The organism is Echinicola rosea (assembly GCF_005281475.1).
In the GTDB taxonomy this organism is placed as follows: Bacteria; Bacteroidota; Bacteroidia; order Cytophagales; family Cyclobacteriaceae; genus Echinicola; species Echinicola rosea.
On sequence record NZ_CP040106.1, the window covers coordinates 2,645,497 to 2,876,182 of the forward strand.

190 protein-coding genes, 1 tRNA gene, 1 other RNA gene and 1 riboswitch (2 of these 193 running past the window's edge) are annotated in these 230,686 nt (G+C 44.0%); of the genes, 84 read left to right on the forward strand and 108 right to left on the reverse strand.

What is annotated here, in order from left to right; genetic code table 11:
- On the forward strand, window positions 1-435 hold the 3' portion of the coding sequence (locus FDP09_RS10635; protein ID WP_137402653.1) for a Uma2 family endonuclease. It extends 180 nt beyond the left edge of the window; the window shows 435 of its 615 coding nt (coding positions 181-615); its start codon lies beyond the left edge, outside the window; its stop codon occupies window positions 433-435.
- A gap of 7 nt (window positions 436-442) precedes the next feature.
- Here the strand turns inward: FDP09_RS10635 and menD are convergent, their stop codons facing one another.
- From menD to FDP09_RS10650, 3 genes are read right to left on the reverse strand one after another with little or no spacing between them, the layout of a single operon-like run.
- Entirely contained in the window at window positions 443-2,125 is a 1,683-nt protein-coding gene (gene menD / locus FDP09_RS10640) for a 2-succinyl-5-enolpyruvyl-6-hydroxy-3-cyclohexene-1-carboxylic-acid synthase (protein WP_137402654.1), read from the reverse strand.
- An 8-nt stretch (window positions 2,126-2,133) separates the two neighbouring features.
- Window positions 2,134-3,333 (reverse strand): chorismate-binding protein, encoded by a 1,200-nt coding sequence (locus tag FDP09_RS10645; RefSeq protein ID WP_308420961.1) that lies wholly within the window; start codon window positions 3,331-3,333, stop codon window positions 2,134-2,136.
- Window positions 3,330-3,755, reverse strand: coding sequence for a hotdog fold thioesterase (locus FDP09_RS10650; protein ID WP_137402655.1), 426 nt, complete (start codon window positions 3,753-3,755; stop codon window positions 3,330-3,332). Before FDP09_RS10650 ends, FDP09_RS10645 begins: the two co-directional genes overlap by 4 nt.
- Window positions 3,756-3,901: 146 nt before the next feature.
- Here FDP09_RS10650 and FDP09_RS10655 point away from each other — a divergent pair, with 146 nt between their 5' ends.
- Entirely contained in the window at window positions 3,902-4,534 is a 633-nt protein-coding gene (locus tag FDP09_RS10655) for a histidine phosphatase family protein (protein WP_137402656.1), read from the forward strand.
- Here the strand turns inward: FDP09_RS10655 and FDP09_RS10660 are convergent.
- From FDP09_RS10660 to FDP09_RS10670, 3 genes are all read right to left on the reverse strand, one after another.
- On the reverse strand, window positions 4,515-4,937 hold the full coding sequence (locus FDP09_RS10660; RefSeq protein ID WP_137402657.1) for a hypothetical protein: 423 nt from the start codon (window positions 4,935-4,937) through the stop codon (window positions 4,515-4,517). The genes FDP09_RS10655 and FDP09_RS10660 overlap by 20 nt on opposite strands.
- A 380-nt stretch (window positions 4,938-5,317) precedes the next feature.
- Window positions 5,318-6,094 carry a zinc ribbon domain-containing protein gene (locus FDP09_RS10665; protein ID WP_137402658.1) on the reverse strand — a complete coding sequence of 259 codons (777 nt, stop codon included), beginning with the start codon at window positions 6,092-6,094 and terminating at the stop codon, window positions 5,318-5,320.
- Between the two features lie 3 nt (window positions 6,095-6,097).
- On the reverse strand, window positions 6,098-7,198 hold the full coding sequence (locus FDP09_RS10670) for a Nif3-like dinuclear metal center hexameric protein (protein ID WP_137402659.1): 1,101 nt from the start codon (window positions 7,196-7,198) through the stop codon (window positions 6,098-6,100).
- Window positions 7,199-7,242: 44 nt separating this feature from the next.
- Here FDP09_RS10670 and lpxK point away from each other — a divergent pair, with 44 nt between their 5' ends.
- The 4 genes from lpxK (at window position 7,243) to FDP09_RS10690 (ending at window position 12,391) form a co-directional block, all read left to right on the forward strand.
- Entirely contained in the window at window positions 7,243-8,310 is a 1,068-nt protein-coding gene (gene lpxK / locus FDP09_RS10675) for a tetraacyldisaccharide 4'-kinase (RefSeq protein ID WP_137402660.1), read from the forward strand.
- Between the two features lie 64 nt (window positions 8,311-8,374).
- Window positions 8,375-10,213: a putative porin gene (locus FDP09_RS10680; RefSeq protein WP_137402661.1), complete on the forward strand. Its 1,839-nt coding sequence runs from the start codon at window positions 8,375-8,377 to the stop codon at window positions 10,211-10,213.
- A 130-nt stretch (window positions 10,214-10,343) separates the two neighbouring features.
- Window positions 10,344-10,925, forward strand: a complete 582-nt coding sequence (gene miaE, locus FDP09_RS10685) for a tRNA-(ms[2]io[6]A)-hydroxylase (RefSeq protein WP_137402662.1) — start codon at window positions 10,344-10,346, stop codon at window positions 10,923-10,925.
- Window positions 10,926-11,146: 221 nt separating this feature from the next.
- Window positions 11,147-12,391 (forward strand): ABC transporter permease, encoded by a 1,245-nt coding sequence (locus FDP09_RS10690; RefSeq protein ID WP_137402663.1) that lies wholly within the window; start codon window positions 11,147-11,149, stop codon window positions 12,389-12,391.
- Between the two features lie 3 nt (window positions 12,392-12,394).
- On the opposite strand, the gene FDP09_RS10695 is transcribed toward FDP09_RS10690, so the two are convergent.
- Window positions 12,395-12,748, reverse strand: a complete 354-nt coding sequence (locus FDP09_RS10695) for a DUF805 domain-containing protein (RefSeq protein WP_137402664.1) — start codon at window positions 12,746-12,748, stop codon at window positions 12,395-12,397.
- 172 nt (window positions 12,749-12,920) lie between these two features.
- On the reverse strand, window positions 12,921-14,240 hold the full coding sequence (gene mtaB / locus FDP09_RS10700) for a tRNA (N(6)-L-threonylcarbamoyladenosine(37)-C(2))-methylthiotransferase MtaB (protein WP_137402665.1): 1,320 nt from the start codon (window positions 14,238-14,240) through the stop codon (window positions 12,921-12,923).
- Between the two features lie 237 nt (window positions 14,241-14,477).
- Between mtaB and FDP09_RS10705 the strand changes: the two genes are divergently transcribed.
- Entirely contained in the window at window positions 14,478-16,640 is a 2,163-nt protein-coding gene (locus FDP09_RS10705; protein ID WP_229683274.1) for a glutamine synthetase III family protein, read from the forward strand.
- A 49-nt stretch (window positions 16,641-16,689) separates the two neighbouring features.
- Here the strand turns inward: FDP09_RS10705 and FDP09_RS10710 are convergent, their stop codons facing one another.
- Window positions 16,690-17,451: a creatininase family protein gene (locus tag FDP09_RS10710; RefSeq protein WP_137404994.1), complete on the reverse strand. Its 762-nt coding sequence runs from the start codon at window positions 17,449-17,451 to the stop codon at window positions 16,690-16,692.
- A gap of 330 nt (window positions 17,452-17,781) precedes the next feature.
- On the opposite strand from FDP09_RS10710, the gene FDP09_RS10715 reads away from it, so the two are divergent.
- Window positions 17,782-19,221, forward strand: a complete 1,440-nt coding sequence (locus tag FDP09_RS10715; protein ID WP_137402666.1) for an alpha-L-fucosidase — start codon at window positions 17,782-17,784, stop codon at window positions 19,219-19,221.
- Between the two features lie 180 nt (window positions 19,222-19,401).
- Window positions 19,402-20,259, forward strand: a complete 858-nt coding sequence (gene rfbA, locus FDP09_RS10720; protein WP_137402667.1) for a glucose-1-phosphate thymidylyltransferase RfbA — start codon at window positions 19,402-19,404, stop codon at window positions 20,257-20,259.
- Window positions 20,260-20,284: 25 nt separating this feature from the next.
- Here the strand turns inward: rfbA and FDP09_RS10725 are convergent, their stop codons facing one another.
- Window positions 20,285-21,013, reverse strand: a complete 729-nt coding sequence (locus FDP09_RS10725; RefSeq protein ID WP_137402668.1) for a DUF6089 family protein — start codon at window positions 21,011-21,013, stop codon at window positions 20,285-20,287.
- Window positions 21,014-21,389: 376 nt separating this feature from the next.
- Here FDP09_RS10725 and gloA2 point away from each other — a divergent pair, with 376 nt between their 5' ends.
- Window positions 21,390-21,779 (forward strand): SMU1112c/YaeR family gloxylase I-like metalloprotein, encoded by a 390-nt coding sequence (gene gloA2 / locus FDP09_RS10730; RefSeq protein ID WP_137402669.1) that lies wholly within the window; start codon window positions 21,390-21,392, stop codon window positions 21,777-21,779.
- Here the strand turns inward: gloA2 and corA are convergent.
- The 4 genes from corA to FDP09_RS10750 all read right to left on the reverse strand — a co-directional run bounded on the left by corA (window position 21,776) and on the right by FDP09_RS10750 (window position 25,339).
- Entirely contained in the window at window positions 21,776-22,765 is a 990-nt protein-coding gene (gene corA, locus FDP09_RS10735; protein WP_229683273.1) for a magnesium/cobalt transporter CorA, read from the reverse strand. The genes gloA2 and corA overlap by 4 nt on opposite strands.
- Window positions 22,766-22,781: 16 nt before the next feature.
- Entirely contained in the window at window positions 22,782-23,177 is a 396-nt protein-coding gene (locus FDP09_RS10740; protein WP_137404995.1) for a response regulator, read from the reverse strand.
- 200 nt (window positions 23,178-23,377) lie between these two features.
- Window positions 23,378-25,009 carry a chaperonin GroEL gene (gene groL / locus FDP09_RS10745; RefSeq protein WP_137402671.1) on the reverse strand — a complete coding sequence of 544 codons (1,632 nt, stop codon included), beginning with the start codon at window positions 25,007-25,009 and terminating at the stop codon, window positions 23,378-23,380.
- Window positions 25,010-25,060: 51 nt separating this feature from the next.
- On the reverse strand, window positions 25,061-25,339 hold the full coding sequence (locus FDP09_RS10750) for a co-chaperone GroES (RefSeq protein ID WP_015266171.1): 279 nt from the start codon (window positions 25,337-25,339) through the stop codon (window positions 25,061-25,063).
- Between the two features lie 219 nt (window positions 25,340-25,558).
- On the opposite strand from FDP09_RS10750, the gene FDP09_RS10755 reads away from it, so the two are divergent.
- Complete coding sequence (locus FDP09_RS10755) at window positions 25,559-26,266, forward strand: hypothetical protein (protein ID WP_137402672.1); 708 nt, start codon at window positions 25,559-25,561, stop codon at window positions 26,264-26,266.
- An 830-nt stretch (window positions 26,267-27,096) separates the two neighbouring features.
- Here FDP09_RS10755 and FDP09_RS10760 read toward each other — a convergent pair.
- The 7 genes from FDP09_RS10760 to miaB all read right to left on the reverse strand — a co-directional run bounded on the left by FDP09_RS10760 (window position 27,097) and on the right by miaB (window position 34,316).
- The gene (locus tag FDP09_RS10760) at window positions 27,097-28,428 is read right to left on the reverse strand and encodes a hypothetical protein (protein ID WP_137402673.1); all 1,332 of its coding nucleotides are present in this window, start codon (window positions 28,426-28,428) and stop codon (window positions 27,097-27,099) included.
- A gap of 142 nt (window positions 28,429-28,570) precedes the next feature.
- On the reverse strand, window positions 28,571-29,542 hold the full coding sequence (locus FDP09_RS10765) for a sterol desaturase family protein (RefSeq protein ID WP_137402674.1): 972 nt from the start codon (window positions 29,540-29,542) through the stop codon (window positions 28,571-28,573).
- Window positions 29,543-29,714: 172 nt separating this feature from the next.
- Window positions 29,715-30,089: a preprotein translocase subunit SecG gene (secG, locus tag FDP09_RS10770; RefSeq protein ID WP_137402675.1), complete on the reverse strand. Its 375-nt coding sequence runs from the start codon at window positions 30,087-30,089 to the stop codon at window positions 29,715-29,717.
- 13 nt (window positions 30,090-30,102) lie between these two features.
- A complete protein-coding gene (locus tag FDP09_RS10775) occupies window positions 30,103-30,960 on the reverse strand; it encodes a hypothetical protein (RefSeq protein WP_137402676.1) in 858 nt (285 codons plus the stop codon).
- A gap of 39 nt (window positions 30,961-30,999) precedes the next feature.
- Window positions 31,000-31,536, reverse strand: coding sequence for an LptE family protein (locus tag FDP09_RS10780; RefSeq protein ID WP_187328840.1), 537 nt, complete (start codon window positions 31,534-31,536; stop codon window positions 31,000-31,002).
- Window positions 31,529-32,833, reverse strand: a complete 1,305-nt coding sequence (locus FDP09_RS10785) for a sigma-54 interaction domain-containing protein (RefSeq protein ID WP_137402678.1) — start codon at window positions 32,831-32,833, stop codon at window positions 31,529-31,531. Before FDP09_RS10785 ends, FDP09_RS10780 begins: the two co-directional genes overlap by 8 nt.
- Window positions 32,834-32,855: 22 nt before the next feature.
- On the reverse strand, window positions 32,856-34,316 hold the full coding sequence (gene miaB / locus FDP09_RS10790; protein ID WP_137402679.1) for a tRNA (N6-isopentenyl adenosine(37)-C2)-methylthiotransferase MiaB: 1,461 nt from the start codon (window positions 34,314-34,316) through the stop codon (window positions 32,856-32,858).
- A gap of 290 nt (window positions 34,317-34,606) precedes the next feature.
- On the opposite strand from miaB, the gene FDP09_RS10795 reads away from it, so the two are divergent.
- Entirely contained in the window at window positions 34,607-39,664 is a 5,058-nt protein-coding gene (locus FDP09_RS10795; protein WP_137402680.1) for a translocation/assembly module TamB domain-containing protein, read from the forward strand.
- Entirely contained in the window at window positions 39,657-41,960 is a 2,304-nt protein-coding gene (tamL, locus tag FDP09_RS10800) for a translocation and assembly module lipoprotein TamL (protein WP_137402681.1), read from the forward strand. The genes FDP09_RS10795 and tamL overlap by 8 nt, the downstream gene beginning before the upstream one ends.
- 306 nt (window positions 41,961-42,266) lie before the next feature.
- On the opposite strand, the gene pfkA is transcribed toward tamL, so the two are convergent.
- The 5 genes from pfkA to FDP09_RS10825 form a co-directional block, all read right to left on the reverse strand.
- The gene (pfkA, locus tag FDP09_RS10805) at window positions 42,267-43,253 is read right to left on the reverse strand and encodes a 6-phosphofructokinase (RefSeq protein ID WP_137402682.1); all 987 of its coding nucleotides are present in this window, start codon (window positions 43,251-43,253) and stop codon (window positions 42,267-42,269) included.
- Window positions 43,243-43,629: a methylglyoxal synthase gene (locus tag FDP09_RS10810; RefSeq protein WP_137402683.1), complete on the reverse strand. Its 387-nt coding sequence runs from the start codon at window positions 43,627-43,629 to the stop codon at window positions 43,243-43,245. Before FDP09_RS10810 ends, pfkA begins: the two co-directional genes overlap by 11 nt.
- A gap of 220 nt (window positions 43,630-43,849) precedes the next feature.
- On the reverse strand, window positions 43,850-46,372 hold the full coding sequence (gene priA / locus FDP09_RS10815) for a replication restart helicase PriA (protein WP_137402684.1): 2,523 nt from the start codon (window positions 46,370-46,372) through the stop codon (window positions 43,850-43,852).
- Window positions 46,373-46,377: 5 nt separating this feature from the next.
- Window positions 46,378-48,411, reverse strand: coding sequence for a thioredoxin domain-containing protein (locus FDP09_RS10820; RefSeq protein WP_137402685.1), 2,034 nt, complete (start codon window positions 48,409-48,411; stop codon window positions 46,378-46,380).
- Window positions 48,412-48,426: 15 nt separating this feature from the next.
- Entirely contained in the window at window positions 48,427-49,407 is a 981-nt protein-coding gene (locus FDP09_RS10825) for a GSCFA domain-containing protein (protein WP_137402686.1), read from the reverse strand.
- Window positions 49,408-49,601: 194 nt separating this feature from the next.
- On the opposite strand from FDP09_RS10825, the gene FDP09_RS10830 reads away from it, so the two are divergent.
- From FDP09_RS10830 to FDP09_RS10840, 3 genes are all read left to right on the forward strand, one after another.
- Window positions 49,602-49,859, forward strand: a complete 258-nt coding sequence (locus FDP09_RS10830) for a hypothetical protein (protein WP_137402687.1) — start codon at window positions 49,602-49,604, stop codon at window positions 49,857-49,859.
- A 53-nt stretch (window positions 49,860-49,912) separates the two neighbouring features.
- On the forward strand, window positions 49,913-50,299 hold the full coding sequence (locus FDP09_RS10835) for a hypothetical protein (protein ID WP_137402688.1): 387 nt from the start codon (window positions 49,913-49,915) through the stop codon (window positions 50,297-50,299).
- 198 nt (window positions 50,300-50,497) lie between these two features.
- Window positions 50,498-50,806, forward strand: coding sequence for a hypothetical protein (locus FDP09_RS10840; RefSeq protein WP_137402689.1), 309 nt, complete (start codon window positions 50,498-50,500; stop codon window positions 50,804-50,806).
- 91 nt (window positions 50,807-50,897) lie between these two features.
- On the opposite strand, the gene rplI is transcribed toward FDP09_RS10840, so the two are convergent.
- The 4 genes from rplI to FDP09_RS10860 form a co-directional block, all read right to left on the reverse strand.
- Window positions 50,898-51,341 carry a 50S ribosomal protein L9 gene (gene rplI, locus FDP09_RS10845; protein ID WP_137402690.1) on the reverse strand — a complete coding sequence of 148 codons (444 nt, stop codon included), beginning with the start codon at window positions 51,339-51,341 and terminating at the stop codon, window positions 50,898-50,900.
- Between the two features lie 45 nt (window positions 51,342-51,386).
- The gene (gene rpsR / locus FDP09_RS10850; RefSeq protein ID WP_015266191.1) at window positions 51,387-51,638 is read right to left on the reverse strand and encodes a 30S ribosomal protein S18; all 252 of its coding nucleotides are present in this window, start codon (window positions 51,636-51,638) and stop codon (window positions 51,387-51,389) included.
- Entirely contained in the window at window positions 51,635-52,006 is a 372-nt protein-coding gene (rpsF, locus tag FDP09_RS10855) for a 30S ribosomal protein S6 (RefSeq protein WP_015266192.1), read from the reverse strand. The genes rpsR and rpsF overlap by 4 nt, the downstream gene beginning before the upstream one ends.
- Before the next feature lie 672 nt (window positions 52,007-52,678).
- Window positions 52,679-53,599 carry a coiled-coil domain-containing protein gene (locus FDP09_RS10860; protein WP_137402691.1) on the reverse strand — a complete coding sequence of 307 codons (921 nt, stop codon included), beginning with the start codon at window positions 53,597-53,599 and terminating at the stop codon, window positions 52,679-52,681.
- 42 nt (window positions 53,600-53,641) lie between these two features.
- Between FDP09_RS10860 and FDP09_RS10865 the strand changes: the two genes are divergently transcribed.
- Window positions 53,642-53,875, forward strand: coding sequence for a hypothetical protein (locus FDP09_RS10865; protein ID WP_137402692.1), 234 nt, complete (start codon window positions 53,642-53,644; stop codon window positions 53,873-53,875).
- 333 nt (window positions 53,876-54,208) lie between these two features.
- Here FDP09_RS10865 and FDP09_RS10870 read toward each other — a convergent pair whose 3' ends face one another.
- Window positions 54,209-54,985 (reverse strand): O-methyltransferase, encoded by a 777-nt coding sequence (locus tag FDP09_RS10870; RefSeq protein WP_137402693.1) that lies wholly within the window; start codon window positions 54,983-54,985, stop codon window positions 54,209-54,211.
- Window positions 54,985-55,371: a Co2+/Mg2+ efflux protein ApaG gene (apaG, locus tag FDP09_RS10875; RefSeq protein WP_137402694.1), complete on the reverse strand. Its 387-nt coding sequence runs from the start codon at window positions 55,369-55,371 to the stop codon at window positions 54,985-54,987. The genes FDP09_RS10870 and apaG overlap by 1 nt, the downstream gene beginning before the upstream one ends.
- A 71-nt stretch (window positions 55,372-55,442) precedes the next feature.
- Between apaG and ung the strand changes: the two genes are divergently transcribed.
- Entirely contained in the window at window positions 55,443-56,105 is a 663-nt protein-coding gene (ung, locus tag FDP09_RS10880; protein WP_137402695.1) for a uracil-DNA glycosylase, read from the forward strand.
- Window positions 56,106-56,490: 385 nt separating this feature from the next.
- Here ung and lepB read toward each other — a convergent pair whose 3' ends face one another.
- The 8 genes from lepB to FDP09_RS23780 form a co-directional block, all read right to left on the reverse strand.
- Complete coding sequence (gene lepB, locus FDP09_RS10885) at window positions 56,491-57,561, reverse strand: signal peptidase I (RefSeq protein ID WP_137402696.1); 1,071 nt, start codon at window positions 57,559-57,561, stop codon at window positions 56,491-56,493.
- Between the two features lie 18 nt (window positions 57,562-57,579).
- Window positions 57,580-58,302 carry a 4-hydroxy-tetrahydrodipicolinate reductase gene (dapB, locus tag FDP09_RS10890; RefSeq protein WP_137402697.1) on the reverse strand — a complete coding sequence of 241 codons (723 nt, stop codon included), beginning with the start codon at window positions 58,300-58,302 and terminating at the stop codon, window positions 57,580-57,582.
- A 5-nt stretch (window positions 58,303-58,307) separates the two neighbouring features.
- A complete protein-coding gene (locus tag FDP09_RS10895) occupies window positions 58,308-58,817 on the reverse strand; it encodes a DUF5683 domain-containing protein (RefSeq protein WP_137402698.1) in 510 nt (169 codons plus the stop codon).
- Between the two features lie 124 nt (window positions 58,818-58,941).
- Window positions 58,942-59,871: a ParB/RepB/Spo0J family partition protein gene (locus FDP09_RS10900; protein ID WP_137402699.1), complete on the reverse strand. Its 930-nt coding sequence runs from the start codon at window positions 59,869-59,871 to the stop codon at window positions 58,942-58,944.
- A 15-nt stretch (window positions 59,872-59,886) separates the two neighbouring features.
- Window positions 59,887-60,666, reverse strand: a complete 780-nt coding sequence (locus tag FDP09_RS10905) for a ParA family protein (RefSeq protein WP_137402700.1) — start codon at window positions 60,664-60,666, stop codon at window positions 59,887-59,889.
- 382 nt (window positions 60,667-61,048) lie between these two features.
- A complete protein-coding gene (gene yidC / locus FDP09_RS10910; RefSeq protein WP_137402701.1) occupies window positions 61,049-62,845 on the reverse strand; it encodes a membrane protein insertase YidC in 1,797 nt (598 codons plus the stop codon).
- A gap of 57 nt (window positions 62,846-62,902) precedes the next feature.
- Window positions 62,903-64,525 (reverse strand): CTP synthase, encoded by a 1,623-nt coding sequence (locus tag FDP09_RS10915; protein ID WP_137402702.1) that lies wholly within the window; start codon window positions 64,523-64,525, stop codon window positions 62,903-62,905.
- 240 nt (window positions 64,526-64,765) lie between these two features.
- Entirely contained in the window at window positions 64,766-64,909 is a 144-nt protein-coding gene (locus FDP09_RS23780) for a hypothetical protein (RefSeq protein ID WP_168196248.1), read from the reverse strand.
- 190 nt (window positions 64,910-65,099) lie between these two features.
- Between FDP09_RS23780 and FDP09_RS10920 the strand changes: the two genes are divergently transcribed.
- Genes FDP09_RS10920 through FDP09_RS10930 form a run of 3 tightly spaced genes read left to right on the forward strand, consistent with a single transcriptional unit; the run spans window position 65,100 to window position 67,713 of the window.
- Window positions 65,100-65,567: a hypothetical protein gene (locus FDP09_RS10920; protein ID WP_137402703.1), complete on the forward strand. Its 468-nt coding sequence runs from the start codon at window positions 65,100-65,102 to the stop codon at window positions 65,565-65,567.
- Complete coding sequence (locus FDP09_RS10925) at window positions 65,564-66,994, forward strand: CCA tRNA nucleotidyltransferase (RefSeq protein ID WP_137402704.1); 1,431 nt, start codon at window positions 65,564-65,566, stop codon at window positions 66,992-66,994. The genes FDP09_RS10920 and FDP09_RS10925 overlap by 4 nt, the downstream gene beginning before the upstream one ends.
- A gap of 11 nt (window positions 66,995-67,005) precedes the next feature.
- The gene (locus tag FDP09_RS10930; protein WP_137402705.1) at window positions 67,006-67,713 is read left to right on the forward strand and encodes a tetratricopeptide repeat protein; all 708 of its coding nucleotides are present in this window, start codon (window positions 67,006-67,008) and stop codon (window positions 67,711-67,713) included.
- A gap of 80 nt (window positions 67,714-67,793) precedes the next feature.
- Here FDP09_RS10930 and FDP09_RS10935 read toward each other — a convergent pair whose 3' ends face one another.
- Window positions 67,794-69,254, reverse strand: coding sequence for a S41 family peptidase (locus tag FDP09_RS10935; protein ID WP_137402706.1), 1,461 nt, complete (start codon window positions 69,252-69,254; stop codon window positions 67,794-67,796).
- Window positions 69,255-69,753: 499 nt separating this feature from the next.
- On the opposite strand from FDP09_RS10935, the gene FDP09_RS10940 reads away from it, so the two are divergent.
- Entirely contained in the window at window positions 69,754-70,902 is a 1,149-nt protein-coding gene (locus FDP09_RS10940; RefSeq protein ID WP_137402707.1) for a glycosyltransferase family 4 protein, read from the forward strand.
- A gap of 368 nt (window positions 70,903-71,270) precedes the next feature.
- Here the strand turns inward: FDP09_RS10940 and FDP09_RS10945 are convergent, their stop codons facing one another.
- Both FDP09_RS10945 and dinB read right to left on the reverse strand, forming a co-directional pair.
- Entirely contained in the window at window positions 71,271-72,053 is a 783-nt protein-coding gene (locus tag FDP09_RS10945) for a DUF3050 domain-containing protein (protein WP_137402708.1), read from the reverse strand.
- A 124-nt stretch (window positions 72,054-72,177) separates the two neighbouring features.
- Window positions 72,178-73,374 carry a DNA polymerase IV gene (gene dinB / locus FDP09_RS10950; RefSeq protein WP_137402709.1) on the reverse strand — a complete coding sequence of 399 codons (1,197 nt, stop codon included), beginning with the start codon at window positions 73,372-73,374 and terminating at the stop codon, window positions 72,178-72,180.
- Between the two features lie 218 nt (window positions 73,375-73,592).
- On the opposite strand from dinB, the gene FDP09_RS10955 reads away from it, so the two are divergent.
- The 14 genes from FDP09_RS10955 (at window position 73,593) to FDP09_RS11020 (ending at window position 97,639) form a co-directional block, all read left to right on the forward strand.
- Window positions 73,593-74,054, forward strand: coding sequence for a GNAT family N-acetyltransferase (locus FDP09_RS10955; protein ID WP_137402710.1), 462 nt, complete (start codon window positions 73,593-73,595; stop codon window positions 74,052-74,054).
- A complete protein-coding gene (locus FDP09_RS10960; protein ID WP_137402711.1) occupies window positions 74,054-74,506 on the forward strand; it encodes a GNAT family N-acetyltransferase in 453 nt (150 codons plus the stop codon). Before FDP09_RS10955 ends, FDP09_RS10960 begins: the two co-directional genes overlap by 1 nt.
- A gap of 115 nt (window positions 74,507-74,621) precedes the next feature.
- Window positions 74,622-74,704: transfer RNA gene (locus FDP09_RS10965), tRNA-Leu, on the forward strand.
- 558 nt (window positions 74,705-75,262) lie between these two features.
- Window positions 75,263-77,656, forward strand: a complete 2,394-nt coding sequence (locus FDP09_RS10970) for a glycoside hydrolase family 3 N-terminal domain-containing protein (protein ID WP_137402712.1) — start codon at window positions 75,263-75,265, stop codon at window positions 77,654-77,656.
- Between the two features lie 8 nt (window positions 77,657-77,664).
- Window positions 77,665-78,288, forward strand: coding sequence for an RNA polymerase sigma factor (locus FDP09_RS10975; protein WP_137402713.1), 624 nt, complete (start codon window positions 77,665-77,667; stop codon window positions 78,286-78,288).
- A 218-nt stretch (window positions 78,289-78,506) separates the two neighbouring features.
- Window positions 78,507-79,553, forward strand: coding sequence for a FecR family protein (locus tag FDP09_RS10980; protein WP_137402714.1), 1,047 nt, complete (start codon window positions 78,507-78,509; stop codon window positions 79,551-79,553).
- Window positions 79,554-79,710: 157 nt separating this feature from the next.
- Window positions 79,711-83,049 (forward strand): TonB-dependent receptor, encoded by a 3,339-nt coding sequence (locus FDP09_RS10985; RefSeq protein ID WP_137402715.1) that lies wholly within the window; start codon window positions 79,711-79,713, stop codon window positions 83,047-83,049.
- A 13-nt stretch (window positions 83,050-83,062) separates the two neighbouring features.
- Window positions 83,063-84,634 (forward strand): RagB/SusD family nutrient uptake outer membrane protein, encoded by a 1,572-nt coding sequence (locus tag FDP09_RS10990; RefSeq protein WP_137402716.1) that lies wholly within the window; start codon window positions 83,063-83,065, stop codon window positions 84,632-84,634.
- A 65-nt stretch (window positions 84,635-84,699) separates the two neighbouring features.
- Complete coding sequence (locus FDP09_RS10995; RefSeq protein ID WP_137402717.1) at window positions 84,700-86,988, forward strand: family 20 glycosylhydrolase; 2,289 nt, start codon at window positions 84,700-84,702, stop codon at window positions 86,986-86,988.
- 6 nt (window positions 86,989-86,994) lie between these two features.
- The gene (locus tag FDP09_RS11000; protein WP_137402718.1) at window positions 86,995-88,854 is read left to right on the forward strand and encodes a beta-galactosidase; all 1,860 of its coding nucleotides are present in this window, start codon (window positions 86,995-86,997) and stop codon (window positions 88,852-88,854) included.
- 101 nt (window positions 88,855-88,955) lie between these two features.
- On the forward strand, window positions 88,956-91,193 hold the full coding sequence (locus FDP09_RS11005) for a GH92 family glycosyl hydrolase (RefSeq protein WP_187328841.1): 2,238 nt from the start codon (window positions 88,956-88,958) through the stop codon (window positions 91,191-91,193).
- 403 nt (window positions 91,194-91,596) lie between these two features.
- On the forward strand, window positions 91,597-91,863 hold the full coding sequence (locus tag FDP09_RS11010) for a hypothetical protein (protein ID WP_137402719.1): 267 nt from the start codon (window positions 91,597-91,599) through the stop codon (window positions 91,861-91,863).
- A 1,002-nt stretch (window positions 91,864-92,865) separates the two neighbouring features.
- The gene (locus tag FDP09_RS11015; protein ID WP_137402720.1) at window positions 92,866-96,003 is read left to right on the forward strand and encodes a SusC/RagA family TonB-linked outer membrane protein; all 3,138 of its coding nucleotides are present in this window, start codon (window positions 92,866-92,868) and stop codon (window positions 96,001-96,003) included.
- 16 nt (window positions 96,004-96,019) lie between these two features.
- Entirely contained in the window at window positions 96,020-97,639 is a 1,620-nt protein-coding gene (locus tag FDP09_RS11020; protein WP_229683272.1) for a RagB/SusD family nutrient uptake outer membrane protein, read from the forward strand.
- 98 nt (window positions 97,640-97,737) lie between these two features.
- Here the strand turns inward: FDP09_RS11020 and FDP09_RS11025 are convergent, their stop codons facing one another.
- From FDP09_RS11025 to FDP09_RS11060, 8 genes are all read right to left on the reverse strand, one after another.
- Window positions 97,738-98,136, reverse strand: a complete 399-nt coding sequence (locus FDP09_RS11025; RefSeq protein WP_137402721.1) for a PIN domain-containing protein — start codon at window positions 98,134-98,136, stop codon at window positions 97,738-97,740.
- Complete coding sequence (locus tag FDP09_RS11030; RefSeq protein WP_137402722.1) at window positions 98,133-98,339, reverse strand: DUF2191 domain-containing protein; 207 nt, start codon at window positions 98,337-98,339, stop codon at window positions 98,133-98,135. The genes FDP09_RS11025 and FDP09_RS11030 overlap by 4 nt, the downstream gene beginning before the upstream one ends.
- A gap of 127 nt (window positions 98,340-98,466) precedes the next feature.
- Window positions 98,467-99,072, reverse strand: coding sequence for a ribonuclease HII (locus FDP09_RS11035; RefSeq protein ID WP_137402723.1), 606 nt, complete (start codon window positions 99,070-99,072; stop codon window positions 98,467-98,469).
- A complete protein-coding gene (locus FDP09_RS11040) occupies window positions 99,044-101,716 on the reverse strand; it encodes an MGH1-like glycoside hydrolase domain-containing protein (protein ID WP_137402724.1) in 2,673 nt (890 codons plus the stop codon). Before FDP09_RS11040 ends, FDP09_RS11035 begins: the two co-directional genes overlap by 29 nt.
- Before the next feature lie 154 nt (window positions 101,717-101,870).
- Complete coding sequence (locus tag FDP09_RS11045; protein WP_137402725.1) at window positions 101,871-103,004, reverse strand: glycosyltransferase family protein; 1,134 nt, start codon at window positions 103,002-103,004, stop codon at window positions 101,871-101,873.
- Window positions 103,005-103,006: 2 nt separating this feature from the next.
- Complete coding sequence (locus tag FDP09_RS11050) at window positions 103,007-103,864, reverse strand: UDP-2,3-diacylglucosamine diphosphatase (RefSeq protein ID WP_137402726.1); 858 nt, start codon at window positions 103,862-103,864, stop codon at window positions 103,007-103,009.
- A gap of 246 nt (window positions 103,865-104,110) precedes the next feature.
- Window positions 104,111-105,454 (reverse strand): sensor histidine kinase, encoded by a 1,344-nt coding sequence (locus FDP09_RS11055; protein ID WP_137402727.1) that lies wholly within the window; start codon window positions 105,452-105,454, stop codon window positions 104,111-104,113.
- Window positions 105,444-106,826, reverse strand: a complete 1,383-nt coding sequence (locus tag FDP09_RS11060) for a sigma-54-dependent transcriptional regulator (protein WP_137404998.1) — start codon at window positions 106,824-106,826, stop codon at window positions 105,444-105,446. Before FDP09_RS11060 ends, FDP09_RS11055 begins: the two co-directional genes overlap by 11 nt.
- A 227-nt stretch (window positions 106,827-107,053) precedes the next feature.
- Here FDP09_RS11060 and FDP09_RS11065 point away from each other — a divergent pair, with 227 nt between their 5' ends.
- Window positions 107,054-107,482 carry an FKBP-type peptidyl-prolyl cis-trans isomerase gene (locus tag FDP09_RS11065; RefSeq protein WP_137402728.1) on the forward strand — a complete coding sequence of 143 codons (429 nt, stop codon included), beginning with the start codon at window positions 107,054-107,056 and terminating at the stop codon, window positions 107,480-107,482.
- Between the two features lie 716 nt (window positions 107,483-108,198).
- Here the strand turns inward: FDP09_RS11065 and FDP09_RS11070 are convergent.
- The 5 genes from FDP09_RS11070 to rsfS all read right to left on the reverse strand — a co-directional run bounded on the left by FDP09_RS11070 (window position 108,199) and on the right by rsfS (window position 113,183).
- Window positions 108,199-108,675, reverse strand: a complete 477-nt coding sequence (locus tag FDP09_RS11070) for a T9SS type A sorting domain-containing protein (RefSeq protein WP_137402729.1) — start codon at window positions 108,673-108,675, stop codon at window positions 108,199-108,201.
- 212 nt (window positions 108,676-108,887) lie between these two features.
- Window positions 108,888-109,715: a hypothetical protein gene (locus FDP09_RS11075; protein WP_137402730.1), complete on the reverse strand. Its 828-nt coding sequence runs from the start codon at window positions 109,713-109,715 to the stop codon at window positions 108,888-108,890.
- Entirely contained in the window at window positions 109,712-110,476 is a 765-nt protein-coding gene (locus FDP09_RS11080; protein ID WP_137402731.1) for a UDP-2,3-diacylglucosamine diphosphatase, read from the reverse strand. The genes FDP09_RS11075 and FDP09_RS11080 overlap by 4 nt, the downstream gene beginning before the upstream one ends.
- Window positions 110,477-110,718: 242 nt before the next feature.
- Window positions 110,719-112,773: an ATP-dependent zinc metalloprotease FtsH gene (gene ftsH / locus FDP09_RS11085; RefSeq protein WP_137402732.1), complete on the reverse strand. Its 2,055-nt coding sequence runs from the start codon at window positions 112,771-112,773 to the stop codon at window positions 110,719-110,721.
- A gap of 62 nt (window positions 112,774-112,835) precedes the next feature.
- Entirely contained in the window at window positions 112,836-113,183 is a 348-nt protein-coding gene (gene rsfS / locus FDP09_RS11090) for a ribosome silencing factor (RefSeq protein WP_137402733.1), read from the reverse strand.
- Between the two features lie 88 nt (window positions 113,184-113,271).
- Here rsfS and FDP09_RS11095 point away from each other — a divergent pair, with 88 nt between their 5' ends.
- The 3 genes from FDP09_RS11095 (at window position 113,272) to FDP09_RS11105 (ending at window position 116,547) form a co-directional block, all read left to right on the forward strand.
- Window positions 113,272-114,030 carry a biotin--[acetyl-CoA-carboxylase] ligase gene (locus FDP09_RS11095; protein WP_137402734.1) on the forward strand — a complete coding sequence of 253 codons (759 nt, stop codon included), beginning with the start codon at window positions 113,272-113,274 and terminating at the stop codon, window positions 114,028-114,030.
- A 76-nt stretch (window positions 114,031-114,106) separates the two neighbouring features.
- Window positions 114,107-115,423: an adenosylhomocysteinase gene (gene ahcY / locus FDP09_RS11100; RefSeq protein ID WP_137402735.1), complete on the forward strand. Its 1,317-nt coding sequence runs from the start codon at window positions 114,107-114,109 to the stop codon at window positions 115,421-115,423.
- 251 nt (window positions 115,424-115,674) lie between these two features.
- Window positions 115,675-116,547 carry an SDR family oxidoreductase gene (locus tag FDP09_RS11105; protein WP_137402736.1) on the forward strand — a complete coding sequence of 291 codons (873 nt, stop codon included), beginning with the start codon at window positions 115,675-115,677 and terminating at the stop codon, window positions 116,545-116,547.
- 424 nt (window positions 116,548-116,971) lie between these two features.
- Here the strand turns inward: FDP09_RS11105 and FDP09_RS11110 are convergent, their stop codons facing one another.
- Together FDP09_RS11110 and FDP09_RS11115 are read right to left on the reverse strand one after the other, a co-directional pair.
- Entirely contained in the window at window positions 116,972-117,502 is a 531-nt protein-coding gene (locus FDP09_RS11110; protein ID WP_137402737.1) for a hypothetical protein, read from the reverse strand.
- 89 nt (window positions 117,503-117,591) lie between these two features.
- Window positions 117,592-117,807: a CPXCG motif-containing cysteine-rich protein gene (locus FDP09_RS11115; protein ID WP_229683271.1), complete on the reverse strand. Its 216-nt coding sequence runs from the start codon at window positions 117,805-117,807 to the stop codon at window positions 117,592-117,594.
- Window positions 117,808-117,955: 148 nt separating this feature from the next.
- Between FDP09_RS11115 and FDP09_RS11120 the strand changes: the two genes are divergently transcribed.
- The 5 genes from FDP09_RS11120 to FDP09_RS11140 all read left to right on the forward strand — a co-directional run bounded on the left by FDP09_RS11120 (window position 117,956) and on the right by FDP09_RS11140 (window position 125,888).
- A complete protein-coding gene (locus FDP09_RS11120) occupies window positions 117,956-118,342 on the forward strand; it encodes an HYC_CC_PP family protein (protein ID WP_137402738.1) in 387 nt (128 codons plus the stop codon).
- A gap of 117 nt (window positions 118,343-118,459) precedes the next feature.
- Entirely contained in the window at window positions 118,460-122,245 is a 3,786-nt protein-coding gene (locus FDP09_RS11125; RefSeq protein ID WP_137402739.1) for an efflux RND transporter permease subunit, read from the forward strand.
- A gap of 5 nt (window positions 122,246-122,250) precedes the next feature.
- Window positions 122,251-123,579: a TolC family protein gene (locus FDP09_RS11130; RefSeq protein ID WP_137402740.1), complete on the forward strand. Its 1,329-nt coding sequence runs from the start codon at window positions 122,251-122,253 to the stop codon at window positions 123,577-123,579.
- Between the two features lie 5 nt (window positions 123,580-123,584).
- Window positions 123,585-125,279: an efflux RND transporter periplasmic adaptor subunit gene (locus tag FDP09_RS11135; RefSeq protein ID WP_187328842.1), complete on the forward strand. Its 1,695-nt coding sequence runs from the start codon at window positions 123,585-123,587 to the stop codon at window positions 125,277-125,279.
- 63 nt (window positions 125,280-125,342) lie between these two features.
- Window positions 125,343-125,888 (forward strand): DUF3347 domain-containing protein, encoded by a 546-nt coding sequence (locus tag FDP09_RS11140; protein WP_137402742.1) that lies wholly within the window; start codon window positions 125,343-125,345, stop codon window positions 125,886-125,888.
- Between the two features lie 358 nt (window positions 125,889-126,246).
- Here FDP09_RS11140 and FDP09_RS11145 read toward each other — a convergent pair whose 3' ends face one another.
- On the reverse strand, window positions 126,247-126,513 hold the full coding sequence (locus FDP09_RS11145; RefSeq protein WP_137402743.1) for a hypothetical protein: 267 nt from the start codon (window positions 126,511-126,513) through the stop codon (window positions 126,247-126,249).
- A gap of 1,095 nt (window positions 126,514-127,608) precedes the next feature.
- Here FDP09_RS11145 and FDP09_RS11150 point away from each other — a divergent pair.
- Entirely contained in the window at window positions 127,609-129,609 is a 2,001-nt protein-coding gene (locus tag FDP09_RS11150) for a heavy metal translocating P-type ATPase (RefSeq protein WP_137402744.1), read from the forward strand.
- Here FDP09_RS11150 and FDP09_RS11155 read toward each other — a convergent pair whose 3' ends face one another.
- Window positions 129,610-130,905: an acetyl-CoA hydrolase/transferase family protein gene (locus tag FDP09_RS11155; protein WP_137402745.1), complete on the reverse strand. Its 1,296-nt coding sequence runs from the start codon at window positions 130,903-130,905 to the stop codon at window positions 129,610-129,612. It lies immediately after the preceding gene.
- A gap of 941 nt (window positions 130,906-131,846) precedes the next feature.
- Between FDP09_RS11155 and FDP09_RS11160 the strand changes: the two genes are divergently transcribed.
- The 6 genes from FDP09_RS11160 (at window position 131,847) to FDP09_RS11185 (ending at window position 141,343) form a co-directional block, all read left to right on the forward strand.
- Entirely contained in the window at window positions 131,847-135,212 is a 3,366-nt protein-coding gene (locus tag FDP09_RS11160) for a methylmalonyl-CoA mutase family protein (protein WP_137402746.1), read from the forward strand.
- 69 nt (window positions 135,213-135,281) lie between these two features.
- Window positions 135,282-135,695 (forward strand): OsmC family protein, encoded by a 414-nt coding sequence (locus FDP09_RS11165; RefSeq protein WP_137402747.1) that lies wholly within the window; start codon window positions 135,282-135,284, stop codon window positions 135,693-135,695.
- Window positions 135,692-135,931: a hypothetical protein gene (locus FDP09_RS11170; RefSeq protein ID WP_137402748.1), complete on the forward strand. Its 240-nt coding sequence runs from the start codon at window positions 135,692-135,694 to the stop codon at window positions 135,929-135,931. Before FDP09_RS11165 ends, FDP09_RS11170 begins: the two co-directional genes overlap by 4 nt.
- 28 nt (window positions 135,932-135,959) lie before the next feature.
- On the forward strand, window positions 135,960-136,970 hold the full coding sequence (locus FDP09_RS11175; protein ID WP_137402749.1) for a cache domain-containing protein: 1,011 nt from the start codon (window positions 135,960-135,962) through the stop codon (window positions 136,968-136,970).
- Between the two features lie 14 nt (window positions 136,971-136,984).
- Window positions 136,985-139,849 carry a PAS domain-containing hybrid sensor histidine kinase/response regulator gene (locus FDP09_RS11180; protein WP_137402750.1) on the forward strand — a complete coding sequence of 955 codons (2,865 nt, stop codon included), beginning with the start codon at window positions 136,985-136,987 and terminating at the stop codon, window positions 139,847-139,849.
- Window positions 139,850-140,143: 294 nt separating this feature from the next.
- Entirely contained in the window at window positions 140,144-141,343 is a 1,200-nt protein-coding gene (locus tag FDP09_RS11185; RefSeq protein WP_137402751.1) for an IS256 family transposase, read from the forward strand.
- Window positions 141,344-141,435: 92 nt separating this feature from the next.
- Here the strand turns inward: FDP09_RS11185 and FDP09_RS11190 are convergent, their stop codons facing one another.
- The 6 genes from FDP09_RS11190 to FDP09_RS11215 all read right to left on the reverse strand — a co-directional run bounded on the left by FDP09_RS11190 (window position 141,436) and on the right by FDP09_RS11215 (window position 148,045).
- Window positions 141,436-142,716 carry a dihydrolipoamide acetyltransferase family protein gene (locus tag FDP09_RS11190; protein ID WP_137402752.1) on the reverse strand — a complete coding sequence of 427 codons (1,281 nt, stop codon included), beginning with the start codon at window positions 142,714-142,716 and terminating at the stop codon, window positions 141,436-141,438.
- Window positions 142,717-142,801: 85 nt separating this feature from the next.
- Window positions 142,802-144,058, reverse strand: coding sequence for a competence/damage-inducible protein A (locus FDP09_RS11195; RefSeq protein WP_137402753.1), 1,257 nt, complete (start codon window positions 144,056-144,058; stop codon window positions 142,802-142,804).
- Window positions 144,055-144,588, reverse strand: a complete 534-nt coding sequence (locus FDP09_RS11200; RefSeq protein ID WP_229683435.1) for a dihydrofolate reductase — start codon at window positions 144,586-144,588, stop codon at window positions 144,055-144,057. The genes FDP09_RS11195 and FDP09_RS11200 overlap by 4 nt, the downstream gene beginning before the upstream one ends.
- A 158-nt stretch (window positions 144,589-144,746) precedes the next feature.
- A complete protein-coding gene (locus tag FDP09_RS11205; RefSeq protein ID WP_137402754.1) occupies window positions 144,747-145,679 on the reverse strand; it encodes a DUF4412 domain-containing protein in 933 nt (310 codons plus the stop codon).
- Window positions 145,680-145,851: 172 nt separating this feature from the next.
- Window positions 145,852-146,772, reverse strand: a complete 921-nt coding sequence (fmt, locus tag FDP09_RS11210) for a methionyl-tRNA formyltransferase (RefSeq protein ID WP_137402755.1) — start codon at window positions 146,770-146,772, stop codon at window positions 145,852-145,854.
- A 61-nt stretch (window positions 146,773-146,833) separates the two neighbouring features.
- Window positions 146,834-148,045 carry an exo-beta-N-acetylmuramidase NamZ family protein gene (locus tag FDP09_RS11215; protein WP_137402756.1) on the reverse strand — a complete coding sequence of 404 codons (1,212 nt, stop codon included), beginning with the start codon at window positions 148,043-148,045 and terminating at the stop codon, window positions 146,834-146,836.
- Window positions 148,046-148,085: 40 nt separating this feature from the next.
- Here FDP09_RS11215 and FDP09_RS11220 point away from each other — a divergent pair, with 40 nt between their 5' ends.
- Window positions 148,086-149,306, forward strand: a complete 1,221-nt coding sequence (locus FDP09_RS11220) for an ABC transporter permease (protein WP_137402757.1) — start codon at window positions 148,086-148,088, stop codon at window positions 149,304-149,306.
- Window positions 149,307-149,336: 30 nt separating this feature from the next.
- Here FDP09_RS11220 and FDP09_RS11225 read toward each other — a convergent pair whose 3' ends face one another.
- Window positions 149,337-150,116, reverse strand: a complete 780-nt coding sequence (locus tag FDP09_RS11225; protein ID WP_137402758.1) for a polyprenol monophosphomannose synthase — start codon at window positions 150,114-150,116, stop codon at window positions 149,337-149,339.
- A 464-nt stretch (window positions 150,117-150,580) separates the two neighbouring features.
- The gene (locus FDP09_RS11230; protein ID WP_137402759.1) at window positions 150,581-151,366 is read right to left on the reverse strand and encodes a tetratricopeptide repeat protein; all 786 of its coding nucleotides are present in this window, start codon (window positions 151,364-151,366) and stop codon (window positions 150,581-150,583) included.
- A gap of 154 nt (window positions 151,367-151,520) precedes the next feature.
- On the opposite strand from FDP09_RS11230, the gene FDP09_RS11235 reads away from it, so the two are divergent.
- Window positions 151,521-151,943, forward strand: a complete 423-nt coding sequence (locus FDP09_RS11235; RefSeq protein WP_137402760.1) for a heavy-metal-associated domain-containing protein — start codon at window positions 151,521-151,523, stop codon at window positions 151,941-151,943.
- A gap of 26 nt (window positions 151,944-151,969) precedes the next feature.
- Entirely contained in the window at window positions 151,970-153,028 is a 1,059-nt protein-coding gene (locus FDP09_RS11240) for a globin family protein (protein ID WP_137402761.1), read from the forward strand.
- A gap of 136 nt (window positions 153,029-153,164) precedes the next feature.
- Here FDP09_RS11240 and FDP09_RS23785 read toward each other — a convergent pair whose 3' ends face one another.
- The 14 genes from FDP09_RS23785 to FDP09_RS11300 form a co-directional block, all read right to left on the reverse strand.
- Entirely contained in the window at window positions 153,165-153,335 is a 171-nt protein-coding gene (locus tag FDP09_RS23785; RefSeq protein ID WP_187328843.1) for a hypothetical protein, read from the reverse strand.
- Window positions 153,336-153,470: 135 nt separating this feature from the next.
- A complete protein-coding gene (locus tag FDP09_RS23790; RefSeq protein ID WP_187328844.1) occupies window positions 153,471-153,647 on the reverse strand; it encodes a hypothetical protein in 177 nt (58 codons plus the stop codon).
- Window positions 153,629-154,009 carry a hypothetical protein gene (locus FDP09_RS11245; protein WP_137402762.1) on the reverse strand — a complete coding sequence of 127 codons (381 nt, stop codon included), beginning with the start codon at window positions 154,007-154,009 and terminating at the stop codon, window positions 153,629-153,631. The genes FDP09_RS23790 and FDP09_RS11245 overlap by 19 nt, the downstream gene beginning before the upstream one ends.
- A gap of 104 nt (window positions 154,010-154,113) precedes the next feature.
- Window positions 154,114-155,211 (reverse strand): bifunctional histidinol-phosphatase/imidazoleglycerol-phosphate dehydratase HisB, encoded by a 1,098-nt coding sequence (gene hisB / locus FDP09_RS11250; protein WP_137402763.1) that lies wholly within the window; start codon window positions 155,209-155,211, stop codon window positions 154,114-154,116.
- Window positions 155,212-155,297: 86 nt separating this feature from the next.
- On the reverse strand, window positions 155,298-156,362 hold the full coding sequence (gene hisC / locus FDP09_RS11255; protein WP_137402764.1) for a histidinol-phosphate transaminase: 1,065 nt from the start codon (window positions 156,360-156,362) through the stop codon (window positions 155,298-155,300).
- 2 nt (window positions 156,363-156,364) lie between these two features.
- Entirely contained in the window at window positions 156,365-157,657 is a 1,293-nt protein-coding gene (hisD, locus tag FDP09_RS11260) for a histidinol dehydrogenase (protein WP_137402765.1), read from the reverse strand.
- A gap of 25 nt (window positions 157,658-157,682) precedes the next feature.
- Window positions 157,683-158,543: an ATP phosphoribosyltransferase gene (gene hisG / locus FDP09_RS11265; RefSeq protein ID WP_137402766.1), complete on the reverse strand. Its 861-nt coding sequence runs from the start codon at window positions 158,541-158,543 to the stop codon at window positions 157,683-157,685.
- 277 nt (window positions 158,544-158,820) lie between these two features.
- The gene (hemA, locus tag FDP09_RS11270) at window positions 158,821-160,062 is read right to left on the reverse strand and encodes a glutamyl-tRNA reductase (protein WP_137402767.1); all 1,242 of its coding nucleotides are present in this window, start codon (window positions 160,060-160,062) and stop codon (window positions 158,821-158,823) included.
- 564 nt (window positions 160,063-160,626) lie between these two features.
- Complete coding sequence (locus FDP09_RS11275) at window positions 160,627-160,983, reverse strand: translation initiation factor (RefSeq protein ID WP_137402768.1); 357 nt, start codon at window positions 160,981-160,983, stop codon at window positions 160,627-160,629.
- 5 nt (window positions 160,984-160,988) lie between these two features.
- The gene (locus FDP09_RS11280; protein WP_137402769.1) at window positions 160,989-161,834 is read right to left on the reverse strand and encodes a universal stress protein; all 846 of its coding nucleotides are present in this window, start codon (window positions 161,832-161,834) and stop codon (window positions 160,989-160,991) included.
- Window positions 161,835-162,129: 295 nt separating this feature from the next.
- Window positions 162,130-163,044: a 1,4-dihydroxy-2-naphthoate polyprenyltransferase gene (locus FDP09_RS11285; protein WP_137402770.1), complete on the reverse strand. Its 915-nt coding sequence runs from the start codon at window positions 163,042-163,044 to the stop codon at window positions 162,130-162,132.
- Window positions 163,045-163,224: 180 nt separating this feature from the next.
- A complete protein-coding gene (locus FDP09_RS11290; protein WP_137402771.1) occupies window positions 163,225-163,821 on the reverse strand; it encodes a glutathione peroxidase in 597 nt (198 codons plus the stop codon).
- Window positions 163,822-163,823: 2 nt separating this feature from the next.
- A complete protein-coding gene (gene argS, locus FDP09_RS11295; RefSeq protein ID WP_137402772.1) occupies window positions 163,824-165,614 on the reverse strand; it encodes an arginine--tRNA ligase in 1,791 nt (596 codons plus the stop codon).
- A 67-nt stretch (window positions 165,615-165,681) separates the two neighbouring features.
- Window positions 165,682-166,632: an arginase gene (locus tag FDP09_RS11300; protein ID WP_187328845.1), complete on the reverse strand. Its 951-nt coding sequence runs from the start codon at window positions 166,630-166,632 to the stop codon at window positions 165,682-165,684.
- Between the two features lie 863 nt (window positions 166,633-167,495).
- A riboswitch (SAM riboswitch) is annotated at window positions 167,496-167,608 on the forward strand.
- 122 nt (window positions 167,609-167,730) lie between these two features.
- Here FDP09_RS11300 and FDP09_RS11305 point away from each other — a divergent pair.
- Window positions 167,731-168,222: a hypothetical protein gene (locus FDP09_RS11305; RefSeq protein WP_137402774.1), complete on the forward strand. Its 492-nt coding sequence runs from the start codon at window positions 167,731-167,733 to the stop codon at window positions 168,220-168,222.
- 329 nt (window positions 168,223-168,551) lie between these two features.
- On the opposite strand, the gene FDP09_RS11310 is transcribed toward FDP09_RS11305, so the two are convergent.
- The 3 genes from FDP09_RS11310 to FDP09_RS11320 form a co-directional block, all read right to left on the reverse strand.
- Complete coding sequence (locus FDP09_RS11310) at window positions 168,552-170,012, reverse strand: efflux transporter outer membrane subunit (protein WP_137402775.1); 1,461 nt, start codon at window positions 170,010-170,012, stop codon at window positions 168,552-168,554.
- 2 nt (window positions 170,013-170,014) lie between these two features.
- The gene (locus FDP09_RS11315) at window positions 170,015-173,191 is read right to left on the reverse strand and encodes an efflux RND transporter permease subunit (RefSeq protein ID WP_137402776.1); all 3,177 of its coding nucleotides are present in this window, start codon (window positions 173,189-173,191) and stop codon (window positions 170,015-170,017) included.
- A gap of 142 nt (window positions 173,192-173,333) precedes the next feature.
- Entirely contained in the window at window positions 173,334-174,479 is a 1,146-nt protein-coding gene (locus FDP09_RS11320; RefSeq protein WP_229683434.1) for an efflux RND transporter periplasmic adaptor subunit, read from the reverse strand.
- Window positions 174,480-174,884: 405 nt separating this feature from the next.
- Here FDP09_RS11320 and FDP09_RS11325 point away from each other — a divergent pair, with 405 nt between their 5' ends.
- Entirely contained in the window at window positions 174,885-176,273 is a 1,389-nt protein-coding gene (locus tag FDP09_RS11325; protein WP_137402778.1) for an arginine decarboxylase, read from the forward strand.
- A gap of 132 nt (window positions 176,274-176,405) precedes the next feature.
- Here the strand turns inward: FDP09_RS11325 and FDP09_RS11330 are convergent, their stop codons facing one another.
- Both FDP09_RS11330 and FDP09_RS11335 read right to left on the reverse strand, forming a co-directional pair.
- Window positions 176,406-177,521 carry an alanine racemase gene (locus tag FDP09_RS11330; protein ID WP_137402779.1) on the reverse strand — a complete coding sequence of 372 codons (1,116 nt, stop codon included), beginning with the start codon at window positions 177,519-177,521 and terminating at the stop codon, window positions 176,406-176,408.
- Between the two features lie 4 nt (window positions 177,522-177,525).
- The gene (locus FDP09_RS11335; RefSeq protein WP_137402780.1) at window positions 177,526-178,566 is read right to left on the reverse strand and encodes an alpha/beta hydrolase; all 1,041 of its coding nucleotides are present in this window, start codon (window positions 178,564-178,566) and stop codon (window positions 177,526-177,528) included.
- A gap of 184 nt (window positions 178,567-178,750) precedes the next feature.
- Between FDP09_RS11335 and FDP09_RS11340 the strand changes: the two genes are divergently transcribed.
- The 4 genes from FDP09_RS11340 to FDP09_RS11355 all read left to right on the forward strand — a co-directional run bounded on the left by FDP09_RS11340 (window position 178,751) and on the right by FDP09_RS11355 (window position 181,162).
- Entirely contained in the window at window positions 178,751-179,314 is a 564-nt protein-coding gene (locus FDP09_RS11340) for a hypothetical protein (protein ID WP_244940526.1), read from the forward strand.
- A gap of 344 nt (window positions 179,315-179,658) precedes the next feature.
- The gene (locus FDP09_RS11345; RefSeq protein WP_137402781.1) at window positions 179,659-180,126 is read left to right on the forward strand and encodes a hypothetical protein; all 468 of its coding nucleotides are present in this window, start codon (window positions 179,659-179,661) and stop codon (window positions 180,124-180,126) included.
- Window positions 180,127-180,142: 16 nt separating this feature from the next.
- Window positions 180,143-180,634: a hypothetical protein gene (locus FDP09_RS11350; protein WP_137402782.1), complete on the forward strand. Its 492-nt coding sequence runs from the start codon at window positions 180,143-180,145 to the stop codon at window positions 180,632-180,634.
- 81 nt (window positions 180,635-180,715) lie between these two features.
- On the forward strand, window positions 180,716-181,162 hold the full coding sequence (locus FDP09_RS11355) for a hypothetical protein (RefSeq protein WP_137402783.1): 447 nt from the start codon (window positions 180,716-180,718) through the stop codon (window positions 181,160-181,162).
- 101 nt (window positions 181,163-181,263) lie between these two features.
- Here FDP09_RS11355 and proC read toward each other — a convergent pair whose 3' ends face one another.
- On the reverse strand, window positions 181,264-182,061 hold the full coding sequence (gene proC, locus FDP09_RS11360) for a pyrroline-5-carboxylate reductase (RefSeq protein ID WP_137402784.1): 798 nt from the start codon (window positions 182,059-182,061) through the stop codon (window positions 181,264-181,266).
- 516 nt (window positions 182,062-182,577) lie between these two features.
- Between proC and FDP09_RS11365 the strand changes: the two genes are divergently transcribed.
- A complete protein-coding gene (locus FDP09_RS11365) occupies window positions 182,578-182,778 on the forward strand; it encodes a hypothetical protein (protein WP_137402785.1) in 201 nt (66 codons plus the stop codon).
- Window positions 182,779-182,872: 94 nt separating this feature from the next.
- On the opposite strand, the gene FDP09_RS11370 is transcribed toward FDP09_RS11365, so the two are convergent.
- Window positions 182,873-185,506 carry a valine--tRNA ligase gene (locus FDP09_RS11370; RefSeq protein ID WP_137402786.1) on the reverse strand — a complete coding sequence of 878 codons (2,634 nt, stop codon included), beginning with the start codon at window positions 185,504-185,506 and terminating at the stop codon, window positions 182,873-182,875.
- Window positions 185,507-185,841: 335 nt separating this feature from the next.
- On the opposite strand from FDP09_RS11370, the gene fahA reads away from it, so the two are divergent.
- Complete coding sequence (fahA, locus tag FDP09_RS11375; protein WP_187328846.1) at window positions 185,842-187,119, forward strand: fumarylacetoacetase; 1,278 nt, start codon at window positions 185,842-185,844, stop codon at window positions 187,117-187,119.
- A 152-nt stretch (window positions 187,120-187,271) separates the two neighbouring features.
- Window positions 187,272-187,541 carry a hypothetical protein gene (locus FDP09_RS11380; protein ID WP_137402787.1) on the forward strand — a complete coding sequence of 90 codons (270 nt, stop codon included), beginning with the start codon at window positions 187,272-187,274 and terminating at the stop codon, window positions 187,539-187,541.
- 325 nt (window positions 187,542-187,866) lie between these two features.
- Here the strand turns inward: FDP09_RS11380 and FDP09_RS11385 are convergent, their stop codons facing one another.
- Window positions 187,867-188,325, reverse strand: a complete 459-nt coding sequence (locus tag FDP09_RS11385; RefSeq protein WP_137402788.1) for a hypothetical protein — start codon at window positions 188,323-188,325, stop codon at window positions 187,867-187,869.
- Window positions 188,326-188,602: 277 nt separating this feature from the next.
- On the opposite strand from FDP09_RS11385, the gene FDP09_RS11390 reads away from it, so the two are divergent.
- Entirely contained in the window at window positions 188,603-189,028 is a 426-nt protein-coding gene (locus tag FDP09_RS11390) for a hypothetical protein (RefSeq protein ID WP_137402789.1), read from the forward strand.
- 82 nt (window positions 189,029-189,110) lie between these two features.
- On the opposite strand, the gene FDP09_RS11395 is transcribed toward FDP09_RS11390, so the two are convergent.
- The 3 genes from FDP09_RS11395 to FDP09_RS11405 form a co-directional block, all read right to left on the reverse strand.
- Complete coding sequence (locus FDP09_RS11395; RefSeq protein WP_137402790.1) at window positions 189,111-189,929, reverse strand: tyrosine-protein phosphatase; 819 nt, start codon at window positions 189,927-189,929, stop codon at window positions 189,111-189,113.
- A 10-nt stretch (window positions 189,930-189,939) separates the two neighbouring features.
- Entirely contained in the window at window positions 189,940-192,798 is a 2,859-nt protein-coding gene (locus tag FDP09_RS11400; RefSeq protein WP_137402791.1) for a TonB-dependent receptor, read from the reverse strand.
- A 682-nt stretch (window positions 192,799-193,480) separates the two neighbouring features.
- Window positions 193,481-194,569, reverse strand: coding sequence for a helix-turn-helix domain-containing protein (locus tag FDP09_RS11405; protein WP_137402792.1), 1,089 nt, complete (start codon window positions 194,567-194,569; stop codon window positions 193,481-193,483).
- Between the two features lie 262 nt (window positions 194,570-194,831).
- Here FDP09_RS11405 and FDP09_RS11410 point away from each other — a divergent pair, with 262 nt between their 5' ends.
- Window positions 194,832-195,425: an outer membrane beta-barrel protein gene (locus tag FDP09_RS11410; protein ID WP_137402793.1), complete on the forward strand. Its 594-nt coding sequence runs from the start codon at window positions 194,832-194,834 to the stop codon at window positions 195,423-195,425.
- A gap of 75 nt (window positions 195,426-195,500) precedes the next feature.
- On the opposite strand, the gene FDP09_RS11415 is transcribed toward FDP09_RS11410, so the two are convergent.
- Window positions 195,501-196,577 carry a fatty acid desaturase family protein gene (locus FDP09_RS11415; protein WP_137402794.1) on the reverse strand — a complete coding sequence of 359 codons (1,077 nt, stop codon included), beginning with the start codon at window positions 196,575-196,577 and terminating at the stop codon, window positions 195,501-195,503.
- Window positions 196,578-196,734: 157 nt separating this feature from the next.
- Here FDP09_RS11415 and FDP09_RS11420 point away from each other — a divergent pair, with 157 nt between their 5' ends.
- From FDP09_RS11420 to FDP09_RS11430, 3 genes are all read left to right on the forward strand, one after another.
- Entirely contained in the window at window positions 196,735-197,322 is a 588-nt protein-coding gene (locus tag FDP09_RS11420) for a YdeI/OmpD-associated family protein (protein WP_308421150.1), read from the forward strand.
- Window positions 197,323-197,576: 254 nt separating this feature from the next.
- Window positions 197,577-197,867, forward strand: coding sequence for a hypothetical protein (locus tag FDP09_RS11425; protein WP_137402795.1), 291 nt, complete (start codon window positions 197,577-197,579; stop codon window positions 197,865-197,867).
- A gap of 246 nt (window positions 197,868-198,113) precedes the next feature.
- The gene (locus FDP09_RS11430) at window positions 198,114-198,425 is read left to right on the forward strand and encodes a hypothetical protein (RefSeq protein ID WP_137402796.1); all 312 of its coding nucleotides are present in this window, start codon (window positions 198,114-198,116) and stop codon (window positions 198,423-198,425) included.
- A gap of 59 nt (window positions 198,426-198,484) precedes the next feature.
- Here the strand turns inward: FDP09_RS11430 and FDP09_RS11435 are convergent, their stop codons facing one another.
- From FDP09_RS11435 to FDP09_RS11475, 9 genes are all read right to left on the reverse strand, one after another.
- Window positions 198,485-200,074, reverse strand: a complete 1,590-nt coding sequence (locus FDP09_RS11435; RefSeq protein ID WP_222840324.1) for a glucoamylase family protein — start codon at window positions 200,072-200,074, stop codon at window positions 198,485-198,487.
- 11 nt (window positions 200,075-200,085) lie between these two features.
- On the reverse strand, window positions 200,086-200,892 hold the full coding sequence (locus FDP09_RS11440) for a carboxylesterase family protein (protein WP_137402797.1): 807 nt from the start codon (window positions 200,890-200,892) through the stop codon (window positions 200,086-200,088).
- A gap of 227 nt (window positions 200,893-201,119) precedes the next feature.
- Complete coding sequence (locus tag FDP09_RS11445) at window positions 201,120-202,619, reverse strand: sulfatase family protein (RefSeq protein WP_137402798.1); 1,500 nt, start codon at window positions 202,617-202,619, stop codon at window positions 201,120-201,122.
- 154 nt (window positions 202,620-202,773) lie between these two features.
- Window positions 202,774-205,074 (reverse strand): beta-glucosidase BglX, encoded by a 2,301-nt coding sequence (gene bglX / locus FDP09_RS11450; protein ID WP_137402799.1) that lies wholly within the window; start codon window positions 205,072-205,074, stop codon window positions 202,774-202,776.
- A 71-nt stretch (window positions 205,075-205,145) separates the two neighbouring features.
- Complete coding sequence (locus tag FDP09_RS11455; protein ID WP_229683432.1) at window positions 205,146-207,035, reverse strand: glucoamylase family protein; 1,890 nt, start codon at window positions 207,033-207,035, stop codon at window positions 205,146-205,148.
- Between the two features lie 216 nt (window positions 207,036-207,251).
- Window positions 207,252-208,343 carry a LamG domain-containing protein gene (locus FDP09_RS11460; RefSeq protein WP_137402800.1) on the reverse strand — a complete coding sequence of 364 codons (1,092 nt, stop codon included), beginning with the start codon at window positions 208,341-208,343 and terminating at the stop codon, window positions 207,252-207,254.
- A 28-nt stretch (window positions 208,344-208,371) separates the two neighbouring features.
- The gene (locus FDP09_RS11465; protein WP_137402801.1) at window positions 208,372-209,913 is read right to left on the reverse strand and encodes a RagB/SusD family nutrient uptake outer membrane protein; all 1,542 of its coding nucleotides are present in this window, start codon (window positions 209,911-209,913) and stop codon (window positions 208,372-208,374) included.
- 22 nt (window positions 209,914-209,935) lie between these two features.
- A complete protein-coding gene (locus FDP09_RS11470) occupies window positions 209,936-213,019 on the reverse strand; it encodes a SusC/RagA family TonB-linked outer membrane protein (protein WP_137402802.1) in 3,084 nt (1,027 codons plus the stop codon).
- 350 nt (window positions 213,020-213,369) lie between these two features.
- Window positions 213,370-215,265 carry a 7TM diverse intracellular signaling domain-containing protein gene (locus FDP09_RS11475; protein WP_229683431.1) on the reverse strand — a complete coding sequence of 632 codons (1,896 nt, stop codon included), beginning with the start codon at window positions 215,263-215,265 and terminating at the stop codon, window positions 213,370-213,372.
- A gap of 142 nt (window positions 215,266-215,407) precedes the next feature.
- Between FDP09_RS11475 and FDP09_RS11480 the strand changes: the two genes are divergently transcribed.
- The 3 genes from FDP09_RS11480 to FDP09_RS11490 all read left to right on the forward strand — a co-directional run bounded on the left by FDP09_RS11480 (window position 215,408) and on the right by FDP09_RS11490 (window position 216,954).
- Window positions 215,408-216,304, forward strand: a complete 897-nt coding sequence (locus FDP09_RS11480; RefSeq protein WP_137402803.1) for a flavin reductase family protein — start codon at window positions 215,408-215,410, stop codon at window positions 216,302-216,304.
- 129 nt (window positions 216,305-216,433) lie between these two features.
- Window positions 216,434-216,685: a type II toxin-antitoxin system Phd/YefM family antitoxin gene (locus FDP09_RS11485; RefSeq protein WP_112786610.1), complete on the forward strand. Its 252-nt coding sequence runs from the start codon at window positions 216,434-216,436 to the stop codon at window positions 216,683-216,685.
- A complete protein-coding gene (locus tag FDP09_RS11490) occupies window positions 216,682-216,954 on the forward strand; it encodes a Txe/YoeB family addiction module toxin (RefSeq protein ID WP_112785340.1) in 273 nt (90 codons plus the stop codon). Before FDP09_RS11485 ends, FDP09_RS11490 begins: the two co-directional genes overlap by 4 nt.
- A 29-nt stretch (window positions 216,955-216,983) precedes the next feature.
- Here FDP09_RS11490 and FDP09_RS11495 read toward each other — a convergent pair whose 3' ends face one another.
- The 4 genes from FDP09_RS11495 to ffs all read right to left on the reverse strand — a co-directional run bounded on the left by FDP09_RS11495 (window position 216,984) and on the right by ffs (window position 219,040).
- Entirely contained in the window at window positions 216,984-217,682 is a 699-nt protein-coding gene (locus FDP09_RS11495) for a cell division ATP-binding protein FtsE (protein WP_137402804.1), read from the reverse strand.
- A gap of 4 nt (window positions 217,683-217,686) precedes the next feature.
- Window positions 217,687-217,890 (reverse strand): fructose-6-phosphate aldolase, encoded by a 204-nt coding sequence (locus FDP09_RS11500; RefSeq protein ID WP_112785342.1) that lies wholly within the window; start codon window positions 217,888-217,890, stop codon window positions 217,687-217,689.
- A 152-nt stretch (window positions 217,891-218,042) separates the two neighbouring features.
- Window positions 218,043-218,702: a fructose-6-phosphate aldolase gene (fsa, locus tag FDP09_RS11505; RefSeq protein ID WP_137402805.1), complete on the reverse strand. Its 660-nt coding sequence runs from the start codon at window positions 218,700-218,702 to the stop codon at window positions 218,043-218,045.
- A 247-nt stretch (window positions 218,703-218,949) separates the two neighbouring features.
- Window positions 218,950-219,040, reverse strand: an RNA gene (ffs, locus tag FDP09_RS11510) — signal recognition particle sRNA small type.
- A 141-nt stretch (window positions 219,041-219,181) separates the two neighbouring features.
- On the opposite strand from ffs, the gene FDP09_RS11515 reads away from it, so the two are divergent.
- Window positions 219,182-219,484, forward strand: a complete 303-nt coding sequence (locus FDP09_RS11515; protein ID WP_137402806.1) for a hypothetical protein — start codon at window positions 219,182-219,184, stop codon at window positions 219,482-219,484.
- An 11-nt stretch (window positions 219,485-219,495) separates the two neighbouring features.
- Here the strand turns inward: FDP09_RS11515 and FDP09_RS11520 are convergent, their stop codons facing one another.
- Window positions 219,496-219,723, reverse strand: coding sequence for a hypothetical protein (locus FDP09_RS11520; protein ID WP_137402807.1), 228 nt, complete (start codon window positions 219,721-219,723; stop codon window positions 219,496-219,498).
- Window positions 219,724-220,037: 314 nt separating this feature from the next.
- Here FDP09_RS11520 and FDP09_RS11525 point away from each other — a divergent pair, with 314 nt between their 5' ends.
- The 11 genes from FDP09_RS11525 to hisH form a co-directional block, all read left to right on the forward strand.
- Entirely contained in the window at window positions 220,038-221,447 is a 1,410-nt protein-coding gene (locus tag FDP09_RS11525; RefSeq protein ID WP_137402808.1) for an anthranilate synthase component I family protein, read from the forward strand.
- Between the two features lie 50 nt (window positions 221,448-221,497).
- The gene (locus FDP09_RS11530) at window positions 221,498-221,878 is read left to right on the forward strand and encodes a four helix bundle protein (protein WP_137402809.1); all 381 of its coding nucleotides are present in this window, start codon (window positions 221,498-221,500) and stop codon (window positions 221,876-221,878) included.
- Window positions 221,879-221,952: 74 nt separating this feature from the next.
- On the forward strand, window positions 221,953-222,522 hold the full coding sequence (locus FDP09_RS11535; protein ID WP_137402810.1) for an anthranilate synthase component II: 570 nt from the start codon (window positions 221,953-221,955) through the stop codon (window positions 222,520-222,522).
- A 113-nt stretch (window positions 222,523-222,635) separates the two neighbouring features.
- The gene (gene trpD, locus FDP09_RS11540) at window positions 222,636-223,652 is read left to right on the forward strand and encodes an anthranilate phosphoribosyltransferase (RefSeq protein ID WP_137402811.1); all 1,017 of its coding nucleotides are present in this window, start codon (window positions 222,636-222,638) and stop codon (window positions 223,650-223,652) included.
- A gap of 3 nt (window positions 223,653-223,655) precedes the next feature.
- The gene (trpC, locus tag FDP09_RS11545; RefSeq protein WP_137402812.1) at window positions 223,656-224,474 is read left to right on the forward strand and encodes an indole-3-glycerol phosphate synthase TrpC; all 819 of its coding nucleotides are present in this window, start codon (window positions 223,656-223,658) and stop codon (window positions 224,472-224,474) included.
- Window positions 224,475-224,476: 2 nt separating this feature from the next.
- Window positions 224,477-225,094 (forward strand): phosphoribosylanthranilate isomerase, encoded by a 618-nt coding sequence (locus tag FDP09_RS11550; protein WP_137402813.1) that lies wholly within the window; start codon window positions 224,477-224,479, stop codon window positions 225,092-225,094.
- A 52-nt stretch (window positions 225,095-225,146) separates the two neighbouring features.
- Window positions 225,147-226,325: a tryptophan synthase subunit beta gene (gene trpB / locus FDP09_RS11555; RefSeq protein ID WP_137402814.1), complete on the forward strand. Its 1,179-nt coding sequence runs from the start codon at window positions 225,147-225,149 to the stop codon at window positions 226,323-226,325.
- Between the two features lie 126 nt (window positions 226,326-226,451).
- Window positions 226,452-227,228 (forward strand): tryptophan synthase subunit alpha, encoded by a 777-nt coding sequence (gene trpA / locus FDP09_RS11560; protein ID WP_137402815.1) that lies wholly within the window; start codon window positions 226,452-226,454, stop codon window positions 227,226-227,228.
- Window positions 227,229-227,325: 97 nt separating this feature from the next.
- Window positions 227,326-228,345, forward strand: coding sequence for a 3-deoxy-7-phosphoheptulonate synthase (aroF, locus tag FDP09_RS11565; protein WP_137402816.1), 1,020 nt, complete (start codon window positions 227,326-227,328; stop codon window positions 228,343-228,345).
- An 895-nt stretch (window positions 228,346-229,240) separates the two neighbouring features.
- On the forward strand, window positions 229,241-230,035 hold the full coding sequence (locus tag FDP09_RS11575) for a phenylalanine 4-monooxygenase (RefSeq protein ID WP_137402818.1): 795 nt from the start codon (window positions 229,241-229,243) through the stop codon (window positions 230,033-230,035).
- Window positions 230,036-230,251: 216 nt separating this feature from the next.
- Window positions 230,252-230,686, forward strand: partial view of an imidazole glycerol phosphate synthase subunit HisH gene (hisH, locus tag FDP09_RS11580; RefSeq protein WP_137402819.1) — the 5' portion only. It continues 150 nt past the right edge of the window; only the first 435 of its 585 coding nucleotides appear in the window; the start codon lies at window positions 230,252-230,254; its stop codon lies off the right edge, out of view.

Consider the following 230,686-nt stretch of genomic DNA (forward strand, 5'->3'; position numbering starts at 1 on the left):
TTGATAAAGCGATGGGCGGTGTTTTTGGAAGAGAAGGTTTGTGAGGTGTATTCAGCGCCCTTTGATGTACGGCTTCCTCACCAGTCCAAGGTGGATAAGGATATTTCCACGGTTGTCCAGCCAGACTTGTGTGTGATCTGTGATCGGGCGAAACTGGATGATCGAGGATGTATCGGAGCACCTGACTTGGTAGTGGAGATCCTTTCCCCCGGCAATAACCGTTTGGAGCTCCAAAATAAGTACGAGCTATACCTAGAAAGTGGCGTGAAAGAATACTGGATCATTCATCCTGATGAACAGACGCTATTGGTTTACACATTGGTAAAAGGAAAGTATGTCCCTTCACAATTGATGACCAGTGGAGACATGGTGCGATCTAAAGCCGTGGAAGGGTTTGAGCTGGATTTGGAGGACTTCTTTTCCAAGATTAAGTAGTTGGCTTTTATATGTCAATAAATTCTTTCAGGGCGGACTTTACTCTGCTGAGAATGGCGGTATTTTTGGCGCTATCGGAAAATACCTCTATAATTTTGGGTCTGATCGAGGGATGGTAGAAATTGGTCAGTCCATTCATCAGTTCTTTTTCAGTTTTGACACTCGTATAGTCAAAGTCAAAATCCTTGGCCAGATTTGCTGCATTTAATGACTGGGTGGTTTCAAAAAACTCCTCGAGTTCAGGCTGCTGGCTGGGACCTTTAATGATTCGGAATATACCACCTGCATGATTGTTGAGGAGGATGATTCGCAGATTGTTTGTAGTGTAATTATTCCAAAAAGCATTTCTGTCATAAAAAAAGGCCATGTCTCCTGTAATCAAGGTAACATAATCTTTGGTGGTCAACGCACAGCCAACGGAGGTCGAGTTGGATCCGTCAATTCCACTGGTACCCCTGTTGCAGATGATCTCTTGTGGTCTTGCTCCTAAAAAATTAACGTAGCGAACCGCCATGCTGTTGGCCAGGTGGAGTTTTGATTGATGAGGGAGCTGCTGAAGGACACGGTAAATTGCTTTCCATTCCCCAAAATTCTCCTTTTCCATGAGCTTTTTAATAGCTTTTTCCATGGACTTATCAGCTAGGTGCCAACGGGCCTGGAAATCATTATCTATCTTATGTGGTGATTGGAGCAAAAGCTCAAGAATGTCTTTTGCGGTGGAAGGAATGATTTTGGTCAGGCCCTGATAAGTGTCTGGTGAATAGCCTGCAGGCTGGACATGCCAATGATCAGCCCCAGAGCTCCTGAGGAAATTCTTTAGCGATTTTGATATGATAGATTTGCCAAAACTGATGATCAGATCCGGCGAGAAGTTAGCATGATCCACCACAGGTAACATTTGATCGTGATAGGTGATGGTGTTTTCGGACTGCATGTTGGAAATCGTATCACTGACAACGATAACTTTTTTTGCTGAAACAAGCTGGTCCAATAGGACCATGACACCCTTGTCAGGCGCTTGCTGACCAGGGACAATGACGATTTTGTTGAATCTTTCCAGTTCGTTTTGAAACTTGACCTTGGATTCACTGCTGAGACTAGTGTCACTTTTGAGTGGGTTAACCAAAGGAACTGGTCGGTAAAAATCAAATGCCTCTTCGCTTTCGGGATAGAACGGTTCCCTTATCGGAATATTGATGTGAACGGGGCCTTCAGGAAAATTCGCTGCTGTATTTATAGCTTCATTACTTATCCTGTGGGCATGCCAAATCACATCTTTATGTTCAGAATGATCAGGGAAATCAAAGGATTGCTTGATATGTTGGCCATATAGGTTTCGTTGTCGAATAGTTTGCCCGTCCCATTGGTCTATCCATTCTGGCGGACGGTCAGCTGTGATGACAATCAGGGGGATTTGTTGAAAGAAAGCTTCCGCAATGGCAGGAGCATAATTTAGCGCGGCCGTTCCACTTGAACAGACCAAAACCACGGGTTTTTTGAGCTGCTGGGCCATACCAAGTGCGACAAATGCGGCTGAACGTTCGTCCGAAATGGTTCGACAATGAATGTCAGGGTGCCTAGCAAAAGCCAAAGTCAATGGAGCACATCGCGAGCCAGGGGAAAGGATGGCATTTTTTACATCTTTTCTGGCACATATGGCCACTAGGTCGATAATTGGTTGGATGATCAAGTTGGTGTCTATTGAATGAATTTTCCGATAATGTCACATTTTAGCGCCGTTTCTTCCCATTCTTTTTCAGGGATGGAATCTGCCGTTACCCCTGCTCCAGCATATAGGAGCACCTCCTCATTGATGAGCTGGGCAGTCCTTAAATTGACGTAAATGGCTGTTTGGTTTTCAATATTTACTGGGCCGATAAAACCAGCAAAGAAGCACCTATCGAATGCTTCATGATCCAAAATAAATTTCATGGATTCCTCTCGTGGTGTGCCACATACCGCTGAAGTGGGATGCAGGAGCTTTAGCATCACTGATCCGAGTTGCGGAAAGTTGGTAGCCTCCATGTTTACCCTAAAGTCAGACCTCAGGTGCAATAGATTACCGGCCTTTACCGTTTTGGGGCCGTTTTCTTCGTACTCCCTTAGGCGTATTTTTTTAAAATTGTTGACAATGTAGCGGCTGACCATTGCCTGTTCTTCGATCTCTTTTTGTTTCCATGCTGCATTTTGTACAGGGTCTTCTCCTTCAGCCTTTTGGGTTCCCGCTAGGGCCATGGTGTGAAAGTAATGGCCTTCTGTCTTGATAAGTATCTCAGGAGTGGCTCCCAGCCATGTACCCACGTTTGGGATATGAAAGAAGTTGACAAATGCATCAGGGTATAGCCGACACAGCGCCAAAAATGTTTTCGTAAGGTCAAAACCTTCCTTAAGATCAACCTTTTGGATCCTGGCAGGGACCACTTTGGACAGTTTTCCCTCTTGAATGGCTTTAATTCCTTTCTTTACAAATTCAATAAAACTGGATTTGGAAGTGGGGGTAAGCCGAGCACTCGATTTATTTGGTTGTGCGCTGCGCAAAAGTTGGTTGACCTGTTTTTTTATCTCCGTAGGAGTGAACTTGGTTTTTTTATACAGCCCTTCCTCAGGCATGGGGCTGTCGATATTGAATTTGAAATAATCCGATGCTTCAAGAAAAAAAGCTTTTTGGTCTTCTTGGTCAGTAAAGGGGTGGGCGATAAAACCTGGTGATAGGGTGTCCAATTCAAGGTTTACCCGTTTTATTTCTCCGGTTTGGTCCAAAATGAACTGTATGTTCTTTGAATTAGGTGATTTCCAAACAGCCAATTGGTAATCGCCTTCCAAAGCAGCGTAAAGCCACCTGTCCAGTAATTCTTCCTGTGTGAGAAGATGACGGTCTGCGGTTGGTGTATTCATCATGGTTTTTTATCCAGCACAGCCATCGTAATACGACTGATACAGGCTAATTTATCTTCTTCGGTGACTACTTTTATTTCCCAAACATGAGTTTTCTTTCCAATGTGAATTGGTGTGGCGATGCCCCTTACCAAGCCTGATCGAACAGCCCTGATGTGGTTGGCATTAATGTCCAGACCAACACTATAGTGTTTTGCAGGATCCAGGCAGCAAGACGAAGCCACGCTCCCCAAGGTCTCTGCCAGCACTACACTGGCTCCACCATGTAACAAACCAAAAGGCTGTTTTGTTCTGTGATCCACCGGCATGGTAGCTTCTATGAAATCATCACCAATTTTAGTGAAAATAATCCCTAAATGCTCTAACATATTACCTTCGCCATATTGATTCAGGGTGTCAAGGCTGAGGTTTTTGGGAAATATCATGAATTTTGAAATAAAAACGTTTTCTTTGAATTGAATTTGCGATCTTTTTAGATTTCAAAAGGAGATTCCCTGTGAATAAGTTCAGTGATAAGCCCATTTGACCTACAAAACTATTCTTAAGAAATCGATAACAAAAATACAGAATCTTGAGTACTAAAAAAATATACCTTGTCCGTCATGGCCAGACTGATTATAACCTTAGGGGGGTGGTGCAAGGAAGTGGCATTGATGCCCCCATTAACGAAACTGGTAAAAAGCAAGCGGATGCCTTTTATGAAGCGCATAAGCACATTAAATTTGATAGGATTTATTACACTGGACTGCAGCGTACTCGACAATCCATTGAGAAATTCCTGAACAATGAGGTTCCGTATGAGTCATTGCCAGACTTGAATGAGATCAGCTGGGGGAAGTATGAAGGGGTGCCGATGAGTAAGGATGAACATTCTTACTATCAAGGGATGCTGGAAAAATGGGCCGATGGAGAACTTGATTTTTCGATAGAGGGAGGTGAGTCACCCAATATGGTTTTTGCAAGGTTAAAAAGAGGTTTGGATCACATCTTGTCCCAAGAGGGAAAGACCATTCTGATCTGTATGCATGGAAGGGCCATGCGGGTGATGCTAAGTTTAATGCTGGATTATGACCTGCGTTTTATGGATGTTTTTGATCATCATAATCTCGGGTACTATGAATTGACGGTAAAGGAAAATGGGAAATTTATGCTAGATCGGTATAATAACGTGAAGCATTTAAAAGCTAAAGGATTGATTGGATAACCTTTCCGCCTTTTTTATTATCCTTTTCTGTTTCCTGATCATTGAAGGAAACCAATAATTCCTGAAAATTTTCTTTTGATTCGCTCAAGTCAATGATCCTAAAAGCGACTTCCTGAAGTGGCTTCCAAGTTGTGTTGTTGATTTGTACCAGTCTTTTTCCGATTTGGCATTTATCAAAGTCACAATTGGGGACATTGATGTAAATGACGGCGTCGGAATTGCCGGAGTAAGTCTTGGTTTTGTAATCTTCTATAAAGCTAAGTTCAATATACTCGGCACTGGATTTAAGTTCTTTTAATTCCTTCTTACTAAAGATTACGACGAATGTTTTGTTTTCTGGGTTTTTACAGAAACCTACCGACACAAAAAGGGAGAATAGCGGTACAAATATTAAATGCTTCATGTCAGTAATATATAAAAATATTTCTCCGCATTCAAGAGGAGTTGTCACATATCCTAAAAATAATATTAAAGTAATAGACAGGAGTCTTCAGAGGTAAAATACTTGTTCTGGATCAAGTGGGAAGTTTAACCACTTAGGTAGCGCAAATGGTTTTTTGACTCATAAATCCTCGCCATCGATGTTTTTTCTTCTTTTCGGTTGTGGGGGCGGAAAACGTATGGGGGCTTAGGGATCTCGCAGATGATGTGCTTGTAAGCGGCTACTGATTCCTCCTCTCCCTTCCGAAACATTGCCTGATCCCTTAGTCTGTAATTAGTGGTATTAGGAATAAATGGAAAAGTGGTGATAAAAATAAAAGCCCGGAAAAACCGGGCTTTAAATTATTTTTTAGCTCTAGAGCTTCTTTTTTTCTTTGGAAGGGTTTCGTCCTCAATTTCATCCGCTACATCAGCAAGGATTCTGCCGCAGTGCTCACAGACAATAAGTTTTTTCTTTTCCCTAATGTCAGCTTGACGCTGTGGAGGGACGATATTAAAGCAGCCGCCACATGCACCTCTCTTAACCTCCACCACTGCCAAGCCATTTTTGGCGTTGGCTCTGATTTTTTTGTAGGATTTTAGGAGACGATCTTCGATTTTTTTGGTAGCTTTTTCCCTTTCGGCCTTCAGCTTGCTTTCTTCTGCTTCGCTTTCAGAGACGATAGTGTCCAACTCATCTTTTTTGGTGTCGAGATCCTTCCTGCGATCCTTCAGGGTTTCCTGAAGATCATCCAGGTCACTTTTCTTGCCTTCAATTTTCATCTCAGCCTCTCCGATTTTCTTCTTGGAGACTTGGATTTCAAGGTCCTGCAATTCAAGTTCCTTGGTGATGGCGTCATACTCACGGTTGTTTCTGACGTTCATCTGCTGATCCTGATATTTCTTGATGAGTTTTTCAGAGTCCTTGATAGCTTCTTTATGCTTCTTGATTTCATCCTCAAGGGCTACGATGTCATTGTTGAATTTCTCTAACCTTGTCTCGTAGCCTGCTATTTCGTCCTCTAAATCTTGAACTTCTTCTGGAAGGGCTCCCCGAATTTTAAAAATAGCATCTAGGCGGGAGTCAATTTTCTGAAGATTATAAATGGCATCAAGTTTCTGTGCGACTGTACTTTCCATGTACTATACGTAAGTTATGGGATTCGTAATGACTTTTGTCAAATAGAGTGCAATATTACTAAAATTTTGTGACAATATCTCTAATAATAAATCTTTTGTGTAAATTTCGCTTTCGTAATGTCCAATGTCTGATATAACTATTTGATTGTCAGCATAAAAGAATTCATGGTATTTTACATCAGCTGTGATGAAAATATCAGCTTTGCTGCTTTTTGCCGCACCTAGTAAAAAGATGCCTGCCCCTCCACAGATGGCGACTCGTTTTATAGGGCTTCCTCTAAGCGGGGTGTGCTTGATGACGTTAAGGTTCATGGAGCTTTTGAGGTACTGGAGAAAGGTACTTTCTGCCATGGGAGATTCCAGCTCACCAATCATTCCTGAGCCTACATCTTGGTGTTCGTTTTCTGTATGCTGTAAGTAATAGGCTACCTCCTCGTAGGGGTGGTGTGCTTTGAGGGCACGGATGATTTTTTCTTGGAGGTAGGCAGGAAAGATAACTTCTATCCGGTTTTCACTGACTTCTTCAGTGTTTCCCTTTTTTCCGATAGAGGGATTGGCTTGGTCTGAAGGTAGAAAAGTCCCGGTTCCTTCCACTCGGAAACTACAATTGCTGTATTCACCGATGGCTCCTGCGCCCGCTTGGTAAAGGCCTTGGAGGACATGTGATGTTTCCTGAACGGGGACAAAAGCGCTAAGTTTCATTAGAAGTCCCTTTTTCGGCGCCAGGATTTTGGTGTTGACCAAGCCTATTTTGTCTGCAATTCGCTTGTTTACTCCGGTATGGACATTGTCCAGGTTGGTATGGATAGCGTAAATGGCGATGTCATTTTTAATGGCTTTGATGACCGTTCTTTCTACGTAATTTTTACCTGTAAGGCTTTTAAGGCCTTTAAAAACAATAGGGTGGTGCGCAACGACCATGTTGCACTTTAGATCGATGGCCTCTTGGACGACATCTTCGGTGACATCCAGGCTGCAAAGTATGCCTTTTACCTCGTCTGATGCATTTCCGGTGATCAATTGGGCATTGTCGTAAGATTCCTGATAGGAAGGAGGTGCGATGCTTTCCAAGTAGGAGACTACGTCACTAATCAAATTAACCATATATTTGTATTTAGCGTTTGACCAAAAGTATAAAAAAATAAGCAATGCGCCCTTATCATCTATTATTGTATCCATTTTCATTTTTATACGATGGGATTACCCGTCTAAGGAACAGAATGTTTGATCGTGGGGTAAAGAAAAGCGTGGTCTTTGAAATCCCCACTGTCGTGGTGGGTAATCTGTCCATGGGAGGGACTGGTAAGACACCGATGGTGGAATTTCTGATCAGGGCTTTCAAGGAAAATTATGCGGTGGCGACGCTTAGCAGAGGATATGGCCGGAAGACCTCTGGCTATATACTGGCAGAAGAGAGCACTGAACCAACGGAAATCGGTGACGAGCCTTTTCAGATTTATAGTAAATTTGGCCATGAGATATGTGTGGCAGTGGGGGAGCGGCGAATTGAGGCAATTCCGCGGATTATCGCAGATCGGCCGGAGACCGAGTTGGTTATTTTGGATGATGCATTTCAGCACCGTTACGTAAAAGGGGATTTTAACTTGCTCCTTACTACATTTGAGCGTCCTTTCTTTACCGATCATGTGGTGCCGATGGGTAGCTTAAGGGAAAATAGGGACGGGGCAAACCGTGCTCATGCGGTAGTGGTGACCAAATGTCCTGATAAGCTCGATGAAGCCTCGAAGACCCATTATTTACAAAAGATCTTGGGGTATGCGCCTGAGGATTGTCCGGTGTTTTTTGCTGGCCTTGAGTACGGCCGGGCGTATAATGTGAGAGACAACAAGGAGGAGCCGATTCAGAAAGTGATTTTGCTAAGTGGAATAGCCAATAATGACTTGTTGAGGAAGAAGGTAGGAGAAATGTATGAGCTCCTGGAAACCTTGGAATACAGTGACCACCACCATTATACTGAGCGTGACATGGAGAGAATAGTAGAGCGATTTAACCTACACAAGGCCCAATTTCCCGTACTCCTTACGACGGAGAAGGACGCTGTCAAACTTAAAGCGGACAAATTGCTTAGATATTTACAGGAAATTCCGATTTTTGCGTTACCTGTTCAGGTGAAAATGGAAGAAGAAGAAAAAAACACCTTGTTAGAACATGTGACCAAGGCCATCAGAAATAAAGGTTATCAACGTGAAGTTTAAGTACCTATTTGTTTTAATTATATCGATTTTTTGTTTCAATCTACTCGCTTCAGCCCAGACGCAGATGAGGGGAAGTGGTGAAAATCAAGAAGAAGAGAAAGAGCCACAGCGAGGAGGATTGATCGATGATTCGACTAAAATGGTATATGGACCTACCACGACTTTGTATTTTCAAGAGCAAAACCTTCGGTATAACAAAATGGAGAAAACGCCCCTCGATACGGGGCTGACAGGGTTTCATAACTTTGAGCCAGTTTTTAGAAGTGGTCATAAATACCAAGGGTTGGCTAATATTGGTAGTGCGGCCAAACCGGTGTATTATACCTTGCCGGGATTGATAGGCACGACGTCAGGCTTTAGTGCCTATGATCTGTATTACCATTCACCGGACAGCATGCTGTATTTTGATACTAAGTCCCCTTATACCAAGTTGGAAGCTTTTTACGGAGGGGGGAATCGTAACATGCTAAATGTGGCCTTTGCCCGTAATGTGAACCCGAGATGGAATATTGGCTTTAATTTCAATACCATCAAGGCCCGAAAAACGCTGAATCCCAATGCACGTGATGATAATATGGTAGAGCAGACTTCCTACTCCCTGCACACAAATTACCGATCCAAGGATGAAAAATATTTTCTGCTGGCCAACTTTTCCCGGATGCACCATAACGTGTACGAAAGTGGTGGGATAATTCCCCCAACAGTAGATTCAACGTCTCTTTATTTTACGTATGAGGATTCGAAAGTGTGGCTGAGCAACACTGAGGCTACTGACATCAGGCAGGACTATCACCTGTATCATCAATATAATATTTTGGAGGAATGGCAGGTTTATCATGTCTTTGATAAGAAGAAGCAAGGACTGTCTTTTTTCTCAGATTTGACCACGAGTGACTCTGCCTATTTTAATTATTTTGGGCTGCCCAAAATGATAAATCAAGACAGTACGTTTAATTATCACCATTTTTCGGAAGTGCGAAATGAAGCTGGTTTTAAAGGTGACTTTGGGCCGGTTTATTATAATGCGTTTGTAAAGTTTAGGACAGGAAAATTTACCAGTCCTAATTTTGACAGTGATTATAAATTCAATGAAGTTTATATCGGCGGTGCTTTACGAGGAGAGATAAACGACCAGTGGTCTTTTGAGGCGGATGGTGAATATTTGATTCCAAGCGGGTACCGGATCAATGGTTATTTTCACTCGCCCTTTTTGGATGTAAGTTATACGAAGGCTTCCTACAAACCCACAGCGATGCAGGAAATGTACCGTGGTAACCACTATTCTTGGACCAATAGTTTTTCCAATATCGGGGTCGATCAAATCAAAGGTGTGATCAAAGCTGACTTCGCCAATATTTCCTTAAGACCAAGTCTAACTATAAACCGAGTGAACAATTATGTTTACTTCGATCAGAACCAAGAAGCTGCCCAGGCGGACGGGGGGGCGTTTATGGTTATTCCCGGGGTCACAGCTGATGTTACTTTCTGGAAAAAGTTGAGATGGCAGAGCGAAGTGATTTATACAGCCATAACAGGAGATGCGACAGATGCATTCAGGATTCCGGATTTATACGCCCGGAGCAGGCTGTTCTTTGACGGGCCCATGTTTGACGATCATCTATACATCCAGTTTGGGGTGGAGGGCAGGTATAAAAGCAGCTATAATGCGGAGGCCTACATGCCGGCCACACAGCAGTTTTATTTACAAAATGACTTCGATGTGTATGCTTATCCCGTGCTGGATGCTTTCGTGGATCTGAGGATTAACAGGACAAGAGTGCTGTTTAGGTATAATCACCTGAACAGCGGATTTATGGAGAGGCAAGGTTACTTTGTTACTCCATATTACACGGGGTTGAAGGGATCGTTGGATTTAGGGATCAGTTGGTATTTCTTTGATTAATCAAGGTCGAAGAGCTAGAATGTTCAGGAGATTATATTGTTCATTTTACCAATGATCATCGATCAGTAAATAACATATTAAATTCCAAATACTTAATGAAGTGAGCTGGGAAGAAAGTACAAAAAACAAAATGCTTAACCTCCAGCTGCCCACTGATCCACGGTGGGTGGACATAGCATCGATGAACTTGGAGGACATTCTGGTAGATCATGCCTATTGCGAGCAAAAGGCGGCGTCATCTTGTATTTCGCTGATCGTACGCTATCCTAATTTGGATAGGTTGGTCGATGTGCTTACCCCCGTAGTAGCGGAGGAATGGGCGCACTTTGAAAGGGTGATGGAGCAGATCAGAAAGCGTGGATTCCAGTTTGAAAAACCACGAAAGGATATGTACGTGGTCAAGCTAAGTGAGTTCATTCGGAAAGGCGGAAGTAAAATGGCGCAGTTGACCGAACATCTCCTGATGAATGCCCTGATCGAAGCGAGGAGCTGTGAGCGGTTCAAGTTGCTTTGGAAAAACATAGCGGATGCTGAGTTGCAGCAATTTTATTATGAGCTGATGGTTTCTGAGGCAGGGCATTATGTGAATTTCATTGACTTGGCCAAGCATTACCATGATCCCTCAGAAGTGGATAAACGTTGGAAGCAATGGCTAGCCCATGAGGCGAAGGTGCTAAAAGGGCTTGAAATTCGGCCAGACCGCATGCATTGATCCGTGCTGCACCGGCGTGGTGCCATTGTTCCAATGGAGAGCTGTCCTTATGCAATGGGTAAATAGAATCCCTGAGTGAAATAAATGTGGTCAGACGCTGGTGGGCATACGGAAGACAGGCAATATTTTTATTCAGCTATTATTGCCATTGGTTTATTTTATTGATAATATAAGGCTGATTTTTAGATGAAAAACGGGATTTGTTCTAAAACGAACACTTTATGGAATTGCTCGAGAACATTAAAGAAGCACTGCGGTCAATTAAGTCCAATCGGTTAAGAACCATATTGACGGGGTTGATCATTGCTATTGGTATCACTGCGCTGGTAGGGATGCTTACGGCCATCGATGGGATGAAAGCGCAGATAGAAGAAAGCTTTAGCGGCTTGGGAGCCAATAATTTCGATGTGCGTTCCAAGAATACATCAGGACAAAGGGTGACCCGCTCGGGTGTAGCAGAGAAGCAGTTTAAGCCAGTTAGCTTTAAGGATGCATTGGATTTCAAGACTGCGTATGCTTCCCGCGGGATGGCGACGGTTTCTACGCGCGTAAGTGGATCTGCAGAGATAAAGCGCGGTTCTGAAATTACCAATCCCAATGTGCGAATAATAGGTGTGGACGAAAATTATGTCTTGATCAAAGGCCAAAATATAGAGGAAGGAAGAAATTTCAGTAACGTCGAAATCGAGTACGGGAACAATGTGTGCCTGATAGGCAGTGAAATTGTGGAATTGCTCTTTAAAAGTCATGAGGACCCTGTGGGGGCGCACGTTTCTTTTTTTGGCAATCGGTATTCGATCGTTGGTGTTTTGGAAGAACAGGGGGCAGTAGGAAATGATGCTGGGGTGGACCGTACCATATTGATTCCGGTAGAAAATGCCTCTAGATTGGATCAGACAGGTGGTTTTTGGTATTCAATCACTGTTACGAGCTCAGATCCTGCCAAAATGGACTATGAAATGGGCCATGCCACTGGCTTAATGCGAAAAGTCCGAGAAGATAGGGTGGGAGAGTTGGATTCTTTCGAAGTAGTAAAGTCCAACAATGTAGGGGAGAGCTTAGAAGAAGTAGCAGGGTATTTAAGGATTGGCGGCTTTGGTATCGGTTTCATTACTTTGCTGGGAGCGTCCGTAGGCTTGATGAACATAATGCTGGTTTCGGTCACAGAGAGAACCCGTGAGATCGGTATCCGGAAAGCACTGGGAGCCACGCCTAAGCGGATTCGCCAGCAATTTCTGATTGAAGCGATCGTAATCTGTGTGTTTGGAGGGGTTTTTGGCGTGCTCCTAGGAATGGGGATAGGAAATATCGTTGCCAGTTTTGTAGGGCCGGGGGGCTTTTTAGTGCCGTGGCTGTGGATGTTGCTGGCGTTTATGATTTGCATTTTGGTAGGCTTGGTATCAGGAGTAATCCCTGCGATCAAGGCGAGTAAGCTTGATCCGATAGAAGCACTCCGATATGAATAATGCCTAAACAACGTCCGTTTTTCTTGGGTCTGGCCCAAATTTGTTTGGTCCATCATGTCCAGCTTTAATGGCCAGGTATATAAAACCAATCAGGTTTATTGGAGGTGGAATGAGTAGGTACAGCGCATACTTCCAGTCCATCCCAATGTCATGAAGCCGCTTGATGGCCTGTACCAATAACAAAACGATCGTCGTGATAAGTAGAATGCCAAAAATAGCAAAGGTGAGCCAGTTTTCTGCCTTCATGGATTCATAAAGCAACATGATGCAAAGCAGATTGATAAAATAAAATAGTACAAAAAGGACTAAGTACTTTCGTCGGGTGATTCTCCCTGTAGGTTCAAGAATAGTTTTCATGGCTAGTTGGGTTACAGTCTATTCTAATATACCGTATAAATAGAAAAATTGTTTAAAATAGCCAGTAAAAAGTGAGTATTGAATTTTTCTGGTAAAATATGTCACCACTTATCCGAATGGATTTTATCGAGGGAAGTGGTGACCAAAGATGGTGTGGATCTTTTGGGTGACGTTAATGTTGCTCATAAATGATTTCAGGTTCCACTACGTTCACATTTCCCTTTTCATTGATGTCCCAGAGGGTGACCTTTTTGATCTCATTGATCAGTAATGGGTCATATTTGGCCGCTACTCGGATATAGTTTTCCGTAAAACCGTGCATCATGCCATTATCAATATCCTCTTCAAATAACACATCGAAGGTGCCTTTTAGATTTTCCTCATAAAATTTCCTTCTTTTTTTCTCAGAAAGTATCCGGAGCATTTTGGAGCGTTGATTTCTGGCTTTCATTGGGACGACGTCCTTCATTTCCGTAGCCCGGGTATTTGGTCTTTCAGAATAGGTGAATACATGAAGATATGAAATGGGCAGTTCGTTTAGGAAATTATAGGTTTCCAAAAAAAGCTCGTCAGTCTCGCCGGGAAATCCTACGATGACATCGACACCGATACAGCAATGCGGCATAAGCGATTTGATTTTGGTGACCCTGTCCACATAAAGTTCACGAAGGTATCTCCTTCCCATTTTCCTCAGAATGGTATTGCTGCCAGACTGGAGCGGTATGTGGAAGTGAGGCACAAAACGCTTTGAACGGGAAGCAAACTCGATGATTTCATTGGTAAGCAAGTTAGGCTCAATAGATGAAATTCTAAACCTGTCGATGCCTTCGATTTCGTCCAGGTCTTTGACAAGATCCACAAACTTCTCTTTTCGTTTGCCTCCTTGTATTCCGAAGTCTCCAATATTGACCCCCGTCAGTACTACTTCCTTTACATCAGTGGAGGCAATTTCCCTGGCCGACTGCAGGATGTTTTCAATACTGTCACTGCGACTTTTTCCTCTCGCAAGGGGGATGGTGCAGAAAGCACAGCCATAATTACAGCCATCTTGGACTTTTAGGAATGTCCGGGTGCGGTCATGCATGGAGTAGGCATTATTAAAGGCAGTGGCTTCATGGATCTCGGAAGCAAGGACTTTGGTTTCTTGTTCCTTTGCGAATCCATCAAGTAGCTCAATCAGTCTGAATTTTTCAGCAGCTCCGAGGACAGCATCTACGCCTTTGATTTCCGAGATTTCACGGGGTTTTAGTTGGGCATAACATCCTATAATGGTGACATAAGAGTTTGGAGAGATCTTTTTGGCCTCCTTGACGATCTTTTTACATTTTTTGTCTGCATTCTCGGTTACCGAACAGGTATTGATAATGAAAATGTCCGGCGTGTCCTCAAAGCCAACCTTTTTATAGCCTTTTTCTTCAAACTGCCGACTAATGGTGGATGTTTCAGAATAATTTAGTTTGCAACCTAATGTATAAAATGCTACCTTTTTCACAGCGATCCCCTTGTTTTGATGTATTGATTTGCAAATTTAAGGATATTCTTCCAGTTTTCAATTTTGTGTTAATAATGAGGAATTTACGCTGATTTGCGTGTATTTGTGTGGATTTGTATCTTTTTTGGGTGAAATAATGTCTTTTTCTTAAGGATTGGTGTAAAAAAATACGATTTTTCTTTTTATTTCAGATTTTTGCTTATCTTCGCTATTGTTTTTAAACCACATTATTAAAACATGGCAACTTTACGACAACAATCATTAATGATGGTGCAATCAAGAGAAAATGTAGCTTTTGAAGCACCTTCTAGTAAAATTTCCGACTACTTTGGTTCTGAAGTGTTCGGGTTATCCAAAATGAAAGACGCTTTGGCTCCATCTGTCTATAAAAAGGTGAGCGAAGCGATCGAAAAAGGATCAAAAATAGACACCTCTAGCGCAGAAGAAGTAGCTACCGCGGCGAAAGCATGGGCGCTGTCCAAAGGGGTGACCCACTACACGCACTGGTTCCAACCACTCACTGGCTCTACAGCTGAAAAACACGATACCTTCTTTGATGCACACGCAAAGATCGAAAGATTTAAAGGTTCAGCATTGGTACAGCAAGAACCAGATGCATCCTCTTTTCCTAATGGTGGTATAAGAACAACATTTGAAGCAAGAGGATATACTGCATGGGATCCAAGTTCTCCGATGTTTATCTTTGAGAACACACTGTGCATTCCTACTATCTTTGTCTCTTACACTGGAGAGGCATTGGATTATAAAACACCTTTGTTAAAGTCTGTTGAGGCAGTAAGTGCTGCTGCCACTCCTATCTGTCAGTTGTTTGACAGAAGTGTAAAGAAAGTAAACCCATCATTGGGTGTAGAGCAAGAGTATTTTGTGATCGATAAGGCACTTTATGCTTCTCGACCTGACTTGGTAATGGCTGGAAGGACTGTTTTTGGTCACAATCCTGCCAGGGGACAGCAGTTGGATGATCACTATTTTGGTTCTATCCCAAGTAGGGTGAAAGCCTTCATGAAGCACTTCGAAATTGAAGCTTTGAAATTGGGTATCCCTGTTTCTACTCGTCACAATGAAGTGGCTCCAGGTCAATTTGAAGTAGCGCCGGTATTCGAAGAAATCAATAAAGCCACCGACCACAACCAGTTGTTGATGGATCTGATGGATAAAGTAGCGGATCAGCACCACCTAAAAGTATTGTTTCATGAGAAGCCATTTGCTGGACTAAACGGTAGTGGTAAGCACAACAACTGGTCATTGATCACCGACAGTGGTGTAAACTTGTTCCAGCCTAGCAATTCAGCAAGGGAAAACCTTCAGTTTTTGACCTTCTTGGTGGCTACGGTCAAGGCAGTACATGACCATGCTGACATTCTAAGGGCTAGTATTGCTTCTGCAGGAAACGATTTCCGTCTAGGAGCCAATGAGGCACCTCCTGCAATTATTTCTGTCTTCTTGGGTTCTACCCTTACCACGGTATTGGATGAGCTTGAGAAAAATGGAAATATCAAGATCGAGAAAGGTGATAATATGTACATGAAGTTGGGGATCAGCAAGATTCCTGAAATCATCCTCGACAACACTGACAGAAACAGAACTTCTCCATTTGCATTCACCGGAAACAAATTTGAATTTAGAGCTGTAGGTTCTTCTTCAAACGTAGCTGGGCCAATGACCGCCTTGAATGTGATCGCTGCAGATACCCTAAGGTTGATGTACAAAGACATCCAAGCAGAAATCGAAGGAGGTAAAGAGAAGAAAATCGCCATCGTTAATGTATTGAGAAAATACATCAAGGATAGCAAAAAAGTACGGTTTGAAGGAGATGGTTACTCAGAAGAGTGGGAAAAAGAGGCCGAAAAAAGAGGACTTTCCAATTTGAAGAGCACCCCGTTTGCACTTGATGTATTGGTGGCAAAAGCGACTTCAGAGTTGTATGAGAAGCATAGCGTAATGAATGTTACGGAGCTTCATGCAAGACATGAAATTCGTCTTGAAAACTACATCATGAAAGTGCAGATTGAGTCAAGAGTGATGGGAGACCTTGCCTTGAACCATGTGATTCCTACAGCTATTCAGTATCAAACTAAGCTGATAGAAAATGCCAATGGACTTAAGAGTCTTGGATTGGACTCCAAAGCGGCTATTGATACGATCAATGAAATCAGCAAGCACATCGAGGCCATCAAAGAAAATGTTTCTGCAATGATCGATGCGAGACGAAGGCTGAACAAAGAAGAAGACATCGCTAAGAGAGCCAAAGGCTACAGTACAGATGTAAAAGATGCTTTCTTTGAAAAAATCAGGTACTCAGTAGATAAGCTAGAACTATATGTGGACGATGAGTTCTGGCCACTGGTAAAATACAGAGAAATGTTGTTCTTGAGATAATCAAGGTTCGACAGAAGTCAATCAAAAGCCGGGTTTATTCCCGGCTTTTTTATTTGTACGGGTCGTACTGGTTTAGTTCAGCCAGTTCTATGAAAAGTTTGCTGATTTTTTCAGTGAGGTCTTTGAAGTAGCGCTGGCCTTTTTCGGATGATGCCTTTTTGGGGTTTCCTATTCCGGTGTCTTTGGTGACCCTGGACCATTTTCGCTCAGACCAAGCCCAGCCTTCCCTGATGCCTTCTACCAGTGATTCACGCTCTTCACCTTCTCCTGCTTCCTCAAGTGAGCGAACCAGATGGGGCTGTAAGTGCATGATCAAGCTGGTTTCCATTTCATCAGCATGATCGCCGTCCATTTCGAAATATTTTTTCTTGTCCAATGCCTTAAACCAATTACAGCTTGAAAAAAACATGTCCGGAAATTTCAATCCCAGTTCCCGGAGGATCGTTTTAAAATCATTGCCTCCATGGCTGTTTAGAATGAGCAGTTTTCTGACTTTTTGACGGTGGAGGACTTCTACGAGGTCATTTACGATGGCCAGCTGAGTGCTGGGATTAAGGTTCATGTCCAAAAAGATATCTGCCTGTCCAGTATTGACTCCAAAGGGTATGGTCGGCAGCACCGTGAGGTGCGCGCCTGCTTCATAGGCTATGCGCCCGGCTTCTGCAGCAATGGCTTCTGCTTCATAATTATCGGTTCCATACGGTAAGTGGTAGTTGTGTGCTTCTGTGGCTCCCCAAGGAAGAATAGCAAGGTCAATATTGGCATGCTTTAGGTCTTTCCAGTTGGACTCAGCCAGGATATATGGTCTCATCATGTTATTATGGTTTAGTGTTAATTGATTGATCTCCATTCATATTTGGGCAATTCTGATAGGGTATGCCTGTTACGGTAGGCTATCAGGTTATGAAACAGAAAGCTCGAACATGCTTCCCTAAACCATGTTAATAATATAATAAATTCCACTTGTTTTTATATCCTGAATCTCCTGCTTTTTTATGAGTGGCAGGTAAAATGATCGGGATTTGCGACTGTAAATGTTTTGTAAATGATTAAATCTTTTTTAAAATTTTTAATTATAGATTATAAGTTGTACTTTTATTTATGAAAATATACAGTTGCTATATTCTTAACTTAGCTTAAAATGAGGAGAAAAATACTGAGGTTATTAGGTGCATTGGCTGTTTTCGGCGCAGCTCACGGAGCAGTGGCGCAGGAAGATAACTTACACCGGCAGTCCAGTGTTTATGAAGCTCCGAGAGACCCCGCGGTCATTGCCAAGCTAGAAAAGTGGAAAGATCTCAAGTTTGGCATGATCGTCCATTGGGGAGTGTATGCTGTTCCTGGAATGATCGAATCATGGGCACTTTGTTCGGAAGACTGGATCAATCGGGACAGTACCGTTGCCTATTCTGATTTTAAGGAATGGTACTGGGGCTTGAAGGATGAGTTTAATCCAGTGGCTTTTGATCCCGATCAATGGGCAGACGCAGCTGATGCAGCAGGGATGAAGTACTTGGTTTTTACGACCAAGCATCACGATGGCTTCAATATGTTTGATACACAGCAGACCGATTATAAGATTACAGATGGTCCCTTTAAGGATCATCCTAAGGCGAATGTGGCGAAGTATGTTTTTGAAGCGTTCCGTAAAAAAGACTTTATGATCGGTGCGTATTTTTCCAAACCTGACTGGCATTCACAGTATTATTGGTGGGATAAGTATGCGACTGCTGATAGAAATAACAATTACGACATCCGCAAGAATGAGTGGAGATGGAATAAATTCAAGGAATACACCTTTAACCAGATCAGTGAGCTGATGCATGATTATGGTAGTGTGGATATTCTTTGGCTAGATGGTGGCTGGGTAAGGCCTTTGGAGACCGTAAATGACGAAGTACGAGCATGGGGAGCAAGGATACCTGAATGGAGCCAGGATATCGATATGCCAAAAATAGCAAAAATGGCACGGAAGGCCCAACCTGGGATTTTAATGGTGGATAGAACTGTACATGGTCCATATGAAAATTACCAGACACCTGAGCAAAGTATTCCAGAAGAGCAGATGGATGTGCCTTGGGAGGCTTGTATGACACTCGGGCACGCTTGGGGATATCATGAACATCAAAATTATAAGTCTGTCAATAAAGTTGTTCATACATTGGCAGAAGTCGTGGCCAAGGGAGGAAGCTTGTTGTTAGGGGTAGGGCCTACACCTAAAGGCCTGCTTACTGATGAAGATGTCAATCGACTTATAGGCATAGGAGAATGGCTCGATGTAAATGGAGAAGCCATCTATGGTACCAGGACGGTGGAGTATTACCAGGACGATAATGTATATTTTACCCAAGACAAAGGAGGAAAAAAGTATGCAATTGTGCTCATAGAGGAAGGAATGGAGGTGCCAAATACTGTATCGTGGGCAATTGAGCAAGATGTAAGTGGTAAAAAAGTGAAGCTGTTAGAAGGAAATATATCATTGCGAATAGCGAAAACAGCTGGTCAGGTGGTGGTGACTATTCCGGAGAAAATTAGAAAAGACATTAAGCAAAAAGACGCTATCGTCTTTGCCTTTCAGTAGGCTGAAAAATATTTATTAGGGTCAAAGCCTGGGGGGAAGGATTCCCTTCGGGCTTTTTTTTGGGCTTTGATTTACAAGTTACGTGAGTGCTTTGGCTTATTTTTTGTCTTGAAAGTAAATGGGCTCGTAATTGCAGATTTCAAGCCTTATCTTCGTAAACAAAATAGAACGTTTTTTACTATGAAAGGTATAATTTTAGCCGGTGGTTCCGGTACACGACTATATCCATTGACCATTGCAGTAAGTAAGCAACTCATGCCTGTTTATGATAAGCCGATGATCTATTATCCTTTGTCTGTATTGATGATGGCAGGGATCAGGGAAATCCTGATTATCACCACACCGGAAGACTCAGATGCCTTTAAAAAATTATTGGGTGACGGTTCCCATTTGGGCTGTGAGTTTTCTTTTGCCATTCAGCCAAAACCAGAAGGACTAGCACAGGCATTTGTAATAGGCGAGGAGTTCATTGGGGACGATAAGGTGGCTTTGATCCTTGGGGATAATATATTTTATGGTTCCGGCCTTCAGGAGACATTGCTCAAACATACCGATCCAGAAGGAGGGGTGGTTTTTGCTTATCATGTGAATGATCCACAGCGCTATGGGGTAGTGGAATTTGATAAGGACAAGAAGGCCATCAGCATAGAAGAGAAACCACAAGCGCCTAAGTCCAATTTTGCTGTTCCAGGGCTGTATTTTTATGACAATCGCGTAGTGGAGATCGCTAAGCAGATTGAGCCCAGTGCTCGGGGCGAATTGGAGATTACCGATGTTAATAATGTTTACTTGAAAGAAGGAAACCTGAGTGTAGGTATCCTTAGTCGAGGAACGGCTTGGCTGGATACCGGTACCCACCAATCCCTGCAGCAGGCTGGCCAATTTGTGGAAGTAATAGAAGAACGGCAAGGGCTCAAGATTGGTTGTGTGGAGGAAGTGGCCTATCACAAGGGCTACATCAATAAACAGCAACTGCTCCAGCAAGCCGAAAAACTCGGAAAGAGCGGATATGGTACTTATCTGAAAAGGATTGTTTAATGGGTTTAATCCAAGCCCTTATGAGCTATTTTTTGAACCATTTCTCCCAGAAAGGGAAAGGTGATAGGTAGCGTTTTACGAAAAATTGTCCCTGCATCAACATGTCGTTGGTTTTGTTGCTTCCCGCATTTCCATCCAGTTCATCGGATAGTGTGGCAAAGAGACTGGCTTCAAAACCCACGTCCCAGTTTGGACCAAAAGCCACACTTCCCCCAAGCCTTACCGGTAGGTATAATGCAGTGGGAGTGGATTCTATGACGGTGATTTCTGTTTCATTAGGATAAGCATAAGCCTGTTTTTCTGGAATAGCCATGAACCCCAGGCCAATTCCTGCGTAGCCATTTACGCGGAAGCGTTCGATATGGGTTTCGTAGGGAAGGAAATAAAATTCGGGCATAAAGTCAATATAAACCGCATCGCCGGTAAAGGCATAGGCCTTGTTTTCCTCTCCCCATTCATAGGCCCTTTCTGCCACATATTCCATGTTGCTACTGACATGCTGATAGCCTGCGGAAAGCCTTAGGTTGATTCTTCGATTGATTTTCTTTGCCGCAGACAACGTTACCGAACCAAATATAGGGAAGTCCAATTTCCTGTACGGCCCTCCATTGTCGGAGTACATGGATGCAGGCCCGCCTGCTAATGTCAAGGTATATACGCGCGGAATACTTTCTTTATAAAAATTCTGGGCAGGCAAGGTACCTGCAATGACCAAGGTGAAGAGTGAGGTGATAAGTAAGTGTTTAGCAGCCATGCGATAAAGTGTTGGGTTTTGGGAAAGTTAGCAAATTTTAGTGTGACTCACATGCAAAACAAGTATTGTACCAAATTAAGCTTTGAGAAATCTTATAGAAACCAATTGTATGGCCACATGCAAATGATAGATATGAGGAGTTTTTACTCACATAGGGGAATGGAACTACGGTTGGGCCCGAAGAATTTATGGGTAAAGGATCGACTGAAAAAACAGTTGCTTGATTGGTGCCCTGTCAGTTCTTTTATCTTGGTTTTTTTGATGGTAATTTAAGTAAGCCTGTTTATTGTTAGGGGATTTCTGTAAATTTTAAGTTCATTTCGAATTCAGGGATATTGCTTGGTGCATATTCAGAGTACTTTATAGTAATTAACAAATGGGATTTATAAAAAGTGTGCATCACATTGCGATTATTTGTTCAGACTACAAGCGATCCAAGACATTTTATACGGAAATTTTAGGTTTGAAAGTGCTAAGGGAGGTGTATAGGGAAGAAAGGCAATCGTACAAGCTTGATTTGGGTGTAGAAGGACGGTATGTCATTGAGCTATTTTCGTTCCCCGCACCACCTGCAAGGGTAAGTAGGCCAGAAGCATGTGGCTTAAGGCATTTGGCATTTGAGGTGGAGGATATAGTGGCCGCCGTATGCGAGCTGGAGTCAAATCACGTGGCGGTTAAGGAGATTAGGATGGATGAATTTACAGGTAAACGATTTGCCTTTTTTCAGGATCCCGATGGTTTACCAATAGAACTATACGAAGGCTAGAACCATTTTTTTTGTTTAAAGTACCTGATCATAAAAACTGATATAAGGATGAAAATTACCCAGAGCACGGGGTAGCTATACTTCCATTCCAATTCAGGCATGACCTGAAAATTCATCCCATAAATACCAGCGATAAACGTCAAAGGAATAAAAATAGTCGCTATGATGGTGAGGGTTTTCATGACCTCATTTTGCTTGATGCTGAGCTGTGTCATGTAAAGTTCTGCTAAATTACTCATGGTCTCCCGCTGAAGCTCTAGACCTTCCAGTATTTCGATGGTGTGTTCGTAGATGTCATTTATATAGGTAAGGTTTTTTCGTTTTGTCAGTGGATGTTCTGATTTTTTCCAAACAGAGATCAGTTCTCGCGTCGGCCAGATATTACTTCTTATTTTCCGGAGCATCTTTCGCTGTTGGTGAAGGGTGTTTAGGTTTACATTGGGTTTATTCTGTAAGATTTGGTCATCATATTTTTCCACGGTGTCGCTGATCATTTCGAGTATGTCAAAATATTCATCAATAATAGCATCCACTAATGTATAAGTGAAATAATCGGGTCCCAACTTCCTCATTTTCCCTTTGGGGTTTTCTAGCCTGATGCGGATGTTGTCAAAAATGTCCTGCGCGGTTTCTTGGAATGATAAGATATAATTTGGGCCAAAGAGGATGCTGACCTGCGCTGTTTGAATTTCTGAAAATTTGTTTTTCGAAAAGAGCATTTTGACCAGAATAAAAATATGATCGTCAAACTCTTCGATTTTTGGCCTTTGGGAGGTGTTGGTGATGTCTTCGACAACGAGCGGGTGTATGGACAGCAGAGATGCAATTTCTAGAATTAGATTTCTGTCTTGGATAGAGCTAATATTTAGCCAAAATTTTAGGTCTTTCCTTTCCAGAAATGGTTTTAATTCTTCGCAGTGCTGAATAGGGTGTTTTTCTAAATGTTGCTCCCCAAAAGAGTAAAGCTCCAAGACAGGCTTAGGCATAAACGAATCTGATTTTTCATTCGTTTTTGACATATTCGGGTAATATTTCAAATAATTTTTGATTGGTCAAAGGTTTCTCGATAAACCCTTTAACCGCCTCAAACGTTCTGGATTTTTTACGATCCTGATAATCAATGGAGCTTGACAGCATTAGGATAATGTCTTGCCTTTCGGGGCAGAGCATCTCATATTGGTCCAAAAAGTCCCAACCGTTCATAACTGGCATGTTGATGTCCAGAAAGATCAGTAGTTTCTTTTCATTATCCAACTTCCGGATTCTTTCAAGAGCATCTTTAGCTTCCAAAAACTCCGCCATCTCATCGCATAAATTGAGTCTTCCTAGTAATCTCTTGTTAATCAGGTTGTTGATAGGATCGTCATCTATTAAAACAATTGAATCAAATGCGAGCATCAACCGTGTCTTAAAATTTTCAAGTTCCATTTTGCCAATTGGGAGTAAGATACGGATATATTTTAAGTTTCAAAAAATATTTTATCCTCTGTTTTTGCCTTTTTATTTGCGAATATTTACCTGTTTAATAAGTTGGTAAACGAAAAAGAGGACATGATTCATGTCCTCTTTATATTGTTCTTTTAAGAAATAAGGCTGACTTACATCATGCCACCCATTCCGCCACCACCCATTGGCGGTGCAGGCTGGCCGCCTTCTTCTTTCACATCCGCTACCACACACTCTGTGGTTAGTAGTAGGGCTGCGATGGAAGCGGCATTTTCCAGTGCCAGACGGGTAACTTTGGTTGGGTCGATCACGCCCGCCTCGAACAAGTCTTCAAACTTGTCTGTTCTGGCGTTATAGCCATAGTTTCCGGTTCCTTCTTTGATTTTATTGATCACCACAGATCCTTCAGCACCGGCATTGGCCACGATGGCTCTGAGTGGAGATTCAATAGCTTGCCTGATGATGTTAATACCGGTGTCCTGGTCGTCATTTTCACCTTTCAGCCCGTCCAATGCTGAAGCTGTTCGAATGAGCGCAACGCCACCACCGACTACTACACCTTCCTGAACGGCGGCGCGAGTGGCGTGAAGGGCATCGTCCACACGGTCTTTTTTCTCCTTCATTTCTACCTCGGTAGCCGCACCGATGTACAGGATGGCTACACCACCAGAAAGCTTGGCAAGTCTTTCCTGCAGCTTCTCTCTATCGTAATCAGAAGTGGTTTTCTCGATTTGGGTTTTGATTTCAGAAATTCTGGCTTCGATAGTGGATTTTTCACCGGCACCGTTTACGATTGTGGTGTTATCCTTATCGATGTTTACTTTCTCAGCAGTACCCAAGTATTCGATAGAAGCATTTTCCAGTTTATAACCTCTTTCTTCAGAGATTACAGTACCACCTGTAAGGATGGCGATGTCTTCCAGCATTGCTTTTCTTCTGTCACCAAAACCAGGAGCCTTAACAGCTGCTACTTTAAGGGCACCTCTGATTTTGTTTACTACCAAGGTAGCTAGGGCTTCACCGTCCACATCTTCAGCAATGATCAAAAGTGGCTTGCCTGATTGTGCTACTGGCTCTAGGACTGGAAGCAACTCTTTCATGGAAGAGATTTTCTTATCATAGATAAGAATGTAAGGGTTCTCCAGTTCTGCTTCCATTTTTTCGGTGTTGGTAGTGAAGTATGGAGAAAGGTATCCTCTGTCAAACTGCATACCTTCTACAGTTTTTACTTCAGTTTCAGTACCTTTAGCCTCTTCTACGGTAATTACACCGTCTTTCCCTACTTTGTCCATCGCGTCAGCGATCATGTTGCCGATTTCTTCGTCGTTATTGGCAGAGATGGTGCCTACTTGGGCGATTTCTTTGGAAGTGGAGATCGGTTTAGAAGTAGTCTTCAATTCGGCCACTACAGCAGCTACAGCCTTATCAATGCCTCTTTTAAGGTCCATTGGGTTAGCTCCAGCGGCTACGTTTTTGATGCCTACGTTGAAAATAGACTGGGTAAGGACCGTAGCGGTGGTGGTACCGTCACCTGCATTGTCTGCAGTTTTGGAGGCCACTTCTTTTACCAACTGGGCGCCCATGTTTTCGATAGGTTCTTCCAGTTCGATTTCTTTTGCTACAGATACACCATCCTTGGTGATCGTAGGTGCACCGAATTTCTTGTCAATGATGACATTACGACCTTTTGGTCCCAATGTTACTTTTACTGCTTCAGCAAGAGCATCAACGCCTTTTTTAAGCTTCTCTCTTGCATCGGTATCGAAAAATAATTCCTTTGCCATTTTTGTTGATTTTTTAGATTTTCTAGTTTAATAAACGATTAAAGCGAGTGATTAAAGAATCGCAAAAATATCGGATTCTCTCATGATCAAATAATCAGCCCCTTCTACCGAAAGTTCTGTACCGGCGTACTTGCCATACAATACAGTGTCTCCCACTTTGACAGTAAGTGGTTCATCTTTTTTACCGTTGCCTACAGCTACGACAGTGCCTTTTTGAGGTTTCTCCTTGGCAGTGTCAGGAATGTAAAGTCCAGAAGCTGTTTTTTCTTCAGCAGCAGCAGGTTCTACCAGAACTCTGTCTGCAAGTGGTGTGATGTTCACTTTTGACATAATAGTATTGATTTTATAAAGTTTGGTTCATTGATTCCTATTCCTTTCTATCATTTCTTGTGCCAATGGATACGAGCTGTTTTTCTATGACATAAAGTCTTAAATACTACTTGTTTTGCGATATTTCAATATGGTGGAGATGTAGTTCATGACATTTTTACCTTTTGCTATTGTCATTTTTGTCAGTTTTTTGTTAAATTCTGATAAAAAAACATGTCTATGAAAAAGCTCTCGGATAACTGGATTTCTGAAGGATGGATTGATTTTGAGTATAAGAAATATTTGCTGCTTGCTTACTTGAAGGAAGTGGAGCAGGATTTTGGGGATGCCAAGCTTTATCCTCCCTTGGCCGACCTTATCAAACATTATAAAAGGTTAAAAGAGCTGGAGCAGCATAAGGATGGGTTGCGTGATTCATTCCCTAAAAGAGTGGTGGGGATAGACTATAAAAACATCCGGCTGCATAAAGAAAACATGGCAGACGAAGGGGAAATAATGCAGGCCTTGGACGAGATTATTGCTTTTTCCATTCCAATATTCAGGCGTAAAATCGACCAAGGGAAAAGTATTTATGATTTTATCGAAGAAAACCTGGAAGTGGAACCGGTGGGCTTGTCTCCGCTTTACCAAAGAGAGGGCTATGTATTCATTACCTTAGAAAAATCAGCAGATGTGTTTATTTATGGCTACCAAGTAAAGCTGTTCGAAAACAGCTTTGAAAAGTATCGTGGAATAGCCTTTTCCTTTCTCAGAAAAGAGACCAGAACCCTTGCCCATACCTATGCACAGATCAAGATGGGGCTGATCCGGTCCAATCAGCAGTTGCCCAATCCCGCTACTTGGAGAGTACACAGCAGCAATACAGTGCCACTGGAAGAAAGTTTACTGCCCGTGAGCAAACGGATCCTGCTCAGGATGATTGCTTAGAAATGTAGTGAAAAAAGTGCCGGAAGGTGGTTCCAGGCACTGCTCAAAATAGGCGGGGTCAACTCTAAATTCTACCAAGAACCGTTCTAATGCTGCAACTATAGGCGAATGCAGCAGATAGTATGATTTATTTTTGGCTCAAAACATCCGGCTAATACCGATCCGGCTGTAGAGGTTGCCAGGGAGGTCTTTACTGTTTCGTCCAATGAAAAAACATAAGTAGTGGTAGAATATCGCCTTCGTCCGACTAAATTTTGCTTACGTTGGAAAAGCAGAATTAAGTGAAAACAGAAAAGATATTTGGTCCTATATGATTTACTATGGGTAACTATTACTTTGCATGTCAAATTCTAGCTTGCCTTTCATCTTGTTGCCTTGTTACTTTTTTCCTTCAGGTGAAAAACGTAACCAAAAAAACCCGCTGCGGTGAGCTATATGACTAAAATCAAAGCCAGCACTCACGCAGGCAAACTCCTCTATTTGTGCAGCATACCAATTTTTTGTACTGATTCACGTCAAACAAGCCTGCGCTTTTTCCAGCCCACTTCTTTGATTTCTTAACGTCAAATACCTCAAGGCAGAATAGAAAATTGCCCACTGAAAAGGAACATGAATCAACATTAATTTAACCGGAATAATATCTTTACCCACAGTATTCCATATAGAACCAGATATTTTTGACTTCCTAAAAAAATAACTTTGCGGCACAGAAAATCCTTCTCACCCCTTTAACTTAATAGCATTGGGGAAAGGGGGGTAAATTTTCTTCGAAGTCCATATTTTTACTCAAAGACATTAATAGAATATAGTTAATTTTGCCTTTTTTAATGTTACTCGCTTATTTCAGGTGCTAGATAAAAAGAAAAGCCATTGAAGTGATAAATATGGTGACCATCCATTAAACCATATACACCATCTGATCCATTCTCCGCCATTACAGCGCACCTGTCAAAAATAACGTTGAAAAGCATATAAGCGTGTTTTTTAGTTTTTAGGGAAAATTTGGCACTAGTATCAGTGTGGAAATCTCCATTGGTATCAATTGAGATGTTGCCCGTATAGTCAATATCCCCTGTTCCATCCTTACGCGCTGCAACCATGATTCGTAAGTCTGGTTGGCTTCTTTTCCAATTTTGCTTCAAATATGATATGCCAGAATTCACCCATTTTCCCTTTCTGACACTAAACCTGGAAACCTTAAACCCTTTTTCATTACCCCAAGGAAAGTCAATATTTTGGTGTAGGTTGGTAATTCCGTTTCTGTCGATGGAGTAATCTCCGGTAATGGCAAAAATAAAAAGTCTGTTTGAGTTGGGCCAGTTTCTTGTGTTATGGTGTAGGCGGAGTTTGGGCATTTTTAATTTTACAGTCTTATCTTCGGGGATTTTTCTACAATCTATATCCCTGTAGGTGGATGAATAGTCTGGGCTATGTAAGGTGTCGCGATAATAATTAGGTTCATCAAATTGACCGAATATTATGGTAGGATTTTCATAGGCATAATTGTCATTTATGATAATGTATTCTATTTGGTTGTTTATACCTATTTGCTCCTGATTATTGCCTATGGTGGCTTCTTTCTCCTTTTCTTCTATCTTAAATTTAATAGCGGGTGTCTCTCCCTTCCAGTTAGGGTCTTTCTTGAGACCTTCTATCTCCATTTCTTCTGTCCACCAGGAGACAGTCAGTTCCTTTATTGAGTCAGGATCAAAAGTTTCAGCCAGATAGGGAGCTATTATGCTAATATCGTGTTGGTTGATAAAGCTTTTTAGACTGTCAATGTTAATGGATGCCTCACTTGCCACTCTACTGTTGGAAGCATTCCTGTTAAATGCCTGTACGATGGCGGACTGCTTACGGCTCACAGGGTCAGTTTTTTCTTCAAATAGCCGACGGAGGTTATATTGTACTTCTCCTGCATTTCCTTTAAGCTCGGCAAAACCAAAAAGTTCCTTTCGTGCATCTGGATCCTTGAATACTTCTCCCATATAGCGAGCCAGGTCTTCAAGTTTTCTTTCATATTCTATGATGTCTGTTGGTGTGGCAGCGGTGGTCTCTGTTTTTTTCTTTTCGATTTCTACCTGTCCGTTATCCTGACAGGAGGTCATAGCTGTAGTTCCCATTATGATCAATGAGAAAAAGTAGAAGTTGAACTTATTCATACTAGAAGAGTTTAAATAATGATCTCTTACTTTTCTCCTAATATGTTTTGATTTTTTGAGTTTCTAAAAAAATCACCTACACAGATATACACACTATGACTTTTGTCATAAAAAAAACCCGACAATTGCCGGGCTTGGTACCTTAACTTTCTTTTTGGAGCAATGAGGGTTCCTTTTCCGTCAGTATGGGAGCTGGCGATGGGGAGCTCACTTTTTGGGCTTGTTCTTCCCTTTCTTGTCTTCTTAGCTCGCGGTTTTTGATGACTTCATCACCTGGCTTGCCAAAGAGGATTTTAAATGCTTCCTGTTTGTTTTCCGCTTGCTTCAGGTCTTTGACGATGTCATACCACTCGTGGAATACCAAGGTGACAGGGTTGTAGCTCTTTACCGGCTTGGTGATGCCATAGTTGGGCGTTTCGCCTTCTGCCATAAAAGTCCCGAATATCCTGTCCCAAATGATCAGTGTAGATCCGTAGTTTTTGTCCAGGTAATGTTCGTCACTGGCGTGGTGCACACGGTGGTGGGAAGGGGTGGTGAAAATGTATTCAATCGGCGCAGGAAGCTTTTTGATATATTCCGTATGGATCCAAAACTGGTACAATACCGCGATCTGGTGACAGATAAAGAACACAAACGGGTCAAATCCGATCATAACCACAGGTATGAAAAAGATGAATTTGATGTGCTGCGTCCAGCTAAGCCTAAAAGAAACGGAGAAGTTATATTTTTCTGAATTATGGTGCGTGACGTGGGTAGCCCACCAGAAGCGCTGCTCATGCGCCACACGGTGTGCCCAGTATCGGGCAAAGTCAATGGCAATAAAGCAAGGGATAAAAGACCACCAAGTTGGGGGGATTTTCCAAGGGACGATGTTCCAGAAAAACAGTACGGCAGAGAACAAAGCTACTTTGATCAGGGCGCTGATACCTACATTGATCAGGCCAATGGACGAAGCTGCCAAAAAATCCTTGCCGTCGTAAGAGTCTCTGTTTTTATAAATACTCAATCCCCATTCTGCAAAAACCAGTGCAAACATAACCGGTGCCGCCCAGAGGATAATGTTTGGCCATTCTGTAGCACCTATGTCCTCCAGGGTCTTATAGTTCTCAAACATAAAATTGATATTATAAGTGATTAAAATTTTATAATAAACTAAAATATAAAGCTAAAAATACGGTTTAACAAATGTTTGGGCTGATATTAACATATATTCACAGAATCGTAATTCCCAAACAAAAAAGCCCAGTCAAAGACTGGGCAGGGTAAAATATGCTTTTTAGCTTCGATTATTGTGCGCTATCTGCAGGTACGGATAATTCTTCTGTACTTCCCTCTTCAGCAGGAAGAATACTTTCATCTTCACCGAAGGATGGAGCGACCATTTGCTCTTTGGCACTTTCGATGTTAGGAGAAGAAAATTCAGTAGATCCACCTCCATTACTTTCCAGAAATGCGGAGGTGCCTAAAGAGAGGACCAAGATAGAAATGGCCAATACCCACGTGGCTTTTTCTAGGATATTACCGGTTTTGGTGACGCCCATGATCTGTGAGGCTCCCCCACCAAAAGCAGCACCAACACCACCCTTGGAATCTTGACCGAGGATTACCAATACTAGGATAACCGCCAAAACAATGATGATGCTGATAATTAAAGTGTACATATGCTAAATGAAGTTAATCTTTTAATTCTTTTATTAGGTTCGCAAAATAAGCTTTTTTATTCGGAAACTTCAAGCTTAATTTCTTATAAATATCAATTGCCTTGTCTTTTTTCCCCTGCTTGGTCAGTAGTTTGGCGTAGGATTCAGAAAGTAACTTGTCAGACAGTTGGGTGCTGTTTTTGGAGAGATCTGTGTTTTTGCCCGTGTCCTCTATTTCCTTAATGGTGGCCAGCTTGATTTCTTTTTTGCTAAAAGCCTTGATAATATCCAGCTGCTCCTGTTTTTTGGCGTCTTTAATGACCTTTTTTTCTTTTTTTCTGATGGTTTCGATCAGGTCATCGTTTTTGGGACTCTTTTTCTTTGTTGGCTTTTTCTGGGAGGTGCTTTTTTTACTTGCAGAAGTCTGTTCCAGGGTTTCGGTCTTTTTCTCTGTTTCTACATGGCGCAACTTGTTGAGGTTTTCCTCCAGTTTACGAAGCACTTCTGCACGGTCTGATCCTGAAGGCTGGGGCTTTTCCTCCGTTTTGGCCTGATCACGGGGGGCTGGTTTCACGGGGTTTTCAGGTGCCTCCACTTTTGTGGGCTGTGGGGCGGCCGTTGTTTTGGTAGCGTTAGTTGTTTGGACTGTCACAAAGGTGATGTCTTCTTCGATCAGGTTCTTAAGCCAAGCCCTGTCTGGACTTTGTACTGCTGCCCAGTGCAAGAGTTCCTGTGACTTTCCCTTAGAGATTTTTTTTTCGTATTTGGCAGCCAGCACTTTTGGGGCCAAAAAATACGGAAACGTTTCGTGGAGCTTCAGTAGTGCCCTGAAATCCTCCTTGTCCAGGGAGTTGCTCTTTTCGATAATATTTAAAAACTGGGCTGCGTTCACAATTCAGATTTTTTGGTTGTTTACCTAATTTAAAGAAAATTACCAATTTGCCACAGTAGAGGTGAAAATATCCTGTATGATGTTTTCAAATATCGTGTCGATAAGGTCCGTTTCTACTGCCAGTACCGATGTGCTTCTGGGATCGTAATCCTGATAGAAGGAATAAGTCTTTTTACTATCCTGCTCTTCGTCGCTTAGGTTGATGTAGTTGACTTCCACAGCAATGGTCAGGCGCATTTGGCCGGCCCGGTCCGGTTGGTTGGGGTCTGTCGTGGATACGGTGGCCTGCGGACTGAGGGCATACCGTGTAATGGCTCCTTCAAACTGCAGGTCTCCATTGGTCTGAACCAGTTCCAATTGCGTGTTTCGCTGAAAATAATCTTTCAGGGATTCGGTGAAGTTTTGCCCCATATTGGCGGGGCCTCCACCGGAGTCGTTGAAGAAGTTGGCCACAGAGAATGTCTGCGTGACATTGTAGTCCAAGTTGGTACCGGTAAAACTGTACTCTACTTTGCAGCCCCATAGCAGCATCAGTGGGCAGTACAGCATGATAAACATGAGCTTGGATTTACTCATTGATGTCATATTGTTTGATTTTTCGGTAAAGGGTACGTTCCGAAATCCCCAGGTCCTGTGCCGCATATTTCCGTTTATTATTGTGCTTTCTGAGGGCTTTTATGATGAGCTCTTTTTCTTTTTTCTCGATGGAAAGTGAATTGTCATCCTCTTCGTGAATGATGTCTTCGATTTCATCATCGTATTCTTCTGTACGTGTGTGCTGATTGGAGATTTTCCCTGACTCCAGCACGATAGGCATAGAGGAAGGGCTTTGTTCTTTGGAAGAAGAAGAGTCTTCAAAAGATGCCGAAGTGTCAATGTCCTCAAAAAGCGAATGGTGCTTTTTCATGATGCTTTGGTTGATGCCTCCTGACTGATAGGTGTCGAGTACCAGCTTTTTGAGTTCGGTCATATCCTTCTTCATGTCAAAGAGGACTTTGTAGAGGATTTCCCTTTCCGAAAAATCAGCAGAAGACTCGCCTTCTTTGCCTCCTCGGGTATAGGGAGCCGGTAAGTTGGACTCTGTAGAGGGAAGGTATTTGGCCAGTGTGATGGCATTGACGTCCCTGTCCTCTTCCAGTAGTGATATTTGTTCGGCAAGGTTTTTCAATTGCCTGATATTACCCTTAAAAGGAAATTTTTTCAGGAGCTCTTTGGCTTCATGATCCAGTGAAATGGGTTTGACATTGTATTTCTCGCTAAAATCGGTCGTAAACTTCCTGAAAAGCAGGCTAATGTCGTCACCTCTTTCCCTTAAGGGAGGAACGAAGATGGGGACGGTATTTAAGCGATAATAGAGGTCTTCCCTGAATTTTCCTTTTTCTACCGCCTGGATAAGGTTGACATTCGTGGCGGCGATGACACGGACATCTGTTTTTTGGACCTTGGAAGAACCTACTTTTATAAATTCTCCATTTTCAAGCACCCGGAGCAAACGGGCTTGGGTGCCCAGCGGCATTTCTCCTATTTCATCCAGGAATATCGAACCGCCATCAGTGACTTCGAAATATCCCTTTCGCGCTTCATGGGCTCCGGTGAAGGAGCCTTTTTCATGGCCAAACAATTCTGAGTCAATTGTGCCTTCAGGGATGGCTCCACAGTTGATGGCAATGAATTTTCCATGCTTACGGGGGCTGATTGAATGGATGATTTTGGAAAAGGATTCTTTACCGCTTCCACTTTCCCCAGTGATCAATACGGTCATCTCTGTAGGCGCAGCCTGCATGGCTACCCGGATGGCATGGTTGAGCAGGGGACTATTGCCGATTATTCCAAAGCGTTGTTTTATGGATAATACTTCCGCGTCTGTTATCATATGTTTCAGGTGCTTTAGTGGGTTAGGAAAGGACTTCGCCAAATAGGGTGGCGGCAGTGCAATCCACTATTTTTACGCGGACGTAATCTCCTTTTTGGTGATTCCCTTTCTGGAAAATGACCACTTTATTGGCGGAATTTCTGCCTTTTAGCTGTTCTTCCGAACGCTTGGAGGTGCCTTCTACCAATACTTCTTGGATTTGTCCCAGATCAAGTTTGTTTCTTTCCAGGGAATGCTGGGTCTGTTTGGCAATGATTTCCTGAAGCCTACGCTTTTTGGTTTCCAGCGGAATGTCATCTTCATATTTTTTGGCAGCTAGGGTGCCAGGCCTTTCTGAATAGAAGAACATGTACGAAAAGTCATACTTCACGATGTCCATTAGACTCAAGGTTTCTTGGTGTTCTTCTTCCGTTTCTGAGCAGAATCCTGCGATCATATCAGAAGATATACCACATTCCTGACCTAGTATTTCGCGGATTTTGGCCACTCTTTCGAGGTACCATTCACGGTCATAGGTCCTGTTCATCAGGTCAAGCACGCGGCTATTGCCACTTTGGACGGGAAGGTGGATGTATTTACAGATATTGTCGTACTTTTTCATGGTGTACAATACCTCATCGGTGATGTCTTTAGGATGGGACGTGGAGAACCTTACTCGTAATGTTGGATCCACTTTGGCCACCATCTCCAGTAGGTTGGCGAAATTGATCACCTCGCTGACTTCCCCCTCTTGTTTGTTGAGCCGGGCTTTGTTGTTTTCTTCTGGAGACCATTTGTAGCTGTCCACATTCTGCCCTAGGAGTGTCACTTCCTTGTAGCCTTTGTCGAATAGCTCTTTAGCTTCTTTTTCAATCGAGTGCGGGTCTCTGCTCCTCTCCCTGCCCCGCGTAAAGGGGACTACACAGAAGGAACACATGTTGTCACAGCCTCTCATGATGGAAATAAAGGCACTTACTCCATTGGTATTTAGCCTTACCGGAGAGATGTCGGCATAGGTCTCTTCGCGAGAAAGGAAAGTGTTGACCCCTTTGTCTCCCTCTTCGGCCACTTTTACCAAGTTTGGAAGATCCCGGTAGGCATCAGGCCCCACGACTACATCCACAAGCTTTTCTTCTTCCAGCAGTTTGTCTTTTAACCTTTCTGCCATGCAGCCCAAAACGCCTATGGTAAGTTCCGGTTTTTCTCTTTTGATGGTATTGAACTGTGTAAGTCGCTTTCGGACGGTCTGTTCTGCTTTTTCGCGGATGGAGCAGGTGTTCAGGAAAATGACATCGGCTTGCTCGAAGTTTGATGTCGTATCGAAACCATTCTTTTTCATGATGGATGCGACAATCTCACTATCAGAAAAATTCATCTGACAGCCATAGCTCTCTATGTAGAGTTTTTTTTGCTTTCCTGTATTCTCCTCTTCCGTAGTCTTAAACTCACATGCCTGCGCCTCTTCTGCAGGTAGGATGTCGATATCCTTGATAATGTTCTCCATAACTCACTTTCAATCAATTTGAGATGCGAAATTAATAAAATACCGACAAAATGACAGGTTTTTGTAGCTTAATCTTTTTGCGCTGATGGATTTTTCATTACCCATGTGAAATGTCCGGAAACAGGTTGAGACTGCGGGGATTAACTCCAAATTATTTTGGAATATCCTTGGTTTAGCATGAAAATTGGTTTATTCTTTATACACGTTGTTTTTACGATCAACATGAAAACATTTTTAATCAAAGAATACTTTTACTTATTATCTTTACTAAGGGAACTAAACAGACACAATTGAACAAATCAAAAAAGGTACTTTATAAATTTTTCAAGGTATTGAAGGTGATACTATTGGTGTTGCTGGTACTTATTGTGAGTGTGTTGCTTTTTATCCGTAGTCCTTGGGGTCAAGACATCATCGTGGGGAAGGCTGTCAGCTACGTAAAGGATAAAACAAATGCGGAAATGGATATTGAAAAGCTTTATGTTACCTTTTCAGGAAATCTATTCTTGGAAGGACTCTATCTGGAGGACCAAAAAGGTGATACGCTCGTTTACTCGGGCAAATTGGAGACCGGGGTAGAAGTATGGCCTTTGATCCAAGATGGAGCTATTCACTTATCCAAACTGGAGTGGGACCAGCTTACTGCCAAAGTGATCCGTGATGGAGAGACCGGTAGATTCAATTTTGACTTTTTGATGGAGGCATTTGCCTCCAGTGACAGTACCGCCGTTTCTGATCCGGATACTGCCCAGACTTCCTCGGCAATGCCAGAGGTGGATTTGGGGCCAGTGGATTTGAAAGAATTCAATATTACGTACCAGGATGGAGTGATGGGGATAGATTCCAAGGTCACTTTAGGAGAAATCCACTTGGACATGAAGCGGATTGATCTTAATAAGATGGCTTTTTATATACAGGATTTTCAGTTTAGGAATACTTCCGCGAGCTATATTCAAACCAAGCCTTTTCCTCCCTCCGAGGAAGACACGACAGCAGCATCCCCCATGCCGCTGGTCATCATTGACCATTTTTTAGTCGAAAACGTCCATGCGATATATGAATCCATGCCGGATAAAATGAAGGCTCAGGTAGATTTAGGTAAGTTTCTGGTCGAACTACCTGAAGCGGACCTCGCCAATCGGAAAATACATCTTAAAAATATGGAATTAACGGATTCCAATATCCACCTTAATATGCCACGGACCACGGCGCCTGACAATGGAGCTGAGACGACCCCACCAAGGGAAAGCCCCTTCCAGTGGCCGGATTGGATAGTGGATGTCAATGCCCTTGCATTGGAGAGAAATCAGTTTGATGTGGCTTTTGGGGAAGAGAAGGTGACGCCTGGGACATTTAATCCTGAAGCGATTTCCTTTTCGGATTTCCACTTATTGGCTTCCCAGATTTTCCTAAAAGAGGGCAGTGCGGGGATTTCCCTAGATCGGTTTGACTTTAAGGAGGCCAGCGGTTTTCAATTACAGGAGTTTGGATTTAGAGCAGCTGTTTCCGATACAGAGCTGTCCATCGAAGATTTGGGCATTGCTACCGGAAACAGTGCGCTGGAAGGAAGCCTAAACTTAGCCTACCCGTCCATGGATGAGCTGATCAATTCTCCCGATAGGTCCAATTTTAAGGTGCAATTACCTGAAATAAAACTGAACGGAAGAGATGCCTTTTATTTTGCCCCTGAATTACGGGAGGATACTGTTTTCAAAGAGGTGAATAAAAAGAATTTTACCGGCCAGGTACAAGTCCAAGGGAGCCTGGCCGATATGAAGATCCATCAAACGAAGCTGAATTGGGGTAAGGCCACACAGGTTTCCATAGATGGTTCCTTGAAGCAGGTGATGGATCCAGAAAAGCTTCAGATGGACTTGGAAACGGTCCGGTTCAATACAAGGAGAGAAGATTTATTGGTGTTTTTGGATGAAAAAGCCTACGGTGTACGGTTTCCTGATCAGGTTGCTTTGAACAGCACGGTAAGAGGTATGCTGGATGACCTTGTGGCTCACGCCACCATTGAAACGACGGATGGGAAGCTTGTTGCAGAAGCGAAATACATGGATAGGGAGGAGTTGTTTTTTGATGCACTGGTGAAGGGCGATAAGTTACAAATGGAAAAAATACTACCCGGACAGGGGCTGGGGCCATTGACTTTTGAAATCGATGCATCAGGAAGTGGAAGTGACCTGGATAAACTCGACGCCACCTTGTCCAGTACTTTTGAGGAGCTGTCCTATAATGGTTATGACTTTTCCGGGTTTTCGCTGGATGGCCAGCTAGCTGGTGGAGAAGGAGAGATCAACGCCACCTTTATGGATGAAAATCTGGACATGGCGCTCAAGGTGGGGCTGTTGTTGGATTCGGTAGATGCACGCTACACGGCGGACCTGAATCTCAAAGGAGCCAATCTCAGGAATTTAGGGGTGACGACAAAGGACATTCGTACGCGCTTGAAGTTGATGGCACAATTTCAGGGCAATCCAGAGCACTTCGATGTGACTACTTCGATGAGCGATGGCTTGGTGGTGTACGATGACCGATCCTATCCGCTTGGGGAGCTGGACATCCAAGCTGCCGTCCGACCGGACAGTACAAGTGTGGATATTCGCAGCATGATGCTAAACGGTTATTTGAGGTCAAATTCATCGCCTGAGCAGATCTCAGTAGGAATGCAGCGGCATTTTAGAGGGTACTTTACGGATTCATTGCAAGAGGAGGGTACTGCTGCGGATACTGTTATTCAGAAACCGGTCAATTTGGATCTTCAGATGGCTTTTAAGCGTGCGCCGGTGTTAGATCAAGTGTTTTTGGAAGGCCTTCAGCAAATGGATTCTGTGGATATCAATGTCAACTTTCGGGAGCATGAAAAGCAACTCCAGGCCAGAGTGAGTTTACCACACGTCCAATATAATGACATGATGCTGGACAGCCTATTGGTGGATGTGGACGGAGATGGCTCAGAAATGAAGCTAGATGTGGGATTTGGGGGGCTGACGGTACCACCGCTGGCGATGGGCAGGACTTCCTTTAAGGGGAATTTCAGTGGTCAAAATTTATACATGAATTTTGAATCCTACGATGAAGAGGAATTGCTGTATCACGTGGATTCTGAATTGGATTTCCAGGGTGATACCATGCATTTGCATGTTGTTCCAGATAGTTTGATACTGAACAGGCAGCAGTGGGAAGTGCCAAATGCCAACCAAGTTTCTTATGCTGATAATGCATTGAAATTTTCGGATTTTAGTTTCACCTATGAAGGACAACGTCTCATCTTTAGTAATGATTTAAATGAACAAGTAGCCGAGCAGGTAGGCGTTACGTTTGATCATTTCCGGCTTGGAACCATCGTAAGTTTGCTGAACCCTGGCCAGTTACTGCTAGGAGGAGAACTGAACGGAGATTTTGTGGTTGAAAACCCATTTGGAGCCACTGGGATCGTCGCGGATATGGACATTACAGACATGAAAGCCATGGATGTGGAGCTTGGAAACCTGGCCCTGAGGGCAAAGTCCGAAGATACCAAGTCATATGACTTCGATCTCTCATTGAAAGATCGAGAGATCGATTTGGATATTGTGGGTGATTATCAGGCCAGTGAAGAAGGGGCCGAATTAGATCTCAAGCTGGATTTGAACGAACTGCAGCTGAAAGTGCTTGAAAAGCTCATGCCGGACCAGTTTGGTGAAGCTACAGGAAGCCTTCAAGGAAATTTGGCCGTAAATGGTACGACTACCGCTCCACAGTACGATGGGACATTTGATTTTGAATCTGCCTCGATAGTGGTGAAAATGCTGAATTCAAAATTCACACTGCCTACCCAAGCACTGCGGGTAGATGATCAAGGGGTGTACTTTGACCAATATAGTTTCAAGGATGCAGATGGCAATAGCTTTACGCTAAATGGAGAGGTGGGAACAGAAGATATGACCAACCCGGTGTTTGACCTACAACTGGCCGCAGAAAACTTCCAAGTCCTTAACTCTACCCGTGAAGACAATGACCTGTTTTACGGAAAAGCCAATATCAATGCCGATGTGAGTATCTCTGGAGACATGAACCTTCCCGTCGTCAAGGCCGATTTAAAGGTGAATGAAGGAACGGACCTGACTTTTGTCATTCCAGAGACACAGCTGGAAGTGGTCGAGCGAGAAGGGGTGGTGCTTATAGTGGACAGGGACAATCCCAATGATATCTTGACAAAGCGGGAAATGGAGAATACCGAGGCTGCATTTACAGGAATGGAAATAGCGGCCCTGCTGAAAGTAGATCCCAATGCGGTTTTCAGGGTGATTGTGGATGAGCGCTCTGGTGATAACCTGATGATTGCAGGGAAAGCTGACCTGAACCTAAACATCGAGCCGAATGGTAAAATGAACCTGTCAGGAATTTATGAGCTTTCCAAGGGACATTATGAAATGAGTCTTTATAATTTGGTTTCCCGAAAATTCAATATTGTGGAAGGAAGTACCATTACCTGGAAGGGGGATCCTATGGATGCTGATATGGACATTACTGCATCGTATGATGTCAAGACCTCAGCAAGTGACCTGATGGCCACGCAGATTTCAGGAGTGAGCTCGGAAGTCTCTACGCAGTACCAAGAGAGACTGCCATTTATTGTTTATTTGAATGTGGAGGGAGAATTGCTGCGTCCACAGATATTTTTCCAATTGGACATGCCAGAAGATCAACAAGGAGCCCTAGGAGGGAACGTATATTCCAAAATCCAGCAGGTCAATGAAGAAGAAGGGGAATTGAATCGTCAGGTTTTTTCATTATTGGTACTCCAAAAATTTATGCCCGCCACTGGAGGAGATGGCACTGGAGGTGGTACAGCAGGATTGGCGAGGTCCAGTGTCAGCCAAATGCTCTCCAGTCAGTTGAATGCCTTGTCAAGTAATGTGTTGGGTAATTCTGGCTTTGAACTGAATTTTGACTTGGACAGCTATGAAGGGTATCAGGGAGCACAGACCCAGCTCAATGTGAGTGCCCAAAAAAGACTCTTTGACGATCGCCTGATTGTGCAAGTGGGAAGTGAAATGGAATTGGAAAGCTCCAATCAAGATACCCAAAATGACGGTGCTGTATTTGGGAATGTAAATATTGAGTATTTGCTCACTGAAAGTGGCAGGTACCGTCTGAGAGGCTTTAGGAAAAATGAATTTGAGAGTATTATCGATGGCCAAGTGATCGTCACAGGTGTGGCCTTCATTCTTAACAGAGAGTTCAATAAATTCAAGAATTTTTGGAAAAGCGAGGAACGGATACAGCGTGAAAGGGAGGAGGAAACCAAGCAAAATAGCGCTGTAGAAAGTGAAAATAAAGCGGAACAAAATGAGTAGATTCTTTAAATACGGGCTGATAAGTTGGGGGATAATGCTTAGCTCATGCGGGGTTACTAAATATATTCCGGAGGATGAGCAGCTCTATACTGGGGCCTCTCTGGAAATCACGACAGAGGACAAGGAGAATGTAAATGATAAGACCCTTGAGGTGATACAAAGTCGCCTGCATGAAATGATCCGTCCAGAGCCTAACAGCAAGTTTTTGGGTATGCGAATAGGGCTCTGGGCACACTATAAAGGCACCCAGGAAAAGCCAGGTTTTTTTAACCGTTTTATGAATAAAAAATTCGGTCAAGAGCCTGTTTATTTTAGCCAGGTGAATCCCTCCAAGACAGAGGAGCTGTTATTGAACAGGTTAGAAAACAATGGTTTTTTTTATGCTTCTGCAAGCAGTGAGAGCACTGGGAAGGACAAGTTTTTGGGAATGGCTTACCAAGTGGAGGTCAGCCGCCCTTATCGTCTGGAAGAATTCAGTCTGGAAGGAGATAGTTTAAGTATACAAAAAGAGATAAATGATATCCTGAAGGAAACCGAGTTGATTCAGGATGCAAGGTTTGAATTGCAGGCGTTTAAGGACGAGCGAGCACGGATAGACGAAGCCTTAAAGCTAAGGGGCTTTTATAATTTTAATGCTGATTACCTGATTTTTGAGGCGGACACCAATAATTATGAAGAAAGGAAATTTGACTTGTTTCTCCGGTTAAAAGCCGGGGTGCCCAAAAAAGCCATTGTTCCTTACACGGTTAATGATATTCGGGTATATCCCAATTATTCTGTGGAGGAAGAAGCAAATGCCCAAGATACGACATTTATAGAAGATATTGCTTTTATACAAGATGAGGTGACCTTTAGACCAGATTTGCTAGAAAAGTACATCCTGATCAAGAAAGGACAAAAATACAGCTCCGAGCAGTCCAGGTACACCACAAACAGACTTTCGGGCATCGGGAATTACAGGTATGTGAATTTGCGATATGAGGAAGTGGATTCTGTGACATTGGATAAAGGAGGGAAGCTTGATGCAGGGATTTACCTTTCTCCACTAAAGAAAAGGTCCTTAAGGGCCGAGCTGCAAGGGATTTCTAAATCCAATAATTTTATTGGACCGTCCATTTTGCTTACGTATAGAAACCGAAACTTGTTTAAAGGAGGAGAGACCTTGAATATTTCAGCGAGTTTTGGGTACGAAACACAGATAGCAGGAGGGGATAGGACGGGTTTGAGTACCTATGACTTAGGGCTGAGTGGAGATTTGATTTTTCCTCGAGTGATCTTTCCTTCCCAAATTCAGGATAGGTTCAGGTATTCTGTGCCTAAGACCAAGGTAAGCCTAGGTGTGCAGTCGATCAATCGGATCGGACTTTACAGGCTAAACAACGTGTCCACGAGTTACGGGTATTATTGGAATGCCAACAGGTTTGTTTATCATGAAATAAATCCCATCAGCTTAAGTGTTGTGAGCTTGTCTGATGTGACGCCCGATTTTCAAGCGATTCTGGATGACAACCCTTTTTTGGCTAAGAGTTTTGAGCAGCAGTTTATTGCAGGGCTTAATTATACGTTTAACTATAATCAACTGGGAGACAAGTTTAGGACCCATAAGATTTTTACAGGGTTTTCGCTGGATATGGCCGGTAATCTGATAGGGGCTTTTGACGGAAAAAGTACAGTGGAGGAGCCCAACAGGATTTTTGGGATGGAATATGCCCAGTATGTCCGTGGTGATCTGGACTTTCGATACCACCTGAAATTGGGAGAAGATCAGATTTTGGCTACTCGGCTATTTGGAGGAGTGGGTGTTCCTTATGGGAATTCTATTTCCTTGCCATACGTGAAGCAGTATTCTGCTGGTGGTCCCAATAGTGTCAGGGCTTTTAGGATCCGTTCATTAGGGCCGGGGTCGTATCGACCCGATTCGATCAACAACCAATCTTATTTCGAGCAGACAGGTGATATCAGGCTAGAGGGAAACATCGAGTACCGTTTTCCTATAGTGCCTTACTTGAAAGGAGCACTATTTGTCGATGCTGGTAATGTGTGGTTGATGAATGAAAACGAGGCATTACCAGGAGGTAAGTTTTCCGGCGCTTGGGCAAGTGAACTTGGCGTAGGCACCGGAATAGGTCTTAGGATCGATATTGAGTTTTTTGTGATCAGGTTTGATTTTGCTTCTCCCTTACGGAAACCCTGGCTGCCAGAAGGAGAGCGGTGGCAAAAAGAGTTTAAGCCATTTAATCGAGACTGGAGAAGGGAAAACTTTATCTTTAACTTTGCTATAGGTTATCCATTCTAGTGTCATGTCAATGCTAAAATGACGGGTAAGGTGGTCTAGGTCAAGGCATAAAAAACGACCATGGTCCTATCTAAAGAGGTCTTTTTGTAACACAGAGGTGGGCCAGAAGACGCACGGGATTACATGTAGGTTTAGGCTTTCCTGCGGTCAAAGGCAGGTTTGACTTGACACTAGGTGCAGATTGGATTGTAGAATTGTTTGTTCGCAAAACTGAGGTTGTGCTTGGCGAAGCTTATGGATATTCCTTACTGCCTCATCAAAACACCCTTCATTTTCGGTTTGACAATTCTACAATCCATCCACCATTTAAGTAGAGAGAATTTTTGCTACACGGAAATCTTCTTCATCTACTTCCTTATCATCCACTATAGCCCTTTTGATTGGGGTATAGACGACTTTGTTATTGATGACACCGGCCATGACATCACATTTTCCTTGCATTAGTCCTTCGACAGCAGATACGCCAAGTTTACTGGCGAGTACACGGTCGTAGGATGTTGGAGATCCGCCACGTTGGAGGTGGCCAAGGATGGTGACTTTGATGTCGTAATTGGGAAGGTATTTTTTTACTTTATTGGAAATTTCCAGTGCGCCCCCACTTTTACCGCCTTCGGCCACGATGACCACATTGGCCTGCTTTTTGGCCTTAGCACGGGTGTTCAATCGGTCTATTAACGCTTCCACCGGCATTTTCTTCTCGGGGATCAATGTTGCTGCGGCAGCACTGCCGATGCCTGCATTGATGGCGATAAAACCAGAATCACGCCCCATTACTTCTACAAAGAAAAGTCGGTCATGAGAGGTGGCCGTGTCCCGGATCTTATCGATTGACTCAATGGCCGTGTTGCATGCCGTATCAAAGCCAATGGTGTTGTCTGTGCCCGAAAGATCATTGTCAATGGTTCCTGGCAAGCCAATAGCGGGGATACCAAATTCTTTGTAAAATAGGTGGGCGCCAGTAAGGGAGCCGTCTCCCCCGATGACCACTAGGCCATTGATGCCGTGTTTCTGGAGGTTTTCGTAAGCTTTTTTCCTGCCTTCGGGAGTTCTGAACTCAGCACTTCGGGCGGATTTGAGGAAGGTGCCTCCCCGCTCCAGTACATAAGCGATATCAGAGCTGTCCAGTTGGCGGATATCGTTTTGGATCATTCCTTCATATCCTCTGTAGATCCCGAAAACTTCTAGGTTATAATAGAAAGCACAACGGACTACTGCACGAATAGCTGCGTTCATTCCCGGCGCGTCACCTCCTGAGGTCAGTACACCGATTTTAGTTATTGCTTTACTTTCCATTGTGTAAATCGGTCGTTATTTGTTTGAACATCAGTTTTGCAGAGGCCAGGTTGGTGGCCAAGGGAATATTGTGTACATCACAGATCCGCATCAGCATTTGTACATCTGGTTCATGAGGATGTTTGTCCAACGGATCCCTGAAAAATATAACCAGGTCGAGCTTCTTTTCTGCCGCCATGGCCGCTATTTGGGCATCACCACCATAGGGACCCGACATGAGTTTCTCCACGTCAAAGCCAGCGCGTTCGATATGTGAACCTGTCGTTCCAGTGGCAAATAGGCGTATGTCTGCTCCTAAGAGCCTGTCTTTAAAGCCACTTAGAAAGTGTACCATGTCAGCTTTTTTTCCGTCATGGGCGATTAAAGCTATTCTCATTATCTTTTGTTTAATAGGTTGATGGCCTAAAGTTATGAAAAATTAGAGATTTTGTTCAAGGTTTATATCGCTAAGATAATGATGATGATGTCGTGTGGCAGGTGGAAATTAAAAATGGATGCCAATATACAGCTAAGACCGAATACATTCGGTATCTTTTATTTTGATCATAAGGATTGAATGTATTTGTGTTTTACAATCAATGTATAACTTGTACGCACTAATATGGATCTACATCTACCACAAAACGGACGGATTTAAATTCTTTTTGGGTATTGAGCTCAAAGAGAAGCTGCTTCATTTCATGTTTGAATATAGCCGGCGAATTTCCAGCCTTGTCCAGCTTTATATAGGTATCATATAAGTATTGGTTTTTGATTTTTCCAATCAAGGCCCTTTCTGGTCCCAAGATAATTTTTTTCACAGCGATTTCCTTGAGTAGGTTGGTTAGGTGACGGGAAGCTTTTTCAGCAATCTTTGCTTCCTTATGCCGTGTGGTGATTTTGATGTTTTTGACAAAAGGTGGATAAAAGAACCGCTTTCTTTCGGCCATCTCAGTGAGGTAAAACTCTGGGTAATTCCCTTGGATGATTTTTTCAAAAACCACATTGTCAGGTCTTCTGGTCTGAACGATCACATGTCCCTGGCGATTTCGCCTACCCGCACGGCCTGCCACTTGAGTGATTTGCTGAAAGGCCCTTTCACCAGAGCGAAAATCCGGAAAATATAGTATCCGGTCTGCGTCGATAATGCCTACTACCGTGACACGGTCAAAGTCCAGCCCTTTGGTGATCATCTGGGTGCCCACCAAAATATCTAAATTCCCCGATGCAAATTCATCAAAGATGCGTTGATAAGCGTACTTGCTCCTTGTGGTGTCTAAGTCCATTCTTCCAATCCTGGCCTCAGGAAAGAGCAATGACAGACTTTCTTCCAAGCGCTCTGTGCCGATACCGACGGTCGTCAGTTTGTGACTTCCACAAGCAGGGCAGGCACGGGGCACTTTTTCCTTAAATCCGCAGTAGTGGCAGCGCATTTCTTCGCTGTACTGGTGATAAGTGAGGTTGACATCGCAGTGCTCACAATCGGGGATCCACCCGCATTCTTCGCAGGACATATAAGGGGCATAGCCACGCCTGTTTTGAAAAATCAATACCTGCTCTTGCCGATCCAACGCTTCTTGGATTTTTTCGCGCATGATCCGGGTAAAGTCCAACTTGAGCAGGTTTTTCTTTTTGTCCGCCAGGATATCCGCAATATGGAATTCCGGTAATTGCGCCTCTCCAAAGCGCTGGTCCAATGAAACGTACCCGTACTTTTGGGTGCGGGCATTGTAGAAGGATTCGTAGGAAGGCGTCGCACTTCCAAGAAGGGTCTTGGACTGGTGAAGCCAAGACAACATGATGGCCGCGTCCCGCGCCTGAAACCGCGGAGCAGGATCAAATTGCTTATAGGATGGCTCATGCTCTTCATCGACTATGATCATCCCCAAACTGTCAAAAGGCAAAAAAATGGCCGATCTGACACCCACTACAAAGGAAAATCGTCCACTCAATACCCCCTGCCATACTTCTACACGCTCATTGTCGGAGTGTTTGGAATGGTATATACCCATTTCACTGCCAAAGACTTTTTGGAGTCGGCCGACGATCTGTGTCGTCAATGCGATTTCGGGCAGCAGGAGCAAGACTTGGGAGCCACTGTCCAGCACTTCGCGGATCAAGTGGATGTAGATTTCTGTTTTGCCACTTCCTGTGATGCCGTGAAGGAGGACGGTCTGCTTTTGGCCAAACTGCTCTTTGATACTGGATAAACCGGCCTCCTGAAAGTCTGCCAGATGAATCTCACGATCATCAATAGGAAGATGGTCAAATCTGCTGACGATCACTTTAAACTCTTCTAAAACCTCGTTTTTAATAAGTGTTTTGAGCGAGCTTGGACTAAGACCTGCGTCGGTAATGATTTTTTTCTCAAGCCCTTTTTCATTTATTTCCGGTGAATGAAAAACGGGGATTTCTTGGAGGTATTTTAAGAGAATTTCCTCTTGTTTGGGGTTTTTACTTACTTGTTCAAATAATGCTTCCAAAGCTTCTTTAGAAGTGGCATAAGGTGCCTTGAGCTTTATCCTGTTCTCTACTTTTGGAACGTATTTATCTTTGACCTGCTCATATACCAGCACGGCTTCTTTGATGACCAGGCTTTTGATGATGAGATAACTGGATTTGATGCCCAAGAGCTTTCCGCAATCTTCATAAGTAAGTTCTGATTTTTTCTCTAAGGCATCCAAAATGACCTGCTCTCGGTCATCTATCGGAAACTCAGAAGTCTCCGGGTCAAAGTTCGGATTCAATTGGATTTTACTTTCACTGCTCAGTTTCAGGCCTGAGGGGAGTGCCGCATTCATGACTTCTCCGATATGACAGCAGTAATACTCGGCCATCCAAAACCAAAATTTGATTTGTAGGGGATTGACGACTGGCTGATCATCCAATACTTCTAATATGGCCTTGGTCTGGTAATCTTTGGGGGGCTTTTGGTGGACCTTCCCGATGACTCCCGTAAGGACTTTTTTTTGTCCGAACTGTACGATTACTCTATGCCCAATGCCGATGGATTTTTCCATGGATCCAGGGACTCGATAGGTAAACATCCTGGGGATCGGAACAGGAAGGATCACATCTGCAAAAGTAGATGGGGCAGCGCTTACATCATGTGGTATGTTATCTCCAAAAAGGTCTTCCAAGGTAATTAGTTGAGTTTTGGGAATTGGTCAATTGCTTCGGCCACTGTCGTAACGGGGCGAAGGCAGGTTTTGTCAAAGCAAACGTAAATTAAGGCATTTCCATTTTGATCTGCTACTTTATCCGCTAAAAGGGGGACGTCTTTTGTTTGGGTTTCTGATGCAGCGATTACTTTTAGGACGGGAGTAGCTTGCTGGATTTCTTGGGCGATCGACTTGGCACCTCGGCCCACGATGGCTATTTCCGGGGTGCCGGCCAATTCTGATAGGTAGAGATTTGCCCATTGGCTAAGGAAAGCGGGGTCTGAAAGTAACAATGTACGCATCAGCCCTAGTAACTGTCTTGCCAGTGTGAGGTAATGGTCTTCGTAATAGTACCTGCCCATTTGGTGGAGGATACTGGCCATCAGGGCATTCGATGATGGAATTACATTGTCAAAAATCTCTTTTTTATTTGCAATGAGCGTTTCAGAGTCCGGGTTGTTAAAATAGAAAAGACCATCCTCTGCATCGTAGAAATGTTCCAGTACAAATTCCGTTAGGTTTTTGGCATTATGAAGCCAATGACTATCGCCAGTCAGTGGGTAAAGATGGATAAATCCCTGAATGACTGCTGCATAATCTTCCAAGAATGCTGGTGTATATGCTTTTCCGTTTTTGTAGGAACGGTAGAGCTGATCGCCATGCAGCATGTTTTCTAAAATAAATGTGCCATTTTGAATGGCCAGGGACTTGGCCAGCGGGTTTTCTGTGGCCCAGTAAGACTGTACTAAACCCGATATGGTCAAACCGTTCCAGCCTGCAATCACCTTGTCATCCAAGCCGGGAGGCGTACGTAGGTTTCGGATTTTTAAAAGGCGTTCTTTGATCTCATTTAGTTTAAGAGCCAACTGATCCTGTTCAAATCCATGTTTACGGGTGATTTCTTCATAAGAGTGGGTCTGGAAAAGAATATTGACACCTTTCTCCCAATTGCCATTAGGTGTGATGTTATAAAGATCATAGAGCCATGCTTCTTCCCCAATAATGCTCTCCAATTCTTCGTATGTCCACGTGTAAAACTTCCCTTCTTCTCCCTCACTGTCGGCGTCTAGGGCGGCATAAAATCCTCCTTCTTCCTGAAACATTTCCGCTTGGAGCCAATTCACAGTTTCATTGACTTTTTCTTTGAACAATGTGTCTCCGCTGTGTTGGAAGGCTTTTGCATAAAGAGACAGCAATTGGCCATTGTCGTAAAGCATTTTTTCGAAATGGGGAGCAAACCACTCACTATCCACCGAATACCTGGCAAATCCTCCTCTTAGATGATCGTAGATTCCTCCCATGCACATTTTTCTTAAGGTAAAGAAAACATTGCCCTCCAGAGCAGTATCTCCTTTTAAGGTGGCATACTGCATTACGAAATCCCAAACAGCGGGCATGGGGAATTTTGGAGAGCGGTTAAACCCACCCCATTGTGAATCCATCTGACTGGCTATTTTTTGTGCCATATGGGTGAGGTCCGCTGGGCTTAGCCTGCTTTCATCATTTGAGAGGCGGTATTTTTCCCTTTCTTTTAGCTTAATACTGTTCCCAAATCCCTCTGCACTTTTCGCTAGTTCATCAAAGTGCTTTTGATACGCCTCTGCGATATTCTGAAGTAGCCCTTTCCAGTTGGCATTGGGGAAATAGGTGCCGCCATAAAAAGGTTTTTGGTTTGGCATTAGGAAGACATTGAGCGGCCATCCTCCTTGTAGCCCCATGGATTGGACGGCATCCATGTAGATGTTATCTAGGTCAGGGCGCTCCTCCCGATCGATTTTGATGCATACAAAGTGCTTGTTCATGATGGCTGCCGTCGCTTCATCTTCAAAGCTCTCATGCTCCATTACATGGCACCAGTGGCAGGCTGAGTAGCCTATGGAGACGATGATGGGCTTGTTTTCCTGCTTTGCCTTTTTCAGTGCCTCTGGTCCCCAAGGGTACCACTGGACAGGGTTGTAGGCGTGTTGGAGCAGGTAAGGGCTTTGACTGTGGATGAGTTTATTGGCTTTCTGAGACATGGAGATGTGGTTTTTTTAAAAAGATAAAAGCTGGTCATTTACCTGCTTGATCTCTTTGGTGAAATCAAATTCAGCGGGCATTTGTTCCATTTTCTTTAGAAGATTTTGGAGGAACTTTTTATGGGCGGTCCCATTGGGGTTAAATGGCCTGTGAGCCAAGGCCTTTTTGATGGTCATAATATTTTCGGCTTGCTCCCGGGAGGCAGGGGAGAGGCAGCTCTGGGAGAATTTTTTCCAGATGTACGCTTCCGCTTGTGTGGATGGGTGGATGAGATCGTCTTTATAAAAACGATAATCCCTGAGTTCATCCATCATAATTTCATAGCTGGGGAAATAATGAAGATTTTTATGGGCATTGACAAGTTCGTCACAGGCTACCCTTAAGATGGATTTGCTGAGTTGATTTTCGGGAATGCCATCTTTGATGTGCCTTACAGGGCTGACAGTCAGTGTAATATTTATTTCGGGGTTTATTTCTTTTAAGCTGGCGTAAGTTTTAGCAAAAGACCGTTTGATCTCATCCACTGAAAGGGACTTCTTTCCGAATTCCTTTGCGGGCTGCTTGTGACAGTTAGATACGATCATTCCGGTACCTAAGTGCTCATAGACATGAGCAGTGCCAAAAGTAATGATCAGCCAAGACGCGCTGGCTAGCGTTTCATTGGTAGCGTGGCACTGGGCTTCCAATTGTTTTTTAAGTTCTTGTTTTGTGTTTCCGGAGATAGAAGAATGACAGGCGTGATGGAGGTACCTGCCGTCATGTTCCAAAAAAAGTGCCTCAGGAAAGTCGTGTGTTCCCAAAGACAAATCGATGAGTTGACACAATGAAAATGGATTGAAAAGTGTACCAAAAGGATTGTCCAGTACCTTGAATTTTCGCTCTTTTAGTTTTTGACCAATAACAGTGGAGAAACAAGATCCAATCGTCATTACCATAGAGGAATGCTTAATGGGATAGGGGTGAAGTGGAATGTCAAAATTGGTTTGTAACTGCATAGAACGAAATTAGCGAATTTGTGCCAATGATCGAATATTAGGCCGTTGATCCGTGTGTTTTTATGTAAATGTTTGTAAAATGTTATTTTTATTGTTGATTTGGTAAAAAATATACAGGTATGTTGATAATTTGTTTTTGAGAGGTTATTTTAGAAAATAACTTGAAGAGATTTTTACAACAAACCATTCTGATCATGAAAACACTTACTTTAGAGAAAACCGTAGAAGCAACTGTCGAAAAACTACAAAAGCTAAAAATCCAAAATCAACTGATAGCAGAGCTACAGTGGTGTTTGGGGAGTTATCGGTATGATCAGAATCCGATCGGACTGATCGAAAAGAGTACCGTAGCACTGGAGGCCTTGAGAGCAGAGAAGGAGAAGAACACCCGGGCTGTTTCCAAAAAGCTGATCGAAGACTTGGAGAAGGTCGCTTCAGCTCGCAATAGATAGGCTAATGCATAATGCGGGTTCAATGCCGTTTAGTTAGTGTGTATCTGGAAAATATGGGTTCTATATTTTTTCCTTGGGCAGTTATTTTTCTAGCTAAATCCCTAGGTGGTTTTCATCCCTTTACCTTTGTTACTTTTTTGCTTCAGGTCAAGAAAGTAACCCAAACCTGTCCGCCGGTGGTGGAAAACCCGCCGCTACGCCACGGCGCACAGTTGTGCAGCTATTGGCCTAAAATTAAAACCTACCCTCATGCAGGCAAACTCCTCCTGTCTAAAGCCAAGCAGGCCTATCTAAAGCCAGGTAAACCTTCTTTAGCCGCCAACATTCTTTTTGGGCAGCATTTCGTCAAACAAGCCTGCCTTTTTGCCTGCCCGCTTTTTAATTTCTTAACGCCCAATACCTGCAAGGCGGATCCGATTAATAACCTGAGCTCGACTTAATTTTAGTATAAAAAGCGTCATAGCGAACCCTTTTAAGGAGGATGTGGGTTGGAAAAGGGTGTGGCAATCCCCAAATACTGAGACTGCCACGGCTTCCACCCCTCAAATCTCCCTCTAAGCCTCGCAGTGACGATTTTATAATCGAACTGAGGTTAATAAGTCCCAAAAAGGTATCGCTTCCTTATTACGGCCCTTGGTATGCCTGTTTTCCAGCCGATGGTGGAGGCCGTTAAGAAAGTGAGTTGGCTCGCGTCGTGGAACAGCGAGCCCCACTCGCTTTTAGGCCGTAGCCATCGGGAGGAAATTAAAATGGGTGACGGATCTCGGTCGCAGGGTAAATCCATGTTCCATTTTAAAGGGCATACTACCGGCCTAGATTTTTTTCTTTCTTTTTTCATCAATGGAAAAAAGGAAAAGGATAAAATCCACCAGGATGATCAGGTTTCCCCAGCCAAAGTCAATCAAAAAAAGGACTTTAGGTATATGAAAAGAAGGAAACCCCCTTAACTAAACGACATTGAATGCGGGTTAAAAAAAATAGGGCTATCCGCCTTTGGAGGATAGCCCTAACATCTTGATGTACAAATCGAATATTGGCTTATTCAGCTACTACTTCGAATTTAACCTCGGTTTTCACTTCTCTGTGAAGATCCACTTCAGCTACATATTCACCGGCACCTGTTACAGGAGTGCTGATAGCGATTTTCTTTCTATCTACTTCCAGACCTTTTTCGGCAAGGGCGTCGGAGATTTGCAGTGTAGTTACTTTACCGAATATTTTTCCGGAATCGCCGATTTTGGCTTTGATTTCCAGTTTGATACCTTCGATCTTAGCTGCGAGCTCTTCAGCTGCAGTTTTGATTTTCTCAGCTTTGTGAGCGGCTTGCTTGATATTTTCTTCAAGGATTCTCTTGTTAGAGGTAGTGGCCAATACCGCAAAACCTTGAGGGATCAGGTAATTTCTTCCGTATCCTGATTTTACAGTAACAAGATCATTCTTATAGCCAAGTCCTTTTATGTCTGTTTTTAAGATAACGTCCATTGTAGTTGTCTAAATTTAATAAGTATTGAATAGAACAGGGCCGGATTATTTCAATCCGTCAGTTACATAAGGTAACAAGGCCAAATGTCTGGCTTTCTTGATGGCGTTGGCCACTTTTCTCTGGTATTTCGCAGAGTTTCCCGTAAGTCTTCTAGGAAGGATTTTACCTTGCTCATTTACAAACTTCAATAAGAAGTTAGGATCTTTGTAATCGATGTACTTGATGCCCATTTTCTTGAATCGGCAGTACTTTTTCTTATTTTGCTCTCTGTTGATGGGTTCGTTCTTAAGTGTCATTTTGCAGCCTCCTCTTTAGTTTCAGTTTTTTTGTTGAATTCACCTTTTCTTCTTCTCTCGGCATAGGCAATAGCATGCTTATCCAAAACAGTGGTCAAGAAACGCATTACTTTCTCGTCCCTTCTGATCTCGATCTCAAACTTCTTGATCAAAGTAGGCAAGCTCTTGAATTCTACCATTACGTAGAAACCAGTGCTTTTCTTCTCGATTGGATAGGCCAGCTTCTTAAGACCCCAATTTTCAACATTAATAATTTCTGCCCCCTCTTCTTTTAACAAGTTCACAAACTTGTCAACGGTATCCTTCATCTGAACATCAGACAAAACGGGAGTTAAAATGAATACCGTTTCGTAATTTCTTTGGAACATTTTAATTATTGTTTTTAGTAATTATTAAACAGATCGCAAAATTAACGGTTTATTTTAATTTATCAAAGACCACTGCCCTAAATTCATGGAGCAATACATGGTGCAGGCTTAATGCTGTTTAGAGGAGGGCTTGATCCGTTATTTTCCGCTCAAGAAAGATCAGTGAAAATCATCTTTATCTGTGGTATCTGGGTGCTATCAAGGATCAAGCAATATTTCTGGGGGGACGAATGTTGACATGGTCTTTTGAAAGAAAATTTCATACCGTTAAATTGATGGGCTTCCTCCATTCGCACGAATGGGTTTTAGCGGGAATTCATGGGGAACAGGGAGGGAAATGCGGCTAAAACCGAAAACGTTGGATGGGCAATTTACCACGGGCTTCACCCATGGCTATCAACGTGTCACTCCTCTGGGGCTAGCTTTCGAGCGCAATCTTTCAATGCGGTTCCAATATGTACTTGGTGCCTTTGGGATTTTGTGGTATTTTTATATATCGGTGGTTTTGCCAGTAAGAAAACTGGCAGCCCCCAACTTTTCTGCTTGATCCGCTATCAACACCAACCACACTCCCGATTTTTTGGTTAATACCTTGTCCAAAAAAAATCACCTACTGACAATATTGCCTGTAGGTGATATCCTAAATTAAAATATGTCAAACTGTATGCTCTGTTATTTTATTTCAAAAGACTCGTTTCCAATATTGAAACCTTCGCTGTAGATCTTTACTTCGTAGATGCCTTCAGGATAGTCGGTTTCTTTTTGGTAAAGATAGATGAGGCTCTTTTTAGAATTATCATATAAGATGGCCTGTTTTGAGGTATAGAATTCCTCACGTCCATCAATGCTGAACGTGCCGGAGCCTTTTGCGATGTCAAAAATCACTTGGTTGTTGGGAGCTACTACCTGCACGAAAATATCCCTTGACCCTGGTTCTGCTACATTGTTTTCGGTCAAGTCAAATGAAATTTTCAGCTTTTCCAAATGCCTGTTCCGAAAGGAACCTTCACGTTCTTTGCCTCTTGAATTGACAGCAGCCACCACAATGTTTTCCGCATGGAGTTTTTGGGCTATGTTTACTTTTTCTTCTAACTTTTCCTGTTTTAGGTTGAGCTGTACGATGGAATCCTCGATCTCGGCCTTGGAAGTTTTCAGGTCTTGGTTTTCCGTGAATAGCTGTTGGTTCACTTGTTTTAGCTTTTCGATTTCGGAGTCCTTTTCTGTCAATACGCCAGAAAAACCATCAATTTTTTTGTTCAATTCATTGATTTCAGCGGCACTTCTGTTTCGGTCAGTGTTACGCTCAGCTAACAACTGTTCTTTAAGTACGATCAGAGAGTCCACATTGCCGCCCAGGTTTTGGATTTCATTGATGCGTAGGTCCAGTTGATAGGCCATGCTATCAATGCGGAGGTTAAGCTCATTGTTTTCTTCTGATAAAATGAGGATTTCTTCCGTTTTTTGTGACTTGTCCACACTGTCAAAGTACAGTTTTACGCCACTGAAGATTACCAAAAGAAGTAAAATAATGATCAGGATATTTTTCCCTTTTCCATTTCTTGATGATTTTTCTTCGGGTACATTGGTGCTCATATGTATTGTGTATTAGTCAGTTAGTGCAAACAAATTTCTGTTATGTGTCCTTCACTTGACAAAAACTATTGGCTTAGCAGGTACCAGCAAAATCAAATTGGCTGGAGTGCCGGTGAAGCAACCATTCCACTAAAGCAATATTTAGACCAACTTCACGATTATGGAGTAGAGATTTTCTTAAGGGACACAGGAAATACGCATAAAGCAACATATGCATTCCAAGAAAGGATTCCAGCATGCGCCTGTACCGGATATCGCCGACGTACCACTCCGTAAGTTTATAGTGCGATATCCGCTATTTCCTGCAGCCATCCGCACGTCAAAGATTTTTTGACCACCAGTGTCAAGATGACCCTGTTTTGGGACAATTGTTCTTCTGTGCTTTACATTCAAATTTACAAAATGATTATGTCAAAAAGTGCCTGAACGCTTAAAAACTAAAGGTAAACGGGCAGGTTTGCTTTTGAATGCCCCGGTTGATGTGGTTGGTGTCAAGAAAATGATGGGGCTTCAAATGGGTTTGGGACGGCTTAATGGAGCCTCGTTGCGGTTCCACTTAGCCATGAAAGGACAAGGGGGCCTCACTGCCAAAAACAGCCCTGTATGATATCAGTAGTGCAAAGTGTAGTGTTGTTTTTTTATTCCTGCCGTAAAGAATAAAATACCACATTCATAAAAGTCCATGCTCATGGAGACTGCATCGTGAGCTTTGAGTTCTTTCCAGGCGTTTTCCATATCTCTAGAGCGGTGGATGTCCCCGATAGCCACGATGCTGCTTTTTTTTAAAGAAGGAAGTAAAGTTTCCCAGAACTGGATGGTTGCCTGGTAATCATGGTGGGCATCGATCAATGCAAAATCCACTGTGGAGATTTCCCGCAATACACCTGGCAATGTTTCTTGTATTCTGCCCAATACCAAATGGATATTGGTGAATTCCGAAAAAGTGGTTTTGGCGACATCAGCCAGTTCCACTGCACCCTCAAAGGTATATACTTCACCTTTGGCGGATTGAGCTAAATAGGAGGTGGTCACGCCCACACAAGTACCCAATTCTACTACCACCTGAGCAGGAGTGAGGGAGCAAAAGTATTGGTAGAGTAAAGAAAATTTAGGTTTACTGGAGCTGTGCCTGGTGATGGCCGAAATTTTTCTTAGGGGAGTTTTTAAATGCAGGGAGCCGGTACCATGGTCCTGAATGGTGATTTCCGTAGGATTGGAGAGGAGTTTTCGGCGTTTGTATTCCAGTGCGGGTGATCGTTTGTTTTTGGAAAATTCCTTGAGCCCCTCATAAGCTTTATAGGCATAGGGTGCTTGGAGTGAATGTCGATCTACTTTTGATAGAAAATAGCGGATGTATGCAAAAATAGGATGGATCTTGTCAAACACTAGTTGTGGAAGATGTCAGCGATGAGTTGAAATTCAGGAATGGTAACGGTGATGGTTTTGCCGTCTTGGATGCGTTCCATATAATAATTGCCTTTCATTTTGCCTTTGCCGGAATTAAGGTTACATCCGGAAACATACTGGTGGGAATACCCAGGCTCTAAGATGGGTTGCTGGCCTACGACACCGTCCCCTTCGATGATCCGTACCTGTTGGCCAGCATCAGAGACTTCCCACCGTCTTCGTAGGAGCTGAATGGTGTTTGGACTGTTGTTTTCGATGGTGACCTTATAAGTGAAGACATAGTGGTGCTGATGCGGACTGGAATACTCCGGTTGGTAAGTCGCTTCAACACATACCTTGATGCCTTCTGTAATAGCAGTTGCCATTATATTTTTTCTAAACGGATTTTTGTTCGAAATTAAGGGTTTATTGTGAATTCTCAAGTGAAATAGTCTAAATGAACGTTAAAATTGCTTCTTCCTGGAAAGAGAAATTATCCGAAGAGTTTGAAAAGCCCTATTTTAAATCCTTGGTGGCATTTGTGAAAAACGAATACCAGCAAAAACAAATTTATCCTGCAGGGGGCGAGATCTTCAATGCATTTGACAAATGTGCCTTTGACAAAGTAAAGGTGGTCATACTTGGCCAAGATCCTTACCATGGTCCAGGGCAGGCTCATGGGCTTTCCTTTTCTGTCCGTGAGGGGGTACCTTTTCCACCTTCTCTGCTGAATATTTTTAAAGAGTTAAAACAGGACCTGAATATCGATATTCCTTCACACGGGAATTTGGAGCGGTGGGCATCGCAAGGAGTGCTGCTGCTTAATGCCACCCTTACTGTGGAAGCACATAAGGCAGGTTCCCATCAAAAGAAAGGGTGGGAGGAGTTTACCGATGCCGTGATCCGGAAGCTTGCTGAAGAAAGGGAAGGGTTGGTGTTTTTGCTGTGGGGGGCATATGCTCGAAAGAAGGCTGCTTTTATATCTGACCAAAAGCACCTCAAACTACACGCACCCCATCCGAGTCCACTTTCCGCACACAGAGGTTTTTTGGGCTGTGGACATTTTGGCAAAGCCAATGCATTCCTCAAAGAGAAAGGAATGCAGGAAATAAATTGGTGACCAGTGTTCGGTGTGGGGTTCACTGACAACCTGAGCTCGACTTATTTTTAGCATTAAAAGCGTCATAGCGAATCCTTTTTAGGAGGATGTGGGTTGGAAAAGGGTGTGGCAACTCGCCGCGGCGAGCTGCCACGGCTTCCACCCGCTCAGGCCTACCGCTAAGCCTCACAGTGACGATTTTATAATCGAACTGAGGTTAACAGATAAATTCTGACCGGGGACGGTGGAGTTGATTTTTTCAATTAAAGGAAAGGTTGCCTACGGTAAATCTTATAGAACCAAAATTCAGGGGCAATTACCCCATGCCATCACCTACAAAAAAAAGGCGGTGAAGCTGTCCTTGCTTCCCGCCTTTTTTATCACTTATGCTAATTTTCCAGAAAGGCTAATGAATGCCCTTGAAGAACCTGTCCCAGCGGATTTTGCTGAACATGTTTTTATGCTTGTCCAGGGATAGCCATAGGAACCAGGCCTTGCCTACAATATGGTCTTCAGGGACAAAACCCCAAAATCTGGAGTCCAGGGAGTCATGCCTGTTGTCACCCATCATGAAATAGTAATTCTGTTTGAAGGTGTACGTGTCTTGCTTTTGACCGTCAATAAAGAGCTGGTTGGCCTCTATTCGAAGGTTTTCGATGCCTTCGTAGTGACGGATGGTAAAGGCATATCGACGTACATTGTCTTCTGTCAAGTCGATCGTCCAGCCTTCCGCCGGAACGGTAAGTGGTCCAAAATTATCCCTGTTCCAGCCGTAATATGCGCCATCAGGGTGGATTTCAGGATCACCATTTCCTTCTTCATACAATCGGATTTTTACTTCCTTGATGACGGGTGATTCTTCCAGTTTTTTGGCGATGGCTGGTGTAGTGAATACCACGTATAGGCCATTATAAGGGTGAAATGAGTCTTGATTGATATCGAATTTTTCAAAAAACTCAGCATTCAACATTCTGTTTGGCACCACATCATAAGAAAACTGCATCTCTTCTGGATTTTCTGCCGGAGCACCATTAACAATGAGCTGTGCGTCTTGGATTTCGATGACATCACCAGGGAGACCAACTCCCCGTTTGATATAATTGGTCTTTAGGTCCACGGGGTGTTCGAATTCATCGGGGTAGTTAAAGACCACCACATCGTTTCTTTTCACACTGCTAAAACCGGGAAGCCTGTAATAAGGAAGTTGGATAGCATCGGAGTAAGATGGAATATCCGTCCCCCAAATCTTTTGGTGGGTAAGTGGCACCTGGAGAAGTGTTTGCGGTGTTCTGGTGCCATAGTGCATTTTACTTACAAATAGAAAATCTCCTACAAGCAAGGACTTTTCCATGGAAGCGGTAGGGATCGTAAACGGCTCCAAAAATAACCATCTAATCAAGCTGGCAGCGATGACCGCAAAAACCAGCGCGTCCATCCATTCCCTTACTGGCCCTTTTTTCTTTTGTTCTGAACTCATGTTTTTAGCAATGATTAATTAAAAGGTAAGGTAGTCATCCATGGATAACACACCCTTTTTGTCTTTGATCCACTCTGCTACCAAAACTGCGCCAAGCGCAAAGCCCTTTCTGCTGTGGGCGGTGTGTTTGATCTCAATATCGTCGATTTCTGATTGGTAGGTGATGATATGCGTTCCTGGAGCGGGATCGATTCTTTTGGCTGTGATGGGTAAGCTGTGTTCGTTATCGGTCACCTCATTGTCCAGATCCCAACGCTTGACTCTATCGACCCTGTCGATGATTGATTCGGCCAGAGTGATGGCAGTACCGCTAGGGGCGTCCTTTTTCTCGGTGTGGTGAACTTCTTCCATCTTGACACGATAGTCAGGCTGTTCGTTCATGATTTTGGCAAGGAACCTGTTTACTTTAAAGAGGATGTTTACACCGATGCTGTAGTTTGAAGCATAAAAAAACGCACCGCCATTGGAGAGGGTAAGGCGTTCGATTTCAGGCTTTTTGTCGAGCCATCCAGTAGTGCCACAGACCACCGGGATGTTATGCTTGATCGCCCATGAGAGGTTCTTTACCGCCGCATCCGGCTGGCTGAATTCGATCGCTGCATCTATCTTGGTGGTGTCCAGTTCATCAAGTTCATGGACGTTGCTTTCTTCAATTTTCCCGGCAATGGTATGGCCTCTTTCTTCGGCTATTTGCGAAATGATCTTGCCCATTTTGCCATAGCCTAAAATCAATATGTTCATTTCGGTTATTTAAATTGTATTTTAAATGATAATCCAATAGCATTCCTACTTGCATAGGTAGGTTCTACGGAAGGTTCTAATTTAAAGGTAAGGTCATTGGACACATCAAATCCTGATAGATGGGCATCGACCAGTGCATCCACGATGTTCAGTGCATAAATGGCCGTGAAGATCAAATAACAAGCATCCCTGTTACGTCGCCAGTAGTCCACATTTCTGATCAGTCCATCTTCGTTCAGGTTAGGGAAAATATTGTCCGTGGTTTCATCATCGTCCCTATAAATGGTCAATGCTTCTTTGAAAATCTGATACCTTCTGTTATTAAACTCCACAAAGTAAGCAGTTGTGATGATTCCACCATAAATAATCGGAACTTTCCACATTTTCTCATTATATACCTGTCCTGCACCGGGGAGGATGGCAGAGAGAAGGGTTGCTTTTTTGGGGTCTTTGACCTTGTCTTCGTTGATGTTGATGGCGACCTGCTCGGTCGAGTCAGGCGCAATAGCCCTCATTTCCTGTCCAAAAGCGGTGCTTTGGAAAAGGAGGAATAAAACAAAAACAGCAATAGTTTTCCTTGTTAAAACTATTGCTTTGATGTTTTGGTCAGTAATATGCCTGAGGGCAGTACAATGCACGCTAAATAATCTCTAGAATTTCCAAAATGCGATTAAGGTCATCAGTTGACCCAAATGGAATTTTTATTTCCCCTTTGTCTTTGTGGTCCATTTTAAGGCTGACCTTGGTGCCTAAATGCGAGGCAAGCTTTTGTTGGAGTTTGCCAAGTTCGTACTTCTTTACGGGATCCAGATCTGGTTTATTCGAAATGGTTTTTTCTTCTTCGCTGTCCTCATGGAGCGCTTTCACAAGTGCTTCTACTTTTCTGACACTAAGCTCCTCGTCGAGGGTTTTTCGGTAAATGGCCAATTGCTGATCTACGTCTTCGACGTTGATTAGGGCCCTGGCATGGCCCATGGAGATTTTTTTATCCCTGATGCCCGCTTGGATATCTGGTGGGAGTTTCAGCAGACGTAAGTAGTTGTTTACTGTGGTCCTGTTTTTCCCTACGCGGTCTCCGAGCTGTTCTTGTTTGAGCTCACATTCGGAGAGTAATCGCTGGTAAGAATGTGCGATTTCAAGGGCATTGAGGTTTTCCCGCTGTATGTTTTCGATCAGTGCCATTTCCAGCATTTGCTGGTCATTTGCTGTCCTGACGTAAGCAGGGATCGAGGTCAATTCCGCAAGTTTTGAAGCTTGAAACCGTCTTTCACCGGAGATGAGCTGAAATTCATTTTCGGATAATTTCCTTACCGTAATGGGCTGAATAATGCCTTGTACCGTAATGGAGTCCGCTAGCTCCTGTAGCGCTTCCTTGTCGAAGTGGGTTCTTGGCTGATAGGGATTAACTTGGATTTGATCCAGTGGTACCTCATAGATTCCCGCCTCTGGACTCACCTGCTCTTGAGGTTCGTCTTTGGTTTCTTTATTTGGAGAATCCTGCAACAAAGCCCCCAAACCTCTTCCAAGTGCCTTTTTTTTATTTGTTGTGGGTTTTTTATTATCAGCCATAATCGTTTTAAAATATTAGTTCATTTTCACCAATCCATTACGCTCTGCTATTTCGTTGGCGAGGTTTAGGTAAGAAAGTGCTCCTTTACCTTCGGCATCAAAAGCAATGGCGGGAAGGCCAAAGCTGGGTGATTCCCCCAACTTAACGTTTCTAGGAATGATCGTTTCAAAAACCATGTTTTTAAAGTGCATCTGCACTTCTTCCACCACCTGGTTGGATAGACGAAGGCGTACGTCGTACATGGTCAGTAATATTCCTTCAATTTCCAAATCAGTATTTAGCCTGGTCTGGATGATTTTTATAGTATTGAGTAGCTTGCCCAATCCTTCCAATGCAAAGTATTCACACTGCACAGGGATAATGACGGAATTGGCAGCTGTCAGCGCATTAATGGTGATCAGGCCTAGGGAAGGTGAACAGTCAATGATAACGAAATCATACTGGTCTTTTAAGGGCTCGATCACTTCACGCATCTTTTCTTCCCGGTTTTCAATATTGATCATTTCTACTTCTGCACCCACCAAATCAATATGGGAAGGAACCAGCTCCAAGTGTTCGATCTCCGTTTTGATGACAATAGAGGAAATATCCACACCATCCACCATGCATTCGTAGATGCTGTTTTTGATTTCTTTAGGATCTTGCCCCAATCCGGAAGTGGTGTTGGCCTGGGGATCGGCGTCAATGACCAGCGTTTTAAATTCCAGCACCGCCAGACTGGCTGCCAGGTTCATTGCGGTGGTCGTTTTGCCCACTCCTCCTTTTTGATTGGCGATAGCTACGATTTTTCCCATTGGTGTCAAGTAGTGATTTTAAGTCAATATTAAGCATGGACATTTTGAATACAGCGAGGTTTATATTTTTTAGCGCTCCCATGCAGTACATTTTTGCCCAAGTGAGCACGGAACCCTCTTCTTTTTATCCAAAACACGTATTGTCTTGCTATTGAAGAACCATGTCGCTACAACTCTTCCAAAATGTCAATTTCATGCAACACAAAGATATAAGTTTAATCCTTACATGAAATAGTTTGTTTTCCACAATAGCGTGTGGATAGTTTTAACTTTTTGATTTATAACGATCTAAATCCACATACTGTCATAAAATGTCCCTGTAATGATTTTAAAAAAGGTGGCTTAGTAGGGCCACCTTTTTTAAAATCATGTGAATTATCGTTTATTTTTTCTTTTTGTTTGCCTCAGCGGCTTTCATCGCATCTTCCAGTCTTTGCTGGAATTTTGATTTTTTCTTGTTCACGTTTTTCTTTTTGTTTTGTTCGATCTTTGCTCGGATCTTATTATCGTCCACAAAACGCTTGATCAGTGCTTGTTGGCCAAAGGTAACCATGTTGGAAACGAAATAGTAGAAACTCAAGGCCGCGGGATAGGAGTTTAAGACAAACATGAAAGTGACCGGCATGATATATCCAAGGTTTTTCATCGGTCCTTGTGCTGCGGTCAATTGATTGTTAAACCTCGTGTAAACAATCTGGGATACGGTCATCAACAAGGTGAACAAACTGACGTGGTTACCATAAAAAGGTATGGTAAAAGGCAGGGTAAGGATCGAGTCATATGTGGACAGGTCATGGGCCCACAGGAAGCTTTCTTGTCGCAATTCGATAGAATTGGGGAAGAAAAAGAACATCGCAAATAAGAACGGCATCTGCAAGATCATCGGCAAGCATCCACTGATCGGACTTACGCCAAGCTGACTGAAAAGCTTCATCTGCTCCTGCTGCTGCTTGGTGGGGTCGTCCGGATATTTTTCCTTCAGCTCATCAATCTCCGGTTTGATTACCCGCATCTTGGCCATACCGATGTAGGACTTATAAGTCAGCGGGAAAAGGAACAGTTTGATGATAAATACAATCAGGATAATGATGACACCGTAATTGCTGATTACTTTTTCGAGGTAATGGAAAAGGTTTACGATAATGTATTTGTTTACCCAACTTACAAAGAAGTAGCCCATGTCCACGTTTTTTTCAAAATCTGGCGTGACTTTCTTCAGTATCTTGTAGTTGTTTGGGCCAAAATAATAGCTATTACTTGCCTGTCCATTTTCTAGGGGAAAGGAAAGGGTAGCGGCCATGTTTTTCACAGACATGGTATCCGTAGGGACGGTCTGTTCGAGGTTTACGTTTGTAAATTGATTTGGCGCAATGATACCAGCGGTAAAAAACCGTTGTTTAAAGGCCACCCATTTGATCGGTTCGCTAGGCTGTTCAGCGTCTTCATCCGATGAAGCACTTAGGTAATCATAGTCCCCTTCGGTGGTGTAGAAGTTGACATAGGTCTTACGCCTGGATTCGCTAATGTCAGCCTCCTGTTTCTTGAGGTTGTCGTTCCAGTGAACAGTGATGTTTTTGTCAGACAGGCTGCTGAGCCCGTTGGTCGTGATTTTTTGATCGATGACATATTTGTCATCAGGGAGGATATATGTCCTAGTGATGCTTCCTGAAGCTGTTTCAGCTTTAAAAGTGAGTTGCTGAGCAGGGGTTTCATCTACGGTAACCGTGCTTTTTTCTCCACTAAAATAAAACTGGTTAAGGCTCATGGGGCCTTTGTCCGTCTGGAGCTGGTAGTCGATCGAGGCACTTTGTTCATCCATCAGTATCAATGGTTCCTTGGCCCAAGTCTTGTAATTTTTTAATTCAGCACTTTTTATTTCACCACCTTTGGATGAAAAAGTGATTTTTACCAATTCGTTTTCAAGTACTAAAAACGCTTCTTTTCCATCTACCAAGGAAGAAAACTCACCAAACTGCTGTTGGTTTTGGAGGTTTTTGACACTGTCGGGGATTTGTGGTGTGGAGGACGCAGCAGTTTGTTTCGAAGCACTATCGTCTTGGACTTCAGTGGAAGTGGTGCTTGGCTCATCTGCTACAGGTTCTGGTGAACTGAAGAAGAATGAGTAAATCAGAAGCACGGCTGCGAAGAGGATTAGACCTGTCGCTTGATTTCTATCCATAATAAATTAATTCTGAAAATCACCAAAGAACCGTATGGTCCTTTGGTGTATCTTACTTTAGTTATTGTTCTTTTTATTGTCCAATGTGGCTTGGATAAACCTTACAAAAAGCGGATGCGGACTTAGCACAGTGCTTTTATATTCTGGGTGAAATTGTGTGCCCACAAACCATGGGTGGTCTTTAAGCTCCACAATCTCTACCAAGCCGGTCTCTGGATTGATACCGGTCGGTATTAATCCATTGTCCTTGTATTGTTTTAGGTATTCGTTGTTGAATTCATAGCGGTGCCTGTGCCTTTCTTGGATCTTGGCTTTGCCATATGCTGCACTTACCTTGGTGCCCTTGGTAAGCTCACAAGGATATGAGCCCAATCGCATGGTGCCGCCCATTTGTTCTACGTTCTTTTGTTCTTCCATCAGTGAAATCACCGGGTCAGGTGTTTCTGGATTCATCTCTATGGAATTGGCGTCTTTGAGGTCAAGTACGTTCCTGGCAAATTCTATCACAGCCACTTGCATTCCGAGACAAATACCGAAGAAAGGGATTTTATTGGTACGGGCAAATTTAACAGTTTCGAGCTTACCTTCAAGTCCTCGTTCACCAAATCCCGGAGCTACCAAAATACCGTCAAGCTCTGCCAGTTTTTTGGCTACATTTTCCTTTTCTATCTCTTCTGAAGAGATCAGGGTGAGATTGACTTTGGTTTCGCAAGCTGCTCCACCGTGCGTGAATGATTCGATGATGGATTTATAGGCATCAGGCAATGAAATGTATTTCCCTACCAGGCCAATATTGACTTCCTGGGTGGGGTTTTTGAGCCTTCCCAGAAATTCTTTCCACAGCTCCAGCTTGGTGTCGGATTTTGAGGGAAGCTTGAGTTTGGTCATCACCCTTTCATCCAGTTTTTCCTTCTTCATATGAAGTGGGACATCATAGATGGTCTCGGCATCCATGGCTTCGATCACACAGTTTAGCTGTACGTTACAGAAGAGCGCAAGCTTTTTCTTGACATCAAGGGGAAGGTGGTGCTCAGAGCGACATACCAGGATGTCGGGCTGGATACCTGCTTCCAACAGTTGTTTTACCGAATGTTGGGTGGGCTTGGTTTTAAGTTCCTTTGCAGCAGAAAGATATGGTATGAGGGTAAGGTGTACTACGAGAAAATTATTCGGGCCAAGGTCCCATCGCGCTTGTCTCACTGCTTCAATAAATGGCAGCGATTCGATATCACCTACACAGCCACCGATCTCTGTAATGACCACATCATAGTTTCCTTCTTCGCCGAGCTTATAAAAACTGTTCTTGATTTCATCCGTAATGTGCGGGATCACCTGCACTGTTTTTCCTAAAAACTCACCTTTACGCTCTTTGGTAATGACATTGTTATAGATTCTACCAGTGGTGACGTTGTTGTCCTGTGAGGTGTTGGTGTTGAGGAAGCGCTCGTAATGCCCTAGGTCCAAGTCAGTTTCGGCACCATCCTCTGTGACGAAACATTCCCCATGCTCGTAAGGGTTGAGCGTGCCTGGATCGATGTTCAGGTAAGGGTCAAATTTCTGGATGGTGACTTTAAAACCTCTGGACTGAAGTAGCTTGGCCAGCGATGCGGCAATGATTCCTTTGCCTAATGAAGAAGTAACTCCCCCTGTAATAAAGATATACTTAGTGGGTGATGCCATAAGAATGTTATAATGTTTTGTTTGAATTCCTATGGGGCTCAAAATTAAATAAAATTATTGACTTGAGGGAGGAGGTTTGGATTAAAATTTTGTTTTCCCTCTGAAAAGCCCCGTAGGTGTCCTGACACACATTTTATATGTCCGATGGATGAATTAGTGTTTGATAATTAAGTGGTTAGACATCAAAAGAGGCCACCTACCGAAGTAGATGGCCTCTTTTGATATGCACTAGTGGCACTATTATTTAGAAAACTCTTTTTTGAGTTCTTCCACATCCACATTTTTGATCACAGGCTTGGCGTTAAGCTGCTTGATCTTGATTACGCGAGTAACCTGTCTTTGCCTGTTTCTTCTAGCTTTTCTTTTTAATGTAGTAACTGCCATATCTTTTCGAATTTTTGTTCTGATCCAAATTGAAGTGCAAAGATAGGTAAAATATTTGTATCTTCATTGAAATGTTTTGGAAAAATGTTGTGTGCTGATTTTCTGGTGCCAATGCTGATGTAAATGCAAAAAAAATACGGACTACTTCATAAAGTATTTTAATTTTGGCGTTCAATAAAACAAAAAAGGAATGGAAGTAAAGACCATTGTTGATGAATTGAGGGAAAAGGGCCGGGTTTGTGTAACGGAAGGCAGTGGGAAGCCGGTGGAATTGATCGTTCCGGAAAATTTTCAGGATGGGGATGATCCACAGGCCATTTTTCTGCTTGTGGATATGTTTCAAATAAGGGCATTGGCAGGACAATTTTCTGAAATTGCCCTTGACATTATTGAATTTGCCACTAAACCTACCATATATACCTCCTGGGCCAGCGATTTGCTGAAGAATGGACCAGTTTATGAAGGTAAAGTGAAATTTAGTATCCTGAAAAAAGGTTTGTGGAACAATCTCATCTTTAGCTTTAGCAGACCGCTGGTGGTCCAGCGTGGAAAGGAGGAAGAGGCCATTGGTAAGGTGTCCGAGAAGTTTCCCATATTCCAACAGGAAGTAAAAAAACTGTTCTTGAGTGCAGAAGGAGATGTAAAAATAGGTGAATGAACTTAACGAAGGAAATAGCACATCTTGAGGTCATCAAAAGAGTAGGGGAGTGTGCCGATGAGTTGGACTTGGAAGCCTATGTGGTGGGGGGATTTGTAAGGGACCTGTTGTTAAAAAGAGAAAATAAATCAGCAAAGGACATTGATTTTGTCTGCGTAGGAAGTGGAATTGAGTTGGCCAAAAAGGTGGCGGGGTCTTTTGATGAGCATGTCCCACTGTCGGTGTTTAAGAATTTTGGTACTGCCATGATCAAGCTGGATGATTGGGAACTGGAATTTGTGGGGGCCAGGAAAGAGTCCTATCGCCATGATTCCAGAAAACCCATCGTGGAAGACGGGACACTCCAAGAGGACCAAGAACGGCGGGACTTTACGATCAACGCCATGGCCATATCCATCAATAAGGCCAGTTATGGAGAGTTGGTGGATCCGTTTGATGGGATAAGGGACCTGAAAAGAAAACTGATTCGCACGCCGCTGGATCCGGACACGACCTTTTCCGATGACCCGCTGAGAATGCTTCGTGCGGTACGTTTTGCGGCACAGTTGGATTTTGATATCGACCCGGCCACTTTTGATGGATTGATTCGTAATGCCGAACGGCTGAAGATCATCTCAGGAGAGCGGATCATCGATGAACTTAATAAAATCATCCTTTCCAAAACCCCAAGCTATGGATTTAAGCTGTTGTTTGTAAGTAAATTGCTGCACCAGTTTTTTTCGGAAATGGTGGATTTGCAAGGGGTGGATTCCGTAGGAGACAAGTCGCACAAGGATAATTTTTACCATACTCTTCAAGTGCTGGATAATGTCAGTGCTGCCACGGATGATCTTTGGCTGAGGTGGGCAGCCATCATGCACGATATCGCCAAGCCAGCCACCAAGCGCTTCAATAAAAAAGTAGGATGGACTTTTCACGGCCATGAGGATAAAGGGGCTCGAATGACCCCGAAAATTTTCAGAAAGCTGAAATTACCCATGGACGAGCGCATGAAATATGTGCAGAAATTAGTAAGATTGCATTTGCGCCCTATAGCACTGGTCAATGATAAGGTGACAGACTCGGCAATAAGGAGGCTACTGTATGAAGCAGGGGATGATGTGGATGACCTGATGAAGCTTTGCAGGGCGGATGTGACTTCAAAAAACCCCAACAGGGTGAAACGTTTTCTGGCCAACTTTGATAAAGTCGAACAGAAAATCCAAGAAGTAGAGGAGAAAGACCACGTCAGGAATTTCCAACCACCTGTATCTGGGGAGGAAATCATGGAGATTTTTGGGCTTTCTCCATCAAAAGTGGTAGGCGAACTAAAGGAAGAGATAAAAGAGGCTATATTGGAAGGCCAAATTGAAAACAATAAAGAGCAGGCTGTCCAGTTAATGTATAGATTGGCCAAGTCAAAAGGTATTACCAAAAAGGAAAATTAGTAATTAAGCATATGAATAAGTTTAAAATCACAGCCTTGGCGCTGTTTATGATTTGTTTGGGCGTAAAAGCCCAGGATACTACTACCAATGCAGTAAAAGATAGCAGTAAAGCAATAGAAGCCCAGGGAGCTTTGCGCATTTATCAGATGGCGTTGCGCTATAACGACCCGTCGGTGGCAAAGAACAAGCTATATGAGCTGATTGTCAAAAATCCTGAGAATCCACGGTATGCAGAATTGTTGGCCTCTCTGTACTATGAAATGGAGCAATTCAGCTCAGCGGCGTTGGTCGCCATGGATATTTTGAAGGCTGATGACCAAAACATCCCTGCACTGGAAGTGGCAGCCTATTCTTTGGAGCAACTAGGAGCTTTGGACAGGGCATTGCCGCATTTCGAGTCACTACATTTACTGTCTGGTGATATGTTCAGTTTATACAAGACGGCTTATCTGCAGTATTCCCTTAAAAAATATGATGAGGCGCTTAATTCAGTGGATATGTTAGTGAAAAATAGCAAGTCAGAAGAACAAAAACTGACATTCCCTTTGGAGGATAATGCAACACAGGATGTAAGCATGAAAGCAGCAGCACTCAATCTAAAAGGCTTGGTGTACAAGGACCAAGGAGCTACTTCCGAAGCCAAAACGGCTTTCGAGGCTGCCTTGGCCAATGCACCGGACTTCGCAATAGCGAAGAAAAACCTCAGCGAGCTGAATTGATCGAGGGATTGGAAAAAATGGCATAAAAAAAGCCACTCCCGTCAAGGAGTGGCTTTTTTTATGCCATATTCAAAATGGTCTTATTTGAATTCTGGTGTCGATTCGATCATCCGCCCAAATCTGACATGGTTCTTGATACTGCTTTGTACAGATGTCATGTTTATGGGAGCCTTTCTGGATCTTTCTGCCGCAGGCGTTCCGGTAATCTGAGCAATAGCAGCACTCAACATCACTTCATTGGTATCTCCTATCGGAAGAAGGATGCCGTTGTTGGAAAACTCATCAGATTCGATATCGGGATCAAAACCATTGGTGTAATCAGAATTGTCGTTTTTATTGAAACTCTGGGAAATAATGGGTAATAAGCCATAATCGTTTTCCTCATTTTCGGTGTCTTGGATTGTGATCGAGCCTACGTTTTTGCCGTAGGTAGTTTCTCCAATTAAAATCACCTCCATATAAGGGCTAAGGCCATTGATGATTAGCTCACTGGATGAGGCGGTGTTATTTGAGGTGAGGATGTACACCTTGCCAGAACCAAGCTGGTCACCGATATTCTGTGTTTTGTTGACGAATCTGATGTTGAAATATTCCGGTCCATATTCTTGCTGGAAATAGGCTTGGACGAGATCGTTGTATTTAGTGTAATAAAACAGGTCTCCTTCGGATATTCCTTGGCCGACAAGGCTGGCCAAGTGGACCGCACTAGAGGTGTACCCGCCTCCATTGTAACGCAAATCAAGAATGAGCTCCTGCACCCCTTTGCTTTTAAAATCAGCAAAAATATCTTCTAACTGTTGATCATAAACCCCGTATCGGATGTTATCGGACTCCAATTCTTCACCAGGAGCAAAAAAGTTATAGACAAGATAACCGATCTTTGTGTTGTCGATGGTATAAACACTGTCGAGGAAAATCGGGTTTTCTACTAATTCTGTAGTGGACAATGATACAGGATCCTCCGCGAGCATTTCAAATTGGCCGCTGTCTTCATTTAGTCTTCTTATATCTAGCGTATGGGGCTCTCCTCTACTTTGAAGTAAAGAGGTGTAATTGCTGAGCGTCATTTGCACACCATTTATTTCATAGAATCGATCGTTCCTTTTCAGGCCAGCTTGGTCAGCGGGTCCCCCTTGTTTTACGTAAGTGATGATACCGAAGACATCGTTGGAGTTACTGGCTTGAAATAGTTGGATTTCATATCCTGCTTCCTTTTGAACGCCCTCCAACAGGTTTACCAGTTCCTCATAGTTACCATAAATGACAGAAAACCGGTCTTGGTTGACTAACAATGCATCAAAATAATTTTCAGGTGCAGCATCAACGGATATCGGGTCATTCATCGTGTCGGTCCAAAGGTAAACCTCATCCATAACGGCTTGTATCCATTCGTTAATGGCGATATTTGGATTTTCGATGTCATCTTCATCATCATCGATTGGCTTGGGATTAGGCTCCATTTCGCGATCAGAACAGGAAATGGTGAAACTTGCGATTAACACTAGCGCAATTAGCCAATTATAGGTAGTAGATATTTTCATAAGCATTTAAATTAAAGCTGCTTTCAGGCAGTGGGAGCGAAATTTAAGTATATGCTCAATATAAGGCTAAAAAATAAATGATGATACTGTAGGACGTAAAAAAAGGCAGGTAATAGCGCTTTAATTGGTATAAAATAACAAGAGGTCATTGTGAAATTATAGTAGATAAAATATATGTGGCTGTAGATCAGTTGTGTAAAAGTCATTATGTAATATGAATAAATACCCTTTTTGGGGTATTGTTTTGGCTGAAAAGAGGTGTTAACTTTGTAGCGATTAGAAAGAATAACTATTGCTCACTTCTAAAATTCAAGTTGTTATCGACTGAAATCTACTATTGTGGCATTTTTGTGTAAAAGTTCTACATGCTTTCACATAATGTGATGGTAAAAAATGTTGTTTTGGTTGATTGGGGGTTTTAAATAAGTGGCACTAAAGTTGGAAAAATAAATATCACCCACGAAAAGAACATAATCTTTAACAGTCCAAGTGCTTTTATATGTTTCAATTCTCGACCATACTTATCGCTTTTTTTATAGGATTGATAGTCACACCTGTCATTATCAAAATCATCAAAAGGACAAATATTCTAGACATTCCTGGAGGCAGGAAAATCCATAAGGAAGCCATTCCTTCCATGGGGGGGATTGGGATTGTGGCTGCTTTATTGATGGCTTTGGTCATTACCATGGATTGGCAGCAATGGATGGAGGTTCGCTATTTGATGATGGGGGTTGGGGTGATGTTTTTAATTGGCCTGAGGGATGATTTGGTAGAGTTGACAGCCATGCAAAAACTATTGGGACAGCTTTTGGCAATCAGTTTGGTCGTGGTAATAGGTGATATCAGAGTGAGCAGTTTCTATGGGTTTCTGGGGATTGAGGAATTGCCCGTTTGGATCAGTTATTCACTGACGATATTTACGATAATAGGACTTACCAACGCTTTTAATTTGGTGGATGGCCTGGATGGTCTTGCAGGAACATTGAGCTTGATTTCCTTTTTGTTTTTGGGCGGTTGGTTTCTTGCTGCGGGGTTCCCTACGTATGGAATGATCGCGTTGGCGAGTGCTGGAGGTGTTTTGGCATTTATGGTGTATAATTGGCATCCTGCCAAAATATTCATGGGCGATACAGGATCACTGACGCTTGGTTTTGTGATGGCAGTGCTCAGTGTGTTTTTTGTGGAGGCGAATGGCCAGATCCTTTCATCATCACATTTTATGCGCTTTGAAGCGCCTATTACTGCGGGATTGGCCTTGGTGCTGGTATCGTGTTTTGATACCTTAAGGGTGATGGTCAAACGTGTGAGAAGGGGAAAACCACCCATGGGTGCAGATAAGTCCCATGTGCATCATTTTTTATTACGTTCTGGATTTCGCCATGATCAGGTGGCCATGATCTTGGGAGGGATTAAACTCACTTTTTTGTGCTTGATTATCTCTACGTCCCATTTTTCTGATAACGTGTTGCTGCCATTGGTCTTAGGGACGGTTGTTGGCCTTTGTCTGACCTTGGATGCAGTGACCCTGCGAAAAGTAAAGAAGATTGCACGGCAATCTCCTGGCGTATTGTCGTTGGATGTATCCGAGGAAATGGATTATGAAAATCTAGAAAAGAGGCCGGAACTTAAAGAGGAACCCGCCTGAGTTATCATAAATTAATGTTCTACTTGATTTTTTGGCCGGCAGATATTGGCCTGTTGAAAAGTGTCCTTCACGGCGGCAGCAGAAAACTGATCGGTTCAATAATTCCATCTTTAAGGTAGTGTGAGTTAAAACCTTAAATTTACGTGGTGCCGCCGCCCAACTGTAAGAACAACTGTGCAATTGGGCATCTGTGTTCATCCTTAATTACTTCTCTAGTTTCACATTTGAAATGTGAATTGTTGAGAAAGACATTCGTAATGTCTCCTTGCAGCGAAGCCCCCAGAAATATGGCTCAGAAGAAGCAAAAATAAGGGGAGTAGTGTAGTGGTTCTCTTTAAATGGGGAAGAATTGAATAATTGAGTGGTGGTTATGCTTGTGGTTGTTTGGCCTGAATAGCTTCAGTGATTGCATCCCAGAGTTTTATCCTAAATGAAAGGGCTTCTTTGGCAGTTTTTAGGGCTTCTTGCCATTTTTTTGCGTCGTCGTCACAGAGTTCGGCGATCATCTGCATGGACAGTGGGCCATGTTCATCCCCATCCAGTTCGATATGCCTGTTCAGGTAGTACAGGAGTTTGCTGTAGGAGCGGTTGTCGTTTTGTTCTGCTTCCTTGGTGATTTCGATAAACATATCAGGAATCAGGTCTTCCCTGCCAAAAGTAAACGCAGCAGCAATGATATGAGGCTTGCCTGTATCGATTACTTCAAAGGTGAAATTGACAAAATTCTTTACGGCGGTCTGCGTGCCGGTATTGTCAAGCGCCTCTTGTACTGTTTTTTGCTGGGATAAAAAGGAGGTGAAACGTTGGATATCTTGGGTGTTGGCGCCTGTTTGGTTCATGGCGTCCAAGTACATTTCGAAGTGGCTTTTTGTTTCTCCTCTTTCATTTATATCAGTTTCCTCTCCGAGTACTATTTCGTTGATGAACCTCGCAACGTGCGGATTAGGGGCGGGAAGCCAAGGTACTGCTACACAAGTGAGCTCCCGCTGTAAGGCTTTGAGCAGGGACATAAAATCCCATACGGCATAGACATGATGTTCCATGAAGGTGTTGATGTCTTCAAGGGAGCTTAACTGTCGGTAAAGTGGGTGCTGGGAAAGTTGTTGCTTTAGCGGAGCGATAGCAGTCTCTATACGTTTGATTTCGTGCATGGGTATTAAAATAACTTAAGCTTTTAGCATTGGACGATAGCCTTGGTGCAAAATTAACAAAAAGATGGTTTTGTCAGATATATATGCTAAAATACATGTCAATAGCTGCTTCGGGGAATAGGGACTATAGTCCAGCTCCATTGAATGGGTTGAAGCTACGCCGTCCCACTTTCATGCCGACAGCCCTGCAGACGGTTTTTTCTCCATATTTTACATTGATGCGGTCGAGTGCCTGGTAGAGCTTGATGCTGTCTTCCGTGTCATCAAAGAGATTGATCTGGTAGTGGCCATGTACCAAGGCACTAAACCTGACACCGATAAGGCGGATCAACATACGGCGATTGTATAGTTTCCTAAAGAGGTCCTTGACCACTGGTAGTAATGTGTGATCAGCAGCGGTGTAGGGGATGCGCTGTTGCATGGTGTGGGTATCGAAGTCGGAATAACGGATTTTGACACTTACGCAGCAAGTAAGTTGCTTGTGTTTGCGGAGCTTGGTGGCGAGCTGCTCGGTCATGGCTACTAGGGTAGCTTCCAGCATATGGACATCGATGGTGTCTTGGCTGAAGGTGTTTTCTGTGGAAATGGATTTGGCTTCCGAATGGGGGACGACAAGGCTTTTGTCGATTCCATTGGCTTTGTTCCAAAGTAATCGGCCATTTTTTCCAAACGCACTTTCTAGAAGTTCCTGAGGCAAGGTCTGCAGTGTTTGGATCCTTTTTACCCCCATGCCATAGAGGCTGTGAGCGGTTTTTTCACCGATCATAGGGATCTTCCTTACCGAAAGCGGGGCTAAAAATGGCTTTTCCAATCCGTGAGGTATTTGTCTTTCGTTGTTGGGTTTGGCTTCTCCTGTGGCTACTTTGGATACGGTTTTGTTTTCGGAAAGCCCAAGGGAAATAGGAAGCCCGGATTCTTTGATGATCTTTTGGCGTAGTTCGTGGGCCATTTTAAAACAACCAAAAAACCGGTCCATTCCTGAATAATCAATATAAAATTCATCGATGGAGGATTTTTCAAACAAAGGAACGCTTTCGCGGATAATCTCTGTGATCTCGTGGGATTTTTGGCTGTACCGTTCACTGTCTCCCCTGATGATCAACGCTTCTGGGCACAGTTGTCTTGCGGTGCGCATGGGCATGGCAGAGTGGATGCCGAATACCCGTGCTTCATAGCTACAAGAAGCAACCACTCCCCGGTCTCCCGTGCCACCGATGAGGATAGGTCTTCCTTTCAGCCTGTCATCATAGAGACGCTCGACAGACACAAAGAAAGAATCCAGGTCCATGTGTACAATGCTACGCTGATTTGTAGAGGTCATATTGTTTGTTTAATAAACAAAAATAAGTTTATTGTTTAAACTTTTCAAGTGAAAAATGAGGTCGTGATTGGATAGTGAGACAATTACCGTCTAGAAGAATGATGCCAGAGCAGATGTGTCGTGTTCTTTGGGAGAGAGATCTTTTTCGGAAATGCAACTAATCAAATGTTTTGGGTGTTGGTGAGGTATAATTCATCCATTATTTTTAGATTTCGTTTATGGAAGCTATACGTATCATTCCTTTTCAGCCATCCTTACAGCCCTACTTTGAATCGATCAATAAGGCTTGGATAAGTGAACATTTTACGATTGAGCCGATTGACAAGGAGGTGTTGGAGCGTCCTCAGGAGAATTTGTTGGATAAAGGCGGGGCCGTGATTTTTGCGGTGATGGAAGAGGAAATTGTAGGGACGGTAGCTTTAAAAAAACATGCAGAAGGGATATATGAAATGACCAAGATGGGAGTAGTGCCTGCATCCCAGGGCAAGAAGGTCGGATGGGCATTGGCGCTGGCGATCCTAGAGGTGGCCAAGGGAATGGGAGGCCATAAGGTGGTTCTTTACAGTAGCAGAAAACTTACTCCTGCGATCAATATGTACCGCAAGATGGGATTTCAAGAAGTGGTGCCGGAAGCCGGTAAATATGCCCGGTGCGATATTAAAATGGAAATAGACCTTTGATGAAACATCAGGAAAAACCAGAAATTGTGATTCGGGGAGGCTCCATAGCAGAAGTCCTTTCCTTGAGCCTGGCCATACCGGAGTTTGAGCAGCCCCATGGAGATACTGCATATGCGGAGCGCCTAAAGAGCAATCCCCATTTGATACTAGTAGCTGAATACGGTGGGAAATTGGTAGGGTTTAAGGTGGGGTATGCCACGGATGACAAGACATTCTATTCTTGGATGGGAGGTGTACTGCCGGCTTTTAGGCGTAATGGAATAGCGGGGATTTTGGCAGAAGTACAGACCGATTGGGCTAAGAAATCCGGGTATGAAAAGCTGGTCTTCAAAACCCGCAACATCCATAGTGATATGATCAGGTTTGGGTTAAAGCGTGGTTTTATGATCACCGAACTGATCAAGCGTACCAAGCCAGAAGATCACAGGATTATTATGGAGAAGAAAATTTAAATAGAATCCCGCTGATAATCAGTATTAGACATAAGCTAAAGGCTTTTTGAAGAATAAATCTTGTGAGATCACTTGGAGCAAAAAGGATATATTTCTACTTTTGCAAACCTATCCTGCGCACGTGGTGAAACTGGTAGACACGCCATCTTGAGGGGGTGGTGCCCTATGGGCGTGGAGGTTCGAATCCTCTCGTGCGCACAAAACGGTCTTTCGGTATTTACGGAAGACCGTTTGTGTTTTAAGAGGCCCGTGAGCTTGGGTTTAGGGATTAAGATCACGGATCAAGCGAAAAAGATGGGGCTGATAGGACACTGATAACGCAGATGATTAAGATTTGCGCTGAATTTTTTCCTTAAACTGGAATTTTATTATCCGTTTTTTTGTCAGTAGGTTTTATTTCTCACGGAATACACAGAACACCCAGAATCAAATAGAGAATTCAGATTTCTCTTCTATTAGCAATAGAAGTGTGGCCTCCATTTAAAAAAAAAATAGCGCATGCCTTTGGAATCTATGTCATTAGCGTTTTGTAGAAAAACGATTTAGAAATTAGTGCGGTTGCCCTATTGTTGGGATTGCCTCTTTTGATTGCTTTTGAATTAATGTACATCCTTCCGTTTGGTTTTCTTTTTGGGTGTATTTCATAAGTTGTGTTAATATTTTTAATTTTAAGGTTTTACTTTTTTAAAAAAATAGTTAAATAGTGCTCTCGTTATTATGCTCGCTTCTCTGCGAGTGATTAAATCACCATTACTTATGTTTAGATCCTTGGGCATATCGTCATTTATAAAGTCCCCACTCTTGTTGGTTTTATGGTTGGGTGCAGCCTGTAATGTTTTTGGGCAGGAAAGCGTATTATACAAGCAGGCAAATGTCCCAACGGCACAGCGCGTGGAGGACTTGCTGTCTAGGATGACACTGGAGGAAAAAGTAGGTCAGCTTTCTACCTTACTCGGGTGGAAGATGTACCAAAAGGACGGAGAAGAGGTGACGGTCAGCAAGGCATTTGAGGAAGCAGTACAGGAGCGGCACATTGGGATGTTGTGGGCTACTTTACGAGCGGATCCATGGACCCAAAAGACCCTGACGAACGGATTAAATCCCAGACAGGCTGCAGTAGCGACTAATGCCATGCAGAAATATGTCCTTGAAAATACCCGTTTGGGCATTCCCATGATGATGGCCGAAGAGTGTCCCCATGGGCACATGGCCATAGGGACGACTGTTTTTCCCACTTCTATTGGGCAAGCAGCTACCTGGAACCCTGCTTTGATCGAGGAGATGGCTGCGACTATTGCACTGGAGGCAAGGTTACAAGGTGGACATATAGGTTACGGGCCGGTACTGGACCTTGCGCGAGAGCCGAGATGGTCGAGGGTAGAGGAAACTTATGGCGAAGATCCTTACCTCAACAGTCAAATGGGCATTGCCATGGTGAAAGGTTTTCAAGGAGAAAGTATTGCCTCTGGAGAAAATGTGATTTCTACCTTAAAGCACTTTACTGCCTATGGCGTGCCAGAAGGAGGGCATAACGGTACCAGTGTGAGCATTGGTCAGCGGGAATTGCATGAGAGTTACCTGCCGCCTTTCAAGTCAGCAGTGAAAGCAGGGGCACTTTCCGTCATGACCGCCTATAACTCCATCGATGGTATTCCCTGTACTTCCAATGGTTATTTATTGAACACTGTGCTGCGGGATGATTGGGGATTTGACGGTTTTGTGGTCTCAGACCTGGGAAGTATCAGTGGGCTTAAGGGCAGCCACCATGTCGCGGCCACCTCAGAGGATGCAGCCAAACTGGCGATCGATGCTGGCGTGGACTCGGATTTGGGCGGCTATGGTTTTGATACATATCTATTAGAAGCGATAAAATCAGGAAAAGTTTCCCAAGCAGTGCTTGACCAAGCGGTGAGAAGAGTGCTGAAGGTTAAATTTGAGATGGGGTTGTTTGAAAATCCTTATGTGGACCCCCAGAAGGCAGCAAGGGAAGTTCGCTCCAGTAGCCATGTGGCATTGGCCAGAAAAGTGGCCAGAGAGGGCGTTGTGCTCTTGAAAAATGAGAAAAATGTGTTGCCATTGGGCAAAGACCTGAAAAGCATAGCGGTGATCGGTCCCAATGCAGATAATACTTACAACCAATTGGGCGATTATACGGCTCCACAGCCTGATGAAAATGTGGTGACGGTGCTTGAAGGCATTCAGAATAAAGTAGGAAATACGGCCAAAGTCGAATATATAAAAGGCTGTGCCATTCGAGATACTACCCAGAGCCAAATTACAGCAGCAGCCTCACTGGCTGCTCGGTCAGAAGTGGCGGTAGTGGTGTTAGGAGGATCCAGTGCACGGGATTTTGATACGGAATACGAAGAAACTGCCGCGGCGAAAGTCAGTGAGGTAGGGGAGGGTGAAGTGATCAGCGACATGGAAAGTGGGGAAGGCTTTGACCGCATGACGCTGGACTTGCTGGGTGACCAGCTCAAACTAGTGAAGGCAGTGCAGCAAACGGGAACCCCTGTGGTCGTGGTGCTGATCAAAGGGCGTCCGTTAAATTTAAATTGGATCGATGAAAATGTGCCAGCCATTGTAGATGCCTGGTATCCTGGCCAAGAGGGAGGAAATGCCATTGCAGACGTGTTGTTTGGGGATTACAATCCCTCAGGAAGATTGACCATTTCTGTTCCTCGGTCAGTCGGGCAATTGCCAGTATTTTATAATTATAGAAATCCCCAAAGGCATGATTATGTAGAGGGAAGTGCAGCGCCACTTTATGCGTTTGGGCATGGGTTAAGCTATGCTGATTTTGCCTATTCGAACCTGGAAATCGCTGCATCAGGAAATGCCCAATCGCCTGCGGTAAAGGTACAGTTTGAGGTGAAAAATATCAGCAATGTCGATGGCGAAGAAGTGGTCCAGTTATACCTGAAGGACATGGTCAGCAGTACGGTGAGGCCTCTCATGACGCTTAGACGGTTTGAAAAGGTAATGATCCCTGCAGGGGAATCCAGAAAGGTCTCATTTTTACTAGGTGCAGAAGATTTGCGTGTTTTAGGGCAGGATATGGATTGGTTGATAGAGACAGGGGACTTTCAGGTATTGGTCGGGCGCTCGTCCAGGGATATCAGGCTTGAAGGAAAGTTTGGGATGGAATAATTTATCTTATGAAGGGAAAAGGTAAATTTGATTGTTGGTCAGACCGCGAGCTATGGGAATCCATAGCATCGGGAGATCAGTTTGCCTTTTCTTATCTGTATGAAAAATCTGCCGACGCTCTCTTTGGCTATGGCCATAAGTTTAGCAATGATCGTCGTTTAATTGAAGATGTAATACAGGACGTCTTCGTTATTTTATGGGAAAAGCGGCAACGGCTGACCATACACCATTCCCTAAAGTTTTACATTTTTAGGATTTTTAGGAGAGAAATAATACAAAGGCTTCAGGGAAATAAAACCCTTCGCCAAGGGCTTGATAATTTTATGGAGGAATCTTCATGGGAGGCGTCCATTCAGGAAGTATTGATCCAGCGACAGATGACCATTGATTCGGACAGGCATGTACGCGAGTCCCTCAAAGTCCTCACCAAACGCCAGCGAGAAGCCATTTACCTAAAATACATCGAAGGGCTTAGTTACGATGAGATTTCCGCTTTAATGGATGTCAAGGTTCCTTATCTATATAATGTGGTCCTTAAAGGATTGAAATCACTCAAAGAGTATTTTGTAACCCATGGCATTGCACATATTTCGAGATTTGTGCCGTTATTGTTTTTTTGGAAGGGAGCTTGAAGTTCAAGAGATTATTAAGAGAAGAAGTATTTTTTATGAGATGATGTGTTTTTTTTTCAAGTTGGTGTCATTCAATAGTTTAGATGGTGTAAATCCTGACGACTCCTTGGAAGGATAACCTTTTGGCTAAGATAGGTTAAAAAAACATGAAGTTTTTTTTACGAAAACAGTGAGATGTCAATTTATGTCCCCTCTCTTTAAGTAAAAGAGAAAAACTATTGAGCAAAGAATATCAAGATATCACTGATTTTTTAGAGGATCATACTTTTCGTGATTGGGTGTTGCATAAAGATAGTCTTCACCGTCAAGAGTGGGAAGCTTTCTTGGCGCATCATCCTGATAAGAAAGTGGAAGTTGATTTGGCCAAGGCAGTGCTACTGGAACTTACAGAGGACCGGATAAGCTGGGAAGGAAAAGCCAAGGCAGATACCAAAAAAGCTATTTTACAAAGAATAAAGGGGAAGGCATCCCAAGAGAGGGACATCACGCCACCACCTAGGCGTGGTTTCTTTGGCTGGGCAAAGGTAGCAGTGGTGGCCATCTTAATGCTAGGGGCAGCGGCGGTGGCATGGGAGATCAAGCAGACCGATACCCCGCAAGAAGTTGTCCAGTCCCCATCATGGATCGTCCGGACCAACCACGCTGGCCAAAAGTCCATTGTACACCTTCCCGATGGTAGCAAAGTGGTTTTGAATGCATCCAGTACCATTCGATACCGAGATGATTTTGGGAAGGTTAATAGAGACTTGAGTTTGCAGGGGGAGGCTTTTTTTGATGTAAAGCGGGATGTGGCCAAGCCATTTAGTGTGATGACAGGGAAGGTGACTACCACTGCGCTGGGGACATCATTTAATGTTTCGGCATTTGATCAAGCTCATCCTTCTATCAAACTGGCTACAGGAATCGTGGAAATTCGGAGAGAAAATCCTGAAAAGGAAGAGAAATTAAAGCTTGTGCCCGGGGAAGAGGCGTTTATGGATCCGGATAATAGTTTGGCAAAAAGGCAATTTGACGTTTCTAGTGCCTTCCTTTGGAAAGACGGCGTGTTGTTTTTTGACAGGACTCCCTTTGGGGAAGTGGTCAAAACGCTTGAGCGCTGGTATGCAGTGGAAATCACTGTGCGACACCATCCTGAAAATAAAACGCCTCTGGTTTCGGGAAGGTTTGACAATGATCATCTCGATAATGTACTTACCAGTATAGGATATAGTTTACGGTTCTCACATGAGATAGACCAGAAAAAAGTAACAATAGATTTTCAATAAACTATAAAAACATGCCAATGAAATAGAATTGATTTTAAAAAAAAAGCCAATGAAAAAGTACTCCATTGGCTTAGTGGGATGAATAGTGTTTTGGCCGACGACTACTCATCCTCAATGTTTTAAGCAAACCATTTAAGTACCTAAAACAACTCAATTTATGAAAAATATATTACATGGTCTTATGATGATCGGAAAATACTATTTGTATGGATTTGCCTTGCAGCTGTTGTTGCTGAACATGCTGCATGCGATGCCAACAAAAGCCCAAGGGTCATTGGACATGCAGAAGGTTTTTGTCAGCCTTCATGTGGACGATGAGCCCGTGACCAAGGTGTTTCATAACTTAGAAAAGCAGTCAGACTTTGTGTTTGTCTATGATGACCAGTTAGAAACAGCTGTAGGGAATGTAAGCCTTAAAGTAAACAATGCATCATTTGAAGAGGCTCTTTTTCAATTGGCTGCTGAAAATGGGCTTTCTTTTAAACAGGTAAACAACCGCATTAGCGTCAAGAAAAATTCTACAGGCCAGCCAGAGGCGGTGGAAGTAGTGCGGGAGGACAAAGTGACAGGAACCGTGCTGGATGATACAGGCTACCCTCTTCCAGGTGCCACTGTGTTGGTAAAAGGGACCACCAATGGCACGGTGACCAATTTGGACGGTGAATTTGAAATCAATGTGAACCAAGGCGATGTCATTGTCTTTTCTTTTGTTGGTTTTGCCAGCCAAGAAATTACTTACTCTGGTCAAAGTAAAATCGAGGTTACGATGGCTGCTGACGAAACCGCCCTTGAAGAGGTGGTCGTAGTAGGTTATGGAACCCAGAAAAAGGTGAATCTTACCGGTGCTGTGTCCGCAGTGGATAGCGAAGAGGTGTCCAGAAAGCCTGTAGGTCAAGTGTCATCAGCATTGCAAGGGGTAGCTCCAGGACTTACGGTCACCCAGAGAAGTGGTCAGCCCGGTGCTGATCAGGGAACCATTCGTATTCGTGGTATAGGTACATTGAGTAGTAATGATCCCCTGGTACTGGTAGATGGAGTCCAGTACGATATCAATGATGTGGACGCCAATGATATAGAATCGATCTCAGTGCTGAAAGATGCTGCTGCGGCTTCCATTTATGGCGTAAGGGCTGCCAATGGTGTGGTGCTGATCACGACCAAGAGAGGAAAAGACGGCAAGCCAAAGGTAAACTATAACAATTATTTCGGGGTACAAGAGCCTACAAGGATGACGGAGTTTGTGGGAGCGCAGGATTTTATGCGCTTGGCCAACACCATGTACACCAATTCAGGAGCGGGTGCGATTTATGGGGATGACCAGATTGCGGCATATAATGACCCCAATAGGGATCCATTGGCTTACCCTGACAATTATTGGTTGGACAAGGTATTGACAGGATCAGGATTTCAGCAAAGCCATAGCTTGGCCATTTCCGGTGGTAGCGAAAACGTAAACTATCGGTTTTCTACCAATTATTTTGATCAACAAGGCTTGATTGAAAACATGGATTTTGACCGGTTGACGGTTCGTTTGAATACCGATATCAAGGTGTCCGAAAAAGTAAACTTTAATGCAGATATTGCTGCCAATATCTCCAACCGAGAAGAACCGCAAGGTGTTTCTGGGTCCTCTTGGTATCAGTTTGGCCAAGCGGCTATTATCAACCCTATTACCCCGGATCGATATACCAATGGTGAATGGGCGGTCATCCGAGGTGGCCAAAATCCCATTAGACTTCAAGAAGAAGGGGGGATTTATGGATATAAGGAAAACCTGTTTACAGGGAATTTCCAGGCAGATTATGAAATCATCGAAGGGCTGAAACTGACAGGAAAGGCTTCCATTAATTATCGTTCGGATTATACCAGCCTTCACGACAAAGGCCTGGATTATTTTCCCCCAGAAGGATCCACCGTGACCATCGGTCGCAATGAAATCACCAAGCAATCTACCGATTATTGGTTCAGGAATTTCCAGGGATTGGTGAATTATACCAAAACCTTTGGGAAGGACCATAGCCTTCACGTACTGGGTGGTATCTCCAGTTTGACCCAAACCAATGATATCCTGAGTGGCTATCGCGTAAACCTGGCCACGGGCGAGCTGGAGCAAATCGATGCAGGTGCTGAGAGCGGTCAGGAAACATCAGGTACGGCGGATGAATATGCTTTGCTATCATTCTTCGGTAGGGTGAATTATGCTTTTAAGGACAAATACCTCTTGGAGGCAAATATCCGTCGTGACGGTTCCAGCAGTTTTGCCGATGGACAGAAGTGGGGAGTATTTCCTTCATTCTCTGTTGGATGGCGCATTTCCCAAGAGTCCTTTATGCAAGACATTGACTTTATTGATGACCTGAAACTTAGAGGGTCTTGGGGGGTCTTGGGGAATGACAATATCGGAAGCAATTACCCTTACCAGACCAGTTATAACCTGAACAGTTATCCGTTTGGAGCCGACCGTCAGCTTTACCCAACGGCAGGACTCTCCCGGTATCCAAATGATGTGTTGAGCTGGGAGACCACCAAGATGGCAGATGTAGGCTTTGATCTTTCCATCTTGGAAGGAAAGTTTGATTTTACTTTTGATTACTATGTAAAAAATACGGAAGATATCCTTTATACCCTGCCCATTCCGGGAACTGTCGGTCTTCCAGCGCCTTCACAAAACGTGGGCAGCATGAGAAATAAAGGTTGGGAATTTACGGCCAACTACCATGGTAGGGCCGGTGATGATTTTACCTTTGATATCGGTGCCAATATCGCAGACGTGAAGAATGAGCTTACCTATTTTGGTGATGCAGATTACCTCACCACCGACAATAATGATATCACCACTGCTTACCGGGTTGGATATCCTCTAGGGGCATTCTATGGTTATATTGCTGATGGGATCTTCCAGTCTGCCGATGAAGTGGCCAGTCATCCCTCCCAGCCTGGTTCTCCGGCAGCTGGAGACTTAAAATACCGCGATGTAAATGGTGATGGTGTGGTCAATGCAGATGATAGGGTGTATTTGGGTAGTGATATTCCTAGATATACTTATGGTCTGAACCTTAGCGCTAATTATAAGCGATTTAGCTTGACGGCATTCTTCCAAGGGGTGGCCAAAGTGGATATCAATACCTTGGTCATGATGCGTGCACCGACCAGTACAGACGGTAACTTCCGTCCGGATCATTTGGATAGCTGGACTCCGGAAAATCCAAGTGCTTCCTTCCCTCGCCTTACTACTTCCGAAAGGAATTACCAATCTTCCAGCTATTGGGTAGAGAGTGGGGCATATGTCCGACTGAAAACATTACAGCTCAACTATAACCTGCCTACAAGTTTCTTGGATGCAGCAAAGATTTCCAGGGCACGTGTTTTTGTGACCGGACAAAACCTGTTTACCCTATCCGGTCTGGCTGGAGACATTGATCCGGAAGCTCCGAATGATAACAGGTATTATCCACAAGTAAAAACATATACAGTTGGTTTAAGTGTAGAATTTTAAGCAGTAGAAACTTATGAAAATATACATAACAGCATTATTTGCCACGTTACTACTGGCTACTTCATGTAGTGACTTCTTGGATAGACAGCCATTGGACGAAGTGTCCAGTGGGAATTATTGGGCTACCTCCGATGATGGGGTGAAGGCAGTAAACAACTGCTATCGGTACTTGGGGGACAGCTGGTACAGGATTTTCCTTTCCGCAGCAACTGATGACAGCTACTCTTGGAGCAATTGGCCAGCAGATGTACAGTTTGTGGGCAATGGCAGTGCCACCAGCAGCCAGAGTTATTTCAGCCACTTTTGGACGCAGCATTACAATACCATCGCTGCAGCCAATAATGTTTTGGACAATATCGATGAGATTCCATCCATGGATGAAGGACTTCGTGAGCGGCTAAAGGCAGAAGCTAAAGTGATCAGGGCTTATGCGTATCAACAGTTGGTGGGGTATTTTGGTGATGTGCCGTTGGTGACTTATATCCAGCCCATTGAGGAGTTTGAGGTGGCCCGTACACCGAAGGAAGAAGTTGTGGATTTTATCGTTCAGGAACTGGAGGCTGCTGGTGAGGTGTTGCCGGAAAGTTACTCCGGTGAAGATGTTGGTAGGGTGACCAAAGGGGCAGCATTGGCGTTGGAAGCTAGAACCTTGCTATACGCAGAGCGCTGGGAAGAAGCAGCACAAGTGGCTGCCGAAGTGATGGCGTTAAACTATGCGATTGATGGTGATTACCTCAGCCTTTTTGACGGTACCAACACCAATAGTCCTGAAATTATCTTGGCTGCCCAGTACATCAAGAATACCTATCCGACCGCCAGTGCTACTTGGTTGGGAGCACCTTCCCTGGGGGGATGGGGACAAGTGGTGCCCCTGAACAGTTTGGTGGAGACCTACGAATGTACCGATGGGCTGCCTATCGGTGAATCGCCACTTTATGATTCCGAAAACCCATTCGAAAACCGTGATCCTCGTTTGGGAATGACGATCATCCTGCCGGGTACAGAAGTCAATGGCATCACCATCGATGTCACGCAGACCGGTTCTATCGACCAGTTAGGACAAAACAATGCTTCTTATTCGGGCTACTATTACAAAAAGGGTGTGCCCGCGGATATCGAAGGAAACTGGGACGGCAATTCCCATAATGATGAGGTGCTGATCCGCTATGCGGAGGTTTTGATGATCTATGCGGAAGCGAAAACCCAAATGGGGGAAATCGATCAGTCAGTTTATGATGCCATCAATGCAATCAGAAGTCGTCCTGGAGTAGGAATGCCGGACGTAACATCAGCCACTGCTCCTTCTCAAGACGCATTAATGGAGGTGATCATGAGAGAGCGAAGGGTGGAGTTTGCCTTAGAGGAGCACCGGTTATTTGATATCAGAAGGTGGGAAATAGCAGAGGACGTCATGCCTGGAACAGCCTTGGGCATCTTCAATGATTTTGATGAAAGCAGAGGCGACTTTGGTGAGCATGTAAGGGTGGAAGAGCGGCAATTTGATCCTCAAAGGGATTATTTGTGGGCCATCCCGGTGAATGAAATAGAAATTAACCCCAATTTAGAGCAAAATCCAAACTGGTAATTGGTGAAAAGGGTTTGTTGCTGTAAATTGCAATAAACCCTTTTTATTATAGTATTTACATTAAGATGATAAAAAAAATCAATTTACTATGGGGGCTGTTACTGCTTTGTTTCGGTTCTTTTGCGCAGAATTCAGGCTCTCTTAATGAAAAATTTCCAATAATTCCATTTCCTGCCGAATTGGAAGCAGGGCAAGGGGAATTTGAACTGAGCGCTTCCACTGCGATAATTGTAAAAGCAGGCAAACTCGATTTATCCAATGAGGTGGCCTTTCTCAAAGAACTTTTAGGAGCCCAACAGCTGGAAAGGAGTTCCGGTCAGGAGGGATCAATTGTCTTGGCTTACGCTGAAGAGATCAACCATAAGGAAGGGTATAAGCTGGAAATTACACCAGCAGAGATAAAGATAGCAGCCAGCTCCAATGCAGGCTTTTTTATGGGCATTCAGACCTTGGGCCAGCTTTTTCCTGTACAGTTGCAGGGTGCTTTACCAGGGAAAATATCCCTTTCGGCAGTCAGGATAGAAGATGCTCCAAAGTACAAATGGCGGGGAATGCACATCGATGTGGCCCGGCATTTCTTTAGCAAAGCATACATCAAAAAATTTATCGACAGGATTGCTCGCTATCATTTTAATAAGCTGCACATGCACTTGACGGATGATCAGGGCTGGAGACTAGAGATCAAGCAGCTGCCAAAGCTCACAGACGTGGGTGCTTGGCGGACATTTAACAATCAGGATTCCATTTGCTGGGAACGTGCCAAATCCAATCCGGACATGAAAATTGATCCATGGCATATCAAGGAAGTGGATGGGAAGGAAGTGTATGGCGGTTTTTATACACAAGAAGACATGAAGGAGATCATCAGCTATGCGGCAGCACGGCATATTGAGGTGATCCCGGAGATTGACATGCCAGGCCATATGAGCGCTGCGGTGAGGGCTTATCCTTATCTCACCGGGGATCAGAAGACCGATTGGGGGGAATTGTTCAGTAGTCCACTGAACCCGTGTCAGGAAAGCACCTATACTTTTGCAGAAACGGTGCTGGATGAGGTGATGGCTTTATTCCCGAGTAAATATGTCCATATCGGGGCAGATGAGGTGGACCGGAAATTTTGGGAGACTGCGGCCTGCGATCAATGGATGGAGAATAATGACATAACGGATGTCGATGAGCTTCAAAGCTTCTTCGTCAATCATATGGAAGCTTATGTAAAGGCTAAAGGCAAGCAGCTAATTGTTTGGGATGATGCCCTGGCCGGAGGGATCAGTTCGACTGCCCATGTGATGTATTGGAGGAGTTGGGTGAAAGATGCGCCTTTCAAAGCGGTGGAAAATGGCAATGAAATCATTATGAGCCCTGTAGGAGGAGGCCTCTATTTTGACTATGCGCCAGACAAAAGTTCTCTTCGGAAAGTTTATACGGTGGACATTGTTCCGGAAGGATTTACAGCTGCCCATGCAGAACAGGTGATTGGTGGCCAGGCCAATATTTGGACAGAATATATTCCGTCAGAAGCCCGTGCCGATTATATGTACATGCCAAGAATGACCGCCTTGGCAGAGCGTGTATGGTCTGACCCAAACGATTTTGAAGGCTATTCCAAGCGTTTAAATGCCCATTATGCATGGATGCAGCAGCAAAACATCAATTACCGTTTGCCTGATTTGGGCGGTATTGCCGATAAGAACATGTTTGTTGGAAAAGGAAAACTGGATGTTTCTTCGCCAGTGGATTTCTTGACCATCCGATATACTACAGATGGCTCGGCTCCTGACCAACATGATCCAGTGCTGGATGCTCCGCTAAAGGTAAAGCAGGATACGGATTTTAAGATTGCGGCTTTTGGTCCGTCAGGAAATCGAGGAGATGTATATGAGGTGCCTTTCCGGAAAACCTCTTATTTAAATGATGTCAAGGTGAAACGTCCTCAGCAAGGCGTAAGGGTGTCCTTCCATATGGGGACTTTTGAACAAACAGCCCTGATGGATGACCATACACCTGATGCTGTACGGGATGTGGATACGCTGGGAATTCCCAAGGATCTTGGCAAAGGTTCATTTGGAATGGAGTTTAAAGGTTATATCCGTGTTCCCAAGAAAGGGATTTATGACTTTATCCTAACCAGTGATGATGGCAGCAAACTGTATATCGGAGACCGGGAAGTGATAGACAATGATGGCTTTCATTCCACTAAAGAAGTCAGCGGTCAGGTCGCGTTGAAGGCGGGATACCATCCTTTTGAACTGGACTTTATCGAAGCTGGAGGGGGCTACACCCTTAAGCTTGAGTACATCAATGAAGCAGGAATCAGAAAATCCGTTCCTGAATCCTGGTTGGTAATAGAATAATAGAAAATGAAAAATACAATTATAAAGGTCTTGTGGGCGATGTCCTTACTGGTGTCATTTTACCAGTTGGGATATGCCCAAAAATCCACTTTTGAAATATCAGATGGTTCTTTCCATTATAATGGGGAGGCTGTCCCCATATATTCAGGGGAGATGCATTATGCACGTATTCCGAAGGCGTATTGGGGCCACCGGTTAAAGATGATGAAAGCAATGGGGCTGAACACCGTCGCCACTTACGTGTTTTGGAATTATCATAATCCGTCACCTGGTGTGTGGGATTTTAGTTCTGGGAATAAAGATTTACGCGAATTTATTAAGACCGCAGGTGAAGAGGGAATGTTTGTAATTCTGAGGCCTGGGCCTTATGCTTGTGCCGAATGGGAGTTTGGAGGCTATCCATGGTGGTTGCAGAATGAGCCTTCACTCGAAGTAAGGGCCAATAACCAGCCTTTTCTGGATTCTGCAGACGTTTATATCCAGCGTTTGGCCAATGAGGTGAAGGACCTGCAGGTTACCCAGGGCGGCCCCATTGTGATGGTGCAAGTAGAAAATGAATTTGGTTCCTATGTTTCCCAACGGACAGATATTTCCAACGAAGCACATCGGGCTTACTATGATGCTATTCACCAATCCTTAATGGACGCTGGGTTTGAAGTACCATTTTTCACTTCTGACGGTACTTGGCTTTTTGAGGGAGGGGCGATTCCCGGGGTGTTGCCCACTGCCAATGGGGAGGGGAATATTACAAATCTTAAAAAGGCGATTGATCAATACCATGATGGTGAAGGACCTTATATGGTGGCCGAATTTTACCCTGGATGGTTGGATCATTGGGGAGAGGAGTTTGTGCGAATCGGGAAGGACCAAATTGTGGCGCAAACCCAGAAATACTTGGAAAATGATGTAAACTTTAACTTCTATATGGTGCATGGGGGAACTAATTTTGGTTTTACTTCGGGTGCCAATTATGATGATCGTCACGACATCCAACCCGATATTACCAGTTATGATTATGATGCTCCCATTAGCGAAGCGGGGTGGGCAACAGAGAAGTACCGCGGGATTCGTGAACTAATGAAGCAATATGTGCCCTATGAAGTACCTGAAATACCAGCCCAGATTCCACTGATCACCGTGGACGGTGGTATCGAACTGGCTCACTCATTGTCTTTGTTTGATCTTAAAGAACACCGGGAACCGGTAATTTCGGATGAGCCGATGACCTTCGAAGCGCTCGGGCAAGGTCACGGATATGTGTTGTACAGTAAGCGGTTTAACCAACCCATAAATGGAAAATTGAAAATCCCTGGTTTGCGCGATTACGCTACAGTTTATGTGAACGGGGAATTTGTGGGAACCCTAAACCGCAATTCCAATATTTATGAGTTGGATGTCAATATTCCGTTCAACGGACGTTTGGAATTGCTAGTGGAGAATATGGGACGGATAAATTATGGTGCCAAAATAACCGAGAATGAAAAGGGAATAGTATCGGCGGTTACTATCAATGACTATGAGATCACCGGAAATTGGGAGCATTTTAAGTTCCCGCTGGACAAGATGTCTGCAGAAAGTTCTGGGAGCGCTACAAAAGGTGAACCAACACTTTATTTTGGGAAATTCACCTTGAATGAAGTTGGAGATACCTTTCTGGATATGAAAGCATGGGGAAAGGGGATTGTCTTTGTGAATGGTCATCATTTGGGTCGCTATTGGTCCATAGGGCCGCAGCAGACCTTGTACCTTCCAGGCGCTTGGCTAAAAGCGGGAGAAAACGAAATTTGCGTTTTCGAACAGCTTAACCAAAGTGTTCCTAGCAGTATTTTGACCACCAAAGTACCTGTTCTGGAAGAACTTAAGTAAGTAGTGAGCGTCCTGATGTACAGATTCTTTTGGTTAAAAATAGATAGGTCAAATTATACATGGTAAATACATCCACCGTGATGAATTAATTGGTGAAAAATATGGGAAAGTTGAATTGGATAGTATCGACAATACTCCTGGGATTGGTGGTGTCGAGCTGTAAGGAGCATTCAAAAGGTGATGAAGCCACTGCACCCTCTCCCGAGGCTAATCTGGTGCAATATGTAAATCCTTATATCGGTTCTGGAGGCCATGGTCACGTTTTTGTCGGGGCCAATGTCCCTTTTGGCGGTGTGCAATTAGGTCCGGTGAACCTGACAGAAGGTTGGGATTGGTGTTCTGGGTATCACTATTCGGATTCGACCATCATTGGTTTTGCCCATACCCACCTGAGCGGGACGGGAATTGGTGATTTGGGAGATGTGCTGGTGATGCCCTTGGTTGGGGAAGTGAATGTCGCCAAAGGAAAGCCCGAAAAACCAGATACAGGCTATTTTTCGTATTTTGACCATGAAAATGAAGTCGTTGAGGCGGGATACTATGCGGTGCAACTGGATCGCTATGATGTATATGCAGAGCTCACCGCGACCGAGCGGGCAGGTTTTCACCAATATACTTTTCCGGAAAGTGGCCAATCCAAGCTGCTTTTTAACCTAAAGCAAGGGATTGGTTGGGATGTTTCCACGGAAACTCACATCGAACTGATCAATGACACGACGATTACGGGCTATCGTTTTTCCCAAGGCTGGGCAAAGGATCAAAAATTATATTTTGCGGCCAAATTGTCCAAGCCAGTGACTTCATTTGAAGTATTTGATGAAAATGTTTCCAGAGAAGGCACTAGCCTTACGGGCAAACAGGTGAAAGCCTTGCTTGGCTTCGCTACGGCAACAGGAGAGAAGGTGCAGTTAAAAGTCGGGATCTCTCCAGTTAGTGTAGATAATGCGTTGGAAAATTTACAGGAAGAAATTCCTCACTGGGATTTTGAAGGAGCCGTGGCTTCGGCCCGGGAAAAATGGAACCAAGAGCTGAACAAGATCCAAGTGGAAATGAATGACGAGGAAGAGCTTATAAAGTTTTACACTGCGCTTTACCATACGATGATCGCCCCATCAGTTTTCAATGATGTCAATGGTGATTATGCCGGAACAGATGGCAAGGTGAGGAACGATACCACATTTACGAACCTAACTACCTTTTCCCTTTGGGATATCTATCGAGGTTGTAGTCCACTTTACAGTATATTCCAGCAGGACAGGATGGAAGATATGGTAACCTCCATGCTGAAAATATATGAGCAGCAGGGCAAGCTGCCGGTTTGGCATTTGGTGGGCAATGAAACCAATACCATGCCTGGTTACAGTGCCGTTCCCATCGTGGTGGATGCTTACCTAAAAGGAATTCCGATGGATAGTGCACTGGCCTATGAAGCGGTGAAAGCGTCTGCCATGCGCGATGATCTTGGACTGGACAAGGTAAAGGAACTCGGTTATATTCCAGCAGACGGGGAGGTGGAAAGTGTCTCCAAAGGCTTGGAATATGCCTTGTCGGATTGGTGCATAGCACAAATGGCAAAGGATTTGGGCAATAAGGAAGACGTTGAATATTTCTCCAAACGTGGAGAGAATTACAAGAACTATTTCGATCCTAAAGTGGGCTTTATGCGGGGCAGGCTGTCTGCAAATGAGTGGAGGAAACCCTTCAGTCCGTTTACCTCTGTCCATATGAAGGGGGACTTTACAGAAGGAAATGCTTGGCAATACACTTGGTTGGTACCACAGGATGTGGAAGGATTGGTGAAGCTTTTGGGCGGTAGAGAAGCATTTACGGATAAATTGGACTCACTCTTTTTCGTGGAGGGAGACATGGGGGAGGAAGCTTCAAATGATATCACTGGGCTAATTGGGCAGTATGCTCAAGGAAACGAGCCAAGCCATCATGTTACCTATTTGTACGGCTATGTGGACCAATCGTATAAGACAGCTGAGAAGGTGCGGTACATCCTCAAGCATCTCTATGCCAACGATCCAGACGGACTGAGCGGAAATGAAGATGTCGGCCAAATGTCCGCTTGGTTGGTATTGTCTTCTTTAGGTTTTTACCCCGTGGAGCCTGCAGGAGGGAAGTATGTATGGGGGAGTCCTACAGTGGATAAAGCCACCATAAGAATGGACAATGGGAAGACCTTGCACGTTAAGGTGAATAATAATAGCCCTGAGAATATTTATATCCAGAAGGTCACTTTTAATGGAAAACCATACAGTAAGCAATTTTTAATGCACGAGGATATCCTGATAGGTGGTGAATTGGTGGTGGAAATGGGCAGTGAAAGGAAGTAACCAAATGAAGGGAAAAGGGGAGATCCCAAGATCGATTACCTATGCCCCGATGGCTGTTGGACAAATCTTCGCTGTAAAATTTATTGGTAGTCATGGTTGGGATGAGAATATCGAAGTAGGTTTAGTGGTTTATTAAACCCGCTTTTTAATTTCTTAACGCCCAATACCTGCAAGGCGGATTCAGTTAATAACCTGAGCTCGACTTATTTTTTGTATTAAAATCGTCATTGCGAACCCTTTTAAGGAGGATGTGGGTCGGAAAAGGGTGTGGCAACTCGCCGCGGCGAGCTGCCACGGCTTCCACCCCTCATATCTCGCTCTAAGCCTCGCAGTGACGATTTTATAATCGAACTGAGGTTAATAAGTCCCAAAAAGGTATCGCTTCCTTATTACGGCCCTTGGTATGCCTGTTTTCCAGCCGATGGTGGAGGCCGTTAAGAAAGTGAGTTGGCTCGCGTCGTGGAACAGCGAGACCCACTCGCTTTTAGGCCGTAGCCATCGGCTGGAAATTAAAATGGGTGACGGATCCACGTCGCAGGGGAAATCCATGTTCCATTTTAAAAGGCATACCACCGGCCTAGATTTTTTTCTTTCTTTTTTCATCAATGGAAAAAAGGAAAAGGATAAAATCCACCAAAATGGCCAAAGCCATACAGTTAAAGTCAAATAGAAAAGAAACTCCTAGCAGGTGAAAACAGGGAAATAGCCTTAACTAAACGGCATTGATTCGGGGTTTAATTTAACCTCAACCAAATCAACTGATCATTCTTTCAGCGCATCCCGCCATTCGGTAAGATAGGCTACTGCGGTTTCCAATGTACAAATCGGGGCAAAGTGCCAGCGGCACGATAAATATAGTAACCTGCGGATTCATCCGCAGGAGCTTAAGCGCTACTCAACCTCCCAAAGGAGTGCCAGCGGCACGGATGATAGCTAGGCCTACACGAAAATTGTTTCCCTTCAACCCGTTTTGTGCATTAGGAATCGATATGGCCTGCCCTAATAGCTATCGGGAAGAACTGAAACTAAAAGTAAAGGATCATTCAAAGCCACCGATAATTCCCCTAATGCCAATTGGGTATCAGTTGTTTTATTTTTTAATAAAGAACCGAATCACTGCTATCGATTGTACAAATAAGAGTGAAGTACTACTGCTTTTAACCGTTTGGTAGCGATAGTGTATTATTGGAGATTCTCTTTTTTGGGACCAGTATTTTATACGTGATAAGTGCTCGCATAATGTCAATTGATCTTTCGATACTTTCTGTTGGCCAAACGGATGCGCTTAAGCTGATCCTGATTATCAGTTAGAGGGGAGTCGAGACATTGACAAACCATACTTAAAATAAAACTTGAAATGGTGGCTTTATGTGTAGATAAACGAGAAGAATAAGGTTGTTACAGATTACTGCACAAAAAAATATTGACCGGACCCCTATTTTACACAGTAGAATCCGAAAGATGTTTTAGGGTAGTTTACTATGCTCGAATGGTTCTGTTAAATTTTCAATATAGAGGATGTATAACTACAAATTGTCGAAAAATGGGGGTGGTTCAGGCGGAAAATACCAGTATATTTTGGATTGCTGTATAATCCTTCTTATAATGCAAACGATTGCATGCGCAATCGATTGCATTATAACCTTTTTTGTAACAATAAACCTCTTAAAAAATGGCACAAAATGTACCAAGAAAGCCACTTCCCAAGTGGCTGGTCGAGTTGACCTTTCAACCGATGAGATGGGGGCTTGTATTCCTTTTGGGAATAGGCCTTTCCCTAACAAGTTTTGCACAAGAAGTGGTCACCGGCACGGTGATCGCATCTGACGAAGGGGAGCCAGTCCCCGGAGCTTCGGTTCTGCTAAAAGGAACCACTACTGGAACCACTACTGACTTTGATGGCAATTACAGCATTTCCGTTCCTGATGGAGAAGCGGTGCTCGTCTTTTCATTTATTGGATATGAAAAGCAAGAGGTGTCAGTGGGGAATCGATCCACTATCGATATCGAGCTGGTATCCAGCTTGACAGACCTGGAATCAGTAGTCGTGGTCGGGTATGGTACCATGAAAAAATCTGATGTCACCGGAGCGATAGCCGGTGTGGACAGTGACCTGATTACTGAGCGGGGGACTACCAGTCCTGTGCAGTCCCTTCAGGGTAGCGTGGCCGGTGTTCAGGTGAGCAATAGCACGGGTCGATTAGGAGATGGCTTTAATATGACCATCCGTGGAAACAATTCATTGGAAGGCTCAGAACCATTGTATGTCGTGGATGGTGTTATTTCGAACAATATCGACTTTTTGAACCCAAATGATATTGCCAAAATCGAAGTGCTGAAAGATGCTTCTTCTGCGGCCATTTATGGTTCACGGGCTGCAGGCGGTGTGGTGATCGTGGAGACCAAAGGTGGAACGGATATTCCGGATGCTACCACCTTTTCCTTTGATACGTTTTACGGAGTAAAAACTCCCGCTAGGCTGCCAGAAATGATGAGTTTGGAGCAGTGGAGGGATTACCATATGTCTGCCTATTTAGGAACCACCGATAACGGGGTACACAGTAATGGCGAAAATATGACCCCACAAGAGTATGAAGATGTGGTATTGGGGTCAAATAATCCCGTTTTGGCTGAGCGATTTAATAACCTGGACGGGTTTGATTGGTACGATGCGGTGCTTAGAAACGGTATGCAAACCAACAATCACCTGACCATTTCCCATAGAAGTGGGGCATCTACTTATAACATCGGTGTAGGTTACCAAAAAGAAACGGGTACACTGGAGCAAGAGAGCCTGGATAAGTACACCTTTAACATGAATATTAACCAGCACATCAATGACAAATTCATGGCTGGTGCCAATATGGCCCTGTCCCACGGAACCAATCAGCGCGGTAGCGGAAATGCCATGCAGGAAGCTTTTAGGTTAAATCCTTTTTTAAGTCCATATGCCATTGATGAAAATGGTGATGAGATAGTGGGAGAATTATTTCCCCAACCGGGTAAGTTGACCTATCCAAATGGTGATTGGGCAGCAAATAAGACCAGTACGTATAATCCCCTTCTGGAAATCGCCAATTCCAGTGATGAGACCAGAAGCTTAAGAGGGGTTGGAAATGCCTATTTGCAGTATGACCCTTTGGAATGGCTGAGTCTGAAATCTACCTTCTCTGTAGGCTTTAACAACAACAGAAGAGGACGTTCATGGGGTGCGCAAACCAATACAGGAATTAGTACTAAAAATCTCCCTTCTTCCGAGGTTAACTATTATAATAATATGAATACAACCTGGGATAACCAGTTAAATATCAATAAGTCTGTTAACAACCACACGTTTAATTTCTTGGCGCTTCAAAGCATTTTTGTGGATCGCACAGAAACTGCATTCATGTCAAGTACACAACAACCCTTCGAAACTGAGTTTTACAATGTTGGTTCAGGACTTCAGGAGACTTTCGATCTTGGTAATGGTTTTAGTAAGAGTCAATTGGCTTCATTTGCACTACGTCTAAACTATTCATATTTGGATAAGTACTTGGTAACGGTTTCCAATAGATGGGACGGGTCTTCCTTACTTTCTGAAGGTAACAAGTGGCAAGCCTTTCCATCAGTTGCTTTAGGTTGGAGGTTGAATAAAGAGGACTTTTTGGCCAATTCATCCACTGTTTCAGATTTAAAGTTAAGAGCCGGCTATGGAACGGTGGGGAATAATAATGTAGCGCCTTACAGAACGGTGAATGCGTTGACCGACCAGACATATTATGATTTTGATGGTGTGGCAGCCAATGGTTGGGCACAAAATACCCTTGCCAATAAATTACTCACATGGGAAAAGACCGAGGAGATCAACGTGGGGGTAGATTTTGGATTTCTGATGAACCGTATCACCGGTAGTGTGGATTATTATAACCGGCTTTCTGATAACCTGCTGGTGACCCAACAGCTACCTTTGGAGATGGGCTTTAGCGATATTGCCTCAAATGCCGCTTCTGTACGGAACAAAGGGGTGGAAGTGATGTTGAACACCATCAATGTGGAAAACAGCTTGGTGACTTGGTCGACTACTTTTACGTTTACCAAAAACACCAATTCCATTGAGTCCTTGTACGGCCAATCGGAAGTGGATGATGTAGGAAATGGTTGGTTTATCGGAGAGTCCATCGATGCGCATTATAATTATATTTATGATGGAGTATGGCAAGCAGGTGAGGATGCCGCTGCTTATAACCAAACCGAAGGACAGGCTAAAGCAAGAGATGTAAACAATGACGGTGCGATAAATCCCAATGACGATCGGGTGATCCTTGGTTCTTCTAATCCTTCCTGGACGGGAGGTATTATTTCCAATCTCCAGGTAGGCAATTTTGACATGAACTTCTCAGTGGCAACCCAGCAAGGGGTATTGGCTTACAGTGATTTCCATAGCAATTTTACGAACGTTACCGATAGAGGACGCCAAAAACTGGCCATCCCCAATTGGTATGTTCCGGAAAATCCAGTGGGAATTCCAGCACGAGTAACCAATGAATACCCTCAGCCAAGAAATGAAGGTGCTCACTGGGGTAGCGGAATGGCCTATTATAAAGATGCTTCCTTTGTGAAGGTCAATAATATTGGGGTAGGCTATACCCTTCCAGAAACCTTACTTAGCCGTGCCAACCTCAAGAAGGTAAGGGTGTATGTCAATGTGCTTAATCCGTTTACGTTTACCGACTATGATGGTTGGGATCCTGAATGGGCTCAAGCTAGTTTGGGAATCGGACGTGTAAGTACTATTACGACGCAGTTTGGATTAAGTGTTAAGTTTTAATTTACAGATTTGAAGAATGATGAAGAAGATAAATTCAATTTTCGCCATGATCATGCTGTTCGCAGCTACCGGCTGCGCAGAGTTTTTGGATGAGGATAATAAATCGAATGTAATAGCAGAGGAATTCTACCTGACTGCTGAAGGATATGAGGCCTTGATAAATGCGAATTATTCAGCACTTCGTAATATTTATGGAGATGACCCCTGGATGTTTGTGTGTGGGACTGACCTGTACCAAGAAGGTCGTGATCGCCCTCCCCAAGGCTTAAGTAAATATTTTGAGCTGAACAGTGCCTCCTCCGGGGTGGATTTTCTATACGTAAATTGCTACAAGGCCATTCAATTGGCCAATTCGGCTATTCATTATGCCGATATCACGGAGCAGACAGGGGTGACCACCCAATACTTGGGGGAAGCGCGGTTTTTGAGAGCCAATGCTTATTTCCTACTGGTGCAGAGTTATGGTGGCGTAGGAATGATTACCGAATACGTGGAGGAGCCTATTTTAGAATTTGATCGTTCCAGCGCTCAAGAGGTATATGCCTTTATTATTTCAGAATTGGAAGGGGCCATGGGGCAGGTGTCTTCGGGTGCCTATGATGGACACGTAAACCAGCGAGCTGTCGAAAACCTGTTGGCAAAGGTGCACCTTACCAGGGGATACGAAGAATTTGGTACGGCCGATGACTTCTCCAAAGCAGCAGCTTATGCCGATAATGTGATCAATGGCCAAGCGCTTAACCTTACTTCGGAAGAACTTTGGACTCCGGGAAACGATATGAATGAGGAAGTGATCTTTTCGGTACAATGGAGTGCAGGATCGATCAGTGCTGATCCAACTGGTATTGGCAATGAGCAGCAAAGCTATTTTGGTCCCTACATGGGAGGTTCAGAAGTGTCCGGAGATGCTCCCTATAAAACATACACGACTTTGCCCAACCGATTTGCCCTTAATCTATTTGAGGAAGGGGATGAAAGGTGGTATTCGACCTTTATGACAGAGGTTTTTACGAGATATTATGCCTATTACGATGAGGATGATCATAGCTCCTTGATGGTAGCGGATTTCTACGAACCTAGGTGGTTTACGGCACAGGACAGCATCGATTATGTAAGTGCTCATCCTAACGTCGAATACCATTCTTATGGCACTACAGACCCTAATGGAGGGGCTATTTCTTTGGATAGGGCTACGATGATCGTAAAGAAGTTTGATGATCCTACATCACTATTTGGTGGATCCACCAGTACACGGGATTTCATCGTTTCCAGACTTGGAGAGACGTATTTGGTGGCTGCTGAGGCTTATTTGCAGGCTGGAGATCCATCTACTGGACTTGATCGATTGAATGTGGTCAGGGAGCGGGCAGGTGTCGCCGATGCTACATTGGCAGAATTTGATATCGATTATGTCCTGGATGAAAGGGCTCGGGAACTTTTGGGAGAATACCATCGGTGGTTTGACCTGAAAAGAACTGGTAAATTGGTAGAAAGGGCTTCAGCTCATAACAGTTGGATTACTGAATCCAATTTCGAAGGAGCGAACGGGAACCTTAAAATCCTCAGACCGATCCCTCAAAATGCCATTGACCTTAACCAAAACAAAGATTTTCCTCAAAATCCTGCTTATGACTAAGCAAAGGGTAAAATGTGAATATGAAAAGAGGGCGGCCAATGTTGGCCGCCCTCTTTTCATATATTTACCATCTTCTTAAAAGAGGGAGAAGCTCCGGATTACCCAAAATAATCCTTGGTACTAAAATTCATATCGTACCCAATATACCTCTTGATTTTATTATCCAAGGTCCAAATTTTCAGATCATATGTTTTGGCACATAGGATAATCATGGCGTCAATAAGCCCTACTCCATGGTGAATTAACTTGTTTTCTTGGGAATAAATACCCGCGCTAAAAGTCAATCCCGGATAATCCAAGAGTTTCATATTGGAGAAAAACTCCATTATGAAAGTGACTTCCTTTTTATGTTTGGCTCCTTGCGCCAGTTCTGCAAAAACCACTTCAAGGCTGTAGGCATTGCCTTCTTCAATGAGTTGAAGACCCGGATTGATAAAGTCCGGATTGCCCCGGAAATATTCTATCCAAACCGACGTATCTACCAATACGCCGTTCATTCGCGGTTTTGTTCTCGGAGGTGGTCTGCACCATAGGAAAACTCCAGAGGTTCATTTACAAGCTTAGAGGACAAATGTTGAATTTTACGCTTGGACAGATAATCCTTGATGGCAACTTTAAGTCCATCTGTAATGGTCTTTGCCCCGGTTTCTTTGATCAGTTCCTCAATCATTCTATCTTCGATGATGGCTGTAATTTTCATAATCTTATTGTTTTATTTGAAAAAAAATATACGATAATGAATCGTATATTTAAATAGTATAGAAGCTTTTTTTTCTTAAATAGTTCTTTTTTAAGTAGTTGTGGTGTTTTTTAGAGCGCAGATGGTATTATTTAAATCCAATTTCCAGCTGGTCTGGCAGGAGTTTAAATGATCTTCGGTGCAGTGGGGTAGGACCCAGGTTTTGAATTCCGGTACGATGTTGTTTGGTGGGATAGCCCACGTTTTTCTCCCACCCATATCCTGGAAACTCTTTGGCATAGGTGGTCATGAGATTGTCCCGGTGCACTTTGGCCAATATGGATGCGGCCGCGATGCTGGCGTATTTGGCATCTCCCTTAATGATGCAATCAAAGGGAATTTCCAGGTCGCTTTTAAAGCGGTTGCCATCGATCAATAGATGATCAGGCCTGACAGTAAGTGCCTGTATGGATCTGGTCATGGCCAAAAAAGAAGCGTTGAGGATGTTGATCTCATCGATTTCTTGTACGGATGATTCAGCTACCGCCCACGCGATGGCCTTTTCCTTGATTTCATCGACTAAACTTTCCCTGTTGGACTTGCTCAATTTTTTGGAATCATTGATGAGGGCGTGTGCGAAGTCATTGGGCAGAATCACGGCAGCAGCCACCACGGGGCCACATAAGCAGCCTCGGCCCACTTCATCACAGCCCGCCTCCAATCGGTCAGCTTCTAAATAAGGTAATAGCTTCATCAATAACTTTTTCTTCTCTTGGGTAATATTTATGGATCATTTCCGCTACCAGACCTGTCCATCCCGTTTGGTGGGAGGCGCCGAGGCCTTTCCCGTTGTCACCATGAAAATATTCATAGAAAAGTAGGTAATCCTTAAAATGAGGATCATTTTGCATCTTTTCATTATCCCCAAAGACAGGTCTTTTCCCTTCTTTATTGCGCATAAAGATCTCTATGTTTCTAAGGGACAGTTCTTTGGCGATGATGTCAAGTGTCGCGTATCTCCCAGAACCAGTGGGGTATTCGATAGGAAAATCCCCTCCATAGTAATAGTTGAATTTCTTTAGGGCTTCCATGATCAGCCAGTTAATAGGGAACCATATCGGTCCTCGCCAGTTTGAATTGCCACCAAACATGCGGGTGTTGGATTCCCCAGGCGTGTACTCCACGGTATGTTTTTCGCCATTTAACTTCATGGAATAAGGGTGGTCTTTATGGTATTTGGATACAGAGCGAATGCCATAATCAGAGAGAAATTCATCTGGATCCAATAACTTCTTGAGCAAGCTCTTCATTCGATGCCCTCTCAGCAAGGAGAAAAGATGGCGTTTATCCTTGCCAGGCTCGATCCAGTTGGAAACCAAGGATGCCAGTTTTGGTTTTTCTTTTAGGAAGAAGTCCAGCCGTTTTTTGAACTCGGTGAGATTTTCATACATTTCTTCTTTGATAGGTTCCACGGCAAATAGCGGTATGATCCCAACGATGGACCTTACTTTCATACGCTTGGGGGCCGTGTCATCGATGTGCAGGACATCATAAAAGAAATTGTCTTCGTCATCCCAGAGGCTGATATTGTCCCCAGAGATGTTGTTCATGGCACCTGCGATATACAGGAAATGTTCCAGAAACTTGGTGGCGGTATATTGATAAACTTTGTTGAACTCACATAAGTCCAGCGAAATCCTCAATAAATTGAGAGAGAACATGGCCATCCATGACGTGGCATCTGCTTGCTCCAATCGGCCACCAAATTTATCCACATGGCTTCGGTCAAAAAGGCTGACATTATCCAGTCCCAAGAAGCCGCCTTCAAAGATATTCTGTCCATCGCTGTCTTTTTGGTTTACCCACCAAGTGAAGTTGAGCATCAGCTTGTGCATGGCACGTTCCAGAAATTCCTGATCGCCCTTGCCGCCGTTCATTTTCTTGTCCATCTGGTAAACCCGGTGCACGGCATAGGCGTGGATTGGAGGGTTCACGTCGTTAAAATTCCACTCGTACGCAGGGACTTGGCCATTTGGGTGCATGTACCATTCGCTTAATAGCAAGAGGAGCTGCTCTTTGGCAAATTCCGCATCAAGCCTAGCTAACGGGATGCAGTGGAATGCCAAATCCCACGCAGCATACCAAGGGTATTCCCACTTGTCCGGCATGGAAATAATATCGTAATTCTGAAGGTGCCTCCAGTTATGGTTTCTACCCTTTTTACGTTCTTGGGGTGGCATATAGCGGCCAGGATCTCCTTCCAGCCAGCGTTCTACATTATAGTAATAAAACTGCTTGCCCCACATCATGCCGGCATAAGCCTGTCGCTGGATGCTACGGAGCTCCTTGTCCGTAACATGCCCTTGAAGGTCATGATAAAATTCATCTGTTTCCTGCAGCCGTTTTTCAATGATGCTGTCACCGTCTTTGGTGTCCACCGCAGCATTTTTATGGGCCATGCGAAAGGATACGGTGTGGCAGCCTCCAGCAGGAATTGTCACTTTGTAAACTGCTGCAGCTTTGGTGCCGAAATGGTCGGGATTGAGGTGGCCTGTTTCACCGTCCACCACATAGTCATTGATGGCATCTTTCAGGAATTCTTTTTGGTTTCCAATATTGTATAGCTTCTCCCTATTGGTTTCATTGTCGCAAAACAGTAGCTCAGGATCTCCATCGAAGTGGAAATGGTAGTTGCCCAATTTGGGGTTGGAAGCAAGGATTTTGTGGTTATTACTTTTACTTAGCTTGGGCAAAAATGGTTCATGTCCTGTAAACCATGTCTTTCTGAACCAAATGGTGGGCATTACCCAGATTTCCGCATCTTCCTTGCCGCGGTTATGAATCGTGGCTTTGGCTACGATATCTTCATAGTCTTCCTTCGCGTACTCCATGAAAATATCGAAATAGGCATCATCTTCAAAAATTCCGGTATCGATCAGTTCATACTCAGGGTCATTTTTCCCCCTTTTGGCATTTTCATCGACCAGTTCTTGGTAGGGGAATTCATGTTGAGGATACTTATAAAGCATCTTCATATAGCTGTGCGTAGGTGTGGCGTCCAAATAATAGTAGAGCTCCTTTACATCTTCCCCATGGTTCCCTTGGTTTCCTGTGAGGCCAAATAGCCTTTCCTTGATCATGGGGTCTTTTCCGTTCCAGAAAGCCCAGGCCATGCAGAGTTTTTGCTTGCTGTCACTGAATCCCCCAATACCTTCTTCTCCCCAGCGATAGGCCTTGCTACGGGCATTTTCGTGGGTCACGTTTTCCCATGCAGCGCCGTCTGGACTATAATCCTCCCTCACAGTTCCCCATTGCCTTTCCGTAAGGTAAGGGCCCCACTTTTTCCAATGCTTTAACCTGTCGGTATCTTCTTTAAGTCTTGTTCTCTCTATATTCATGAAATTGTCTTCAAAGCCAAAACCCGAATTTACGAGTTTTATTAAAAACTATATCTTTGGAGTGGTTAAGCTTTTACGAAGAAAATTATTTTTTATTGGAAATCGATTAAGACTGATTTGACCAAAATGAATGAAGCGAAAAACAGCTGCTAATTCAGACGTTAACCGTGTATTTTGGATAGCTTACAGGCAAGTTAGGCTGCCAGTTATTTTGGGATGATAAAATTTCCGAAAGCTTTTTTTCCAATTCCCTTTCCCAATCTACAAAATTGGAAGGGGTATTATGCGAAGATTGTAAAAAAATATCAAATTTTTTGAAATCGAACTCGTTGTGGGATATTCCCGCTTGGGCGGCCAAGGCATCAAGGGCATTGCAAGCCTGCTCATACTGCCCCTTCACGGGTACCATCATCACGGGCTTTCCAAAGTACATCGCTTCACAAATCGATTCAAATCCCGCTGTGCTCAGCAATCCACGACAAGCGGCCATTTTTTCCAGGTAGAGCTGGTCGTCAATCTGGTGAAACGTGAGGTTAGGCGTAGGATAATATGGAGAAGGCATCTCTTTTTTGTCCCAAAATGCCTCGATTTTTATATCGGGATGTTTTTTACTAAAAGCGATGACCTCTTCTGAATAGCCAGAATTTACCATGTAAGTAAGGATATAATCACCTGAGGATGGCTGTAGTTGTTTCACTTTTGGTCGGAGAAGGGGAGGAATGACGGTTATATTGTTTCCGAATGATGGCGGCAAGCTTCGAAAAGATAGGGCAAGGCACTTTTGTGCGCCCAAGGCGGTAACTTTAGTGTTTAATTTGAAAAGAATTTTTTGGATAGGGGCGCCGGGCGCAAAGGGAAAATCAGGATGTGATATAAGGTACTGGTGGCCAATCGTCCAAAAGGAGGACTTTGGTCGATAAAAGAAATTATAAATGCCAGCCAAGAGATCGTAAAAGTTCAGGATAATATCTGGCTGACTGCTTTTGACCACTTGGTCTATCAGATTTAAACTGTCCGAAAACCGTCTGGCCCTGTAGAGGTTATGGCGGATAGTCTTGCTGATATTGATGGATTTTTCCTTTTTGTCAGCTACAAAATTGGGACTCTCAAACTGGATGAGGTTGGTTTTTAGGCCTTTTCTCACAAATTCAGGAATATTCCGGCGGCTGCTTGTGCCGATCAGTACATCCGATACCAGATGACCCTGACTTTTCAGCAACTCAAATAATGCCAATGCCTGTGTCATGTGGCCTCGACCTTCACCCTGTACGATAAAGATAAACTTCATGTTCAAAAGCGGAATGGCGGCAGTTCCAGGTCTTCATTTGGTTTTTGGAAGGAAACTGCAGCGTAGGATTCATTTTCTTGAATGGGGATGATTTTGCCGTCGTTCATGTTGTTTTTGGCAAAATCAAGCTCATTGTAATAGATGAGTTGCCAGTTGCCTTCATAATCCTCTGCCAGTGCACTCATGGTCTCTACCCAATCTCCGGAATTAAGGTATTCGATACCGTCGATGGTTCTGGATTCGGCTTTGTGGATGTGTCCACAGATGATCCCGTCACAGCCCTTGGTCTTTGCCATGATTGCCAGTTCCTTTTCGTATTTGTCTATGTAAGAAACGGCTGATTTTACTTTCCCTTTTACATATTGGGAAAGTGAATAATAGGGAAGCCCTCTTTTCCTTCTGTAATGGTTGATTTGACGGTTTAGCCAGAGTAAAAAAGTATAGCCAATATCACCTAGGTAGGCTATCCAGCGTAGGTTTGTGGTGATGCTGTCAAAGACATCTCCATGAAGGATATAATATTTTTTGCCACAGGATTCGTACATCATGTCCTTTTGGATGGAAAGGTTTCCGATTTTCAAAGGAAGCACCTGATCCAAAAAATCATCGTGATTTCCACGCAGGTAATATACCTTCGTGTTATCATTCTCGATCATCTTAAGAATCCTGTTAAAGAAGCGTGTGTGCTTTCGCTTCCAGACCCCAGATTTCTTAAGTTGCCAACCGTCTATAATATCACCGTTTAAGATGAGGTTTTCACAGCGGTATTTTTTAAGAAATCGAACGACCTCTTTTGCTTTGGAACCCTTTGTTCCCAAATGGATATCCGAAAGTACGATGGTTTTGAATTGTGTCTTCAATATCTTACTTGTTTTGGTAGCAAGATATAAAATGGGAATTAATTGATGATGAATGACTTATTATCAAAATGCGATGCTTTCAGAGAAAGTTGTATTTTCTTGTGAAATAAATGTTACCTAAATATTAAAAAGCTCGTTTACAGGAGGTTTGATACTGTGGCTAGGGTTGGGGATTGATGAAAATATAATTTTGCCAAGGCAACGGACTTGATGGAGCGTTGTTTTCTGAGGTGGATTATTGCTGCGCTAGGCATTAAAGATGAGCTTGAAGGTGGTCCCCTTGCCGACAGTGGACTTTACTTGGATATTGCCCTTGTGCCTTCTCATGATCTGTTTGGAAAGACTTAGGCCGATACCAGAGCCTTTCTTTTTGGTGGTAAAGAAGGGGATGAAAATTTTGTTCAGCGCGTCCTCTTCAATCCCTTTTCCCGAATCAGAGATTTCTATAATTATTTTTCCTGCTTCGTCAATAAAGGCATGTAGGCTGATCTTTTTGGAATCGGCTTCTTCCACTGCGTGGATGGCATTTTGAATGATGTTTATCAGCACCTGTTCGATGAGCGAACTATCAGCAAATAACAGCAGGTCTTTGGGCTCGATCCTCTTTTCACAGCCAATCCCATGCTGCTCAATCTGGTGTTGGAAGAGAACGGCCAGCTGGTCAAACAACTCCTGTAGGCTGATGGCCGAGAACTTCGGTACTGGAATATGGGCGAGGCTTCTGAAGTCGCTTACAAAGTCAATCAATCCCTCACTTCGTTTTTCAATGGTGCTAATCCCCATAAGGTAGTCCTCTATCTCTGCTACGGGGACTGCTTGATCTTTTTCTACTTGCGATTGGATGTCGCTTTTTATGGTGGAGGCCAAGGATGAAATGGGAGCGATGCTGTTCATGATCTCATGGGTAAGCACGCGCACCAGGTTTTGCCACGCTTCCATTTCTTTTTCCTCCAATTCACTTTGGATGTTTTGGAGGGAGACTAGCTTGAATTTCACCCCCCTTAGCACCAACTCAATGACATAAACGGACAGCTGCATGATGCCGTCTTGATGGGCGATTTTTATGAGCTCGCTTCCTCCTGTCCTGAGCGTCTGAATGGCATTGTGGAGTTCTTTGTTGACCTTGTCGATTTCTTGAATATTGCCCAGTTGGTCAATGTTGAGCATGCGCTTGGCAGCAGTATTGAGGATCTGAATCCTGCCATCCTCTTCAAAAGTGATCAGTCCGATGCTTAGGTGCTGGAATACGGACCTAAAGTACTGGTAATTGGCTTCTTTTTCGGCTTGGTCTTCTTTTAGTTTTGCCAGGATGGCATTGAACTCAATGTGGAGGTCATCGGTTTCGGTACCGTCAAATTTTACTGGATATACCGTGGAATAGTTGTTTTGTTTGATATTGTCCAAAAACTGGCGCACCTTCTTAAAGCTGCTCTCGGCGTAGTTGACCAGAAAAATCAGTTGTGCAATGACAAGAATGATAAACAGTGAAGTGATAAACACCCCAGTACTGTTCAGAATTGCATAAGAAAGTACAAAGAGTGTCAAGGTAAGCAATGCGACCCTACCGAGTAAGCCAATTTTATAATCCATATTTTTCCAGTCTTCTGTACAGGGATGCCCTGGTCAGTCCGAGTTCTTTTGCTGCTTTGGAGATGTTTCCTCCGTTTTTATCGATTGCTTTTTGAATCACGTTCTTTTCTACTTCATCCAGGTTAAGGGTTCCATTACTTTTTACCTTTTCTGTCGTTGGTTTGGACGAAAGGAAAAAGAAGTCCCTACTGTCCAGTTCATTACCTTCTGCCATGATGATGGCCCTTTCTATGGCATGCTGCAGTTCACGGATATTGCCCGGCCAGCTATAGTTTTGGAGCAGTTGGATGGCGGCAGGTTTGAAACCTGAAAAATCCTTACGGTATTTTTTTGCATAGATTTTCAGGAAATGGTTGGCCAGCAAGGGGATGTCATCCTGTCTTTCCCGAAGAGGAGGGAGAAATATCTCCACGGTGTTGACCCGGTATAGCAAATCCTGGCGGAAGGTATTGTCCATTACCATATCATGGACTTTCATATTGGTGGCGCTGATTAGTCTGATGTCCACCGGGATGGATTTATTGGTGCCGATACGGGTGACTTCACGTTTTTGGAGGACGGTAAGGAGCTTGGATTGGAGCGGCATGCTGAGGTTACCGATTTCATCAAGGAAGAGTGTGCCCTTGTCGGCGACTTCGAAGCGTCCTGCGCGGTCTTCTTTGGCATCGGTAAAGGCTCCTCTTTTATGCCCAAATAGCTCACTTTCGAATAAAGTCTCCGTAATGGCCCCCATGTCCACACCGACAAAAATCTCATCCCTTCTGAGTGATCGGTCGTGGATTGCCCTGGCTATAAGTTCTTTACCTGTGCCGTTTTCTCCCAAGATCAGCACGTTGGCGTCTGTTTGGGCCACTTTGTCTATGATGGAGAATATATTCTTCATTGAAGAACTTTGCCCTATGATTTCCGAAAAGGGTTTCTTCATATCCGCTTGGAGCTGGCGGGACTTTTGGGAGATGTTGTCCACTTGGTCATAGCTCTCTTTCAGTCTGCTGGCAGCACTCAAGGTGGCCAATAGCTTTTCATTTTGCCAGGGTTTGAGGATAAAATCAGTGGCACCTTCCTTCAGTGCCTGTACGGCCATTTCCACGTCTCCAAAGGCTGTAATAAGAATGACCACGGCCTTCGGGTCGATTTCTTTGATCTGTTTTAGCCAATGGAAACCTTCTTTCCCAGAAGTGGTGTCTTCTGTAAAATTCATGTCCAGAAGGATGACATCATAATTGTTGTTGTTGACCAAAAATGGAATCCTTCGAGGATCTTTTTCTATGGTAACTTCTTTTGCATATTTTTTTAGCAGCATTTTCGCCGCAAATAGGAGGTCTTCATTATCGTCAACGATCAATATTTTGCCTAAGCTAGTGTCTTCCATCATCGTGTGTGTTTTTGTTATGCAATATGCTTTGGCTTTTGCTTAAATGGTGCCATCTTTATAAATGCCTAATTTAACGAATTTAAATAGGTTTTTAGGTATTTGGTGTTCGTTAATGAACAAAAATAGATCGTTTTTGAACGGTTTTTAAATCAACCTTGGGATTCTTTTTTATCCCTTCCAAAAAGTATTACCTTTAGCGTTATTCACAAAAAAAGAAATAATAAATGTCTGTAGCAACTAAAGGAAGTACCGTAAAAGTACATTACACTGGTAAGTTAAAAGACGGAACCGTATTCGACTCTTCAGAGAACAGAGAGCCACTTCAGTTTACAGTAGGCGATGGAAATATGATCAAAGGGTTTGACACTGCTGTAAGCGGAATGGAAGTAGGACAGGATAAAAGCATCACGATCCCTAGCGCCGACGCATATGGAGATAAAAGAGATGATATGATGATCGACGTGCCTGTGGAGCAAGTACCTGCAGACATTAAACCCGAAGTGGGGATGGATCTTTCTATCCAGAATCAACAAGGTCAGCCTGTGCCTGTGAAAGTGGTGCATGTAGATGAGCAAAAAATCACTTTGGATGCCAATCACCCATTAGCAGGTGAAGATTTGGTGTTTGATATCAAATTGGTAGAAGTAGAATAAGAAAGTGATTTCTTAAAATCAAAAAATGAGAGCCCGGTTTTCCGGGCTTTTTTTATGGGGGATAATCGAGGGGTAAATGCGGGTAAAAGGGATCAAGTTTAAAAGTTGGGGGCTACCAGTTTCCTTAATGGCAAAATCCCCGTTTAAAAATGCCACATAGTACCAAAGGCACCAAGTGCATGTTGGAACTGACTTTAACCCGCATTTTGCACTAGCCTATCTATTGCGACCTGACACTACTTCAAAATCAGTCGCTTCGCTGCTGTTTTCGTTTTCACCATAGCGATGCTATGATTCAATCTCGAAACAGCCTATTACTTGATCCGGGAAAAGCATAACAGTTTGGGACGGCTAATTTTATCAATGGTAAAATCCTGGATAACTAAAAATACCACAACATCCCAATGGCACCAAGAGGACGGTTTAACCCGGAATATGCATTAGCCTATCTGTTGCGACCTGAAACTGCTTCAAAATCAGTCGTTTCACTTTAGTTTTCGGCATTACCGTAGCGGTGCTACGCTAATGCCTCCAAACTAACTGATTTTCTTGCACTTTCAGCTCTCACTACGATTCCTAACGCATAATCCGGGTTTAAGCTGAATCGAAAGCAATCTACGATTGCTTTGTCCCACGGATCCTTGGTGTCGTATCATTGTATCAATAAATAAAGAAATTTATCGCCCCATAGAAATACGGATTGATCCTCAATTTACTTATTTCTCCAGTGTGCTGTCACGTTTATGGTCAGAAGTGGTACGGGAGCTGGCGACATCATGCTTTTTGACTCCTTGAGGATTGGCATAGATGCTTTTTGTTTTATTGTATTTGGAGTTTCCTACCTCTACTACAAACAGCTCACTGCTGATATGTGAAAAATCATAGTTTTTTTGCTTACCGTCTTTGGGTTTTATGGTATCCTCCATGATCAAGTTTCCAATGATATCAAAAATCTTCACGGATGTGTTGTTCTGTACATCATCTTCTAGGATGATCTTGAATTTTTTTGATCCAGTAGATTTTAGGTTAAAATCTACGTCGGGCTTGTTCAGGTTTTTGGGAAAAGTAATATTGTTTTCCGATTTCTTAAGGAAATTTTGGGCATAAAATTCTCGGGCCGTACCGGATGATACCAGTAATGCTGCAGTTAGAAAAATGATATGTAAAATCTTACTTAGTAAATGTTTTCTCATCGGGTCGCAAAATTGCAAAAATCAAACCAGATTTCGAATCAAAATCGTGTTTTTATTGGAAATATTCTAAAAAATCTAGCAATTCTGATGAAACAATTAAAAGTAAGGTCGTATATGCGGGTAAAAACGCGGATAATAGGTTGTTTTGTGCTGATGGTGGTACTTTGTCCAGTGTGTTAAAACTGGTTAAAATTGTGGAGATTGGGTAGCAGTTACTCCATGGTGAACAAACCGTCAGGAATTTTGTAGGTACAGATCCTTTTTTTTGTGTAGAAACCTATCATTTTTTTTCCGATAGCAACAGAGGATGATTTAAAAGGAGCTTCCACACGTTTTGATTTTCCTGATAAATAATCAGTGATGACGAGATATTTGCCTTCCATATGTAGCAGAAAATTACCGTGAAGAGCGAGTTTATGATCGACAATAATGGGTAGGAAACCTAAATAGTTACTTTGATTGTCCAGCAGGTAAATGCCTTTATCCTTAGCATTAATAAAGACGATGTTTTTATGCTCTACGATCTCCTCTACCGTCCACTCTCCCTCGGGAATGATCAGGTTAAGAGGTTGGTTTTGAAGGATAGAACCCCTTTGATAGTCCCATTGGAGCAGATGGTAATTGGTTTCGTCAAAGAGCCAAACTTTAAGATTATTGCCCAATGATGCCGCACGGATGTTACCAAAATCAGGAGTGATCAACCTGGAAGAGTAGAGTGGGACCATAAATCGGTCAAGTATTTCAATCCGCTGAAGATCGCGCGAAAAGGTGAAAATATTGACTGTCTTGGCGGCCTCAAACTGCTGTAGGGGGCTTTGATAGGCAGGAGAATAATAGTTGCTGGAATCATCAGCAAAGTGGTACCGGACGGTGATGTTTCCCTCTTGGTCCGAATAGAAGAGGTTGTCCTTGTTGTCATAATCTACCAATCCGATGGAAGGAAGCGAGTCGGAAAAGGTCGCTTCCCATACGATGTCCTGGGCTTTGGAAGCGGATAGGACCGATGCCATCGACAACAGGAAAATCCACAGAGCTTTCATTCTTCAAAAACCGATAATTCAAATTTCTCTCCATCAAATACGCCATAGGTGTATTGGCTTACCCATTCGCCGAGGTTGAAGTATATCGAATCCTCACTGACATCCAATGTCAGCGGAAGGTGCCGATGACCGAATACGTAATAGTCAAAATGCATCTTTTTTTCGACATCCTTGCAGTATTGCCAGAGCCACTCATCATTTCCTTTGAAGCTGTCTTCGTTTTTGGCCTGATTGCTGATGCGGCTACTACCCGACCATTTTTCAGCGATCTTGATCCCAATGTCCGGATGAAGCCATTTGAAGAGTCCTTGGCAAAACTTATTGGTAAAGACCTTCTTGAGCAGTTTATAGTTTTTGTCTCCTGGTCCCAGGCCGTCCCCGTGCCCCACAAGTAGTTTCTTGTTGTTGATTTCAAGCGTGATGGGGTTGTGATAGATGGGGATGTTGAGTTCTTTCGTGAAATAATCCTTCATCCACATGTCGTGGTTGCCAGTAAAGAATATGACCGGGACACCTTTATCCCTGAGTTGTGAAATTTTACTGATAAATTTGATAAAGCCTTTTGGGATGACCGTGTCATATTCAAACCAAAAATCAAATATGTCCCCCACCAAAAAGATGGCGGCCGCTTCATTCTCAATTTGGCCAAGCCACCGAATGATTTTGTCTTCTCTTAATTTACTGGTTTGCTGGTCAGGAGCCCCAAGATGAAAATCAGAAGCGAAAAATACCTTTTTATGGGGTGTTAATTGAATGTTCATGAATTTCTTATGGCGTTCCAATGGGATAAGGTGAATATAGTCTTGTTTTGTCAATTCCCTAACCAGTGATCACGTTTTTTGATTGGGTTTTGGTTTAAAACAGATGGTTAACCAAAATTAACAATCTTTTCAGATAAGCAAAATGAAGGGATAAAGTGGTGTCCTTACTTGGGTAATAAATATAAAAGGCTTCCCTCCAATTTTATTGGGGAGAAGCCTTTTGTGGAATCGATCGTCTGTTGCTACTTGTCTTTTTCCTCGCTGAGGCTTTCCTCTACATCTGAGGAGTCATCACCAGATACTTTGGGCGAATTGTCTGCCTTGTTGTCTTCGGCCTTATTATCAGTCTTTTTTGTGAAAGCCTCATAAGTAGTTTCCTTGTCAAAAGGACGCTTACCGATGAGTTTTTCCAGGTCAGACTGGAAGATGATTTCTTTTTCAAGTAATTCCTGCGCCAGTTTTTCCAATTCCGGCTTTCGCTGGTTGAGGAGCTGCTTGGTCCTGTCATAAGCGAAAGTAATGAGGTTTCTTACCTCTTCGTCTATGGTTTCGGCGGTAGCTTCGGAGTAAGGCTTGTCAAATTTATATTCGCTTCCTTTGCTGTCATAGAAAGACACGTTGCCGATTTTGTCATTCATACCATATATGGAAACGATGCTGTAGGCCATTTTTGTCACCCTTTCCAAGTCGCTAAGTGCGCCAGTGGATATTTTATCAAAGATGATTTCTTCGGCAGCACGTCCACCAAGGGTCATGCACATTTCATCGATCAACTGCTCTGTTTGGTAGAGGAATTGTTCCTTGGGAAGGTATTGGGCATAGCCCAAAGCTGCGATTCCCCTAGGTACGATACTTACCTTTACCAGTGGATCTGCGTGCTCTAGGAACCATCCGGCTACTGCATGGCCCGCTTCGTGATAAGCAACAATTTTCTTTTCCTCAGGAGAGATGATCTTGTTTTTCTTTTCTAGTCCTCCGATGACACGATCCACGGCATCTTGGAAGTCTTCCATGTCCACAGCTGCTTTATTTCTACGAGCAGCGATCAGGGCCGCTTCGTTACAGACATTGGCGATTTCTGCTCCTGCGAAGCCAGGTGTTTGTGCCGCCAGCTTTTTGGGATCAATATCTGAATTGGTTTTGATAGGAGCCAAGTGTACCTTGAAAATGGCTTCCCGGCCTACTATATCCGGCTTGTCAATGCTGATCTGGCGGTCAAATCGTCCAGGTCTAAGCAATGCGCTGTCCAGTACGTCAGGACGGTTGGTCGCTGCCAATACAATGACACCCGTATCAGTACCAAAGCCATCCATCTCTACCAAAAGCGAATTGAGTGTGTTTTCGCGCTCGTCATTGGAGCCGGGCATTTGGCCTTTTCCACGTGATCTACCGATGGCATCTATCTCATCAATAAAGATGATACAGGGTGCTTTTTCCTTGGCTTGCTTGAAGAGGTCACGGACCCTGGCTGCTCCCACACCTACAAACATTTCTACGAAATCAGAACCTGAAAGTGTGAAGAATGGCACGCCTGCCTCACCAGCTACTGCTTTTGCCAAGAGGGTCTTGCCGGTACCGGGAGGGCCTACCAACAGTGCTCCTTTAGGGATCTTACCACCCAACTTGGTGAACTTGGCAGGATTTTTCAAAAATTCTACGATTTCCTGTACTTCCTCTTTGGCCTCATCCAAACCTGCCACATTGCCAAAGGTGATTTTTACCTTGTTTTCAGCGTCAAATAGCTGGGCTTTGGATTTCCCGACATTGAAGATTTGGCCACCAGGTCCACTTGGGCCGGCCATTCTTCTCATCATGATCCAGAATAGGAAGAATACCAACAGTAAGAATCCAAAACTGCCAAACCAATTCCCCCAGCTTTCTTCAGCGTGGGCTTCATAGCCGATCTGATCTTCCTCAGGAAGCTTGGCTTCAAGTGTTTCGAATTTCTCGATAAACTTGTCCACAGAAGGCACAGTTACCTTGTAGTGTGGTCCGGTGGGATTGAAGAAAGGATTTTGGGATTCCAGTTCGTCCTTGTATCGTTGGTTTTGTAATGCATTTTCTTTTAGGGTGACTTCCACATAGTTTTGGTTGTAGATCACCTCTACTTTTTTGACATCGTTACTAAGTACCATGTCCTCAAACCGCATCTGGGTAATTTCGATCATAGCACTGCGTTGGTTAAACCACGTAATGCCTATCAGCACAATGACAGCAGTGACGATCAGCCACAGTTGGAAATTGGGCTTTTGGGGAGGTTTGGGAATGAACTTTTTATTTTTGTTTTTATCACTCATCGTTTAATAATTAATTCAATGACTTTAGTACAACGAATTGAAAAAATGAAAGTTTACGAGACTTAATTTATTTCGGTGATTTTAGCATCACCCCATAATTCTTCAAGTCCATAAAATTCTCTTTTATTTTTCAAGAAAATATGTGCTACCACATCAATATAATCCACTAAGACCCATTGATTGGTGTTTTTTCCTTCGTTTCTCCAGGGTTTTTCTTTATTGGATTTGTAAACTTCTTCTTCTACGGCATCGGATATTGCCTCGATCTGTTTGTCAGATGAGCCAGAACAAATCACAAAAAAATCAGAAACAGAATTGTTAATTTCCCGCAAATCCATCACCACGATATCGGAAGCTTTTTTATCTTCCATTCCTTTTACGATAATTTTACTCAGCTCTTCTGCTGTCATACTTTTTGTTTGTAATTTTACTTTTCATTTAAGCGTTACAATAAAAGGTTAAATATCCTTATTGTAAGACAAAATAACTAATTATTTTATGCATAAAATCCTTGCCAATACTGTTTTTCTCGGGAAAGATATCATTTACATGACAGAGTGTCACTCTACCAATGAAATTGCCTTGGCCAAAATCAAAGATGGAAGCGTAAAGGAAGGTAGCATTATCCTTACCGATAAGCAAACAAGAGGCAAGGGGCAGCGGGGAAACAGGTGGTATAGTGAGCCCGGAATGAACCTTACTTTTTCACTAGTGTTGGCGCCCGTTTTTATCTCGCCACAGGATCAGTTTGATCTGAACAGGATGGTTTCAAAGGCGGTAAAAGATGCTCTGAAATTGTATGCAGAAGGGGTTATGGTGAAATGGCCCAACGACATCGTTCATGAGACACAAGGTAAACTTGGAGGAATATTGATAGAAAATAGCCTGACGCAATCGCGTATTGAGACATCGGTAGTAGGGATCGGTCTAAACCTTAACCAAGTGGACTTTGCATTTCCTGGCCCCACCTCCTTGGCCGTTTTGTCAGGTAGTCAGGTGGATAAATGGGATGTGCTGAATGATATCCTCATCGAAATCGAAAAACGCTATATTCAAGTAAAGAAAGGGAAGACGGATAAACTGAGAGAAGCGTATTGGCAGGACCTCTATCGCCGTGAAGAATGGGCCGCTTATGAAGATGACAGCGGGACTTTTGAAGGCATGGTTACCGGAATTACGGAAGAGGGTAGGTTGGTCATCCAGAAAAAGGGCGGAAAAGTAAACCAATATGCATTTAAGGAGGTTAAATTTCTGTGAACGAGGTAATATTTCATAATGTCTTCAGGATTGAGTAAATTTGTAAGCTGAAAATTTTGATAAAAATCATAACTACATGTCAGAAACTAAATCAAAGTACGTCAAGTATAAAGTAAAAGATATTTCTTTGGCCGATTGGGGGCGCAAGGAAATCAGATTGGCTGAAGCAGAGATGCCGGGTTTGATGGCATTAAGGGCCGAGTATGGAGCAGCCAAGCCGCTACAAGGTGCCAGAATAGCAGGTTGTCTCCACATGACCATCCAGACTGCCGTGTTGATCGAGACATTGGTGGAGCTTGGGGCTGAGGTGACTTGGTCTTCTTGTAATATCTTTTCCACGCAGGATCATGCTGCCGCGGCCATTGCTGCTGCTGGCATCCCGGTTTATGCTTGGAAAGGAATGAATGAGGAAGAGTTTGACTGGTGTATTGAACAAACCTTGTTTTTTGGTGAAGATAAGGAGCCTTTGAACATGATCTTGGATGATGGAGGGGATTTGACCAATATGGTATTGGACAAATACCCTGAATTGGTACAAGGAATCAAAGGCGTGTCTGAAGAAACCACCACTGGTGTGCATAGGCTTTACGAACGGATGAAAAATGGTACCCTACCAATGCCGGCCATCAACGTCAACGATTCGGTGACCAAGTCAAAATTTGATAACAAATACGGCTGTAAGGAATCTTTGGTAGATGCCATCAGAAGAGCTACTGATGTAATGCTTGCAGGTAAAGTGGCCGTGGTAGCAGGATATGGGGATGTCGGAAAAGGTTCTGCCGCTTCCTTGAGAGGTGCTGGTGCCCGGGTGATCGTGACCGAAATCGATCCTATCTGTGCCCTTCAAGCCTCCATGGATGGTTTTGAAGTTAAGAAAATGATCAATGCAGCTGCTGAAGCAGATATCGTGGTGACCGCTACTGGAAATAAGGATATCATCACTGGCGAGCATTTCAAAGTGATGAAAGATAAAACCATCGTTTGTAATATTGGACATTTTGACAATGAAATCGACGTGGCTTGGTTAAACGAAAACTTCGGTGACACCAAAGATGAAATCAAGCCTCAGGTGGACCTGTATAATGTCAATGGCCATGACATCATCCTGTTGGCAGAAGGAAGATTGGTGAACTTGGGCTGTGCCACTGGACACCCTTCTTTTGTAATGTCCAATTCATTTACCAATCAGACCTTGGCCCAAATGGAGCTTTGGAATAACACAGATCAGTACGAAAACAAAGTGTATGTCCTCCCTAAGCACCTTGACGAAAAGGTAGCTGCATTGCATTTAGGCAAACTAAGTGTAGAGCTGGAAGAGCTTACTGAAGATCAAGCCAAATACATTGGCGTGGAAGTAGCCGGGCCATTCAAGCCTGATTATTACAGGTATTGATCTGATAAATACATAAACGTTAAAAAAAAGCCACTTTCGAGTGGCTTTTTTAATGTAGTACGGATTCTTTTTCTTGGGGTAAGATTGATGGGCCCCTCCGGTAACGACCGGGACTGGATATCCTGAGGATGGAGCCAAAGAAAAGTTTGGCAATAAACCGAAAGAGGTAACCCTAAGTTTGAGTGAGCAATTGATCAGAATGAACCTACAATTTTTTATATTGAGCCTATCACTGCTAAAATCAAAACGCCATGTCATATCTAAATGGAATGCTCAAGCCTGATGCCCTGGAAGGAAAAAATATCCTGATCACGGGTGGCGGTACTGGACTAGGAAAGTCCATGGGGAAGTATTTTCTGGAACTTGGTGCCAATCTGATCATTGCCAGCAGAAAGCTGGAGGTGCTCCGGATGACCGCCAAGGAACTGGAATCAGAAGTCAAAAGGGGAAGCGTATTACCGCTGGCCTGTGATCTACGAGAAGTGGATCAGGTAGAAGCGATGTTTGAAAGTGCCGTGGAAAAACTGGGACACATCGACGTGGTAGTAAACAATGCCGCAGGGAACTTTATCAGTCCTACCGAACGGCTTTCAGCAAATGCCTTTCAAACGGTCATCGACATTGTGCTAAAAGGCACCGTGAACATGACCATGACAGCCGGTAAGCATTGGATCGAAACGCGACAGCCTGGGACATTTTTGAATATTGTGACCACATATGCCTGGACAGGATCTGGATATGTGGTGCCCAGTGCGACAGCCAAGGCTGGTGTACTTGCGATGACCCGTTCGCTGGCAGTGGAATGGGCCAAGTATCGCCTCCGCTTCAATGCGATTGCACCGGGGCCCTTTCCCACAGAAGGAGCTTGGAGCCGCTTGTTGCCAGGGGAGTTGGCAGATGAATTTGATCCTGCTAAAAGGATTCCACTGAAAAGGGTCGGGGAGCACCAAGAGCTGGCCAATTTAGCAGCTTATTTGGTGTCCGATTTTTCTGCATATGTGAATGGAGAGGTGATCACTATTGATGGTGGTGAGTGGTTAAACGGAGCAGGACAGTTCAGCCACCTGGATCAGATACCAGAAAAGCTATGGGACCAAATGGAGGCCATGCGTAAAAAGAAGTAATAAGCTCAGTTCGATTATAAAATCGCCACTGCGAGGCTTAGAGGGAGATATGAGGGGTGGAAGCCGTGGCAGTCTCAGTATTTCGGGATTGCCACACCCTTTTCCAACCCACATCCTCCTTAAAAGGGTTTGCAATGACGATTTTAATACAAAAATTAAGTCGAGCTCAGGTTAATAGATAAGCTAATACATATTCTTTCTAACTTCGGAAGGCTTTTGTACAGCGGGATTTGATATGGCTAGAGGAAGGTGTTGAATTTGGCTTTTAGCCTGAGTGAGGGCAATGTTTTTGACACATTCCCCAAGGATATGCCTCGGGTAAATTGATTACCGAATTTTCCCTATTGTGCTCTATGTGTCTATGAGGATTATCAAATAAGTAGGCTATTTTACTCTTTTTGATGTCTTGGGATCCGGGTTAAATTTACTCGGAGGATTTGCTGGCTATAAACTCCTTGGAGCTGTCAAAGTGAAGACCCAATGTGTAATCCCAAGTGGGAAGGTAGTTGTGGATGTTTTTGGGATCAAGACCTGAGGTTTCGATAAAATACCAGTTTCCGGTAGCGTCATCCGAAACTGCGATTAAGGTGGTCTGGCTTACGATTTCACCTTTTGGAACGTGGGTTTTGTACACTACCGGAACCAATGCATGTATCTCGCCAGCTGTATGAGTGGTTTTGATCGGTTTGCCCACTTCGAAGCTTATTATTTTCATTCCCCTAATCTTCAAAAGGTCGTAAGCGTCAGCAAGGGCTTTTTTAACGCCTTCTTTCCCGCCGGATTTTTCCATTACCACGGGATAGGTGTACTTGATCAGTGTTTCAAAATCCTCCTCCATATTAGCTTGAGCGAACTCTTTTGCAGCCTTCTGGATGCCACTGGCGGGATGCTGTTGGGCAAATACAATAGCAGAAAAACAAATAAATACGACAGCGAGGGTTAAGGTTCTGATCATAAATGTTTTAGCTTAGGTAAGACAAATGTATGATCAGATTTTTAAAAATGCAATATTGTTAAAAAATAGTTGGTTTTTGTCCTAATAATTTACTGTTCTACAGGGGATGCTGAAAAGTTGGTTAAATTTTCGCCTTCTGTTTCAAAATGCACCTCTATTGGTTGGCAACATACCTCGCAGTCCTCGATGTACTGCTGAGGGCTGACACTGAGGTCTAGGATCATCGAAATGGAAGCAAGACAATGCGGGCAGGTAAAATGGTGTTCTATCGTCAGCATGGTAATGGCCAGTGTGTTGAATTGCAAGTTTGCACCTTATAAACTCGTTAGGAAATTCAGCATTATTTGCTGCTAAAGAAGGTCAGTACTGTTTGGTATGTTTAAAATTTACAAAAATTATATAACTTTATAGCAACAGGGATATTTATCTTTGTGGTAAGCTTATAAAGCAATTATGCGAAAACTTGTCCAAATAGTGCTGTTGATAATTTATTTCTGCTTCAATGCGGGGATGAGTTATTCCATGCATTATTGTGGAGAAGAGCTGGCGCATATCAATCTTTTTGCAGCGGATAAGAACTGTTGTCCTGGAGGAGAGGAGATGCCTGGGTGCTGTGACGATGTGCCCAAGACAGACCTTCAGAATGCTGACCAGAATCTGGCAAGACTCATGGATGTGTATTTTTACAACACCTCTTTGTTGCCGCTACCTGACCTGATGTCAGAGATTTTGGTGTGTTTGGCCCAGCAAACTGAAAAATATCCCACCCTCCGCCTCCAGAGTGAAGCGCCACCGTCGCTGGTTCCCATACATATTAAGCATCAAACTTTTTTGATTTAACCATTTTTATGGGCGATTTACAGGCCCATGATTCAGAGGTGTAGCGTATCCACTGCCTGTCCTATGATACGCTGCATATTTTATTCTAATTTTCTTTTAGCATTTAAGTTATGCGTTATGCTCAATGCTGTTATTAAATTCTTTCTGGAGAATAAGCTGGTTACCGTACTCATGTTGGTGGTTTTGGTAGCTTGGGGATTGGTTGTGGTCCCCTTTCAGTGGGAGACATCCTTCCTTCCCAGTGACCCGGTGCCGGTGGATGCCATTCCGGATCTGGGAGAAAACCAACAAATCGTATTTACCGAGTGGATGGGGCAATCACCACAAGATATAGAAGATCAGGTCACTTATCCATTGACGACTTCATTACTTGGTTTGCCAGGAGTTAAATCCATCCGGTCCACTTCAATGTTTGGGTTGTCCAGTATCTACATCATTTTTGATGATGATATTGAATACTACTGGAGCCGTTCCCGGATATTGGAAAAGTTAAATTCTCTATCTTCCAATTTGTTGCCAAGTGGTGTACAGCCAAAGCTTGGGCCTGATGCGACGGCTTTGGGGCAGGTGTATTGGTACACGCTGGAAGGGCGGGATCAAGAAGGCAAACCTGCTGGCGGCTGGGATTTGCACGAACTAAGGTCCATCCAGGATTATTATGTGCGTTACGGATTGGCCGGTGTGGAAGGGGTAGCCGAGGTGGCTTCTGTGGGCGGTATGGAAAAGGAATACCAAGTCGATTTGGACCCTGAGGCCATGAAAGTCCACGGGGTCTCGATGATGGAGGTGCGGGAGGCACTCCAATCGACCAATCAAGCCATTGGAGCCAATACCTTAGAAATCAACCAAGTCGAATATTATGTGCGGGCACTCGGTTTTGTAGAAAACGTTCAGCAGATAGAAGAGACGGTGGTAAAAGCCACCGATAATGTGCCCCTCCGTATCAAAGACCTTGCAAAGGTAAGCATCGGTCCTGCAGATCGGGCGATGAAGGGAATCCTGGACAAGAGTGGGGCAGAGGCAGTGGGAGGAGTAGTGGTCGCCAGATATGGCGATAATCCGATGGAGGTCATCAAGAGTGTCAAAGCTAAAATTGAGGCCATTAGTGCAGGATTGCCTGAGAAAGAACTAGCGGACGGGAGGATTTCGAAAGTAACCATTGTGCCTTTTTATGATAGGTCTAACCTTATTCTGGAGACGTTGGCCACGCTAAATGATGCTATTTTCCTGCAGATTTTGATGACCATAGTAGTGGTCATGGTGATGGTGTATAATTTGCGGGCTTCGATGTTGATTTCAGCCATTTTGCCCTTGGCGGTGCTTACCTGTTTTATCTTCATGAGATATACTGGTGTGGATGCCAATATTGTCGCCCTTTCGGGAATTGCCATTGCCATAGGTACCATGGTGGATCTTGGGATCATCCTCAACGAAAACATCCTTCGGCACATGGAGGAGGATACAGGAGATGAATCCTTGTTGAGTACTGTTTATCATGCCACGAAGGAAGTGGCCACGGCCATACTGACAGCAGTTGCCACCACGATCGTTAGCTTTTTACCGGTTTTTACTTTGCAAGCAGCTGAAGGAAAGCTTTTTGGACCGCTGGCATATACCAAAACCTTTGCCTTGATTTCAGCCTTGCTGTTCACCCTTTTGGTCATGCCGGCATTTGCCCATTGGGTATTTGGTTTTAAGGCAAAAGGGCACTTCTGGAAAAAATGGGGCAACATGGCTTTGGTGGTATTGGGTGGGGCAGGCCTGTTCTGGTTGCCACTGGCAGGAATGGTTTTGATGGGTGTCGGTATCAATAACCTTTTGTTTTTTTATAAACCCGAATACTACGAAAAGTACCATACGCCCGTATTGATAGCGATCGCAGTACTAGCCGTGTCGTGGATGCTTGCTACTGCTTGGGCACCATTGGGAGCAAGTGTCGCCCGTTTTACGAATTTCCTTTTTGTTCTACTTATAGTGGGGATTATCTTGGGGATATTCAGTTTGTTTATTCGGTATTACGAGTGTCTCTTGGACTGGTGCCTCGCCCATAAAGGTAAGTTCCTGCTATTGCCTGCACTGATGATTTTTGTTGGACTCAATAGTTGGATAGGTTTTTCAGGACTGTTTGGCTGGGTGGCTGATGGATTTGACCGGATTGGGTGGAATATCCGTACTACAGCAGTATACAGCAGTTTGGTGCATACATTCCCCAGTATGGGCGAAGAGTTTATGCCGGCACTGGATGAAGGGTCGTTTTTGCTAATGCCCACATCCATGCCCCATTCTGGTGTGGAAGCCAATAAAAAAATCCTACAGCAGTTGGATATGTTAGTAACCGGTATTCCAGAAGTTTCTTCTGTAGTAGGAAAGGCGGGCAGGGCAGAGACGCCGTTGGATCCCGCTCCCATGTCCATGTTTGAGAATGTGATCCTCTACAAGCCGGAATTTAAGGTAGATGAAAATGGCCGAAAACGTAGGTTTGCCGTGAATGAAAGTGGTGAATTTCTTAAAGATGAGAAAGGACAATTGGTCCCTGATGACAAAGGGGAGTATTACAGGCAATGGAGGGATCATATCAAAAGTCCTGATGATATCTGGAGCGAAATTGCCAAAGCGACCAACCTCCCTGGCGTCACGTCAGCACCTAAGCTACAGCCCATCGAAACCCGTCTGCTGATGCTTCAAACCGGTATGCGGGCTCCCATTGGCTTAAAAGTGTACGGACCTGACCTGGAGACGATCGCTGACTTCAGTGTCCAGCTCGAAAAATACCTCAAGGAAGTGTCGGGTGTCAAGCCAGCAGCTGTTTTTGCTGACCGTTCATTGGGCAAGCCATATTTGGAAATTGACCTCGACAGGCAGGCCATAGCACGGTATGGGCTACAAGTGAAAGATGTGCAGGAAACCATTTCGGCAGCATTGGGAGGCGTGAAATTGACCACCACGGTGGAAGGAAGGGAGCGCTATGCCATCCGCGCCAGGTATGCACGGGATTTTAGGCAAAGCCCAGAAGCGATCGAAAACTTGCTGGTCAGTGCTTCTTCGGGCGCTCAGGTTCCTTTGGGGGAAATGGCCAGCATCCAATACAGGCAAGGGCCGATGATGATCCGTAGTGAAGATTCATTTTTGGTGGGCTATGTATTATTGGATAAGCAACCGAATGTAGCAGAGGTTACTGTGGTGGAAAATGCCCAAGATTACCTTCAGGGAAAGATTGATAATGGGGAATTGAAAGTCCCCGGCGGGGTGAGCTATCAGTTTTCAGGATCTTATGAAAATCAAGTCAGGGCTGAAGAAAGGCTGTCTATCGTGATTCCGTTGTGTCTGATGGTGATCTTTTTGATCCTTTATTTTCAGTTTAGGTCGGTGCCGGTCACGCTGTTTATATTCTCGGCCATTTCCATGGCTTTTGCAGGGGCTTTTATCATGCTTTGGTTATATGCGCAGCCGTGGTTTATGGATGTTGAGGTGATGGGCAATTCCATGCGGTCGCTCTTCCAAATGAAAACATATAACCTGAGTGTGGCGGTTTGGGTAGGGTTTATTGCCTTATTCGGTATTGCTACGGATGATGGCGTGGTGATGGCCACTTACCTGAAACAGCAATTTGCGGCCAACCGGACGAAAACAGTTCAGGAGGTTAGGCATGCGGTGAAAGAAGCTGGGATAAGAAGGATAAGGCCCTGCCTGATGACTTCCGCAACTACCTTGCTTGCACTTTTGCCGGTATTGACCTCTAGCGGGAGAGGTTCGGACATCATGATTCCGATGGCCATTCCTTCTTTTGGTGGGATGGCGGTGGCTTTGGTCTCACTATTTGTTGTTCCAGTTTTGTACAGCTGGTGGGAAGAGAGAAAGTTGGTTCAAAACAGTACAATTCAGCATGATAATCCGGTGAAATAAATCATATGAAAAGGGTAAAGAAAAAAAGTTTCGATAGGATCATCATCAGTAAATTACCTGTTGTGATCATGATGTCAGCCATGATAGGTTTGTCATCTTTGGCCCATGGCCAAAATTTAACGGACTATTTACAAATAGCAGCAGAAAACCATCCGGGAATCCAGGCAGCATATAGCCGATATACGGCTAGTTTGGAGCGAATTCCCCAAGTGGGGAGTTTGCCGGATCCTGAATTGAGTTTTGGTATTTACTTAAAGGACATGGCTACGCTGATGGGTGACCAAAAACTCAATGCCTCCTTGATGCAGCGGTTTCCTTGGTTTGGTACGCTCCAAGTTGGAAAGGATGAGGCCAGTTTAATGGCCAAAGCCAATTTTCAGGAATTTGAAGCGGAAAAACATGCGTTGTTTTATGAAGTAAAAACAGGCTATTATCAGCTCTATTTACTTCACCATCACGAGATGGTCGCCAATAAGAACCTCCAGCTGCTGCAGCGAATGGAAGAATTGGCGCTGAACAAGTTTAAAGGAGGTACTCCGGGCAAGGCTGGGAAAATGACTGATGTGCTCCGCATACAAAGTGAGCTAAAAGCATTGGAAGCGCGTATTGCAGAGTTGGAGGACGCTCATGCGGTGGCCCAGGTGCAGTTTAACCTATTGCTGAACAGGCCTAAAGATACGCCGATCCATATGGACGCTTCTTTTTGGGAAGAGGAGTTATTGCTGGATAAGGAGGTGGTGTTGGACAGTATTTTGGCGGCAAACCCCCAAGTAAAGAAGCTGGAATGGGAGGGGCAGGCCTACCAGAAAAAGGGAGAAGCGGCTAAGCTAAAGGGGCTTCCCAGTTTTGGAGTGGGAATCAACTACATGATCAACAGCCCACGTCAGCCCGAAGGAGCCATAGAGAGCCCGATGGGCTATACTCCAGGAGGAATGGGCCACAATATGATCATGCCGATGGTTTCGGTTTCGGTACCGATTTTTCGTGGAAAATATAAAAGTGCACGGCAAGAGTCGGCCTATTACCGGCAAGCTTCAGCTCTGGCTAAGGAAAATTTGGACAATAGGCTGAAATCTTCGTGGGAAGAACAATATCGGCTGATCCGGGAAGCAAAAAGGAATGTGAAGCTATATGAGGAGCAAGTAATGCTGCTTCAAAGAACACTGGATCTGATGATTGCGGATTATAGTAGTGCTGCGGGGAATTTTGAAGAACTGCTCACTGTCCAGCGGCAACTGTTGGATTTTGAAATGAAAACAGCAGAGGAAACATTTAAGAAGCTCCAGGCTTTTGCACAATTAGAATCATTAATGGCCAAAGGAATATCACTATGAAATTTATGAGAGCAAGAAAACAACTTATATTTATTGTCCTTGGTGCCTTTGTGTCTGGCGGGATTATTGGCTGGGCACTGTCATCAAATGAGCCAAAAGCGGAAGAACCCAGAGGACATGATCATAGTGGAGAAACGATTTACACCTGCTCAATGCATCCGCAGATCAAGCAGGAGGAACCAGGGAGCTGTCCTATCTGCGGAATGGATTTGGTACCACTTTCTTCGGTTTCCGATACTGAGAGCGCGAATCCTTATGTGATGACCATGACCCCTGAAGCGGTGGCCTTGGCCAATATTGCGACTTCTACCGTGAAGACAGGAGGAGCGGCAGGAGATGGGGTGTCACTCAGTGGAGCCATAGAAGCAGATGAACGGAAGGTGACGACCGTTTCTGCCAATTTTGGTGGTCGAGTGGATGCGTTGTTCGTGGCTTTTACAGGCCAGGAAGTGAAGCAAGGCCAGCGATTGGCCCGTATTTACTCCCCGGACCTGATCACTGCCCATCGAGAGCTGGTGGAAGCAAAAAAGGCAAAGGAAATCAGTCCGAAGCTCTATGAGGCCGCAAAGCAAAAGCTGAAGCAATGGCAATTGACAGATGCCCAAATCACTGCGATGGAGCAAGAGGATGATTATCAGCCTCATTTTGATATTTATGCCACGACTGCTGGGGTGGTGACCGAAAGGAAAGTAGCATCCGGGGATTATGTGAGTCGCGGGCAGGTGCTTTTTGAAATCACCAACTTGAGCAAAGTGTGGGTCATGCTCGACGCTTATGAACAAAATGTGGGCAAGATCGATACCGGTGATGAGATCAAGTTTACCGTAAATGCGTTGCCGAGCGAAGAATTTACCGCCACGGTAACCTTTATCGATCCGGTCATTTCGCAGGACAGCAGAAGCGCAAAGGTAAGGGCAGAAGTGCGCAATACGGCGGGGAAGCTCAAACCCGGTATGTTTGTCACGGCGACTGTCGCAGCGGACCGGCAAACAAAGGCGGGGATGCTTGTGCCAAGGTCCTCGATCCTGTGGACAGGAAAACGCTCTGTGGTCTATCGGCAGGTCGGTGATGAGGAGAAGCCTGCTTTCGAGATGGTGCAAGTGGACCTTGGATCGACTGTTGGGGATATGCAAGAGGTGCTGTCAGGACTTTCAGAGGGAGATCGTGTGGTGAGCAATGGGGTGTTTGCAGTGGACGGGGCGGCACAGCTGAGCGGCAAATACAGTATGATGTCACATCCTGAGAAACAGCAGATTACGGTTTCTTCGCATTTTAGAGCAGTGATAGACGAGGTAGTGGCCACTTATCTAAAGGTCAAAAACCACCTCGTGGAAGATCAATCAGCAAAAGTTTCAGCAGGCGATTTGTTTAAGCAAATGGAAGCAGCAGAGACAGTTCTTGAGGGGACGGCATCCAAGACTTGGGAAAAAAGCAGGCGATCTTTAATGGAGGTCTCCTCTTCGATCAACCAAACTACCGATATTCAAGAGCAACGGGATCTGTTCATTCGTCTTTCCAATGAAATGATCAATTTGCTGGATGTATTTGGGACACCGGGAGATTTGCTCTATAAAAATTATTGTCCTATGGCCCAAAGTGATCAAGGGGCTTATTGGCTCAGTGAATTTAAAGAAATCAAAAACCCCTACTTCGGAGGCGCTATGCTTTCTTGCGGGGAAATAAAAGGGAAATATGAATAGCTGATAGTGATTCTGTTTTCATAGAATAAGCATTATTAATTAAACAACGTAGAAAGAACCATTATGAAAAAGTTTAGAGTAGTAGGTACATCACTGATGCTGGCCATGATTTTGGCAGCCAGCTGCAATTCGAAAAAGCAGGAAGGAACCCATGAGCATGACCATGCCATGGAAACTTCTGAACAAGCCTCGAAGTCAGTAGAAAGTGGAGCGATATTGGCATTTAAGGATGACGAAAGTGCCAAGGTTTTCCATCATTATCTTACCGTAAAAAATGCGTTGGTAGAAGGAGATGCCGCTGCTGCTAGCGAAGGTGCCAAGAAGTTATTGGCCGTAGATGGATTCCAAGGGCAGGAAGCGGCCAAGAAGATAGAAGCAGCTTCGGATATTGCCGTTCAGCGAGATGCTTTTGTGGCTTTAAGCGCATCAGTAGAGCAGTTGGTGGCTTCACAAGTGTCCTCGGGAGCCGTGTATAAACAGTATTGCCCTATGGCCTTTGAAGGAAAAGGAGGGTATTGGCTGTCCGATCAGGAAGCGATCAGGAACCCCTACTATGGGGATAAAATGCTGACTTGCGGTCGCGTGGACAAAGTAATGGGAGAGCTTTAAGCTCCCAGGCGAATCGCTTTTAACCCCATGAATTTATTTAATTCTGGCAAAAAGAGTCAGGCCGAGCGGAGTCGAGGGCAAACGTCTAGCCTTCGACTTTACCTGGAGGATAGACAGGTCCGCTCAGGCTGACATCGCTTTATTAATAGTTTAAAAGCGATTTCCCTGTTTAAGCTCCCTTTTTTTCTTAAGCTCGGCTTATGCATCGTAGCACCGCTACGGTTACAGTGAAAACTAAAGCGAAGGGGCTGATTTTATAGCAATTTCAGGTCGCAACAGATAGGCTGATGCATATTCCGGATTTAATGCCGTTTAGTTAAGGCCATTTCCCTGTTTTCACCTGCTAGGAGTTTCTTTTCTATTTGACTTTAACTGTATGGCTTTGGCCATTTTGGTGGATTTTATCCTTTTCCTTTTTTCCATTGATGAAAAAAGAAAGAAAAAAATCCAGGCCGGTGGTCTGCCCTTTAAAATGGGACATGGATTTCCCCCGCGACGTGGATCCGTCACCCATTTTAATTTCCACCCGATGGCTACGGCCTAAAAGCGAGTGGGTCTCGCTGTTCCACGACGCGAGCCAACTCACTTTCTTAACGGCCTCCACCATCGGCTGGAAAACAGGCATACCAAGGGCCGGAATAAGGAAGCGATACCTTTTTTGGCTCAGGGGGGCTTATAGTTCCGGCTCAACTTGGTTACTTAAGAAAATATACCACTACATGGAATAATGATGATAATGTATTCATAAGAAACTTATTAATCGGATCCGCCATGCAGGTATTGGGCGTTAAGAAATTAAAATGCGGGCGGGCAAAAAGGCAGGCTTGTTTGACGAAATACTAGCCAAAAAGAATGTTGGCGGCTAAAGAAGGTTTACTTGGCTTTAGACAGGAGGAGTTTGCCTGCATGAGGGGAGGTTTTAATTTTAGGCCAATAGCTGCACAGCGGCGGGGTTTTTTGGCCACTTTGTGTGTCCTGAAGTTCGGGAAACCGGACATGCTATCCAACTGATGTCGAATAGGGCGTTACAACCCTTGGCACGACGACTGGGACTGGATCAGGCAGACCAGTCAAATTCCCCTGATGGTGCTGCGCTTTCAAGGCTGTGGTACTGAGCGATCAGAAGGAATGCGTTTCGAAAAGCTGAACGAAAGTGAACCGTTCGATGAAGTGTCGTGAAAAATACTTCCTGTCAAAACCGGGGGCTAGAGTAACTTCCGGGACAAAATAGGCAGCGCAGACTGAGAGTTGGCCTATTGGCAGGCGGCATTAAGGCGGCAGGAGTTCGAAACAGGCGGTTGGATGGAACAGGAGAACCATCCCCTTTGATAGGGATGGGGCGGATCAGTCCGTAGTAGTGTTGAAAGCTCTGGAAACGGAGAAAGAGCGAAGGGACTGAGGCAATCGGTTTTGAATGGTTCCACAACCTAAAAAATTAGGGAAGATGGAGTTGTTTGAAACAAAATCTGGAACATCAGATTTGATTGCCAAGAGCCGTATGACGGGAGACTGTCACGTACGGTTCTGAGAGAGGCTTGGGCATAGTGCCCAGGCCTACTCGACTTTGAACTGAAGCAAAAAAGTAACAAAGGTAAAGGGATGAAAACCACCTAGGGATTTAGCTAGAAAAATAACTGCCCAAGGAAAAAATATAGAACCCATATTTTCCAGATACACACTAACTAAGCGGCATTGATTCCGGATTAAACATCAACTGACCATGGAACATCAAGACCATAATTCTAATAAACAAGAGGAACATCATGATCATGGAGGCCATCACGGGCATATGCTCCAGGATTTTAAAAGGAGGTTCTGGGTATCGATGATTCTAACCGTGCCTGTGCTGCTTCTTTCGAAGATGATACAGGAGTGGGTTGGAATGGAGATTTCATTCTCTGGTGATAAATATGTGCTTTTTGGCTTGGCATCAACGATATATTTTTATGGAGGATGGCCATTTTTAAAAGGGCTAAAGGAAGAAGTTCACCAAAGGAAGCCCGCCATGATGACCTTGATTGCTTTGGCGATTACGGTGGCTTATGGTTATAGCACCGCTGTTACTTTCGGCTTAGAGGGTAAAGGATTTTTTTGGGAGTTGGCCACCTTGATCGACTTGATGCTGCTGGGGCACTGGATAGAGATGAAGTCTGTGATGAATGCCTCGGGTGCATTGGACGAGCTGGCAAGGTTGATGCCTTCCACTGCGCATAAACTCACCGAAGGAGGAGACACCAAAGAAGTAAAAATAGCTGATCTAGAAGCTGGAGACCGTGTTTTGATAAAACCTGGGGAAAAGATCCCGGCAGATGGTAAGGTGACCGAGGGCAGTAGCCATGTGAATGAATCGATGCTTACCGGGGAATCCAAGCCTGTCAAAAAGCAAAAGGATGATGAGGTAGTGGGCGGTGCTATCAATGAGCAAGGCTCTTTACAGATAGAGGTAAAGAAAGTCGGGGAGGAAGCCTATTTGTCCCGCGTGATCGGTATGGTGAAGGCTGCACAGGAAACCAAATCAAAAACCCAAAATCTGGCAGATAAAGCTGCTGGCTGGTTATTTTACATCTCCTTGGGAGCAGGACTGATCACATTGGTGGTTTGGTTGGTGTTGGGTGAGGAGTTTGATTTTGCACTGGAGCGGATGGTTACCGTGATGATCATTGCCTGCCCACATGCGCTTGGATTGGCCATGCCGTTGGTGACCGCTATTTCCACTTCGTTAGCTGCCAAAAACGGCTTGTTGATCCGTAATAGGACGGCTTTTGAGCGGGCCAGAAAAGTGACCATGGTGATCTTTGATAAGACAGGGACATTGACTGCGGGTGATTTCGGGGTGAAGACCTATAAGAGTCTCTTGGAGGAGTTTACTGATGAGGATGTCCTCAGGCTCACGGCGGCAGTGGAGCAGAAGTCCGAGCACCCCATCGCCACTGGTATCATGAAAAAAGCGAAGGAAGAAGAACTGGATTTCTCTGAGGCCAATGATTACGAAAATATTACCGGAGAAGGAGTCAAGGCTTCTGTGGATGGGCGACAGGTGATGGTCGTGAGTCCGGGGTACCTAAAAAAACACAAGCTGGAAGTTTCCTCGGAAATCAAAGAGGAGGGCGTAGAAACCTTGGTGTTCTTGTTGGTAGACGATAGTGTGGCGGGCTACTTAAAATTAGCGGATGAAGTCCGGGATTCCTCCCAAACAGCCGTGTCCGCCTTACAAAAAGCAGGTATCAAGGTCCTCATGGCTACTGGTGACAATAAAGCCGCCGCCAAAGCCGTCAGTGCCGAACTTGGGCTAGACGGCTATCATGCGGAAGTATTGCCTGAGGATAAACAAACCATCATTAAGGAAGCCCAAGAAAAGGGCGAAGTCGTCGTGATGACCGGAGATGGGGTGAATGATGCACCGGCATTGGCACAAGCGGACATAGGCGTGGCCATAGGTTCGGGAACCGATGTGGCGGCGGAGACAGCTGATATTGTTTTGGTAAACAGTGACCCGACAGACCTTTCCGCTATGATCGCCTTTGGCAAGGCCACCTATCAGAAGATGATCCAAAACCTATTTTGGGCCACTGCCTATAATGCCATTGCCCTCCCGCTGGCTACAGGCTTTATTCCAAAACTGATGGTTAGCCCGGCCTTGGGAGCCGTCCTGATGAGCTTAAGCACCATAGTGGTAGCGGTCAATGCTCAATTGCTGAAGAAGAAACTCAAAGGGGACTGATCAAGAAGTGGGATGGTTTACTGACCCAAACCGATCAATGATGGATGCCTCTATGGCTTCCCGGTGTTCTGGTGCTGCGATATTCATCAGGGCGACGGCTCTTTGACGGAGGTTTTTGCCATATAGATAGGCTATGCCATATTCGGTAACGACATAGTGCATGTGTGCTCTCGTGGTGACCACACCGGCTCCTTGCCGGAGAAAGGGGACGATTTTGGAGGCTCCTTTCTTGGTAGTGGCCGACAGTGCCATGATGGGTTTTCCTCCTTCCGAGAGGGCAGCACCCCGCATGAAATCCATTTGGCCCCCGACCCCTGAATAATGATAGGTGCCAATAGAATCGGCACATACCTGACCGGTAAGGTCCATTTCTAGGCAGGAATTTATGGAGATTACTTTGGGGTTTCTTCTGATGACGGCGGTGTCATTTACATAAGCAGTTTCGTGAAATGATAAGATAGGATTATCATTGATGCGGTCATAGAGTGCTTTGTTGCCGACCGCAAAGGAGGTGACCACTTTGCCCGGATGTTTGGCTTTGTATTTATTGGTGAGCGCGCCACTGTCCATTAATCCCATGATGCCATTGGAAAACATCTCGGTATGTACGCCAAGGTCTTTATGATGGTGCAGTGCATCTAAAACAGCATCAGGAATAGCGCCAATTCCCATCTGCAGGGTAGAACCATCCTCAATGAGCTCGGCGATATGATTGCCTATTTTTAGTTCATTTTCTCCTATTTTGCTTGAGTAATCCACTTCAGGTAGCGGGTCATTGGATTCGACTACATGGTCAAATTTGCTTAGATGGACCATGCCATCGCCATGGGTTCGGGGCATATGTGGATTGATCTGGGCAATGACCACTTTTGCCATTTCTACGGCCGGTTTGGCTACATCCACAGAGGTGCCCAGCGTACAATAACCATGGATGTCGGGGGGCGAGACATTGACGATGGCCACATCAATGGGCAGGATATTTCTTCTGAATAAAATACCTATCTCGCTTAAAAAAATAGGAACATAACCACCATGGCTGGAGTTTACGGCGTTTCGCACATTGGCGGAGACAAAGAGGGAGTTAATATAAAAGCTCTTTTGGTAAGGATCTTCCGTTAAGGGCATCTCTCCTAGAGTGGTAATGGAAACTATTTCCACGTTTTTCAATTCTTGATGGCGTTGGGCAAGTGCATTGAGCAATGTGGATGGTGTGGCAGCACTTCCATGGACAAACACCCTGTCGTTGCTTTTGACTACTTTTACGGCTTCTTCTGCAGTGGAAAATGAAACATTCATATATGTTGGGATTTTGCTAAAAATAGATTTCTATTAAAGTTACTAATTGACATTTCTTTTACACAAGATTAATATAATAATATGTTTATTTTTTTGATTTTTATCATGTGAAAGGATGATGTTAAACATATTTTAATGTATATACATCAATCTTACTATTGTTGAAAACAACCTATACGTCTAAAGCCATTTTTATAGTGTGATCTACCTTTAAGATGGTTTACCAATCTCGTTTAGTTAGTGTGTGCCAAGGCAAACGCGTTTAGTGTTTTGAAGGGAAACAATTTTCGTGTAGGCATAGCTATCATCCATGCCGCTGGCACTCATTCGGGAGGTTCAGGTGAGCTTAAGTTCCTGCTGATTCATCCGCAGGTTACAAAATTTATCGTGCCGCTGGCACTTCGCCCCGATTTATACTTTGGGAACCGCAGTAGCCTATCTTAGGCAGATATAATTGCAAATAGGAACAATTTTTTTAAAATGCGATTGCTCTGTTCTGTAGTGTGTACCTTGAAACATTGGTAGTATTATTTTTCTTGCTAAATTCCAAGATAGTTTTCATCTCTTTACTTTTGTCACTTTTTTGCTTCAGGTCAAAAAAGTAACCCGAAAACCTCGCCGCTACGCCACGGCGCACAGGTGTGCATCTATTGGCCTAAAATTAAACTCGATTTATGCATGAGCTTATCCATTACGAGCTGACCCGCCGTGGACAAAATCAGCTGCTACACTTTAGTTTTCGATGTAATCGTAGCGGTGCTACACTCACATCTCCAAACTAACTGGAAAGTGATGTTCTACTAGTCATTTTGTCCTAAAATAAGTTGGGTAAAATCACTATATTCGCATATGCAAAATGTGGGAATTTCCCTTTTAGAAGTTGTATTTTGCATCAATAATCAATCGCTATACACCATTGAAAATCATATTGGATTATTTTTATGACCCAAAAAGTAAAAGCTTACAAACCCAAGTGTCATGTCAGGATAGTTACTGCAGCCTCTCTTTTTGATGGTCACGATGCGGCGATTAACGTTATGAGAAGGATTATCCAGTCTGCCGGCTGTGAGGTGATTCATTTGGGGCATAATCGGTCTGTTCAGGAAATTGTTTCCTGTGCTATCCAAGAAGATGTACAAGCGATAGCGATCACGTCTTACCAAGGAGGGCACACCGAGTTTTTCAAATACATGTACGACCTTCTCCAAGAAAAGAAAGCAGGGCATATCAAGATTTTTGGCGGTGGGGGAGGAACCATCCTTCCGGAAGAAATCAATGAGCTCCATGCATACGGGATCTGTAGGATTTATTCCCCAGATGATGGAAGGTCAATGGGACTACAAGGGATGATCAATGACCTCGTGGAGCAAGCGGATTTTCCTTTAGGGGAAGATTTAGAAGGAGGTGTTTTACCGGATAGGGCCCATCCAGAAGTAATAGCCCGTTGGATTTCTGCAGCAGAGAATTTTCCCGATGCCTACCAATCAACCTTGGAAAATCAAGTAAATGAAAAAAGCGGCAAGTCTGTACCGGTATTAGGAATTACGGGTACGGGAGGAGCAGGGAAGTCTTCTTTGGTAGATGAGTTGGCCAGGAGATTTCTGGCTGATTTTGAAGAGAAGCATTTGGCAATTATTTCAGTAGATCCCTCCAAAAGGAAGACAGGGGGAGCACTTTTGGGAGATCGGATCAGGATGAACGCGATCAATGACCCTCGGATTTATATGCGTTCACTGGCTACACGTCAGGCCAATCTGTCCCTGTCCAAACACGTGAAAGATGCGGTGGATATTGTGAAAATGGCCGGGTACGATTTGGTGATCTTGGAAACATCAGGTATCGGCCAATCCGACACAGAGGTGGCCGATCATGCGGACCTTTCCCTGTACGTGATGACGCCCGAATATGGGGCCGCTTCCCAGCTAGAAAAAATTGACATGTTGGACTTTGCTGATGTGATCGCGTTGAACAAATTTGACAAGAGGGGCGCGTATGATGCCCTGAGGGATGTCAAAAAGCAGTTTGTGCGAAACCATGGTCTTTGGGATGCGAAGGATGATGAACTACCGGTGATTGGTACCATTGCGTCGCAGTTTAACGATCCAGGTATGAATAAGCTCTATCGGGAGCTGATGACCAGGCTGGCTACACTTGAATTTTCGCCCATAGCAACCCCACAAATGGAAGAATCAGAAAAGATTTTTATCATTCCGCCTTCTAGGACGAGGTACCTGTCCGAAATAGTGGCCGAAAATCAACGCTTCGAAAAATGGGCCAGAGAGCAGAAGGAAGTTGCCAATCGCCTATATGGGCTCAAAAAAACACTGCAAACGCTTCAAGAGGAAGGAGCAGATGCTACCTTGGTGGAAAGTATAGAGGCTACTTATGCCACCGTTTCCGCAAAATTGGATCCTGAAAATCAACAGTGGCTTGAAGCTTGGCCGGACCAGGTAGAATGTTACCAAAAAGATGACTTTATATTTTCTGTGCGGGAAAAGGAAATCCGCATAAAAACCCATTCCACTTCCCTTTCGGGAACCAGTATTCCTAAAGTGGCGCTTCCCAAGTATGAGGCTTGGGGAGATTTGCTTCAGTGGAAATTTAAGGAGAACGTCCCGGGGGAATTTCCCTTTACGGCAGGGGTTTTCCCTTTTAAGCGTGAGGGTGAGGATCCCACTCGGATGTTTGCTGGTGAAGGCGGACCGGAGCGCACAAACAAACGCTTCCATTACGTCTCAAAAGACATGCCTGCCAAGCGGCTGTCGACGGCATTTGATTCGGTGACCCTTTACGGTGAGGATCCAGGCTACCGGCCAGACATATACGGTAAAATCGGCAATTCCGGAGTGAATATATGCTGTTTGGATGATATGAAAAAGCTGTATTCAGGCTTTGATCTGGCAGATCCGCGCACGTCGGTCTCCATGACCATCAATGGTCCAGCGGCAACGATGACGGCCTTTTTTATGAACACAGCGATCGATCAGCAATGTGAGCGATACATCCATGAGCATGGGCTGTTGGAGAAAGTGAATGCCAAAATTGATGCGATCTATTGTGAAAAAGGCGTGGAGCGCCCCACTTATCAAGGCGATATTCCAGAAGGCCATGATGGTCTTGGGCTATTGCTTTTGGGAGTGACAGGGGATCAGGTGCTGCCAGCAGAAATATACAGAGCTATAAAAGAAGAGACCCTGACCAGGGTGCGGGGAACCGTTCAGGCGGATATTCTGAAGGAAGACCAAGCGCAAAACACCTGTATCTTTTCTACGGAATTTTCGCTGCGGTTGATGGGCGATGTGCAGCAGTATTTCATTGAAATGGGAGTCCGTAATTTTTATTCCGTTTCTATTTCCGGCTATCACATCGCTGAGGCAGGAGCCAACCCTATTACGCAGCTGGCACTCACTCTTTCCAATGGATTCACTTACGTGGAGTATTATGTCTCTAGGGGAATGGATGTAAATGCATTTGCACCTAATTTGTCGTTTTTCTTTTCCAATGGCATTGACCCGGAATATGCAGTGATCGGAAGGGTTGCGCGTAGAATTTGGGCCAAGGCCATGAAACTAACATATGGAGCCAACGAACGTTCGCAGATGCTGAAATACCACATCCAGACGTCAGGAAGGTCGTTACACGCCCAGGAAATTGACTTTAATGACATCCGTACTACTTTACAGGCCTTGTACGCCATTTACGATAATTGCAATTCCCTGCATACCAACGCATACGATGAAGCCATTACGACACCTACCGAGGCTTCGGTGAGAAGGGCGATGGCTATCCAGTTGATCATTAATAAGGAGTTGGGCTTGGCGAAGAATGAAAATCCCCTTCAGGGAGCATTTATCATTGAAGAGCTTACCGATTTGGTGGAGGAAGCCGTTTATGCTGAGTTTGAACGGATCACCGAACGTGGAGGTGTACTTGGAGCTATGGAGACCATGTACCAAAGAGGAAAAATCCAGGAAGAAAGCCTCCATTATGAGACATTAAAACATTCCGGTACGTATCCTATAATAGGGGTGAACACGTTCCTGTCTTCTGCCGGATCTCCCACGGTGATTCCTGGCGAGGTGATCCGTGCCACTAATGAGGAAAAAGAAGAACAGATCAAGGCACTTGAAAATTTGCATAGGAAATATAAATTCCAATCCACAGTACTACTGAATGATTTAAAGCAGGCTGCTGTTGATAATGAAAACCTGTTTTCAAAGCTAATGGAAGCCGCAAAACATTGTTCACTGGGACAGATCACCCATGCACTCTATGAAGTAGGTGGACAATATCGCAGAAATATGTGAGGAGGCTTCTTTTGGGAATTAACGATCAAAAAAATAAATAATAGTATAAAAGTTTAATTGAGTAAAGAAATGGCAAAAAGAAACGTGACGGTTACGATGAAGGCGGATTATGAATACGAAGCAGTAAATCCGCAGGGAAATAAGGTGCAGATAGACATGTACGATCCCGAAAAGAAGCAACATCAGTCACCTATGGATTTGGTATTGTCAGCAGTGGCCAGCTGTGCTTCTGTGGATGCAGTGCTGATGATGAAGAAAAAAAGAAAGACAGTGGAAGATTTTAAAGTGGAAACAGAGGGTGATAGAAATGATGGCGTACCCGCTTTTTATAAAAGCATTCATATGAAATTTATCCTTACTTCAGCGGATGCTACAGAGGAGGAATTTGCTAAGGTAGTGAAGCTGTCAGTGGATAAATATTGTTCCGTTTCGGCTTCATTGAGTGCTGATATTACGTACAGTTCGGAGGTGGTCAAGCCATGAGGGTGGTAAAGGAATTTACAAAAAATGATATCCGTATTTCTATTTTTTCCTGGAATGGCAAATACCTCATCAAATATGAGCAAGGAATGATAGAACAGACTTACAAAGTCAGTGAGATGGATATCCTTGAAGAGCAGGATTTAGAGGCTTTTTTTGATGAGGCATTTTTGGATGAAGTCAATAAAAGATTTGAAGAGATGCATCAATCGCTTAGGAATCAGATTGAAAATATTTAAATTTACTTCCTACTTTACATATTCGTAGATGAAATATGCTTATTTTACTTTGGCTGGCTTGGTATTGCTCTTTTTCAATGGTTGTGGGGATGAGGGAGGATCGGTATATCCGACTGAGTTTACAGAACTGGATTCCCTTGTCAGGGTAATGGAGTCGGATCTCAGGCCGCTGGAGGAGGAGATCAAAGAATTGGCTTCTCAGACCGAGTACCTCTTTGACCATCAGGATAGATATGCCAAAATGGCTGCTCGCGAAGAGTATAAAATTTCTGATTTAGGGGTTATTTATAGAGAAACAACTGACAAATCCGAAAGCAGTGTGCATGTTTCATCTATTTCTCGAGACAGGGATGATGTATTTCATCAAATCTATTTCACCGAGGCACTGGATTCAGCTTTTAGGACGATTTATGCTGATTCGCCCTTGGTAGCGCAGGTTTACTTCAATACACGGTTACAGATGTGCAGAATATTCCCGTCACTGGATGCCTTGCACGTATTTGACACAGATATAGACCTTACGACCTTTAATTTCTATTATATGGCAGATGAGGTTCGTAACCCGGAAAAAAAGAGTAAGTGGGTAGAGGATATCTATGTGGATCCTGCTGGACGAGGATGGATACTTTCGCTGATTCACCCTGTCTATCATTTGGGTGAGTTAGAGGGAGTGGTTGGGTTTGATATTACGATTAATGATATCATTCAGCGGTTTTTAAAATATAAAGACAAGAAATTGTTAATTATCGATGGATCTGGTAATATCGTGGCAGGAACCAATGATGCCATCGAGGTGCTGAACTTGCCTCCACTAAGGAATCACACTTATGTTCAGACAATAAACTCTGATAATTTTCGCAAGGAGGACTATAATCTTTTTAAATCCAAGAGCAAAGCGGTGAGGAAGATGGTGGCGAAATTTCTTTTGGAGAAAGATAATGTTTACAAAATGGGGGATAGTTATTCGGATCAGGAATACACCATTTATTGTAGGCAAATGAATTTGCTAAACTGGTATGTACTGGAAGTAAAAAACTGACAAAATAAAGATTCATGAGGAAAAGGGATAATTATAAACGATTTCATGTATTGACATTAATGTCAGTGGCATCGATTATTCTGATTTTCTCATTGGGGTATTTTTTTTACAACACCCTATCAAAAAATTTATTGGACAGTAGTAGGCAGTTTTTGGGCAAGCAGGCCGAAATAGCATCCAATGAAGTACAGCGAAGGTTTAACACCCTTTATGAAGATTTGACCTATTACACAGCAAGCTTGGAGGGCTACTATGAAGTAAATAATAACGAGAAAATCCAATCTTCTAGGACGCGACAACTATTGAACTCCTACGGTGATTTGATCGATACGCTGTTTGTGAAAGTTGGTGATGAAACCTGGTCTTATTACCTAAGGGATAATAATTACTTCGAGAAAGTCAGTGTTGAAGAGAACAAAACCTTCAATGATCCCAAAAGGTTTGTTAAAGTCAAATCCCATATAGATCCCATTACGGTAATTGCTGCTATTAATTTAGACGAGTTTCTAAAGCATTACACTGCTAATCACTACCTGGGTGAGGGAGGCTATAAGTTTTATCTCTATGGTGAGAATGCCTATGCATTGGGAGAAAATGGACGTGCTTCTGCACTATCATTGTCTCCAAAACTATGGGGAGAAATGCAAAATGAATATATGGGGGGGCTGAGAGGCGTATATGAAGGAGATATCGTTCGGGTGGCTGAGAATGGTGATGAGGTGCGATTGAAAGCCATTGTGGCTCAGTATCCGTTTAATCTATTTCCTCTTGAAGGTAAATTTGCAATACTTTTTGCCCAAGACCAGGCAATTATTATCTCTCGCTTGTATAATACTTATTTTCTCCTTTTTGCAGGACTCTTCGCTTTATTAATATTGGTGATTTACCTGTTGATCAGACATGGGATAAGCATCGATGACAAGCACATAGAACTGGAGAAGAAATCGCAGCAAATCAATCGGCTCTTTGAGCAGCAGACAATGCTCTTACAAGAGACAAATGGCTTTGTATATTATCACGATGATACCGGGAAAGTCAACAATGTCAGTGAGAATGTGACTAATGTGTTGGGTTTTACGGTAGAAGAATTCCTGGAAAACAATAAGAGTCAGATCGTGGATCAGGACTTGATAAAACTTCAGGAAAAAGCCAAAAAAGCCATTGATGCAAGGAATGATTATTTGAGTTTTGAGGTGAGTTTCAAGAAAAAAGACGGCACCATCATCAGGGCTAAGAATTTTGAGCGACTATTTTATGATCAAGAGGGTCGTTTCGTCAGTAGTGTAGGGATCTGTACCGATATAACGGAAAAATACCTGGCAGAAAAAGAACTTATCAAGAGTGAAAACAGGCTTCGGTCTGTGTTAAACAGCTTGCCGGATATTATTTTTATATATGACAATCAGGGTGTTTACCTTGATTATTATGTCCAAGAAACGGACATGCTAATTTCTCCTCCTGAATTATCTCTTGGAAAACATATCAAAGACATCATTCCGCCTCCATATGGGGAGAAAATGGAAGGTGCACTTTTGAGGGCGGCAAGTACCGGTAAGGTACAGACGGAGCAGATGACACTTGAATTGCCTTCCGGTAAGAAATTTTTGGAAATCAGGTTTTTTAAGCTTGATGAAGAAAGGATGATATCTGTAGGCCGTGACGTGACCGAGCAGAAGTTATGGGAGAAAGGATTAAAAGAAGCCAAGGAGGTAGCAGAAGGAGCCAATAGAGCGAAGTCAGAGTTTTTGGCCAGTATGAGCCACGAGATCAGGACACCGATGAATGGCTTGTTGGGAATGATTGGCTTGCTGGAGCATACGGCACTGGACAAAGAACAGGAGAGCATTGTTAAAGTGATCAAGGATTCAGGGGAATCACTATTGGTGATCATAAAGGATATTTTAGATTACTCCAAGATCGAAGAAGGCAAGCTAGAACTGGAACTGTCCAGTTCTAAGTTTAGGGAAGAATTGAATAAAGTGATTAATATTTTCTCAGGGATGGTCGTGGGTAAAGAGCTTAGCCTAAACCTGGACATTTCTCCAGTAATCCCCCAGTGGTTGATTCTGGACAATGAAAAGCTCAGCCAGATACTGTTTAATATTATAGGAAACGCGGTAAAATTCACTCCAAAAGGAGGTGATGTGAAAATTAAAGTCTCAGGAGAGCCTATTCTCGATAAGAATTTTATGCTCTACTTTAATGTGAAAGATACAGGTGTCGGCATACCCAAATCAAAAATCGATAAGCTGATCCATCCTTTTACCCAAACAGGCAGGAAAACAGCAGAAGAAAAAAGTGGAAGTGGATTGGGCTTGGCCATTGCCAATAAGCTTATTGAGTTGATGGGAGGCAGTCTTCAGATCGAAAGTGAAGTAGGCAAAGGTTCTGAATTTTCCTTTACGGTTTTTGCGCGGATTTCAGAAAGTGATGAAATTGTAGGAAAGGATGATTATGAGAACTATGCAAGAGAAGAGTACAAGCTATCCCATATTTCTGACAAATTCCCTAAAGAGATATTGTTGGCTGAGGATAATGATATCAATCTGAAGTTTATGAAACTCTTGATGAAACAATTGGGCTATGTTGTGGATACCGTAAGCACTGGGGAGGAAGCTGTAAAGGCCGTCGAAAAGAAGCGATACGATATGATCTTCATGGATTATCAGATGCCTGTGATGGATGGCCTTGAGGCTTCCCGGAAAATTAAGAAGATGAAGGAAGGGAAGTTTGTTCGGATCATAGGGCTGTCCGCCAATGTGTTTAAAGAGGATATTGAAAGGGCGTTTGAAGCTGGGATGGATGATTACCTCACCAAGCCCATCAAAATCCAAGATGTGGTGATGAAAATAAAGGAAAGCTCAGGGATGAACGTGTAGGGGCAAGCCAAAAAGTTGGGTTGTTTTGCTACAAAAGGAAACATGGCGAAATTCATCCCTAAGAGTTTTTACCTGATCGAACATAGAGCCTCAATGGACAGTAACAAAAGAGCAGCGGGGAGTATCTCATAATCTGTGTAAGTCCGCAAAGCGGGCTTACGAGTAAAAAGGAAAGACCTCGAAAATATCAGTGTGATTGGTACAATCGCATTGATATTTTGAGGAGCCCGCGGCAGGCGCCATTCCAATCAGTGTGTGAATAAATGTTTAACTTTAAAAACACATTGATTGAAGATGAAAAAAGAAGACCTTTTAAACGACGATTTTCTAAAGCAGTTCAAGAACGGAGAAGAACTGCAAACTTTTTTAGGTGAGCTCCAAAAGCGGGCAGTGGAAAAGATGCTCGAAGGAGAACTGGACAGCCATCTTGGATACCGAAAAAACGAACAGTCGGACAATCCCAACTCACGCAATGGGCACACTTCCAAAAAGATAAAGAGCAGTTTTGGGGAGTCGCATATCAATGTCCCCAGGGACAGGGATGGCAGTTTTGAGCCGGCACTGGTACCCAAAAGGAAAAGCATGGCAGAAGGTGTGGAGAACGTGATCATCTCCATGTATGCAAAAGGGATGTCCAACCATGACATAGGGGAACAGATCAGAGAGCTCTATGACATCAACGTATCGGCATCCACCATATCCAGGGTTACCGATGCGGTATCCGAGGATATTGTGGCCTGGCGGAACCGTCCGCTCGACCCGGTCTATCTGATCGTATGGATGGACGGGATATCCTTCAAGGTACGGGAAAATTCCAAGGTGGTCAACAAGACCGTTTACATTGCCGTAGGGTTAAAGACCAACGGGTTAAAAGAGGTCTTGGGGCTCTGGCTGGGGAAAAACGAATCAGCGGCCTTTTGGATGGGCGTACTCACCGATATGAAGGCTCGGGGTGTCGAGGACATCCTGATCACGGCCACCGATAATCTTAACGGCTTTACCGATACGATCAAGGTCTCTTTCCCCGAATCGGTCACCCAGATATGTGTAGTACACCAGATCAGGAACGCCTGTAGATATGTGGTCTGGAAAGATAAAAAGGCCTTCACCAAGGATATGAAAGAGGTCTATACCGCCCCAAATAAGGAAGCTGCAGCGGCCGCCCTGGAAGATTTTGCCGAAAAATGGGAAAGCAAATACTCATATGCCATTAAAAGCTGGAGGGACAACTGGGATGAACTGACCGTTTTCTTTGACTATCCCGTGGAAATAAGGAAGATCATTTATACCACCAACCTGATAGAAAACCTCAATGGAAAGGTCAGAAAATACACCAAAAACAAGCTGTCCTTCCCAACTGATGAGGCAGTTATCAAATCGGTATTCCTTGCCCTGCGCGAAGCCACCAAAAAATGGACAATGCCGATCAGGGACTGGGGAATAATCCTTAATAGTTTTCTGCTTATATTTGGAAAAAGGGTCAGGCTAAACTAAACCTGACCCCACTAATTGAAATTTTAGTTTACACACTTTTTGGGATAGTGTCGAGCAGCGGTTTACAATCTTTGGTACCGCTGCTTTTTTTGTTAAAATTTGGTATTGACATCAAATGCTTCGAGGTATTCGGCGACTCTTTTTACAAACATGCCTCCCAATGATCCGTCCACTACACGGTGGTCATACGAATGGGACAAGAACATCTTATGCCTGATGGCAATGGCATCTCCAGTAGGTGTTTCCACTACAGCTGGTTTTTTGGTAATGGCGCCTACGGCTAAAATGGCCACTTGAGGTTGCATGATAATAGGAGTCCCCATGAGGTTACCAAAAGAGCCCACATTGGAAATAGTGTAAGTGCCGCCGGAAAGTTCATCTGCTGCGAGCTTATTGATCCGGGCTCTTCCTGCCAGGTCGTTGATTTTTTTGGACAGGCCAGTGAGGTTGAGCTCGTTGGCTTTCTTGATGACGGGGACGATCAGGTTTCCACTAGGAAGGGCCACTGCCACACCAATGTTGATGTCTTTTTTCTTAATGATCCGGTCACCATCCACAGAAATGTTGATCATTGGAAAATCCTGAATGGCTTTGGCCACGGCCTCTACAAAGAAAGGGGTAAAGGTAATGGACTCACCCATTTTCTTTTTGTATTCGTCTTTGATTTTATTTCTCCAAAGTACAATGTTAGTAACATCAGCTTCCACAAAAGATGTAACGTGCGGAGAGATGCGTTTTGATTCCAACATTCTTTCAGAAATCATTTTACGCATTCTGTCCATTTCAATGATCTCGTCACCTGAGCTGATGCTGGGGGAAGCTTTTGGGATGGGAGCTGCAGAAGCCTTAGTCCTCACCTTTAGGTAGTTCAGCATATCATTTTTGGTGACTCTGCCATCTTTTCCTGTGCCCGTTATCGCTGCCAATTCTGCTTTATCGATCCCTTCTTCTTTGGCAATACTGAGTACCAAAGGGGAATAGAAACGATTGTCTCCTCCTGCGTTTTCCGTCACTGGGCTGACGATCGAGCTGGTTTGCGCTGGAGCTGCAGCTAGTAATGCTTCCTTTTCGTTGCTGGCATTGGTTGGTTCTTCTTTTTCCGTTTCGATGGCAGTTTGTTCTTCCTCCGCATCTTCTGTTTCTATCAAGGCAATAGGTGCTCCCACCGCCACTACATCACCTTCCTTGGCAAGGATTTTTTTCAGAACTCCAGAATGGGAAGAAGGAACTTCCGTATCTACCTTATCCGTAGCGACTTCCAGTACAGACTCGTCCTCATCGATGGTTTCTCCTTCTTTTTTTAACCAAGATAAGATGGTTCCCTCAATTATACTTTCACCCATTTTGGGCATTACCATTTCTACAGTTGCCATGTGATATCTATTTAATTGGGTCTATTTCCTGATTTTAAAATTATATTTTAATTTTTTAATCGCAAAATAGGTATAGCCAAATTATTCAATCGTTTTGGTTTTTAATGACTTTTCGCAATAAGTTTAAGACCGCTAATGCCGAATATTGGATGTTCAGTGAGCGGTCATGTGCCAATTGCAGCTTTTTTGTTTTGACGCCATGTTCGTCTGCTACAGCTATCCAAACTGTTCCGACTGGTTTTTCAGGACTTCCTCCGCCTGGGCCGGCTATTCCACTGCTGGCAAGACCGAAATCAGCTTTGAACTTTTGCCGGACCATAATGGCCATTTCAATGACCGTATCCTCGCTAACGGCGCCATGGGCAGCCAGTGTTTTTTCCTTCACTCCAAGCAGGTCAGTTTTGAACTGATTATGATAAGGGATCATGGCACCATTAAAATAATTGCTGCTACCTGGTATAGCCGTGACCAGATGGGAAATATAGCCGCCTGTGCAGCTTTCAGCAATGCCCACGGTCTTTCCTGCTATTTTTAGTATCTTTCCGATAGCTTCTGCTATAGATTCCTGATCATAACCGTAAATATAGTTTTTTATTAGCGGTTTTACCTTTTCGATTTGTTCATTTACTTCCTCCTGAAGATGATTGATGTCATCGCCAAAGGCAGTGAGCCTGAGTTTTACCTCTCCAAGGGAGGGGAGATAGGCCAATTTGATATGCTGGGGAAGTTGGTCTTCCCATTGAGCGATCATATCTGAAAGCCAGCTTTCACCGATTCCTGCCGTCTTGATCACTTTGTGATAGATGACCGGTAGCGTGTATATCGTTTTGATTTTTGGAAGGACAAAGCTCTCCATGAGGAATTGCATCTCATGGGGCACGCCTGGCATGGACATCCATACACAGTTGTTCTCTTCAAACCACATCCCAGGGGCTGTTCCCTGCTCATTTTTTACATACTGGCATTTGGTGGGCAGGTGCCCTTGGAGTTTGTTGAGGGGAGTCAGTTCACGTCCTCTTTTCTCAAAAAACGTTTCCACGTCAGCTATGGCTTCCGCAAAAGGTGCTATAGGGCAGTCAAAAAACTTGGCCATCAGCGGTTTGGTCAGGTCGTCTTTCGTTGGGCCCAGTCCGCCGGTGATCAGTATTATATGGGCACGTTTTTGTGCACTGTCAAAGGCATGGAGAATGTCCTCTTCGTTATCGCCAACGGTGGTTTTTCGGACTACTCTTACGCCGATTTGGTCTAATTCTTTACTGATCCAGTGGCTATTGGTATCCATGATCTGCCCATAAAGCAATTCATCGCCAATGGCAATTATCTCTGCGGTGATTTGTTTCATGCCTGTGAAGGGTTGACTTTTTGATACGTAACAAAAGTGTAGTCAAATTGGTTTTTGTCATCTTTTTCATGAAATTCTTCCGATGTCTTTTTCCAGTTTTCTGAAGGAAATTCAGGAAAAAACGCATCCCCCTCTGGGGCACAGTTCACCTCGGTAATGACCATCTCATCTACACAGGGAAGAGCCTGTTTATAGATTTCCGCTCCACCGATCACAAACGCTTTTTCCAGACCTTTTGACTTTGCCAAGTCGATGGCTTCACCCAAACCGTGTACCACGTAATGTCCCTCCGGAACCTGATAATTCCTGTTTCTAGTGATCACTACAGATGTTCTGTTAGGAAGCGGTTTTCCCATGGATTCATAGGTCTTTCTGCCCATGATGATGTAGTGGCCGGTGGTTTGTTGCTTAAAGTGACGGAGGTCTGCAGAAAGGCGCCAGATGAGTTGATTGTCCTTTCCGATTACATTATTGTTAGCTTTAGCTACGATGATGGATAGTATCAATGCCTTTGGATTTTTGGATTGCACAAGATACCAAGGTTTTTTGAAGCATTAAAAGGGGAGCTTTAAAAAGTTTGCTCCAAAAGGCAAAGCTGGGCAATCCCAAGAATATGGTTGGTGCAGGTCATTGTTAGGTAAATAGGGAAGGAAGGTCTGTAACTGGCAGATTGTCAAGATGAAGGAGACTATTGCCCCTCCATCGCATTGGCGTATTCGGCCATTTCAAATTCAAATTTCTCTGAGGTGTTGATTTCAATGATTTTCATGTGTGTGATGCTCTTGTCCTCCTTGGACTCATAGTGGATTTCCAGGACATCTCCATCAGGCAGTTGATCGTAATAGCCTTGGTATTTTTGTTTTACTTTTTTGGAGAAGAGGAAATTGTTTTTTGACCAATAGGAAGCATAGCCTTCGATGGCTTGCGTGCTCACCCAATAATGGGCTGTATATTCATCATTATCGGTACGGTATTCATCACATGAATAGCCGAGGATGTTTTTTGAGTTGCCGGTTTTGACGATGTCAAAAGCTGTTGCGTCAGCATCCGTTTCTTCCATTTCCTTGTCGGCAGCATCTTCCATCATTTTGGTCCAATCCATCCCGTAGGCCATATAGTTCTTTTCGCCCTTTTCATTTTCCATGAGCAGTACGGACGCATTGTTCTTGTGGTCGAAAATCATTACGGTTTTTTCAGCTTTTTTATCCTGATTTTCCATCTCTATTCCCCAAAAGTCACTGTCCCCGCTCAGGAATGACCTGAATGTAACCGGGTCGATGTCTTTTCCTTTTTCGTCAGTACCGGTTATTTCCATGTCTGTGTAGCCAGTAAAGTGGTAGCGGTCCTCGGTGGTGGCATTCATGTCGATACTGCTGATTACTTTGCCATAATCGTAGTCACCTCCTTCATATTCCGATGGGGAGCCAAAAATTTGCTCTAAATACTTGTCAGTTTGTTTCCGTGCCGCATTCTCCACTTCATTGGAAACGCGGCGCTCGACGGCATTTTCCACCCCTTCTTGGGCAGCTTTTTTCAGTTTTTTTAAAAACTGTGCTTGGGAAGGCACTGGTAACAGGAATATAGCTGAAAGTGCAGCTAAAAGTAATTTGTCGGTTCTCATAGCAAAGTAGGTTATACAACCTTTTAAATTACATAAAAGTGGAGGTATTTACCAGTGTAAGATGGTAGAAGGGGCATTAGAATTATTATCAAGTACATGGTAATGAGTAAAAATAAAGGCAGGCCTTAAAAGCAAAGTGCCTGCCTGGGACATGTTGATTTTCAAAACTTGATTAAAGCTTATTGCCGCGCAAGAAGTCTTCGATTTTCATTCTTTTTTTACCTTGTAGTTGTAATTCCTTGATCGATATTCCTCCATCTCCTGTTTGGATGTGGAGGTAACTTTTGTTGTCTGATAAATACTCCCCCGGGGACTTCTCCTTTAGTCCATCGACTACCGATGAGGAGAAAATTTTGCAGGTTTTATCCTGGATGGTCGTCCATGCAGCGGGATAAGGGGAAAGGCCTCTGATCAGATTATGGATGGATCGGGCGCTTTTGTCCCAGTCTATCTCACCAGTTTCTTTGAATATTTTGGGAGCATGGTGAAGGGCTTTTGTTTCATCTTGTACAAATGTCTCCACTTCTCCACTGTCAATCTCTTCGATGGTTTTCAATACCAATTTAGCTCCTCTATCCATAAGTTTTTCGTAGAGCGTACCAATATTGTCCTCGGGCAAGATGGGTTCCTTTTCTTGGAAGATAATACTTCCCGTATCAATTTCCTGTTTGAGGAAAAATGTGGTCACTCCTGTTTCATCTTCTCCATTAATGATGGCCCAGTTGATAGGAGCGGCTCCTCTGTAATTGGGGAGGAGAGAGGCGTGAAGGTTAAAAGTGCCTCTGGGGGGCATGTTCCAGACTGCTTCTGGAAGCATCCGAAAAGCAACGACTACCTGAATGTCGGCATTGTAGCCTGCAAGTTCCTCCAGAAACACTGGTGATTTAAGATTGGTAGGCTGCAGCACAGGTATGTTATGTTGGGTGGCAGCTTCTTTTACAGGTGAGGGGATGAGTTTTTGTCCCCTTCCCTTGGGCTTATCAGGAGCCGTGATGACGGCCACTACATTCCAGCCGTTTTCTACCAGTATTTCCAGGGAAGGCACTGCAAAATCGGGCGTGCCCATATAAATGATGCGGAGATCTTTATTCATGCTTGTGGTGTTGAATTGTCGAATGGCGATTTCGATGTGAGTCTAGGGATATGGGAATTTGTTATTTATAGAGCAAGTATTGTTTTCTCATGGTTTCATAGGCATCCAATTTATTTTTCCATCCAGCTTTGATTTCTTTTTCAGATTTTCCAGCGAGGATATCCTTTCGCAGCTGGTCAGAGCCTGCGAGTTTATCAAAGAAATTGTTAAAAAACTGTTGGCCGCCACCGGACTTTTGGTACATCTCCAAAAGGTATTTTAGGGTAAACTGATGTGAAAGGGGAGTTTCCCTCAAATCAGTGCCGTAGCAGGTTTTTCCTTCATGGGGAGGGTGCTTGCTCATGCCATTGATGCTTTCAGGCGTAAAGGTAAACGCTCCATATTTCGGATCTGGGGCTCCATATACCTGAAATGGGAAATATGTACCGCGGCCCACACTGATATCTGTGCCTTCAAAGAAACACAAGGAAGGATAAAGCCGAATCGAGACGTCATTGGGGAGATTTGGTGAGGGCTTTACGGGAAGTGAATAATGCTGTCCATGGTCCCAATTGGCCACGGGAATGACGGTGATGTCTGCTTTGACTTGGTTTTTTAACCAGCCTTCTCCATTGATCATCTGCGCTAGCTCACCCATGGTAAGTCCGTGCACCACCGGGATAGGGTGCATCCCCACAAAACTCTTGTACGAAGGATCCAAGACAGGCCCGTCAATGTAATCTCCATTCGGATTGGGGCGGTCGAGGATGATCATCGCTTTGCCTTGTTCGGCACAGGCTTCCATTACATAGTGCATGGTGCTGATATAGGTGTAAAACCTTAGCCCTACATCTTGAAAATCAAAGATTAGGATGTCGATGTCCATCAGGGCTTCCTCAGAAGGTTTCTTGTTGGAACCATAAAGGGAGACCAGTGGTATTCCCGTTTCTTTGTCAGTATCGTTTTTAATGACTTCGCCAGCGTCGGCATTTCCCCTAAACCCATGTTCGGGTACAAATATTTTTTGGACAGTGATGTCATTTTCAAGTAAGAAATCGACCAAATGCTGATTGTCCTTTTGGGTGAGAATGCTCGTTTGGTTAGCGACAAGCCCTACTTTTTTGCCCTTCAGCAGTGGGAGGTATTTTTCCGGCTGGTCTGCTCCCGGAAGAATAGGAGCAAGAGAATTGCGTTTGGCGGCTGCTTCTTTTGCCAGCAGTGAACCGGAAATATCCCAGCTTCCCAAAAAGGTGGGTAAAAATATCAGGAGAAGTATTAATTTTAGCTGCTTCATATTAATTTGCATTTGAATCTTAACAAAATAAAACACTTCATTGAACCTTTCCTACTTCATTGCCAAAAGAATTAGTTTTAAAAGGACGGGCGGTTTTACAGGGACCATACACCAGATAGCCGTTGCGAGTATTGCTATCGGCTTGTCCATTTTAATCATCGCATTTTTGATCTTGGGCGGCTTTAAGCAAGTGGTTTCAGATAAGGTGTTTTCGTTTACGGGGCATTACCAAGTGCACAAATTTACCTCGCACAATGCCTATGAGAATTTTCCGAGTAGTAAGAATAGCCAATTTTATTCCAATTACAAGGATTATGGCTATATCAAGCATATTCAGGACTATGCATATAAGCCAGGCTTACTGAAGGGGGATGAGGAGGTTCAAGGGGTTGTGCTGAAAGGGGTTAGCGAGGCATTTGATGAGGAGGCGTTTTCGGCTTCTTTGTCGGAGGGACGTTTTATCCACTTTGAAGAAGGAGGAACAGCGTCGAATGAGGTGGTGCTGAGCAGAAATATTGCCGATAAGCTAATGCTAGCGGTCGGGGATAAAGTGGTCATGTATTTTGTGCAGGATCCACCTCGGTATCGTAGATTTGACATTGTGGGGATTTATGAGACCTATTTGGAGGATTTTGACGATAAAATGATCATTGGGGATATCCAAACTATCCGCAATCTGAATGGCTGGGAGGATGATCAGGTAGGAGGTTTTGAGGTGTTTTTAAAGGACCCGAAGCAGATTGATGATAAAGAGGAAGCACTTTACGAAGTCATTGACTACGATCTCAAAGTCGATAAGGTCACCACCATGTTCATTCAGATTTTTGATTGGTTAAAGTTGCTGAATAATAATGTGTATGTGTTTTTAGGCCTGATCCTTTTTGTTGCGGCATTCAACATGATTGCGATTTTATTTATATTGATCATGGAGCGGACGCAAATGATCGGATTGTTGAAAGCAATCGGAAGTACCAATCGCCAAATTAGAAAGATTTTCGTTTGGAACGGCGTGCGTATTATTGGAAGGGGAATGCTGCTAGGAAACCTTATTGGCCTCGGCATTGCTTGGATTCAGAATTCCACTCATCTAATTTCGCTTGATCCGGCCAATTATTACATGAGCTATGTGCCTATTCAGTGGGACTGGCCCATTGTGATCGGCTTGAATGTCCTTATTTTATTAGTGACGACATTGGTCCTGTTTATTCCGGCCATGATGATCAGCAATGTCCAGCCCATTAAAGCCATTCGGTTTGATTAGGCAAGCAAAGGCGTGTCCCCCCTTACCTTTCTATTTCGTACTTGGTACATTGTACTTCGTGGCTTCAGCGATATCAGCTCTTTTGTAGGGATTAAAAAGACTTTTTATTTTCATATAAATAACGCCCATGACGGCTTCTCGGAAAATATTGGTGGACATTTTGGATGTTCCCTTTGTTCTGTCGGTAAAAATGATGGGGATTTCGATGATTTTATAGCCCAGTTTCCAGGCAGTGAATTTCATTTCGATCTGGAAAGCATACCCTACAAATTTGATTTTGTTCAGTTTGATACCTTCCAGCACACTCCTATGATAGCATTTAAATCCAGCTGTACTGTCTTTTATAGGAAGTCCAGTAATGAATTGTACATAAACACTCGCAAAATAAGACATTAAAACCCTTCCCATGGGCCAGTTGACCACATTGACCCCCTTGATGTAGCGAGAGCCGATGGCCAGGTCATTTCTTTCGTCGGCACAGGCTTCATAGAGTCTGATCAGGTCTTTGGGATTATGGGAAAAATCAGCATCCATTTCAAAAATATATTCATAGCCATTGGCCAAGGCATATTTAAATCCTTCGATATATGCCGTTCCCAGTCCCAATTTTCCGGTCCTTACGATCAGGTGGATGCGGTTAGGATAGGATACTTTGGCTGCTTTTACCAGACTTGCTGTGCCGTCTGGAGAGTTGTCATCGATGATCAAGACCTCAAAATGTCCGGGTAATTCCATGACAGTATAGAGAATGTCCTGGACATTTTCCTTTTCGTTGTAGGTCGGGATGATGACGAGTTTGCTGTGATTCATAATTTAAGTCCCAAAAATAGGACTTAAAGCGGGTTTTCGTATAGTAATTGAAAAAAAATCACCATAATGCACTTCTATTTGTAAAGCACCATTAATGTGAGCGGTCTATCTGAACCTGATAATTAGGGACAAAAATTTCAGGTGGTTTGGAGATTGTGGCATCCGACGCTGGAATGCCGAACCCATCTAGCGGCCCATTGTCATCAAGCTAACGTCTTTAAGTTGGCGAAAATCTATACCCTTGTTGATGTCTGTGCGCTTCAAAAATAGTCTAAGGGGATTTAAAATTCCCATTATTTCGGTTCGAGAATACAAATTCCGAACAGCTGAATTCGTGAGATTTTGGTCATTGGTGTACAGGTATCCGCTTAAATTGGCGGCTATGCTCTAGCGGCTGGATAGAATTTGGAGCAGCAGCGAAGTGACTGATTTTGTCCGCCGTAGCGAATTCTTGAGAAGCTTTATCATTGGCACAATTCCAATTTTTCTTGGGCATATTTACTGCCATTTTTGGCTGCTTGGTGCAGGTCAAGGCAAGCTTGGCCGGGGTTGGAATCCATAGAACAAACAGCTCGTCGTGCCAATGCTTCATAATGATCAGGTTTTTTTTCCAGGACGAAATCAAAATCCTCTTTGGCCCAATCGGTCATTCCCATGCGCATGTAGGCAAAACCACGGTTATAGTATGCCTTTAGATTGTCTTTGGCATACATGATGTACATGTTAAACTGCGAAGCGGTTGACATTGGGTCACCCAGATTGGCTTGGACAATGCCTCTGTAAAAATAAATGGATGCATTTTTTTCGTCGATATCCCTTGCAGACTTCAGGAATTCATCCGCCGATCGATAATTTTCGTTTTTCATCATGGCACGGCTAAGAAGGATCAATAGGTCCACATTTTCAGGGTCTTCCTTTGCCGCCAGAAGTAGGTTCATCTCAGCATGTTTGTATTCTTTCTGCTCCCAATAGATCTTTCCGATGCCGGCATGGGCCTTACCGTCACGGGGTTTTAGTTGAAGGATTCGCTTATAATCGGTCAGCGCTTCGTCATATTCCTCTAGTGCCTCATGGCTCATGGCACGGAGCTGTAGCGCTTCGACGTCGGCCATCTTCATGAACAATACCCAGTTCAGCTCTGAAATGGCGTCATTGAACTGTTGGTTTTCAAAATGCCTTCTTGCTTGGTCAAAGTCACCACCACAAGAACAAAATGTCAAGACACAAATGGAAGCAAGTAAAAGTCTCATATCAAATGGTTTAGTTGTAAAACTAATTAAATAGTTTTTCTTAATCAAGACCCAGAGGCATTCTTTATCAAAGTTTTTTTGGGATTTCTGGAAGTCTGCTCAATCCAATCACGCCAGGCGATGCGTATATTTTTCCAAACAACAACAAAGAGCCATGATCAAAAAAATTATTATCGGTGCTGGTGTAGTGGTCCTACTGCTGATTGCCACATTGGCCGTTCACATTTATATGGTGACCAGTAGTCGTCCAGATGGACCTAACTGGGCCATGAGCCAAATAGACTTTAATGAGGATTTGGATTCTTTAAAATCTGAGAAAATAAAGACAGATTTTTTAGACATCGAAGGCATGCGCGATGCACGAATCAATACCAAATCGGATTTTATCATTTTACTCTACGATCGGAAGCAGCATAATCCCCACGACTTGGTCAAGCAGGTAAACACTGGTTATGGTTTACAAGCCTCACTTTTCCAACCTAGTCAGGACCAATTGGCAGCAAGCTGTCCTGCGATCAACAAAAATTCATTGACCTACAAACTGGGAAGCTATTTCGAGCAAGTATTTACAAACTAATTATTTCACATAAACCTTTAGAAAACATGAAAAGACTCAATCAATTTTCAGTATTGCTACTGCTCATGACAGCAGTGGTTTTCTGGTCTTGCAACGATAAGGACGACATGGACCAGATCACAGAGACAGATGATTCATTTTACGCAACCAAGCTGGGCGGAGAAATGATGGTGGCCGATCCTTCTAACCAAGGCCAACAGATCGAACAAGGATACCTTAACCTGAGAACGATCGTAACCGGAACAGTTTTAAAAATAGCCTCAGAAGAAAAATATGCAGAACTTCGGCCTTATTTTAATGTGTTACTAGCTGAAGTAGGTGCCGATGATATGTCTGGATTCAATGCGCTTGTAAAAGATTTTACGGACCTATTGGCAGAATCTACGGGTGCCAAAAACTTTACTTATTCCGGAATGAGTATGGCTGATGCCCACAATCCAGAGGCCAATGATCGCATGAACGGCATGATCGACAATGAGGATTTTGACCTGTTTGTGGAAGCTGTGGTAGAAGTAGCTACAGACGCTGGTTTTGGTGATCAGGAAATTTTAGGTCCGGTAGGTCAGCTGCTGGAAGGTACTAGAGATGCTATCGTGCAGCGGGAAGATGGTACCATGATCGACCTTTATACCCGATTGGGAGGTACTGTGATGATGGAAGATGCTGATGGAAATATGGAGGAAGCAGGTTACCTTCCGCTAAAAGCCGTTGTAACAGAGACAGTACTTTTAGTGGCCAGTGATCCTGAATTTGAGGAATTGAAGCCTTATTTCCCTGTGCTACTGGCTGAAGTAGGTGCTGGAGACATGTCTGGCTTTAATACTTTGGTGGAGAATTTCAGTGACCTACTGGCCCAATCCATTGGTTCTACAAATTATATGTATGATGGAATGAATATGGCGGATGCCCACAACCCTGATGTTAATCCAAGGATGACAGGCAAAATCACCTCAGCGGATTATGATTTGTTTATCCAGGCAGTGGTAAAAGCAGCTACCAATAAGGGTGTGCCGGAATCGGTTATTGCAGAATTTGGTGCATTGCTGACCAGTGAAGGGCTGAAAGGTGCGATTGTCCAAGGATAATCATCACATTCTTAGCCAAGGTAACTGACCAGGTTGCTTGAACCCGCATTATGCATTAGCCTATCTATTACGATTCCTAATGCAAAATGCGGGTTCAATGTCGTTTAGTTAAGGGGAATTCCTTCTTTTCATATACCTAAAAGTCCTTTTTTTGATTGACTTTGGCTGGGGAAACCTGATCATCGTGGTGGATTTTATCCTTTTCCTTTTGTCCATTGATGAAAAAAGAAAGAAAAAAATCTAGGCCGGTGGTCTGCCCTTTAAAATGGGACATGGATTTCCCCTGCGACGTGGATCCGTCACCCATTTTAACCCGGATTATGCGTTGGGAATCGTAGTGAGAGCTGAAAGTGCAAGAAAATCAGTTAGTTTGGAGGCATTAGCGTAGCACCGCTACGGTTATGCCGAAAACTAAAGTGAAACGACTGATTTTGAAGCAGTTTCAGGTCGCAACAGATAGGCAAATGCATATTCCGGGTTTAATTTCCACCCGATGGCTACGACCTAAAAGTGAGTGGGTCTCGCTGTTCCATGACGCGAGCCAACTCCCTTTCTTAACGGCCTCCACCATCGGCTGGAAAACAGGCATACCAAGGGCCATCAAAAGGAAGCGATACATTTTTGGGACTTATTAACTGAATCCGCCTTGCAGGTAATTGGCGTTAAGAAATTTAAAAGCGGGTGGGCGAAAAGGCAGGCTTGTTTGACGAAAGGCTGCCCAAAAAGAATGTTGGCAGCTAGAAAAGGTTTACCTGCCTTTAGATAGGCCTTCTTGGCTTTAGACAGGAGGAGATTGCCTGCATGAGGGGAGGTTTTAATTTTAGGCCAATAGCTGCACACCTGTGCGCCGTGGCGTAGCGGCGGGTTTTTTGGGTTTACTTTTTTGACCTGAAGCAAAAAAGTGACAAAGGTAAAGGGATGAAAACCACCTAGGGAATTAGCTAGAAAAATAACTGCCCAAGGAAAAAATATGGAACCCATATTTTCCAGATACACACTAACCAAACGGCATTGAAAAAGGGTTGAAAGTAAAAAAGGCTTTCCAGTTGGGGAAAGCCTTTTTTGTCAGTTGTGGTTCCTGCGCTTTACAGCATGCCTTTGGTGCTGGGGAGTTGGTTGAGCGCGTCGATATCCCTTTTTACGGCCATTTTGATAGCACGTGCTAGGCCTTTGAAAATAGCTTCTATTTTATGGTGCTCATTGTTTCCTTCTGCTTTGATGTTTAGGTTACATTTGGCGGTGTCACTGAAAGATTTGAAGAAGTGGTAAAACATTTCCGTAGGCATGTCACCTATTTTTTCCCTAGTGAACTCGGCTTCCCACATCATCCAAGGACGACCCCCGAAGTCGATGGCTACTTGGGCTAGCACATCGTCCATTGGTAGCAAGAATCCATATCGGTAAATACCTTTTTTATCACCTAATGCCTTGAGGTAGGCCTCGCCCAGTGCCAATGCCGTGTCTTCAATGGTGTGGTGCTCATCGATGTGCAGGTCGCCGTTGACCTTGATTTCCAAGTCTGTACCGCCATGTTTGCCCAGTTGCTCCAGCATATGGTCAAAGAAGGGCAGACCGGTGTTAATCGCACATTTTCCTGATCCGTCCAGGTTGACCGTGATCTTGATTTGGGTTTCTGAAGTGCTCCTTTCTACCGTTCCTTTACGGGCAGGAAGCCGTAAAAATTCATAAATTTCATCCCACGATGTGGTGCTCAAGGCAGCGCCTTCGGCTGCTTCTTCACCGATGAAGATTGCTTGGGTGCCTAGGTTTTTGGCCAGTTGAACATCTGTTTTGCGATCTCCGATTACGAAAGAGCCGGCAAGGTCAAAGCCTCCTTCCATGTAATGGGTAAGGAGTCCTGTTCTTGGTTTTCGAGTGGGCGCATTTTCATGCTCAAAGGTTTTGTCAATATGGATAGCGTCAAAGACTACTCCTTCTTGTTCTAATGTTTTGAGCATTTTATATTGGGCCGGCCAAAAGGTGTCCTCAGGAAAGGAATCGGTACCCAAGCCATCTTGGTTGGTCACCATTACCAGTTCAAAATCAGTTTCTTCGGCGATCTTCCGCAGGTTGGAAATCGCCTTGGGGTAGAATTCAAGTTTTTCCAAACTGTCCACCTGATAATCCACCGGTGGTTCCTTGATGATGGTTCCGTCGCGATCTATAAAGAGTACTTTTTTCATGGTTGTAATGTTGTATAATGATTGAAGGAAGCTTGTTAAATATCTATTAAGTGTCACGAGGACTTCATGTGAGACAAGCTTCCCTGTTAGTTAGCATTTAGGTTAAGGAAATGAGATAATGCCTGGATGAGCCGATCATTCTCTTCTCTGGTGCCCACGGAGATTCTAAGGCATTGTTCACATAGGATGACCTTGGAGCGATCCCGAACAATGACCCGGTTTGCAATAAGATAATCATACGCTTCCTTAGCGGCAGGAACTTCCACTAGGAGGAAATTGGCATGCGTGGGATGGATTTTTTGCACACCATCCATTTTTGTCAAGGACTCATGAAGGTAATCGCGCTCCTCAAGGATTTCCTTTACCATTCTTTGCATTTTGGAGGTGTCATCAAGTGCTTCCAAGACCGTTTCTTGGGTCAGTCCACTGATATTGTATGGAGGTTTGATCTTGTTTAAGATCCTGATGATATCTACCGATGCAAAGGCCATCCCCAGTCGGAGGGCTGCCAGTCCCCATGCTTTGGAAAAGGTCTGCATGACCAAAAGGTTTGGGTGTTTGCCCAGTTCATCCGTAAAACTGGGCTCATCACTAAAGTCAATATATGCCTCGTCCACCACGACCAGCCCATCGAATCCTTCGATGACCTTAACAATGTCTTCTCGCTTGGCTTTATTGCCGCTTGGATTGTTGGGGGAGCAGATGAAGATGATCTTGGTGTGGCCATCGATTGCTTCCAAGATTGCATTGGGACGAAGCTGAAAATCTTCCGAAAGATTGACCCGCTTGATGGCAATGTCATTGATGTCTGCACTTACCTCGTACATGCCGTAGGTAGGGGGCAGGATGATGATATTGTCCATGCCTGGACGGCAAAATGCGCGCATTAGCAGGTCGATGGCTTCATCACTGCCATTGCCAATGAATATCTGCTCTGAAGGAACATGCTTGATCCTGCTGATTTTTTCTTTTAGTGCATGTTGGTAAGGATCAGGGTAGCGATTATAGTTTTTCGAAGTGATGGATCCAAAAGGGTTTTCATTGGCATCTAGGAATACACCTTCTTTGCCAGTATATTCATCCCGTGCGGAAGAATAAGGTTTCAGCTGCGCAATGTGTGGACGAAGCTGTTTTTTCAGGTCAAATGCCATGCTTATTGATTGTCTTTAATGTATTTTAAACGAACAGAAACGGCATTTTTGTGGGCATCTAATAGTTCATTTCCGGCCATTACTTCGATGGTCGGGCCCAATTTTTGAAGGCCTTTCTCAGTGATTTTTTGATAGGTGATTTTTTTGACAAAACTGTCCAGCGAAACACCACTGTAATTTCTGGCAAATCCATAAGTAGGCAGCGTGTGATTTGTGCCAGAAGCATAATCTCCCGCTGATTCAGGAGTGAAGTTTCCGATGAAGACAGAACCGGCGTTGACGATTTTTGCCACTACTTCATCTTCATTTTCCACATTGATGATGAGGTGCTCAGGAGCATACTCGTTGATCAGTCCGATGGCCTTTTCTTGGTTGCCCATGATCACCGCTACACTGTTTTCCAAGGCCTTTTTGGCAATATCTTTTCGGGGTAGATTGGCCAGTTGCTTATCGACTTCTTTTAGGGTCTTCTTAGCGACTTTTGATGCCGTGGCGACCAGTACTACTTGGCTATCCACTCCGTGTTCAGCCTGAGACAACAGGTCAGCAGCCACAAATGCAGGGATGGCGGATTCGTCGGCATATACCAGTACTTCCGAGGGGCCTGCCGGCATGTCGATGGCAATGCCTTTTTTTGTGGCCAGTTGCTTGGCAGCCGTGACATATTGGTTGCCAGGGCCAAAAATCTTGGCCACTTGAGGGACGGATTCGGTGCCATACGTCAAGGCGGCGATGGCTTGGGCACCACCTGCTTTGACGATTTTGTCGATACCGATCAGGTTGGCGGTATATAGAATGGCCGGATGGATTTTACCTTCCTTGTTAGGCGGGGTACACAGGACAATTTCTTCACATCCCGCAAGATTGGCAGGAATGCCCAGCATCAATACCGTTGAGAATAACGGTGCAGTTCCCCCAGGGATATAAAGCCCTACTTTTTGGATGGGGACACTTCTGCGCATGCAGGTGACCCCTTCCATGACCTCCATGGTCAGGTCTTCTGTCTGCTGCGCTTGATGGAATTTTTCAATATTTACCTTGGCTTGGTGGATAGCGGATTTTAAAGCTTCATCCATTAGTCCGTAAGCTTCGTTGATTTCGTCACGCGTGACCAGAAGGTCGTCGATTTCTACATGGTCATATTCCAAAGCGAACTTCTTAAGTGCTTTGTCGCCTTGACGGCTGACTTTGCGCATGATTGGCTTGACGATTTTTTGGATATCTTTCATCTGTTGAACCGGCCGGGCCAGTTCTTTTTGCCATTCGTTTTGGGAGGGATTGGTTATGATTCTCATCTGAAACGTGTCTTTGAAAGAGCAATTAAATCACCATTTTTTCTATAGGTACTACCAAGATGCCTTCGGCTCCGGCAGCTCTCAGTTCTTCGATATTTTCCCAGAACTGGTCTTCACTCAGCACGGAGTGGACAGAAGACCATCCTTCCTGTGCAAGGGGCAAAATGGTCGGGCTTCTCATGCCAGGGATAAGGGAAATGATTTTGTCCAGCGATTTATTGGGGGCATTGAGCAGTACGTATTTATTGCTTTTGCCTGTCTGCACGGCATTTATGCGGAAAAGTAGTTTTTCGACGATGGCCATCTTTTCTTGGTTCAAGCCTTTGTGGCTGATGAGCACCGCTTCGGATTTGAAGATTTCTTCTACTTCTTTGAGACCGTTCATCATCAGGGTAGATCCGGAGCTGACGATATCGCAGATCCCCTCTGCTAAGCCTATGCTTGGTGCAATTTCCACTGATCCGCTGATTTCGTGGATTTCAGCATTGATATTATTGGATTTCAGGTAGTCTCCAAGGATTTTGGTGTAGCTGGTGGCGATGTTCTTTCCTTCAAAATAGGATATTCCTGGATATTCCTGACTTTTTGGGATGGCCAAGGACAGACGACACTTGGAAAAGCCCAATTTTTTGAGCACATCAACGCTTTTGTCTTTTTCTACCAGTTCGTTTTCACCCACGATTCCTAAATCCGCCACCCCGTCAGCTACATAGCCAGGGATGTCATCATCTCGTAAATAGAGAAATTCGATGGGGAAATTGGTAGCGGTGGATTTTAGTTTACCTGTACCATTGTAGAATTTGATGCCACATTCTTTGATGAGGCTTAATGAATCTTCACTTAAGCGACCGCTTTTTTGGACGGCTATGCGAATAATATTTTCCATGAAATAAAGATACGAATATGAATAGTTCTTTTAAGAAATTCCGTGAATCAATCGGGCTGCAGGATAATTTGCGCACAGCCTCTGGGGCGATATGTAAATAGTATTCCTCCTTAGGAGGAATGATGGAAATGATGAACAGTCGCAGTCGGACAAACTGTAAAAAATGGCATAGCGATAATATTTGATTGGCTGCTGTTCATGATAATGCTACAAAATTAAGCAGCTGTCACTATTATCCAAAAAATGATAAGCTTTTTTCTGGTAAATTAATGATTCCTTAAAGAAAAGTCTGATTGATCAAGGAATTATAAACTTTCCGTTCATTTTCATTTTTAATGGATTTGAGGGTCACCACGGTCTTCTTGATGATTTTTTGGATCATGGCATCCATCACTTCTTCGTAAGAGGTGGTGGATGTTTGATCCATCAGGCGATGATAGCGATCCATTTCTTCGGCTTTGATGGTTTGCAGGGCAGCCTTCATCGATCGGATGGCTTCCAGGTTTTTATTGTCCTGTTGCCATTGGATAAATTCTTCCAAATAGGAGTCCAGAATCCCCTTTACATCTTGGATGCTGGCCTTTTTTTGTTCCATCGCGGCCTGGGTGACCTTTCCTATGTCATCCATGTCATAGAGCATGACACCAGGTACATTGGCCGCATCTGGAGCAATGCTCCGTGGCATGGATATATCCACCAAGACTTTGAATAATACATCTGTATTGTCAAAGTCACTTTTCTGCAAAATCGGAGTGGTTACGGATGGGGAAGAAATGATGATGTCAAAACCATGCAGTTTACGTGCTAGTTGATCCAAAGGAAAATAGCCCAATGTTGTTTTAAACTTTTCATTGAATTGGGTTACTTTTTCTTCCGTTCGGTTAAAGACGGTAAGTTCTGTATGGCCTTTTGAGCAAAGGTGTTTGCATACATTTTGCCCCATTTCTCCAAATCCAACAATGGCTATCTGAGTAGATTTAAACATGCCACGGTATTCTTCTATCATGTCCACTGCTGCGTAGGATGCTGAGCTAATGCCCGCGCGAAATCCAGTTTGACTGGAAATTTTTTTGTTTGCACTGAAGATTACCTGCATCAATCTATGGATATAGGTGCCGGCAGTTTGTGCTTTATCTGCCAGTTGATAAGCTTGTTTGATTTGTGAGCGGATTTGGGCATCTCCCAAAATTTGGGACTCCAATCCTGCTGAAACTTCGAAAATATATCGTAAAACTGTTCCTTCATCATTTTCTTGGGAAAATGCACGTAAACCGAGATCTACGTTTTGTTGTTTGACTTGGCATAAACAATCAAGAAGCTCTTGCGCACCTTCTTTTTCTCCAAAATAGACTATTTCGGTTCTGTTGCACGTAGAAATAGCCAATACTTCTTCTACTGACCTTAAGCGCTTGGCTTTGTCTAGAAATTGACCCACCTCATGTTGGTTTAGCGCAAAACGCTCTCTAACGGCAATGTCAGTGGTCTTATGGGTTAAGCTTAAAAGTCTGAACTGAATCATAATGTCTCTTTCTGATTTGAACCGAAAGCACATTGCTTCCTTCCATTATCGTTGTTTGAATATATGTACGCTGTTCAATGGAGCATTGGATTTTTAAAGTAGTGGGAATGTTGTTATTTGGAATCTTTTTAAATAATGGTAGCGGTGACGGTTTTCTTGGGCTTAGCCTTTAATCCTGGAACCAATGACTTTTAGTAAGAAGTTCACGGGATTTGACAACTTAAATCCGGAACATGTATTCACCAAAATGGCCAAAGCCAAACAGTTAAAGTCAAATAGAAAAGAAACTCCTAGCAGGTGAAAACAGGGAAATATCCTTAACTAAATGGCATTGGTTCCGGGTTAAGCAGATAGGTTATTACGTTTTGAGGGGTTACCAATAAAAAATAATTATATCTAGTAATCCAGTTGGAATACCTGCTTCGTACATACTATTAAAGGTTAAACATAAAAAGTAAGTTGGTTAATAAACGTTTTACGCGATTCTTCAAATGCGTCAAATTTAGTTTGTGGTTCAATTTTTTAAAATGGAAAAGGAGCGGTTTTTTAAACCGCTCCTTTTTTCTATCCTCCTGATTTTTTTGCCTTATAATTATGCTGGAGTAGAATATCAAGGATTTTGTCCCGATGGTCTCCCTGTATGATTATTTCGCCATCTTTGGCACTTCCTCCTACGCCGCACTTGCTTTTTAAGGTTTTGCCCAAATCCTTCAAATCTTCTTCAGATCCACTAAACCCCGTGATGAGTGTCACTTGTTTGCCTCCTCTGGCTTTTTTATCTAGCATGACTTTAAGGTTTTGTTGCTGTGGTGGAAGGGTTTCTGTTTCTTCTTCACCAAGATGATCAAATTCATACCCATCACTGGTAGAATAGACCACGCCATCACGCTTTTTCCAGTCGTTGTTCTTTTTTCTTCCCATAGTCGTTATTTCATCTTCATGGTCCACACAGGCCGCTTGGCATGGTTGACCACATCTTCTGCAATGCTGCCACTGAGCAGGTGCATAAATCCTGTCCTGCCGTGTGTGGCCATGGCTATCATGTCAATATTGTTTTCTTCAGCATACTGGATGATGCCATCTTCTTCCGAATCACTATTATAAATTTCAAATGTAACATTATCCAATTGGTTTTTGGCAATGAAATTCTTGATTTTGGCTTTGCTGTCCTTTGAGTTTTCGAAACTGTTTGGCGTGTTGATTTTTACCAGGTGAAGGGCTGCGCTTAAGGTTTCTTGCAGCTTTTTCAGTTGTCCAAAGGTATTGTTCTCGTCTCCAAACTCGCTGGCAAAGAGGATGTTTTTTATAGATGAAGGATGGGTTTTACTTTTGATGGTGATCACCGGACATTCGGCATGGCGGACGACTTTTTCGGTGTTAGAACCTATCAGCAACTCTTCCAGACCGCTGGTGCCTTTGGAACCCATGACGATGAGATCGGCTTTTATTTCACCTATTTCATTGGATATACCTGCATATGGATTACCAAAAGTAATTTTGGTGCTGAATTTATAAGGTACGTCTTTCAGTTTTTTTTCAATTGCGGCGACTTGTTCTTTCCTTTTTTCTACCAATTCAACCATAAAAACTTGCTGCATTTCATCACCTCCTAATCCTACTTCACCAGTCGTGTTGAAGTTTTGTCCGGTAGGAATTTCAATTACATGGAGTAATTTTAGATGTCCTTGGGTAAGTGCAGCCAGTTCTTTCGCAAAATCAAAGGCATTTTCTGCTTCTTCGGAAAAATCATAAGGTACTAAGATGGTTTTCATAGTTGTCGATTTTGATTAAAGTATGATAAAATCAAATTACGAAAAAGGCGTAATTATAACTAGTTTCTCCTTTGGTATTACAGGGCAAATGGATTTACAAATGCTCAAACATCCTGTCTGTGTTTATCACTTCTTTCTGTGACCAAAATTAAATTTCGAGATGAAAATATATAGCTATCGAAATATGCCAACACTCTACTTTTTGGTTTGATCATGTGATTGCTCTGTATGGCATGATTCAATACCAATTTCATGCCGAAATAGTGTGAGGGTTGGGACCGTAAAAAATGATTTCTCAAGGAACAGTTATCAAACCAATTCCGAAAGCGAGCACCCATAATAAAGTCGAAATGGCCATTTTCTTGAGGTACGGATCAAGCTCGGAAGATTTTGTTTTCTGCTGGACGTTTTTTCCTATTGCGATCATCATCGGCAAGACCAACAGGGCGGCCAAAGCACCAGGAGCATTTTCCAGCCAGCTAAAAAGTACCAGGGAAACATTGCCCAAAATAATCAAGGTCCAATTATAGCGTACTGCTGCTTTCCTGCCAATTCGGACAGGAATGGATTTTTTACCTGCCTTTTGATCCGATTCGATGTCCCTTATGTTGTTGATATTCAATACCGCCGTGCTGAATAAACCTAGCGATAGTGCGGGTAATATCAGGGTGGAAGAGAAGTCCAAGCTGTGTAGGAAATACGTTCCCAACACCCCCAAAAGGCCGAAAAAGAAAAATACGGAAATGTCTCCCAACCCCATATAGCCATAGGGGTTGGATCCGGAAGTATAATTGATAGCGGCAAAGATGGATAGAATACCGACCCCAATAAACGTAAAGAATATTACCCAGCTGTCCAATGCAACATACAGCAACAAGACACCGCAAAGGAATGATAAAACGCCTAATAAAACCATGGCATTTTTCATTTCCGAGGGCTGGATTACTCCAGATTGAACAGCTCTGATGGGGCCTTCTCTATCATCACCGTCCGCGCCATGGACACTGTCGCCATAGTCATTGGATAGATTGGAGAGGATTTGTAACAGGGTGGTAGTCAGGGCTGCCAAAACCGTTACTTCCCAGCGGAAGTTTCCGTGAAACCAAGCGATAAAACTGGCCATTAAGATGCTGGCCAGGGCCAATGGCAGGGTTCTCAAACGAATGGCATGTAGCCAAGCTTGTTTTTTACTGGTAAGCGTAATGTCCACGGTTTTATGCGTAAGTGGGGGAGGTTTGATACTAATTAAGACCTGTGAGGCTCCTTTAACCCGCATTATGCAATAGCCTATCTATTACGATTCCTAATGCATGAAATGGGTTTAAACTGGCCGTTTTCATGTCAAGGAAATACCGGCTGGTCTTTTTCGAACTATAATGATATTGAATTATTAAGACTCGATCAATTTGATGATTTCTTCGTCCATTGGATTGACGGCAGATTGGAAAAAGTGCTTGAGCTCACCATTTTCATCAATGTAATATTTACAGAAATTCCAGGTGGGTTCTTGATCATTCCATCCGTTTTGGGATTTGTCAGAGAGCCATCTATAAAGCGGGTGCTTGTCCACACCTTTTACAGATACTTTTTCAAACATCGGGAAGGTGACGCCGTAATTCCCAGTACAGAATTTCTTGATTTCTTCATTACTGCCTGGTTCCTGTCCGCCAAAATTGTTTGCTGGAAAACCAAGGATGGCGATCTTGTCACCATATTCCTCATTCAGTTTTTGGAGGTCTTCGTACTGCGGTGTATAGCCGCATTTGGAGGCTACATTTACTACTAGTACCTTTTGCCCTTTATATTGGCTCAGGTCAACTTCTTTTCCATCGATGTCCTTTACGGTAAAATCATAGAATGATTTTTTTGTCTGCATATCTTCTTGGTCAAGGGTTTGGGCTTCTACAGAATTGTTGGTTCCAGTGTTGGAACCAGAATTGCAAGATACTAAAGCTGCTATCGAAAGGATGAATATCAGTTTTTTCATAATTACATTTTTTCAGGTACTTTTACTCCTAATAACTTCATTCCGGACTGTAAAGTTTTGGCTACATGTGCGCTGAGTGCTACACGGAAACTACGAACTTTCTCATCCGCTTCACTAAAGATAGGAAGTTCTGCATAAAAGCGGTTATATTCTTTCGCCAAATCAAACATATATTGAGCGATCACAGACGGAGATAGCTCTTCTCCAGCTTGAGCAATTTTTTTCTCATAATCATTCAGCAGTATGATCAGTTCTTTTTCTGCATTTTCGACCTGCTGTAACCCTTCAAAACCTGTCGCAGAATAATCTAAACCAATTTGTTTGGCTTTGCGAAGGATGCTGGCGATTCGGGCATGGGAATACTGTATGAATGGTCCTGTATTTCCTTGGAATTCGATAGACTCCTGCGGATTAAAGAGCATTCGCTTTTTAGGATCGACTTTTAAAAGGAAGTATTTAAGTGCCCCCAGCCCTAGCATTTCATATAGTTCCTTTGCCTGCTCTTCGGAGAATCCTTCGATTTTTCCGAGTTCTTTGGTATGGCTTTCCGCAGTATTCACCATCTCCTGGATCAGGTCATCGGCATCCACGACAGTTCCCTCGCGGGATTTCATTTTGCCGGTAGGCAAGTCCACCATGCCATAGGAAAGGTGAAATAGTCCTTCACCGTATGGCCTGCCCAGTTTTCTCATGATCTTGAAAAGGACATCAAAGTGATAATCCTGCTCATTGCCTACGACATAAACCGATTTATTGATCTTGAAATCTTCGTATTTCAGGTCAGCTGTGCCCATGTCCTGGGTGATGTAAACAGAAGTGCCATCCCCTCGCAACACCAGCTTCTCGTCCAGCCCTTCCTCAGTAAGGTCTGCCCAGACGGATTGGTTGTCTTTTTTGAAAAACACTCCTTTTTCGAGGCCTTCCTCTACGATATTCTTTCCAAGAAGGTAGGTGTCCGATTCATAGTAAAATTTATCAAAGCTCACTCCCATTTTCTTGTAAGTGGCATCAAATCCTTCATACACCCAGCTGTTCATCGTTTGCCACAGGGAGACCGTTTCTTCATCACCTGCTTCCCATTTGCGAAGCATTTCCTGGGCTTCCAGCATGAGGGGAGCTTGTTTTTTGGCATCGTCCTCGGTTAGCCCTTTTGCGATAAGTTCTTGGATTTCCTTTTTGTAGGCCTTGTCAAAGAGTACGTAATATTTTCCGGCCAGGTGGTCCCCCTTCAGTCCGCCAGATTCAGGCGTTTCGCCATTGCCAAAATGGAGATAGGCCACCATGGACTTACAGATGTGGATGCCACGGTCATTGACCAGGTTGGCTTTGATGACTTCGTATCCATTGGCTGCAAGGATTTCCGAAACGGAGAATCCAAGGAAATTATTTCTTAGGTGGCCCAAATGAAGGGGCTTGTTGGTATTGGGAGAGCTAAACTCTACCATGACCTTTTGGTTTTTGGGTGGCAGCTGGCCAAGTTGTTCGTTTTGGTAGAGTGCTTGGAAAACAGCCATCCAGGACTGTTCGTTGACCGAAATATTCAAGAAGCCTTTTACCACGTTGTAAGCACTTACGGCATCACAGTTTTCGACCAGATACTGGCCGATTTTTTCGCCGCTATCTTCCGGTTTCATTTTGGTGAACTTCAGGAATGGAAAGAGCACAAAGGTGTAATTGCCTTCAAATTCCTTACGTGTGGGCTGCAAGGCAAGGGTGTCAGGGGCTACCTGATGGTCAAAAGCTTGTGCAAATGCTTTACTGATGGTTTCCAGTATCTGTTCTTGAATCGTCATTCTTTTTATAATATTATATAACTTCATCGGATCCTCTTCGGACCAATTGCATATCGTTTTCGGCGACTTAAAAGTTGCTGACCAAGGATTTGGTCGTGGATTCCAATACTTCAAAGGCATTTTGTGCCATGAGGTTCTCGGAATCCAAAGTGGGATTTACCTCTACGATCTCCCAACAGCAAACTCTTTTGTCTTTTATCAATTCCATATTCAATTTCAAAGCTTCCTCTACGGTAAGGCCATCCGGAACGGGAGTTCCTGTGCCTGCAGAAATGGAGCTGTCCATGCTGTCCACGTCGAAGGATATATATACCTGTTCACAATCTTCCAAAATGGATAAGGCCTCTTCCGAAATTTTCGTGATACCTTTTTCACGCACTTCTTTGGTGGTGAAATTTCGAATGCCATGCTTGCTGATGAGCTTATTTTCAGGTTCTTCAGTATCCCTGACCGCAATGTACACAATATCTTCCGCCTTGATCTTCGGAAAATCCCCTCCGATCTTCTTGATCTTTTCCCAGTACTCGATTTCCTCCGCAGAGGGATCATGTTGCTTGTTTTCCAAATTGTCTTCCTGCAGGCACATGCCCAGCGGCATGCCGTGCATGTTTCCCGATGGGCTGGTATATGGACTGTGGATATCTGCATGGGCGTCTATCCAAATCACGCCAAGTCGCTTTTCGGGATTGGCAGCCTTGATTCCCATAATGGTTCCGGCAGCTGTCGAATGATCCCCGGCCAGGACAATAGGGAATTTTTTTTCCAGCCGAAGTGTCTTTATCGTGTCATGGACATTTCCCAGCACTTCATGCACGCCATCGATGTATTTTGCGTGAGGGTAGGGGTTGTTTTTCCAAAGGTAATTATTTGCGTCCGGCACATTGATTGGGTCAAATCGGGTAAAGAAATCCGACTTTTTCCCCAAGCTGGCCACTTTTAGCGCATCTATTCCCAAGCTGGCACCCCTAGTGCCTGCGGCGAGTTCTGATCGTACTTCTACAAGCTTAATGTTTCTCATAATGGGTAAATCTCTAGTAATCTCTAGTTTGTTATATTGGGCAAATCCGTTTTCATGGATTTATTGCCACAAAAGTAGTCAAAATTGTGCATTTATGGGAGGGGGAGGTTCTAAAGGTTGGCAGGTTATAGGGGAATGGGTAGTTGGATAGATCAGGGCGAACATATTTAAGAAAGTATCACAGTTTAAATACATCTGCCGGCCCAAAGGAATAGCTTGATATGTGCTAAAAATTAGGGTCCGGTGACCTCATACGGTTTTAATATGATCCTCCGCTAAAGATTGATTTGACAGATGCTCAGTTGCTGACTACAACACCCATAAATTCATCATATATACCCACTACATTACATATAATCAAATTCGCTACTGTTTATGTTTTATTCATCCTCTAAACCAACTGGTGTCTTTGCTTTCAGCATTTGCCGTGACAGGCTGCTGCTATCCTAATGTACAAACTTGGAGAAAGTGCCAGCGGCACGGATGATAGCTGAACTCCACAAAATTTATTAGTAGTTGTGCATGAACTGGTAGCTGGGTGTTACGTTTATCGTTTAGGAGGTTGTGTTGGTTTTCTCATTCGTGCATTTGGTTTTCAAGAATACCTGAATGTTAAAATGGAGGTGTATATTGTAATGATAAGATAGTTTTAAGTGCTGGTTTTCAGTGAAATAATATTATAAATTACAATCATAAATGGCAGTGTCGAGGACGTTTGCAATGGCATGTGGGATGGAATGGCGAAGTGAAAATAAGAGTGGGAAAATAATTCCCTACAAATTCTATAGGGAAATTAGTTTTTGTTGAAAATTGTTGTACCTTTGAAGCAGTTATTAGCGAAAAGCGGAGTATGCTCAGTAGCTGATTTATAAAGAATAGGGGAGAGAACAGGCTCAGCGAACCTATAGCAACCTATCCCTCTCAACAGAGATAAAGGTGCTAAATCCTGCCGAAATCATTTGAGGACCTATAAATGTAAAAGCCATGAGACAAACAATGCGAATGCGGAACCTGCTAAAAGAGCCAAAGAGGTGTTGTTGCTGATTGCAGCACATCCGCGGAAAAAATTAACTAGTAACCATACCAAATCAAGAAACCATGACAGCAATAGCTTCAAATTATAACATCTCCACTCAACACAACAATATCTTTAGTTTCCGATCGGTAAGTCGAAATAAGGTGACGGACCTGCGGTCGTTGAGTGCCTATGAATGGCTAGCACAAAATGAATTTGTCCAGTTGGAAGGCCAAGGATCTTTTGGTTTTCAGAATTATGCAGATGCCAACAAACAATTTCAAGCAATCTATTTTACCCTTAAAGGAGATTTGGCGGCACATTATGCGTTCTTCAGAGGAATCGTATTGGCAGGACAGCCGAAGGAGATTTACTTGGAGAATATTCATGAAAACAGGAGTTTTACATTGAAATTTTACAAAAAAAATGAAGAAGTGGCCAAGCAGTACCTGGAGAAAGTTTTCAGAATTGTAAATGAAGAAATCAGGTTTAAGCAAGTACTTAGAAAAGTGCTTGTCAATCAAGAGAAACATCGCTTAGAAGAAAAGTTGCTCTTTAATGAGCTGAGCAATTAATGATATAATAATAAGCCATCACTAATAACCATACAAAAGAACCCTTGCCAAATCGACAAGGGTTCCTTTTTTTAGGGTTTATGCATCAATTTAGAATAAAGCCATTTTTTTGGGGAGCTAAATTCTTTATGTATCGAAACAATGATACGCCACCAAGGTCCTACAATGCAATATGTAACTTACATTCGGTACAGGTTACGACATGCACTTGGTGCCTTTGTGAATTTGTGGCATTTTTTCTTATCTGAGGTTTTACCATTAAGAAAACTCCCAGCCCCCCAAACTTTTACGTTTGGTTCCAGATCAAGAAGGTTTTGGCTGCTTCGGAGTTATTTCCATCCGCCTCCGAGGCTGCGGTACAGCTCGATATTGGCGATGGCCAATTGGGTTTTTAGCCTTACCAGCTCCATTTGATTTTCCAGAGCGTCTTCCTGAGCATTGATGATTTCCAGGTAGCTGGCAAATCCACTTTGAAAGAGGAGAAAGGCATCATTTACCCCCTTATTGGTAACTTGAAGTCTTTCCTCTACAATGTCGTGAGCCTCCTGTAGCTTTTCGATGGTCACCAGTGCATTGGATACTTCCCCGACTGCACCGATGATGGTTTCCTTAAAGTCCAGCTGGGCGATTTCCCTCTCGTTGATCGCAATGAGGTGATTGGTTTTCAACTTACGGTTTTGGAAAATTGGCTGGAAAATGGCACCGTTTAACATGGCAAAGCCGGCTCCCAAAGGATCAAGAAAATGCTCGATCTGGAAGGAGTTTAGTCCAACCCCGCCACTAATGGTCAGGGATGGATATTTCATGGCCTGTGTCACCCCTACATTGGCATTGCTGATAATCAAGTTGTACTCGGACGCCGCGATATCCGGTCTGTTTTGGATGAGTTCCAGTGGGACACCCGTTTGGTAAGTACTGTCAAAGGTAATGTCCTCCAAGTGATGGACAAGCTCCAACTCTTGAGGTGATCGTCCCAACAGCTCATTGAGGCGCGTTTCCTGGATGGCATAATCCCGCTCTAAATCTGGGATCAATGCCTTTGCCCGTAGCATTTGCGATTCGGTTTGTTGCACCGCAAGGGAGGTGGCTTCTCCAGCGTCATACTGGAGCTTTACGATTCGTAGCGTATTTTTGCTCAATTCATAATTCCGTTTGGAGACGGTCAGTTGGGATTTGAGCATGAGCATGTTCAGGTAGGTGGTGGCGACTTCAGAAACCAATGCGGTCTGCAAGGCTTTTTTGAATTCCTGGGTTTTCATAAAGGAAGCCCTTGCGGCTTCTTTTTGCCACCGGAGTTTTCCCCATATGTCTATTTCCCAGCTGGCCTGCAAGGAGGAGACATACTCCAAACGCTCGGTGTATAGGGTGGTGGGAATGTCATCTCCATGGTTTCTTCTGGCCCTATTGGAGCCATAGTTGTTATAGTATTCCGAATAATATTCCCGGTTATATTTAAAAGGAGAAGCCCCTAGGGAAGGCAAGAAATTGGCTTTTGACTGCTGTAGGTTTTGATACCCAATGTCTATTTCCTTAGTCATTTTCTGCATGTCGAAATTATTGTCCAATGCTGAATCGATCAGACTGACCAAAGTGGAATCCTTGAAATAAGCCTTCCAGTTAACGGATGCCATGTTTTTTTTGCCTGTCATCAGGCTATCCCTAAGGCTGTCCGCTCCGTAATATTGATCCGGGAAATCCATTTCCGGTCTTTTATAATTTTGCCCTACCTTACAACTGGCCAGCGCCATTACGGCCAGTGCAAAAGGCAATATGTTTTTTAGAGAATTCATAGCTAGTCTTTTTCTATCGTTTCTATAAAGTACCTGTCTTGGATTTGCTGGAAAATATAGGCCAATACAGGGATAAAGATCACCCCTAATGAAATGCCGAAAATCATTCCACCAGCTGTACCGATACTTACTGATTTTGTACCTTGAGCAGAAGATCCTACCGAAAACATCAACGGCACCAAGCCTGCCGTGAAGGCAAAAGAAGTCATTAAAATTGGCCTGATCCGAAGTGCACAGGCCTCTATGACGGCATCTGCCACGTTCAGCCCTTCTTTTCTCTTTTGGGACACAAACTCTACGATCAGGATGGCGTTTTTGGCCAGTAATCCTACCAACATCACCAGTCCTACTTGCACATAAATGTTGTTTTCGATGCCGGCAAGATTGATAAAGACAAATACCCCAAGGATACCCGCCGGAAGGGAGAGTATCACGGCCATGGGCAGCCAGAAACTTTCGTACTGTGCAGCCAGGATGAAATAGATCAAGATGATACTGATTACGAAAATGATGGTGGTATTAGAGCCTGACTTTTTCTCTTCCAAGCTCATCCCTGTCCATTCAAATCCCAGGTTGGCGGGAAGTTTACTCTCACTTAATTCTTCAATGACTGCCATCACATCCCCAGTACTGTAGCCCTTTGCAGGCGTAATATTGATTCTGGCAGCACTGTATAGATTGTACCGGAAAACTGTCTCGGGACCATAGGTTTCTTCCAGTTTTACGAAAGTATTGATCGGCACCATTTCTCCTTGGTCGTTTTTGACCATGATCGAATTGATCGCATCCGGTGTTTCCCTATACTGGGTGTCGGATTGCATATAGACCATGTACTGGCGGGTAAACCGGTTGAAATCACCTACCCTTGTCCGGCCAAAGTTGGATTGGATCGTGAACATCATGTCCTTTACGCTTATTCCCATGGCTTTGGCCTTTTCGTAGTCGATCTTGATTCTATATTGCGGGAAATTGGGATTGTAGGAGGTAAAGGCTTTTTCTATGGACTCCTGTTTGGTAAGCTCATTTATAAAGCCGTTGATTAGCTGGCCAAACTCACCATAGTCACCGTCCGAATAGTCTTGGAGGACGATCTGTACCCCGTCAAAGTTACCAAAACCCTGTACAGTGGGACGAGGATAAATGTTGATGCTGGCCTCACTGAGGACACTGAGCTTATTGGTAAGGTGCTTCACGACCTCACCGATTTCCCTTACATCGCCACGTTTTGCGATTTCCTTTAATTTAATGTACCCAAGTCCTGTGGAAGAGCTTTCGGAGTCATCTACAATATTGTAACCTGACACCGTGTTGACACTTGCTACAGCGGCCTCTTCATGAAGGAGAGAATCTGCTTGCTTCAGCACTTGGTTGGTACGGTGCAGGGAAGAACCTTCCGGCATGGTAAGTGAAAAGATAAGGAAATTGTCATCCTCTGTGGGGATGAAACCCTTGGGCGTAGTCGTGGCCATTAGAAAAGTCAATCCGGAGACCAACACCAAACCTCCCATGGTCCACCATTTATGGCGAATGGACCATTTTACTACCGCGAGGTACTTCTCAGTAAACTTGTCAAAGGCACTGTCAAATTTCCTCAACCCCTTATCACGAAGCATTTTGGCGGTATTGGCCGCTCGGCTTTCACGAATCCGGTCAATGAGTGGGATACGTTTACGTCTTTTGTTGGGATCTTTCTCCTTCAGGATAAGAGCACTGAGTACGGGTACCAATGTAAGGGCATTCACTGCAGATATCAATACGGCAAAGATAATGGTGTAAGCAAATTCCTGGTAGAATACACCTACTGGCCCTTCCAAAAAACCTACCGGCAAAAACACTGCGGCGATTACAATGGTAATGGAAATGATGGCACCGGTGATTTCTGACATCGCCGCCACCACTGCGTCTTTGACTTTTAGGCCTTCATCTTCCATTTTCTCATAGATCGCCTCGATGACCACAATGGCATCATCTACTACAATTCCAATCGCCAGTACAATGGAAAACATGCTGAGTACATTCATCGTTGCTCCAATCATATTGAGGAAGAAGAAAGTACCAATGAGTGAAACAGGGATTGAAATAGCTGTAATAATGGTGGCCCGGGTGTTTTGTAGAAATATAAAAACGACCAAAAATACAAGTACAAAGGCTTCCATCAGGGTTTTTTGAACATGGTGCATGGACTCATCGATCTGGTCGCGCACGCTGTATGAAATTCGGTATTCCATACCTTCCGGAAATGCTTTGGCTTGGTCTTCCAGTACTTTTCTTACCGCTTTGTCGATCTCCACGGCATTGGCGCCTTGCTGCTGTACGACATCTATCGTTACCGCAGACATGCCATCCAGTTTATTGTCACTGGCATAGTTAGAGGCTCCAAATTCCAGCCTGGCGACATCCTTCAACCGTAATTGGGTACCATCGTCCTCGGTTTTGATGACGAGGTTTTCGTATTCGTCGGGCTCACTGAAGCGTCCCGTATGTTTCATTACGATTTCAAAAACTTCATCGGAATTTTCCCCAAATTTACCAGGAGCAGCTTCAAAACTTTGATCCCGTACTTGGTTGTAAACTTCCCTGGGAGTAAGGCCGTAAAGGGACATTTTTTCAGGATTCAGCCAGATTCGCATAGCATAATCCCGAGATCGCAAGATCGATGCTTCTGCGATACCGCTGACCCTCTTTAGCTCCCGGCGGATGTTCATTCGGGTATAGGCATTAAGGAAAGTCTCATCATAAACCCCGTCACTGTAAATTTGGATGGTCATGAGGGAACCTTTGAGGCGTTTGAGCACGACAATACCTGCTTCCCTTACTTCGGAAGGAATGGATTCCATGACCTGTGATATCCTGTTTTGGATTTCTACCGCAGCCACATTGGGATCTGTTCCCGGCTCGAAGTACACCGTTGACCTGCCACGACCCGAGTTGGTGGCAGTGGAGTTGATATAACTCATGTTTTCGGCTCCGTTTATGGCTTCTTCCAAGGGGAGCAATACCGATTTGGCAACGGTCTCTGCATTGGCTCCAGGATAATACACCTGAACACTGACACTGGGCGGGGCTATCTCTGGAAATCGCTCTACAGGCAGCTGGCTAATGCTCGCTGCACCGCCCAGTATGAGGAGGATCGAAATTACCAAAGCCAATACAGGCCTGTTAATTATATTTTTGATCATCTGTTTGTGTCTTTGTTTTACGAAAAGGTGATGGATGGCAAGAAGAATGTGGATATAGCATTCCCACTACCACGTCAATATCAACGGCAACTTACCACCTACGTCTTTTGTGAATATTATTATGAAGAAATAGATGGCATCGCTAATCTTCTGAAGAGAGTAGCTGGCCCTGTTGGAGTGGCTTTACTTTTACACCATCTGTCAGCTTGTCCAGGCCGGAGGTGACAATCCGGTCGTCAGGGGATAAGGATCCGTCACTGACGATGTATTGTTTCCCAGACCTCCCCTCAATTTTGATCTCTTTACGGTTGACAGTGTTGTCCTCGTTTAAGGTGTAAACAAATTTCTTGTCATGTATCGTAGCGGTAGCACCTTGTGGAATCAAAATAGCATCGGGATAAATCTGTTCCATAAGGATTTTCCCTGTGTTTCCTGATCTCAAAAGGGTGTCAGGATTGGTGAAGCGTGCACGAAGAGCAATGGATCCTGTAGAACGGTTAATTTGACCAGAATTGGCATCGATGGTACCTACTTTGTCATAAATACTTCCATCAGCCAGAATGAGTTTTACATTGGGATTCAGCTTTTTGGAGTTAGAGTCCTTCTTCATTCGTTCGTAATACAGGTAATCTGATTCACTCATGGAAAAATATACATAGACCTCATGTACATTCGAAAGCGTCGTCAACGGCTCAGAGTCTGTTTTCTTGACCACGTTACCAATGGATCGTGGGATTCTGCCCATAAAGCCATTTACAGGAGCCTTGATGGTGGTAAACTCCAAGTTAATGCGCATATTGGCCGCTACGGCCTCGGCCTGTTCAAGGGCCGACTTGGCCACCTCATAATCTGCTAACGTTGTTTGCATTCTTACTTCAGAGATCACTTCGTTGTCAATAAGGGGCTGAAGGCGATCGATCTCGGTTTTGGCCTTACGGAGTTTGGCCTTTTCCAGTTCTACATTGGCCTGGGCATTTTTGAGATCTTCCATGTAGGGTTGGCTATTGATTTTAAATAGGGGCTGGCCTTTTTCCACGAAGTCTCCTTCATCCACATAGATTTTTTCCAAAATACCATCTACTTGTGGCCGGATTTCAACATTTTCGACGCCCTCGATGGATCCAAGATACTGATAGGAGCGAGCGGCTTTTTCTTCTTTTAGGCTGATCACAGGAAGTGGCAAACCCTCCTCTGCTTTTTTTTCTTCCTTACAGCCGAAAAATAAAAGCCCTGCCATCAAAACCAATGGCAAAGGAAAATACTTGAAGTGAGTTTCTTTTAATAACATATTCCTAGACATATTTTTTCGTGCTTATCTTCTTACTGTTTTTTACAATATATGATGGTAATAATCGTACCATTAGTGATTTACGTGTTGTTGAGTCGTAAGTAATTGTATTTCAATATAATATATTTAAATGTTTTGGTTTGGGGCTGTGGAGAAAAAGTTGATGGTTTGTGGAATTAATCCCCACAATTTTGGGTAAAAAGCCTTATACCAAGGATTCTAAATTAATGTTAAAAAGGTTAATGGGTCTTTAAATTTCATATCAAATTTACGGCCAAATTTCTATTGAATATAGAAATTTGAACAAAATTTGCAGTGGTATGAAAATCAAAATAGTTGTGTTTTGATTTGAGTAATTAAAAATGCAATTTTCAGCCACAAAAGTTCTAAACCGACAGTGCCCAAATGAACAAATACATTGATTTGATCCAGCAAACGTTTGACATCCCAACCAAGGAATTCAAGGTTGATGATGACAAACTGTACTTTAATGGTGTAAACCTTATGGAGATCATCGAGGAATACGGTACGCCGCTAAAGCTGACTTATCTCCCAAAAATCAGTGAGAGCATCCAAAATGCAAAGACGTATTTTAATAATGCGATGCAAGCTCATGATTATCATGGTAAGTACACTTATTGTTACTGTACCAAGTCCTCACATTTTAGTTTCGTACTGGATGAGGCGCTTAAAAACGATATCCACATAGAAACCTCTTCTACATTTGACATTCCTTTGGTCAGGAGTCTTTACGAGAAAGGTAAAATCTCCAAGGATACCCATATTGTCTGCAATGGATTTAAGCGAGACCTCTATAAACAGTATATCGCTGAGCTGCTCAACGACGGTTTTCACAATTGTATTCCTGTTTTGGATAATCTTACGGAGATCGATTACTACCTGGAGCATGTCAAAGTTCCTTTTAAGGTGGGGATCAGGATTGCTGCTGACGAAGAGCCGAAGTTCGGTTTTTACACGTCCCGGCTGGGGGTGAGGTATAAGGACATCATTGATTTGTATGAAGAAAAAATCAAAGACAATCCTAATGTAAGCCTTAAAATGCTTCATTTTTTCATTAATTCAGGAATTAGGGATACAGCCTATTATTGGTCAGAATTGACACGGTTTATACAAAAGTACGTGGACCTGAAGGCAGTATGCCCAGAGCTGGATACCATGGATATTGGTGGTGGATGGCCCATTAAGACCAACGTGTTTTTTGATTATGATTATCAATACATGGCCGATCAGATTGTGAAGAATATCAAATGGATGTGTGCCAAAAATAATACGGTGGAACCGAATATCTTTACCGAATTTGGCAGCTATACCGTGGGGGAGAGCGGAGCGGTTTTATATTCCATTTTGGAAGAGAAGCTCCAAAATGACAAGGAGCTTTGGTATATGATCGATGGTTCGTTCATTACCCAATTGCCCGATAGTTGGGGGCTCAATCAGAAGTATATCATGCTGGCCGTCAACAACTGGAAGGAGGAATATCATAATATAAACTTGGGAGGATTGACCTGCGATAGCATGGACTATTATAACTCAGAAGCCCATCAATATAATATTTACCTTCCCAAAAAGATCGACAAAAAGCCCCAATATATCGGCTTTTTCCATACGGGTGCCTACCAGGAATCGTTGGGAGGATATGGTGGGATTCAGCACTGTCTGATACCCGCTCCAAAGCATGTTCTGATCGATAGGGATACAGATGGTACAATCCGGCACAAACTATTTGCAGAAGAACAGGACAGTGATAGCATGTTGAAAAGACTGGGGTATTGAGGAGAAAGTGTTGAGGTGTGAGAGGTGAGACATGAGTTTTGAGACCTTCCTCCCGACGGCAAAGGGGAGGAAGGTTAGGTGGGGTTGTTTTGGAACAAAGAGGAATCTAAAAGTCACTGGTCAGCACTACTGTCAGTAGGCTTTCTGACCTTTTAAGTGGTCAAGTTTTTCACCGTTTAGGCTAAGGTAACCCCGCATGCAGTCCGCTGTCATACAGCTGTGGACGGGCAGAATTCCAAGAATATCTCCTATCTGGGTGTTGTTGAGCAATTCGTCTGTAGCCTTTATCAATCCATGCTCTTGGCTAATGCTTTTAAGGAAGGAAGTAGTGGTAGGAATGGTCCAGCCTTGCTCGGTTAGTAGCACTACTTCACCGTAATTATTGGTTCCATCAGGATTGGTCAGGACATCTTTGGCCAGGTGTACCCCGCCTCCGTGGACCAAGATTTCATGTGTTTCTTTTTTAATGTCCACCACTGGAGTGGCCAGAGCGATGGCGATATCCGATTTGTCACAGCTTCCAATACTGGCTTGGGTAAGGTCATAAAATACAAAATTCCCAGGACCAATTTCATCGATTCCCCTAAAGTCATCTTCTATCGAACAGCTAGGTGTATCACCGCTGCGGGTCACCATCTCCGGAAATTCATCACAATATTTGTCCTTGAGCATTTTCAAGGCTGATTTGGTCTGTTCATGGATTTTACGGATTCCGCTGTGATCAGTATGATAAGTATGTCCGGCATGGATATAAAAACCCCTAAAAGCCAATTTTTCCGACCTGTTTGCGATGCGCATAATCGCTTCAATCGTCCCAAAATCACTTACTTCTACACCGGCTCTGCCGTAACCTGCATCTATTTCAATGAAAAAATCCACAGGATTGGTGAGACGTTCGGCAAGTGTACGCGCGACTTGCACATTGACTAGTTGGATGGAAATGGGGCACGATTTAGTCAAAGTGTTTAAAAGATCAATTTCCAATGGGTTGAATGGAAAGGCGATGTGGATCTTTTGCCAAGATTGTCCAGAAAAGTAAGCCGCCATCTGAATGGAAGAAACCGTTATTTCATCAATGCCAAATTCCCTGTACCACTTTCCGATTTCTAGGGATTGATGGGTTTTGAAATGAGGGATAAGGGCTACTTGGTGTTCTTTTGCTTTTTTGCTCATGCGGTCAATGTTGGCTTTACACACGGCTTCGTTGAGCAATAAGGTGGGGGACGCTATGGAATTTAAGACGGACATTGTATTAGTTTACTGGTTCGGTGAGGTTGATTTCCTCTTGTTGCGGAACGGGGACTTTTACGATGTTTTCCAGAAAATTGATACTGGCCCGGAGTACACCTTCCCAATCCCCAGAAGTAATGCTGGATCCGATCACATGGTCTCCCGATTCAGGGAAAGCCACCTTTTTCTTTTGAGTTTTGGGGGTGCTGACCTGTTGGTACATTTCGATCATCGCCGATACGGATACGACATCATCTTGGAGTTCCTTGTCTTTGTAATAATATCCTAGAAATAACGGTTGGTTGATCTTTTTGAATGTGGCTTCATCCATCTTACTGTAAACAAGCTTGGCCAAACTGATGTAGGCATTGATATGATACTGCTCAGACCAGTATTTGGCCTTGTCGCCTTCTCGGGGATTCAGGATCACTTGATCGTCATTGGTGCCAAATTGCTCAAATAACCATCCCTGCCAGGGGCTGAAGAAAGCTTCCAGCTGATTGCCGTAATCCCGGATACAGGGTGAGTAAAGTAGGATCGCTTCGATATCTTCCCGCTCAGAAGCCAATAGAACGGTCAAAGCACCTCCCATAGATGTGCCCACGACGATGACTTTATCCCCAAGCTGCTTTCCGATCATAAAGGCCTCTCTGGCACCGTCAGCCAATTTTTCGGCTGTAAGGTACTCAAATGCATTAGATCGATCGATACCATGCTCGGGAAGTCTGGCCAAGTATAGGTTGGCACCGAAATATTCGGCCAGTTTCCGGTGAACAGGATCTCCTTCCATCTGACTGGCGCCAAATCCATGAATGTAAACGATGGAGTAGGGCGTTTTGGTTTTTGTACTGTCCGCCCAGATGATCCGGGCTTCGTTGTTAGGTTTGAGGCCTTTCACGGTGTCCTCTTTTTGTTGAATATAGGTCTCGAGTTTTCTTAGGTCAGTAGGGACGGTAGGATAGCTTCCTTTCATATCACTCAATGTTTCTTTAGGGCCTAGCATATAGCCAATGGCCAATATAATGGAAATGGAAATTAGGAAGGGGAGAAGTTTCTTGAACATGGCTTGATGATGAATTTGAGTATTAAAACTAAACCGTTTTGTAAAATTATCCTATCATTCGTCCATTATGATTTATGTCATGTTTTCATATTGTGCGTATATGTGCGTAGGCCAGTATTTCTTTTTTGCTTTGACAAAGAATAGTTTAGCTGAAAATTAACTCTTGTAAAAAATGAGAAGGAACATGAAAATCGGCTTTATTGCGGTACTATTTTTTGTTGGATTGATGACAGTTCATACTGGGTTCTGCCAAGAGAGTGGTCACTTACCGACGCAAGCAGTGTATGTAGAACTCGGCGGACCGGGTTTGGTGTATTCGTTTAATTATGATTTTAGGTTTGACAAATCCGATATGAATTCCTGGGGAATGCGACTAGGTGCAGGAGGTTATTCGGTAACAGATGAATCCCTTTTGACATTACCTGTTCAGATCAATAGATTGTACGGAAGTGGAAGGCACTTTTTTGAACTTGGCGGAGGAGCTACATTCGTGTATTATAGGGACCGATGGGAAACCTATCGAATAGCTAACGATGGACATTATTATTACGAAACCAGGGTGGACAAAAATTTATTATGGATACTGGAAACGGGAGATACACCTGCTCTCATGGGGACACTGAATTTTGGATATAGAAAAGTGCCCGAAGAAGGCGGTTTCTTATTTGGTGTCAATCTGGTGCCTGCATTTAACCAAAACGGCTTTTGGCCATTATGGGCTGGGGTCCGGTTTGGATATGCTTTTTAGCGGTTCAATAATGGTAAAAGATAATGCTATGAAAGGGGGTTGATCCTGCTATTTAAAATAGCAGGAAGCCTCCGTTCGATGAGTAAAAAGTGGTTATAAACGGTTATTGCATTGAGTATGCAGATACAGTGGAGTGAAGCAGTTTCGTCTCCAAGACAAGGGACTGCCTCGTCGTTCCTCCTCATAGTGACAGTATTCTAAATCGAGTCCAGGTTTGTATGTTGTTGATCATCGGAAGTTCGATCGATTAAATCTTTTGGTTTGCCATTCGTTTCTGTTTACGTGGCATGCTTATATTTGGTATATTAAAGCTGGATTTAAATGCTACCTTATTCTGAGAAAACATGAAAAAACTACTATGGGTACTCAGCATTTTTTTTGGTGTTTCAATGACCCTAACAGCTCAAGAAACAACTTATCCAACACGTGCTGTTTATGCAGAACTGGGAGGAGCAGGATTAGTTTATTCCTTTAGCGATCAATCCCTTTTGACGGTTCCGGTTCAGGTGAATCGACTTTTTGGCAGGGGCAATCATTATTTCGAAGTGGGCGCAGGAACTACCCTGGTTAATTTCAGGGAAACGGTTTATGATTATGACAGCAATGGAAATGCCGTCGAACGAGAAAGTAAGACGTGGCATTTTATTATGGACATGGGCGAGACACCGGCAGTCATGGGTACCCTTAATTTTGGATACCGAAGGGTGCCTGATGAACCTGGATTTACGTGGCGGGTCAATCTCACTCCTGTCTTTAACAGTAACGGTTTCTGGCCGCTTTTTGCAGGAATTGGTGCAGGATATGCATTTTGATTAACCCCATATAACAATGAAGAAGATCCTTTTAATTGGCATAGGACTATTGATGGCCGCATATGTGTCGGCACAAGAGCGGAAATCGCCCAAGGCCGAAAATGTGTTCGCTGAATTTGGCGGCCCTGGCTTGTTTACCTTTAATTACGACACCCGGTTTAAGGGCAATAGCAGGGGGCTGGGAGCGAGAGTGGGCATTGGGTATATTGGGACAGATGGTTATCATTTGGTTTCCATTCCAGTAGGGCTAAATTTCCTGATGGGCAATGAGGAAGAGGGGAAGTATTTTGAAGTCGGCCTAAATGGTACTTATACCTCTTCGAGTGATAATTGGTATGAGGATGAAGAGGATCCTGATGGAAGCCATGTGCTGGGATCCTTGGTCTTTGGGTATCGCAAGCAGCCGGGGGAGGGAGGATTTACTTTTAGGACAGGGTTGTCACCGTATTTTGGAAAGGATTACTTCTTCCCATTTGTGCCCTATGTTTCCTTTGGGTACGCTTTTTAGGGAGATTGGATATTGAAAGATTGTAAAATTGAACGTAATTTTACAATAAAACTCACTTTTATAATTTAGACCTAAAAACATATGAAAAAAACAATTTTACTTCTCAGCTTTACTTTATTAGCATCGATTACTTTTGGACAAAATTCAACAAATGAATTGACGGAGAATTTTTTCAAAAAATATGAAACCAACACTGATGAAGCGTTTGACTATATTTTCGGAACCAATAAATGGATGGGAGAAAATAAAGATGGCACAGAAAAAGTGAAGTTTCAATTAAGGGAATATGCAAATCTTATGGGAGAATATATTGGATTTGAAAAGCTGTATGAAAAGTCTGTTGGTGAGAGCCTAAAGGTTTCCGTTTACTTGGTCAAGTACGATAGGCAACCATTAAGGTTTATTTTCAAGTATTATAAGGGAAGAGATAAGTGGAAGCTTTTCAATCTTAAATTTGATGAAAACATTGATGAAGAACTTGAGGAGATCATGAAATATGAATACCTGGTTGGAAATGAAGATCAATAAGTGGCAATTCGGATGAGGCTTTTAATCCGAAATTTCTTAAAAACCAGCCCAGTACCGCTTCGTTTACTGGGCTGGTTTGATGAAAGGTTTTACTATTTTCCCTACTTTTCGATTTTTCCATAGGAAGCCAACACTCCTTTGACCATGGCGGCGCTGAAGCCGTGGTGTTCCATTTCATTGAGGCCGACGATGGTGCAGCCTTTTGGAGTGGTCACTTTATCAATGGCAGCTTCCGGATGGATGCCTTTTTTGATCAGCAGTTCTGCCGCGCCCTTGACGGTTTGGTTAACAATGGTATTTGCCGTTTTGGCATCAAAACCAATTTGGATTCCACCTTGGGTCATGGCCCTCATAAACCGCAACACATAGGCAACCCCACAGGCCCCCAATACAGTGGCCGCTTCCATTAAGTGTTCTTCTATGACGATGGAGATTCCGATGCTGTTAAAGAGTGTTTTGATCGTTTCTTCTATTTCCGGAGTGCTGTTATGGCCGCAGATGCAGGTGATGGATTCCTGGATATCTGCTGCTATATTGGGCATGGCACGGTAAAGTGCCATTTCGGATGGCAGGTGCTGGTACATCTCCTGAAGAGTCACACCTGTGGCCAGAGAAATAACGATATGCTTATCCGTGGAGAGTGCTGGGGCAATTTCTTGGAGAATAAGTGGGATGTTATAAGGTTTTACCCCAAGGATGACCACCTCTGCCGCTTCGGCTGCGGATTTGTTGTCAGTCGTCACGGTCACGCCATGGGGCTGAAGATAAAGAAGGTTTTCAGGATGTCTTTTGGTAACGGTGAGGTTTTTCCCCTCAAACCCTGTCGTGTCCAACAAACCGTTGACGATAGAGAGACCGAGGTTTCCGCATCCAATGATGGCGATTTTGTTATCTTTCATTTTGTTAATACCTGCTGCTGTAAATGGTACTTTTGCGCGGGTAAAAATAAACCAATCATTTGGATGATTATCCTTCAATGTGGAAAAATATTTGTTAAGCAACATCAGGCAATGATTGAACCCGCTTTATCAATGTCGTTTAGTTAGCGTGTATCTGGAAATATTGGTGTAATTATTTTTCTTGTTAAATTCCAAGATGGTTTTCATCTCTTTACCTTTGTTACTTTTTTGCTTCAGGTCAAAAAGGTAACCAAAAAAAACCGCCGCTACGCCACGGCGCACAGGTGTGCAGCTATTGGCCTAAAATTAAAACCTTCCCTCATGCAGGAAAACTCCTCCTGTCTAAAGCCAGGTAAACCTTCTTTAGCTGCCAATATTCTTTTTGGCTAGTATTTCGTCAAACAAGTCTGCCTTCTTGCCCACCCGCTTTTAAATTCTTAACGCCCAATACCTGCAAGGCGGATCCATTTTATACAGGTTTAAAAAAGGCCATGGATTAAAACCATAATTTTCTCAATGGACGATCCGTATTGGAAAATCTCTTTAACTAAACGACATTACCCGCTTTATGCATTAGGAATCGTTATGAGAGCTGAAACTACAAGAAAATCAGGCTGTTTGGAGATTGAATCATCCGCCGCGGCGGATGGTGAGATCGAAAACAGCAGCGAAGCGATTAATTTTGTCCGCCGCGGCGGATCAGGTCGCAATAGATAGGCTAATGCATAATGTGGGTTGAAGCAGTAATTAATGAAAAATGCCCCAAACTTCCTCTACCAATCTAAGGGAGCCTGGGGCATTTTGTCGGTTATCAAACCAACTTGGTCAAGCTTTCTTCCAATGCCTTTATTTTAGCCTCGGCATCTGCCTGCTTTTTCTTCTCATTTTCGACTACTTGTGCGGGAGCATTGTTTACAAAACGCTCGTTACTCAATTTTTTAGTGACCGAATTGAGGAAGCCTTTGGTGTATTCCAGTTCTTTCTGGATGTTTTCCTTCTCTGCTTCTACGTCAATTTGCTCGTTTAATGGAATGAAGAACTCATCTGATTTCACCACAAAACTCAGTGCCCCATCTACTTTTTCTGCGAAGTCCACTTTGGTGAGGTTGGCGAGTTTTTTAAGAATGGCCTCAAAAGAGGTGTACAATTCTTGGTTTTGCGTGTTGATGGTGAGGTCAAAGGCTTCTTTGGGCGAGATGCCTTTGGAAGCGCGGATATTTCTTATCTGCGATACCACCTCGAACACCTGCGCAGCATCATTGATCAGTTTTTCATCATAAGCCGTTTTGGTAGGCCAAGAAGAAACGATCAGTGCATCTTTTACATCCCTGCTTTTTACCTGGTGCCAAAGCTCTTCGGTGATGAATGGCATGAACGGATGGAGTACCTTCATTATGGCCTCGAAGTAGCCCAAGGTTTTTTCATACGTTTCCAGGTCGATTGGTTTTTGGTATGCTGGTTTTACCATTTCGAGGTACCAAGAGCAGAAATCATCCCAAACCAACTTGTAAGTGCTCATCAGGGCATCCGAGATCCTGAATTTGCTGAAATGGTCTTCGATTTCCTCCAGTGCTTGGTCAAATCGGCTTTCAAACCATTTGATGGCCGTGTGGTTTTGGTGTTCCAGGATATTGGAGTCTACTTCCCAGCCTTTGATCAAGCGGAAAGCATTCCAAATCTTATTGGCAAAATTCCTGCCTTGCTCTACAAGTTTCTCATCGAAAGGAAGGTCATTCCCAGCAGGTGAACTGAAAAGCATGCCTGTACGCACACCATCAGCTCCGTAGTTTTTGATGAGCGCTAAGGGGTCAGGGGAGTTGCCAAGCGATTTGGACATTTTCCTTCCCTGCTTGTCCCGCACGATGCCCGTGAGGTAAACATTGCGGAAGGGCTTTTCTCCCATGTATTCATATCCGGCAATGATCATTCTGGCCACCCAGAAAAATAGGATTTCTGGAGCCGTCACCAGGTCATTGGTAGGATAATAATACTTTAACTCTTCATTTTTTTTCCCTGTGGTAAATACATCTGTATCAAACACCGAAATAGGCCATAACCACGAAGAGAACCACGTGTCAAGCACGTCTTCATCTTGGGTGAGGTCGTTCAGGCTGTAATTTTGGTTGTATTTTTCATTGGCCATTTCAAGTGCCTCTTCCGCAGTCTTGGCCACCACATATTCACCGTTTGGAAGGTAAAAGGCAGGGATTTGATGGCCCCACCAAAGCTGTCTGGAGATACACCAGTCCCGCACATTGTCCATCCAGCTGCGGTACATGTTTTTGAACTTTGGCGGATAAAGTTGGATGATGTCATCCATGACCGCTTTCAGGGCCGGCTTGGTGATGTCCTCCATTTTGAGGAACCACTGTAGGGAAAGCTTTGGCTCGATAACGGCATCTGTTCGTTCGGAATGGCCAACGTTAGATGTATAGTCTTCTTCTTTTAGAAGCTGCTCCGCCTCTTTGAGGAGCTTGGCGATCTTCTTTCTGGCAATGAATCGGTCTTCACCTACGAGGATCTGGGCCTTTTCATTTAGCGTACCATCGTCATTGATGATATCGATCACTTCGAGCTTGTGTCGGAGACCGATTTCATAATCGTTTACATCGTGTGCCGGGGTCACTTTCAGGCATCCCGTACCAAACTCCATGTCCACATAATCATCCTCTACGATCGGAATGGCACGATTGATTAAGGGAATAAGGGCTTTTTTTCCTTTTAAGTGAGCAAATCGTTTGTCATTGGGGTTGATGCAGATCGCCACATCGGCCATGATGGTTTCTGGGCGCGTGGTGGCGATGGTCAGGTGTTCATCTTCACTGCCTTCGATTTTATAGTTGATATAATACAGTTTGGACTGGACTTCCTTGAAGATAACCTCATCGTCCGATAGGGCTGTTTTGCCTTGCGGATCCCAGTTGACCATGCGGATGCCACGGTAGATCTTGCCTTTGTTGTGTAGGTCCACAAAAACACTGGTCACCGCATCGCTAAGTCCTGCATCCATGGTGAACTTGGTGCGGTCCCAGTCACAGGACGCACCCAGTTTCTTCAGTTGCTCCAAGATGATGCCACCGTATTTTTCTTTCCATTCCCAAGCATGGGAGAGGAAGTCCTCCCTTGAAATGGACTTTTTGTCTATCCCTTTTTCTTTGAGCAGTGCCACGACTTTCGCTTCGGTAGCAATGGAAGCGTGGTCAGTACCGGGTACCCAGCAGGCATTTTTACCTTCCATGCGGGCTTTTCTTACTAAGACATCCTGGAGCGTGTTGTTCAGCATGTGTCCCATGTGCAACACGCCCGTTACATTGGGGGGCGGAATGACGATGGAGTAGGGTTCTTTGTTATAATCTACTTTTGAACTGAATAACTTATTCTCCATCCAGAATGCATACCATTTGGATTCGGCCTCTGCTGGATCGTATTTTGTGGATAAGGACATAGTTATATGAATTGGCTAGCAATAATTTTCTCTCTCAGAGCGCAAAAATAATAGAAATATCTCTCATGACCTTATATTCTTACTAATTAAGGGGTGGATAAAGGAAAGTGCTTCTGAAAGGACACCAAGACTTTGCACAATATGCCAAATTTAGGCAAATATCCCCTGAAGCAATCTCGTGTTGAGTTTTAAAATACGGGGATAATTCTAATTTTGTAACAAGCACAGCGTGTCCTTGTTTTACCGACAAGCTTCCGGTTTTCTGTTTGGTTAGTGAATACGGGATGTCTTGGCCTAGAAGGTTTATTTGGCCATACCAAAATCATCAATAGCACATGAAAAAGCAGCAAGCAAAACCATTGAAGAGCTGGGTGCAAGTACCCAATAGTTCAGATTTCACCATTCATAATTTGCCCTTTGGCGTTTTTAAGAACAAAAGGCTCACCCCTCGTATCGGGATGGCCATTGGTGACAAGATCGTGGATTTACACGTCCTCTATTTGGAAGGATTCTTTTCATCCATTCACCTTCCCGAAGAAGTGTTTTTGCAGGATAGCCTCAATACGTTTATTGCATTGGGTAAACCCATTACCCGAAAAGTGAGGGAGATTGTTCAGGAATTGCTTTTGGAGGAGAATTCGGCATTGAAAGATCATCGTGCCAGGGGAAAAGTGATGATCAACCGGAAAGAAGCAGTCATGCTTATGCCCGTAAAGGTAGGGGATTATACTGATTTTTACAGCAGTAAAGAGCACGCTACCAATGTGGGGACGATGTTCAGGGATCCTGAAAATGCCCTGCTGCCAAACTGGAAGCATTTGCCGGTAGGCTATCATGGGAGGGCTTCTTCAATTGTTCCTTCTGGTACACCTATCCATCGCCCAAAAGGCCAATTCAAAGCTCCCGATGCTGATAAGCCTTCTTTTGGCCCTAGCAAACGGTTGGATTTTGAATTGGAAATGGCCTTTATTACCGGAAAGTCCACCAAAATGGGAGGAAGTATCAAGACCGAAGAGGCTGAGGATTATATCTTTGGATTTGTACTTTTTAACGATTGGTCAGCCAGGGATATTCAAGCGTGGGAATATGTGCCTTTGGGGCCGTTTTTGGGCAAAAGCTTTGCCTCCAGCATCTCGCCCTGGGTGGTGACCATAGAAGCTTTGGAGCCATTCAGGACGACTTCTCCAAAACCTGAAGAACCGTTATTGCCGTATCTCCAGTGTAAAATGGACCATGGTTTTGACATAGATCTGGAAGTTTATATTCAGCCAAAAGCAGAAAAGGAGACCCGAGTCTGCCGATCCAATTACAAATACCTTTATTGGAACATCGCCCAGCAACTGGCCCATCAGACGGTAAATGGCTGCAACATCAATGTAGGGGATATGTATGCTTCCGGTACCATCTCGGGACCAGAGGAAAATAGTTTTGGGTCCATGCTGGAATTGGCCTGGAAGGGAACAAGGCCTTTGCGTTTGGATTGTGGTGCAGAGCGTTCATTTATCGAGGATGGCGATACGGTAAAAATGAGAGGTTATGCTGAAAAGGACGGTGTCAGAGTGGGATTTGGTGAGGTGTGTACCGAAGTAGTCCCCAGCAATGGTAAGGGGTAATGGGCATGGAAATCGCTTTTAGCCCGCTTTGCAGGAAGCGAAGCGACTGATTTTGAAGTAGTGTCAGGTCGCAATACTTGTGTGCCGCGGCGTAGGTAGGCTAGTGCATAATGCGGGTTCAATGCCGTTTAGTTAGTGTGTATCTGGAAAATATGGGTTCTATATTTTTCCCTTGGGCAGTTATTTTTCTAGCTAAATCCCTAGGTGGTTTTCATCCTTTTACCTTTGTTACTTTTTTGCTTCAGGTCAAAAAAGTAACCCAAAAAATCCCACCGCTACGCCACGGCGCACAGGTGTGCAGCTATTGGCCTAAAATTAAAACCTTTCCTCATGCAGGCAAACTTCTTCTTTTTAGCTGCCAACATTTTTTTTGGTCAGTATTTCGTCAAACAAGCCTGCCTTTTTGCCCGCCCGCTTTTTAATTTCTTAACGCCCAATACCTGCAAGGCGGATCCGATTAATAAGTTTCTTATGGATAAATTATCATCATTATTCCATTAGTGGTATATTTTCTTAAGTAACCGTTGAGCCGAAACTATAAGGCCCCCTGAGCCAAAAAAGGTATTGAATGCGGGTTAAAGCTATCAATGTCGAGATGTCAGCCTGAGCGAAGTCGAAGGCTAGACATAGCGCCTCGACTTCGCTCGGCCTGACTCCTTATCATCCCGTCATTAAATATTAATGCCTACTTGGGATGCTCTGTAAAATCATTTTTGATAAAATCGGTCACACCGGTGCTTTTTCAATTTAATTAAACGCATAGCGAATTCCTAGCCCAAATCTAGCAGCAGTGAAGGTGGTTTCATAGTCAAAGTTTAGAATAGGCCTCCAATCGAAGGTAAAGGTGAGCGGTACATCTTGGATTTTGTAATCTAGCCCAACATCTGGGCGCACATTGAAACTGGAATCCCCGTATCCAAATAGTACTGTGGGGCCAATGCCGGCAAACCACATGAGGCCATTGGCATTGTCTATCTCCCCGTGATATTGGTAAAGCAACGTCACGGCAGTAAGGTTATTGCCAAAGGTGACTTCCCCCAATCCTGCATGGGGACCCTTGAAGAAGTGTTTGATGGATGGTCCCACCAAGGTAGTGCCTTCACCAAAATCAATGTTGAGACCGACGGCCGAGGTGTAGGTGGATTGGGCTTTTGCTGCTACCCCAATCAAGAAAAATGCAAATGTAAAAGTCAATAATTTTTTCATGTTTTTATTTTGATAGTTTTAAACTTTAAAATTAGTGATTGATGGTTCATTTGCACAATTGTTCAATTAAAAAAATAATAATATCTGACGCTCTGTTGCTTTGAACGCATAGAATTTTATACGGTAAATTTAGTAAGCGGCTTTTGGAGCATCTGTTTTTGAAACAGCTGATTTGTGCGTCAAGTAGTGTGAAGATTTCCTGGATTTTAGTTAGATAAAAGTCCGAAAAGGTGTAAATTCATGTTAATTGTTTTACTATATTCTAAAAGATAAAATTATGCTATTAGTTTTAAAGAGTATTTTGTTTGCTGCCATGCTTTTTTTAGGTAGCAATGGTTCAGAAACAGTCAATGATGATCAAAACGCTGAGAAGTTGGCGGATTTTGAAATGACGGTTATGTTTGAGGGGCATAAAGTGATGATGACTTCCACAAAAGGCTGTGCCTGGGAGGAGTTGGGATTTTCGGGATATGACGAAGTGATAATTGACCAGTCAGGTTTTAGGACATTTGTAAATGGGCCCACATCACTGGAAGGTTCCTCGTCACCCTTTTTGTTTACCCTTACCAAAACTAAGGAAGGCTTGGCACTTTCAGGGTTAAAAGGGACAGCATGGAAGAAATTAAGTTTTTCCCTTTCGGAAGGTGATACTGCTTCTATCGATGAAATGGGCATGGTAAGCGTTGGTGAACATTCCAGGTAACGCAGAATAAAAAAGCAATCCGAACATTCGGATTGCTTTTTGAGGATTTAGACTGATGATTCTTAAGTGAGTTTTTATGCTGTTAATTTTTGCTCAGGTATTTTTTTCTGAGTTGCTTTTTCTCTTTTTTACCAATGCCCAGCTCCTCTTCCAGCATGGTGTCCACATCGCCATATTTCTCACGAATACCTTCCCAGGCAGCTTCCAAATAGGGTGCTTTTACGCCCATCATATATTCTGCGCGTTCTTTTGGGATGCCATACATTTCCAATTTGGACTTGTCGACTTTGCCCACAGCCTCATTGGACCGAAGGTAATCGGCCATGATGGTGTCCCAGTCGGCACCCAAAGCGTGGAGAAGTAAGGAAGAGGCAAATCCTGTGCGGTCTTTTCCGGCACTACAGTGGAACAAAACCACCTCATCTTTTTCCATAAGGTGATCAAACAAAGGCTTAAAGTCGGTGATGTTGTCCACAAACCCTTTGTTGGCCGCAATCATCAAGGAATCTACTTGATCTGTAGAAAAGGAAGGCCCGGTAAGGACTTTCATAAACTGCTGCATGGACTTGGGGTCGATATTGCCAATGGAGCTGTTGATCCATTCAGCATTCAAGGAGGCTGGGATATCATCCGGCTCACGTTCAATCTCATAGTCAGACCTGAAGTCAATGACAGTAGTGATGCCGGTTTCGGCAAGTTTTTCCTTGTCGCCTTCAGGAAGGGCAGTAAAGCTCCCTGACCGGTAGATCATATGGTCCTTTACTGTTTTGCCATCTTTAGTTTCAATTCCGCCCAATTCCCGAAAGTTAGGACTGGCTTCCAGGCCGAGGTTTTTCTGTGCCTGGGCAGAAATGCTTGTCAATAGTGCGGTGGCGGTTACAATTGCTTTTAACGTTTTCATGAAGATTGGTTTAGAATATGATAAATCTGATTCCGGCTTGTCCGTTGGTGGAGTACCATTCACTGGAAGTGATGCGGTCTTTATTGTCGCCGAGGTATTGTACATATGGTTCATTGGTCAAATTCCTGATTTCGGCGAACGCCTTGATTTTATCCGTGATAGAATAGGCAGCAGAGAAATCCACAGTGAAGGTATTGTCCACATGGATATAGAAATCAGGGCCAAGGTTTTGGTTGATGGTCTCGACCGATGCACCGCGGAAGTTTCCTGCCAAGCGGAGCATCAGCCCATTTTTCTCGTAAAATAACGACGTGTTGAACAGGTTGCTTGACTGGGTAGGCAGGCTGGTGATATCCGTGGAGACTACAGCCCCTTCTTCGTCCAATCGCGGTACTTCCAGCTCGGAATGTATCCTGCTATAATTGACATCTACCCCAAAGCCGCTCCAGAAACCCGGAAGGCTACTGAATCTTTTAGTGATGCCCATCTCGAAACCTACCAAGTATGCACTCTCAAGGTTCTTTGGCTGGGAGACCAGGAAGTTGGTGCCATCGATGGTCTCTGCCGAAAGGTCCGTGAAGATAAAGTCATCGATGTCTTTATAAAATATCCCGGCGGTGATCATTCCGATATCTTCCAGAAACCATTCTCCCATCAGGTCAAAATTATTGGAAAAAGTAGGGAGCAATTCGGTATTTCCTCGTGAGATGCGCGGAATTCCTGTGGAGGTATCGATGCTTTCTGATGGACTCAGGCTTCCGAAGTTTGGCCTGCTAAATGTCCTGGTATAGGCTGCACGCAGGTTTAATTGCTCTTTGGGGCTGTACTTTACGTGAAACATCGGCAGGAAGGCGTTATAGTCATTGTCCCTGGAAACTGGATTTACTTCGTCCGTTTCATCGTTGTAAGCAAAGCTGTTCATGGTGAGCTTGGTAAATTCATTTCTGAAACCACCGATTACCTGTAATTGGTCGGTGATGTTATAGGTTCCCATGATGTAGCCAGCGTAAGCGTCTTCCGTACCATTATAGGTTGTGGTGGCATTGGAGGCTGGAGAGTAGTTATTGATGTCATTTTCTTCCATGAATTCTGGCGAGAAAATTTCGAAGGTCTGGCTTTGGGGCATGGGCTGGATGGCCAAGGCGTCAAACTGTCCGTTCAGCTCTTGGAAGAATGTACCAGGAGCGGGGAAGTCCATTCGCTGGAATTCACTCAGCGTACGCAGTGGGGCAGACCCCGGTATTCCCAAGCGGGCATTGGGAAGGAATACCATAGGTGTTTGTTGGGCCTCGTTTTCCTTAAACCTGAATTTTCCACCAGCCTTTAGGCTAAAGTCAGGGTTGACATCCCAAGTGAAGTTCATTTGGGCGACATTGTCACGGTCACGCTGGTCAATCTGGTAGATGATCAACTGCTGCAATGTAAGCCTGTTGGGATCCATGAAGTCATTTTCGTTGGTGAGGTCAGGGTCAAAATTGAGTGGGGTGATTCCCTTGCCGTCAGGGGCATCGAAGATGTTGTAAACATGACCGTCAGCAGAGCGTCCACCAAAGTCACCTTCCAAGTCTTGGTAAAACTGGGCGATGGGCAGTCCTTTCTGGTCGCTGGGCATATTGGGAGGGGTCTCCAAGTTGTAATAACTTTCATAGGAGGACAATTTCCAGTCCATCTTAAAGTTGGTAGCCAAGTGATGCACGCCACCAAATTCATAACCCTTTAGGTAAGTTCTGTATTCTGACTCCCTGTTACTGTATCGGTACCGGTTTTCCTCAAATTCGTAATAGGCTTCATAAACGGGGCGAATGTCATCAAATTGGTCTTGGACGATTCGTGCAAACAGTTTTTGGTCAGCATTAAATTCATATTCCAGTGCTGCGTTCAGTGCTGTAGTGCGGCGAGTGCCGTAATATCTTTTGGCATTCATGGTATTGATGCTGTAGCGCTCGGCAGGAACAGCCATGTTCAGGTTATAATCCAGGACAATTTCGTCAGAAGAGAAATTTCTGTTCCAGATGGAAGCGGCCAGGATAATTCCGAATTTATCGTTAAAGAAGCGATCACCATAAACGATGGAAGCGTTATAGCTACCGTTTTGGGATTTTTGGTTATAGCCTCCTGCTGCGCTGACATTGAGCATCCTGTCCTGTGGGGCAGAGCGGGTCACAAAGTTAATGGATCCACCGATGGCATCCCCTTCCATATCAGGAGTGATGGCCTTGGAAAGCTGTACGTATTGGATCATTTCCGCTGGGATGGCATCTAACAGCGCATTTCTATTGCCATTGACGTTGGAGCTGGGCAATCTGGTGCCGTTATAGAGTGTGGAAGACCAAGCATAGGGCGTTCCCCTGACACTGACTTGGTTGGCCTCACCGTGGTACCGGTTTACACTGGCCGCAGGAAGTCGCTGAACGGCCTCTGCGGCATTTCTGTCCGGTAATTTCCCAATAGCATCAGCGGCAATGACATCCATGATGGCCAGTGAGTTCTTTTTGATGGAGATGGCCTTTAGCTGCGAAGGAACCATGGTGCCCTGGATCACATATTCTTCCAGGTCGCCAGAAGCTTCAGTTAATTTAATGTCCCCTATGGAATTGGAACCTGCTTTAAGGTCCACTTCCCTAGTGACTGTTTCAAAACCCAAATAGCTGACCCGAAGAGTCGCTTTACCCGGAGGGAGATTAGAAATTTCGAACTTCCCATTTAAATCTGTGGGAGCGCCTTGGCTGGTCTCCATGACCAGAACGTTTACTCCAGGGAGGTAGCCTGTCTGATCGGATACACTGCCTGACAAAGATGCCTCACTTTGGGCCATAGTGTGGGTGGCCCAGATCAGCATCATCATAAATAGTGGTAAGTGTTTTTTCATGTGCTTAATGATTTTTCAACAAACCTAATGGTACTGGGGCATAGAAGTCGTCCGTGTAAATTTGACCGTACTTTCCAATGTTAAAATGTATTATAAAAAGTAGATTTTCAGTGTTTTACGTGTTGTTATGAAATAATTAATAAACCGTAAAGACCAATTAATATGCAGGGAATGACCGATATTTATCCGCTAATCACGTCGAGTATGCCCTTGGGAAAGTCAATATTTTGTACGAACACTTAATTCGGTGTTCATGCTGTTTAGTTAGTGTGTATTTGAGAATAATAGGTACTATGTTTTTAATTGGGGAGTGGCTTTTCTTAGCTAAATGAAGTTGAGTCAGGATTACGAGTCCAAAAAAGCGATCATTTCCCGAGGTTTTTTCTTTCTGTTTTTATCAAGACCCTTGCCCCAAAGGCTTTCGGGGAAAAAAGGTAAAGAATAAAATTTCCCAAAGTGGCTACAGCCTCACCGTCAAAGTCAAATGGAAAAGATAATCCGGGCATACGAAAACAGGGAAACATCCTTAATTAAACGGTCTTGATTCCGGGTTGAGATACCGTTACCGCGAGGTTGACGGATTGGGCAAACGCATATAGTAAATTGAAGGGGAAAAGTTAGTGGGACCGTTTTGTATGCGGACTCGCTGCTTTGGCGTGAAGACTGTTGGCCCATGGCCTGGTTAAGTTTGGAGCTGCAGGGATTTTTTGTAGTCGCTTGGACTACAGCCGGTCGCCTCTTTGAAGTATTTATAAAATGTGGACTTGGATTTAAATCCGCTTTCATAGCCTACGACGGTAAGGTTGTCTTCATTGGGCCGTTGGAGAAGGTTTTTGGATTCTTCTATTCTGGCAGAATTGACAAATTGATAGAAACTCTGTCCCAAGTGGATATTCAAGGCCTGTGTGATTTTGACTTTAGAAGTATCCAATTCTTTTGCCAGTTGGTCCAAGTTGAAATCCGGATTCAGAAAGGGTTTTTTATCTTGGAATACGGCGTTGATTTGATCTAGGATCTGGATCAGTTCTTTCTCGGAAAGCTTGGAGTTTCGATACTTTTCCTTAGGCTGAATGGAGATTTTAGGGGTATCGTATTGATTTGGTTTGGTATGGATGAGCATCCTCGTGCGAATATGGATAATGCTATAGAAAAGTCCCAGCATGAGGAAATAATAAACATAGCGTGTGGTCACAGGAAACTGCACATCCCAGATGAGCAACGCCCAGCCAAATAGCACGAGAAATGATAGCAATAAGTTACAGGAAGCTATGAGCCTGGCAATGGTCGCTTTTTGCTTGTAAATGGGACCAGTGGCCGGAGTGTGATGGAGCAGAAACAGTGAATAGGTACTATATACGGTAAAAGAAAGAAAAACAGCGATGATCACACCTTGATGGTAAAGCTCCATGATCATCTCAGGGGTGTTTTGGGTCATCACCATGATGATCATTAGGATGTTGAGCCCAAAGCCAATGAAAAAGGGAGTGGAATGGGCGATGATTTGGGCTATAGGGACAGGACGTTTTCGTATGGATTGTACATAAAAATACAACAACGGTCCGTACAACAAGGAAAAGCAGCCATGCAACTTGTCAAAAATCTCCATATTATCGACCAACCAATAAATAAGGGCTTTGTAGGTGACATGTACCGCTATTAGCCCAAAAAGAAGGCTGAGGTAGAGGTCTTCTCCCTTGTAACGCTTGTTCAGGAAAATCAGTAAGCCGCTTGTTATGGCCTGCAGTATGACCACCGTTAACATGATTCCCATAATACTTTCCAATTATAATGATAAAAACGAACGCTTTACTCCTCTTGTGATTTTTAATTCCTTTCCGCAGGTAAAACGGTTGGAATTCCTTGCTTACTAACTCTCAAAAGTACCTTTTTAAAATTAATTGGGTGTTAATGGTATGTTATGTTTGGTGTGGGGATAGCTGTGGAAGCTACTGGGGATTCAAAATTACCCACAATGGGGTATTTTAGGTTGGCATGAAATGCCTTACCTTGGGCGTTCATAAAAAGAGTGATTTATGAATAAGAAAACTACTATTATTTTTATCATGATTATCGTTGGGTTAGTGCCATTTTGTCTCCACGCACAAAGCACTGATGAAGTGAGAATTTACTATGGGGCGGCTGGAGCGGAATTTGTCAAGTCGGCGACATACGGGGGAGGAGGATATGACAATACCGGTTTCAAGGAATTTGGTTTGCGGTATTTGAAAGGAATTAATGAGAGATTCTCTATCGAAACGGGTGTGAATTATTCCAGCAGTAAGGCTATATTCTATCCGGAATATATGGGGGAATCAGTGGAGGTGAGAGAGGAGGATTATCACCTCATTTCCGTTCCCATTTATGCGCATTACACTTTTTGGAAGCATTTCTTTGTCAATGGTGGCCCCATATTGGATTTTGATGGATCCGACCACCCGGACTTCATTGATAAACAAGCCGGCATTGGATACAGTGTGGGAATTGGAGGGAAATATGACTTTCAACATTTTTCCCTCTTTGTCAATCCCAATTTTAAGCAACACGCTTTGTTTCCTTTTGAAAAAAGCCACAACCACCAGAAGTTGACTGAATTCGGTGTACAGTTTGGTTTGGGCTATCGTTTTTAGCATGCAGCTCCACACACCCTCACACACATGTACTAGTGTTTTCCTATTTTGTAAAAATGGATGGAGCTCCGTTGTTTAGTCACGTCCATGCTTTTTTAAAAAGCGGTAATGTGATCCCAAAGCCGTAAGTAAGGACCCGTTGTTGATATAGGGAACGTTAAATTCGGCAGCGGTGGTCCTGAGCATCTTGGAGATGGCCGGATAGTGGATATGGCAGATGTTTGGAAAGAGGTGGTGCTCTACCTGAAAATTCAGCCCTCCACATAGGAAAGTAGCTATTTTGCTGTCCACAGCAAAATTTGCCGTTGTCCTCATCTGATGAATGGCCCAAGCCTCCTCAATAGTTGCGCTGTTATCGGGAGCGGGCATTTCCGTTTCTTCCACCAAGTGAGCCAGTTGGAAAACCAGTCCCAACACCAGCCCTTCCACCATATTCATCAGCAGGTATCCGATCAAAAACTGCCACCATCTAATGTCCATGACCACTAATGGAATGATGATGAATAGTGTGTAATACATGGCTTTATAACCGAATAATTTGAAATATTCGCTTTTGGGATGCCTATTGGTGTGGGCGCCAATGTTCTTCTGGAAAAATTTCAGGTAGTCTTTTCTGAAAAACCATGAGAGAGCAGTAAGCGAATACAGCATAAAGGCATAAATGTGCTGGAAGCGATGAATTGACTTCTTTTTGTCCTTAGCGGATAGCCTGATCAGGCCCGGGGCTACTTCCAGGTCACCATCATGGCCGACGATGTTGGTGTAGGTGTGATGGATTTTGTTATGGGTAATACGCCAAACATATTCGCTGGCCCCGATGACATTAAACATAAAGCCCAGGGTTTTGTTTATGTTGGATTTGGCCGAATAGGAGCCGTGCAAGGCATCATGGCAGATGTTAAATCCAATGCAGGCCATGGTCACACCAAGGAGCAATGCCAATAATAACGTGGCGAATGGCGGGAACACTTCCAAAATAATCAGTGCATAAAGGCTAAAAAATGAAATAAGGTAAACAGCCGTCTTGACCACCATGGCAGTATTGGCTTTTTTGGATTGTTGCTTGTCCTCAAAGTAATCATCAATCCGTCTTTTAAGGGTACTGAAAAATAGGGAGTTTTTGGTATCGATAAATTTAATCGGTCGCTGCATAAAGCTTGTTTTTATGGTTTAGTGTTCGTTGATTATAGGACACGTTACAAGGACAATACCCTGAGTAAAAAACGATGTTTTATGGGGGAATGGATTTCAATCGATGCTGCTGACATAGGGTTGTCATTCTAATACAGTAAATTGGCAAAAAAAGAACATGATGAAGAAAGAACCTATCGTGGCGTTTTGTCCCTGTAGTCGGAAGGAATGGCGGCAATGGCTGGAGGACAACCATCAAAACCGGGACGCGGTTTGGCTGATCCAGTACAAGAAGGAGAGCCAAAAGGCATCCATCACTTGGGAAGAGTCCGTGGAAGAAGCGCTTTGTTTTGGTTGGATAGATGGAAAAAGAAAGTCGATTGATAAAGAAAGTTATCGTCAGTTTTTTTGCAAAAGGAAACCTGACAGTACTTGGTCTCAAATCAATAAGGAAAAAATCAAGAAATTAACGGATCAAGGTCATATGCGCCAAGCGGGACTGGAGGCAATTGAAACGGCCAAAAGCAATGGTTCTTGGAGCCTTTTGGATGAAGTGGAAGCTTTGACCATTCCTGAAGACCTTCATGCCGCCTTTTTGTGCTATCCAGGCTCGGAAGAGACTTTTTTGCAATGGAGCAAGTCCATAAAAAAAATGGCATTGCACTGGATCGTAATGGCCAAGAGGCCTGAAACCCGCCAAAGACGCATTGATAAGGTGGTGTCCTTGGCTTACCTTAAGGAGAAGCCAAAAGTATTCAGGTATTAATATTATTCCGTTTATTCGACCGGTAAATCGGTAGTACCACCTTTTACCCATATCTGTTGGGAATAACCGGGTTAAATTAATTTGGTTTGCCCGTAAAGAACAAAAAGAGGCTGTCTCATGAGTCCTTGTTGCGATTCAGCGATGGATATCAGAAGAAGCAATCTCGTCATGCGTGCCATTAAGCCCGTTTTATGCATTAGGAATCGTAATAAGTAGGCTATTGCATAATGCGGGTTCGATACCGTTTAGTTAGTGTGTATCTGGAAAATACGGGTTCTATATTTTTCCCTTGGGCAGTTATTTTTCTAGCTAAATTCCTAGGTGGTTTTCATCCCTTTACCTTTGTTACTTTTTTGCTTCAGGTCAAAAAAGTAACCCAAAAAACCCGTCGCTACGCCACGGCGCACAGGTGTGCATCTATTGGCCTAAATTTAAAGCCTCCCCTCATGCAGGCAAACTCCTTCTTTTTAGCTGCCAACATTCTTTTTGGGCAGCATTTCGTCAAACAAGCCTGCCTTTTTGCCCTCCGCTTTTTAATTTCTTAACGCCCAATACCTGCAAGGCGGATTCAGTTAATAACCTATGCTCGACTTAATTTTTGTGTTAAAATCGTCATTGCGAACCCTTTTTAGGAGGATGTGGGTTGGAAAAGGGTGTGGCAACTCGCCGCGGCGAGCTGCCACGGCTTCCACCCCTCATATCTCCCTCTAAGCCTCGCAGTGACGATTTTATAATCGAACTGAGGTTAATAAGTCCCAAAAAGGTATCGCTTCCTTATTCCGGCCCTTGGTATGCCTGTTTTCCAGCCAATGGTGGAGGCCGTTAAGAAAGTGGGTTGGCTCGCGTCGTGGAACAGCGAGCCCCACTCGTTTTTAGGCCATAGCCATCGGGTGGAAATTAAAATGGGTGAGGGATCCACGTCGCAGGGGAAATCCATGTCCCATTTTAAAGGGCAGACCACCGGGCTAGATTTTTTTCTTTCTTTTTTCATCAATAGCCTGCCCCGAAGGCTTTCGGGGGAAAAAAGGAAAAGGATAAAATCCACCAAAATGACCAAAGCCATACAATTAAAGTCAAATAGAAAGGAAACTCCTAGCAGGTGAAAACAGGGATATAGCCCTAACTAAACGGCATTGAATGCGGGTTTAACAGGTATAGCAACCTAAGGGTTGACTGAAAACTCCAACTTCTTGAGTCCATCCTGAATTTCTGGGGCTCCCATAAAGAGTTTCCAACCGAGCCCGGAGCGATGGTTTTCGATCATGGCCACGATGGGGCCTTGGTCGATGGCCAAGTATCTTTCTGGATAATAGTCCGCTTCAGGGCTTAAGGCGTCATAGAAGCCATAACGCCCAAAAACCTTTTCTCCATAATTGAAATAGAGGTTTTTTAATACTTTTAATGATTCCTGAGGGGTGTAGGGCATGGAAGAAAGTGCCGCGGTGGGTGTGATGACGCCAAGGTCGCGGCCAGGTCTGTGGCCAGCATAGCCATTGACCGAATAGCTGGCGGTCAAGCCCCAAAGGTCTTCCCCGTAGCCTTTGTATCCATCCTTGTTTTCGATGCACCAAGCACGGTTAATCAGCGTATGGTTTTTGTTTTCCTGCCAGTAGTTGGCGTAGCGGTCTTCCAAGCCTTTAGGGTTGAGTCCGTGGTAAGAATAGTGTGCCCAGAAGAGCGGTCCGCCCATTTTCTCGGCACCATTATGCTTTAGTGTCAATTTATACCCAAAAGCTTCTACATCCGTATTGATGTCACCACTGCGCGCCCAGCCTTTATGGTACACACTGGCAGGGACGGAATGTGTGGGAGAGGCAGCAGCGAGAATGTAGGTGATCAGGCATTCGTTATAGCCTTCGAGTGGGAAGTTCATGTCCCAAGCGTAATTTGGAGACCAGTGCCAATAAAGCACGTCTTGACCACCTTGGGTGTACCAATCCCATTCCATTTCTTTCCATAGCTGGTCGATTTTTTGGGCAATGGTTTTTTCCTTTTCTGAGCCATTTTTATAATATTCCCTTACTGCTAGCAGCCCTTGCATCAAAAAGGCAGATTCTACCAAGTCTCCACCATCGTCCTTTTTGCTGAATGCTTTGACTTTGCCAGTTTCGCCTTGTAGCCAATGTGGCCATACACCGTGGAAGCGGTCAGCTTCTGCGAGGAAGTTGACCATTTTTTCAAAACGATCGGCTCCTTCTTCTCGTGTAATCCATCCACGGTCAATACCTGCCAGTAAACCGTATATACCAAAGCCGGTACCTCCGGTGGTGACCACACTTTCATCGTTTTGGGGATAGTTTCCGTCGATGTGGATGCGCTCTCTGGCCATTCCGGAGTTGGGCTCCGCTCCTTCCCAAAAATAGCGAAAGGTGTAATATTGGACCATGTCGATTAATTGCTCGTCGGTAAGGTCTTTGGTCAGCACTTTGGTGCTGCCGATTTCCCTGGTTTCGCCAGTAGGTTCTACAGAGGTGATACGGTAGTTTAGCTCTAGATTATTGCCCAGATCATTGACGAAGTCCATGTACAGGGTGTCCCTGATCGTGGCCCTTTTGCTGAAATTGTTGTCGCCGGAGCTTACCCATATTTCGTACTTATCTGCTCCTTCTTGGGCTGGCCAAGTGAGTTCCACATGGCGAGGGTATCCGGTCGCTTGGATGGGGCTTTTTGTGGCGGTTTCGTTCGAGGTGCAACCCCAAAAGGCAATAACTGCCAGCAGGAGGAACACTTGTTTTCTAGGGAGGTTATTCATGGTCTTTACGGTTATTTATGTTTTGAAAATAGCCAATGCAATAAGTCGGGTTCGTCAAAGGTCGGATCCCAGGCATTGTGATTGGCTTCGGGATAAAGGCTGTATTTCACGTCAGCCCCTTCTTCTTTGAGTTTCTTGTACACCCGCTGCGAAAGGATAGGGGGGACGATGTCATCCTTGCCTCCATGGGTGATCCATAAGGAGGTGTGAGGTGCGTATTTTTTGGCTAGCGAGAGGTTGCCCCCGCCACAAATGGCGATGGCCGCGGCATATTTCTTCGGCCATCTGCCCAGTGTCTCGAATGTGCCAAATCCACCCATGGACAGCCCCATGATGTAAAGGCGCTTTTTGTCGATCCGGTTTTCTTTGATCAGCTTTTTGGTCAGGTCGTTGACCAGATCCAGTTGCTCGGATGGTTGCTCCACAGATTGGCTGAAGTCAGGGTCACCTTTACCGAAGAGCTCCTTACGGACACTGATGTCAATCCAGTATTTGTCCATCGGACATTGTGGAAACACCACGATTGCAGGGAAGTGCTCTCGGTTTTCTGGGGATAAGAACAGGTCGGCACCATGGGTAAGCTGCTTTTCATTGTCATTTCCCCGTTCACCTGCGCCATGGAGAAAAAGCACCATGGGATACTTTTTACCGTTGTCGTAGTGTTCAGGATACAGTATTCGGTAAAGGAGCGAGTCACCTTTATGATTGACAAAGACCCGTTTTTCAAATAACGACTTGTCCTGTGCCGATAATCCGCTGGAACTGCAGCATATCAGGATGGCAACCAGAACAGGAAAATAGGTTTTCAATGTATTCATTTTATTAATAGTTTTTTAACCACAGAATGCGCAAAGAGTACGGAGATTTAATTGGAAATGAATTGTCCTTGATCTGCTTTCGTTTTTTCGTTATCGGAAGGAAGAATGATGTGGCCACCCCTGCTATCGAAGACGAGATGGCTTCACTCCGTTACTCTCCGTTCACAAGGACGGCTAAACAATTTTCCAATCTCTCAATGCTACCATTTTACCATTTAGCAATTTAATCAATAGGTTCGTTGGAACCGATGGTCGAGCTTGGGATGGCGGATAGGTTTTAACGGGATTTGGGTTCCGTCGGTGTTTTCCAGCCAGTCCCAGACTTCGTTCCTAAGTCGCTTACTCAAGTCCTTGTATTCGGGGTCCCTGATCAGGTTGTTCATCTCATAAGGGTCTTTTTGGATGTCGTAGAGTTCATTGATATCCCAGACGCCTTGGTTAAAGATGTACTTGTACTGATCTGTCCTTACGGCAAATACCGTGGGAGTAGAAGGATAGGCCATTTCCCAATAGTATTCATAAAACACTTTCTCGCGCCAGTCCACCTTCTTCTGCTCCAAAAGTGGCACGAAGGATTCTCCTTGCATCTGCTCAGGAGTGCTGCTCATTCCGGCCACTTCCAGTAAAGTGGGAGCGATGTCAATGTTCATCACCATTTGGTCAATGGTGATTCCCGGTTTTACCATTTTGGGATATTTTACCAGCAAGGGCACCTTCATGGATTCTTCATAGGCATGCCGCTTATCGATCAGGCCATGCTCCCCAAAGGAGAAGCCATTATCTCCCATATAAACCACAATGGTGTTTTCCTCCAATCCCTCCTCTTCGAGCCAATCCATCACCCGGCCGATACTTTCGTCCAAGGCCATAAGAGTTTCCAAATAGCTTTTATAGAAAACATTAAAAGGAAGTTGGCCATGGTACATGTAATCTACGCCGTGCCAGCTGTATCGTTGTTTTCTCACCCAGTCGGGGATGTCCTTATAGTTTACCTTGGTCTCTGGTGCCCGAATGATATCTCCGTAAAATTTACTGCTGTCCGTGGCGGTCAGGTACATGGAAGGTGGGGTCACAATGGGCAAGGTGTCGTACATCCCTTCGTGCCGTTTGGCAGGCTGAAATTCGGAATGAACAGCCTTGTGGGAAAGGTACAGCATGAAAGGCTCTTCTTCCTCAAGGCTGTTCAGCCAGCTCAGCGCTTCGTTGGTCAGCAGATCGGAGGTATAGCTTCCTTCTGGTTGGGGAATCCTTTTGCCGTTGATGTTGAAAACGGGATCATAATAGGTGCCCTGACCACGAAAACTCACCCATTGGTCAAAACCAGGCTGGGGCATGTCATCGGTATTGCCCATGTGCCACTTGCCAAAAAAACCGGTTTTATACCCCATTTCTTGCAAATATTGCGGAAAAAAGGTCAGATCATCCGGCAAAGGAGCCTGATTGTCCACAATAGTATGGGTATGGGCATACTGTCCCGTGAGGATGGATGCCCGGCTAGGAGAACAGAGCGAAGTACTTACAAAGGCGTTGTTCATGTGCGCCCCTTCCGCAGCTATTCTGTCCATATTGGGCGTTTTGAGACCGGGTACCGCTCCCGTAAACCCCATGAAATCATAGCGATGGTCATCGGAAAGAATGAACACAATATTGGGTTTTGCGGATTGTCCAAACACCTGCATACTAAGAAGCAAGCCAAAGACCCATAATAGTATAGTTCTATTTAACATTTCAAATAAGGTTATAGGTTTTCTTGATGAGGAGGTGGGAATTATGAATTTAGAATGTTGAGTTAGTAATGATGAATTAAGAATGATGTTTTGGTTCACCGGTTTCACAATGGTACCACCTTACAATTCTACCGTCCAACAGTCCCACAATCTTTCAATTTTTCCAATCAATCTTCTTAGTACTTACTTCACTGGAGTTGGTCCCAATCATGATTTCAAATTCTCCTGGCTCAAACACAAAATCCAAGCTGTGGTTATAGAATTTGAGGTCTTCTTGGGTCAGCTCAAAGTTGATTTCTTTGGTTTCTCCCGCTTTGAGGAAGACCTTTTGAAAACCTTTAAGCTCTTTGACAGGCCGGGTCATACTGCCCACCAAGTCTCTAACATACAATTGAACCACTTCTTTGCCGTCAAATTCCCCCGAATTGGTAAGGGAAATGCTGGCGGTAAGGGTTTGGTCTCCGTTTAGCTGATCGGTGCTTAGGGAAAGGTCTCCATATTCAAATTCCGTATAACTAAGTCCATAGCCAAAGGGAAATAATGGTTCATTGGGCACATCCAGGTAGTTGGAGCGAAATTTCTGGAACCATTGTCCTTCTGGTAGGGGGCGGCCGGTATTCTTGTGGTTGTAATAAATGGGGATTTGTCCTGTGTTTTGTGGGAAGGTCATGGTCAATTTTCCAGAAGGATTTACCTCACCGAACAGCACATCGGCAATGGCGTCTCCAGCTTCACTTCCTCCAAACCAGACATTGAGGATGGATGGGATGTTTTCCTTTTCCCACTGGATGGCCAATGGACGTCCGGTAAACAGCACCATGACGATCGGCTTGCCTGTTTCGGCCAATGCTTTAAGCAGCCTACGCTGGTTGGCGGGTAAATCGATGGTGCTTAGGCTGGACGATTCTCCGCTCATTTCGGCAGATTCACCCATGGCAGCCACGATGACATCGGCTTCTTTTGCAGCTTCTACGGCTTCTTGGATCAATTCCTCCTCGGGCCTGTGGTCCCGGTAGGTAGGTTTACCAAAGACACTTACCCGGGATTCCAAGAGGGAGTCGGCCACTACATTGGCCCCACGGGCTTCTACGATCTTCACATCATTTCCGACGGCATTTTGGATACCCTGCTTGAGGGAAACAGACTCCTTAAACCTTCCGGCGACACTCCATGTACCGGTCATGTTTTCTGCATTGTCTGCCATTGGCCCGATCAGGGCTATGGTGCCATTTTTTTTCAGGGGCAATACTTCCCCTTCATTTTTCATAAGCACAAAAGACTGGGAAGCAATTTCTCTGGAAATTTGCCTGTTTTCAGCATTGAATATTTCTGTTTCGGCCCTTTCTTGGTCACAATAGCGATAGGGATCTTCGAATAGGCCAAGTTTAAATTTGGCGATCAGTATCCTTCTGCAAGCCTCGTCTATTTGCGCTTCGGTGATAATGCCTTCTTCGAGGGATGCCTTTAAGGTGGTCAAGAAGCCTTCGCCCACCATGTCCATGTCCACGCCTGCTTTCAGTGCTTTGGCCGATACGGCCTTGAGGTCCCCGATTCCGTGGGCGATCATTTCATTGATCGCGGTATAATCGGTCACGACGAAGCCATCAAAGCCCCATTCATGACGCAACAAATCCATCATCAGCCACTTGTTGGCACTGGCGGGGATGCCTTCCACTTCGTTAAAAGCAGTCATCACCGTGCCTACACCTGCATCCACTGCAGCTTTGTAGGGAGGGAAATACTCGTTGTACATCCGTTGTCGGCTCATGTCCACAGTGTTATAGTCCCTGCCTGCTTCCGGTGCTCCATAAAGGGCAAAGTGCTTGACGCAGGCCATCAGGGTGTTGTTTAGGCTCAGGTCATTGCCTTGGTACCCTTCTACCATGGCTTTGGCAATCTGAGCACCAAGATATGGGTCTTCACCACTTCCTTCGGATACGCGGCCCCAGCGTGGTTCGCGGGAGATGTCCGTCATGGGAGAAAAGGTCCAGTTGATGCCGTCCGCACTGGCTTCTTTTGCCGCTAGTTGAGCAGATTTTTTGATCAGGTCCATGTCCCAAGTGCATGATAGCCCTAGGGGAATGGGGAAAATGGTTTCGTAACCGTGGATTACATCCATTCCGAAGAGTAGCGGAATGCCCAAACGGCTTTCTTCCACGGCCACCTGCTGCACATCGCGGATTTTTTTTACGGTCTTGATGTTAAAAAGCCCGCCGACTTTGCCCGCTTTTATTTTTTCGGCAATATTGCTGCTGGACGCTTGACCTGTGGTGAAATCACCTGCTGCAGGTAGGTTTAGCTGACCGATTTTTTCTTCCAATGTCATCAGGGCCAAGACAGAATCGGCCTTTTGAACAAAAGGATCGTTTCCGTTTGGTTCTGGTGTGCTGCCTGAGGGTTTAAAGGCCATTATGAAGCATCCGATGACCAGTATTATGAGGATATATCTTTTCATAGTGGTATATTTTTGTTCTTCTCAATTCACTATTTGGTGGTCTTTACATGTAATGACAATTTATGCTTTGGTCAGTAACTAAAGCCAAGCCGGTCCAAGCCGTTCTGTACTTCCTGATCTTTCATGAATACTTCCCAAAGCAATCCCGTCCGATGATTTTCGATCATGAGGATAATAGGGCCTTGATCAATGGCCAAATAGGAATCCGCATACCAGCTTTCAGTCAGGTTGAAAGCATCATAAAACCCATATTCACCCCATAACCTGTCCCCAAGTATATAATAGAAATACTGAAGTGCTTGCATGGATTTTTCCGGCGTATAGGGAAAGGATGAAAGCGCAGCAGTTGGTGTGATGACGCCCAGGTCATTGGTGGGGGAATGCGCACTGTAGCCATTGTGATTGTCACTAGCGGTAAGTCCCCAAATATTTTCCCCATAGCCTATGAAACCCTTGGGATTTTGCACACAATAGGCTTGGTTGATCCGGCTATGGGCTTGGTTTTGCTCCCAATAATTGGCGTACTGGTCGGTCAGGTTTCTTGGGTCCAGCCCTAAGAAGGAATAATGGGCAAAGAAGAGCGGGCCACCAAGATCATTGCCCAAGGGCAAGGTCTGTTGATAATAGCTGTTGCCATTTTTTATTTCCCCATTCCGTGCCCAGCCGGTTTCATAAACGCTTTTATCAATGGAATGCGTCGGAGAAGCCGCTGCCAGGACATATACAATCAAGCTTTCATTGTATCCTCGGACGGGAAGGTTCATCTCCCAATTATAATCTGGAGACCAATGCCAGTAGAGCATATTGCTTCCATCTTTGGTGTACCAGTCCCATTCCACTGCTTCCCAGAGGGCAGTGATTTTGTCGATCAGTTCATTTTCGGCTGTGTTATGATTGTCGAGATAAGCCCTGACGGTCAATAGTCCCTGGATCATAAAGGCCGTTTCCACCAAATCGCCCCCATTGTCTTTGGTGCTGAAAGGAATGGTATTACCGGTTTCGCCGTTCATCCAATGTGGCCAAGCGCCATGAAAGCGATCGGCCGTCGCCAAAAAGTCCACTATTTTGGTCCATCTGGCAACAGCCTCTTTTCGGGTAATAAAGCCCCGCTCCACACCAACTATTATCGTCATCAGCCCAAAGCCTGATCCGCCTGTGGTTACGGTGTTGCCAGATGTGTTCCGCTCCCGTGAAAGACCACTGGTAGGGTGGGCAAAGTCCCAGAAATAACGAAAGGTCTGTTCTTGTACTTTGGTGAGCAATGCTTCCTCTGATAAGGACGGGAATTTGGGGGTGTCGTCTATTTCGGTATAAAATTCACGGCTTATTCCTGCAAATTGCTCCCCGTTAGCCCCGTATAGCCCATCTGAGATTTTCAATGTATAGTGACTGAGATAGGTCAGCGGAGAACTGGACCTAACGGTCACGGCGTGATCATTGTCGCTCAATTCAAACTGTAAAGTTGGTGAAGCAGGTCCCGACAAGGTGAATGCCCCTTGCAGGGTGGATTCGTCGAGGGAATGGTTAAAGGAAAAAGTGCCCAAGAAATTTACAGGGACTTGCTGGACCCTGCCCGCTCTGGTGGTGTCACTACTTGGGATCATGGCGGAGGTTATCGACAAGTCTCCCAAGATGGTCTCAAACCTAAAGTCTGCACCCGAAAAGGAAGCACCACTGGTAGAAGTAAGTGTGTTTGCGATTTCGAGTTGGTAAGTAGTGCTCGTTTCGAGCGTTCCGATTACGGTAATGGTAAGGGTCTTACGGTCAGTTAAGAGGTGAGTAGAAAAATCCACGTCGGCATTGTCCTGACTAAGCGATACCGCCGAAGCAACGGATGCTTCGCTGATAGGCTGGGAAAAGGACAGGCTTATGGATCGGTCAATAGCTACTTCTTCAGTGATGCCGTTAGGATCAAGAGAAGTTTCCCCAATATAAGCACCGGTAAGCTCAAATGATGCCATCGCCCCTTCATCTTTTTTACAGGAAGCCAAGCAGGTGAAAAATAAGATGAATAGGTATAATCTAATCGATTTGGGCATACTGAGGTACTGGAATGATGCTGTATATGACTTTTGCGTTGTCACAGGTTATTTGTTACGGTTTTAGTATGATTTTGAAAAACAAAGGAGATGAAAGGAGGGCTCCATTGCTGAAACCCTCCTGGTATATGTAAAATATTACGGCTGTTCGTTATCCAGAATGGTCTGCACTTCTGTTTGCGTAAGGGCTTTGTTGAAGATGCGGAGCTCATCGATGTAGCTATTGTCGGAGAGGTGGCCCCATCCAGAAAAGCGTGGCGCACCGGAACCGATGGACATGATGTCGCAGCCTTCCCAAGAAATGCCTGGGTAAGTCCCTTGGCTTACAGGTTCACCATTGAGGTAAACGGCACATTCAGTCCCGGAAATGGTGATGGCGATGTGTACCCATTCTCCGCTACTTGGATTGATGTCAGCAGCAGCACCGCCATCAAACCAATTTTCTCCGCCACCATTACCGACATTCAGCTTTATCCGCTGGTTGCTTCCTGCCGCTTCTCTAAAGAGCCTAAAGCCTGCAGTCCGATTGTTTTGTGCATCGGGGTTGGCTTCGTCAGGTGGCCCGATGACCAGGATGCCAGCCCTGTTGGGATCGGCATCGACCTTGTACCAGAGCGACGCACTGAAGGCATCATTGGTCAGGTTCGTCGTAGGAAAAGTCAGGTAGGAATCCGTTGCACCGGCATAAGCATTGGCACCGGAAGCACTTTCACCAGCAAAACCCGGATTTCCCACGATGGAGGCTTCACTTACACTGACCAATTCCAGGTACTGGTCATCAAAGGGCATGTAAAAGATTTCCCCTTCGTAAAGCGGCACATAGTTTTCAGGTTTTTCAAATTCCACCGTACTGGTGGTCGTTTTTCCAGAAAGGTCATTGGCCGTGACCGTCAACGTATGGTCACCATTGGTGAGGTTATCGTATGGGAGTTGGATAAACGCATTTCTATAATCCTTAAAATCAGCATAACTGCCAATTCCCTCTCCATCGAGTGTCACGATGATGTCCTGAATCTCAATATCATCCATCACCTCAAAATCGATGTTGATGGACATTACTTCGTCTGGCACCCAAGTGAGGGGGCCTTCTTCGGGAAAGTTGATGGTTACCTCAGGAGGCATCTCGTCCACTCCTGCCGGTTTGGGTTGGATTTCATCTATATATCCGTCTTCACAGGCAAAACTCGTTGCCAGCAGACCTATCATAATTATTTTAGAAGTTAATTTCATGTCTTTTGGGTTTGTGTTTTACCTGCATTTATTGGTTACTGGCGTCTTGCAGCTGGGGAAGAATATCCTGCTGATCCAGCGGGTAAGGCAAGAACCTGTCACCTTCTTGGAAAGTCCTGCCGCCATAGTTTAGTTCGCTGGTACGATCATGCCTTACCAGGTCAAAGAAGCGCACGCCCCATTCCATGCCGAATTCTGCGAATTTTTCATTCAATACCTCATCCAGCGTTACCCCGCTCAGCGAACCAAGGTTCGCCCTGGACCGCACGGCATTGACTGCTTCATCTGCAGACATGACACTGCTGGAGGCACCACTTACCAATGCTTCTGCATGTACCAAAAGGATTTCGGCGTATCGAATGGCAATCATGTTTTTGTTTTCGCCGTAGTTAAAACGACCCGGCGTCAACTGTGTGGTGGGCAAGTAGTGTTTGCCGCTTAGGAAACGGTACCGCGGCGCATTACCAAACACATCACCATCAGGAGTGACATTGCTGACCCAGTTGGGCAAGTTCGCATAATCTGGGTCCGACTCAATGTCACTGATGCCATCAGGGGTAAAGAGTACAGTGGTCTGCAGTCGCTTTCTGTCGTTTCGGTCCAGCATAAACTTGACGTATTTTTCCGTGGGCTCCCAAAAACCCCATCCGCCACTTGATCCAGGTACGGCAGGTTGCCAGCCCACCGCTTGGGGGCCATATACTTGCCAAGGGAACCTGTCGGATGTACCACTTTCAGCACCGTAATCAGAGTATTGGAATTCCAGGATGTTCTCATTGTTTAGTTTTCCAGGGATTTTGAAAAGCTGATAATAATCCGTTTCCAGCATAAATTCCCCACTTTCGATGATCGCTCCGGTGGCATCTGCAGCACCTTGGTAATTTTCCATTTCCAGGTTGGCCAAGGCTTTTATGGCCAGTGCCGTGTAACGGGTCACACCTCCCCGGATATCCGAACGTTGGTTGGGGTGCACGTTTGGTAGATTGGGCATGGCTTGATCCATCATGTCAGAAATGTATTGCATCACATCATTGAAAGCGGTGAGCTCCACATCGTAGAGTGCATTGGGATCAGAACCTTCAGGGATTAAGATGTTGTTCCATAGCCTTGCCAGTTGAAGCAGGTTATAGCCTTTCATGACCTGTATTTCAGCGATGTATTGTGAAGCTCTGGCAGCATCGGCACCTGCTTCCTGGTATTTCTGGATTTCTTCCATGGCACCATTCCAGTAGATGATATCGGAATACATGTTTAACCAAGTGGAATTATAAATCCAGAAACTCCTGTCATAATCATAGGTGTCGGTTCCGAATAGGGGTTCCTGGTCACCTGCAGGATTGGCATCATCACCGCGTACAGAGATGAGGGGGAAAGTTTCCCATTGAAATCCATAGAGCTCAGCATAAGCACCGTTCAGCATCAGGACCATGTTTTGGGATTGGGAATAATCGGTTCCTTCGGCCAGAATCTGGTTTTCCAGCGGTGCATCCAAGTATTCGCTACAGGAAAAGGTGGTCATCAGGCATAAAACCGTGACCAATGTGATCAGTTTATATTGAAATATTTTCATGACTGTTCTTGGGTTATGGGTTTTAGAACTTGACATTTAATCCCAGGGTATATACAGCAGGGATAGGATAGGTCTGACGATCAATGCCATTGTCCACCTCTGGGTTAAAACCATTATAATTGAAAATGGTCAATGGCCGTTCTGCTGTCAGGGTAATGCGCGTTTCGGGCATAATCACTCCCATCACTTCTTTGTTTAACAGTGAGTAGGTCATGCGTACGTTCTGCACCCTGAAGAAAGAACCGTCTTCCACAAAATAGTTGCTGAAATTTTGGTTCCACCCTTTGCGCAGGCCGGCAGCAGAAGGGTACTTGTTGGAAGTGCCTTCTCCTCTCCATAAGTTGGTTGCCAAGTCGGCATCGATGTTGGTATCATTGGTGAAGATCATTTCACCTCTTTTTCTGTTCAGGATGCTGTGACCAGATTGTCCTTGGATCAGCACCGAAAAGTCAAGGTTTTTGTACCGGAAGCCAAGGTTTCCTCCATAAGTGAGATCGGGTAAATAGGATCCCAATACTACTCGGTCAAGGTCATTGATGAGACCATCACCATTTTGGTCTTTAAACATAAAGTCCCCTGGTACCAGGTCATTTTCTGACAAAAACTGCTCTGAATAGCCGCTATTGGCGATGTCCGCTTCATTTTGGAAGACACCTGCCACTTCATACCCGTAAAATGCCTGATATGGCTGGCCAACGATGGACCGTTGACGGAATTCAGCCGATCCGGAGTTAAGGTATTCAGGTCCACCAAGTCCTTTTACAGTGTTTTGCAAAGTGGCAAAGTTACCGCCGATGAAATAGGAGAAATCTTCTGAGACCTGGTTTTCCCAGTTTAAGGATACCTCCAAGCCTTTGTTTTGGATTTCACCAACGCTCCTTCGCACGGATCCCCTAAATAAGGGCTGCAATACGGTCACAGCGAGGCTTTGGGTGTTTCTGATATAATAATCTGCTTCCAGGGATAATCGGTTTTGGAAGAATTTGGCGGTAACGCCAAAGTTGGTTTCTTCCGTGGTCTCTATCTTATCGATCAAATCATAGGTAGGATCCAATCTGAATCCCGGTACTCGTACATCGTTAAAAGCATTGTTGGTGCTTTGCAGTGTAGGTTGGCCGACGGACGGATTGATGCCATCGTTACCTAGCTGTCCCCACGAAGCACGGAATTTTAGAAAGTCAATGCCTTTTACATCGAAGAACTCTTCCTCCGTCGCCACCCAGCCGGCACCGAGGGTGAAAAAGTCTTCACTGTCCACTTGGAATTTATTGTAGTTGTCCTGACGGTAAGTAGCGTAAAGCAGGTATTTTTCCTTGTAGTTATAGGCTAATCTACCAAAGAAGGACAGGTAAAAAATCCGACTGCCACCATCTGAGACGGTGTTGATGTCGTTGGCTTGGCCATTGTTCAGGTACCAGAGCTCTTCATTGCCAAAGGTAGGGTTTGGATCCAGGTCATTACGATTGCCGCTGAGCACTTCGTAGGTTTCACTTCTGAAGGACTGTCCAAGGGTAGCTGTAATGCCATGGTCTCCGAAGAAATCCTTATAAGTAAGGTAATTGTCGATGATCTGGTCAAAGTAGGTTTGGTTAGATCTTGAAATTCCGGATAGTGGATCCAGTACCCCATCATTGTAAGCGAAGTTGACATTGCGGGCATTGATCATGTTCAGCTTATAATTGTATGCGGACCTGAAGGTCAATTTATCTGGAATGAAGGTGAGCTCTGCATGGAGGTTCCCATTGATTTTATTGACCTTATTCCTACTGTCATTGTATAGCAATGGATAGAAGGGGTTTTGTCTTCCCCTATAGCCAAGTCGTTGGGCATTGGACAGTGGCACCGGCGAGGCGCCAAATTCCTCATCATATTTGGGCAAAATGGGTACGGCAAAATAGGCATTGAACCAAGCCGCATCTGAACCAATGAATTGTTTGGCGGTGCTGAACGTAAAGTTACCGCCCACGGTGATCCACTCTTTTACCTTGGAGTCGATGTTTGCTCGGATGTTTACCCGTTCATACTCGTTTCTGGTTTCATTTAGGAGACCGTCTTGGCTAAAGTAACTGCCGCCCACGGAGTACCGGGTTTTGGTACTACCGCCAGAGAAGGTGAGGGTGTGGTTTTGGATGGGTGCTGGGCTCATGATCTCATTGTACCAATCCGTATTTACCGCAGGGATGCTGGGATCCAAGCGGCTTCTGCCATAAAACTGCATGGCGTTATCGACAAATTCCCTGTCCGGTGCAGAGCCCGTTTCATTGACGTATTGGACAAATTGCTGGCTATTGGCCATCTGAAGGACATTTTGAGGGTTTTGCACGCCGTAGTATCCATCATAGACGATTTCTGCTTCCTGTTCGTATTCACCAGAATTGGTCTCGATCAGTACGACCCCGTTGGAAGCTCTGGCACCATAAATGGCAGATGCAGAGGCATCTTTTAATACGGAAAGGGTTTTGATGTCATTGGAGTTTAGGAAGTCGATGTTGTCAAAGAACATTCCGTCCACTACATAAAGCGGTGCTCCCCCGCCTTCAAAGGATCCGATACCCCTGACCCGTACAGTCGGAGAAGCTCCGGGAGCGCCTTTGCTGACGATCTGGACACCGGCTACTTTTCCTTGCAGGGACTGCATAGCGTTAGAGCTTGGCGTTTTGACCAGGTCTTCGGTCTTTAGGGTGGTGATGGCAGAAGTCATTTCCTTTTCGGTCTGTGCACCATAGCCGATGACGACCACTTCGTCCAGGCCTGTCAGCTCCTCTTGGAGGGTGATGTCCAGTTGAGATCTGCCATTTAGGGCGATGGTTTGGGGCTCAAAGCCTATAAAGGAAAATTTTAAAGTGGCATCAGGTGAACTGACAGTGAGTGTGTAGTTACCATCCAAGTCTGTGATGGTGCCATTGCTGGTGCCTTGCTCAAGGATATTGACACCGGGGACTGGCTCACCACTGGGATCTATAATAGTCCCTGTGACTTCCGTGTCTTGGGCTGTAGCTGATCCGGACATGGCCCAGATGGCAAAAACCAACACCATGGAAAATTTCCCGAAAAAAGACGCTTTGGGTTTCCATGATTCCTTACTTATGCGTAAAAGCTTAATCATAAGTGTTAATATTTTGGGTTTTAGAATAGGTGAAATTCAAACGTTTGCATTTTGCAGCGTTTGATGTCGAAAAGGTATGGGAAAGAAAAATGAGAAGGCTAAAAAATGTTAAATTCTTGGTGCTTTAAGAAGGGATTTAGCGACGAAATTAGTAACCAAATTCATGGTTTAGTATCAATAAAAAGTGCTTTATTCTTTTATATGAGGGTGTTTGGTAGAGAACCGTAACGGTAAAATACTAAATTGGATGGTATGCTCATGCGAGCACCGGATTGCACGTAAGTTTAGGTTTGACTTGACACTAGCACAACCGTCTCCATACTCAATACGATCTGACCACTTCTTGATTCTTATTTCTTCCCGTTTACTTTTTCCTCAGCCATGATCAGGATATCATTCCAATGTGGGTTTTGGATATTGTGGGCTTCGATGTTTTGGCGGGTCTTTTTTCGGAAATTCCAAACTGTGTTTTTGCGAAGTTCCAGCAATTCTGCCAATTGTTCCAATGTTCTTTTTTCCGTGTTTGCAATCAGCTCATAAGTGATATAGAATGCTTTTTCGAGCGGGAATTTGACGCCGTGAAAAATGGTACCAGCGGTGACCGAATCAATATGACCACATTTAGAGCATCTTCTGGTGAAGAGTTTGGGGCCTTTGGAGCTTTTATGGTTTCCACATTGCCTGCATTCATAACCTTGCCCCCATTTGAATTCTTCCAGATAGCGTAGGCAGGCAGATTGATCAGGGAAGATGCGCTGAAATTCCTCAAAAGAAAGGAGTTTGTTGCTAAGTCTTGCCTGGAAGGATTCCTTGATACTGCTTTTCAGTTTCCAGTTGTCCCTATCCAAGAGGGAATTGATGCGCTTGATTTCTTCATCTTTTTCGGTCAGCTGTTGGTTGTATTCTTCCAAAAGCTTGTTTTTATGTGCCAGCTCTTTGGTCCTTTCGCTTACTTTGATCTCCAATTCCCGATTGACTTTTTCTTTGAGGGCAAAGTTATCTTCCATTTGCCGGATGGTTCTGCGCATTGCCCGGTCCCTATTGTCCTTTAGGATTTGGATGCGGTCTCCCAAGGCAAATGTCAGCAATAGCATCTCCACTAGAAATGCCAAGTGGAGGCTATAATAGACCAGTGTCATATGGGGGATAATGGCGGCATTGACCAATACTTTGACTACTACCCCGATAAATAGCACACCATAGGCAATCACGAAAAACCGGGCTACTTTATATCCTCTGGACCAGATGTAAATGCTTGCAAAGAAGATAAAAAAGAAGGGAATGATGTCATAGTACCTGATCTCAAATAGCTTAGGATCCCAAAACAGGGCAATGAGGAAAATAACCGATTTGATCACCAATATGGTGATCAGGACTTTGTGGATGCTAGGGGACCTGAACCGTGTATTTAGAAACTTGATCGAGAACAGGATCGCCCAAAGGACGATGGAGAAGCTAAAGACACCATTGGCGATTTGGTTCCATTCGGGTGAATTGGGCCATAAATACTGGAACGCGATGCCATCTACACTAAGGGCATATATGCCCACGCTGATGAGATAGAAGGTGTAATAGAGGTATTTGGTCTCTCGAATCACCGTATAGACTAGCAGGTTATAAAGACCAATGATCAGGATCATGCCGTAAAAGACTCCGTATGCAAAATATTCGTTTAGGGCATAATAGATAAAGCGATTGACAGAGCGGATGGCGATGCGTATATCCGCTTTTTGGTGGGACTGGATTTTGACGTAATAGTTGCTGATCCCTTCACTGGTATTATTGATTAACAGTTCAAAGTTCTTATGCTTGAAATTCCTGGAACCAAAAGGGATGGCATCCCCCATAAGTATCTTGTCGTGTCCTCCTTCATTATTTGGGACATATACCTCCACCACATCGATCGTCTGGTCATAGAATTCCATTAGCCATTTTTTCGAGCTTTTTGGAGTTTTGTCTATGGAGAGCTTCACCCAATAGGTATTGTCAATGTTGAATTTATTCTTGTTAAAAGAGGGGCGGATTTTGAAGTTGTCTTGAAAATCAGGCTGGACAATATCGCTGAATTCCAGCATATTGGTGGAGTCCTCGAAAAATTCCAGCTGGGAGATAGAAAAAATACGTTCGTCCAGGTTATCGTCTATTGTTAAGGTAGAGCTGCCGGATATTCGCTGCGCATGGACAAGGCGAATACCAGACATGATGACCAAGATCAGTAAGAACAGCTTTAAAAGGATGCGCTTCATTAGGCTAGGGTTAGGTTATTTTTTTTAAGGTGATCTTTCCTTAAATTATAGTGTTATAACTATAATATTTCTCCCAAAGTTAAATATTTCTATTTAGTAGCGGGAGATTTAGTTTGTAAGGATCACATTTGATCGTGCACATATGATAAAAACAATAGATCCAAAAAAAGTTTCTGTGGCCGCGTTTCACAGCCACATGCTGGGTGCCATCGCTCCTCGCCCCATTGCCTTTGTGAGCAGTATGGACAGTGCTGGCCAGGTCAACCTGAGCCCGTTCAGCTTTTTTAATGCCTTTGGTTCGAATCCTCCCGTGGTGGTGTTTTCCCCATCCAGAAGGGTTCGGGACAATACTACCAAACACACCTTGGAAAACGTGAGGGAAGTGCCTGAAGTGGTCATTAATATCGTCAACTATGCGATGGTCCAGCAAATGTCTTTGGCCAGCACGGAATATGAAAAGGGGATCAATGAATTTGTGAAAGCTGGGCTGACCGAAGCAAGATCCGTCGCCGTAAGACCTCCCCGGGTCGAGGAGGCACCAGTTGCCTTTGAATGTAAAGTAATCGATGTTGTGTCGATTGGGGAGGAGGGCGGTGCGGCCAATTTGGTGATTTGTGAGATTCTTCTGGCGCATGTTGATGAGGCTATTCTGAATGAAGAAGGGGAGATTGCCCCTGCCAAATTGGATACGGTGGCCAGGATGGGGGGAGATTGGTATTGCAGGGCCAGTGGCGATGCGCTTTTCAAAGTCAAAAAACCTGTCAAAACAAAGGGCTTAGGGATCGACCAGCTTCCGAAAAATGTACGACTGAGTGTGGTCTTGACAGGGAATGACCTGGGGAAGCTGGGGAATGTAGAAGCTCTTCCTGAAGAGGGGGCTGTCCAAGATTACGCTACGCGGCCAGAAATTAAGGAGATGTTGGTCAGGTTTCAAAATGACAGAGAGAGCTTGGTCTTTCATTTCCATGAGCATGCCAGAGAACTGCTGAAAGAAGACAAGGTTGAAGAAGCTTGGTTGGTGTTGTCGCAGATAGAGTAGGTTTGTGTGGTCGTAGTGATTGACACTTAAGGGAATAAGTTGATTTTTTATTGGGGGTTGTATGTGTGTTTGTTGAACTAATATCTTTATTTTTGTGTACCTTATATGGTACATTTAAATTAGAGCAATATGTTAGTAATCAGTTCAAGAGAATTTCGGGACAATCAGAAAAAATACCTGGACATGGTGGATAATGACCAGCATATCATCATTCAGAGAGGAAAAGACAAAGCGTATGTACTTTCTCCAGTGAGTGAGTCAGATGAGTATTTTATGGATCCTAAGGTCATGGCTCATGTGAGGGAGGGAATTGCAGACTATGAAGCAGGTAGAGTTGTTAAAATGACCAAAGAAGAGCGGAAAAAAATGCTTGGGCGATGAACTTTGAAGTGGACTTTACTGAAAGGGCACTTAAGGATATCAAGCGGCATATAAAGTCTGGAAACAAAAGATTGTTGGACAAGTTAGATCAGCTGTTGGATGAACTTGAATATCATCCTGAAACCGGAACTGGAAAACCGGAGAAGCTCAAACATATTTCCGGTTATTGGTCGAGAAGGATAAATAAGAAGCACCGTTTGGTTTATACAATTGACGGTAAGAAGATTGTTGTTACCGTCATTTCTGCCTATGGCCATTATGAAGACTGATGGATGAAATGCTGACGGAATTATACCTATTACGTTACGATCTCACTGGTTTTTGAATCCAGCAGTTTTCCTTTTTCGCATTTAAGAATCCTATAGGGGTACTTGTTGAGCAAATCATGGTTATGGGTGGCCATAAGTACCGCAGTTCCCTGTTTGTTGATTTCTTGAAAGAGTTTAAAGATACCGTCGGCCACTTCGGGGTCAAGATTTCCAGTAGGTTCATCGGCCAGGAGAATAGAAGGATGGTTGAGCAGGGCACGGGCAATGACCACCCGCTGCTGTTCGCCGCCGGAGAGCTGATGGGGCATTTTGGTCGCTGCACCGCCCAGTCCGACGCGCATGAGCACTTCTACCATTCTGGTTTTCATCTTGGACTTATCCTTCCAGCCTGTGGCACGCATGACGAAGTAGAGGTTTTCGGCGACAGTCCTATCGGTAAAGAGCTGAAAGTCCTGAAACACAATGCCAAGTTTTCTGCGGAGGAAAGGGACTTCTTTGGTTTTGATCTTTTGAAGGTCGTATCCAACGATTTTGCCATAGCCCATCTTCAGTGGTAGATCGGCATAGAGCGTTTTTAGGAGGGAACTTTTACCGCTGCCGGTCCTTCCGATAAGAAAAACAAATTCATCCTTATCAATGTCAAAAGACACATCTTGTAAAATAGCCGTAATGCCTTGGAAGACGCAGGCTTTGTCAAGGCGGACAACAGGTTCGCTGGAAAATACCATATTTTTAGAATTCTAGCTTTTGTAATTTACCAAAAGGAAGCGCTTTGATCAAGCGTTCCATTTCTTCTTCTTTGCCTTCCAAACCGTATTTTTCCAGGTTTTTGAGCGGACGGTCGGCTCTAAAATAGGCAATAAGCACAAAGTTTTCGTCCCTGATTTGAATGTAATCCGGAATCTTTGCTTTGCCCTTGACCTTAATAATATACATGTAATTGAATAGCTGTGTTATGAAGGCGAAATTTAAATGATAACGCCATGAGATAAAAATATTATATCAATTTAAAATGAGGAATTAAAAAAACCACCACCCCGCACATCAATTGACGGCAGGATGGTGGAAAAATATAAAGTTTTGATAAATTACTTTCCCGCTGCTTTGGCGTGGTCTGCCAAGAACTTGGCGAGGCCAGCATCAGTAAGGGGGTGGTTTAGCAAACCAGTGATAACATTAAGCGGACAAGTCACCACATCTGCGCCGATTTCGGCACATTTTATCAAGTGCATGGTATGTCGCACAGAAGCAGCCAATACTTGTGTATCATAGCCATAATTGGCATAAATGTGAACGATTTGCTCGATCAGTTCAAGTCCATCAAAAGCGATGTCGTCCAGTCGTCCAATAAAAGGGGATAGATAGGTAGCCCCTGCTTTGGCGGCGAGAATGGCTTGTCCTGGAGAGAAAACCAAGGTACAATTGGTGCGGATACCTTCCTCACTGAAGTACTTGATCGCTTTCACCCCATCCTTGATCATAGGGACTTTTACAACAATCTTGTCGTCAATTTTGGCAAGTTCTTTACCTTCTTTGATCATGCCGTCAAAATCGGTGGAAATCACCTCGGCACTTACCTTGTCATCTACGATGTCACAAATGGCTTTATAGTGAGCTTTTACATTATCATCTCCAGTGATGCCTTCTTTGGCCATCAGGGAAGGATTGGTGGTCACACCATCCAGTACGCCCAGGTCATAGGCTTCTTTGATTTCATCGAGATTGGCGGTGTCAATAAAGAATTTCATTTGTAAAACGGTTTTTTGGTTTTGATGAATTATGGTTGGCCATCGCCGATGTTGACCGACAATAGCTATGAATACAATCTGTTACTCTTACTAAATTTCTAGGTAAAACGCTAAAAGAACGCGCATTGCTTCCCTTGTGAAAGCAATAGCTACTTGATAAATTCCTTTAGAGTGGTAAAGTTAGGTGTTTATTTTGAAAGATGGTTAAAAATTATAAATGTATTTTTTACATTTATAAAAAGAGGCAAAAAAGAAGCGGCATCGCACCGCTACAACCGCCTACCCTTGCTTCCTTCCGGACCTGGGGGATTTGGCAGGAGCTGGTCGTGCCGCTTGAGTACAAAGGTACGCCAAAAACTTTCCCGTACAAAACTCCAGGCCAAAATAAATTCTTTGTCAGATTAAAGCCTTCTAAGTCAACCATAAAAATCTTTGGCAATATTATTGTAACTATTTCATTGATTAAAAATTATAGTATTATGAAAAAATTGTTATTTGTACTGCCCGTTTTGTTGATTGCACTTTTCGTAGGCAGCTGTTCTTCGATGAAAGGAACCTCCAATTACAAAGTAGGTATGGAAGAGAGTGATTTTCTTAAAATCCATCCAGAAGCCGTGATCAGTAACTTAGAAGGTACCCAGAAGACCTATCGGGTGGTAAGGGACGAGCGATTTTATCTCCTTGCAACTTTCGAAGATGAGCGCTTGATCAAATTGGAAGAAAAAGAACTTCCTCCTTATTGGAATAAAAAAACTGCTCCTAAAGAAGATCAGGAACAGTAGTAACACTACAACTAAGCCAGCCCTTTTAGGTACATGTTAAATTCCAAAGGGCTACAGGACTCAAATTCGTCCACTTTAAGATCATCATAGATTTCGTCATCGAATTCCATGATGGTCTTTTCAATTTTGCCATCGGGGTGTATGATGAGCTCTATGCCTGTAAAGTCAGCTGGATTCACTTTTACAAGGACTTTATAATCATCAAAAGTTCTTTTATAATATTTAGGAAGATTCTCCATATAATTAAGTAACTGATTATTAATTGGACAAAGGTAGCTTTTTAAAATGTGTTTGCCCTACCGTCAAGAGAGAAGACAAATATTTTTGTGAAATTTTATAGTAAATGTTTTTTGCAAATAGAATCCATTTTTATATTTGCCTCAAGTAAAAAAACATGAAACGATTTAATACTCAATATTGGTGGTGGCAAACAGAACTTCTGACAGGGGAGAACAGCTGACCATTGCCTAATATTTAAGCGTGAAAATATTACCATATAAGGCTTGCTGGAATTCCCCAGTAAGCCTTTTTTATTTTATCCGAAGTTTTAACCATGGACACAAGACAACACTTTAAAATCAACACCAGGTATAAGAAATTACTGGCAGATACGATCACGCCAGTAAGTATTTACCTGCAAGTAAGGGACAAATTCAAAAACCCCATTCTACTGGAGAGTTCGGACTACCATGGGCAGGACAACAGTTATTCCTACATCTGCTTCAATCCTATGGCTACTTTTTCCTTTGATGGAAAGGCCGTGAAGGAAACTTTCCCGGAGGAAGAGAAAAACCAATATGACTTACAAAGGGGAGAGAAATTGGTGGATAAACTGAAGGCCTTTTCGTCCAGGTTTGAAGAGGAATCCAATGATTTCAAATTCATCACCAATGGCCTCTTTGGGTATATGCAGTATGATACTGTGGGGAGTTTTGAAGACATTACGCTCGAAAACACCAAGGAATCCAACGTGCCACAGGCTTTTTATGCGGTCTATAAGAATGTCATTGTGGTAGATCATTTTAAGAATGAGCTCCACATTTTTGACTACCATATCAATGGGGAGGATGACCGGGTAAAAGAAATCGAAACACTGCTGAACAACCGCAATATCCCCACTTATTCATTTAAGGTAGATGGGGAAGAGACCTCAAATTACACGGATAATGAATTTTTGGACATCCTTCGTCAAGGGCGGGAGCACTGCTTCAAGGGAGATGTGTTCCAGATAGTGCTGTCCAGGTGCTACACCACTGGATTTAAGGGAGATGAGTTCAATGTCTATCGTGCATTGAGGTCTGTCAATCCATCGCCGTATTTGTTTTATTTTGATTACGGTTCTTATAAGGTTTTCGGCAGTTCTCCTGAAGCCCAGATTGTGGTAAAAGGCAGGAAAGCAACGATTTATCCCATTGCGGGAACCTTTAAGCGAACCGGGAATGATCTGGCAGACGCCGAATTGGCCACCAAACTTTACGATGATCCCAAAGAGAATTCAGAGCATGTGATGTTAGTGGATTTGGCTAGAAATGACTTGAGCAGGTCATCGGAAAAAGTAGAGGTAGAGGTGTTTAAGGAGATTCAATATTACTCGCATGTGATTCACTTGGTGTCCAAAGTAACGGGCATATTGCCTGAAACAGCCAATCCACTTCAGCTGGTAGCCGATACCTTCCCTGCGGGGACGCTTTCGGGTGCTCCAAAATACCGGGCCATGGAGATTATCGACAAGCTAGAAAATACCAGCCGCAAGTTCTACGGAGGGGCGATAGGTTTCCTAGGCTTCAATGGTGACTTTAACCATGCCATCCTGATCAGGTCCTTTGTGTCAGAAAACAACCAGCTACGCCTACAGGCTGGAGCAGGGGTGGTAGCCAAATCTTCCATCGAAAGCGAACTCCAAGAAGTCACCAACAAACTGCAAGCCCTACGCGTCGCCCTCAAAGCCGCCGAAGAAGTTTAAGAGGAAGTTTGATGGATTAAAAAATTTGAAAATTGTAAGATTGGCAAATTATGGCAAAGATTGACTGCTTTGAGGAATTGGATGTTTGGAGGCATGCTGCTGAAATTGGAATAGAAGTTTATGGTTTAGCTGATGAGTTGCCATTATCTAAAGACTTTAAATCAAGAGACCAACTAATTGGGACTGTAATTTCAATATCAAACAATATTGCAGAAGGTTTTGAGTATAATAATAACAAGGATTTTATTCGATTTCTAGCGTACGCAAAAGGCTCAGTAGGGGAGTTAAGGAGCCAAGCATTTGTTTTGTACAAAGCGGGTAGGATAAAAGAAGAAGACTATTGGGGTTTAAAAGAAAGCCTTTTAAATATTTCGAAGGAAATTAAAGGGTTTATCAATTACTTAAAGGCATTTGAAAACAATAAAAAATGAGGTGAAGAAAATGGATCTTGGAAAATAAACAATTTTTCAATTTTCAAATTTTTCAATCTTTCAATCAAGATACCATGAAAATACTAGTACTCGATAATTACGATTCATTTACTTATAACTTGGTTTACATTGTTCGTGAGCTGGGGTATGGGGCGGAGATGGACGTCTTCCGGAACGATAAAATCCGTTTGGAAGATGTAGCTGCCTATGACAAAATATTACTGTCGCCAGGGCCGGGAGTTCCTGCCGATGCGGGTATCATGCCCGAGCTCTTAAGGAAATATGCCAGTAAAAAGGATATTCTAGGTATTTGTTTAGGCCACCAAGCTATTGGGGAGGCTTTTGGAAGTGGGTTGAACAACCTGACAGAAGTGGTACACGGGGTCGCTTCTGAGATAAAAGTATTACAGGAAGACCTGCTTTTTGAGGGAGTGCCCAATAGCTTTAAAATCGGAAGGTACCATAGCTGGGTGATCGATGAGCCAACGCTGTCCAAGGACCTGGAAATTACGGCCAAGACCCCTGATGGGCAAATCATGGCGGTAAGACACAAGAAGCATAAAGTGAGAGGACTGCAGTTTCACCCGGAAAGTGTTCTGACTGACCATGGTAAGCAGATTGTCCAAAACTGGATAAATGGCTGAAGTTTTGGGCAGGAATGGTTAAATTAGGCGACAGTTAGCCTTCAGTCAAATGCCAAAAACCAAAAGCAAACCTTATCACCTTTCAACATTTCAACCTTACAACCAACAAAAACATGAAAGAGATTCTAAATCACCTAATAGAACATAGGACACTAGGCAAGGTGGAGGCGAAGGAAACATTGAAGAAAATCACCTCAGGAGAGTATAACCAAAGCCAAATGGCGGCGTTTATGACTGTCTATATGATGAGGAGTATCACCGTGGAGGAATTGGAAGGATTCCGTGAAGCGATGCTGGAGCAGTGTATCCCCGTGGAGATCGCAGCATATGATGCCATGGACCTTTGTGGTACCGGAGGCGATGGCAAGGACACCTTTAATATCTCCACCCTCTCTTCCTTTGTCGTAGCAGGTGCGGGACAAAATGTAGCCAAACATGGGAATAACGGGGTTTCTTCCATTTGTGGATCCTCCAATTTATTGGCTCATTTTGGTTATAAATTTACCAATGACATCGATGTGATCCAGAAAAACCTGGATGAGGCAGGGATTTGTTTTCTCCATGCACCTTTATTTCACCCGGCCATGAAAAATGTGGGGCCTATCCGAAAGGATCTGGGGGTGAAGACCTTCTTTAATATGCTGGGGCCAATGGTAAACCCAAGCTTCCCCAAGAAGCAATTGGTGGGCGTGTTCAGCTTGGAATTGGCGAGACTCTATGGCTACTTGTACCAAAATAGTTGGGTGGACTTCAGTATATTACACTCGCTGGACGGATATGATGAGGTTTCGCTTACCGGTGATTTTAAAATGATTTCCAATGGCGGTGAGCGGTTGATTTCACCAGAGTCCATTGGTTTGCCCAAGGTGAAAGCCCAAGCCATTCAAGGAGGTACGACCATTGAGGAGTCTGCTAAAATCTTTCAGGATATCCTGAAAGGAGAAGGTACTGAAGCCCAAAAAGCAGTAGTTGTGGCCAATTCTGCTGCTGCGCTGGTTACGGCAGACCAATCCTTGAGTTTTGAGGAAGGAATAGCCAAAGCCAAAGCATCTCTTGAAAGTGGAAAGGCCCTTCAGACATTTAAAAATTTGGTCAACCCCAAAACATCCGTTTCACTAGCAAAATCATAATATATGAATATCCTGGACAAGATCATCGCACACAAAAAAGAAGAGGTAGCCGAGCGAAAGAGCTTAGTGCCTACCAAGTTGTTGGAAAGGAGTGTTTTTTTTGACAACAAGGTAGTCTCCATGAAGAAATACGTGACTCACCCCGAGAAAACCGGCATTATTGCTGAATTTAAAAGAAAGTCACCCTCCAAAGGTACTATCAACAGCGCTGCCAAAGTGGAGAAGACCAGCATTGGCTATATGCAGTCAGGAGCCTCGGCACTTTCCATTTTGACGGACAAGGAGTTTTTTGGCGGTTCCAATGAGGACCTGATTACCGCTAGGAAGTTTAACTTTTGTCCGATTCTCAGAAAGGATTTTATGGTGGATGAATATCAAATAGTAGAAGCTAAATCGATAGGGGCTGATTGTATCCTGTTGATTGCTGCTGCGCTGGAACCGAAGCGGTTGGAGGAGCTGGCAGCCTTTGCCCATCAGTTAGGGCTGGAAGTACTGATGGAGGTGCACGATCAGGAGGAGCTGGACCGGTCACTGAACGATCAGTTGGATTTGGTAGGGGTAAACAATAGAAGTCTAAAGACTTTTGATGTGTCACTGGATACATCTTACAGCTTGGTGGATAAAATTCCTGATCAATTTGTGAAAATCTCTGAGAGTGGAATCTCTGATCCCCAGACCTTGGTGGACTTAAAGAAAGGTGGATTTGATGGGTTCTTGATCGGAGAGAATTTTATGAAATCCATCCGACCGCACCAGGCAGCCTATAATTTTATGAACAAATACCGGGAGCTAAGTCCGGATTTCAAAACGACGGCAGTTTGACGATGTTGGTGAAAGTGTGCGGCATGCGTGATACGGAAAATATCAGGGAACTTGATGAAAAAGTCCAGCCAGACCTGATGGGGATGATATTTTATCCTAAATCCTCTCGGTATGTTGCTGATGCTGCCACTATTCCTTCTACCAAAGCCGCCAAGGTAGGTGTGTTCGTGAATACGCCTGTCGCCGAAATCGTAGCCAAAGTCAATGCATTTGGTCTGGCTTACGTCCAGCTTCATGGGGATGAAGATGTGGCTTTTGTGGAGGAATTGAAGAAACAGTCTCCTGCTGATCTCATTAAGGTCTTTAGGGTTACTGCGGAGGTTGATTGGAGCTATTTAAAATGCTTTGAGCCGTACGTAGCCTATTTTCTGTTCGATACGGAAACGAAAGGGTACGGCGGATCAGGGAGACAGTTCAATTGGGAGCTTTTGGGAAAATACCCGTTGCAAAAGCCGTTTTTGCTCAGTGGAGGGATTCAAGAGGAAAGTGTCGTCGAAATCCAGCAACTACAGCAAAAACAACCTAAGATGGCAGGGGTTGATATCAATTCTAAATTTGAGCTTCATTCAGCTTTTAAAGATGTGAACAAAGTTGCCCGTTTTGTAACGGCGTTACAATAAAATATTTGAGCATTAAAATGTACCCTGTTGCAAGAGGGTATTAGATGAAACTATGGTTAAAGTAGATGAAAAAGGGTTCTATGGGAAATTTGGGGGAGCTTATATTCCCGAAATGCTCTATCCCAATGTGGAAGAGCTTAGGACCAATTATGAAAAAATCACGGAATCGGATGAATTCAAGGATGAATTTCACGCGCTTCTGAAAGACTATGTAGGACGTCCAACACCATTGTATTTTGCCAAGCGGCTGTCTGAGCAATATGGTGCAAAAATCTATCTCAAGCGGGAAGATCTATGTCATACAGGAGCACATAAGGTGAACAATACCATAGGCCAGATTATTTTGGCGAAGAAACTGGGCAAGAAACGCATCATCGCCGAAACCGGAGCTGGCCAACATGGGGTGGCTACGGCGACCGTTTGTGCCTTGATGGGGATGGAATGTACGGTCTTTATGGGCGCCATTGACATGGAGCGCCAAAAGCCTAATGTGGAGCGGATGCGCATTTTGGGAGCAAAAGTGGTGCCCGCCACTTCTGGAAGCCAGACCTTAAAAGATGCGACCAACGAGGCGCTGAGGCAATGGATCAATAATCCTGTGGACACGCATTACATCATTGGTTCTGTCGTGGGGCCTCATCCTTATCCTGAGATGGTGGCACGGTTCCAATCCGTGATCAGTGAAGAGATCAAGAATCAGCTAAAAGAGAAGGAAGGCAAAGAAGATCCTGATTTGGTGATTGCCTGTGTAGGCGGGGGGAGTAATGCGGCTGGAGCTTTTTACCACTACTATAATACTCCTTCTGTTAGGTTAATTGCTGTCGAGGCCGCAGGACTAGGCATAGCATCGGGGAAATCCGCAGCGACCACAGTGTTGGGTACACCGGGAGTTTTGCACGGCAGTAAGACCCTGCTGATGCAGACAGAAGACGGGCAGGTGGTAGAGCCACATTCGATATCTGCTGGGTTGGATTATCCGGGTATCGGGCCTGTCCATGCGCATTTATTTGATTCCAAAAGAGGTGAGTTCTTTGCTGTGGAGGATGAGGATGCGATGAAAGCAGGAGTGGAGCTTAGCAGGTTGGAAGGGATCATTCCCGCTGTCGAATCTGCACATGCACTTTCCGTTTTGAAGCAGGTGAAGTATAATGCCAGCGATGTGATCGTAATCAACCTTTCTGGAAGAGGAGATAAAGACCTGGAAACATACATCAAGTGGGGAGGATACTGAGTTTAGTGTATCACGTAGTTAGTATTAAGAGTCAAGAGCCAAGAATAAAGAGAAAAGACAAGGAGAAGTTGGAGAAGTTGTGTTACCAATCTTCCAATTATCAATTTTCCAATCTTTCAATCAACTATGAACCGAATAGATCAATTATTTAAAGACAAGAAAGAAAATATTCTTTCCATATATTTTACGGCAGGTTTTCCCAAGTTGGATGATACACTCCATATCATGGAAGCCATAGAAGAGGCTGGTGCAGACATCATCGAAGTAGGCATGCCCTATTCTGATCCAGTAGCCGATGGCCCTACGATCCAAGAGAGTAACAAAACCGCATTGGATAATGGGATGAACATGAAAAAGATGTTTCAGCAGTTGGGTACAATGCGCGAAAGTGTAGGCATTCCCGTGGTGCTGATGGGTTATCTAAATCCGATTTTGCAATATGGGATTGAAGCATTTTGTAAGAAATGTAAGGAAGTGGGCGTGGATGGTTTGATCGTTCCGGATTTACCTATACAGCAATACCAAGATGATTATAAAGCGTTGTTTGATCAGTATAACCTGAGAAACACCTTCCTTATTTCTCCGCAGACCAGTGAAAGCAGGATCCGGGAAATCGACCAGCAGTCCGATGGGTTTATCTATATGGTCTCATCCCACAGTATCACTGGGGCAAAGTCCGGTATTTCTGATGAGCAGGAGGCGTATTTTGAAAAGGTCAAAAACATGAACCTAAAGAATCCTCGTTTGATAGGGTTTGGCATTTCAGACCATGCCACATTTTCAAAGGCTTCGGCCTACAGTCATGGGGCTATTATCGGCAGTGCTTTCATCAAGGTGCTGAGAGGTGCCAAAGACCTTAGGGCAGATATCAAAAGTTATATTCAAGGGGTAAAACAGGGATAGTATTGCTGAAGAATAAGGGGGCAAGAAGCTAAATTAACGATGGTATCTTACCATCAACCTGAAACCTTCCAACCTTGAACCTTAAAACAACAAACACATGATCATACAAGTAAAGCAGGGCATCACTGAAGCGCAAAAGGAGAGCCTGATCAAGGAAATCAATCAAGTAGGGTACAAAATCACGGAAGTGACCACCCAAATGGGAACGTACCTAGTGGGAATCGGTAGTGCGGAGTTTGATATTCGTAAATTTGGACACCATGAGGGTATTCAGGATATCCATATCGTGTCCGATGCCTACAAATTGGTTTCTAAAAAGTGGAAAGTAAACCCCACTTCCATAGACCTGGGCGACGGGGTATTTATCAAGGAAGGTGATATGGCTGTGATGGCAGGCCCTTGCTCGATCGAGAGTGAGGAGCAAATCGTAAAAGTGATCGACCACCTGAAGGCCAATGATATCAAGATCATGCGTGGTGGAGTATATAAGCCTCGAAGCAGTCCTTATGCATTCCGTGGATTGGGGATCGAGGGACTGAAGCTATGGCATGAATTGGCCAGTAAAGCTGGGATCAAGATTATCACAGAGGTGATGCAGGTTTCGCAGATCGAGGAGATGATGGATTATGTGGACGTATTCCAAGTTGGTGCCAGAAATACACAAAATTTTAACCTGTTGGATGAATTGGGGAAAGTAGATAAACCCGTTATGATCAAGCGGGGGATTTCCGGTACGATCGAAGAGTTGCTACAGTCAGCAGAGTATGTCTTTTCGGGTGGCAATGAAAAGCTCATCCTATGTGAGCGAGGCATTAGGACGTATGAAAAAGCCACCAGGAATACCTTGGACCTTAATGCCGTGCCCGTGCTGAAGGACAAGTCCCATCTTCCCGTGGTGGTGGATCCATCCCATGGGATCGGTATCCGTAAATTTGTCCACCAAATGGCTTTGGCTGGGGTGATGGCCGGAGCGGACGGCATTATCTATGAAGCGCATGAAATCCCGGAAAAGGCCTATTCAGACGGTCAGCAGACACTGGATTTCGCCCAAAGTGCCCAATTGGCCAGCCAGATCAGGCAGACGTTTGCGATGAGAAAGACGTTTGATTTGTTATAAATCTCGATAGATACCCTTATTTAGCGTGGAGTGAAAGGGACAAAAAACCATCTCGTAAAATCATGAAAATTGGTGTACCCGCATGAACACCGGTATTCAGAGAAAAAATAAATAAGTCCTCACAGAAATCGCAAAAATCTTAGAAAAGCCGTGTTTCATTCTAGGTGGTCTGTGCGTTCAGTGAAAAATAAATCTACTGACGAGAAAACGGATACTAAGGTTTCTCTGATTGCGAAACCAGGGCAAAACGCATTTAAAAAAAATGTTCCTATTTGCATTTATATCTGCCGTTCCTACGGAACTTACCCTTTTGTGTGTAATCATTTTTGGTGCAGGTTGTCACCTGCACCTTCTATATGACCCTCCGCCAAAGGCGGATGAGGCAGGATGCTCAGTTGCTAACGCATATTCAGGGTTTAATCTCAACCAAATCAACTCATCATTCTTTCAGCCCATCCCGCCATTCGGTAAGATAGGCTACTGCGGTTTCGAATGTTCAAATCGGGGCAAAGTGCCAGCGGCACGATGGGTTTAGTAACCAGCGGATTCATCCGCTGGATGTTAAGGCCTCCTCCACCTCCAGAAGGAGTGCCAGCGGCACGGATGATGGCTGCCCAACACGAAATTAATGTTAAATGCGTTTGCCCTGATTGTGAAACAAGTGATTTTGATTAGAAGAAGTAACTTGTTATCTTTGTGATTCAAGATGAAAAACCTATCCGTAAAATATTACAGCTATTACTACCATTTTCTCCCCAAAAAGGATTAGGTGTAATGCTGTGAGCTTTACTGTAAAAAAATACAAAGGCCTAATCCTACTCGGGGTTAGGCCTTTTTTATTTTAACCCAATTTCAAAATATACGTAAATTTAACTAGTACTAACCCAAATATAAGATGGCAGGTAAACCAGCTGATTGGGTCTTCCAAGACCCTCGATTAAATGAAATGCATCAGGATTATAGTGCATATACCGAAGAGGATTTTGCAGTATGGAAAACCCTTTACGAACGGCAGATTGTGAACCTTCCCAAAGCTGCTTCACAGGCCTATCTGGACGGTATCAAGAAGATCAACTTTAGTGCTGACCGCATTGCCGATTTTGCTGAAGTAAATCGGATTTTGAGCAAGTCTACGGGCTGGGGAGTGCAGGTAGTGCCGGGATTGATTGACGATGATTTGTTTTTTGGTTTGCTGAAAAACAAGCAGTTTCCCTCTTCGACATGGCTGCGTAAAATGGAACAGTTGGATTATTTGGAAGAGCCGGACATGTTCCATGATGCCTTTGCGCACATGCCACTGCTCACCAACCAGCCATATGTTGATTTTTTGCAGGATCTTAGTGGAATTGCCCTTAAGTACATTGACGATAAGTGGGCGATTCATTTGCTGTCGAGGATCTATTGGTTTACCATTGAATTTGGATTGATCCGTGAGAAAGGGGAACTAAGGATATATGGAGCAGGGATTTTGAGCTCTGCCGGTGAAACCAAATTCAGCCTTTCTGATGATCCTGACCATATCGATTATGATGTCAGAAGGATCATGCAGACGCCTTATTGGAAGAATAAGTTTCAAGACAAGTATTTTGTGATAGAAAGTTATGAGCAATTATATAATTCCATTCCAGAGATTGAGAAAGTCCTGGCAGAAGAGCTGATCGCCAGTGAAGGAGCTGGAAACGAGTCATAAGGACATGGTGAGAAGTTTTGAGTATTAATCTTTCTACCAAATAGATTGGATAATGCCTTCAAAAATAGGATATAATGTTTATTTTTGAGCTGCGAAAATACAGGCGATTCTATGCTTGTACAGTCAGATCAAAAAGTTCACAAACCTAAGCGATAGACCTCAAATTTTCCTTTGGGACTTTGAGGTCTATTTAGCTTTTAAGTAGAAGTAAATTAGATGGATGTAGCCATTATAAAATATAATTCCGGGAATGTGCTGTCGGTGCTATATGCTCTGGAGCGTCTCGGGATCAATGCCAAGCTGACCGATGATGTGGAGGAGATCCAAAAAGCCGACAAGGTGATTTTTCCCGGGCAGGGGGAAGCCAGTTCGGCCATGCGGTACCTTCGTGAGCGAAAGCTTGACCAGCTGATCAAAGAGCTGAAGCAGCCCTTTTTTGGAATTTGCTTGGGGCAGCAGCTGTTGTGTGAATATTCCGAGGAAAATGATACCGAGTGTTTGGGGATATTTCCCGTGAAAGTGAAGAAATTCCCGCTAATGGACAAAGTGCCCCATGTAGGCTGGAATAGCCTTCAGGATACAAAAGGCGAGTTGTTGAATGGTGTTAATGCGCATGATTATGTTTACTATGTGCACAGCTATTTTGCTGAA

What these genes read in the sequence shown, in the direction of transcription:
- FDP09_RS10710 (WP_137404994.1), bottom strand. Translation starts at nt 17,451, where the DNA reads ATGAGACCATATATCCTGGCTGAGTCCAACTGGAAAGACCTAAAGCAT.
- FDP09_RS11410 (WP_137402793.1), top strand. Translation starts at nt 194,832, where the DNA reads ATGAATAAGAAAACTACTATTATTTTTATCATGATTATCGTTGGGTTA.
- trpB (WP_137402814.1), top strand. Translation starts at nt 225,147, where the DNA reads ATGGTTAAAGTAGATGAAAAAGGGTTCTATGGGAAATTTGGGGGAGCT.
- FDP09_RS11025 (WP_137402721.1), bottom strand. Translation starts at nt 98,136, where the DNA reads ATGAACGGCGTATTGGTAGATACGTCGGTTTGGATAGAATATTTCCGG.
- ahcY (WP_137402735.1), top strand. Translation starts at nt 114,107, where the DNA reads ATGTCAGAAACTAAATCAAAGTACGTCAAGTATAAAGTAAAAGATATT.
- FDP09_RS10915 (WP_137402702.1), bottom strand. Translation starts at nt 64,525, where the DNA reads ATGGCATCACCCACTAAGTATATCTTTATTACAGGGGGAGTTACTTCT.
- FDP09_RS10920 (WP_137402703.1), top strand. Translation starts at nt 65,100, where the DNA reads ATGGAAGTAAAGACCATTGTTGATGAATTGAGGGAAAAGGGCCGGGTT.
- FDP09_RS11325 (WP_137402778.1), top strand. Translation starts at nt 174,885, where the DNA reads ATGAACAAATACATTGATTTGATCCAGCAAACGTTTGACATCCCAACC.
- FDP09_RS11065 (WP_137402728.1), top strand. Translation starts at nt 107,054, where the DNA reads ATGTCTGTAGCAACTAAAGGAAGTACCGTAAAAGTACATTACACTGGT.
- FDP09_RS10945 (WP_137402708.1), bottom strand. Translation starts at nt 72,053, where the DNA reads ATGCACGAAATCAAACGTATAGAGACTGCTATCGCTCCGCTAAAGCAA.
- FDP09_RS10955 (WP_137402710.1), top strand. Translation starts at nt 73,593, where the DNA reads ATGGAAGCTATACGTATCATTCCTTTTCAGCCATCCTTACAGCCCTAC.
- FDP09_RS10900 (WP_137402699.1), bottom strand. Translation starts at nt 59,871, where the DNA reads ATGGCTGATAATAAAAAACCCACAACAAATAAAAAAAAGGCACTTGGA.
- FDP09_RS10740 (WP_137404995.1), bottom strand. Translation starts at nt 23,177, where the DNA reads ATGCTCGCATTTGATTCAATTGTTTTAATAGATGACGATCCTATCAAC.
- lpxK (WP_137402660.1), top strand. Translation starts at nt 7,243, where the DNA reads ATGCGCCCTTATCATCTATTATTGTATCCATTTTCATTTTTATACGAT.
- FDP09_RS11280 (WP_137402769.1), bottom strand. Translation starts at nt 161,834, where the DNA reads ATGAAAACCATCTTAGTACCTTATGATTTTTCCGAAGAAGCAGAAAAT.
- FDP09_RS11155 (WP_137402745.1), bottom strand. Translation starts at nt 130,905, where the DNA reads ATGAATGTTTCATTTTCCACTGCAGAAGAAGCCGTAAAAGTAGTCAAA.
- FDP09_RS11040 (WP_137402724.1), bottom strand. Translation starts at nt 101,716, where the DNA reads ATGAATATAGAGAGAACAAGACTTAAAGAAGATACCGACAGGTTAAAG.
- FDP09_RS11030 (WP_137402722.1), bottom strand. Translation starts at nt 98,339, where the DNA reads ATGAAAATTACAGCCATCATCGAAGATAGAATGATTGAGGAACTGATC.
- FDP09_RS11245 (WP_137402762.1), bottom strand. Translation starts at nt 154,009, where the DNA reads ATGGGTTCCATATTTTTTCCTTGGGCAGTTATTTTTCTAGCTAATTCC.
- FDP09_RS11140 (WP_137402742.1), top strand. Translation starts at nt 125,343, where the DNA reads ATGAAAAAGTTTAGAGTAGTAGGTACATCACTGATGCTGGCCATGATT.
- FDP09_RS11010 (WP_137402719.1), top strand. Translation starts at nt 91,597, where the DNA reads ATGCCTGTTTTCCAGCCGATGGTGGAGGCCGTTAAGAAAGTGAGTTGG.
- FDP09_RS11455 (WP_229683432.1), bottom strand. Translation starts at nt 207,035, where the DNA reads ATGGCATCATTTGAGCTTACCGGTGCTTATATTGGGGAAACTTCTCTT.
- fsa (WP_137402805.1), bottom strand. Translation starts at nt 218,702, where the DNA reads ATGAAATTCTTTATTGACACCGCCAATCTCGATGAAATCAAAGAAGCC.
- ung (WP_137402695.1), top strand. Translation starts at nt 55,443, where the DNA reads ATGAACGTTAAAATTGCTTCTTCCTGGAAAGAGAAATTATCCGAAGAG.
- FDP09_RS10705 (WP_229683274.1), top strand. Translation starts at nt 14,478, where the DNA reads ATGGCAACTTTACGACAACAATCATTAATGATGGTGCAATCAAGAGAA.
- miaE (WP_137402662.1), top strand. Translation starts at nt 10,344, where the DNA reads ATGCTTAACCTCCAGCTGCCCACTGATCCACGGTGGGTGGACATAGCA.
- hisD (WP_137402765.1), bottom strand. Translation starts at nt 157,657, where the DNA reads ATGAGAATCATAACCAATCCCTCCCAAAACGAATGGCAAAAAGAACTG.
- FDP09_RS11475 (WP_229683431.1), bottom strand. Translation starts at nt 215,265, where the DNA reads ATGAAGCGCATCCTTTTAAAGCTGTTCTTACTGATCTTGGTCATCATG.
- miaB (WP_137402679.1), bottom strand. Translation starts at nt 34,316, where the DNA reads ATGGAGAACATTATCAAGGATATCGACATCCTACCTGCAGAAGAGGCG.
- FDP09_RS10725 (WP_137402668.1), bottom strand. Translation starts at nt 21,013, where the DNA reads ATGGCTGCTAAACACTTACTTATCACCTCACTCTTCACCTTGGTCATT.
- FDP09_RS11045 (WP_137402725.1), bottom strand. Translation starts at nt 103,004, where the DNA reads ATGAAGTTTATCTTTATCGTACAGGGTGAAGGTCGAGGCCACATGACA.
- FDP09_RS11490 (WP_112785340.1), top strand. Translation starts at nt 216,682, where the DNA reads ATGAACTTTGAAGTGGACTTTACTGAAAGGGCACTTAAGGATATCAAG.
- FDP09_RS11005 (WP_187328841.1), top strand. Translation starts at nt 88,956, where the DNA reads ATGGGAAAGTTGAATTGGATAGTATCGACAATACTCCTGGGATTGGTG.
- FDP09_RS10695 (WP_137402664.1), bottom strand. Translation starts at nt 12,748, where the DNA reads ATGAAAACTATTCTTGAACCTACAGGGAGAATCACCCGACGAAAGTAC.
- FDP09_RS11335 (WP_137402780.1), bottom strand. Translation starts at nt 178,566, where the DNA reads ATGTTCAAGAAACTTCTCCCCTTCCTAATTTCCATTTCCATTATATTG.
- FDP09_RS11290 (WP_137402771.1), bottom strand. Translation starts at nt 163,821, where the DNA reads ATGAAAAAACTGATATTCATCCTTTCGATAGCAGCTTTAGTATCTTGC.
- FDP09_RS11240 (WP_137402761.1), top strand. Translation starts at nt 151,970, where the DNA reads ATGAAAAGACTCAATCAATTTTCAGTATTGCTACTGCTCATGACAGCA.
- FDP09_RS10665 (WP_137402658.1), bottom strand. Translation starts at nt 6,094, where the DNA reads ATGGAAAGTACAGTCGCACAGAAACTTGATGCCATTTATAATCTTCAG.
- FDP09_RS11125 (WP_137402739.1), top strand. Translation starts at nt 118,460, where the DNA reads ATGCTCAATGCTGTTATTAAATTCTTTCTGGAGAATAAGCTGGTTACC.
- FDP09_RS10645 (WP_308420961.1), bottom strand. Translation starts at nt 3,333, where the DNA reads ATGATGAATACACCAACCGCAGACCGTCATCTTCTCACACAGGAAGAA.
- FDP09_RS11315 (WP_137402776.1), bottom strand. Translation starts at nt 173,191, where the DNA reads ATGATCAAAAATATAATTAACAGGCCTGTATTGGCTTTGGTAATTTCG.
- FDP09_RS10990 (WP_137402716.1), top strand. Translation starts at nt 83,063, where the DNA reads ATGAAAATATACATAACAGCATTATTTGCCACGTTACTACTGGCTACT.
- FDP09_RS11305 (WP_137402774.1), top strand. Translation starts at nt 167,731, where the DNA reads ATGACAGCAATAGCTTCAAATTATAACATCTCCACTCAACACAACAAT.
- FDP09_RS11160 (WP_137402746.1), top strand. Translation starts at nt 131,847, where the DNA reads ATGACCCAAAAAGTAAAAGCTTACAAACCCAAGTGTCATGTCAGGATA.
- FDP09_RS11225 (WP_137402758.1), bottom strand. Translation starts at nt 150,116, where the DNA reads ATGAATCACAGCAAACTCGTCATCATCCCGACCTACAACGAAAAGGAA.
- argS (WP_137402772.1), bottom strand. Translation starts at nt 165,614, where the DNA reads ATGACGATTCAAGAACAGATACTGGAAACCATCAGTAAAGCATTTGCA.
- lepB (WP_137402696.1), bottom strand. Translation starts at nt 57,561, where the DNA reads ATGAGTTCAGAACAAAAGAAAAAAGGGCCAGTAAGGGAATGGATGGAC.
- FDP09_RS11000 (WP_137402718.1), top strand. Translation starts at nt 86,995, where the DNA reads ATGAAAAATACAATTATAAAGGTCTTGTGGGCGATGTCCTTACTGGTG.
- FDP09_RS11405 (WP_137402792.1), bottom strand. Translation starts at nt 194,569, where the DNA reads ATGGGAATCATGTTAACGGTGGTCATACTGCAGGCCATAACAAGCGGC.
- FDP09_RS11495 (WP_137402804.1), bottom strand. Translation starts at nt 217,682, where the DNA reads ATGGTATTTTCCAGCGAACCTGTTGTCCGCCTTGACAAAGCCTGCGTC.
- fmt (WP_137402755.1), bottom strand. Translation starts at nt 146,772, where the DNA reads ATGAATAAAGATCTCCGCATCATTTATATGGGCACGCCCGATTTTGCA.
- FDP09_RS11365 (WP_137402785.1), top strand. Translation starts at nt 182,578, where the DNA reads ATGGACGATCCGTATTGGAAAATCTCTTTAACTAAACGACATTACCCG.
- FDP09_RS10750 (WP_015266171.1), bottom strand. Translation starts at nt 25,339, where the DNA reads ATGTCAAAAGTGAACATCACACCACTTGCAGACAGAGTTCTGGTAGAA.
- FDP09_RS11060 (WP_137404998.1), bottom strand. Translation starts at nt 106,826, where the DNA reads ATGGAAGACACTAGCTTAGGCAAAATATTGATCGTTGACGATAATGAA.
- FDP09_RS11445 (WP_137402798.1), bottom strand. Translation starts at nt 202,619, where the DNA reads ATGTTAAATAGAACTATACTATTATGGGTCTTTGGCTTGCTTCTTAGT.
- FDP09_RS11550 (WP_137402813.1), top strand. Translation starts at nt 224,477, where the DNA reads ATGTTGGTGAAAGTGTGCGGCATGCGTGATACGGAAAATATCAGGGAA.
- dapB (WP_137402697.1), bottom strand. Translation starts at nt 58,302, where the DNA reads ATGAACATATTGATTTTAGGCTATGGCAAAATGGGCAAGATCATTTCG.
- hisG (WP_137402766.1), bottom strand. Translation starts at nt 158,543, where the DNA reads ATGGAAAATATTATTCGCATAGCCGTCCAAAAAAGCGGTCGCTTAAGT.
- FDP09_RS11215 (WP_137402756.1), bottom strand. Translation starts at nt 148,045, where the DNA reads ATGAAGCAGCTAAAATTAATACTTCTCCTGATATTTTTACCCACCTTT.
- trpD (WP_137402811.1), top strand. Translation starts at nt 222,636, where the DNA reads ATGAAAGAGATTCTAAATCACCTAATAGAACATAGGACACTAGGCAAG.
- FDP09_RS10895 (WP_137402698.1), bottom strand. Translation starts at nt 58,817, where the DNA reads ATGAGGGCTATTGCGCCTGACTCGACCGAGCAGGTCGCCATCAACATC.
- FDP09_RS11070 (WP_137402729.1), bottom strand. Translation starts at nt 108,675, where the DNA reads ATGAGAAAACATTTACTAAGTAAGATTTTACATATCATTTTTCTAACT.
- FDP09_RS11385 (WP_137402788.1), bottom strand. Translation starts at nt 188,325, where the DNA reads ATGAAAAAATTATTGACTTTTACATTTGCATTTTTCTTGATTGGGGTA.
- FDP09_RS11355 (WP_137402783.1), top strand. Translation starts at nt 180,716, where the DNA reads ATGAAAAAAACAATTTTACTTCTCAGCTTTACTTTATTAGCATCGATT.
- FDP09_RS23790 (WP_187328844.1), bottom strand. Translation starts at nt 153,647, where the DNA reads ATGTATCGCTTCCTTTTGATGGCCCTTGGTATGCCTGTTTTCCAGCCG.
- FDP09_RS10840 (WP_137402689.1), top strand. Translation starts at nt 50,498, where the DNA reads ATGCCTGTTTTCCAGCCGATGGTGGAGGCCGTTAAGAAAGTGAGTTGG.
- FDP09_RS11380 (WP_137402787.1), top strand. Translation starts at nt 187,272, where the DNA reads ATGGGTTCTATATTTTTCCCTTGGGCAGTTATTTTTCTAGCTAAATCC.
- FDP09_RS11180 (WP_137402750.1), top strand. Translation starts at nt 136,985, where the DNA reads ATGAGGAAAAGGGATAATTATAAACGATTTCATGTATTGACATTAATG.
- FDP09_RS11095 (WP_137402734.1), top strand. Translation starts at nt 113,272, where the DNA reads ATGCATAAAATCCTTGCCAATACTGTTTTTCTCGGGAAAGATATCATT.
- FDP09_RS23785 (WP_187328843.1), bottom strand. Translation starts at nt 153,335, where the DNA reads ATGGGTGACGGATCCACGTCGCAGGGGAAATCCATGTCCCATTTTAAA.
- FDP09_RS11145 (WP_137402743.1), bottom strand. Translation starts at nt 126,513, where the DNA reads ATGCCTGTTTTCCAGCCGATGGTGGAGGCCGTTAAGAAAGTGAGTTGG.
- FDP09_RS11170 (WP_137402748.1), top strand. Translation starts at nt 135,692, where the DNA reads ATGAGGGTGGTAAAGGAATTTACAAAAAATGATATCCGTATTTCTATT.
- FDP09_RS11340 (WP_244940526.1), top strand. Translation starts at nt 178,751, where the DNA reads ATGAAAATCGGCTTTATTGCGGTACTATTTTTTGTTGGATTGATGACA.
- FDP09_RS10825 (WP_137402686.1), bottom strand. Translation starts at nt 49,407, where the DNA reads ATGCAGTTACAAACCAATTTTGACATTCCACTTCACCCCTATCCCATT.
- FDP09_RS11120 (WP_137402738.1), top strand. Translation starts at nt 117,956, where the DNA reads ATGCGAAAACTTGTCCAAATAGTGCTGTTGATAATTTATTTCTGCTTC.
- apaG (WP_137402694.1), bottom strand. Translation starts at nt 55,371, where the DNA reads ATGGCAACTGCTATTACAGAAGGCATCAAGGTATGTGTTGAAGCGACT.
- secG (WP_137402675.1), bottom strand. Translation starts at nt 30,089, where the DNA reads ATGTACACTTTAATTATCAGCATCATCATTGTTTTGGCGGTTATCCTA.
- FDP09_RS10930 (WP_137402705.1), top strand. Translation starts at nt 67,006, where the DNA reads ATGAATAAGTTTAAAATCACAGCCTTGGCGCTGTTTATGATTTGTTTG.
- FDP09_RS11055 (WP_137402727.1), bottom strand. Translation starts at nt 105,454, where the DNA reads ATGGATTATAAAATTGGCTTACTCGGTAGGGTCGCATTGCTTACCTTG.
- proC (WP_137402784.1), bottom strand. Translation starts at nt 182,061, where the DNA reads ATGAAAGATAACAAAATCGCCATCATTGGATGCGGAAACCTCGGTCTC.
- FDP09_RS11440 (WP_137402797.1), bottom strand. Translation starts at nt 200,892, where the DNA reads ATGAATACATTGAAAACCTATTTTCCTGTTCTGGTTGCCATCCTGATA.
- FDP09_RS11150 (WP_137402744.1), top strand. Translation starts at nt 127,609, where the DNA reads ATGGAACATCAAGACCATAATTCTAATAAACAAGAGGAACATCATGAT.
- FDP09_RS11460 (WP_137402800.1), bottom strand. Translation starts at nt 208,343, where the DNA reads ATGAAATTAACTTCTAAAATAATTATGATAGGTCTGCTGGCAACGAGT.
- FDP09_RS11525 (WP_137402808.1), top strand. Translation starts at nt 220,038, where the DNA reads ATGGACACAAGACAACACTTTAAAATCAACACCAGGTATAAGAAATTA.
- FDP09_RS11390 (WP_137402789.1), top strand. Translation starts at nt 188,603, where the DNA reads ATGCTATTAGTTTTAAAGAGTATTTTGTTTGCTGCCATGCTTTTTTTA.
- FDP09_RS11350 (WP_137402782.1), top strand. Translation starts at nt 180,143, where the DNA reads ATGAAGAAGATCCTTTTAATTGGCATAGGACTATTGATGGCCGCATAT.
- FDP09_RS11465 (WP_137402801.1), bottom strand. Translation starts at nt 209,913, where the DNA reads ATGAAAATATTTCAATATAAACTGATCACATTGGTCACGGTTTTATGC.
- FDP09_RS10690 (WP_137402663.1), top strand. Translation starts at nt 11,147, where the DNA reads ATGGAATTGCTCGAGAACATTAAAGAAGCACTGCGGTCAATTAAGTCC.
- FDP09_RS11535 (WP_137402810.1), top strand. Translation starts at nt 221,953, where the DNA reads ATGAAAATACTAGTACTCGATAATTACGATTCATTTACTTATAACTTG.
- hisC (WP_137402764.1), bottom strand. Translation starts at nt 156,362, where the DNA reads ATGGCATTTGACCTGAAAAAACAGCTTCGTCCACACATTGCGCAGCTG.
- FDP09_RS11020 (WP_229683272.1), top strand. Translation starts at nt 96,020, where the DNA reads ATGATGAAGAAGATAAATTCAATTTTCGCCATGATCATGCTGTTCGCA.
- FDP09_RS11485 (WP_112786610.1), top strand. Translation starts at nt 216,434, where the DNA reads ATGTTAGTAATCAGTTCAAGAGAATTTCGGGACAATCAGAAAAAATAC.
- FDP09_RS11520 (WP_137402807.1), bottom strand. Translation starts at nt 219,723, where the DNA reads ATGGAGAATCTTCCTAAATATTATAAAAGAACTTTTGATGATTATAAA.
- dinB (WP_137402709.1), bottom strand. Translation starts at nt 73,374, where the DNA reads ATGACCTCTACAAATCAGCGTAGCATTGTACACATGGACCTGGATTCT.
- FDP09_RS11080 (WP_137402731.1), bottom strand. Translation starts at nt 110,476, where the DNA reads ATGAACATTCAATTAACACCCCATAAAAAGGTATTTTTCGCTTCTGAT.
- FDP09_RS11415 (WP_137402794.1), bottom strand. Translation starts at nt 196,577, where the DNA reads ATGCAGCGACCGATTAAATTTATCGATACCAAAAACTCCCTATTTTTC.
- FDP09_RS10715 (WP_137402666.1), top strand. Translation starts at nt 17,782, where the DNA reads ATGAGGAGAAAAATACTGAGGTTATTAGGTGCATTGGCTGTTTTCGGC.
- FDP09_RS11345 (WP_137402781.1), top strand. Translation starts at nt 179,659, where the DNA reads ATGAAAAAACTACTATGGGTACTCAGCATTTTTTTTGGTGTTTCAATG.
- FDP09_RS10755 (WP_137402672.1), top strand. Translation starts at nt 25,559, where the DNA reads ATGAAAAAGCTCTCGGATAACTGGATTTCTGAAGGATGGATTGATTTT.
- rplI (WP_137402690.1), bottom strand. Translation starts at nt 51,341, where the DNA reads ATGGACGTTATCTTAAAAACAGACATAAAAGGACTTGGCTATAAGAAT.
- FDP09_RS11105 (WP_137402736.1), top strand. Translation starts at nt 115,675, where the DNA reads ATGTCATATCTAAATGGAATGCTCAAGCCTGATGCCCTGGAAGGAAAA.
- FDP09_RS11420 (WP_308421150.1), top strand. Translation starts at nt 196,735, where the DNA reads ATGATGAAGAAAGAACCTATCGTGGCGTTTTGTCCCTGTAGTCGGAAG.
- FDP09_RS11500 (WP_112785342.1), bottom strand. Translation starts at nt 217,890, where the DNA reads ATGTATATTATTAAGGTCAAGGGCAAAGCAAAGATTCCGGATTACATT.
- FDP09_RS11575 (WP_137402818.1), top strand. Translation starts at nt 229,241, where the DNA reads ATGGCAGGTAAACCAGCTGATTGGGTCTTCCAAGACCCTCGATTAAAT.
- corA (WP_229683273.1), bottom strand. Translation starts at nt 22,765, where the DNA reads ATGCCTAAGCCTGTCTTGGAGCTTTACTCTTTTGGGGAGCAACATTTA.
- FDP09_RS11435 (WP_222840324.1), bottom strand. Translation starts at nt 200,074, where the DNA reads ATGAATAACCTCCCTAGAAAACAAGTGTTCCTCCTGCTGGCAGTTATT.
- trpA (WP_137402815.1), top strand. Translation starts at nt 226,452, where the DNA reads ATGAACCGAATAGATCAATTATTTAAAGACAAGAAAGAAAATATTCTT.
- FDP09_RS10975 (WP_137402713.1), top strand. Translation starts at nt 77,665, where the DNA reads ATGAAGGGAAAAGGTAAATTTGATTGTTGGTCAGACCGCGAGCTATGG.
- fahA (WP_187328846.1), top strand. Translation starts at nt 185,842, where the DNA reads ATGAAAAAGCAGCAAGCAAAACCATTGAAGAGCTGGGTGCAAGTACCC.
- rfbA (WP_137402667.1), top strand. Translation starts at nt 19,402, where the DNA reads ATGAAAGGTATAATTTTAGCCGGTGGTTCCGGTACACGACTATATCCA.
- FDP09_RS11015 (WP_137402720.1), top strand. Translation starts at nt 92,866, where the DNA reads ATGGCACAAAATGTACCAAGAAAGCCACTTCCCAAGTGGCTGGTCGAG.
- FDP09_RS10935 (WP_137402706.1), bottom strand. Translation starts at nt 69,254, where the DNA reads ATGAAAATATCTACTACCTATAATTGGCTAATTGCGCTAGTGTTAATC.
- FDP09_RS10785 (WP_137402678.1), bottom strand. Translation starts at nt 32,833, where the DNA reads ATGATAACAGACGCGGAAGTATTATCCATAAAACAACGCTTTGGAATA.
- FDP09_RS11395 (WP_137402790.1), bottom strand. Translation starts at nt 189,929, where the DNA reads ATGAAAACGTTAAAAGCAATTGTAACCGCCACCGCACTATTGACAAGC.
- ftsH (WP_137402732.1), bottom strand. Translation starts at nt 112,773, where the DNA reads ATGAGTGATAAAAACAAAAATAAAAAGTTCATTCCCAAACCTCCCCAA.
- hemA (WP_137402767.1), bottom strand. Translation starts at nt 160,062, where the DNA reads ATGATTCAGTTCAGACTTTTAAGCTTAACCCATAAGACCACTGACATT.
- FDP09_RS10660 (WP_137402657.1), bottom strand. Translation starts at nt 4,937, where the DNA reads ATGAAGCATTTAATATTTGTACCGCTATTCTCCCTTTTTGTGTCGGTA.
- rpsF (WP_015266192.1), bottom strand. Translation starts at nt 52,006, where the DNA reads ATGTTCCAAAGAAATTACGAAACGGTATTCATTTTAACTCCCGTTTTG.
- FDP09_RS11230 (WP_137402759.1), bottom strand. Translation starts at nt 151,366, where the DNA reads ATGAGACTTTTACTTGCTTCCATTTGTGTCTTGACATTTTGTTCTTGT.
- FDP09_RS10820 (WP_137402685.1), bottom strand. Translation starts at nt 48,411, where the DNA reads ATGTCTCAGAAAGCCAATAAACTCATCCACAGTCAAAGCCCTTACCTG.
- FDP09_RS11165 (WP_137402747.1), top strand. Translation starts at nt 135,282, where the DNA reads ATGGCAAAAAGAAACGTGACGGTTACGATGAAGGCGGATTATGAATAC.
- pfkA (WP_137402682.1), bottom strand. Translation starts at nt 43,253, where the DNA reads ATGGAAAGTAAAGCAATAACTAAAATCGGTGTACTGACCTCAGGAGGT.
- hisB (WP_137402763.1), bottom strand. Translation starts at nt 155,211, where the DNA reads ATGAAAAAAGTACTCTTTATAGATCGCGACGGAACCATCATCAAGGAA.
- FDP09_RS11330 (WP_137402779.1), bottom strand. Translation starts at nt 177,521, where the DNA reads ATGTCCGTCTTAAATTCCATAGCGTCCCCCACCTTATTGCTCAACGAA.
- FDP09_RS11075 (WP_137402730.1), bottom strand. Translation starts at nt 109,715, where the DNA reads ATGAAAGCTCTGTGGATTTTCCTGTTGTCGATGGCATCGGTCCTATCC.
- FDP09_RS10670 (WP_137402659.1), bottom strand. Translation starts at nt 7,198, where the DNA reads ATGGTTAATTTGATTAGTGACGTAGTCTCCTACTTGGAAAGCATCGCA.
- groL (WP_137402671.1), bottom strand. Translation starts at nt 25,009, where the DNA reads ATGGCAAAGGAATTATTTTTCGATACCGATGCAAGAGAGAAGCTTAAA.
- bglX (WP_137402799.1), bottom strand. Translation starts at nt 205,074, where the DNA reads ATGAAAAGATATATCCTCATAATACTGGTCATCGGATGCTTCATAATG.
- FDP09_RS11195 (WP_137402753.1), bottom strand. Translation starts at nt 144,058, where the DNA reads ATGAAACAAATCACCGCAGAGATAATTGCCATTGGCGATGAATTGCTT.
- FDP09_RS10680 (WP_137402661.1), top strand. Translation starts at nt 8,375, where the DNA reads ATGAGGGGAAGTGGTGAAAATCAAGAAGAAGAGAAAGAGCCACAGCGA.
- trpC (WP_137402812.1), top strand. Translation starts at nt 223,656, where the DNA reads ATGAATATCCTGGACAAGATCATCGCACACAAAAAAGAAGAGGTAGCC.
- FDP09_RS11320 (WP_229683434.1), bottom strand. Translation starts at nt 174,479, where the DNA reads ATGTTATTAAAAGAAACTCACTTCAAGTATTTTCCTTTGCCATTGGTT.
- FDP09_RS10765 (WP_137402674.1), bottom strand. Translation starts at nt 29,542, where the DNA reads ATGTTTGAGAACTATAAGACCCTGGAGGACATAGGTGCTACAGAATGG.
- FDP09_RS10925 (WP_137402704.1), top strand. Translation starts at nt 65,564, where the DNA reads ATGAACTTAACGAAGGAAATAGCACATCTTGAGGTCATCAAAAGAGTA.
- FDP09_RS11370 (WP_137402786.1), bottom strand. Translation starts at nt 185,506, where the DNA reads ATGTCCTTATCCACAAAATACGATCCAGCAGAGGCCGAATCCAAATGG.
- FDP09_RS10810 (WP_137402683.1), bottom strand. Translation starts at nt 43,629, where the DNA reads ATGAGAATAGCTTTAATCGCCCATGACGGAAAAAAAGCTGACATGGTA.
- gloA2 (WP_137402669.1), top strand. Translation starts at nt 21,390, where the DNA reads ATGGGATTTATAAAAAGTGTGCATCACATTGCGATTATTTGTTCAGAC.
- tamL (WP_137402681.1), top strand. Translation starts at nt 39,657, where the DNA reads ATGAGTAGATTCTTTAAATACGGGCTGATAAGTTGGGGGATAATGCTT.
- FDP09_RS11530 (WP_137402809.1), top strand. Translation starts at nt 221,498, where the DNA reads ATGGCAAAGATTGACTGCTTTGAGGAATTGGATGTTTGGAGGCATGCT.
- FDP09_RS10995 (WP_137402717.1), top strand. Translation starts at nt 84,700, where the DNA reads ATGATAAAAAAAATCAATTTACTATGGGGGCTGTTACTGCTTTGTTTC.
- FDP09_RS11515 (WP_137402806.1), top strand. Translation starts at nt 219,182, where the DNA reads ATGAAAAAATTGTTATTTGTACTGCCCGTTTTGTTGATTGCACTTTTC.
- FDP09_RS11035 (WP_137402723.1), bottom strand. Translation starts at nt 99,072, where the DNA reads ATGAAGCTATTACCTTATTTAGAAGCTGACCGATTGGAGGCGGGCTGT.
- rsfS (WP_137402733.1), bottom strand. Translation starts at nt 113,183, where the DNA reads ATGACAGCAGAAGAGCTGAGTAAAATTATCGTAAAAGGAATGGAAGAT.
- FDP09_RS11430 (WP_137402796.1), top strand. Translation starts at nt 198,114, where the DNA reads ATGCCTGTTTTCCAGCCAATGGTGGAGGCCGTTAAGAAAGTGGGTTGG.
- FDP09_RS11310 (WP_137402775.1), bottom strand. Translation starts at nt 170,012, where the DNA reads ATGAATTCTCTAAAAAACATATTGCCTTTTGCACTGGCCGTAATGGCG.
- rpsR (WP_015266191.1), bottom strand. Translation starts at nt 51,638, where the DNA reads ATGACACTTAAGAACGAACCCATCAACAGAGAGCAAAATAAGAAAAAG.
- FDP09_RS10780 (WP_187328840.1), bottom strand. Translation starts at nt 31,536, where the DNA reads ATGAGTAAATCCAAGCTCATGTTTATCATGCTGTACTGCCCACTGATG.
- FDP09_RS10830 (WP_137402687.1), top strand. Translation starts at nt 49,602, where the DNA reads ATGAAAACACTTACTTTAGAGAAAACCGTAGAAGCAACTGTCGAAAAA.
- yidC (WP_137402701.1), bottom strand. Translation starts at nt 62,845, where the DNA reads ATGGATAGAAATCAAGCGACAGGTCTAATCCTCTTCGCAGCCGTGCTT.
- FDP09_RS10760 (WP_137402673.1), bottom strand. Translation starts at nt 28,428, where the DNA reads ATGAATAAGTTCAACTTCTACTTTTTCTCATTGATCATAATGGGAACT.
- FDP09_RS11235 (WP_137402760.1), top strand. Translation starts at nt 151,521, where the DNA reads ATGATCAAAAAAATTATTATCGGTGCTGGTGTAGTGGTCCTACTGCTG.
- FDP09_RS11185 (WP_137402751.1), top strand. Translation starts at nt 140,144, where the DNA reads ATGAAAAAAGAAGACCTTTTAAACGACGATTTTCTAAAGCAGTTCAAG.
- FDP09_RS23780 (WP_168196248.1), bottom strand. Translation starts at nt 64,909, where the DNA reads ATGGCAGTTACTACATTAAAAAGAAAAGCTAGAAGAAACAGGCAAAGA.
- FDP09_RS11300 (WP_187328845.1), bottom strand. Translation starts at nt 166,632, where the DNA reads ATGAGAAACATTAAGCTTGTAGAAGTACGATCAGAACTCGCCGCAGGC.
- FDP09_RS10835 (WP_137402688.1), top strand. Translation starts at nt 49,913, where the DNA reads ATGGGTTCTATATTTTTTCCTTGGGCAGTTATTTTTCTAGCTAAATCC.
- FDP09_RS11470 (WP_137402802.1), bottom strand. Translation starts at nt 213,019, where the DNA reads ATGATTAAGCTTTTACGCATAAGTAAGGAATCATGGAAACCCAAAGCG.
- FDP09_RS11275 (WP_137402768.1), bottom strand. Translation starts at nt 160,983, where the DNA reads ATGGGAAGAAAAAAGAACAACGACTGGAAAAAGCGTGATGGCGTGGTC.
- FDP09_RS10860 (WP_137402691.1), bottom strand. Translation starts at nt 53,599, where the DNA reads ATGAGCACCAATGTACCCGAAGAAAAATCATCAAGAAATGGAAAAGGG.
- FDP09_RS11130 (WP_137402740.1), top strand. Translation starts at nt 122,251, where the DNA reads ATGAAAAGGGTAAAGAAAAAAAGTTTCGATAGGATCATCATCAGTAAA.
- FDP09_RS10985 (WP_137402715.1), top strand. Translation starts at nt 79,711, where the DNA reads ATGAAAAATATATTACATGGTCTTATGATGATCGGAAAATACTATTTG.
- FDP09_RS10905 (WP_137402700.1), bottom strand. Translation starts at nt 60,666, where the DNA reads ATGGGAAAAATCGTAGCTATCGCCAATCAAAAAGGAGGAGTGGGCAAA.
- FDP09_RS10650 (WP_137402655.1), bottom strand. Translation starts at nt 3,755, where the DNA reads ATGATATTTCCCAAAAACCTCAGCCTTGACACCCTGAATCAATATGGC.
- aroF (WP_137402816.1), top strand. Translation starts at nt 227,326, where the DNA reads ATGATCATACAAGTAAAGCAGGGCATCACTGAAGCGCAAAAGGAGAGC.
- FDP09_RS10970 (WP_137402712.1), top strand. Translation starts at nt 75,263, where the DNA reads ATGTTTAGATCCTTGGGCATATCGTCATTTATAAAGTCCCCACTCTTG.
- FDP09_RS10865 (WP_137402692.1), top strand. Translation starts at nt 53,642, where the DNA reads ATGTGTCCTTCACTTGACAAAAACTATTGGCTTAGCAGGTACCAGCAA.
- FDP09_RS11110 (WP_137402737.1), bottom strand. Translation starts at nt 117,502, where the DNA reads ATGATCAGAACCTTAACCCTCGCTGTCGTATTTATTTGTTTTTCTGCT.
- FDP09_RS11135 (WP_187328842.1), top strand. Translation starts at nt 123,585, where the DNA reads ATGAGAGCAAGAAAACAACTTATATTTATTGTCCTTGGTGCCTTTGTG.
- FDP09_RS10940 (WP_137402707.1), top strand. Translation starts at nt 69,754, where the DNA reads ATGTTTCAATTCTCGACCATACTTATCGCTTTTTTTATAGGATTGATA.
- FDP09_RS11175 (WP_137402749.1), top strand. Translation starts at nt 135,960, where the DNA reads ATGAAATATGCTTATTTTACTTTGGCTGGCTTGGTATTGCTCTTTTTC.
- FDP09_RS11190 (WP_137402752.1), bottom strand. Translation starts at nt 142,716, where the DNA reads ATGGCAACTGTAGAAATGGTAATGCCCAAAATGGGTGAAAGTATAATT.
- FDP09_RS11205 (WP_137402754.1), bottom strand. Translation starts at nt 145,679, where the DNA reads ATGAGAACCGACAAATTACTTTTAGCTGCACTTTCAGCTATATTCCTG.
- FDP09_RS11400 (WP_137402791.1), bottom strand. Translation starts at nt 192,798, where the DNA reads ATGAAAAAACACTTACCACTATTTATGATGATGCTGATCTGGGCCACC.
- FDP09_RS11480 (WP_137402803.1), top strand. Translation starts at nt 215,408, where the DNA reads ATGATAAAAACAATAGATCCAAAAAAAGTTTCTGTGGCCGCGTTTCAC.
- FDP09_RS10960 (WP_137402711.1), top strand. Translation starts at nt 74,054, where the DNA reads ATGAAACATCAGGAAAAACCAGAAATTGTGATTCGGGGAGGCTCCATA.